Source organism: Eubacterium sp. AF16-48, assembly GCF_003479405.1.
GTDB lineage: Bacteria > Bacillota > Clostridia > Lachnospirales > Lachnospiraceae > Eubacterium_G > Eubacterium_G segne.
Genome location: NZ_QUHB01000006.1, coordinates 1 through 187,385, shown reverse-complemented (window position 1 = coordinate 187,385; position 187,385 = coordinate 1). Strand labels below are relative to the sequence as shown.

Sequence of the window (187,385 nt, the reverse complement as noted above, 5' to 3'; positions counted from 1 at the left end):
AAAGTAAATTCCACTGTACAGTGGGAGAGTGGAATTTAAAATTTCATTTTAGGAAGATTTCGAATTTGCTATTTTACTGTTGACGTAAAAAGGTTTAGATGTTATAGTTATATAGCAAAGAGAGGTCTTTTTTTTTTGCTCATATTACAAAAAGTGATAAAAAAAATACTCTCTGGGATGGATTAGATAGAATATAACGGAGGTGAATCTCATGAGAACAAGAATCACATTAGAATGCACAGAATGCAAGCAGCGTAATTACAATACTACTAAGGATAAGAAAACTCATCCGGACAGAGTAGAAACAAAGAAATATTGCAAGTTCTGTCAGAAGCATACATTACACAAAGAAACAAAATAGTTTTTTGGGAGGTAGAAACATGGCAGAAGCTAAAGCTAAGAAGAAAAGCTCTAAAACTAAGAGCTGGTGGACAGGTCTTAAAGCTGAATATGCAAAGATTATCTGGCCTACAAAGGCTTCTATAGTAAGACAGAGCGTTGTAGTAGTTATAATCACAACTATTCTTGGTATCCTCATTGGCATGATTGATCAGCTGATACAGTTTGGTCTTGATAAGATTATTGGATAATATAAGAATATAAGAGGTGATTAGATGTCAGAAGCAAAATGGTATGTTGTTCATACCTATTCAGGATATGAGAACAAAGTTAAAACTAATATCGAACAGTCAATTGAAAACAGAAAATTGCAGGATCAGATATTAGAAGTATCAGTTCCAAAACAGGAAGTGGTAGAATTGAAGAACGGCAAAAGAGAAGTTACTGAGAAGAAGCTTTTCCCTGGATATGTGCTTATTAATATGGTTATGAACGATGACACATGGTATGTAGTAAGAAATACCAGAGGTGTTACAGGTTTCGTAGGACCAGGATCTAAGCCGGTTCCTCTTACAGCAGAAGAAATGGCTACTTTAGGTATTAAGACCGAAAGAGTCAATATTGATTTTGCGGAAGGGGATATGATTACTGTTATTGGAGGCGTATGGACAGGTACTGCAGGTACTATTAAGCGTATTGACGATAACAGACAGACAGTCACAATTAACGTGGACATGTTTGGAAGAGAAACTCCGGTAGAACTTAATTTCTCCGAAGTTAAAAAGATGAATTAAGACCATTTAAATATTGGTTTTAAGATAAAAGAAGAATGTTTCGTGGTGGTCACGAAGCAGTGGGAGGGATTCCCGATAATACCACAATAGGAGGTGCCGAAAAATGGCAAAGAAAGTAGAAGGTTACATTAAATTGCAGATTGAGGCTGGAAAAGCAACACCAGCTCCACCAGTTGGTCCAGCACTTGGACAGCATGGATTAAACATCGTTCAGTTCACAAAGGACTTCAACGCAAGAACAGCTGATCAGCCGGGAATGATCATTCCTGTTGTTATCACTGTTTACCAGGACAAGAGTTTTAGTTTTATTACAAAGACTCCACCTGCAGCAGTTTTATTAAAGAAAGCCTGCAAGATTCAGAAGGGTGCAGGAAACTCAATTAAGGAAACAGTTGCAACAATTTCAAAAGCTGATTTACAGCAGATTGCAGAAACAAAGATGAAGGATTTAAATGCGGCAACAGTTGAGGCTGCTATGAGCATGGTCGCAGGTACTGCAAGAAGCATGGGAATCAAGGTTGAAGACTAATTTTCGTAAATGAAGGCATTGTTATCATACAATTGCATGAAACATTTTCGAAATGGCAGAGTCTGAGGAAGATTCTACTATAATAAAAATGAATTGAAAAGAACGTGGGAGGTATATCCGTTATTACCACGAGGAGGTTTAAATGAAGAGAGGTAAGAAGTATATTGAGGCAGCAAAGAATATTGACAGAGCTGCACAGTATGATACAGAAGAAGCGATTTCTTTAGTAAAGAAATCAGCAGTTGCAAAATTTGATGAAACAATAGAATGTCACATTAGAACAGGTTGTGACGGACGTCATGCAGATCAGCAGATCCGTGGTGCCGTAGTTTTACCTAACGGTACAGGTAAGGAAGTTAAGGTTTTGGTTTTCGCTAAGGGAGCAAAGGCTGACGAAGCTTTAGCAGCAGGAGCAGATTTTGTTGGAGCAGAAGAATTAATTCCTAAGATTCAGAACGACGGATGGTTTGATTTCGATGTGGTTGTAGCTACACCTGATATGATGGGTGTTGTTGGTAGACTTGGTCGTGTTCTCGGACCAAAGGGCTTAATGCCTAACCCAAAAGCAGGTACAGTAACAATGGATGTTACAAAAGCTATTGCTGATATCAAAGCAGGTAAGATTGAGTACAGACTTGACAAGGCTAACATCGTTCACGTTCCTGTTGGAAAGGCTTCATTTACAGAAGAACAGTTAACACAGAACTTCGAAGCGCTTATGGGTGCTATTATGAAAGCTAAACCGGCAGCAGTTAAGGGTGCTTACATTAAGTCAATCACTGTTACATCAACAATGGGACCTGGTGTAAAGGTTAACGTTTCAAAAATTGTTAACGCATAATTTATTTATGTAACTTGTTACTGATATGCTTCATGTTTATTGAAGCATATCAGTTGACAATATAATAATAATGTGCTATTATGCACAAGTGGTTAAAAACCAATTGCCGAAGACAGTAGGTTTTGCATATGATTCATATGTGAAGTAAGCATTAACATCGCCTACCGAGGGAGTTATTTATATATGACTATTAGTACCTCTCTGTTTTCGCAGGGAGTTTTTTTATGAATAAGTTCGGCGAATGAAGGTTGCAGACCTAAAAAAAATAAGGAGGCAAGACATTCATGGCAAAAGTAGAGTTAAAGAAACCTATCGTAGAAGAGATTTCAGAATTACTCAATGGTGCAGCTACAGCAGTTGTAGTTGACTATCGTGGACTTACTGTTGCACAGGACACAGAGCTTCGTAAACAGTTAAGAGAAGCAGGCGTTGTATACAAAGTATACAAGAACACTATGATTAATTTTGCAATCAAAGATACAGAATTTTCAGATTTAGCTCAGCATCTTGAAGGACCTACAGCTATCGCAGTTTGTAAGGATGATGCTACTGCAGCAGCAAGAGTTTTAGTAAACTTTGCAAAGGGTGCAGAAGCATTGGAAGTTAAAGGCGGTGTAGTTGACGGTGTTTACTATGATGCAGACGGTGTAAAGCAGATTGCATCTATTCCATCAAGAGAAGTACTTCTCTCAAAATTACTTGGATCTATGCAGTCACCAATTACAAACTTCGCTCGTGTTATTAAGCAGATTGCAGAACAGAACGAAGAAGCAGCTCAGTAATTAGTTGTATGAGCAATTACGGATTATGAGTCCGCACAAGAATTAAAAGAATAAAATGGAGGAATTTACAATGACAACAGCAGAAATCATTGAAGTAATCAAAGGATTAACAGTATTAGAATTAAATGACCTTGTAAAGGCATGTGAAGAAGAATTTGGAGTATCTGCAGCAGCAGGTGTTGTAGTTGCAGCAGCAGGTGGAGATGCAGCAGCAGCTGAAGAAAAGACAGAATTTGACGTTGAGTTAACAGAAGTTGGAGCTCAGAAGGTTAAAGTTATTAAGGCAGTTAAGGATGCTACAGGTTTAGGACTTAAGGAAGCTAAGGAAGTTGTTGACGGAGCACCTAAGGTTGTTAAGGAAGGAATTTCTAAGGAAGAAGCTGAAGCTCTTAAGAAGCAGTTAGAAGAAGTTGGAGCAACAGTAACTCTTAAATAATTAATTTGTTTAAATGGAGACAGGCATTTGTATTTAATACATAATGTCTGTTTTCTTTTGAAAATATATTCTATTGATAATATTGAGAAAAAATAACTGGAGAGGTCTGATGGCTTATAGCTGACTCAGGCGCCGAAGGTGTAAGACTGGAAGTACAGTCGATCTCTCAGGCAAAAGGACAGGAGGAAAAAATGAAACAGTTTACAGAGTTTTTAGGTCAGGTAGATAACTTTGTTTGGGGAGTACCGCTTATCGTACTCATTTTATCAGCAGGTATCTACCTTACTTTTCGTTTGAGACTTATACAGGTAATACATTTACCTAAAGCTCTTAGATTTATGGTTAAAAACGAAGAGGAAGGTGAAGGTGAAGTTACAAGCTTTGGGGCATTGTGTACAGCACTTTCAGCAACTATTGGAACAGGAAATATCGTAGGTGTAGCCACAGCTATTGGCGTTCTTGCCGGTGGACCGGGAGCTTTATTCTGGATGTGGTTGGCAGCCTTCTTTGGAATGGCAACAAAGTACTCTGAAGGATTTCTTGCAGTAAAGTATAGAAAGATAGACGAAGATGGTCATGTGCTTGGCGGACCATTTTATTACATTGAAAACGGTATGGGGCGTAATTGGAGATGGCTTGGAAAAATCTTTGCTTTCTTTGGGGCGTGTGTAGGTTTGTTTGGTATAGGTACATTTACACAGGTTCAGGGTATTGCATCAGCCGTACAGGGATTTTTTGATCCTAATAAGGCACATACTGTAAGCATATTTGGAGCTGAATATTCATATGCAATTGTTGTTTCGGCAGTAATTCTTGCACTTTGTGTAGGCTTGGTGGTAATTGGCGGCATTAAGAGAATTGCCAGTGTATCACAGATAATTGTTCCGTTTATGGCAGTTATTTATGTAGTTGCAGCTTTGGTACTTATTATAGCTAATATTGAAAATGTTCCGGGAGCTTTTGTTGAAATATTTGAAGGAGCATTTGGCGTTAAACCCGTTGCAGGTGGTGTTCTTGCCTCTATTGCAATTGCAATGCAAAAAGGTGTTGCAAGAGGTATTTTCTCCAATGAGTCAGGACTTGGTTCTGCACCTATAGCAGCTGCAGCAGCTCAGACTAAGGAACCTGTAAGACAGGGACTTGTTTCAATGACAGGTACATTTATTGATACAATAATTATTTGTACAATGACAGGTTTATCAATTGTAATGATGGGAACATGGGCAGATAAGAGTCTTGAAGGCGTTCAGGTTACAACTGCAGCATGGCAGAAGGGATTATATTTCCTTCCGGGAGATGTGGCATCATTTATATTAATGATTTGTCTTGTGTTCTTTGCTTTTACTACTATTCTTGGATGGAATTATTATGGTGAGAGATGTCTTGAATATCTCTTTAATGGAAGCAAAGGTGCTGTAAAGGTTTACAGATGGCTTTATATTTTGGCAGTATTCATTGGACCTTATATGACAGTTGCAGCAGTTTGGACTATAGCTGATATCTTTAACGGACTTATGGCAATTCCAAACATAATTGCTTTGTTTGCATTAGGTGGTGTAGTGGCAAAGGATACCCGTGAGTACCTTAAAAAGAATAAAGAATTATAATTAACATTAAACAAAATTAAAATATTATACATGAAAAGAGTCAATTGTTTTTAAATGGTTGACTCTTTTTACATTTAGTGGTATAGTAAAATTTGCTACGCGCATACAAGGGGGTTAGTGCGCCCTTTTAAGAGCAAAAATGGCAGTTTTTTACTAAGAAAACGCTTTAAAAACTAATAAAATAAAGTTTATGTAGCTAATTAATTAACAAAATAAAGACAAGGAGTGAAACGTCGATGGAAAAGAACAGAATTCGTCCTGTAAAAGCGGGAAAAGGCATCAGAATGAGCTATTCCAGACAAAAAGAAGTGCTTGAAATGCCTAACCTTATTGAAGTTCAGAGAGATTCATATGAATGGTTCCTGACATCAGGTCTTAGAGAAGTATTAGATGATATTTCTCCAATTGAAGATTACGGACAGAGCTTAAGCCTCGAATTTGTTGATTTCAAATTGTGTGAAGATGAAAAGAAATACACAATCGAGGAATGTAAGGAAAGAGATGCAACATATGCTGCACCTTTGAAGGTAAAAGTAAGACTTCATAATAAGGAAACCGGAGAATTTACAGAACATGAGATTTTCATGGGAGATTTACCTCTTATGACAGCAACAGGTACATTTGTAATCAATGGTGCTGAGCGTGTTATCGTAAGTCAGCTGGTGCGTTCACCTGGTATCTATTATGTTATCGGACATGATAAGGTTGGTAAGGAATTATATACTTCACAGGTTATTCCTAACCGTGGTGCATGGTTAGAATATGAAACAGATTCTAATGATGTATTTTATGTTCGTGTTGACAGAACAAGAAAAGTACCGGTTACAGTTCTTATTAGAGCTTTAGGTGTTGGAACAAATGCAGAAATCACTGAATTATTTGGTGAAGAAGAGAAACTTACTGCTACATTTGAAAAAGACCAGAGTGACGATTACGAGAGCGGACTTCTTGAGTTATACAAGAAAATCCGTCCGGGCGAGCCTTTAAGTGTTGACAGTGCGGAATCAATTATTACAGGAATGTTCTTTGACGCAAAGAGATATGATCTTGCAAGAGTAGGACGTTATAAATATAACAAAAAATTAGCATTTAAGAATCGTATCACAGGTCATGTATTAGCAGAGGATGTTATAGACATGACTACAGGTGAGGTTATTGCGGAAGCAGGAACTACAGTTACAAAGGATTTAGCTGTAAAGATTCAGAATGCTGCAATTCCATCTGTTATGATTCAGACAGATGTTAAGAATGAAAAGATACTTTCAAACCTTGCAGTAGATATTAATGCCTATGTTGACTTTGACTGCAAGAGTCTTGGAATTTTAGAAGATGTATATTATCCTGTTTTGGCAGAAATCCTTGAAGAAAATGATTCAGAAGAAGATTTAAAGGATGCCATTAAGAGACGTGCTCATGAATTAGTTCCAAAGCACATTACTAAGGAAGATATTCTTGCTTCTATTAACTACTTACTCAACTTAGAGTATGGTATTGGTACATCTGATGATATTGACCACTTAGGAAACAGACGTATCCGTGCAGTTGGCGAGTTACTTCAGAACCAGTATAGAATAGGTCTTTCAAGAATGGAAAGAGTTGTTCGTGAAAGAATGACAACTCAGGATCTTGAAGGAGTTTCACCACAGACATTAATTAACATTAAACCTGTAACAGCTGCTGTTAAGGAATTCTTTGGAAGTTCCCAGTTGTCACAGTTTATGGATCAGAATAACCCACTTGGTGAGTTGACACATAAGAGACGTTTATCAGCCTTAGGACCTGGTGGTCTTTCAAGAGACCGTGCCGGATTCGAGGTTCGAGATGTACATTATACTCACTATGGAAGAATGTGTCCTATTGAGACACCTGAAGGACCAAACATCGGTCTTATTAACTCATTTGCATCTTTTGCCAGATTAAATGAGTACGGATTTATTGAAGCACCATATCGTGTTGTAGATAAATCAGATCCTGAAAATCCAAGGGTAACAGATGAAGTTGTTTACCTTACAGCTGATGAGGAAGATAACTACACAGTAGCACAGGCTAACGAACCTTTAGATGAAGAAGGACACTTTGTAAACAATAATGTATCAGGACGTTTCAGAGAGGAAACATCACAGTTTGACAAGAAGAGAATTGACCTTATGGACGTTTCTCCTAGAATGGTATTCTCAGTTGCTACATCCATGATTCCTTTCTTACAGAACGATGATGCTAACCGTGCCCTTATGGGATCTAACATGCAGCGTCAGGCAGTTCCTCTTATGACTACAGAAGCTCCTGTAGTTGGTACGGGAATGGAAGGCAAGGCAGCTGTTGACTCAGGTGTATGTGTTGTTGCAAAACGTGCAGGTGTAGTTGAAAGATCTACATCTAAGGAAATCACATTAAGATATGATGATAACGGTGAGAAGGAAACATACAAACTTCTTAAATTCCAGAGAAGTAACCAGAGTAACTGTTATAACCAGAGAGCAATCGTATTTAAGGGTGACCATGTAGAAGCCGGTGAAGTTATTGCCGATGGTGCTTCCACATCTAATGGTGAAATCGCTCTTGGTAAGAACCCGCTTATTGGATTTATGACATGGGAAGGTTACAACTACGAGGATGCCGTACTTCTTAGTGAAAGATTAGTACAGGATGATGTTTATACATCAATTCATATAGAAGAATACGAAACAGAGGCAAGAGATACCAAACTTGGACCTGAAGAAATTACAAATGATGTTCCGGGCGTTGGTGATGATGCAAGAAAAGACCTTGATGAAAGAGGTATCATAAGAATTGGTGCTGAAGTAAGAGCAGGGGATATTCTTGTTGGTAAGGTTACACCTAAGGGTGAAACAGAACTTACACCGGAAGAGAGACTTCTTAGAGCAATCTTTGGAGAAAAGGCAAGAGAAGTAAGAGATACATCCCTTAAGGTTCCTCACGGTGAGTCAGGTATCATTGTTGATGCTAAGGTATTTAAGAGAGAAAACGGTGATGAATTAGCACCTGGTGTTAATGAATCAGTTCGTATATATATTGCACAGAAGAGAAAGATTTCCGTTGGTGATAAGATGGCTGGACGTCATGGTAACAAGGGTGTAGTTTCAAGAGTATTACCTGTTGAAGATATGCCATTCCTTCCAAACGGACGTCCACTTGATATCGTGCTTAATCCATTGGGCGTACCTTCACGTATGAACATAGGTCAGGTCCTTGAAATTCATTTAAGTCTTGCTGCAAAGGTATTAGGTTTCAATATTGCAACACCTGTATTTGATGGAGCAGACGAGTATGATATTATGGATACCCTTGAGCTTGCAAATGATTATGCAAACACTGAATGGGAAGACTTCCAGGCTAAGTATAAGGATACATTAAGACCTGAAGTTATGGAATATTTAGAAGAACACCTTGACCATAGAGAAGAATGGAGAGGGGTTCCTATTAACAGAGATGGTAAGGTAAGACTTAGAGACGGTAGAACAGGTGAGTATTTTGACAGCCCTGTAACAATCGGATTCATGCATTACTTAAAACTCCATCACTTAGTAGATGATAAGATTCATGCACGTTCAACAGGTCCTTACTCATTAGTAACTCAGCAGCCACTTGGTGGTAAGGCTCAGTTCGGTGGACAGAGATTTGGTGAAATGGAAGTTTGGGCATTAGAAGCTTATGGTGCATCATACACATTACAGGAAATCTTAACAGTTAAGTCTGATGACGTTGTAGGACGTGTTAAGACTTACGAAGCAATTATTAAGGGTGAAAATATCCCTCAGCCGGGAATTCCTGAATCATTCAAGGTTCTTATTAAGGAACTTCAGTCATTGGCATTAGATATTAAGGTATTAGATGAAAATGATGAAGAAGTTGAATTAAAGGAAAGCATTGATTACGGTGAAACAAACTTCAATGCAATCTTAAACAGCGATAAGAATTTTAGTGGAAATAAGGAAGATAGTCAGGCATTTGAACAGGCAGGCTTCCAGACACAGGAATTTGTAAATGATGAACTCCAGACAGTTGATGCTTCAGGAGAGGTATTTTCTGACGGAGAAGAAAATTAAAAGAAGGGAGATTGATCATGGCAGACATGAATGTTAGTGAACAGGCAGCATTTGATAAAATTAAAATTGGTCTTGCATCACCTGAGAAAATCAGAGAATGGTCAAGAGGCGAGGTAACAAAGCCGGAGACAATTAACTACAGAACTTTAAAACCTGAAAAAGATGGTTTGTTCTGTGAGAAGATTTTCGGACCAAATAAGGATTGGGAATGTCATTGTGGTAAATATAAAAAGATCAGATATAAAGGCGTAATTTGTGACAGATGTGGTGTTGAAGTTACAAAGTCAAGTGTACGTCGTGAACGTATGGGTAGTGTAGAACTTGCTACACCTGTATCACATATCTGGTATTTTAAGGGTATCCCTTCAAGAATGGGACTTATACTTGATATTTCACCTAGAGTTTTAGAGAAGGTATTATACTTCGCGTCATATATCGTACTTGACCCAATGGATACCACATTGGAGTACAAGCAGGTATTGTCAGAGAAGGAATATAGAGAAGCTTACGAAGAATTTGATGGCAAGTTCAGAGTAGGAATGGGTGCTGAAGCAATAAAAGAATTGCTTCAGGCAATTGACCTTGATAAAGAAGCAGAAGCATTAAAGCAGGAACTTTTTGAAGCGACAGGTCAGAAAAAGGCAAAAATCGTAAAGAGATTAGAGGTGCACGAAGCATTCAGAAATTCAGGAAACAGACCTGAATGGATGATCTTAGATGTTATACCGGTAATTCCACCTGATATCAGACCTATGGTACAGTTAGACGGTGGTAGATTTGCCACATCTGATTTAAATGATTTATACAGAAGAATCATTAACAGAAACAATCGTCTTAAAAGACTTCTTGAACTTGGAGCACCTGAGATTATTGTAAGAAACGAAAAGAGAATGCTTCAGGAAGCTGTTGATGCATTAATCGATAATGGAAGACGTGGCAGACCTGTAACAGGACCTGGTAACAGAGCACTTAAGTCACTTTCAGATATGCTTAAAGGTAAGCAGGGACGTTTCCGTCAGAACTTACTTGGTAAGCGTGTTGACTACTCAGGACGTTCAGTTATCGTAGTAGGACCTGAACTTAAGATTTATCAGTGTGGTCTTCCAAAGGAAATGGCAATTGAATTATTTAAGCCATTTGTAATGAAGGAATTAGTAGCAAACGGCACAGCACATAATATTAAGAGTGCTAAGAAGATGGTGGAAAGACTTCAGACAGAAGTTTGGGATGTACTTGAAGATGTAATTAAGGAACATCCGGTTATGCTTAACCGTGCGCCGACACTTCATAGATTAGGTATTCAGGCATTTGAACCGGTATTAGTAGAAGGTAAAGCTATTAAGTTACATCCGTTGGTATGTACAGCTTTCAACGCCGATTTCGATGGAGACCAGATGGCTGTTCATCTTCCACTTTCTGTGGAGGCACAGGCTGAATGTAGATTCTTATTACTTTCACCTAACAACCTTCTTAAGCCGTCTGATGGTGCGCCTGTAGCAGTCCCTTCACAGGATATGGTACTTGGTATTTACTATCTGACAATGGATAAGATGGTAGATTACACCGGAGATGCTGAAAAAGAAGCAATGGCTGGTGAAAAGGTATATCAGTCTGAAGAAGAAATTAAGAAAGATTTAGATGATGGAATAATTAAAACATCGGATATAATCAGATATCAGGCAGATGACAGAGTTGTTATTTCAGAAGCGTTAGATGTTATGGGACGTTATTTCAGTAGCGTTGCCCAGGCAATTATTGCATATGAAAATGGCGATATTTCACTTCATCAGAAGATTAAAATTAAGAGAAAAGTATTTAACGGAAAAGGTGAAAAAGTAGAAGGTGTTATTGACACTACTTTAGGAAGATGTCTTTTCAATGAAATACTTCCTCAGGATTTAGGATTTGTTAAGAGAGAAAAAGATGAAGATTATCTTAGATTTGAAGTTGAGTTCCATGTAGGAAAGAAAGGGTTAAAGCAGATTCTTGAGAAGGTTATTAATAACCATGGTGCTACAAAGACTGCAGAGGTTCTTGATAATATCAAGGCTATGGGTTACAAGTTCTCCACAAGAGCTGCCATGACAGTTTCAATTTCAGATATGACAGTACCGGCTGCTAAGAAGCAGATTTTAGCAGATGCAGAAAAGACTGTTGATAAGATTACAAAGCACTTTAGAAGAGGTTTCTTAACAGACGAGGAAAGATATAAAGAAGTAATTGAAACATGGCAGGATGCCGATAATAAGATTACCAGCGCACTTCTTGGTGGCCTTGATAAGTATAACAACATCTTTATGATGGCTGATTCAGGTGCCCGTGGTTCTGACAAGCAGATTAAACAGCTTGCCGGTATGCGTGGTCTTATGGCAGATACAACAGGTAAGACTATCGAACTTCCTATTAAATCGAACTTCCGTGAAGGTCTTGACGTTTTGGAATACTTTATTTCTGCCCATGGTGCCCGTAAAGGTCTTTCTGATACAGCTCTTCGTACAGCCGATTCAGGATACCTTACAAGACGACTTGTTGACGTATCACAGGATTTAATTATCCGTGATGTTGACTGTTGTGAAGGCAAGGCTATTCCTTATATGGAAATTGAGTCATTAATGAACGGAAATGAAGTTGTAGAAAGCCTTGAAGAACGTATAACAGGCAGAACCGCTGCAGAGACAATGTATGACGCAGAGGGTAATGTTATAGTAAAAGCAAACCATATGATTACACCTAAGAGGGCAGCTGCAATTGTTGCAACAGGTGTTACAAAGGTTAAAATAAGAACAATTCTTACATGTAAATCTCATATAGGTGTTTGTGCTAAGTGTTACGGTGCAAACATGGCAACAGGACAGAGAGTACAGGTAGGTGAAGCTGTTGGTATTATTGCCGCTCAGTCAATTGGTGAGCCTGGTACACAGCTTACAATGAGAACCTTCCATACAGGTGGTGTTGCCGGTGACGATATTACACAGGGTCTTCCTAGAGTAGAAGAATTGTTTGAAGCAAGAAAGCCAAAGGGACTTGCAATTATTGCAGAATTTGGTGGTAGAGCTGAAATCAAGGAAACTAAGAAGAAACGCGAAATTATTGTAACAAACGATGAAACAGGTGAGTCAAAGGCTTACTTAATTCCTTACGGTTCAAGAATTAAGATTCTTGATGGAACAATACTTGAAGCCGGTGATGAGCTTACAGAAGGTAGTATTAATCCACACGACCTCTTAAAGATTAAGGGACTTCGTGCAGTACAGGATTATATGATTAGAGAAGTTCAGAGAGTATACCGTCTACAGGGTGTTGATATCAACGATAAGCACGTTGAGGTTATCGTTAGACAGATGCTTAAGAAAATTAAGGTGGAAACAGCCGGTGATTCAGAGTTCTTACCGGGAACAACAGTGGAAGTTCTTGATTTCAATGAAGTAAATGAGAAGTTAGTAGAAGAAGGCAAAGAGCCTGCAACAGGTACACAGATTATGCTTGGTATCACAAAGGCATCTCTTGCTACAAGCTCATTCCTCTCAGCAGCTTCATTCCAGGAGACAACAAGAGTTCTTACTGAAGCAGCTATTAACGGTAAGGTTGATCCACTTATCGGTATCAAGGAAAATGTACTTATTGGTAAGTTGATTCCGGCAGGTACAGGAATGAAGAGATACAATTCTGTAAGACTTTCTACAGATAACAGAAATACAGTTCTTTCAGAGGATGATGTTTTAGAATTATCAGAAGGTGATGAGGAAACAACAGCTGAAGGAGAAACACCGGCAGAAGAAAACGGTGAGGTAAATACTTCAGAAGAAGTAGTTACTGTTTCAGAGGATGTCGAAAGCACTGATGCTACAGAAGAGTAAAATCAGATATATTAATATATAAAAGACAGTTCGTAACCATCCTGTCTATAAACAAAACTAGGGAACCTATATTATTAATTTATATAAGAATTAATATAAGAATGAAAAAGAGTGCCTTAGTGCACTCTTTTTTCAGTTTAGGAGGAAAAGTTTTATGGTGGAAGGATTTAATCCTGTAAGATATTCTGTTATTAAAGAGAAGAATCCAAGAGAAATAGTAATGCTTGTAGGTGATGGATGTAAATGGCGAAAATGCAGATTTTGTGATTATCATTTAGATAGTAGTTTGGATATTGAAAACAACTATAAAATAAACAAAGAAGCATTAGGTCACATAACAGGAATTTACAAAAAACTAGAGGTCATTAATTCAGGGAGCTTTGTGGATTTAGATGATAAAACCATAAAGTTAATAAAGGATATCTGTTTAGATAAAGGGATTAATGAGGTGCATTTTGAATGCCATTATATGCATAAAGATGACATTGAAAAGTTTAAAAAGGATTTTTCACATCTTGGAATTACCGTACTTATAAAATTAGGATTAGAAACCTTTGATTACAAATTACGTGAGGAAGTGCTGGTAAAAGGAATTGAAGAAAAGAATCCTGAGGTTATTGCTAAATATTTTGACGAGATAAATCTTTTGCAGGGAATAAAGGGACAAAATGCAGATTCAATGATACGGGACATTGAAATGGGGCTTAAGTATTTTAAAAGAGTGTGTGTAAACATTATGGTGGAAAATGCCATGCCTATAAAACCGGACAAAAAAGTAATTAATGAATTTATTAAAGAGGTATATCCAAAATACATAGACAATGAAAGAGTGGATATCCTTCTTAATAATACGGATTTTGGTGTGGGAGAAAACAAATAGAATAAAAAGACATATGCCGGCTATGCAAAGAAATTGATGCAATAGCTGTAAAAGACAAAAAACAGGAGGATAAGTATTATGTCAAATGAAGTTTTATTAGTATTATCAATATTTATTATTTATGGAAGTGTTATTGCTTTCTTTAAACTTTTTGGAAAGCAGGGACTTTACTGCTTTACGGTGTTAGCTACAATTGCTGCTAACATAGAAGTTTTAATTGTTATTGTTGCCTTTGGAATGGAAATGACTTTGGGAAATGTTTTGTTTGCATCAACGTTTCTTGTTACGGATATTATAAGTGAATTATATGGTAAAAAAGAGTCAAGAAAAGCTGTACATATAGGAATTGCAACATCTGTTACATTTATTATTCTTTCCCAGTGGTGGCTTTTATACACACCATCTTCTACGGACATAATGATGGGAGCAATGAAAACTATTTTTTCAAATACTCCAAGAATTATGATTGCCAGTATGTTAGTGTATGCAATAGTTCAGGAATTTGATGTGTGGGCATACCATAAAATATGGAGTTTTACAGAAAAACGCTCCAACAGCAAAAGAGATTTTTTGTGGCTTAGAAATAACGGTTCCACTATGGTATCCCAATTCTTAAATGATTTATTATTTACCTTTGCTTCATTTTGGGGAATTTATAGCATAAAGACCCTTTGGAGCATTGTAATATCAAGCTATATTATATTTATTGTAACCAGTTTAGCAGATACTCCATTTGTTTATTTAGCAAGAAAAATTAAGGAAAAAGATGATTTAAAAGCCCAAATACAGTAAATCTTCACTATTGCAATTCTAAAGGCATTTGTATATAATAAAATTTAGCGTAACTTTAACACACTAAAGAATTAAACGAAATAAGTTACATAAGTATTTGAGAAAACTATAAAAAGAGAAGGAATTAAAAAATGGAGAATACTCTTGAAATCAGATGGCACGGACGTGGAGGTCAGGGTGCTAAAACAGCAGCGCTTCTTTTGGCAGAAGTGGCTTTTAAAACAGGAAAGAATGCCCAGGGTTTTCCTGAGTATGGCCCGGAAAGAATGGGAGCACCTATTACTGCATATGACAGAATAAGTGATAAACCTATCAGGGTTCATTCTAATATTTATGATCCGCAGTTTGTAGTAGTTGTTGATGAAACACTTATTGAAATAGTGGATGTAACAGCCGGACTTAGAGAAGATGGTGCTATTATTATTAATACGGCAAAGAGTAAGGAAGAAATCATCCCACATTTAAGAGGATACAAAGGAAAAGTATATACAATTGATGCAAGACAGATTGCAATGGATACTCTTGGCAAAAACTTCCCAAACACACCTATGCTTGCTGCAATAGTTAAAGTAACAGGTGTTATTGATGACGAAACATTCCTTAACGAAATGGAAGGCTCATTTAGGCATAAATTTGCTAAAAAGCCGGAAGTGGTAAAGGGAAATATGGAAGCATTAAGAATTGCGTTAAGGGAGGTTAAGTAGATGGCTAAGACAGATATTACCAAATTAGCTCAGGATGTTGCATGGCAGGATGTAACAAGAGGAAATACAATTGTGGGATGTGGAACTACAAGAGAATTTGTAACAGGTGACTGGACTAACGTAGCTCCTGTAGTTGATGAAGAAAAATGCAAGCAGTGTCTTTTATGCGTGCCGGTTTGCCCTGACAGTGCAATTCCTGTAAAAGATTATAAAAGACAGGCTATAGATTACGATCATTGCAAGGGATGTGGCATTTGTGTAAAGGCATGCCCTTTTAATGCAATTAAGATGGAGGTGAAATAGGATGCCAAAGAGAGTTTTAATGTCAGGAAATGAGGCTGTAGCTACAGCCCTCAGACAAATTAATCCGGATGTATTTCCAATGTTTCCTATTACACCGTCAACGGAAATACCACAGTATTTTTCAAATTATGTATCTAACGGATTAGTAGATACGGAATTTATCACTGTAGAATCAGAACATAGTTCCATGAGTGCGGCATTAGGAGCGGCAGCTGCCGGAGCAAGAGCCGTTACTGCTACATCTTCAGCAGGACTTGCATTTATGTGGGAGGTATTAGGTGTTGCGGCTTCCAGCAGAATGCCTATAGCATTAGCGGCAGTGGCAAGAGCTCTTACAGGACCTCTTAATATTAACTGTGACCATTCAGACACCATGGGTGCAAGAGATTCAGGATGGATACAGTTATATGCCGAGGATAATCAGGAGGCTTATGATAACATGGTTATGGCATATAATATAGCAGAACACCCGGATGTTATGCTTCCTATTATGATATGTCAGGATGGTTTTATAACCAGTCACGCAGTTATGAACATGCAGCTTTTAGATGACCTTACGGTAAAAGAATTTGTGGGAGAAAGACAGCCGGTAGACTATCTTTTAAATCCGGATGAAACTTTTGCTGTGGGACCTTATGCTGTATCCGATTACTATATGGAATCAAGAAAAGCACAGGCTCACGCAATGGAAAATGCTAAGAAGGTTATTTTAGATGTTGCAAAAAAATTTGAAAAAATATCAGGACGTAAGTACGGATTGATTGAAGAATACAAGATGCAAGATGCTGAATATGCAGTGGTTATCATCGGTTCAGCAGCTGGAACTACTAAAGATGCAATAGACAGAATGAGAGCTAATGGTGATAAGGTAGGACTTATAAAGGTTCGTTCTTTCAGACCGTTTCCGGGAGAAGAAATTGCAGCATCATTAAAGAAATGCAAGGCAGTAGCTGTTATGGACAGAAGCGAGGCATTTTCTACAAACGGTGGTCCTTTAGGTGCTGAAACAATGCAGGCTATGTACACGGGAAAATGTGATGCTCTTGCCATTGATATTATGTATGGTATTGGTGGGCGTGATGTAAGAGTGGAAGATATGATAAATGTTTATGAAACATTAAAGGATATAGCAAAAACAGGTGAGACAGGTCCTACATACAGATATATGGGATTACGTGATAAGGAGGCAAAATAATGGGTTACAATTTTAAGGAAACAATGAATAAACCGGAACGTTTTGCTCCCGGTCATAGAATGTGTGCAGGTTGTGGAGCCACAATTTGTGCAAGAAATGTTCTTCGTGGACTTCACGAAGGAGATAAAGCTGTTATAGGATGTGCAACAGGGTGCTTAAATGTTTCATCTTTCCAGTACCCATACGTGGCATGGGAAGACAGCTATATACATAGTGCTTTTGAAAATGCAAGCTCTACCATGAGTGGTGTTGAAGGGGCATACAAGGCATTAAAAAGAAAAGGAAAACTCAAGGAAGATTACAAGTTTATCTGCTTTGGCGGTGATGGTGGAACATACGATATAGGTATTCAGTCATTATCAGGAGCAATGGAACGTGGAACTAACTATACATATGTATGTTATGACAACGGTGCTTATATGAATACAGGAACCCAGCGTTCATCTGCCACGCCTATGTATGCAGATACAACTACAACTCCTGTAGGAAGTAAATGCAACGGAAAAGAGCAGTATAGAAAGGATTTGGCAGCAATTTTAGCAGCCCATGACATTCCATATGTGGCACAGACTACATTCTTTAACGGATTTAAGGATTTACATACAAAGGCAGAAAGAGCCATTTATACTGAAGGCCCTGCATTTTTAAATGTATGTTCACCATGTCCTACAGGATGGAAGTACAAGACAGATGAAATAATGGATATTTGCAAAAAAGCTGTTGAAACTAATTACTGGCCTTTGTTTGAAGTAGTTGAGGGTAAATGGATACTTAACTATGAGCCAAAGAACAGACTTCCAATTGAAGAGTTTTTGAAAACTCAGGGAAGATTTAAGCATCTTTTTAAACCTGAAAATGAACATCTGATAGAAAAGTATCAGAAGGAGGTTGACAGAAGATGGGAAGATTTACTGTTTAAATGCAGCAGATAATTAAAGGATAGCAATATGGAATTTGAATATAACAGAGACAAAAAATCACTGATTAACGTGATGAAAAGTAAGGCTGAAAAGAAAAATCTTAAAGTTGGTTTAGAAAATGATAAGATAAGCATCACCTTAGAGCAGGGAAAGTTTAATAATGGGGAAGATGCGATTCCCGTGACCTTTAAAGGAAAACTGGCGGATAAAAGTGACAAATGCATTATATCAGGAAAATTCACCTATGGATTTTATTTGTATGGACTGGTATTTTTTGCAGCTATTCTTATTGTTGCGAGATTTGTTGCTTCGGCAATGCAAAAGCAGACGGATAACATAATTTTGTGTCTGGTGGTAACTGTTTTACTTGCTATAGTGATTGTGGTAGTTAATTTTAAATCCAAAAAGGGAAAAGCAGTTATTGAAGAATACTTAAAGAATTTAAATGTCAGATAGTTTATTGGAAAAAATATTCTAAAAGGCTTATATATTAAGATATTTCATGGAATACCTTGACAATATTTTCACATTAAACTATGATACATAATATGTTACCAAAGGAGGTAGTTCTATTTTGACTACCTCCTTTTATTTTTTTATTTCAAAAAAGGGAGAAAAAATATATGAGTTTTGCAGAAATAATTTCAGCTATTGACGATTTTGTGTGGGGACCGGTGATGTTAATATTGCTGGTTGGAACAGGAGTATTTCTTACAGTAAGATTAAAGTTCAGACCTTGGAGAAATTTAGGGTATGCATTGAAAAGCACATTAAGTAAGGAAGCAAGAACTACAAGTAGGGGAGAAGGTGATGTATCACCATTTTCAGCACTTACTACAGCCTTGGCGGCAACCATTGGAACAGGAAACATAGTAGGAGTGGCTACGGCTATGGTGGCAGGTGGTCCCGGAGCATTGGTATGGATGTGGATATCAGCCTGCTTTGGATTAACATCAAAATTTAGTGAATGTATGCTTGCCATAAAATATCGTGAAGTCAACGAAAAAGGCGAAATGTCCGGTGGTCCTATGTACACAATGAAAAAGGGCTTTAAAAACAAAAAACTAGGAGCATTTCTGGGAATGCTTTTTGCAGTGTTTGCAGTAATAGCATCCTTTGGTATCGGTAACATGACACAGGCTAACTCCATTGCGGAGTCAGTACATGACACCTTTGGAGTATCAACTACCATAGTAGGTGTTATTCTTACAATTCTTGCTCTTGTAATTATTGTAGGAGGAATCAAGACAATTTCAAAGGTGTCATCAGTTGTTGTGCCTTTTATGGCTATTTTCTATGTAATAGCAGGATTGATTGTTATTATATTAAATATACAAAATGTTCCGGCAGGGGTTGCCATGATATTTAAAATGGCATTTAGCTTTAATGCAGTGGGAGGTGGACTTTGCGGAGCTATAACAGCGGCAATGATGAATGCCATGCGTTACGGTGTTGCCCGTGGAGTTTTCTCAAATGAGGCAGGAATGGGTTCAGCAGCCATAACAGCAGCAGCAGCCACCACAGATGATCCTGTACGTCAGGGATATATTAACATGACAGGTACATTTTGGGATACCATTGTAGTATGTACCATAACAGGACTTTGCATAGCTTCATCAGGAGTGCTTGGTATGACAGATACCACTATTAAGGGAACATATGATGTGGAGTCAAATAACATTGCAGTGGTAGCTCATGATAACGACAAAAAGGATGCAAATGTTAATTATGCATATGAACTTAAAAATTCAAATTTAATATTAAAATATGTTGATGATAATAACAAAGAAAATACCATAGAGCTTACATATTCAGAGAAGGATAAGCAGCCTTCGGTTATAGATGGAACATGGAACGACGCAGCAGGCAATGAGTACATATTTGAGGGTGGTAAATATGAATATAAGGAAGTGGTAAAGGGAGCAGCTCTTACCATTGCAGCATTTTCATCTGTTCTTGGAAAATTAGGAGGATATTTAGTAACCATAGGAATAGTTTTATTTGCATTTTCCACCATACTTGGTTGGGAATATCATGGTGAAAAGGCTTTTGAATATATTTTCAATACTCACAAATTTAACATGGTGTACAGAATAGTGTTCTCACTGGTGGTATTTGTGGGCGCAACCACGGCTTTGGATGTGGTATGGAATTTCTCAGATATAGCTAATGCATTAATGGCAATTCCAAACCTTATATGCCTCCTTGCATTAAGTGGGGTAATAGCTAAAGAGGTGGAAAGATTCCAGCCTGAGGTTGACAAGGCAAAAAGAAAAAATAAATAGTGCGACATATACTTTTTATAGACAAAAAAGGGTATTAAAATAGTGAAATTACAAAGTTAAAGTTACTGTTTTAATACCCTTTTTAATAATAACGTTTCAGTATATAAAGTGCATAAAAAAGCCGTAAAATATTGTGATATTTTCCTATATCAAACAAATTGACATTGTAAAATTACAATGTTAATATTTATTGTATAAGTAGTTTAACGTTTAACTGGAAGGAGGGTAGAAGGTAAATATAAAGATAAATAATTTGAAAGGGATATTTATAATATCAACAGGTAAATAAAATGAAATTGAGAAGAATAATTGCTTTTGTAATGGCAATAGCCATGACATTGCAAGTGGGGATTTATGAAAACACTACAAGGGTAGACGCAGCCACATCAGGGGAGGCAATATCTGTATTTTATGATACATACACAGATAAGGCTATGTATGATCCCGGAGATACCGTTAAGATTACAGTTAATGTAAATAACAAATCTGAAAGCAAAATCAAAAGTCTGGAATTGCAGGCTATGCATTTAAATAAAAAAGTTGGAGATAAAATTGTGACTGATTGCAATATTGAGGCGAAGGCAAAAAGCACAAGAATTCTTAAATGGACAGCACCGGATAATGATTTTCAGGGATATATGCTGGAAATTGTAGCAAAGGACGAAAACGGAACTGTTATAGATGAAGAAAGTGTAGGCGTAGACGTTTCTTCAGACTGGAGAAAGTTCCCAAGATACGGATACCTTTGTGATTTCAGTGAAAATGCAAAAACATATGGAAAAGTTGAACAGTTAAGTAAATATCATATCAACGTAATAGAATACTATGACTGGCATCATTTACATCACCAGCCGTTAGCACCTAAGGAACAGCTTGATTCAGGAGTATATCAGGACTGGGCAGGACGTAACATATATGTTAATACCATTAAAAATTATATTAAGAGTTCTAAATCAAAGAATATGGCATGTATGGCATATGATATGATATATGCAGGAACAGATGATTTTGTTGCCGGTGATAACAATGAACACAAAAACTGGCAGGTATTTTTTAAAGATGACAATAATAGAGGAACAGGAGCTTTCTGTTACAAGATGGGAGATTCACCTACAGGTAACGGAACTCTCTATTTTATGAATCCTCTTAATAAGGATTGGCAAAATTACATATTTAATGAATATAAGAAAGTTTTTGAATATTTTGACTTTGACGGATGGCATGGAGATACTGTAGGAGACTGGGGGGACATGGTAACTGCCGACGGACAGCCTCTTGGCTATACAGATGACGGACAGCCGATATATGTAATAGCAGATACATATAAAGAATTTTTAGATGCAGCAAAAGCGGCATTAGGAGATAAGTGTATTTCATTTAACCCGGTAGGCGCAAAGGGAATTATTCAGGCAAATACAAGTGCAGTAGATGCTCTTTACACAGAATTCTGGCCATGGGATACAGACAGAAACGGAAATACATATGATACATATAACTCTCTTGTAACTGAAGTGGAAAACTCCATGAAAGACAGCAACGGAAAGTCTTTGGCAGTTAAGTCATACATCAACAGAAATGCTACAGACGGTCATATGAACACACCGGCTGTTATGCTGGTAAATGCAGCTGTTTTTGCAGCAGGTGGTAACAGAGTTGAATTAGGAAATGGAAATAACATTCTTCATGAGGAATATTATCCACATGATGGAGTAACAATGACAAACGACTTAAGCAGCAGAATGAGAAATATTTATGATTTTGCTGTTGCTTATGAAAATATTTTACGTGACGGACAGACAGCAACAGATAATAAGGTTTCCATATCAGATTATGCTACAAGTACAGAGGGCGAATCAGACAAGATCTGGACTTATACAAAAAAAGGAAACGGATATCAGATGCTCCATTTAATAAATCTTCTGGGAACAGATAATAAATGGAGAGATGAAGACAGAACTAAAGCAACACCTACAAAGGTAGAAAATTTAAAGGTTAAATATTACTATTCAGATGAAGTAAATTCACTTTATCTTGCATCTCCGGATAAAAATGGTGGAATGACTGAAAGTGTGGCATTTACAAAGGGTGAGGATAGTGATGGAAAGTATATTGAGTTTGCAGTTCCATCTCTTGAATACTGGGATATGTTATATATGTCATCAGATGAACCAACACAGTTAAATGAGAGAACAAACCTTGAAAAATCATACACATTTGAAGGTGAAGATTATTATAAAGAAAAATTAGCAGAAGGTCAGGCAGATTTACAGCCGGGAGAATCATTCTCATTTACAATGCCTGAAAACATTGTAAAGGGCAAATACGAAGTAAGTGTTGTTTCTTGTGGTAACCGTACCAAAATTGGTGTGGCAGTGGGAGACAATGATGCAGCTTACATAGTAAGAAACGGCAACGGATTTGGTATGAACCAGATGACTACTGACAAATTATCCTCTACTATTTCCTTATCAGGAGGAGAGAAAATAACGATTTCAGATAATCCTGATGATGGAAGCGGTTACGGATGGGTTGACAAGATTATTGTTAAATTAGTTAAAACTGATGAAGCTGAATATACAAAGACATATGAGTATCCGGAAGGCATTATTTACAGAATGGAAGCAGAAGACGGAACACTTAAGGATGTGGGCGGAAATGATAAGCCACAGGTGGTATCTGAGGAAAATGCTTCTGAAGGAAAATATGTAAATAACATTGGACTTAATCAGGGAAGTGTAAGCATGGTTGTTCCGGAAGGCGTGGAAAAAGGTACATACGATCTTGTATTAAGCTATTCCAGTGGAACATCAGGTCAGGTTAATATTTGGGTAAATAACAGATGCTATAAGATGAACTATACAAAGACCAATGACTATTGGGGATTTGTTCCAAGTGTACAGGGTATTGGAAGTATTCCTGTTAAGCCGGGAGATGTAATAAAGGTTCAGGATGCATTAGACAGTTGCTGGATATGGTTAGATTATATTTATCTGGCAGAGCCTGGTACATATGAAAAAGCTGACTATGAAAGAAATTATAGCGCAGATGTTAAAATTGACGGTTTACAGATAAGCACAACTGTGGAAGGATACAGAACAGTATATACATTAGATGATCCTGACAGTGAAGTGGCAGAAGTGGGAATGATATACGGATTGGCAGATTATGTAAGTGAAGATGATTTAGAAGTTGGAAGTACCAATGCATATGTAAAGGAAAGCAAGGCAACAGAAAATGGAATATTATCTTCTGCTGATTCATCTACAAAATATGTCATGACTATGGAGTTTGTAAAGAACGCAGAATTTTTCAATGTCAAGATATGCGAGAGAGCATATGCAAAGTTAAATGATGGAACAGTTATTTACAGTGATGCATTAAATTTCTCAGTATATGATTTAGCTGAAAATCTTTACAGAAATAATAAAATGAAAAATAAGGCTGCTCATGATTATTTATATGACACAATAATAAGTGCAGTAAATCCGGCGTATACAAAGATAGATTTTAACATTGGTAATTCATTAGTAAAACCGGAATAGATTTTATATTAAAGAGAGGTTATCACATTGTGGTAGCCTCTTTTTCTATTGGTAAATATTTGGCAATATGGTATGATACATTTGTGATACAAAGAAGTTACAAAATATAAAGGTAACAGATAATTTGTATTTTTTGAGGGATAAAAATGATTGAAATTTTAATAGCAGAAGATGATGAAATAATTGCAAATCTTATAAAGGTAAATTTAGTAAAGGCTGGTTATTCCTGCACCTGTGCATACAATGGAAGGGATGCTGCGAAAATGATGGACACGGTAAAATTTGATTTGTGTCTGTTTGACATAATGCTTCCTGAAATAGATGGATATGACCTGTTAGAATATGCCAAAACCATGGATTACCCTGTGATTTTCATTACGGCAATGGGAAGCACGGATAATAAGGTAAAGGGACTAAAGTTAGGGGCAGATGATTACATAACCAAACCCTTTGAAATAGTTGAAATGCTTGCAAGAGTGGAAAGTGTATTGAGACGTTATAGGAAGGCGGAAAATCTTATAGTGGAAGAGGATGTAACCATTGACTTAGCTTCTATGGAAGTGAAAAAAAACGGAAAGCAGGTTATGCTTACACTTAAGGAATTTAATTTATTAGTATTATTAGTGAGAAATAAAAACGTGGCTTTGTACAGGGAAGTTATATATGAAAATGTATGGGGAAGTGATTATATGGGAGATAGCAGAACTGTTGACCTTCATATTCAAAGAGTGCGGAAAAAGTTAGGGTGGGAGAAAAAAATAGAATCAGTATATAAAGTAGGATATAGATTAAAGGGCTAGACATGAAAATTTTTTGGAAAATATTTTTATCTATTTTAAGCATTGTAACGGTAATGTACCTTGTTTTTGGAGGTGCATTACTTTATGCGTCTTTTAATAATTCATTAAACAGGGAAATTCAAAGAGAAGTAAGCGAAAATAAAATGTTTATGAATATGCTTAAAACGTCTTTAAGTGTATCTGTGGAGGATGATAACAGGTTAGAGGAAAATGTTATAAAAACCACGGAATCTGTACGAAACAGTTTGGGACAAAACAGATACAATATCAAATTATGTAATTCCAAGGGAGTGGAAAAGTACAGGGGAAGCACCATAGAAAGTTTTATTTCCGTTAAGGAAATGAATAAAAAAAACAGTGCTTATGTTATAAAGCTTGCAGATGATAATGAACATTATATTGAAAATATGAACAAAATAGTTGTATACGGAAAAACTTATTATGTAAGCAGCATAAAAAATATACAGTACATATATGAAGATAGAAATACATTATATAACAGATACAGGCTTATGGTAATTATGGCATTTGTTGTGTCAGGAATATTGTCTTATTTAATTTCTAAAAGGATAACAAAACCTATAGTTGAATTATCAAAAATTACTGAGAAAATGGCATCAGGAGATTACGGCGCAAGGGCAAAGGGAAAACAGACGGGAGAGGTTGGAGTTTTAATTAACAGCTTTAACAGTATGGCAGATATTTTAAAAGAGAATATAGAAGAATTAGAGGACAGTGCCAGAAAACAGGAAGATTTTACTGCAAGTTTTGCTCATGAATTAAAAACACCTCTTACAGCCATTGTAGGATATTCAGATATGATTCGTTCAATGGATTTAAGTGAAAAAGAAATTAAGGAATATTCCAATTATATTTTCTCTCAGGGAAAAAGATTAGAAAAACTGTCCTTTTCACTGATGGATTTAATATCTCTTGACAAGCAGAATATCAGCTTTGAAAAGGTGAATATGAAGCGTCTTCTTAAACAGGTAGGAGAAATGGCAAAACCTAATCTTATACAAAAAAGAATAAAGTTTAAGATTAAAGCTGAAGAGGGCAAGGTATATGGAAATGAAGAATTGCTTATATCACTGATAAATAACATAGTGGATAATGCCAGAAAGGCTGTGGATATAGGTGGGGCAATTCTTATTACGGGACAGGCATCAGGCAATGAATATATGGTAACCGTTCAGGATAACGGATGTGGAATGGAACCGGAGGAACTTAGAAAAATAACAGAGGCATTTTATATGGTGGATAAATCAAGAGCAAGAAAAGAGGGAGGCGCAGGCATTGGAATGGCTTTGTGCAAGAAGATTGTTTCCATACACCATGGGAAATGGAAAATAGGCAGTAAACCGGGGGTAGGCACAAATGTATATGTGATACTACCTATGGATAATAAACAGTTAGCAGGAGAAGGCTATGAAAATTAAAAAAACGATATTAGCGATTATGGGAATCGTGGTTATAATTGCATTAGCCATGATTTTGCCGATAATTTTAAATGAAGTGACAAATAAAAGTAATGTAGGAAAAATAAGCTACAATGATGAAACGGCTTATGAGGTGACTACAGGAGAAACTAAGTCTACTGAGGAAAAGCTTGAAATATTAGGGGATGTTTTAAGTGGTAAGTCAAATGCCCAGGTTATAAATGTAATATTTAATTCGGAAAATAAGAAACTTAAAAGTGTTGAAAAAAGTATTAACAATGAATATAAGAAATGGCTTCAGATTGAAAAGAAATTGTTTGGGGAAAAATATAATGATTTGCTTTTTGATGGACAGCTGTACTTTAATGATATTCAATTATACACAATATACGATATGGGAATATCTTATTATGTTTGTGATGTTGTTGTATACAATAAAGAAAATGGACTTAAAAACCCATTACAAATATATGTGGATAGTGATACCATGAAAATATATCTTGTAACCTGTAAAGATGTTGAGATATTTGAAAAAATGGCAGTACAGGTTTATGAAGGAAAAGACAATTTGTCATTAGCTATTATACAGTCTAAAATAATAGATTCTCTTGCAGATTATTATGGCATAGAAAAAAAGTCAAAAATGCAAAATGTGAAAACAGATGAGGGAATAGGGGTGAATCTGATAAATGATGTGTTGTGGCAGATTCATTCGGGAATTGACGGAACATCAGTAAATATAGGAATAAGTGAGTTTGAGGAGTTTACATATTATAATAACAATTTTCAGAAAAACGATATAAAAACTGACGTGAAATCAGGAACCATTAGTTGATAATGGGTAAAAAAGACGATATACTATCATAATGAGTGTTTGAAATTCAAACATAAAAGTATGTTGGAGGCATTTATGAAACCTGTTGAAATAAAGGAATTGTATGATAATACAGAAAAATATATTGACAAAGAAGTTGAAACATGCGGATGGGTAAGAAGTATAAGGGATTCTAAAACCTTCGGATTTATAACAGTAAATGATGGTACATTCTTTAAACCCATACAGGTGGTTTACAGTGATAAACTTAATAATTTCTCAGAAATATCAAAAACAAATATTGGAGCGGCACTTATTATAAAGGGAAAATTAGTTGCCACACCTAATGCAAAACAGCCTTTTGAAATTCAGGCAGAGGAGGTAATAATCGAGGGGGAAAGTACCGGTGATTATCCTCTGCAAAAGAAAAGACATAGTTTTGAATATCTTAGAACAATATCCCATTTAAGACCAAGAACAAATACATTTCAGGCAGTTTTCAGAGTGCGCTCCCTTTGTGCCTATGCCATTCACAAATTCTTTCAGGAACAGGGATTTGTATATGTTCATACTCCCCTTATTACAGGAAGCGACTGCGAAGGGGCAGGGGAAATGTTTCAGGTTACTACTCTGAATTTAAATAATGTTCCAAAGGATGAAGAGGGGAATACGGATTATTCAAAAGACTTTTTTTCAAAGCCAACTAATCTTACAGTATCAGGACAGCTTAATGGGGAAACATATGCTATGGCATTTAAAAAGATTTATACCTTTGGACCAACATTTAGGGCAGAAAATTCTAACACTACAAGACATGCAGCAGAGTTTTGGATGATTGAGCCGGAAATAGCTTTTGCAGATTTAGAAGATGATATGGAATTAGCAGAGGCTATGATAAAATTCATAATAAAATATGTGTTAGAAAATGCACCGGAGGAAATGGATTTCTTTAACAGCTTTGTTGATAAGGGACTTTTAGACAGATTAAATCATGTGGTAAATTCAGATTTTGGCAGAGTAACATATACGGAGGCCATAGATATTTTAAAACAGCATAATGATGAATTTGAGTATAAGGTAGAATGGGGATGTGACCTTCAAACGGAGCATGAGCGTTATCTTACGGAAAAGATATTTAAAAGACCGGTGTTTGTAACGGATTATCCAAAGGAAATAAAGGCATTTTACATGAAGTTAAATGATGACGGAAAAACCGTGGCAGCTATGGACTGTCTGGTGCCGGGAATCGGAGAAATAATCGGTGGAAGCCAGCGTGAGGAAAAAGAAGACGTATTAAGGAAAAGAATGAAGGAGTTAGGACTTAATGAAAAGGACTATGAATTTTATCTTGACTTAAGAAAATACGGTACTGCAAGACATGCCGGCTTTGGATTGGGATTTGAGAGAATGATTATGTATCTTACGGGAATGGGCAATATAAGAGATGTAATTCCCTTCCCAAGAACGGTTAATAATTGTGAACTATAGAGAAAATTTTTGGCATAAGATAAATAGAACGAAAGGGTAATTTAATGACTAAATTTTTTGTAAAAAAGCCATATTTCGTAGTAGTGGCAGTAATAATTATTCTCCTTATCGGGGGAGTAAGCTTAAACAGAATGAATATGGATTTAATGCCGGATATGGAACTGCCATATATTATGGTAATAACAACCCAGCCGGGAGCTACTCCTAAAAAAGTTGAAAATGACGTTACAAAGCCACTGGAAAGTTCTCTTGGAACAGTAAATGGGGTGGAAGACGTAAAAAGTGTTTCTGCTGATAACTACAGTATGATAATGCTACAGTTTGCAGATGATACCAATATGGATTCGGCTTTGGTAAGAATATCAAAGGTTTTAGATACGGTAAGCCTTCCTGATGAATGTGGAACTCCCAATATAATGGAAGTAAGCATGGATATGGTGGCAACCATGTACGTAGGTGTGGATTATAAGGGTAAGGACATAAAAGAACTTACGGATTTTACTAAAAATACTCTGCAACCTTACTTTGAAAGACAAAATGGTGTGGCAAGTATTACCTCTATGGGATTTACCACAGATTCCATAGAAGTAAAGCTAAACAGTAAAAAAATTGACAAAATTAATGATAAAATCCTGGCTAAAACAAACAGTAAATTGGTAGATGCACAAAAGCAGATAGATGATGCACAAAAGAAATTATCAGATGGGGAAAAGGAATTATATTCCCAAAAGTCTAATTTAGATGACACTCAAAAAAGCACTAATAAGCAGTTAGCTGATGCCCAGGTTAAATTATCCCAGGCACAGGCTGTAAAAAATGCTTACGAGGCATCCCTTAACAGCTTAAAGGCAGGTAAAAGTGCCCTTGAAGCGGAGCAGAAGGCATATGAGGATGCAAAGGTTGAAGATATGTACAATAAAATTGACAAGACGTTTACAACTTTTAGCTCTCAGTATGGTGAACTGGCAAAACAGGCAGGGGTAACTGTTCCTAAAAATATTAAGGATGCGGTGAATAACAAAAAGGAATTTGAAACTTTTGTAAAGTGGCTGGAAAAAATAGGTTACGGCAAAGAAACAAAGGAATTAACCTACAAAAATCTGAAAAAGGTTTATGACATTGTAGAAGTGAGAATGCCTCAGATAAAAACTGAACTGGCAAATCTTGAAATAGAAATTAAGGCAGCATCAATGATGAATGACACTATTTCAGGACAGATGAAGGGAATAGACGAAAATCAGTCAAAAACAATTGAAGGGGGATATAACGCTGCCGCAGGATTTGGTGCAGGTCAGGCACAGATAGCAGCAGGTCAGACTCAGTTAGAAAGTGCTAAAAAAGATTTAAAAGATGCAAAGAAAAAACTGGAAAATTCAAGAAAAGCTGCTAAGGAGAATGCAAATGTGGACGCATTGTTAAGTATTGATACATTATCTAATCTTATTTATGCTCAAAACTTTTCAATGCCTGCGGGATACATAGACGATAAAAATGACAACCAGTGGTTGATTGATGTGGGAGATAATTATACCGGTAAAAAGGAAATTAAAGATATGGTTCTCACAAAAATATCCGGCATTGGAAAGATTAAATTATCAGATGTAGCTGATGTAACAGTGGTTGATAATGCGGGAGAAAGCTATTCAAAAATTAATGGTGGGGATGCAATATTACTTGCCATATATAAATCAAGTACAGCCAACACCAGTGATGTGTCTGATAACATAAAATCAGCATCAAAGGAACTGGAAAAGAAATATGATGGTTTGTCAGTAACAACCATTATGGATCAGAACAATTATATAGATATGATTATCAGTTCCGTTTTAAGCAGTATGCTTATTGGTGCAATTCTTGCAATTATTGTGCTGGCACTGTTTTTAAAGGATATTAAGCCTACATTAATAGTAGCCTTTAGTATACCATTTAGTGTGTTGTTTGCCGTAGTTATAATGTATTTTACCAACATCACATTAAATGTAATGTCTCTTGGAGGCTTATGTCTTGGAATAGGAATGTTAGTAGACAACTCCATTGTTGTAATGGAAAATATTTACAGGTTAAGAGGACATGGCATATCCGCACCAAGAGCTGCGGTACAGGGTACTAAACAGGTGGCAGCACCTATTGTGGCTTCAACCTTAACTACCATAAGTGTATTCCTTCCTATGGTATATGTTACGGGAATGATTAGTGATTTACTGATGCCTTTTGCATTTACCATTTCATATGCCCTTATAGCATCCCTTATTGTGGCAATGACTGTAGTTCCTACTATTAGTGCAACAGTTTTAAAAAACACAAAAACAAAACAGCATAAGTTATATGACAAAGTAAATAATTACTACGGAAAGGTATTAGAGAAATGTTTGAAGCATAAGGCAATCCCTCTTATAATCTCTGTTTTACTGCTGGTAATATGCGTTGTGCAGGCATTTAGAATGGGGCTTGTAATGATGGATGACATGGTAAGCAATCAGATTTCAGTAAGTCTTACAGTAGATGATGACACAGAAAAGAAAGAGGCATATGCCACAGCTGATAAGGTAATGGATGCCATACTTAAGGTTAAGGGAATTGACAAGGTAGGTGCCATGGATGGAAATGCCGGCGCCACATCATCTGTTTTAGAAGGAGCCGGTGGAAATTATACCTCCTTTATATTTAGTGTAATAACTGATGAAGACATAAAAACTACAGGTCAGTTTAAGAAAATTATAAAAGAAATTGAGGACAACGCTAAAGATATAAAATGCAAAGAACTTAAGGTGTCATCTTCAGCCCTAGGAGACACATCAAGTCTTTCCGGTAACGGACTTCAGGTAAATATATATGGTGATGACCAGAATAAACTTGTGTCTATCAGCAAAGACGTTAAAAAAATGATGGAAGACATTAAGGGAACAGAAAATGTAAAAGATGGCATCAGTGAGAAAAATAAACAGATACATTTAGAAATAAATAAAGATAAAGCGGCAGAATATGGGCTTACAACAGCACAGATTTACCAGCAGTTAGCGGCAAAGATAAAAACAGACAAAACAGCCGTAACAATTACTGTGGATAACAAGGATATGGATGTTAATGTAATAAATGACCTTGATAAGCCGGATGTTGAAAATCTCATGAATACGGAAATTACATCTACAACTAAAAATGCATCAGGAGAAGATGTAAATAAAACCTATAAGCTATCTAAGTTTGCAAAAATGATTAAGGGAGAAAGTGTCGACAGCATAAGAAGGGAAAATCAGTCAAGATATATGTCTGTAACAGCTGAAGTTAAAGAAGATTACAATGCTACACTTTTGTCAAGACAGTTAGAAAAGTCTTTGGCAAAGTATGATACACCGGATGGATATAACATAGAAATTCAGGGTGAATCAGCTCAGGTAATGGAAATGATAAAACAGATGCTGTTAGCCCTTGCTTTAGGTTTCGTGTTTGTATATCTTATTATGGTAGCACAGTTCCAAAGCATTTTATCTCCGTTTATCATTATATTTACGGTTCCATTGGCATTTACCGGAGGTATGATTGGACTTATGATATTTGGTCAGTCTATATCAGCCATGGCGCTTATGGGATTTATGATACTTATGGGAACAGTTGTAAATAACGGAATAGTGTTTGTGGATTATGCCAACCAACTGAGGATAAAAGGAATGGAAAAACGGGAGGCATTAATCAGAACGGGAAAAACAAGAATGAGACCAATACTTATGACAGCCCTTACCACTATTTTATCCATGAGTGTTATGGTATTCTCACAAAATGCCGGTGATGCAATGCAAAAGAGTATGGCTATAGTGGTTAGTGCAGGTTTACTGTATGCAACATTAATGACATTGTTTATTGTTCCGGTTCTATATGACATTTTCTATAGAAAGAAACCAAAGGTCATAGATGTTGGAGATGACAATTTGGATGATATTCCGGATGAAACGGCAATGTAAATTATATATGAAAGGATGTAGTGATGGATTTTATAATTGAAATATTAAAGGTTATATTTTTAGGAATAGTTGAGGGAATAACTGAGTGGTTGCCAATAAGCAGCACCGGACATATGTTACTGGTAGATGAATTTATTAAAATGAATGTAAGCAGTGACTTTAAGGAAATGTTTTTCGTGGTAATTCAGTTAGGAGCAATTCTGGCAGTTGTGGTTATGTTCTGGAATAAAATGTGGCCTTTTAAAAGAAAGGATACAGAAGATGGAATTAACAAAAAAGGCTCAATCCTTAAAAAGGATATATGGTCTTTATGGTTTAAGGTTGTAGTAGCCTGTATACCGGGAGCGGTTGTTACAATAGCTTTTGATGATTTTATTGAGGCACATTTACATACACCTACAGTTATAGCCATTACACTTATATTCTATGGTATTGCTTTTATAATAGTCGAGCGTTGGAATAAAACAAGAACACCAAAAATCAACACTCTTTCAGACATAACATACAAAACTGCATTTATAATTGGTTTATTTCAGGTGTTATCCATAATCCCGGGAACGTCCCGTTCAGGTTCAACAATAATCGGTTCATTGCTTATTGGGGTATCAAGAGTGGCAGCAGCAGAATTCACATTTTTCCTTGCAGTGCCGGTTATGTTTGGACTTAGTTTTATAAAACTTTTAAAATTCGGTTTGTTATTTACAGTATCTGAGTTAAGCATTTTGCTTGTGGGAATGGCAGTGGCGTTTTTTGTTTCATTACTTGTTATAAAGTTCCTTATGGGATATATTAAGAAGCATGATTTCCAGATATTTGGATGGTATAGAATTATTTTAGGAGCAGTAGTTTTAGTATATTTTCTTTTTAGATAAAATTAATTAATATGAAAAGGTTTCAATCTGATTTTACGTTAGGTTGGAACTTTTTTTGTTTATAGTTGTTTTTTCTTGTATTTATTTGTGCAATTTACCAGTTCTGAGGATAAATTTGGTAAAATGGCTTTAAAGATTTAGTTAAAAGTGCTAACATATAATAGATTTCGTAATTATTTTTGTTAAATATTAAGGAGGGAACAATGAAATTGAGTGATTTTAGAAAGAAATCAATCACAAGACGTGTCTGGAGTGTTGTCTTAACCATAGTAATGGTGTTTAACCTTATGTGTGGTTATGTAGCAGTTTCAGAAAGCAGTGTGACAGATGTAAAGGCTGCCACAAAGACTCTTGCTGAATTGAAAGCTGAAAACAAGGCTTCATCGGCAACTTACCGTAACGTAATGTATTACGGTGAATGGTCAGTTTATGCAGGACAGAAGAATTTCTATCCAAGTAAAATTGACGGAAGTTTAATTACACATTTAAACTTCGCATTTATGGACGTGGATGAAAAAGGTAATTTAAATGTTTGTGATTACTGGGCAGATTTTGATAATCCTAATGTTGGATACAGCGTTGGCTCAGAATCTTTATATGCCGGTGTATTAGGAGCAATGCTTCTTTTAAGACAGCAGTACCCTAATATGAAAATCGGTATTTCCGTAGGTGGGTGGACAAGATCAGGAGCATTTCCTAAACTTGCATCAACTGCAGAAACAAGAAAAAAGTTTGCGCAGAATATTGCAAAATTTGTTCATTATTACGGATATGATTTCGTAGATATTGACTGGGAGTATCCTACAGCAGACAGAGACCCGGATCCTACAGGAAACGGAGTAACTGTTGATAAAGGATGTAAAGGCTCAGAGGCAGATACAAAGAACTTTACACTTCTTATGCAGGAACTTAGAAATACTTTAGATGAGTATAGTGTAAAAGATGGTAAGTATTATGAATTATCATGTGCCATGTCAGCATCACCGGCTATGATGGCAAAAATCGAATATGACAAAGTTTTACAGACAGTAGATTTTGCCAACATGATGACATATGACTTAAATGGTGCGTGGAACGGATATACAGCTCACCAGACAGCTTTATATACTAACGATTCATATGATCATGACAAGCAAAAAGATGCGCAGTTCTCAGTAGATACATGTGTTAAATATTTAGAAGATACATATGGCGATAAAGTTGATATGTCTAAGGTAGTAATTGGTGTTGCACCGTATACAAGAGGTTGGGCAGAAGTTAAAAATGACGGCTTAGATCCTGACAACCCGGGACTTTATGCAACAGCTACACCTAACAGTGTTAAGGCAGCTGACGGAACTACAAGTGGTACATATGCATATGGCGATATTGATACTCTTATCAGTCAGTACAAATTAAAAGAATATTATGACGAAAAGGCTCAGGCAGCTTATTACTATAGTGCAGAAACAGGATATTTCTTTACATGTGACAATGAAAGATCCGTTGCTGCAAAAGGTGATTATGTAAAGAAAAAAGGTCTGGGTGGTCTTATTTCATGGATGGCTTCATTAGACAGCACAAATGCAGTAACTAAGACTATGAAGGATTCTTTATATGGTTCAGCAAGCCTTCCAAACCAGAAAATTGTAATTCCACAGAAGGATAACATTTCAGTGGATATTGCAACATCAGGCAGTGCATATACATTTACTGTAAAAAACAATAACACTCTTACTGAATCAAGTGAGGCAACATTGCCTAACCCTTCAGGTGATAAGGCAGCATTGCCACAGGCAGAAACATTTGGTGAGTCAGTGGCATATCCTACGTTTTACTTTAAGACAAAGAGCGGGGAGATTCTTACAGGAGATTGGCAGTCAGGTGGAACAATTTCCAGCGGAAATGGATATACAATTATTACTCCACCAGCATGGAGTTCAAAGAAATTTGCACCGGGTGATTCTCTTACATTTACTTTGAAAACATCAGGAACAGCTAAGGCATCTGATATTTCAGAAATCTATATGACATCAAAGGCATTAGAAAATGGTGAAGAGATGGGCAAAACCGTGTTATACTCAGATGGAACCCCGGCCCAGACTGAAACAACTAAAAAAGATGATACACACGTTACAACTAAAGAAGGTGAAGTTGTAACATCAAAGGATAATGTTACAACAAAAGAGGATTCTACAACAAAGGCAGCCACAGGAGATTATCCTGTATGGTCACCTGACAGTGTTAAATATGAACTTGGAGTTCTTGTTCAGTATGAAGGAAAAGTATATGAATGTACATATGGTCATACTTCAAATTCAGGCTGGTCACCAATATTAGCAGGTACACTTTGGAAGGAAAGAACTGACTTAGTAGCAGGTAATCCTGAAACAACTAAGGGATCAGGAGAAGAACAGACAACAGAGGATAATTATACTGTAAATGGTAAGTTACCACAGCATATGGTTACAGGATACTGGCATAATTTCTTAAATGGCTCAAAGGCACTTAAGATAAGTGATGTTCCTACATATTATGATATGATTTGTGTTGCCTTTACAGGAAACACATCAACTCCGGGAGAGGTTACATTTGAACTAGACAGTGACTTGTGTAAGGAACTTGGAGGATATACAAAGGCACAGTTTATACAGGATATTAAGGACGCAAAGGCTAAGGGACAGCATGTTATTATTTCTGTAGGTGGTGCTGAAGGCAGAATTGAAATCAACAGTGAGGCAGCAGCACAGAGATTTGCTAACGGATTAATCAACATTATTACTGAATATGGATTTGAAGGTGTTGATATTGACCTTGAGGGAAGTGCTGTTACAGGTGTTGATTATATTGCAGAAGCACTGAGAACAGTACATGATCATTTTGGAGATGATTTTATAATTACAATGGCTCCTGAAACATATTATATTCAGGCAGACAGATTATCAGCTAATGATATTACAACTTCATATTTAAGATTGGCATTAAAGATTAAGGATATTTTAACAATCTGCTATCCACAGTTCTACAATACAGGTGGAATGAACGGATACGGTGGATCAATTGTAAATCCGGGAACAGCTGATTTCCTTACTTCAATGTCAACATTAGTAATCGAAGCAGGACTTAGGGCAGATCAGGTAGCGTTTGGTGTTCCATCAATGGCTAAGGCAGCAGGTAGTGGTTATGTGTCAAATGACACTATAAAGACAGCACTTAATTCCATGGTAAACGGTACTTCATCAGGAGGCTTTACACCGCCAAGAAAATACCCTACATTCAGAGGTGTAATGACATGGTCAATCAATTGGGATGCAACAAATAATTATGCATGGGCTAAAGCTATGGATGCAGCAGTAGATGAAATGCCAACTACAGAGGTACCTACAAAGGCACCGACTGTAGAAACAACCAAAGCCCCTACAGTGGAAACAACAGCACCGGGAGAGGTTACAGCGAAACCTACAGAAGTTATTGGACTATCTTTAATTTCACAAAATGGTGCAGAGGTAGCCTTTGCATGGGGACAGACACAGGATCAGATTAAGTCAGGTCAGACATACAACGTTTATATAGATGGAAGTTTTTATCAATCATATACAGCTGCTACACAGGTAGCTTATACATTTACTAAAAACGGAAGTCATACAATAAAGGTTACAGCAGCATTAAACGGTACGGAAACAGCAGGAAGCATACTTAGTATTAAGGTTTCAGGATTATCTGAATCAGACACAACAGTGGCTCAAACAGAAAAGCCTACATCAGGTACACCAACAACAGGTCTTTCATCAAGACTTATGATTGGATATTACCATACATGGGATAATGCAGGAAATCCGTTTATTAAATTAAGAGATGTTGACAGTAACTGGGATGTAATTAATATTTCCTTTGCAGAACCTGTTAGTGCAGGAAGTACAGATGGAAAAATGCGATTTAACATTTCAGGTCTTTCAAGCAGTTATACAAAGGAAGACTTTAAGCAGGATATTAAAACATTACAGGCTAAAGGAAAGAAAATAGTTCTTTCCATTGGAGGATACGAGGGATACTTCTCTTTAGATTCACAGGCAGCTGTAAATCAGTTTGTAAGTGATATTAAGGGATTTGTAGATGAATACGGATTTGATGGAATTGACATTGACTTAGAACAGTCATCTGTACAGTTTGCCCAGGGCAATGATAAGGATATCAGAAAAATTAATTCACCTAAATTAGCTAACATGGTTTCAGCAATTAAGACTATTGTACACAGCTATGGCGATGATTTCATTCTCTCATGGGCACCTGAAACATTCTATATGCAGATGGGATATATGTACTATGCAGGAATTAATCAGTATTGTGATTCAAGGGCAGGTTCATACTTACCAATGATTAATGCATTACGTGAGGAAACAAGCTTTGTACATGTTCAGTTATACAATTCAATTGCCATAACAGCACCGGATGGAGTTTCTTATAATATGGGAACAAAAGAAGGGGTTGTAGCAATGTGTAACATGTTACTTGACGGATTTTATGTAGGAGCAGGAGCCGGTGTTGCAAAGAGTGAAGCAACATACTTTGCACCACTTAGACCTGATCAGGTAGTAATTGGTGTTCCGTCATCAGCCGGTGCAGCAGGAAGCGGTCAGATATCTAATGCAAACCTTCAGGCGGCATTCTCAGAGATTGATGCAGCTCATCCGGGACTCAGAGGTATTATGTCATGGTCTATCAACTGGGATTCATCACAAAATGGCAATTCATTTGTAAGAGAGAATCAGGCATTCTTATCTAACTTAAGAGGTGATGAGGAAACAACACAGAAGCCGACAGAGAAACCTACTGAGGCACCAACAGAAGCACCTACACAGGCACCGACAGAGGAACCTACTACAGCTGATCCTAAGACTATTACAATCAGTGATGATGTTAATATTGAAGGATATCAGGTAAGTACGACCCTTGGAGGAAGTAGAGTTGTTGGTTCTGTAGAACCTACAATAGATGGAAAGAATGTTACTAAGTGGGGATTTGTTTATGCGGTAGATACAATATATGGAAATTCTTTGGGAGTAACAGATGCAGATATGTATGTTGGTTCAACTAACAAATATGTAGTTTCATTAGATTCTACACCGGCAGGAACAAGTAATACAGTTCTTGGAAATTCAACAACAGCAACATATTTTGTAAGAACTACATTGTTTAGTACAAACACTGCCAGAGAGTTTACAACAGAATATAAGGTAAGAGCATACGCAGTTCTTAGTGATGGAAGCTATGTATATAGTAAGGCATATACTTACTCAGTATATAAGATTTGTGATCAGCTGTATCAGTCAAAGAAGATGAATACAAGCGCTGCACATGATTACTTATATAATAATATTCTTAAGGTAGTTGATCCTTTATATAAAGAAGTAGATTACAACTGGAGCAGTATAGTTGTTAAATAACAACATAATAATATAATTACGGGGGACCGTTGAATTGGTACATATCAGTTCGACGGTCTCTTTTAATGTCCAAATAAAGTTTTATGTTTAGATGTTTTTATAATACAAACTCACGACTAAAAAACAGTCATAATATAAAAAATCAGACAAATGTAATAAAAAAACTAGACAAATGTATAAAAAGGTGTTATTATACATCTAGTAAGAAATTGTACACAAGTATAAAAAATAAATATATGTAATAAATTTATAGAAGGAGGAAGTCACATGGCCAATTCAAACATTACCAAAAAGGCACTGGCTGAAAGCCTTAAAGAACTAGGTTCAACCAGAATACTTGATAAGATAACGGTTGCTGACATTACGGAACATTGTGGTGTAAACAGACAGACTTTTTATTACCATTTTAATGACAAGTATGAGTTACTTGCCTGGATTTACAATCAGGAACTGGTAATTCCCCTGACAAAGGATCTTACTTTTGATAACTGGGGAGAGAAGATATTAGAGCTTTTGGTTTATATGAAACAGAAAAAACAGTTTTTCATGAATACCATAAAGTCTAACAATGATTTCTTTTCGGTATATCTTGAAAGAATATTTATTGAGTTATTTAATAAGGCGATAAAAGATTTAAACCTTTATACTCATCTTGATAAAAAGATGCGTGACATTTACGCAAGATTTTTTGCATACGGTCTTACGGGAATTATAGTTGACTGGGCACTTAAAGGAATGAAAGAAGGAGAAGAAGAGTTAGCACAGCTACTCCAGGATATTTCCTTTAGTTCAGAAAAGATAGGACACGAATTATATTTGTATCACAAAAATGAAACAGATAAATAAGCAGACGGCGTATATGCAAAATTATAAGTTAGTACAAAAAATAAATACAGTTATGAAACTGTCTAATGATTAAAAGATACATAACTGTATACTTTATTTTAGATTTTTTATAAAGGAGTGAAGTTTGTTATGAAGAATTACATTCAAAAAGGAATTAGTTTAACATTAGTAGCGTCAATGGTTGTATGTGGCTTTAGTGGTTGTGGAACAACAAAGACTACAGATAACACTGACAAAACATTAGGCACTGCAAAGGAAACAAACAATGAGGCAAATGTTGAGGCGTTGCTTACAGGCAAGTTAGGAGATGCAAAGGACACTGATAAGAAAGAAACAGTATATGTTGAAATGAATGCTGACGGAACAGTTACCAAAACAACAGTAAGTGATGTTCTTAAGGTGAAAGGAAAAGACAACATAAGTGATGTTTCAGATTTAACAGATATAACAAATATTAGTGGTGATGAGGCATTTACCACAGATAATGGTAAGCTGATATGGGAAAACAAAGGCAAGGACATTTCATATCAGGGAACAACAACAAAGTCAGCACCAATTGATATTAAGGTTTCATATTATCTTGATGATAAGGAAATTTCTCCTGAAGATTTAGCAGGAAAAAGTGGTAAGGTAAAAATTGTTTATGATTACACAAACAATTCAAAAGAAGTTGCAGGAAACTTTGTTCCATTTATTACATTAACAGGAATGATTTTAGATGATAACTTCTCAAATGTAACAGTAGATAACGGAAAAGTAGTAGATTACGATGATAACAAAATCGTTGTAGGATATGCAGCTCCGGGATTTAAGGATCATCTCCTTGATACAATTGACAAGGCAAAGGATTACATTAGTGACATTGATATTCCTGAAAGTGTTACTATTACAGCTGATGTTAAGGATTTTTCAATGGATATGGCACTTACAGTTGCAACATCGGAATTAGGTGACATTGATTTAAAGGATACATTTGATTTCTCTGATATAGAGGAAAAAATGGATGAATTAAAGGATGGAACTGATGAATTGGTAAATGGTGCCACAAAGCTTAATAATGGTGCTAATGAATTAAAGAGCGGTTCATCAAAAATCAACAGCGGTGCTTCTGATATTGCAAAATATACTTCAACATTATCAGATGGAACAAAAGAGTTATTAGGAAAGTATTCAATATTTAATCAGTCACTTTTAGAAGCTCTTGCATCAGCTGATGATGGAGCAGGCAAACTTAACAAAGGTGCAAAAGATTTATCATCAGGTTTAGCAACTGCCAAGGCAGCATTTGAGGATACAAAGAAATCCCAGGGACTTAACAATGGAGCAAAGGCATTAAATAAAGGTGCAAAAGAAGCAAATGCAGGTGTTAAGCAGTTAGCGCAGACATTACAGGGAACACCATCATCTATTCAGACACAGATAGATGGAATAATTGCTAAGTTAAATGCAGCAACAGGCGGATTGATTTCCAGTGAAAAGGTTTTAAATCAGATTGTTGAAGGTATAAATGGAGCTGTTACTAAAGGCATGGATTTAAATACGGTTCTTACAGCTAAAGGTCTTGATGTAAACACATATTATACATTACTTCAGGCTTATTACAGTGTTCAGACTCTTGAAAGTGTAAAGAGTACATTTGAAGCACAAATCAGTGCAAGTGCAGCAGATATTCAGAAGTTACTTGCAGGAATGGATTCCCTTGAAGCAGGAACAACATCCCTTAGCAGTGGAGTTACAAAGTTATATTCAGGAATTAAGCAGTTAAACACAGGAGCAGCAACTTTAGCCAAAGGAACAGCTGACCTTAAATTAGGAACAGGTGAACTTAAGAGCAAGATTGGCGCTGCAAGCCCACAGATTAAGAGTGGTATCGGAACTGTAAATTCAGGTGCATCACAGATTAGTGATGGTGCTAAAACATTAGCAGCCGGAACAAAGACTCTTGATAATGGTATTGTTACATTAGCAAACGGTACTAAGGACTTAAAGGATGGAACAATTAAATTAAATAAAGAAGGTATCAGCAAGATTACTGAAATATTCGGAGAAGATACTAAGGATGCAGTAAACAAAATCGAAGATGTTTTAAACGCAGGAAAGAAGTATAATTCATTCTCAGGAATTAACAGTGACATGAGTGGAGATGTTAAGTTTATCTTCAAAACAGCAGAAATTAAATCTGAAAAGTAAAGGAGCTGATATTTTATGAAGAAGTTTTCACAATTTGTTGTTAAAGCCAGATATGCCATATTGATTATTGCAGTTCTTTTACTGATACCATCGGCAATCGGCTACTTCAATACAAGAGTAAATTACGACCTTTTATATTATCTTCCTGATGGAATTGATACAATGACAGGTCAGGACATCCTGATGGATGAATTTAATTCCGGTGCATTTGGAATTGTTATGGTTGACAAAATGAGCGACAGTGACGTATCTGTACTTAAAGAAAAAATGGAAAAGGTTGACCATGTAAGTAAGGTATTATGGTATGATTCATTTGTTGATTTGGGAATGCCAAAGTCAATGCTTCCTAGCAAAGTATATGATGCATTTAACAAAGATACATCAACAATTATGCTGGTAATATTTGATGATACAAGTTCCGGTGACGGAACAATGAAAGCCATAAATGAAATCAGAAAGGTTACAAAGCACCAATGCTTAATAAGTGGTATTTCTGCAATAGTAACAGATACAAAGGATTTGGCTGAACAGGAAACACCGATTTATGTTTGTGTTGCAGTTGTAATATCTATCATTCTTTTATCATTACTTATGGATTCATTTATGATACCGGTATTCTTCCTTTTGAGTATTGGTATGGCTATAGTCTATAACTTAGGAAGCAATTTTGTTATGGGAGAAATATCCTACATAACAAAGGCATTAGCGGCGGTACTTCAGTTAGGTGTTACAATGGACTACTCCATTTTCCTATGGCACAGCTTTGAGGAACATATGGAAAAGACAAATGGTGATAAATATGAGGCCATGGCAGATGCCATTAGGGCTACAATATCCTCAGTTGTAGGTAGTTCCATAACAACAGTGGCAGGATTTATAGCACTTTGCTTTATGAGTTTCAGCTTAGGTTTAGACCTTGGTGTGGTAATGGCAAAGGGTGTTGTATTAGGTGTTATATCATGTGTAACAATTCTTCCAGCATTTATCCTTGTATTCCACAAGGCAATTGAGAAGACAAAACACAGACATCTTTTACCTGATTTTGATAAGGTACCTAGATGGATTGCAAAACATTATAAAATTTTCATTGCAGTATTTGTTATTTTGTTAGTACCTGCAATTTATGGTCAGGCCAACACAAAGGTATACTACGATTTAACATTAAGTCTTCCGGATTCTTTAGAGAGCGTTGTTGCCCAGAATAAGATTGCAAAGGAATATGATTTAGGTTCTGCGAACATTATTTTGTTAGATTCAGATGTAAAGTCAAAAGATGTATCAGCTATGCTTGACGAAGTTAAGAAGGTTGATGGAGTACAAATGGCATTAGGAAAGGAAAGCGTTTTAGACGGTTCTGTTCCGGAATCATTTATTCCTAAGGATTTAACAAAAGAGTTAGAAAGCGATGAACATGAGATGCTTATATTCATGTCCGCATACAAAACAGGTTCAGATGAAGCTAACAACCAGTGTAATGAAATTGAAAAAATTATAAAGAAATATGATAAAAACGGAATGTTAGTAGGTGAGGCAGCTTGTACAAGAGACCTTATTAAAATAACAAACAAAGACTTTGCAACAGTAAGTTTTGTTTCAATTTTCCTGATTTTCATAATCATTGCTTTAGTATTTAAGTCAATTTCACTTCCTATAATACTTGTTGCAGTTATTGAATTTGCTATATTCATTAATATGGGTATACCGTTCTATACTAATACGACGTTGCCGTTTATTGCATCTATTGTTATTGGAACCATTCAGTTAGGTGCTACAGTTGACTATGCAATATTAATGACTAACAGATACAAACTGGAAAGATCTAGTGGAAAAGATAAAAAGGCAGCAGCAGGCGATGCTCTTAAGGCTACAATGAAATCAGTTATGGTAAGTGCATTTACATTCTTTGGAGCAACATTTGGTGTAGGTGTATATTCAAGTATAGATATGATTAGTTCCCTTTGTCTTCTTATGGCAAGAGGTGCTATTGTAAGTATGCTTTGCGTAATCTGCATATTACCTGCAATGTACATTGTATTTGATAAGGCAATCGTTAAAGGAAGCTATAAATTTTTAGATTAAAATAAGATATAAAGAGGATAGGATTTTCGTAATTCTATCCTTTTTTCTTTTAAAATTAAAGTTAAATACACACTGATTTTACTGTGATTTTATTGCAGTTTGTGGTATAATAAAGGTAACAAAATTGAGACAGGAGGACGGCATTATGAAACAGATAATTATAGCTTTAGGACGTGAATTCGGAAGTGGTGGTCATGTTATTGCAAAGAAATTGGCTGAGCATTACAACATACCGTTGTATAACAAAGAACTCTTAGATGAAATTGCAAAGGATGGACATTTTAGCAAAGAGATGCTGGAAAAATTTGATGAACGGCCAATTAGCATTTCTTTTATGCCAATGCCTATTACAGGAAGCACCATTTCCCTTGAACAGCAGATTGCCATTAAGCAGTTTGGATTTTTAAAGAAAAAAGCTGATGAGGAAAAGGAATCTTTTGTGGTAGTCGGAAGATGTGCTGATGAAATTTTAGCAGATAATCCTAACCTTGTAACGGTATTTATTACCGGTGATAAGGAAAGCAAGATTAAAAGAGTTATGGAGCGGGAAAATGTAGATGCAAAGCAGGCAGAAAATAAAATGAAGAAAGTTGACAAGATGCGTAAGGTATATCACAATTTCTACTGTGAGAACAAGTGGGGAGATTCAAGAGGATATGACATATGCATAAATACAGGAAAGGTTGACTTTGACACTGCCGCTAAGATGATCGAACTGTATGTAGATACTAAGAAATAGCAAAAAATATAAATTTGTTAAAGAACTCTCTTTTTAGGGAGTTCTTTTTATGATAGAATGTAATAGTTACAGTTAGCAGACAATATGCTACGAAAGAATCGGACAGGAGGTTAAAAATGGGTGAATTAATATTTAAAGGAATGAAGGTAGAAGAAATTGACCTTACAAATAAATTGGAAGGACAGGTGAAGTTAGATATTGAGCAGAGAGCATCATTTAATGTTAAATACACTAATGACAATCTTCATTGCGCAGCAAATCTGACTATTGACATGATGGAAAAAACAGCACCAATGGATTTCAATTTTAAAATTAGTGCTACTGCATTCTTAGATTGTGAGCCGGGAATGGATAAGAAGGAAATACATAAAAAGGCATATGATGAAATATATCCTAATGTAAGAACTCTTATAACTACAATTATGGTTAATGCAGGACTTCCACCTATAGTTATTCCAAAGGTGAAAATGGATGACAGTAACATTAAGCTTGCAGGAAATGAACAGGAAAATAACGGTCAGTTATATAGCTAAAGGTAATAAAAGGATTTTTATTAGTTTTGACTAAAAAAGCAAAATTTTAAAAGGGGGAAACGAATGTTCATTTGTACAAAATATATGAATATTGTTTTCTTTTTTTACAATAATAAGAGATTATTTGTGCAATAATTACAAAAGATAAAAAAATAGTTCGTCATTATTGCAAAAAACGTTTTTAATTATTATACTATAAGGGTATTAGATTTTTAGGTAACATAATAATCTAAACCCTTTCAATTTTGTGGCTTCTTGGAGGAATCTCTAAGAAGCCATTCCTGTTTTTATAGCTATATGTGAGAATTTTTAATATATCTTACAGTCTTCTAATGTATTATTTTTTGTAATAATTATTATAATAGAATATATGAAAAAGTAATAATTATCTTTATAAATAAAAGAGTTATGTTTTTTGTCATTTTTTGTAGTTTATAGTGTTGACTAAGAAGCGTATTTGGTGGTATTATGAAAGGAAATTGGGTTAAATTGTAATGATTTTATTATATATAGAAGAGGTTGTAATATTATGAAGAAATTGATTTTAGTAACATCTCCACCTGCTTGTGGAAAAACATTTGTAACGAAGAAACTGGCAAAGGCTATACCAAACTGTGTATATCTTGATAAAGACTCATTAATCGTTTTATCAAAGCAGATATTTGTTGTGGCAAATCAGGAATATAACAGAAGCTCAGATTTCTTTGAAGCAGAAATAAGAGATTATGAATATGATTGCATTATGGAAATTGCAATGGAAGCATTAGAATATAATGATACTGTATTTATTAATGCACCTTACACAAGAGAGGTCAGAACTCCGGGATATATGGAGAATCTCAGACGTCAGCTTTTGGAAAAGAAAGGTGCTGAACTTATAGTTGTATGGGTACAGTGTGACGTTGAAGTATGCAGACAGAGAATGATTGCAAGAAATTCCGACAGAGATACATGGAAGTTAGAAAACTGGGATGAATATGTTAAGAAATTAGATTTTTCAGTTCCAACAGGTATAAAGAATATATTCCTGTTTGACAATTCATCTGATGACAAATTTAAGGTTTCTATTAAGGAAGCTGTAAAGTATTTCGAGGAACTTAAATAAGAATCACTAAAGAGTATCTCAGGATACTCTTTTTATTAGTAAAGAACAGGAGAGAGAATATGGGAAAGGTTAGAACAAGGTTTGCTCCAAGCCCTACAGGTAGGATGCATGTTGGAAATTTAAGAACGGCACTTTATGAATTCCTGATTGCAAAGCATGAGGGCGGAGATTTTATTTTGAGAATAGAAGATACAGACCGTGAAAGATATGTTGAGGGAGCTGTAGATATTATTTACAGAACTTTGGAACAGACAGGTCTTATTCATGATGAAGGTCCTGATAAGGATAAGGGATTTGGCCCATATGTTCAAAGTGAACGTCAGGCATCAGGTCTTTATATGAAATATGCAAAACAGCTTATTGAATCAGGAAATGCCTACTATTGTTTCTGTGATAAGGAAAGATTAGCTGAACTTAAAACTTCCGTTGGAGAGGATGGAAAGGAAATAACAGTTTATGACAAGCATTGCCTTCACCTTTCAAAGGAGGAGATTCAGGCAAATCTTGACGCAGGAAAGCCATATGTTATAAGAATTAATATGCCTACAGAAGGCACAACAACTTTTTATGATGAATTATATGGTGAAATTACCGTTGAAAATAAAGAATTAGATGATATGATTCTTATTAAATCAGACGGATATCCAACATACAATTTTGCAAATGTTATTGACGACCATTTGCAGGAAATTACTCATGTTGTAAGAGGAAATGAGTATATTTCATCTTCACCGAAGTACCAGAGATTGTATGAGGCGTTTGGCTGGAAATCACCAAAATATGTGCATTTACCACTTATTACAGATGAGGAACACAAGAAGTTAAGCAAGCGTTCAGGTCATTCATCATATGAAGATTTGGTGGAGCAGGGATTTTTACCTGAGGCAATTGTCAACTACATTGCTCTTCTTGGATGGAGTCCGGAAGATAACAGAGAAATTTTTTCTCTTGATGAATTAATAGAAGCATTTGACTACCATAAAGTAAACAAAAGTCCTTCAGTTTTTGATATTCAGAAACTTAAATGGATGAATGGAGAATACATTAAGGCAATGGATAACGACACATTCTATGAAATAGCAATGCCTTACATTAAGGAAGCTATTAAAAAAGATTTGGATCTTAAGAAAATACTTGATATGGTAAAAACAAGAATTGAAGTATTTCCTGAGATTGGTGCTATGGTAGATTTCTTTGAGGAACTTCCTGAGTACAGTGCTGATATGTATACTCACAAGAAAATGAAAACAAACACTGACAATTCATTAGAAGTTCTTAAGGAACTTTTGCCATCATTAGAGAAAACGGATGATTATTCAGTAGATGGACTTCATGAACTTGTATTTGAATACATTGGAAAGAAAGGTTGCAAAAACGGACAGGCATTATGGCCTCTTAGAACAGCAGTTTCAGGTAAGCAGATGACACCTGCCGGTGCTTTCGAAATAATGGAAGTTATAGGAAAAGATGAATCCATAAAGAGAATCAAAAAAGGCATCGAACTGTTAGAAAATGCCCAGGCAGCACAGTAGAAATTATGGGTGAAATATAAGTTATAAAGTATAAGTTATAAAATATAGAAATGGATACCATGTAAGTGGTGTCCATTTTTTTGGCTCTTTGTCAAGCAAGAGGGTAATCCTTTATAAAAAAATTCGTGGTGGAGATGACAAACATTGAAGATAGGTGCTATATTTTCCTCACAAAAAGCGATGGAGGCGGTGCAAGCACCTTCTGGGGCGGATATATACAGTAAATAATACAATTAAACAAAAATTTCTTGTAAAATAAATCAATTCATAGGTTAGAAGTATGCAGGGAGAAAACTTACAGAAAATTGATACTGTAAATATGACTTTTCGTAAAGTTAAAATTCTATGAAATTTTTGATATATAATGGCAATATACAGTTGAGAATTGAAATTGACAAAATTCAATGGTACCTATACAGGAGAAACAATTGATTGCAACAACAAAAGTACCATTGGAAGTTGGAAAAGAAGAGGTCAAATGGCATTTCACAAGTTTTTTAAGTGAATTTAGTGAAAAAGGGGCAGTTGAAAAACAAATATCATGTGTTTCATCCGCCCAAGTGCCATCCCCCAGACACAACTGCCAACCCAACTACGTGGTGCTGGCAATAATTGCCTAAAGCCAATTTCAAAAAACTTTAATACATCAATTTCTGCAACAAATGCCTCTATTAACAACAAACAATTACAAAAACAGCATAACATCATAACAGCAAATTCACTACAAAACATCTTATAATATTTACAAAACAACATAATAATGATATACTGCTAATGGAGATAGAGTACGGAAAGGAATACATGTTTAATAAATCACAACAACAGGCTATTAATTTTTTTAAAGGTCCAGCTATGGTATTGGCAGGGCCGGGTTCAGGAAAGACAACAGTTATTACCCATAGAATAAAGAATCTAATAAACAAAGGAGTTGCACCTGAGAGTATAATGGTAGTTACTTTTACTAAGGCGGCGGCTGTTCATATGGAAAAGAAGTTCACAGAACTTATGGCGGAAGGGCATAGGACATATCCGGTGACTTTTGGCACATTTCATGGGATATTTTTTAAGATACTTAGAATGTCATTGGGATATAAGGGAAACTGTATCGTAACAGAAAGAACAAAATATGACATTTTAAGGGAAATCGTTCTTAGAAAACATATAGAATCAGATAACACACAGGAACTTATACAAGGCATAATCGGCGAAATAGGAAATATTAAAGGCAATATGGTTGATTTGATTGATTATGAATCAAAATGCTGCAAAAAAGAGGAATTTTTGCTTGTGTACAGGGAGTATGAGAAAACATTGTCAAAGGAAAAGAAAATTGACTTTGATGATATCCTTTTAAGGTGTCATGAATTGTTTGTTAAAAGACCTGATATTTTGAAACAATGGCAGAATGTATATAGGTATATTTTAATTGATGAATTTCAGGATATTAATACTATTCAATATAAAACAGTGAAGATGTTAGCATGCCCTGATAACAATATTTTTATAGTGGGGGATGATGACCAGTCCATATATGGATTTAGAGGGGCGTGCCCTGAAATAATGGGGCAGTTTACAAAGGATTATGAAAATGGAGAAACTATAATCATGAATATTAATTACCGCTCCGGGGAAACTATTGTAGCTGCATCAGAAAACTTAATAAAAAATAATAAAAACAGATATGAGAAAAATATAATACCTAATACAAAGGGAGGAAAAGAGGTAGATGTCAGACAATTTAAAAATAAGAATCAGGAATTATTGTATGTGGCAAAGAAAATAAAGAAATATTTGGAGAAGGGAGTTAAGCCGTCAGATATTGCAATTTTAGTAAGGAATAACAGCCAGATTCCGGAAATATCCGATTTTCTAAAAAACGTAAGCATAGATTCAAAAAGTAAAAAAGGGGAAAAAAGCATTTATAGGGGAATGGTGGCAGAAGATATAATTAATTACATAAAAGCAGCCATAACCTATGATAAAATGCCTCTGAGAGACAATGACAGTTTTATAAAAATAGTTAATAAACCACAAAGATACATAAATTTAGCGGTGATAGGGGAAAATAGTATAGATTTTGAAGAATTAAGGAAAATATATCAGGAAAGTAAAGAAATAACAGATAATATAGAAAAATTAAAATTCCATTTTGACATGGTAAGAAAGCTAAATCCTTCCGGGGCTATAACATATATTAAACACGGAGTAGGCTATGAAAATTATTTGAGAAAATACGCTATTGACCATAATATGAAAAGAGAAGCTCTGATTAAACAAATGGATGATATTTACAATGAAGCATTAAAATACAATACCTTAAAGGAGTGGATATGGTCAATAGAAAATGAAAAAAATAACAGGTCACAGAAAGATAAAGAAGGGATAAATATAATAACAATGCATGGTTCTAAGGGACTGGAATTTAAAATCGTGTTTATATTAGATGCAAATCAGGGAGTTGTGCCTACCTCAAAGGCGGTAAGGGAAAGGGATTATGAAGAAGAAAGAAGAGTTTTTTATGTGGCAATAACCAGAGCAATAGAAGAACTGTGTGTTTATGGTGTGGCACAAAGCTTAGGGTGTGATGTGGAAATGTCCATGTTTGCTAATGAAATCATATGTTAACTTTTCGTGAAAAGTCCTTGTTTTGTTGCATTTTGTGTTTTATTCTGATAAAGTAGTAATGAATATGGGAATAGGAAATTCCTTTGATATTTTTTGCATAGAAGAATATCCGTTAAAATATATGGCGTGTTTACGCAGAAAGAGGATGATATGGGAAATAATAATCAGTTTGAAGAAGATGAGGATTTATTTGTAACTCTTACATTAGATGATGATACAGAAGTAGATTGCCTTGTGGTAAGTATCTTTGAAGCAGAAAACGGACAGGATTACATCGCATTGCTTCCTACAGAAGGACCTGAAAATGAAGAGGGAGAAGTATATCTTTACAGATATTATGAAGATGAAGATGGTGAACCGGGACTTGATAACATTGAAACAGAAGCAGAATTTTATTTAGCTTCAGATGCTTTTGATGCATTAGTTGAGTCCGGAGAATATGACGAGATTATAGAGGAAGAAGAAAATTTACAGTAGAAGGTGATATTTTATGCCAGAAACAAGAGATGAAGAAATAAAGAGAATCGTAGAAAACAGACGAAGAAACGCAGAGATAAAAAGAGCAGAGCAGATAAAGAAGAGAAATATGACATTAGCAGGAATTGCAGGTGTAGTGATACTTCTTATACTGATTATTATTATCGGTGTTTCATGTTCTTCAAAAAAGAGCAACAAGTCAGCAAAGGAAACAACAGCAGAGGCTACTACCGTTGAGGTTACTACTGTTGAGGTTACTACTGTAGTTGAAACTACAACAGTTGAGGAAACAACCAATAAGAAAAATGCAGCAGCGGAAACAACAGTCAAAGCCGTGGAGACTACAAAGACTGAAAATCAAAGTGAAAGTGCTACAACAGGTGACAACGCTTCAGCATCTACATCAATGTATACTAATGATGGTGTAAATTTAAGAAGTGAGGCAAGCACCGATTCATCAGATAACGTAGTTACTACTATTGAAAAAGGTGAAAAGGTTGAGGTTTTAAGCAATGAAGGCGACTGGACAAGAATTAAATATAACGGAAAAACCGGTTATGTAGCAACAAGATTTTTAAGCGAAAAAAATGTATATGATGAATAATTAAAATATTGTCGTATTTATCAGATGTTCAGATGAATGCGACAATATTTTTGTGTAAAAAACAGGCTTTAGGAGAGGTCATATGAATTATAATGAATCAATGGAATATATGGAAGCAATAAAAAAATATGGAAGTGCGTTAGGACTTGATACCATAAAAACACTTCTTGCTAAAATGGGAAATCCTCAGGATGAACTAAAGGTGATTCATGTGGCAGGAACCAATGGAAAGGGTTCAACCTCGGCATTTTTGCAAAGCATTTTAATGGAGTCAGGATACAAAACAGGAAGATATTCCTCACCGGCAGTTTTTGAGTATAGGGAAATAATAAGAACGGATAATACCTATATAAGTGAGGAAGAGGTGGCGGATATTTTAACCTATATAAAATCAAAATGCAATGAAATGGTTAAGGAATCATTGCCGCACCCAACTCCTTTTGAAATAGAAACAGCCATGGCGTTTGAATATTTTAAGCGGAAAAAATGTGATGTAGTGCTGGTAGAATGTGGAATGGGAGGAGAAGGAGACGCCACAAATGTGTTTAAAAAGGTACTGTGTAGTGTTATTACAACTATAAGCCTTGACCATACAAAATTTTTAGGCAGTACAATAGGTGAAATTGCAAGGGTAAAAGCGGGAATAATTAAGGACAACTGTCCGGTGATTGTTTCGAATCAGACTGATGAGGCTGTAGAATCCATAAAGAAAATAGCAGAATTAAAAAAGGCTCCTTTCATATTGTGTCAAAATGCGTATGGTATAAAGGCTGAAGGATTTTTAACCTTATATGAATATAAGGCATCTAACGGGAAAATCTATAAAATAGAATTAAAAATGCCCGGAACATATCAGGTTAAAAATTCAATTACAGCCATAGAAGCAGCTTTGGCGCTGGAAAATCGTGGATTTAAGGTTGAAGAAAACATAGAAAAAGGACTTTTAAATGCCAATTGGCCGGGAAGAATGGAAGTTATAAATGATTCACCTTTATTTATTATTGATGGTGCCCATAATCCCGGAGCAATAAAAGAATTAAGGGATTCTATAGATTTGTATTTTACAAATAAGAAAATTACCTTTATAATGGGAGTGTTGGCCGATAAGGACTTTAAAAAAGAGGCGGAAATGATAGCAGGCAGAGGGGAAATGATTATTACCGTAACACCTGATAATGAACGGGCTCTTAATGGAGAAATATTGGCAGACACCATAAGACCATATAACAGTAATGTTATTTGCGCAAAAGGAATGGATGAGGCAGTTAAAATGTCAATAAATTCAGTTAATGTTAATAACTGTGATTTAATTATTGCCTTTGGTTCATTATCGTATTTAAAGGATTTACGCAGGGCACTAAAGAAATATATTAAAGCTAAAACAAACAGTTAAAGCCGGAAGGAGAGATTGACATGTTTGATAAGAAAAAAATTGAAGAAGCAGTCAGACTATTTTTAGAAGGTATCGGTGAAGATGCTGACAGAGAGGGGTTAAAGGATACTCCGGAGAGAGTGGCAAGAATGTATGAAGAGTTATGCACCGGAATGGGCAAAACTCCGGCAGAGCATTTGTCCAGAACATTTTCCTGTGACAACGAAAATGTTGTTATAGAGAAAAATATTACATTCTACTCTACCTGTGAACATCACCTGATGCCTTTTTATGGTAAAGTGCATATTGCTTATATTCCTAACGGAAAAGTTGTGGGAATAAGTAAACTGGCAAGAACAGTGGAAGTTTACGCAAGGCGACTTCAGATACAGGAGCAGATGACGGAACAGATTGCAGAGGCATTAGAGGAATATTTAGAGGCAAAAGGTGTTTATGTTATGGTTGAGGCAGAACATATGTGTATGTCTGCACGAGGCATAAAAAAGCCCGGAAGCAAAACTGTCAGCTTTGCATTAAAAGGAAAATTCAAAGAGGATGATGCCTTAAGAAGAGATGTTACTTTACTGATAAATAAATAGGAGAGACGTGAACAATGAAAATAGGAAAATATGAATTTGATTTAGATAAAGAGCCGGTAATAATGGGAATTTTAAATATAACACCGGATTCATTTTCTGATGGTGGAAAATGGAACAGCTTGGACAAGGCTTTAGAGCATACCCGGCAGATGATTGATGATGGGGCAAAAATAATTGATATAGGGGGAGAGTCCACAAGACCGGGCTACACTCTTATAAGTGATGAAGAAGAAATAAGTAGAGTTGTGCCTGTAATAGAGGCTGTAAAGGAAAGATTTGATGTGGCTGTTTCCCTTGACACATACAAAACAGGAGTGGCACGGGAAGGAATTAAAGCAGGAGCAGATATGATAAATGATGTCTGGGGCTTTAAATGGGGCAAAAAGGATATGGCTGACCTTGTTGCGGAAACTAAGGTGGCAGCCTGTGTAATGCATAATAGAGATAATACAAATTATAATAACTTTGTGGAAGATGTTTTAAATGATTTAAGAGAGTCTTTGGAAATTGCCCACAAGGCCGGGGTAGAAGATTCACAGATAGTGCTTGATCCGGGAGTTGGATTTGGAAAGGATTATACCCAGAATCTTATGATTATTAATGAAGTTAACCGTTTAAAGGAACTGGGACTTCCGGTGCTCCTTGGAACTTCAAGAAAATCGGTTATAGGGCTTACCCTTGATGTGGACAGAGATGACAGAATGGCAGGAACAGTAGCCACAACAGTTATGGGTTATGAAAGAGGATGCACCATTTTCAGGGTTCATGATGTTAAGGAAAATTATCAGGCTCTTATGATGGCAAAAGCCATAAAAAATGTAAAATAAAGGATATAATATGGATTGTATAAAAATCAGACAGTTAGAGGTATTTGCCTACCATGGCTGTAATGAAGAAGAAAAAATAAACGGACAGAAGTTTTATGTGGATGCGGATTTGTTTACTGATGTAAGAACTCCCGGAATGAGTGATGATTTGGAGGAAACAGTAAATTACTCTAAGGCATGTAAGTTTATTAATAAGTTTATGACGGAAAACAGATTTGATTTAATTGAAGCTGTTGCAGAACAGACAGCAGGAGGGCTTTTAAAGGAATTTCCTAAGATTAAGGAAGTAGAGCTTACCATAAATAAGCCTAATGCACCTATAAAGCTGCCTTTTGGCAATGTGGCTGTTACAGTCAGAAGAAAGTGGAGCAGAGCATATTTAAGCATTGGCTCTAATATGGGAGATAAGGAAGAATACCTTAATCAGGCAATAGAAGGTCTTTATGATGATGAAAACTGTAGGGTCAGCATAGTATCAAAGTTTATTGAAACAGAGCCATATGGACCGGTGGAGCAGGATAATTTCTTAAATGGATGTGTAGAAATTGAGACATTGTACTCTCCGAAAGAATTGTTGAAGAAGGTTAATATAATTGAGTTAGAAGCCGGAAGAACAAGGGAGATTCATTGGGGACCAAGAACTCTTGATATTGATATTATTTTGTTTGATAATGAAATTGTTAATTTACCGGATTTGAAAATTCCACATATTGAGATGCATAAGAGATTATTTGTGTTAGAACCTTTAAATCAGATAGCGCCATATGCCGTTCATCCGATTTTTAACAAGACGGTTTCACAATTGTTAGAGGATTTACAGCCACAAAATAAGTGTAGTGGATGTGGCGGATGTAGTTTTAGGCAGCAGAATGATTAGCCGGGATAGTTAAGTGTTCTGATTGGTATAAAAAGTTCAAAGATAGATTACGTTAAGAAATATTTTTCATTATGAAAGGAACAAAATGAGAGATTTACAGGACAGCAGAAAAGAGATAGACATTATTGATGAACAGATTATAAGGCTTTTTGAGAAAAGAATGGATATATGTAAGGATGTGGCAGCATATAAGCTTCACACGGGAAAGCCGGTTTTAGACAGAAAGAGAGAGTTAGATAAGTTAAAAACTTTAAAGGCTCAGGCAAGTAATAAATTTTACGGACATGGTGTGGAAGAACTTTTTGAGCAGATTATGTCCATGAGCAGAAAAATGCAGTATAAGTTACTTACGGAAGAAGGGGTAAACAGCGATATTGGCTTTGATATTGTGGATGATTTGCCAAAGGAAGATGTTACGGTAGCTTATCAGGGAATACCGGGAGCGTACAGCCAGCAGGCTGCTACGGAATATTTTGGTGATAAGTCAAGTTATGTTAACGTGTCGACTTTCAGAGAGGCTATGAAATATGTAAGAGATGGCAAGGCTGATTATGCCGTGCTTCCTTTTGAAAATTCATCAGCAGGAATTGTTACGGATGTTTACGACTTGTTAGTAGAATTTCATAATTATATTGTGGATACCTTTGATGTTAAAATTGAGCATTGTCTTTGTGGTATAAAAGGTTCTAAAATTGAGGATATTAAGGATGTTTATTCTCATCCCCAGGCTTTTATGCAAAGTAACGCATTTATCGAAGAACATGGCTGGGGAAAGGTTAATCTGGCTAACACTGCAATAAGTGCCAGATATATTTCAGAGCAGTCTGACAAATCAAGAGGCTGTATAGCCAGTGCTAATGCAGCAAAAATATACGGACTTGATATTTTACATAAAGGAATTAACTTCAATGCAACTAATACAACAAAGTTTATAATTATCAGCAGGAATAAAATTGCGAGACGTAATGCTGACCTTATTTGTATTAGCTTTGAAATGCCTCACGAAAGTGGTACATTGTATCAGATGTTGTCTCACATTATTTACAATGATCTTAACATGACAAGAATCGAGTCAAGACCTGTTCCGGAGAAAAAATGGGAATATCGGTTTTATGTTGAGTTTGAAGGAAAATCCACACAGGCAGGTGCCATAAATGCCCTTAGCGGAATTAATGCAGAATCAATTAACATGCGAATCCTTGGAAATTATTAAAGAATAACTATGTTGTGTGGGGAGCGATTGCAGGAAAAGAGGACTGTGTATATTGGAAAAACAGGCTGGATATTAGTAAGGATGTAGAAGAAATAAGATATTGGAAATAAAATATCAGAAATAAAATATCGGAAATTTAAAGATAGGCGGTTGGATGGCTTCAATAGAGAAATCCAACTGCTTATTTTTGCGGTGGAATTGATTGTGAATATTATGGGGTATTATAATTGAGCGTGAAAAATTGAAAAGTACATTAAATTTGAAAATATATCAAATATTTCATGTAAATGTTTTGACATTACGAGCTTGAAAAGTGCTTGTGTAGAGAAAAAATACATAAAATTTGAAAATATAACATATATTTCTTGTAAATTCAGGAGTTTCATAAGATTTGAGGTTGGTTCAGAAGAGAAAAATGCATTGAAAATCACAAAAACAACAAATATTCTTGTAAAATTTGAATTCTCACTTGGGGTATTTTTAGGGATTTAATAACTGTTATATTGTGTTATAAAAATCTCGTTAAACCCTTGAAAACACTAAAGTTTTCGCGGGTGTCCTCTCCGTCACATCTTGTATCGTGTTATATTGTTCTATCCTTGTTTACGAATCCTCATAAGGGAAATATAATCCGGTAACAACTTATAACAAATTATGAAAATGGCAGTTGGGACCGGAAGAAATGCTTATAATACATTTTCAAGAAGGGATTGATGCGGAGGATAGTCTCAAAGTTTGGTAAATATTAAAATTTGCACAAATCGAACGATTTTGTTGATAAAATCGTTCGATTTGTGTATAATATAACTGAAAAGAGAGATTCTATTTTTTAGACGATAAATAATTATTCTTTAAGAAAGGGGATGATGATATGTCTATTACTGCAACTGAATTAAAAACTAATCTTGGTAAATACCTTATGCTTGCAGAAACAGAGGATATTTATATTACCCGTAACGGAAAAGTTGTTGCAAAATTGTCTAATCCATATCAGGACAGAGTAGATGTTGCTAAGTCATTGTTTGGTGTTCTTCCAAATGATATGACGCTGGAAGAAGCACGGGAAGAAAGGTTGAATACAATATGAGAGTTTTAGTTGATACTTGTGTTATCATCGATGCGTTACAGTCTCGTGTCCCGTTTGCTGAAGCAGCACAAAAGCTCTTTATATATTCTGCAAATAAGCAATTTGAGGGTTATATTACTGCAAAGTCAGTTACAGATATCTATTATCTGACACATCGTTTAACACATAGCGATGCAGAAACACGAAAGATTTTGAGTAAACTGTTTACTTTATTTCATTTGTTGGATACTACTTCTTTAGATTGCCGAAAAGCAATATCTTCTGAAATTGGTGATTATGAAGATGCTATTATGGTGGAAACAGCAATTCGTTCAGAAATGGATTGCATAGTAACCAGAAATATGAAAGACTATGCGAAATCTTCTGTTAAGGTGTGTGAACCTTCTGCATTAATAAAGTTATTAGATGAGGGAAACGAAACTGAATAGAACAGGAAAGGCGGGATACAGATGAGGAAAAAAAGAGTGATTTCAATATGACCATCCCCCATGGAATTACCACATTATTAAGATGTAAAAAAGTACAGGTGAAGTTTAGTATAAAAAATTCACCTGTACTTTTTATGTCCACATTAGCTATTACTACATGCGTTAGTTATTTGGCACAAACACCTGTATCAACTATTTAATACCAATCCCCTGATTACTCAATGCGACTACATTTCTTATATTGTTCCTCTAACTCCTCGTCGCTTATCATTGTAATACGTCCCTGGTCATACTGTTCACAAACCCAGGAATATATTTTAACCACAACAGGATCATTTTTAGAAACTGCAGGTAAGCCCAGCTTTTTGTTGTATTGATTTACCCAGAAAGCAACGCCGGCAACACCGGATGTGTTAGTTACGGAAACTTTAGGTGGACGGTCTAATATAGATTCCGTATCAAAAATATTATATATTTCAGGGTTTTTCATCATGCCATCAGCATGGATTCCGGCACGGGTTAGATTGAAATTGTCACCAACAAAAGGCGTCATAGGTGGCAAATCATAATCAGTTTCATTTTTAATATAATCAGCAATTTCAGTAATTACTTCAGGATGCATTCCATTCATTGTTCCGCGAAGGGATGCGTACTCAAAAACCATTGCCTCCAAAGGAACATTACCGGTACGTTCGCCAATGCCAAGAAGTGAACAGTTTACGGCACTGGCACCATACATCCAGGCAGTAGCGGCATTTACAACGCCTTTATAAAAATCATTGTGTCCATGCCATTCAATCATATCACTGGGAACTCCTGCGTAATGCTGAAGTCCGTAAATAATGCCGGATACGCTTCTTGGAAGAGCAACACCGGGATATGGAACACCAAGACCTAATGTATCACAGGCACGAACCTTAATAGGAATGTGACATTCCTGGGAAATCTGCATGAGCTGGCTGGCAAAAGGAACAACGAAACCGTAAAAATCAGCCCTTGTTATATCTTCAAAATGGCATCTTGGACGAAGTCCTGCATTAATGCACTCCTTAACAATGCCTAAGTATTTGTCTAAAGCCTGCTTTCTTGTAAGCCCCATTTTATGAAAAATATGATAATCGGAACAGCTTACAAGAATCCCGGTTTCTTTAACTCCTATAGACTTAACCATATCAAAATCTTTTTTATTGGCGCGAATCCAGGTAGTAATTTCCGGGAATTTGTATCCAAGCTCCATACATTTTTCCAATGCCAGACGGTCTTTTTTTGAGTAAACAAAGAACTCTGTCTGACGAATCATACCATTATCTCCACCTAATTTATGAAGAAGTTTGAAAATATGTACCATCTGGTCAGTTGTGTAAGGCGCTCTTGATTGCTGACCGTCTCTAAAGGATGTATCGGTAATATATATATCATCAGGCATGTTTGCCGGAACGTGTCGATAGTTAAAAGCTATTTTGGGAGTCTCTGAATAGGGAAACATCTCGTGAAAAAGCTCCGGTGAATCGACATCCTGTAATTGATAACTGTAAGGATCCTGTTCTAATAAGTTGGTTTTATGGCTTAAATTAATTTCCTGCATAAGCAAATCCTTTCCATGCCTGAAAATGGCAAAAAATAATATTTGTATTGAAAATATTATATGCTTAGGATAAACTATAAGTAAAGTGAATTATTTAGATTGTTATAATCGAAAAAACTGATTAATCTCAAAGAAAACAAATGAGCGAACTTCATTTCTAAGCATGATTTCCATGAAATGCCGCTGACAGGAAGGAGAAAATTATGGATATTGAATCATTGAAAACTTTTATTGTACTTTCTAATGTAAAAAATTATACAAGAGCAGCAAATCAGCTATTTGTCGCCCAATCTACTGTAACCAACAGGATTAACGAGTTAGAGAAGGAATTAAATATATCCCTTTTTTCAAGAAATAACAGGAGAGTGGAACTAACTATGGAGGGAGAGCAGTTTCTTTTATATGCTGAAAAAGTCATAAAGCTGACAGATGATTCATTATCGGAAATAAGTTCAATACACAAATTTGATAATCATATCCGTATAGGGTGTTCAGACTCTGTTTATGAGGCACATTTGTCTTCAATAATATTAGAGCATCAACGGAAATTCCCTAAGGATTCCCTAAAAATAATGATTGGAATATCTAACAATTTATTGGAATTGTTACAGGATGATATATTAGATATAGTTTTTAGCTATATACCGCTTAAAAAGGCAGCCTTTTATTGTGAAATGTATAAACAGGATACCATGGTTTTGGTAACGGATTATAATAATAAAAAATATAAAGAGGGAATAACTCAGAAAGAATTAGTTAATGAAAAATATCTTATGTGTAACTTTGCACTACAGGATGTAGGTCAGTTTATAAGAGGGTTGTTCCCAAAATATCAGCAGTTTTCCTTGGAAATTGATGACTGTGCCAAAATCATTCCTTTTTTATTAGGACAGGAAAATTATACATTTTTGCCTTGGGATATGGCTAAATCATATATTGAATCAGGTAAGCTGAGAAATATTCCACTGATAGATTTTAAAACTCCAATGATAAACAGCTATATAATTGGAAAAAAAGAAAAGCAGTATATGAGAAAAATTATTATGGGAGAGTAGGATAAAAACATACACGGTGAGACAGCAAAAGTGAAAAAAAAAGTAGAAGATGGGACTACAGGGTTCCATCTTCTACTTCTATTCCAGCCTTTATTTCTAAAAACTTAAGTATATCTTCATATACCAGTTCTTTTTCTTTTTCATTAAAAACTTCATGCCTCATATCCTGATACAGCTTGTAGTAAGTGTTAGGATAACCGCAACGTTTAAAATGGGTAACTGCCTTCTTAAAAGAATAGTCATTTTTTCTACAGGGATCTTCACTACCAGATACAAACATAACCGGAAGAGAAGGATTCTTGCTGGTCCATCCCATTTTGCTGTAAACAGTCTGCATTAAGTTAAACAACGCATAATAACCGTTTAGCGTGAAAGGGTATCCACACATAGGATCACTATTGTACAACTCTACAACATATCTGTCACTGGACAACCATGAATTAACAATTCCTTCTTTTTCAAAAGGCTTCTCAAAGGGACCGTTTACCAGTTTCTCAATCATGGGACTTCTGTAATGCCAACCCCTAAACAAAGCCAGAAAACGTGTAAAATATTTAGCAACCCCTACAAATCTGTTGTAGGATGGAGAGCCGCTTAAAACTACTGCCTGAACTTCACGGGAGTTCTTTTTCAAGTAAGCACGCACAATAAGGGAACCCATACTGTGACCAATGAGAATAAGGGGCAAATGAGGAAATTCCCTTCTTAAAAACATGGTAAATTCATGTACATCATCAATAAGCCCTTTATATCCTTCCTCCCCAAAGTAGCCTAAATCCTCTTTAGTGAGAATATTTTCACCGTGGCCTCTGATGTCGGAAATAGCACAGATAAATCCTTTATTGTTAAAATATTTCATTGTTTCAGCATAGCGCTGCCTTGTTTCACACATGCCATGCACAAATTCCATTACACCTATGGGTTTAACACCATTAGGTGGGTAAGTTATGGTAGTTGGTCTCATAAAGCCTCCTAAATGGCATTAATCATCAATGTCCATTCCTTCTGTTGTGTAAATAGTTCTTTTTCTTGCCATTTCATCATTTTCAAGATATTCATCATAAGTAGTAATTTTATCAATTAACTTGCCGTTTACAATTTCCATAATACGGTTTGCTGTTGTCTGAACAACCTGATGATCTCTTGAAGAGAAAAGTAAAACTCCCGGGAATTTAATTAAACCGTTGTTAAGGGCAGTGATACTTTCCATGTCAAGGTGGTCAGTAGGTTCGTCAATAATTAAAACATTAGCACCGCTAATCATAAGCTTAGATAGCATTACCCTGACTTTTTCACCACCGGATAAAACACGGACTTTCTTCATTCCGTCATCTCCCGCAAATAACATTCTTCCAAGGAATCCACGGACATATGTGGCATCCTTGTTTTCAGAATACTGTGTAAGCCAGTCAACAATAACATCATCTGAATCAAAATCCTTTGTGTTATCCTTAGGGAAGTAGGACTGGCTGGTTGTTATGCCCCATTTATAACTTCCTTCGTCAGGCTCAATCTCTCCTGTAAGAATACGGAATAGAGTGGTTTTGGCTAAACCGTTAGAACCTACAAAGGCAACCTTGTCTTCACGTCCGATTATAAAGGAAATGTCATCTAATACTTTAATACCGTCAATTGTTTTTGAAAGATGTTCCACAGTAAGAACTTCATTTCCAATTTCCCTGTCAGGTCTGAAATCTATATATGGATATTTTCTGCTGGAAGGTTTAATTTCATCCAACTCAATTTTTTCCAATGCACGTTTTCTTGATGTAGCCTGTTTTGACTTTGAAGCATTGGCACTGAATCGCTGAATAAATTCCTGCAATTCCTTGATTTTTTCTTCTTTCTTTCTGTTAGCTTCCTTCATCTGCTTAACAATTAACTGGCTTGATTCATACCAGAAATCGTAGTTTCCGGCATATAACTGAATCTTGGCGTAGTCAATGTCTGCAATCTGAGTACATACTTTGTTAAGGAAATATCTGTCATGAGAAACTACGATAACAGTATTATCAAAGTTAATCAAAAATTCCTCAAGCCATGCAATGGCATCCAAATCCAAATGGTTAGTAGGCTCATCTAATAACAAAATATCAGGATTTCCAAATAAAGCCTGAGCTAATAAAACCTTAACCTTTAGTGAACCGGTTAAATCTTTCATAAGACTGTAATGGTATTCAGTGTCAACACCAAGTCCGTTTAAAAGAGTAGCTGCATCAGACTCAGCTTCCCAGCCGTTCATTTCAGCAAACTCGCCTTCAAGCTCAGAAGCACGGATACCGTCTTCGTCAGTAAAGTCTTCCTTCATGTAAATGGCTTCTTTTTCCTTCATAATGTCATAAAGACGCTGGTTTCCCATAATAACAGTATCAAGAACAGTATATTCATCGTACTGGAAATGATCCTGCTTTAAGAAGGAAAGACGCTCACCCGGGGTAATAATAACTTCACCACTGGTTGGCTCAATTTCACCTGTAAGAATTTTCAAAAAAGTTGACTTTCCGGCACCGTTGGCACCGATAAGACCGTAACAGTGTCCCGGCACAAATTTAATATTAACATCTTCAAAAAGTGCCTTTTTGCCAAAACGCAGTGATATGTTGCTTGTACTTATCATTTTAAAACCTCGCTTATATATTTGATATTATTTACTAAATTAATTGCAAATCAAAGTATATCAGTTTTTTTACATTAAAGCAACGTTAATCCCCATATAAAATAGGTAGTGAAATTAATAACTTATGTGTTATAATTATTTTCATATCATTTCGTTTTAAGGCGTGAAAGGGAGACATCATGAATAATAAACTTTTAGAAAACATTAAAGTATACAGAGGAAATCCATTGCTTATGGGAGTTACGGTAATAGGCGATGAGGTGAATTTCGCAATTACAGCTAAATATGGCAGCAATTGCCAGGTAGTTTTGTATGAAAAAGGAAAAGACGAGGAGGTTGCACGTATTCCCTTTGAAAACGCACAGGTCATAGGAAATGTGTACGCCATGAGTGTGTCTGGACTTGATTATTCAAAATATTATTATAATTTTTCCGTGGATGGAGAAATAGTTACTGATGAATATGCAAAGGCACTTTCAGGAAAAAAGAATTGGGGGAAGGCGTGTGATAATCTAAAAGGTATTATTATAAATGATGATTATGACTGGCAGCAGGATGCACCTTTGAATATTCCTTTTGACGAAACTATTTTATATCGTATGCATGTAAGAGGATTTACAAAGCATGCCACATCAAAGGTAAAACACAAGGGAACGTATTTAGGTATTGTTGAGAAAATCCCATATTTAAAAGAGTTAGGCATAAATATGATTGAGCTTATGCCGGCATATGAATTTAATGAAATAAAAAAAGAAAACGCAACTTCCATGAAGGGACAGTTTGCCATAGAGTCGCCGGTACTTAATTACTGGGGATATACTGACGGTTATGCATTTGCACCTAAGGCATCCTTTGCATGGACTAACACTCCGGGAGGAGAGGTGGAAGAGTTTAAATATCTGGTAAGGGAGCTTCACAAAAACGGAATAGAGATTTCCATGGAATTTTTCTTCCCTCAGGGAACTAATCCTAAGCTTATTTTAGACTGTCTTCATTATTGGGTTATGGAATATCACATAGATGGAATACATGCAAACTGCGAAGAGGCAGTTATGCGAATGGTAGAAACAGATAATCTTTTATGTACAACTAAGATTTTCACATATAGTTTTTCAAATAATACTGATTTTTATGGCAGAAAAAGTGAAATCAGAAATATTGCCAACTTTAACGATGACTTTATGGTTTGCGCAAGGCGGTTTATTAAGGGGGATGAGGATATGCTAAACACAATGGCATATAAGATAAAAGCTAATCCTCCGGGAGTGGCAGTGGTAAATTATGTGGCAAACCATAATACATTTACATTGTACGATACTGTTTCTTATGACAGAAAATATAACGAGGCAAATGGTGAAAATAACAGGGACGGTGCAGTGTATAATTACAGCTGGAATTGCGGCGCGGAAGGTGATACCAGAAAGCGGAAAATCATGGATTTGAGAAAAAGGCAGATAAAAAATGCCCTGTGTCTGGTATTTTTAAGTCAGGGAGTCCCTATGCTGTATGCAGGAGATGAAATGTGTAATTCCCAAAAGGGAAATAACAATCCATATTGTCTTGATAATGAAATATCATGGACTAACTGGAATACCAACGCCATGGCAAAGGAAATACTGGAATTTACAAAAAATATTATAGCTTTCAGGAAAAAGCATAAGGTTCTTCATTTGTCTCAGGAAACAAGACAAATGGATTATAAATCTTACGGTCTTCCGGATATGTCTTATCATGGATCAAAGGCATGGTATGCGGACTTTAGTCATTTTAACAGACATTTTTCAGTTATGTATTGCGGAAAATACGCATTGTTAGACAAGGCAGGGGAAGAACAGGATATATATATAGCTTACAATATGTATTGGGAAAATCAGGAGTTTGGAGTTCCGTCTGTCAGAAATAAGAAAAAATGGCACCTTGAATTTTCCACAGATGGAAACAAAAAGGACTGTGATATTGACAGAATGTATGAGGCACCGGGAAGAAGCATTAGCGTGTTAGTTGCCGGTGATGAGAATAAATAATGGGAGATATAAGTTGAAGGAATTTGATAATAAGGGTATTGGAGCATACCTTAATCTTGACAGGTGGGGACTTACTACCTTTACATTGAAAATCATAGCAATGGTGACCATGATTTTTGACCACGTTGCGGTAATTTTACTTACAGATTATGGAAACATGTATGAGGCATTCAGAATTGTGGGAAGAATAAGTTTTCCTATATTCTGTTTTGTGTTGGTTGAGGGATATTTTCATACTAAAAACCGGATGAGTTATGCTACAAGGCTGGGAATATTTGCACTGATATCAGAAGTTCCATATGATATGATGTATGGCAGCTTCTTTAATCTGGAAAAGCAAAATGTTATGTTCACCTTGTTTTTCGGATTTATGGTTATATGGGCACTTGACTTAATAACAGGTTTTGCCATAAGATACCCTGAAAAATTAGTCAGCAAAGTAGGTGTGTTACGACTTAATTATTTAGCTGAATTGATAGTTATGGCACTGGGTTTTGGGGCGGCATATTTTTTAAATACATCTTATTCCTACGCAGGAATTCTTTTAATCATATGCTTCTATGTTTTCAGAAAACACCACATAGGAAAAATTGCATCCAATGTAGTATTTAATATGGGAATGTTTGGATATGGAATACAATGGGCAGGAGTATTAAGCATATTGCCGATAGCTTTGTATAATGGAAAAGCAGGATGTAGAAAGGGCAAATATGTTTTTTATGTATTTTATCCGTTACACATATTGTTATTGGTAATGATTAAAAAATGGATTTTTATGTAAAAATAATTAATTAACCATAATAAAATAAAATCTAGCCACTTTTTTATAAAATTAACCCCTTTTTTATATATTTAAATTTTTTATACTGTAAGTAGATTTATTGGAACGTAAAATTAAAAATATATAAGGAAGGAGTTTTTTTATGAGAAAACAGTTGTTAAAGAAAACGGCAGCATCTGTATTGTCTCTGGCAATGATTGTGTCATCAATGACATTTACGTCACTTAAGATGTCAAAAGATGTAACAGCAGCACCTACAACGTCATCTAAAATGGTATGGAGCGATGAGTTTAACGGGGCATCTATTGATACATCTAAATGGGGATATGAAATAGGAACAGGTTCTAGCGGATGGGGAAACAATGAACAGCAGTATTATACAAACAGGTCTGACAATGCGTATGTTTCAGGGGGAGCATTGCATATCAGAGCCAAGAAAGAGTCTTATGGCGGAATGAATTATACATCTGCAAGACTTAATACCAATGGCAAATTTACATTTACATACGGATATGTTGAAGCAAGAATAGCACTTCCTGCCAGTCAGGGAATATGGCCGGCATTCTGGATGCTGGGAGCTAATATAGGAAGCGTGGGGTGGCCGTCATGTGGAGAGATAGACATTATGGAGGCTATTAACGCAGAAAGCAAAACATATGGAACATGTCACTGGAATTGTAACGGACATGCAGAATATGGCAAGTCATCAGGAAACTTTGACAGGACCCAGTATCATACATACGGTTTACAATGGGATAATCAGTATATACGAATGTTTGTAGACGGAAATAAAATTTACGAGATGTATATTGAAAACAATGCGGGAGATACTGATGAATTTCACAAACCGTTTTATCTGTTATTAAATGTGGCAGTAGGAGGAAACTGGCCGGGATTTTCCATTGACAATAACGCATTTCCGCAGGAAATGAAAGTGGATTATGTTCGTGTATATCAGGATAATCCTTCATATTCAAGTTCATCATCTAATAATGTGGATGGAAATAACACATCTTCAGGTGGAAATTCATCAGGAAATTCAGGTTCAACTTCCACACCATCAAATGGTATGGGAATGAATTATGCAGGTTCTAATTCAGCAACAGCATATGTAAATGATTCAAAGTGGACAGACATTCATTATTCCGTAAATGGCGGAGGACAGCAGAATGTAAGAATGACTCAGTCAGGAAGCAAGGCTACATATACTATTAACGGATTAAATTCAGGCGACAATGTAAAATATTGGTTTACGTACTGCAATACATCAGGATACACAAGGGATACCGAAGCTTACACATATACTCATAAGTCAGGTGGAAGTTCAGGAGGTTCCTCAGGAAACACATCCAATGTAAATTCATCATCAGGGAATATATACATATATCAGGATATTAATTACGGAGGAAGAGTGGCATCCTTAGGTGAAGGCAGTTATAATCTGGCATCATTACAGGCAAAGGGATTTAAAAACGATGATTTGTCATCTTTGAAAGTTCCTTTTGGATACAAGGTAACTTTGTATGCAGATGATAATTTTAGCGGAAGAACAAAGGTTATTACTAATGATACAAGCTGGATAGGAAGTGATTTTAATGATATTACTTCATCAATTAAAGTGGAAAAAGCAAAATATACTATTATAAATAAACATAGTGGAAAAGTTTTGGATGTTTCAGGTTCTAATACAAATAATGGAGCTAATGTTCAGCAATGGGACAGCAACGGAACAAATGCACAAAAGTGGTACATTCATCAAAACAGTGACTATAGTTACACCATTACAAGTGTAATAAATGGTAAGGCACTTGATGTTGATGCATGGTCAAAGAATAATGGTGCTAATGTACAGATGTGGGATTGTGGAAACAGTCAGTCAAATCAGCAGTGGTGGCTGACGGAAGTTGGAGATGGATATTCAAGCATAATAAACAAAAACAGCAACAAGTGTCTTGACGTTTCAGGATGGTCAACGGCAAGTGGTGCTAATGTTCAACAGTATGATTACTATCAGCAGGCAAATCAGCTTTGGAAATTTGTATTAGTTGATTAATTACGTTGCAGAAGCCCCCCTTCAAAAAACGTAAAGTTGATTTGACTGTTTAAGTAATAATTCCCGGAGGCGGTATAACCGCATTCCGGGCCAATAAAAAGAGTGGTTACATGCAATATGTAATCACTCTTTTACTTTAGGTACGTTTTAAGAAAACGTATATTTTATTTAACTACAACTTTGAAGGTAACCTTATTATTGTCAGCCTGATAGCCTCCGTATTCTGAAGCATAGTCGTTAGTATCGTTTACCCATGCGGTAATGTTGTAAGTTCCCGGCTGTGAAAATGTTACATAACCCTCCTTATTGACAGAACCACCGCAGGCAAGGAGATAAACACCGTTATTGCTTCCGGAAATCGGTAAAAGACCATTAGGGTTATAGAAACTGTCACACCATGTAATATCAGAGGTATTTCCGTTGATTTGGAACTGAACACCAAGCTTTTTACCACTGTCAGATGTTACATCACCTACATTATAAACAGTTGCTCCAAATTTGATTTTATCTCCTACGTGTATATCGTTAGAGTAAAAATTATTCATTGTGCCATCAGAATAATATATGGTATTTTTTCCTGTTGTATAATTTTCGCATGTAAGCTGTTTTACAGTGAAATCATATCCACCAACAGTTTCATAGCATTTAAATACATCGTCGAATTTTACTTCGGTAGTTTTGCCTGAATCCAAATCTTTAACGATTGCATAAGCGCATAACTGACCTGTTTGGGTTACCTTTAGGTCTACAGATGTACCGGAAACAAAATCTGTTTCATCCAATGGAGTACGGTATTTATCCCATGGACTATAAGTGATAATTTTTGTGGCAACATTAGATTTATTGACATCATTAACCTTAAAATTAATAGTATCGTTCATCTTAACTTTATTATTCGTATTTGTCAGTGTGTCACTGGTTAGCTTACCAACTGTTAAAGGCTTTGTTTCCTCAACAGTAGTAGTTTCCTCAACAGTAGTAGTTTCCTCAACAGTAGTAGTTTCAGGAACCGTTGTGGTTTCTTCTACCATTGTGGTTTCCTGAGCTTCTTGGACATTAATTCTTAAAGCGTAAGAAAAAGCTATTTTGGTGATTTTACTTCTTACTCTTGCCGTGAGATAATATATTCCAGGATCATCAAAGGTCATAGTTGCAGTATTTCCGTCTGCAAAATCGTAAGATTTATATTGATAATAACCTGCTGTAACGGCAGATATACTGATTTCACAATCGGATGATTCCTTTAAATTGGCAGTAATGGTTACAGGTTCACCTACAGCAGGATTTGCATTTGATATATCCCATGATTCTACTTCAAAAGGAGTATTAGGAATAACTGTTACAGTGATTGTAAACTTATTGTTTGAAGAGAATCTTCCACCTAATTCATCAGGAAAATCATTTGTGTCATTTACCCATGCAGTAATTTTATATGTTCCCGGTTCAGAGAATGAAAATGTTCCGTTACCATTGTTTGCACCACCGTTAGATGTCAATTCAACACTTTTATGTGCATCAAGTCCTGATTTGTTTACATAACTATCGCTCCATACATTAGGAATATTAACGTTATTGCCATTTTCATCAGTGATGGTGTAAAGAACACCTAATTTGGTATTATCCGGTGCTTTTCTACAACCTACGTTTTGCACTGTTGATGTTAGACTGAGAATATCACCTGTGCTGATAATATTTTTATCATCAGAAGTAATTGTGTGATTTGTGTATTTTAAATCAGTTACTTTAAAGTCATATCCATCACATAAATAATTTATGAATGGTAAAGCTTGTGAATTATTAGATAGTTCTTCTTTAGTGCACTGAAAATTTCCTACCATTCTATTTTCGTTATAATCATAAATGTAAGCATTATTAAGAGAGGTATATCCTTCCTCGTTGCCGGAATCAACTACAGTTAATTCATAATAAAAATCATTAAAATTGCTATGGTTAATTTCCGGAATAAGTACACCTAAATCATATGATAAGGTTCCGTTAGATTCACCTGTAATAAAACCACGACAATAAAATTTCTGAGATTTAGATTTACGCAGATCAGATTGACTATATGTATAAAAAGGAACTAAATCAACTTTAAATTTCTGTTCTGTATACTTTGAATATGCAGTAAGCTCTAAAAATGAATCATGAAGACAGGCTGAATCCACATCAACTTCTAATTTAATATCAGAATCGCTATTATAAGGTGCTACATTAATGGTGCTAATATTGTCAACCATATTAAAATCCTTTCTTATGGAGTCATAAGTCATCCAACAATAACCATCGTTAGCCCAGCTTTTGCCCCATGAGTTTGCAAATTTGAAAGCCCCCATTTCACCATCGTCAACTTTGCCGTTATAGTTTGAATCAAACCAAATGTTGTCGTCATAACCTACAAAGGTAACACGGTGTGGACCTTGTTGTCCATCTAAACCATAAACAATGCGGTCTCCGGTTAATGCTTTATTTGAAGAACCATTAGAGCTGTCTGTGATTGTTCCTAAATTCCAACTACGTGCATAAGAACTAAAGGACACTATTTTTCCATTTGTCAATAATTTTTTGATTTCTTTTATTTTAGCATCAGCACCAGCACAGTTAAAAAAAGATGCATTTGTTTCATAGGAATAACTTGAAACCCTATAGTTAGTACGATTTGACCATACATCGTTATCTGCATAACAGTTATCAGTAGAAAAATCATAGTTGGTGTCTTTCCATAATGGAACCCCATATGTTTGTAGGACTTCATAACATTCAGAATCATCAATTCCTTCTATACCATTATATGTATCAAACATATTGTATATAGCGTATGGAGAAAATACATTATCTCTTGTGGAAGGAACATTCATTGACTTATTCATTTCATAAGTAAACTGATAATATACCTCAGACATAGCTACACAACAGCCAACCCGCCCCTGATTTTCAATTTCCGGAAAATACGGGCTGGTGCTTAAATCCACGGCTGACGGCATATTACTTTCAGCCTTAACTTCTTTTGGAATGGCAATCGGTGTTATGGCAAGGGTTAATGCCAACAGCGAAGCCATTACTTTCTTAAATTTTTTTCTCATTTTCTAAATCCTTTCCTGGAACGATTTGATTTTTAGGTATCGTGCCAGAGAGTAATTATATATTGAAAAATAAATTACACAATATGGAAAAATCAATTTCGTGAAAATATGGAAGAAGATGTATCTAAAAAAATTAAAAATTAGACAAATTTTTAGTAGACAAAATCTGATTTTGCACAAACTGCACTTAAAACTAGTGCAAAAACAGAAACAATATATACATAATGATGAATACTAAAAAGATAATAAATATTCATGGTTTTTTGACAAAAATCCACAAAAATAAAAATATATTTACTAATTAAAACACTGAAAATACGGTGAATATATAAAAAAAGAAGGAATATAACAATAATTATAATAATGTTTTTATTAAAAATAACATATTATTATTATAAACATAGCATCGATGATTATATTACGGAAAAGTCTGCTGCATTGATGTTTATAGCTTTCAACACAGCAGACTCATATAGTAATTTGATAATATTTTGCAATAATTATTCCGGATATGCCAGACGTTCATTGGTTATATTGCAAAGGACTTCATTGTAATATCTGTTACATACATATTTTGCCATATTTAAATTCATATCCAGATAATTACCACAGTCTTTTGCACAGGCACCGGGAACGTCACCTTCAAAGTCTTTCATAAATAAGTACATTTCCTTTACTAAAGGAAGAATATCCTTAGATGTGTAATCTCCGGCTAAAACCATATAAAAACCTGTTCTACATCCCATAGGACCAAAGTAAAGCACCTTATCTCCGTAATCAGGATGATTTCTTAAAAAAGTAGCACCTAAATGTTCAATGGTGTGAACTTCCGCAGTGTTTAAAACCGGTTCATAATTAGGTCGTGTCATTCTAATGTCAAAAGTAGTTATAACACAGTCTCCGGCAATATCCTTTCGGGACACATAAAGCCCCGGAAGAAGTTTCAAGTGGTCTATTGTAAAACTTGTAATTTTATCCATGAAAAATCTCCTTATATAATTCAAAAATATTTTGACAAAACAATACTTTAATTGTCTAAATAATTATATATTAATTAAGCCTTTACGGTCAACTTATTTACAATATAGCAAATAATTTGCAAAAAATCAGTGACATAATAAATAAATGTGTTAATATAAAAGAGCTGATAAAAATGCAGGAGAGGAAAATGCAGAACAACAATATTAATAATGAAGAAACAAAAGTTCATAAAAGAAGGGTTCGTTATAAGGGAACTCATCCTAGAAAATTTGAAGAAAAATATAAGGAATTAAATCCTGAAAAATATAAAGATACCATTGAAAAGGTAATCAGTAAGGGAAGTACACCGGCGGGTATGCATATTTCTATTTGTGTAAAGGAAATAATAGATTTTTTACAAATCAGGCCGGGACAGAAAGGATTGGATGCAACTTTAGGATACGGAGGGCATACAACGGAAATGCTAAAATGTCTTGAAGGTGAAGGTCATATATATGGCCTTGACATTGACCCTATTGAAATAGAAAAAACAAAGAAAAGACTGGAACAAAAAGGTTTTGATGAGAAAATATTTACTGCAATAAATACTAATTTTAAAAATATAGACCAGGTGGCAAAGGAACACGGTCCTTTTGATTTTGTTTTAGCGGATTTGGGAGTGTCATCCATGCAAATAGACAATCCGGAGCGTGGATTTTCATACAAGCATGAAGGCCCTCTTGATTTAAGGTTAAATCCCACAAAGGGAATTTCAGCGGCACAGCGTATTGCAGATATCTCGCTAGATGAGTTAGAAGGGATGCTTATTGAAAACTCTGATGAACCATATGCGTATGAGGTGGCTAAGGCGGTTATTGATAGTCGGAGATGGGAAAAAATTGAAACAACAACCCAGTTAAGAGAGATAATAGAAAAAGCTCTTCAGTTCTTGCCGGCAAAGGAACGTAAGGACGAAATAAAGAAGTGTTGTGCCAGAACATTCCAGGCACTTAGAATTGATGTAAATAGTGAATTTGAAGTGTTATATGACTTTTTGGAAAAATTGCCTGATGCATTAAATCCCGGAGGAAGAGTTGCCATACTAACATTCCATTCAGGGGAGGACAGATTGGTAAAGAAGTCCTTTAAAGCGTTAAAGAAAGCGGGAATTTACAGTGATGTGGCAAATGAAGTTATAAGACCTTCAAGAGAGGAATGTAATATGAATCCCAGAGCAAAGTCCACCAAAATGCGTTGGGCAGTTAAGTTATAAAATATAATTTTAAAAGATATAATGAAACTTTGTTAAATTAGTGATATTATTATAAAGAAAAAGACAAGTTAGAGGAGAGATAAAATGATAGGAGATAAGAAAGTATTATACAGTGCAATGCAGTCAACAGGTACACTTACATTAGGAAATTACCTTGGAGCGTTGGATAACTGGATTAAATTAGCAGATGAATATGAATGTTTTTATGCCATAGCAGATTTACATTCTTTAACAGTTAGGCAGAATCCGACTGAACTTAGAAAGAGAGCTAAGGACTTATATACATTATATGTTGCCGCAGGTCTTGATCCTGAAAAGAACTGCATTTATTTTCAGTCCCATGTTTCAGCTCATGCAGAACTTGCATGGATTCTTAACTGTTTCACATACATGGGTGAACTAAACCGAATGACTCAGTTTAAGGATAAGGCAGCTAAGCATGCAGATAACATTAATGCGGGTTTATTTACATATCCGTCACTTATGGCAGCAGATATTTTGTTATATCAGGCAGATGTTGTTCCGGTAGGTGTTGACCAGAAACAGCACTTAGAGATTACAAGAGATATTGCTAACAGATTTAACGGAATCTACGGTGATGTGTTTACCATTCCGGAAGCTTATATTGGAAAGTCAACAGCTAAGATTATGAGCCTTCAGGATCCGACAAAGAAAATGTCAAAATCCGATGAAAATCCAAATGCCAGTATTTTGCTTATGGATGATCCTGATACAATTATCCGTAAATTTAAGAGAGCAGTTACTGATTCTGATATGGATATCCGTTATTCAGATGACAAGCCGGGAATACAGAATCTTATTAATATTTATTCCTGCATAACCAACAAGACAATAGAAGAAGTCGAAAAGGAATTTGAAGGAAAAGGATATGGTGATTTCAAATTAGCAGTAGGTGAAACTGTTGTTAGCAGATTAAAACCATTACAGGACAGATTCTATGAATTACAGAAAGAGAAGAAATATCTCGAATCCGTAATCAAGGAAAATGATGAGAAGGCAGCTTATTTTGCAAATAAAACATTAAGAAAAGTTCAAAAGAAAGTCGGACTTACAGAGAAAATCAGATAATGATAAGAAATATTTTAATGGATTTAGATGAAACTATTCTGGATTTTACTAAATGTGAAAATGTGGCAATAGCGGAAACATTTAAGAAAATTGGCATTGAGCCCACTTCTGAAAATGTTAAAAGATACAGCGCTATAAATGACTTACATTGGAAGAGGCTTGAACGTAAGGAAATAACCCGTCAGGAGGTTTTGATAGGCAGATTCAATATGCTTTTTAATGAACTTGGAGTTTCATATTCAGGCGAAAAGGCAAATGAAATATACAAGAAATGTCTGGGAAATCAAAGTTTCTTTATAGATGGGGCATTAGAGACGGTGAAAGAGCTTTGCAAAAAGTATAATTTGTACATTGTATCCAACGGAACAGCTGTAGTTCAGGACAGCCGTATAGAAAAGGCAAAGTTAGCAACGTATTTTAAGAAGATTTTTATTTCGGAAAAGTTAGGAGTTAATAAGCCTGATGCACGATTCTTTGAACTGTGTTTTAAGGAAATGCCCGGTATAAAGAAAGAGGAGACAGTAATAGTAGGAGACAGCCTTACATCGGATATGTTAGGTGGCGAGAATGCCGGAATTAGGAATATCTGGTATAACCCTAAAGGCATTAAAAATAATCTGGGAGTGAGAATCTGGCGCGAAATACGAAGCCTTGATGAAATCAAGAATATAATAGAAGAATAATTATTTTGAAAAAGCCTATATCGGCAGTCACATCATATAAATGTGTGCTGATATAGGCTTTATTCTATCTAATTATTAAGAAAATAAAAACGATTGCAAAATTATGACTAAAAAAATAAACAACTCGAGGAAACAAAATTGTGCATATTTCACAAAAATATAAATAAAAACCTTTTCATTATGTTAATAATAACAAAAATTATGGAAAGGTTTAACGTTAAATGTTATAATGTTTGATATAGGTCCTTAATTGGGAGGAATTTGGTTATAAAAAATGAAAGAGAGGGTTATTAATGAGAAAAATTTTAAGACGGGCATTAGCAATAGTGTTAACGGCAGTAACTATTGTTCAGCCTATGGCAGGTTATCCCAGCATAGCTAAGGCAGCAGATGATAATGCTTCAATCAGCATTAACGGATACCAGATTAGTTCTATAGTTGAAGGTTACAGAACTATTTACACATTAAGTGATTCAAAATCACAAGTAGCTGTAAACAACGATGGTTCAGCTAAGGTTGGACTTATTTATGGTATTGGCGATAGTGTAAGCAACGCTGATACTGATTTGGTAATTGGTAATGTAGGTGGCAACATTATTAACAGTAGCGCCAGCATTACCGGAAAAAGTGATATTAATTATGGTAAAGATTCTTCAGACCAGAGTTACGTAATGACAATGAAGTTTGGAGATAATGCATCAGCAGCATTTTATAATGCAAAAATTTATGTAAGGGCATATGCACAACTTAAAGATGGTTCATATATATATAGTAATGCGAAGTCTCTTACAATTTACAAACTTGCAGATTATCTTTATAAGAACATTATGATGAGTAATGCTCAGGGACATAGTTATTTATATGACAGCATTTTGTCTGTTACAAACAGCTCATATAAGGAAATCAGCTATGATTGGAACCATGCAATTGTTCCGGCAGAAAGTTCAACTCCTAAGCCGACAGTAGCACCTACAGAGAAGCCGACAGAAGCTCCTACAGTGGCACCTACTGAAAAGCCTACAGAGGAACCTTCATCAGAAAAACCTGTAAATCCTGATCCGGATGATCCTGATGAAATTACAAATCTTTCTAAGGGAAAGACAGGAACAGCATCATCTACAGTTCATACATTCGTTGCAGCTAATGCATTTGATGGAAATACAGATACATATTGGGAAGGTTCAGGCGCTAATCAGACATTATCAGTTGATTTAGGTGCCGATGCAACACTTTTATATATTGTTGTTAAGTTAAATCCAAGTAGTGCATGGGGAGCAAGAACACAGAGAATTGAAGTGTTAGGTCATACACAGTATGCTACAGGTTATACAACATTAGTTGCAGCAGCAGATTATAAATTCGATCCTGCATCAGGAAATGAGATTAGAATTCCTGTAACAGCAAAGGCATCAGAGGTTCAGCTTAAATTTGTATCTAACACAGGTGCAGGAGGTGGACAGGCAGCAGAAGTAGAGGTATATGGTATTCCGGCTGATAACCCTGATTTCGTTATTACAGGATTAACAGCTAATAAAACATCTCTTTATGAGAATGAAGATCTTATTCTTTCAGCTGTAGTTAAGAACAGAGGAACATTGAGCTCAAAGGATTCAACTATTACATTCTATAAGGATGACAAAAAGCTTTGTGCAGCAGAATTTAGAGCTTTAGCACCAGGCGAAAGTACAACTATCAGATTGAATGCAGGAAACCTTGATGCAGGTGAATATGTTATATCAGCAGTTGTGGATGAGGATAATAAGGTTATCGAAAAGAGAGAAGACAATAACTCACTTGCAATGTCAGGTAAGATAACTGTTAAGGAAGTAGAAAGTGTAGACATTGTTCCTATAGCTTCATGGTCACCTTCAAATCCTGGAATTGGTGATGAAGTTGACTTTACGGTAACTGTATCTAACAAGGGAAATCAGAATACAGCTGATTCAAGCAGAACTGTTACTGTTAAGATTAAAGATGAAGACGGAAATGTTATTAAGACATTGTCAAGAACCGTATCAGGAAAGATTAATGTTGGAGAAAGCATTACAACAGATTTAGGAAAATGGACAGCAGTTGATGGCAAATATATAATCGAAACATCAGTAACGGCTGACAACGGAGAGCTTGATGTTAAACAGAAGAATAATACGGTTTCTTCTTCATTATACGTAGGACGCGGAGCAAACATGCCATTCGTTACAGTAGAGGCAGAGGCTTTAAGTAACAAGACAACAGGTACAAGACTTGCACCAAACAGAAAACTTGCAGATTATGCCGGTGAAGCTTCAGGACGTTCAGCAGTATTACTTGATTCAAATGGAGAATATGTTGAGTTTACACTTCCATCTGCAACAAATGCAGTTGTTCTCCGTGCTTCCATTCCAAAGGGAACAAACGGAACGGTGAGTGTATATGCTGACAATACAAAGATTGGTAAAATCAATCTTACAACAGATTATTCATACCATATGGGTTCACCTACATCACTTGGTCAGTTAGGATACAGTGATAGTGGAAGTACAGCATATTGGTTATATGATGATGGACAGCTTCTTTTAGATAAAACATATCCTGCGGGAACTAAACTTAAGATTCAGAAGGATTCTGATGATGTACAGTGGGTATACTGCGATATGGTAGAATTTGAAAAGGTTGCAGCACCATTAGAAAATCCGGATCCAAGTAAGTATGTGGATGCTTCAAATTATCAGACATTAGAAGCAGCTGTAAATGCAGCACGTGTGAGCAGCACATATACAGGTGTTTATATTCCGGCAGGTGAATGGCAGATGTCAAATCAGATTACATTGTATGGAAAAGCACTTGATATTGTTGGTGCAGGAATGTGGTATACAAAGCTTGTTGCATCAGGTTCAAACGGTAGTGCAGGCTTTATGATTAACAGTGGAACTGATGGAACAAAGATTCGTGAATTATCTGCATGGAGCAAGAGAAGAAACAGAAGTGACGGACCTGAAGGTAAGTTTATTAATACAGCAGCAGGAGTAAATCATATTACAGTTGATAACGTATGGATTGAACATTTCACATGTTTATATTGGGGACAGAATGCTTCATACAACACATTTACAAATTGCCGTATGAAGAATACATTAGCCGATGGTATTAACATGACAAACGGTTCAAACTACAATGTAATTAGTAACTGTTATGCAAGAGCTACCGGTGATGACTCATTTGCATTATTTAGTGCGGCTGATGCAGGCGGAAGCATTAACACAGGAAATGTTTACTCTAACCTTACAGCAGTTTGTGTAAGAAGAGCGGCAGCATTTGCTATATATGGTGGTGAAGATAATACATTTAAGAACCTTTATGCAGCAGATACACTTACATATCCTGGTCTTACAATTAACAGCTATTCATTTGGATACCAGGCATATGGATTCGGAAGCAAGATGACATATGTAGATGGAGTTACAATGGACAGATGTGGTGGAGATTACTGGACAAGTGTCGGTTCAGATGACCATATTAATGATTACCAGAACTTCGGTGCTATATGGGTATACTCAGGTGATAAGGAACTTAAGAACATCACAATGAGCAACATTGATATTAATGATCCTACATACTTCGGTATTATGATTCAGACAATGTACTCAGGAAGTGCTCTTCATACAATGAGCAATGTAAACTTTAAGGATATTACAATTAATAATCCGGGAAGATACGGTATTAAGTTTAACATTCGTGCAGAGCAGGGACAGGGACCTGTTGTAGGTTCATTCAACTTTGACAATGTTAACGTAAATAATCCGGGAGTTCAGTCAATGTATGGATTAAGCGGATGTCCTGATTGTACAGTTACAAAGACAAATTGCAACTGGTAAAACAGTAAATAATAAAATTATAAAGAAAATGGTTTGGAGCCTTAAAAAGCTTCAAACCATTTTTGCTATAATTGGAATAATGTAATCGTAAAATAGAGATAAGTTTTATTGGCAAGCAAAATGAAAAAACAGGCAGTTGGAAAATGAAAATTTCATAATCCAACTGCCTGAAATTCTTCTAAGATAAATATCACGTTCCCAGGTATGAAAAGTGCATATAATCTTTACGGTTACCCCAGAAACCACGGCTGAATCCGTATTTATTAAGGATAGAAACTAACTTACATTTTAAAGGTATGGAGTATCTGCTTTTTTTAGGCCTCCAGAAGGAACCGGCTAAAACCTGTCCGTTGTCTATCATATAGTTTTCATTTGAATTAATATCAAAAGCAGTTCCAATGCAGTGTTCTGATGCAGAACCCTTTCCACGCCAGTTATAGCAACCTATGTCATGAATAGGAAATCTTTCTTTGGATTTGTAGATTTCCTTAAACATCTGCTTAACAGATGGAGCGAGGTTTTTATGAACTCTGACGTAGAATGTACGGGTAAACTTTTTGCCTTTTGAATTTACATCCCAAACCTTGATTTTTACTTCCTTCATGTTTTTACCTGCTTTTGAAGCTGTAGAATACCATGTATTTTTACTGTTCCCAAACAGTCTGTGAATACGACTTTCGTAGGATTCGTTGGCATATGTAAAATAATCACAATATTTCTCATAAATTGAAGGCTCAACGCTCATAAGATTTTTTCCGGAAAGCTTTTTATAACCATAGACCTTATAGAAGTATGCAACACCGTTTTTTAATTTTTTATGGGTGAGACTTGTAGTGCTTTTATTTGAAATGGTTTTTAACTTTTTGTACTTTCCATTATATTTAGTTGAGTAATATACAATATAGCCGTCTGCATCAGAAAGCTTTTTCCATGTCAGTGTATTGGTAGACTTTTTCTTAGAAACAGCTTTGGTAATGCGGGTGGCATCAATTGTTGCCTGACCATATTTATAGCCTGAAAATGAACCATAATAGGTTGTGTCAAGATATGTTACATAAGGTCTCACCTTGTAATAGTAGGTTTTGCCAACAGTCAGGTTTTTGTCAGTAAAAGAAAGCACTGTTGTAAAATCGTAGAAATAATAGTGGTCATTTTTAATACTTTTAATTAAAGTGTAGGTGCCATTTGGAGCATCGCTTCGATACAAACCATAGCCCTCGGCATCATCAGAAATACTGAAAGTAATCTGCAATCCGTGAGATTTAACCGGCTTTACCGACTTAATGTATGTTGTATTAAGGGGAATAGTAGCATGAGCAAATGCCGGTTCGCTGTACACATCTTCATAATTATCATCGTATTTAACAGTAACTATTTTATAATAATATGTAACCTGGATATAAGGGTTGTAATCTGTGAAATGAGTAGTATATACAGTATCATAATAATCATATTCACCATCCGGTGTAATGGAACGGTATATCATAAAGTATTCATAATCACTATTTTTTACACTCCAGTCAATACTAATGTAATAAGTTGATTTGTCAGCAGAAACATTGGTTATAATTGGTGTGTAATCCTCTGGCAGGGTATCTGCATATACAGACACACCCCTAAATGAAGCAAGACATAAAATAATGCATGCTGCAAACAAAAGTTTATGCCTTAAATTTTTAATGAAAGTTGACATTTCTTATATCCTCCCTATATGTTATTTTAAATATCAGTGATAGTAAAAGTGTACCACAAAATAACAGTTAATGGGATTTTTTGTTGGAAAATCTGTACATAAGATAGTCAGCAGCAACAATAAAGGCATTTATGGCTAACAAAATTCCCATTAAAACCAATATATAGGAAAGGCATTTAAAGTAACCGATAGTTTCATAGTCAAGAAAAAAGTAAGGATATTTAGGCACTAAAAGAAATGCTGACGGAGCATTGCAGCAGCATCTTGTTATAAAACATAAAATATAAAAAAGAGGGAAGGCAAGCCACGTAAAAACATGGTAAAGTTTAAAATATCCTTTAGGCTGGAATAAAATCCAATCAAGAATATACATAAGGGGGGACACGTAATGAGCCAGAAGGCTTTCTAACGGAATACTGAAAAGTCCTTTAACATATATTGGATATACAACGCGGCATTCCGCAAAATGATACACTAAAAAAGTGCAGATTATGCAGGAAAGCCCCATACCCTTAAAATACATCATAAGCCTTGTACGCTCATCTTTTTTTGAAAAATGTTTAATAAGCAAAAGGCACATAACCACGAGACAGAATATATTACTTTGAATGGTAAAAAAACTAAATTCGTGTGTATTGTAGTTTTTATCATTTATATCAAAATGTATAATTATCCCAATAAAACTTACAATAATAAATGTTATTCTATAAATTAATTCAAAATTTGTCTTAATAAAATCTTTCATAAAAATCACCCATTAATATTATTAGCTTTATATAAATTACAATAACAGTTAATTTTTTGAAAAATTAGCATTAAAAATATTAACAGTCAGAAGTTTTCCGGGAAAACTTGAAGAAATGTGTGGGATATAGTAGAATATAAAAGTTAAAGTGGGCTCAGTATACAATTGATTCAAGGTACTAAGGCTTATAAATTTTATCAGAAACTGAGGATAATAATTAAAAGATGATTTTAAAAGAAAATGAATTGGATTTGGATACATATTTAAAATTGAGACAGGAAGTAGGCTGGAAAAAATTATCCAATGAACAGGCACAATGTGCCATAAATAACAGTCTTATCACAGTTGTGGCATATGATAACCATAAGCCTGTAGGAATGGGAAGAATAGTGGGAGACGGAGCTGTTATCTGCTATATTCAGGATTTAATAGTTATTCCCTCATACCAAAAAAAAGGTGTTGGAAGAATGATTATAGACAGGCTGGTTAAATTTGCAAAGGATATTAAATTTCAGGACACGGAAATTATGCTCGATTTAATGTGTGCAAAGGGCAGAGAAGAATTTTATAAAAAATGTGGATTTACAGCCAGACCTAATGAGAAATTAGGTCCCGGTATGATTATGTATTTATAGAAGATACCATAAAACCCGATTTTATTATGTGAGGCAGTAACATGAATATATATTTAATTAGACATGGAAGACAGAATAGCAGGCTTTGTAATGTAGATGTGGAATTGGCAAAAGAAGGAAGAGAGCAGGCAGATTTGCTTGGAAAAAGATTAGAAAAATATGATATAGATGCTGTTTATTCAAGTCAGCTTATTAGGGCTAAGGAAACTGCTGATATTATTAATTCTCATCTGAACAAGCCGAGATTTATTGATGAGAGATGGCAGGAAGCTGATTTTGGCGGAATGACAGGATTGTCTAATGAAGAAATGAAGGAAAAATACGGAGACTATCTTGAAAATCGGGCAAAGATGATAGAGGATATGCCATACCCTGATGGTGGTGAAAACTGCCGGATGGTATTTGAGCGTTCCTTTGAAGCTTTAAAGGATTTAATAAAAGAGCCTTATAATAATGTTTGCGTAGTTACCCATGGAGGGGTTTTAAGAGCATTAATTACAGGAATTATAGGTGCAGATTACAAAAACTGGCTTACTATTGGCAGACAAATAGAAAACTGTAGTATTTCACATATTTTATATGATGAAAAAATGGGTACATTCCACATTGAAAGATTAAACGATTTTGCTCACTTTGAGGATAAAGATTATCTTTTAAGAAAACATTTTGGAAGTGGATTTTTTAACATGAAGGACATAAAAAAATAAATTTAAACAGGAGAAATCATGGCATCAAATAATTATGATGGAAATAGTATTTCCGTTTTAGAGGGATTAGATCCGGTAAGAAAAAGACCGGGAATGTATATAGGAAGTGTTGGAACAAAGGGACTTAACCACCTTATTTATGAAATAGTGGATAATTCAGTAGATGAGCATTTAGCAGGCTATTGTTCCGAAATAAAGGTTACATTGGAAAAAGACGGCTCTGCAACTATTGTGGACAACGGAAGAGGTATACCTGTTGATTTAAACGAGCAGACAGGAAGACCGGCGGTAGAAGTTGTATTTACCACCCTTCATGCGGGAGGTAAGTTTGGAGACGGAAACTACAAAATATCAGGTGGACTTCATGGTGTTGGTTCATCAGTAGTTAATGCACTTTCCCTTTGGTTAGAGGTAGATGTAAAGCGTGATGGTAAAATATATAACCAACGTTATGAACAAGGGAAAATCAGTTACGATTTAAAGCAGGTAGGAACCTGTAGAAAAAATGACACAGGAACAACTGTAAGATTTTTCCCTGACGGAGAAATTTTTGAAAAGATATATTTTAAGGCGGATGCCATAAAAAGCAGATTACATGAAACAGCATACTTAAATCCGGAACTTACCATTGTTTTTGAAAACAAAAGGGTAGGGGAAGAAGAAACAGTAACTTTCCACGAGGCTGACGGTATAAAGGCATTTATCAGTGACATGAATAAAGATAAGGAAAAGGTTACTGATATTATTTATTTCAAAAAAGAGTCAGACGGAATCGAGGTAGAAGTGGCTTTTCAGTATATAAATGAATTTACGGAGAATATCTCAGGATTTTGTAATAACATTTATACTCAGGAAGGTGGAACTCACATTACAGGGTTTAAGTCAGTTTTAACTTCCACTATTAATCAGTATGCAAGGGAGTTGGGAATATTAAAGGAAAAGGATAATAATTTTACGGGAGCTGATGTAAGAAACGGCTTGGTGGCTGTTGTGGCAGTAAAACATCCTGACCCTAGATTTGAAGGACAGACCAAAACAAAGCTGGACAATCCTGATGCAGAAAAGGTTACAAAAAACATTACAGGGGAACAGCTTACATTGTTCTTTGACAAGAATTTAGAAACTTTGAAAAATGTTATTTCCTGTGCGGAAAAGTCTGCCAAAATCAGAAAGGCAGAGGAGAGAACCAAAACAAATCTTTTAACAAAAAGCAAGTTCTCCATTGACAGCAACGGAAAATTATCTAACTGTGAAAGCAGAAAGCCGGAGGAATGTGAAATATTCATAGTAGAGGGTGATTCCGCCGGAGGCTCTGCAAAAAGTGCCAGAAACAGAAGAACTCAGGCAATTATGCCTATAAGAGGAAAAATCCTGAACGTTGAAAAGGCTACAATGGACAAGGTTTTGGCAAATGCTGAAATTAAAACTATGATAAATGCCTTTGGCTGTGGATTTTCGGAAGGCTATGGAAATGATTTTGACATAGACAAGCTTAGATTTAACAAGATTATCATTATGACTGATGCCGACGTTGACGGGGCACATATTGATACTCTTTTGCTTACATTTTTCTATAGATTTATGCCGGAACTTATTACCCACGGACATGTTTATCTGGCAACACCACCTCTTTATAAGGTAGTGCCTAAAAAGGGTGAAGGCGAATATTTATATGATGACAAGGCATTGGAAAAATACAGAAAGAATCATAAGGGATTTACATTGCAAAGATATAAAGGTTTAGGTGAAATGGATGCAGACCAGCTTTGGGATACCACACTTAATCCTGAAACGAGAATATTAAAACAGGTTGAAATAGAAGATGCAAAAATGGCAAGCGATATTACAAGTATGCTTATGGGAAGTGAAGTTGCACCAAGACGTGAATTTATTTATACCCATGCCACTGATGCAGAATTGGATATTTAGGAGATATTATGGCTGAACAGATAATAAAAACAGAGTATTCGGAAATAATGCAGAAAAGTTACATCGATTATGCAATGAGTGTAATTTGTGCAAGAGCCCTTCCGGATGCCAGAGACGGACTAAAGCCGGTACAAAGACGTGTGCTTTATGCCATGGATGAGCTGGGGTTAAATTATGATAAGCCTCACAGAAAGTCAGCACGTATAGTAGGTGATACCATGGGTAAATATCATCCTCATGGTGACAGCTCCATATACGAAACTCTTGTAGTTTTGGCTCAGGATTTTAAAAAAGGCATGGCGTTAGTAGACGGTCATGGTAATTTCGGCTCCATAGAAGGAGACGGCGCTGCGGCAATGCGTTACACAGAGGCAAAGCTAAAGAAGTTTACACAGGATGTGTATTTAGCTGACCTTGATAAAGACATTGTTGATTTTATGCCAAACTTTGATGAAACAGAGAAGGAACCGGTGGTTTTACCTGTAAGAGTTCCAAACCTTTTGGTAAATGGTGCCGAGGGTATTGCAGTAGGTATGGCAACTAACATTCCTACCCATAATTTAGGGGAAGTTATTGATGCAGTTATTGCCTATATGGATAATAATGATATTACCACTGAACAGCTTTTAAATATAATGCCGGGACCTGATTTCCCAACAGGGGGCATTGTAGCTAATAAGTCAGACCTTTTAGATATTTATAAAACAGGTGTAGGTAAATTAAAATTACGTGGAAAGCTCGTTTATGAAAAAGGAAAAGGCAGGGAAAAAGACAGACTTGTGGTAACGGAAATTCCATATACCATGATTGGAACAGGAATCAGCAAGTTTATATCAGATGTTATTGATTTAGTTGAAACAAAAAAGACAACGGATATAGTGGATATTTCCAACGCCTCTGACAAAAACGGCATGAGAATTATCCTTGAACTGAAAAAAGGTGCAGATGTTGAAAAATTAAAAAACATGCTGTACAAAAAAACTAAGTTAGAGGACACCTTTGGTGTGAATATGCTAGCCATTGCCGATGGAAGACCTGAAGTAATGGGACTTAGAAGCATTATAAAGTACAATGTGGATTTCCAGTATGATTTGGCTACAAGAAAGTATACCACATTACTTAATAAGGCATTAGAGCAGAAGGAAATTAAGGAAGGTCTTATAAAGGCAACTAATATTATTGATTTAATAATAGAAATAATAAGAGGATGCCAAAGCCAGAAGCAGGTTAAGGAATGTCTTGTTACGGGAAAAACAGAGGGGATTAAATTTAAGCATCCGGAATCTGAAATACTTGCAGGAAATTTATGCTTTACCGAAAGACAGGCTCAGGCTATTTTAGACCTTAGATTATCAAAACTTATTGGTCTTGAAATTATGGCTCTCCAGAAGGAATATGAAGAGTTGGTCAATAAAATCGGTGAATATGAGGATATTCTTGGTAGCAGAAAGGTAATGACTAAGACTATCAAAAAGGATCTTCAAAAAATTAAGAAGGAATATGACGTTGAGAGACGTACATTAATTGAAGATGGAAGGGAAGCTGTTTTTGATGAAAATGCCTTTGTAGAGCAGGAAGTAGTTTTTGTTCAGGACAAGTTCGGTTATGCCAAATTACTTGATCCGGCAGCATTTGACAGAAACAGGGGGTCAGTAACTACAGATAACAAATATTATTTTAACTGTATGAACACTGATACGATTTGTATTTTTACGGATAATGGAAATGTTCATCAGATTAAGGTAGCAAAAATTCCAACTAAAAAAGTCAGGGAAAAAGGTGTACCTATTGACAATCTGGGAAATTACAGCAGTGAGGGAGAAAGCATTGTTGCTTTAATGTCCTCTAATATGATAAAAGACAAAAAGCTATTATTTACCACAAAACTTGGAATGATTAAGTTAGTAGATGGAAGTGAATTTGAAACTAACAGAAGGACAATGGCTGCCACAAAGCTTGGAAAAGATGATGAACTTGTGTCTGTAAAGATTACAAGAGTATCAGAAAGAGAAGCGGTACCGGATGACTTTGAAATGCCTGTTATGCTTTCAGGTGGTTCAGATGACTTTGAATCATTAGATTACGAGCAGATGGAATTTGGTCAGATGGACAATATGGTGGATGTGCCTGTGGAAACTGAGCTTAGATACACAAGAGAAATTCTTGTGATACAGACAGAGGAAGGCATATTCTTAAGATTTCCAATTAAGGAAGTCCCTGAAATGAAAAAATCCACATTAGGCGTTAAAGGTATAAAACTTAATGCAAATGATTATGTTTCCAATGTTTACCTTCTTGATGTAGGCGATAATGAAGTGGTAGAATATAAAGGAAAACAGGTGGATTTGAGAAAGTTAAAAATTGGAAAACGAGGAACCAAGGGAGTAAAAGTAAGACGCTAGTAAGTGTCTTTTAGTTAGGACAGTTAGAGAGGTATTATGAGAGTACATAAGAATAGATTATTAAATATTGTTATTTCCATAATCATGGTAGTTGCTATGGTTGCTACTTTGTGTACGACTTTTGAAGCGGAAAGTGAAACTGTAAGTGCAGCTACGGCATTTGAAAAAAGTATAAGTAAATTTCCGGATAGCTATAAGCCGTACCTTCGTGCATTACATAGCAAATATCCAAAGTGGAAATTTGTACCTTATAATACAGGAATAAATTTTGATACGGCAGTTTCAGAAGAATACAAGGATAATAAAAGTCTTATTGAAAATGCCTACAGTAAATTCCTTAAGTCAAATGCTTCGGGAGATTACAATGCATCAACAGGTAAATATATTCCTAAAGATGGAGGAAACTGGGTTTCGGCTTCAAAAAACACCATTGCGTATTTCATAGATCCAAGGAATTTTTTAGATGCTGAACATATATATATGTTTGAGCAGTTGTCCTATGATAGTGCTACTCAGACCCAGGCAGGTGTTGAGGCTATATTAGATGGTTCTTTTATGTATAAAACTAATATTGGTTACATAACTACAGCAGGAAAATATAAGGCAAGCAATACACTTTTTTCCAGTAAGATATTAGAAGCTGCAAAAAAAGCTGATGTAAGTGCATATTATATTGCATCAAGAATCCTTCAGGAAGTAGGAACAAAAAAGAACGCAAAATATGCAGGAATGGGAGCCAGTGGAAGTGTATCAGGTCAGTATTCAAAGACATACACCGGAATATATAATTTCTACAATATAGGAGCTTATTCCAGTGCTAATCCTATAGCAAACGGATTGGCATGGGCAAGTAACAGAAAGGATAAAACTTATAACAGACCTTGGACTAAGCCGGGAAAATCCATTATAGGCGGTGCATCGTATATAGGTGAAAAGTACATAAATTGTGGACAGAACACTACATATTATCAGCGATTTAATGTAAACAAAAGTTCAAAGTATGCATTATATACTCACCAGTACATGACAAATGTTTACGGTGCAGCATCAGAGGCAGCATATACTTCAGAGGCATACAATGATTTGGGAATAGCTTCTCTTGCAAAGACCTTTGTTATTCCGTATTTTAAAAATATGCCGGGAGAAAACAGTACAGTAAGATTGGGAGCTTCCTCAAAGTCAGGGGAAACAATTGCTTCAGTAAACTTAAGAAAAAAACCGGGAACTAATTCAGCTAAGGTAATTACTTTATCTAAGGGAGATAAGGTGTCAGTATCAGGTGGTTGTATGACAAACGTGTCTTATGGTACAGCATGGCTTAGTAATCCTTACTGGTATAAGGTATCACTTGTAAAAAACGGTAAAAGTTATTCGGGATATTTAGCAGCAACCTATGTAAGTTTATCTGACGAATATAGTATAGCAGTGGGAAGCAAATATAAATTACCGGTTAGTGTAAGTAAAGGCGAAACAATATACTATATGTCAGATAATCCGGCAATAGCAACTGTTGATAATTCAGGAAATGTAACAGGTGTTAAAGCAGGAAGTGTTACAATAAGGGCATTTTTAGGCTCAGGAAGTATGAGTGCCGTATCAGTTAAAGTAGGTGGTACCACTACAGTTGCAAAGCCTAAAAGACCTGTGGCAAAGGCGGCTTCAGCTAATTATAATTCTGTTAAAATATCATGGAAGAAAGAAGAAGGAGTTGCAGGATATATAGTTTACAGAAGAAATTCTAAAGGTAAGTATACCCTGAAAAAAATAATAGAAAGTCCGGTATCTTCATATACAGACAGTGGACTTACTACAGGAACAGAATATTCATACAAGGTTAAGGCATACAGACTGGCTGCAAACGGAACAAAAGTAAAAAGTGCCGTTTCAGAAGCTGTTAATGCAATACCGATACCTTCAAGAGTTTCCATTACATCCATTAAATCAGTAGGAAGCAGTGTTGAACTAACATGGAAGAGAATAGATGGAGCCGGTGGATATAAAATATACAGGAGTAATAAAAAGACAGGAGAATATGTACAGGTAGGTAAGGTATATGGAAATAAGAGATTTACATATACCAATAAGAAAGTAAAGGGCGGCAAAACATATTATTATAAGGTTGCTGCTTATAAAAAAGCGTCAGGACAGGTGATTTATGGAAATAAATCAAAGGTTAAGTCTATAAAGAAATAATGTATAAAATTACTCAGCAGGAGGCAGTAATGATTAATTTTATAGTTTGCGGATTAGAGAATACGTTATTATATGAAAATAAGAACAAAATTGATGATAGAACAATTGAATTAATATCTGAACTTAATGCCAATGGTGTCAAGTTTGCCGTGGCAACAGGCAGAAATTATGATGCAGTTAAATCTTTATTTGGAAGTGTAAAAAATGACATTGTTTATATATGTAATGACGGTGGTGTGGTGATTTATCAGGACAAGGTGATTAGCAAGACACCTATTGACAGGTTAGTATGTATGGAAGTTGTGTCTGAAATTGAAAAAAATGATAAATTTATAAGGCGTTTTAAACTGCTATTTTCAGATGAACGGGGGGCAATGACTAACACCCATGATATTGATTTTATTAATTATCTTAAAAACATGGGAGTTGAGCCGGAGTACATAAGAGACACTAAAGAGCTTAACGGAGATGTAAATAAAATAACAATTTGTGCCAGAGATGGATTTGATGGGGAAACATATGAATATTTTTATAATAAATGGGCAGGTAAGGCTCATGTTTCCATTTCAAGTCCTGAACAAATGTATATAACCGGAGAATATGTTACAAAGGGAATGGCAATTGCCCTTTTACAGCATGTATTTAATATATCTCAGGAAGATACAGTGATTTTTGGCGGTGGATATAGTGATATAGATATGTTTGAGCATTGTTTTTACAGTTATGCAATGCAATGGTCTGATGCCGAGGTTAAAAGAGCGGCTAAGCATATTACTGAAAATGTAAATACTATTTTAGAAGATGTAATGAGAATGTAAGCCGGAGGATATAATGAGAAAAAAACAGATTGGAATAAAATGTATGGCTATAAGTCTGGTTATGGCATGTTCGGTACTTAATTTTACCGGATGCAGTATAGGTGATAATACACCGATAATTGGAAATATTACAGGACTTAAGTCAAATCAGATGTTTAAAATAGATGAGTTAGTTTGCAGCAAGTCAGAGTATATGATTTGTCTTCTTGATACTGCAAAACAATATGCAAAGGATTTTGGTGGCAGCGTTGACTGGAAAAATAAAATAAGTGACCATAAGACATTAGAGGAGTTTGTAAAGGATAAGGTAAAAGAGAGTATAACTGTTAAATATGCATTGGCAGCTATGGCAAAGAAGAATAATGTTACCCTTTCAGATACTGAAAAAACTGAGGTGAGTAAGCAGGCATCACAGTATTATAAGGCTATGACAGATTCAGAAAAGGATTATACCGATGCAAAAGAAGCTGATGTGGAGAATTTGTGCGAAAAATACAAATTGGCTGAAAAAGTATATTCAGGTATTACTGAACATGTAGGAGATGACATTAGCGAGGAAGACGCAAGAGTTATTAAAATTCAATACATAAAAATGGATTCATCTAAAACAAAGGTTTCAAAAATTAAATCTACATTAAATGAAGTAAAAAGTGTGGTTGAAGGGGGCTATCAGGAGTTTTCCCGTGAAGCAAAGCAGTATAGCGTTGATAGCACAGTGGAAAAAGACATAAAGAAGGGTGAGGCTACTCTTAAGTATGAAACGGAAGCATTCAACCTTACAAAGGGAAAGATCAGTGATATTATAGAAGATGGAGACAGCTATTATCTGGTGTACTGTGTCAACAATTATATTAAGGACAAGACAACAGAGAATAAAAAGGATATGGTTGAAAAGGCAAAGGAAGCAGTTTTTAATGAACAATACAGTAAATTTATAGACGGATCTAAAAATCAGTTCAATGATAAACAATGGAAGAAAATAGAGCTTCCAAGCCTGTAGATTAATTATCTATATTATAAATTATGAAGTGATTTTTGTTAAAATCAATTAATCCTTCATTGCGCATTTTGCAAAGCTCCTTTGATAAGGCACTTCTGTCTAAGTTTAAAAAGTCAGCCATTTGCTGCCTGTTAAAGGGAATATCAAATTCATTACTATTATTAATGGTAGACTGACCTGAAAAGTATATAGATAGCCTTCCGCGAATGGTTTTTGGAGCAGTGCAAAAGCTTCTGTTTGATAAAATAATATTCTTTCTTGTGGCAATTCTTAAAAGATTTCTAATAATTTTGTCCTGCCATGAACAGTTAGAATATATGGGATTGTCAAGGATATTTAAGTCGAAAAATAAAATAGTGGCAGAGTCTGCGGCTACGGTATTTACCATTAAAGGTAAATGGCTATAGGCGTATGACTCACCAAAGACCTGCCCCGATGTAACAATACTTAAGATGGTTTTATTTCCCCATAAATCATTATTTTCTATAATAACATTTCCACTAATTACAATTCCTATTTCATGAATTATTTCTCCGGTGTGAAAAATTATATTATTTCTTTTATATTTCTCAATGTGGAAAGCATTAATAGATTTAAGGTATACTAAATCTTCATTATCTATGTTTTTGAAAACTGGCATTTCCAAATTTTCCAAAATTTTCATTATGTTTTTTTTCATAATTCCTCATTTCCGTGGTTATAACCACCGATTAATTATTGCCATTCTAATATAATTTCATTGTAAATTCAAGAGAGGAGAATGGAAAATGTTTTGTTTTCAGTGTGAGCAGACTGCGGGATGCAGCGGATGTACAAAAAATGTAGGGGTTTGTGGTAAAACAGCAAATACAGCTAATTTACAGGACAAACTTACAGGAGCCCTGATTGGGTTAGCAAAGGCTTGTGGGAACAACCAAAAGACAGAAAATACTGACAGAATTATTATTGAAGGTTTGTTTACCACAGTTACTAATGTAAATTTTAATGATAATACATTAGAGGAAATGATAGAAAAAGTTCATAGGGAAAAGGAAAAAATTGCACCGGGATGTGCAGAATGTATTTCAAGATGTGATAATACAGATGATTACAACATGGATGACCTTTGGACTAGTGATGAGGATATTCGTTCTCTTAAATCTCTTATTTTGTTTGGAATAAGGGGAATGGCTGCCTATGCATATCATGGCTTAGTGTTAGGATATGAAGATAGTGAAGTGAATGAATTTTTCTACAGGGCATTATCAGTTATAAGCTATGATTTAAGTAGTGACAAGTTACTTGAAACAGTCCTTAAGGTTGGAGAAGTTAATTTAAAGTGTATGGAGTTATTAGATAGGGCAAATACAGACGCCTATGGTATCCCAACACCTACTAAGGTGCCTCTTACCATAGAGAAGGGACCATTTATTGTAATATCAGGCCATGATTTAAAGGATTTGGAATTGCTACTTAAACAGACAGAAGGTAAAGGCATAAATATTTACACTCACGGAGAAATGCTCCCGGCACATGGTTATCCGGAGCTTAAAAAATACAGCCATTTAAAGGGGAATTTCGGAACTGCATGGCAGAACCAGCAAAAAGAATTTGACAATATTAAAGGTCCTGTGTTGTTTACAACTAATTGCCTTATGCCTGTTAAGGAAAGCTATAGTGACAGAGTATTTACTACAGAGGTTGTATCTTATCCGGAAATGGTGCATATAGGTGAGGATAAGGATTTCACACCGGTAATTAATAAAGCTTTAGAACTTGGAGGATATGAAGAGGATAAAAAGCTTACAGGTATTAACGGTGGGGAGTATGTGACAACAGGATTTGCCCATGGAACAGTGTTGTCAGTAGCAGATAAAGTAATTGATGGCGTAAAGACGGGAAAAATCAGTCATTTCTTCTTAGTTGGCGGTTGTGATGGTGCCAGGGTAGGAAGAAACTATTACACGGATTTTGTAAAGCAGACTCCAAAGGATTCTATTATTTTAACATTAGCCTGTGGAAAGTACAGATTCAATGACTTAGATTTAGGTGATATAGAGGGACTTCCAAGAATAATGGATATGGGACAGTGTAATGATGCTTATTCTGCCATTAAGGTGGCAATAGCATTAGCAGAGGCTTTCCAGTGTGAGGTAAATGAATTGCCATTGTCCATGGTGCTTTCATGGTACGAGCAAAAGGCAGTATGTATTCTTTTAACTTTACTTTATTTAGGAATAAAGGATATATATTTAGGACCAACATTGCCGGCTTTTATATCACCAAATGTGCTTAAAATATTAGTGGATAATTATAATATATCTCCAATAACTACACCGGAGGAGGATTTAAAGAAAATTTTAAATAAGTAAATCCTATCTGATACGGATTTAACCCCATAAAAAATAGCGGCTGCATTAATTAGCAGTCGCTATTTTTTATGATTGTGTTACTTCTTAGCAGTAACCTTTTTATCCTTTGATTTGTTAGAAATTAAGTTTATAATATTGTCCTTATAGATTATTCCAAGGAAAATTAAAAGACAAATAATCGTAATAACAATACCCGGAATTAATCCCTTAGGAGTATATTTAAAGGTAATTTCGTGAGTGCCTGCTTCTACAAGAACACCTGTAAGGGCTCCTGAACAAATAGATGTAGTCTTTGATTTTACACCATCAACATATACATCCCATCCTTTATCATATGGAATGGATGTGTACATAATGCCCTGTTTCTTAGCTGTAACCTTACCTGTAATCTTTGTATCAGAATAGGACTCAACAGTATAAGGATTTTCGTTTAAAAGCTTATAAGCTGCTTCCCACGCATCATTATCAAAAGCATATGCATAACATGTGGTTAGAGCCTGTCCGTCGCTGGCTGTTACTGTTATAGTTGAGCCGGCAGATACATTACCAACATGACAGATATAATTCTGATTAGTAGATGAGAATGTCTTTGTTGTAGAATTGTCATCTGTTATGCTTCCATTAGTAATATTCACAGTAAGAGTTTCAGAAGAAGTTACACAGTAGAAGTAAACATCGTATGTTGCAGCATCTCCTGACGGTTTGTAATTATCATCTTCCTCTAACTGATATTTAGCAGTAAATGTTCCAACAGTGTCAGTTGTCTGTAATTGATGGAAAATATTAGCATCACTATCAATTGCAGTTTTTACAAAACTGTTCTGTGTTGTAAATGGATTTCCCGTCTCTTTATTCCAGTTTGCCTCAGTGCTCATATTTACCATAAATCCAAGAGGAAGAGTATTATTGTACTCATATAAATGAACAGTTGAGGCTGCATTATTGCCTGTTGAATATGTCTGACTTCCAATCTCTGTCATGTTAGTTGGAAGAGAAGGTGTATTGTCAGTAAATTCATATTTAACAGAGAACATAGCAGCAGTAAGTGGTGTATGTCCGTAATATGAATATGCATTAAATGATGTCTGCATACCAAGCTGATTATAATAATCCTGCATAGCAGCTGATGCTACTGATGAGAAGGTTGAAATACTGTCGTAATCAAATCTTGCACCATCATTTCTTGTGGAATGTGAAGCAGATTCTGTTCTGTAGAATTTAACTCCTTCACTTTCTGCTTTATTTTTAGCTGTTTCATTTAACTGTTTATGAGCCTGTGTACTTTCGTAATATGCAGACCTTGAGGATGTGCTTGCCATACCTGTAACGCATAAGTTAAGGGTAAGCTCACAGAATGTAGTAAGTACCAGCAGATAAATGAAAAATGCCTTCATATCTGATTTTCTTCTGTAACAGAAATACAGAATCACATATATAACAATAAACAACATACTGAAATATATTATTTTTCTTATATTAGTTTCTACAGCCAAATCGCTAAAGAATGATGTGTTTTTAAATAATTCCTGAAGGACAAGTATAAGTCCTAAGGCACCACCCATTGCACCGATAATCTGGGAGGCCTTAAATTCCTTTATGTGTAAGAAAGCTTCATATGCCATAGTAACTATAAGGAAAATGTATAAGAAAGATTCCCTACATGGAAGACTGTTTGGAAAATGGAATCCATGCCAGATATAGTTAGGTATGTTAATATTAAAGCTTAACAGCATAATTACGGCAATTACAGTTTTTCCAACACGCTCTTTAACGCTGATTTTTTTACATAACCAGAAAAGAGGAATTAAAACAAATACTGCAACTGTACAATAAATGTTAGGGTCATGTGGATACTTTAAGTCTGCTACAGGGATACAAATAAGAGACCTGAAAAGCATATAGAGAATTGAAAAATATTCTTCTATGGCATCAGGAAATGATGTATCTGCTGACTTTGTTGTAAGCAGATTAAAATATTCAGGTAAAATTACGCAGGCAGCAAGTCCGCCACCTAAAACTGAGTATATTGCAAAATCCTTACAAGCTAATAATCTTCCTTTAACATTTCCGATTTCTTCACTGAAATCAGATACACAGATTAAATATACAAAATAAATTACACTGTAAATACAAAGCATAATTCCAATATAGTAATTGGAAAAAATGCCAAGAGCAAGAGCTATACAGTACATCTTGTATTTTCGTTCAGTAACAAGTTTGTCCAGACCTAAAATGATAAATGGTAAAAGCCACATACAGTCTAGCCACATAATGTTCCAGCTAAATGCTGCAAAATAAGATGAAAGTGCGTATACCATACCGAAAATAACAGCAGGAACATGCTTTGTCTTAAATCTTTTTACAAGATAGTAAGTAGCTGAAAAACCTGCAAGTCCCATTTTTACTATTATAAAGAAACTAACATAGTCAGCCATGTTACCCGGCCATAAAATAGTTAAAAGATTAAAAGGACTTGATAAATAGTAGGCGGCTATAGCCACAAAGTTCATACCGGCACCGATTTCCCAGGTATAAAATAAGCTTCCGCCTCCTCTTAACTTGTCCTGCAAAATCTGCAGATATGGTGTGTACTGATGGTAACAGTCACTTCTTAAATACATTTGATCGCCAAAAGGTGCGATATCTTTGAAAAAATAAACAATTAACATTGACAGTACCGGCAAAAGAAAAGCTAAGAAATACAGCCAGTTATCTTTGGTCCATGTACTAAATGAAAATTTAGAGTCTTTCTTACGTTCCATTGTTTATCTCCTTCCTTATAATTAATAATTTTATTTTGATTCTTTAATATTTGTATCCTGAATAATGTATATAGGTCTGTCTTTTGCCTCTAAATATATATTGGCAATATACTCGCCAAGAATGCCTAAGGACAATTCAATGATTCCGCCTAAGAACAATACCGCAATAAGCAGTGATGCGTAACCTGAAACGTCTATTCCAAAGGCTAACTTTCTAATAAGGGTAAATACTATAAGCAAAAATGCAACAACAGATATTACAAGACCAAAACATGTAAGAAATCTTAACGGTGTTATGGAAAAAGAAGTAATACCGGTTATGGCATACTTAAACAGACTTTTAAAACTCCATTTGGTTTCACCGGCTATTCGTTCCACATTTTCATAAGGAATCCAGCTGGTTTCAAAACCAACCCATTCAAAAATACCCTTTGAAAAACGCTGTACTTCTGAAAGCTTTACTATGTTGTCAACCATTTGCCGGCTCATTATTCTGAAATCAACAGCATTTTGTACCAGCTGAACATCAGTAAATCTGTTACTGAATTTGTAAAACATTCCGGAAAAGAAACTTTTAATTTTTGATTCGCCTTTCCTGCTTGTTCGAAGGGCAGCACAACAGTCATATCCGGCCTCAATCTGCTTTATCATTTCAGGAACTAAAGCAGGGGGATGCTGCAGGTCCGCATCCATTATAACTACATAGTCAGCAGTAGTATTGCGGAGCCCGGCATACATAGCTGCTTCCTTACCGAAATTACGTGAAAATGAAATAAATTTTACATTATCATGTTTTCCGGCTAAATCTTTCAGTATGGGATAAGTCTTATCCCGGCTACCGTCATTGACAAAAATATAACTAAACGAATATCCATCTATTGTTTTATATATTTTTTCGGATTCCACGTAGAACATATTAAGCATTGCTTCTTCGTTATAGCATGGAACCACAACTTCAACAGTTTTCATAATACCTCCAGTAAAAATAATCAGTTAAGTTAATATAGGGACAATTTAATTAGCAAGTTAAATGCCCACAATTAATAACATTTTACTATAAATTTTGTTCACTGTAAACAAAGAAAGCAATAAGAAAAATGAAACCACGGTAATTATAAACAATAAAGCGGTATTGACATTATTGATAGGAAAAATATAATTAACTTATTAGAAAAAATAACGGAAGAAAGGGAAGTTTATATGGAAAAGAAGTGGTGGCATGACAAGGTAGCATATCAGATTTATCCTAAAAGTTTTATGGATACAAATGGTGATGGAATCGGAGATATACGGGGAATTATCAATAAGCTTGATTATTTAAAGGATTTAGGAATTGATATTATATGGATTTCACCTATATATCAGTCACCTTTAGTTGATCAGGGATACGATATTTCAGATTATTATAAAATAGATGAACGTTTCGGAACAATGGAGGATTTTGAAGAACTGATTGCTGAAGCAAAAAAAAGAAACATTGGCATTTTGATGGATTTGGTTATAAATCATTGTTCAGACCAGCATGTATGGTTTAAAAAAGCATTGCAGGATATTGAAGGAGAGTATGGAGATTATTTTTATTTTAGGAAAGGGAAAAACGGTCAGCCGCCGTGTAATTACCGTTCCTATTTTGGAGGAAGTGCATGGGAAAAGGTTCAGGGAACAGATTACTATTATCTGCACCTGTTTGCCAAGGAACAGCCGGATTTGAACTGGTACAATCCAAAGGTAAAAGAAGAGTTATATTCGATGATTAACTGGTGGCTTGATAAGGGCCTGGCCGGTTTTAGAATAGATGCAATTATTAATATAAGAAAAGATTTGCAATTTAAGAGTCTGCCGGCAGATGGAGATGACGGATTTGTTCATGCAGGTGTTGCAGCGGAAAAAGTGCCGGGAATAGGTGATATGCTGGAAGATTTGAAGAAAAATACTTTTGAAAAGCATGATGCATTTACAGTAGCTGAAGTGTTTAACATGAGAAAAGATGAACTTAGGGCATTTATTGGGGACAATGGACATTTTTCCACAATGTTTGATTTCTCTGCTGAGTGTCTGGCTTTTGGAGGACATGGCTGGTACGATGCACCGAAAATAACATTTGAGGATTACAGAAGGGTTATTTTTCATTCTCAAAGAGAGTGTGAAGATGTTGGGTTTATGGCTAATATTATTGAAAACCATGATGAGCCAAGAGGAGCAAGCAGGTATATTCCATCCTATGCCCAAAATGAAACGGGCAAAAAAATGCTTGCCACGGTAAATCTTCTTTTAAGAGGAATACCTTTTATTTATCAGGGACAGGAAATAGGAATGACTAACTGTCCTATGAAGGGAATTGAGGAATATGATGATATAAGTACCATTAACCAGTACAATATGGCTGTACAGGCAGGAGTATCAAAGGAACTGGCATTAAAGGGATGTTACGAGCATAGCAGAGATAATGCAAGGACTCCAATGCAGTGGAGTGATGGAGAAAATGCGGGTTTTACTAATGGAAAACCGTGGCTTAAGGTAAATCCTAATTATAAAGACATTAATGTTTCAGACCAGGAAAACAGGGAAGATTCCCTGCTTAACTACTACAAAAAATTAATTGCTCTTAGAAAATCTGATGAGTACAGGGAACTTCTAACTTATGGAATAACAGAGCCTATTTTTGAAAATGAGGATAAAATATTTGCATACAAACGTGTAAATGAAAGCGGTGAGATTGTAGTTTTAGCTAATTTTGGAAAGCAGGACAAAGTGTTAGAGCTTGAGAACAGAAAGTACCGGGTAATACTTAATAATATGGAAGACCTGGATATGAAAGACGGAAAAGTAAAACTGAAAAGCTGCCAAAGTGTGGTGCTGGTGTAAATATTCAATAAAATCGTAGGAGAGTGCAAAAATGACAGAAGAAGAAAAGATGCTTAAAGGTATGATATATGATTCATCAGACAAGGTTCTTGCAATGAAACGTTCAAATGCACACAGATTGTCAAAGGATTATAACGATACATATGAGGATGAAGAGGAAAAAAGAGATAAAATTCTAAAAGAATTATTGCCTAATATGGGAAAGGGTACATTTATACAGGGACCGATACAATTTGATTATGGAGTAAATACCGTCTTTGGCACAAACTGCTTTGTTAATTTTAATCTGGTTGTTTTGGATTGTTGTCCCGTTATTATAGGTAATGATGTGCTTATGGGGCCTAACTGTACATTGGCAACACCAATTCATCCAATGTTAATAGAAGAGCGTAAAGTTAAGTTTATGGAAGATGGCACACCATATGATGAAGAATATGCGGCACCAATTAATATTGAAGACGGTTGCTGGCTTGCATCAAATGTAACAGTGTGTGGTGGCGTTACCATAGGAAAAGGTGCCATTATTGGAGCAGGAAGTGTGGTTACCAGAGATATTCCGGAAGGAGTGTTTGCAGCAGGTAATCCATGCAGGGTAATACGGAAAATTACAGAAAAAGATTCAATAAAATACAGGAAAGAATTATTTTAGTGGGAAAAAACTTCGGGGGGATGGTATAATAGGCTTATCAGATGAGAGCGGTAATATATGGTATTGAGGGGAATAATTAATTGGAGAAAATTATATTAAAAAATGAATTTGAAATAGTAAAAGAAGAGCTAAGAAATCGAATCAAATGGTTACAATTGATTTTTTGAAGAAAGGGGAACGTAATGTATAAAAAATTATATTGCAAACATAAAATGAAAAAATATTTGATTGTTATATTGATAATGTTTAGTGGTCTAATATTTAATGCATATAACGTAAATAACGTTTATGCTGGGTCGGATAAAACAAACATGACAACGAGTAGCAGGAAAGTAACAGTTAAAGTATTAAAGGCTACAAAAAAACAAATTAAAATTAAGATTAAAAATAATGGGAAAAAAGATTTCTATTTTTCAGAATTGTTTGTTTTAAAGAAACATGGAAAGAATAAATGGAAAAAAGTGAAATTCAGTGAGAAAGCAGTGTTCTGTAAAACGATAGTGGCGAGGAGTGGCAAAAGCGTTACTATAAAATTAAAATGGAAAAAATTCTTTGAAAAGAATTTGTCTAGAGGAAAGTACAAAATTAAGTTTGTAAAAACAAAATCATTTAAAATTAAATAGTGAAATGGTTAGTTATTAAGTTGTACTAAATGTTGGAAATTTATTTTCATATGTAGATGAGAAAAATCACTTCTATCGTGACAGAGAAGGGAAAAAAATACGTTAAACTGGAATTTGTATCATTTGACTTTAGCTGATATCCATATATGAATTGAAAAAGGGGATTGTATATTTAGGTTGGTGGAGTTTAAGTGTATAATTTAATCAGAGAAAATGATGAAATCTGGAAAATGCGCTGAGGCTATAAGATACATACAGGCAAAGTCATAAAAGGAGTGGATGTCAGGTATGAAAAGTAATCAACTAATTGATTTTTTAGAAAAAAGAAGGCAGGAAATATACAAAGATGAACGAAGCATATTGAAAGAATATGATTAGTTGCTTATGAAATACGGAGTAGTGAGGGGATATGATGGCGTAACATATAAGAAAAAGATAAAGGCAAAGAATAATAAAAGTTTAATAAACGAAATTGTTAGTTTATATCAAAAGGCATAGTTGCAAAATGAAAAGGAGACATTATTAGATGATTTGTTTGAAGTGGGATATGATCAGGATAAATTAATCCAATTAATAATTGATGCTTTTAAAAAATCTAATGGAGAAGAAAATTTATTGCAGTATGGTGATTTACTTTATAGAGTGAAAAATTATGATTATATGGATGAGTATGAAAAAATTGCAAAAGAAACAAAGTATGCATCAGCCAGACAAATGGTGGTGGCTCTTATTGGAGAAAGTAAAAAAGAAGCAGAGATTCCCCTCCTAATTAGTTTATTAGAAGATGAGGAAATAGAAGGACACGTAATATGGGCACTAAGTAACTATAGGAAAAGTGAAGTGTATGAAATAATGCAAAAATATATAGATCATCCTAGAAAATGGATTAGGGACATAGCTATAAAATATGTGGCTAAATATGAAAAAACAATTTAGAGTCATAAAAACAACACTTGCGCAAAAAACAGATACGTTTGCGCATAACCTATTGAAACATTAAAATCCCAACAATAAAATGTAGATAAATAGAATATATTTAATAAGGTGAAAGTGGAAAGGAAAAACAGTAACGTCAAAGAAACTTCAATTATAAGGAAAAATTGAAGTAGTAAACAAAGGAAATGGAGGATAAGTTATGAGAAGAAACAAAAAGAGCAGGAGACAGTTAAAAAGAGTAGTATCACTCATATTGGTTGTGACATTAGTGGTGACAGGTCTTAACCTGGATACAATGGCATATTCAATATATGCAGCACAGCGGAATGAAGAGGCAGAAAGTAATGCAAAAAAGGCGAAGGAAAAAATTACTGAAGTCAGGGAACTCACAGGAGAAAGAACGGAAAATACAAACACATATCTCATGAGTGATGGCTCAAAAAAACTGGAGGTTTTTGGTGAAAACATCAGATATAAGGAAAAAGGCAGATGGAAGGAATATGATAACAGTCTTAATGAACTTTCAGGAACGGATGAAAAACAGTTAAATGTGTTATGCAGGAACGAGGATGACATTGATGCAGGGGATTATCAATATGTAAATACACAGGGAGACAGCAGACAATACTTTTCAAGACAGTTGGATGAAAAACATCCCATAATAATGAACAGTGAAAATTATTCCATAAATTTTACGCCTGTATCGGAAAACAGTGATGAAAAGACATACACTGAAAAGACAAAATCAGATGATGCAGGACAAACAAAAAAATTAACAAATGATAGTGAGATAAATAATTCCTCAAAGGAATGTGATAAGGCAGAGTACTCTGATGAAATACAAAACATAAAATATGTGTACACCTCCCTTAATAATGGGGTTAAGGAGGAAATAGTTTTAGACAGAAAGCCTGAAAATAACACATTTGAGTATAGGTATGATTTTAAAGGGCTGGAACCGATAAAATATGATGACAATTACATTGTTCTGATTGACAAAAAAGACGGAAATGTAGTGGCATCAATATCTGCACCGTATGTAAATGATGCAGACGGAAACAGGTCGTATGATGATGTGAGCATGGAACTGGAAAAGGAAGATGAAAGCGGATATATAATAAGACTTACGGTGGAAAATGAGTACTTAAATGATGAAAGCAGATATCCGATAACAGTGGATCCTACAGTGTATTGGGAATCAAAAAACAGTTCAAATATTAATTCCTATAATGAAAATCCTAAGGAATCACATGCAATTCCAGGAACGTATCGTTTTTATACGGGAATGGATTCAGACGGATACAGCCGGACAGCATACATCAGGTGTTCAGATATTGTTTCAAATCTGAAAGGGAAAAAAATAAATTATGCCGTATTTGAACCGGTAATATGTGAAATCAAGGGTGAGCCGGAAATCAGCATTAGAAACGCAGAAAGTGCATGTGACTTTCTAAGTATGTATGGTAAACCAAAAGCTAGTGTAGGCACTAAGGAATACGGAAAGTATGTGTGCGAAAACAATGAATATGGTGACAGAATAGCACTGTATATGACAGATATCGTTAGGGAAATAGTGGCAGGAAATATTAACTCATACGGTATTGCACTTGATGCTGAAAATAATGAAAAGGGAAATTATGTAACATTTTATGGTACGGCTGAGGAAAAAAGACCAATATTTTACGTTGGTTATAGTGACACTGAAAATATAAATGCCAGGTATGATGGATGTTTTAACGTAAGTGGAGCTACTTATGAAGATGATAACAAAAGTGGTATTAGTCTACAGTGGGAAGAACGTGAAAATGCAGATGTGTATCAGGTTTATGTAAGAGAAAATCAGAAAAGTTTTGAGTCAATAGGGATAACATATGGAACAGAGTATAAATATGAATGGAAATCAGACATTAAAAACACGGATTTCAGAGTTCTGGCAATAATGAAAACAAAAGATAGTTCCACAGTTACGGGAGAAGATGATATATTAAGTAATATAATATCTTTTGATATGGATGTTGAAAAAGAAAAGAATGAGGATGGAGACAATGATCCGACGTATGAACAGGTGACAAGGGATACGGATGGTGACGGACTTGAGGATGGATATGAGATATGGGATTTTAAGACATATTGGAATAAAGTCAAGAGAGTAGATTCTAATGGTGAAAATATATATGACACAGATACGGATGGTGATGGTTTACCGGATGGATATGAAGTGTTCACCCTTGGAACAGACCCGGCAGTAAAAAATGAAGAAGGAAAAGACAGCGATGGTGACGGACTGACTGATTTGGAAGAATATGTTCAGGGAACAGACCCATGGCTTAAGGATTCGGATTTTGATAATACATCGGACAGAAGTGATTCTACACCAAGAAAAACAAATGGACATACAAGGCAGACTGTTGCTGCAGCGGCAGAAGTCCATATCGGTAAATATGACAGACAGTACACTGAGACGGAAGACGGTGCATCATATACATACATTACAAATGTATACCGTGGTGACGTGAAACAGATATCGGTGGATTATGGTGATATATCGTTAAATAAGACCATGAAATATTTCTATGATGCAGAAGGAAATAACACAGCACTCATAGAACAGTATGATGAGGAGTATGACCCGAAGCATACGCAGACAATATGCATCACATATACCTATGATGAAAATAATAATGTAACCTTTATCTGCGACCAGTGGACAAAATATACGATGTCCTATGATGGGGAAGACATGACCTCCCTGAAAGTGGGAAGTCAGGAACTAATAAACTATGCCGACACAGAATTAGTGAATAATGCAGGAGAAGATGATGATACTTCGAATCTGAATGTGGGTGATGTTATAAACAGCAGTCAGAATGTTACGACTTATGGAAACGGACAGAAAATCAGGACTGTTACAACAGCATATAAGGTGGCAGATGATGACACAACCTCAAGAGCATCTGCCATGGAGACATATTACTGCAGTACAGACAGTGAAGGACAGGAAAGTGAAAGTTTAGGTTATGTTACAGAGTATAACAGTGATGGAAGTATCATAAAATTTTCTGATTATACAAAGGCCAGAGAAAACCCGGTGACATACAGTTATACATATACGGATGATGCGATGTCTGTGTCTCGAAGTGATGGTTTTAGTAAATCTGTAACGACAGAGGAAAGCGAGGATGAGAAAGCAGGTACATTTACAACAACGACATCCACATCCTATGGGTTTAAGAATGTAAAGAATGAAGAGGCGACATATAGCACATCTACAACAACGACAACGAAAAGCGATAAAAATATATTGGCTATGACAAAACTGTACAACAATGATTTTTACGAATATAGTAAGGAAAATGATGGAGATGTTGTAAAGGAAAATTTATATTCAAAGGCATATGAAAAATATATTTTAAGAACAACGCAGACGGTAAATAGTAGTACATCGACCAATTATGGAATTGATATTTATGCGGAAGATAAGGATTTTGATTATACTTATGATACAGCAGGAAATATTACAAAGGTACTTGTAAATGGCGAGATTATATATGAATATTCATATGATCCACATGGAAGACTGACAAAGGAAAAAGATTATTCAGATGGAAAATATTATGAGTATGATTATAACGAAACTGGAAATATTCAGGGAAAAAGTATTTATGAACTTGACAATGAAGGAAACATCATGAAGTCGAGCAAAAAAACGTTGAAGTCTGAATATACAAATGAACAGTGGCCAGATCAGATAACATCCTATGATGGACAGAGAATTATCTATGATCAGTCAGGAAATCCTATTAGCTATCTTAACGGGATGACATTTACATGGAGCAGGGGGAGACAGCTGTCGGGTATTACCTTTGGAAATGATACGGATGAAGCAGTAGATGACAGAACAATAATTTATGAGTATAATGAAAATGGATTAAGAACATACAAGAAGACCGATAATACAGTAACAACCTATGAATGGGATGAGACAAAACTTATCAGGGAAACTGTGACATATGAAGTGACGGGAAAGGCATATGATATATGGTACTTTTATGACAGCAATGATAGAGTTCTAGGTTTTGAGTACAGCCAGATAAATGAAATGGACAATAGCCTGAAGAAGACAAGGGTGTATTATGAGAAAAATCTCCAGGGAGATGTCATCGGGCTTTTGGATGCAAGAGGAGCAGAAATAGCAACATATGCATATGATGCATGGGGAAATATAACCAATACAGTATGCTATGAAGGGAACGAGACTGCATATGGATTGAATCATATAACGTATAGAAGTTATTACAGGGATGAAGAGAGTGGATTTTATTATTTGCAGAGTCGGTATTACGATGCAGAGGTTGGTAGATTTATTAATGCAGATGATGTTGATATGGTATATGTAACTGTTGGAACAATATTTAGGCATAATATTTACGAATATTGTAATAATAATCCTATTGCATACATAGATAAAGATGGGAAAATTGCTTCTTGGTTAGTAGGAGCTGCAATGGGGGCTTTAATTGCATATGTTATTTATAAGGTAGAATGTTGTTTGGGAATAAGAAAGTATAGTTTGGTTTCCTGTATAGCTATTTGTGCAACAAATGCAGCATTATCTGCTTGGACATGGGGAATGACAGGAGGGAATATACTTAAAATAAAAAAATATGTTGGAATGGTGCAAAAAGCAGGAGCTAGTAGTATAGAGATAAAGTTACTCAAGTGCTTTTATAAAATGAGAAGTTTTGTTGTTAATATGGTTGTAAAATCATTTGGAAAAAATAAAGGTGAAAGTTGGTTCACAGCAGCAAGGAGGTTTGTTTCTTGTGCAGCAAATAAGATATAAGATAATATGGGGTATTGTTGTTATAATCTGTACCTCATTGTTAGTAATATTAATTTCAAATTCGATAAAGGAAGCAAAAGAGAACAGAAAAGAAACAAATTGTTCTTTTATCAGTATGCTTTCGGACATTATCATTGATATTTTGGAATGGGATCAATTGATTTTTATATGTATAATCGGGATTATCTTTGGTTTAGTTTCAATTGTTTTTTAGTAATATGCAGTGGAAGTTTTTCGAAAGAGCTAAGAAATCGCAGCAAATGGTTAAAATTGATTTTTTGAAGAGAGGAGAATGTAGTGTATAAAAAATTATATTGCAAACATAAAATGAAAAAATTTTGATTGTTATATTGATAATGTTTAGTGTTCTAATATTTAATGCATATAACGTAAATAACGTTTATGCTAGGTCGGACAAAACAAACATGACAACGAGTAGCAGGAAAGTAACAGTTAAAGTATTAAAGGCTACAAAAAAACAAATTAAAATTAAGATTAAAAATAATGGGAAAAAAGATTTCTATTTTTCAGAATTGTTTGTTTTAAAGAAACATGGAAGGAATAAATGGAAAAGAATGAAATTCAGTGAGAAAGCAGTGTTCTGTAAAACGATAGTGGCGAGGAGTGGTAAAAGCATTACTGTAAAATTAAAATGGAAAAAATTCTTTGGAAAGAATTTGTCTGGAGGAAAGTACAAAATTAAGTTTGTAAAAACAAAATCATTTAAAATTAAATAGTGAAATGGTTGGTTGTTAAATTGTACTAAATGGTGGAAAGATCTTAGTTTATCTAAGGTCTTTCTTTTTACGTATAGATTTTAAAAACTATGTAGATGTTATTGAGTAGATTGGCTTAGATAGGCTTATAGACAGTAGAGATGATTCTTAAAATGATGAATTAACTATATATGGGGAGAAATGAATGGAACCATTAGTTGATAATATATATGTTGGTTACAGAAAAGCATGATATTTTCAAGATTGAAAATATAGATTAAAAAAATACAGTGTAAGATAATAAAAAACAGGACTACCGGTATTATGATACTGATTAGTCCTGTTTTTTGAAAACGGAATGTTTTTCATGGGAAAATCCAAACCGAATCCTAAATATTATTTATTGTTATTTTTTACTTCCTGCATTTTCATTGCACGAACCTTCAAAGGAAGACCGAATAATGTGATAAATCCTTCAGCATCGTGGTGGTCATACAAATCACCTGTTGTAAATGATGCAAGGCTTTCACTGTATAATGAATATGGAGAAGTTGTTCCGGCTTTAATGATGTTTCCTTTGTAAAGTTTAAATTTAACCTCGCCTGTAACATATTCCTGAGTTGATTCAACAAAGGCCTGTACAGCTTCACGAAGAGGAGTAAACCACTTTCCTTCGTAAACAATCTGTGCCATTTTGTTGCCCATATCTTTTTTAGCATTCATTGTATCACGGTCTAAAACTAATTCCTCAAGCTGCTTGTGAGCTTCCATAAGAATTGTTCCACCAGGTGTCTCATAAACACCACGGGACTTCATGCCTACAACACGGTTTTCAACAATATCTACAATACCAATACCATGTTTTCCACCAAGTCTGTTTAATTCACGAATAATATCAGATACTTTCATCTGTTTCCCGTTAACTGATGTAGGAACACCTTTTTCAAAAGTCATTGTAACATATTCACCTTCATCAGGAGCCTTTTCAGGGGTAACACCTAATACTAAAAGATGATCATAATTCGGCTCGTTAGCCGGATTTTCAAGCTCAAGACCTTCATGGCTTATATGCCACAGGTTACGGTCACGGCTGTAGCTCTGGTCTGTTCCAAATGGAAGGTGAATGCCATGAGCCTTACAATATTCAATTTCAGCTTCACGGGAATCCATTGTCCACTTATCATCTCTCCAAGGAGCAATGATTTTAATATCAGGAGCTAATGCTTTAATGGCAAGTTCAAAACGAATCTGGTCATTTCCTTTTCCTGTAGCACCGTGACAGATAGCAACAGCACCTTCCTTTCTTGCAATTTCAACTAATTTTTTTGCAATACCCGGTCTTGCCATTGAGGTACCAAGTAAATACTTGTTTTCATAAACAGCACCTGCCTGTACACATGGAACAATATAATCATCACAGAATTCATCTGTAATATCTTCTATGTATAATTTAGCTGCACCTGAATATTTAGCTCTCTCATCAAGTCCGTCTAATTCATTTCCCTGTCCGCAGTCTACACAACAGCAAACAACGTCATAATCATAATTTTCCTTTAACCAAGGGATGATAGCTGTAGTATCAAGTCCGCCTGAATATGCCAAAACAACCTTTTCTTTTGCCATTTTACAAATCCTCCAATATATTTTCTTACTTAAAATGTCTAAATCAAAGACATAACTCTAACATCTGATACTATACATCATGGATGCATAAAAATCAAGAAAAAAATAAGATTATATGAATAATTTATGAAAGTTGTGTATAAAACTTGCATAATTTCTGGGATAGGTGTATAATATGCCAGGATGTGAGGCTTGGACTTGTATTTTAATAATGAAAAGACTAAAATATCATATCAGAGTAATTGATAAAAAAGAGAGGTTTTGTGATGATTAAAGTAGGAATTATTGGTGCTACGGGATATGCGGGAGTTGAGATAGTACGTCTTATTCAGCAGCATAAGGAAGCAGAAGTAATATGGTATGGTTCAAGAAGCTATGTGGATCAAAACTACGGAGATGTATTTAGAAATATGTTTAAAATAGTTGATGCCAAATGCCTCGATGATAATATGGAGAAACTTGCAGATGAAGTTGATGTGATATTTACAGCTACACCTCAGGGATTGTGTGGCTCATTAGTTACCGAAGAAATTTTAAATAAAGTTAAGATAATAGACTTAAGTGCAGATTTCAGAATAAAAGATGTTGCTACATACGAAAAATGGTACGGAATAAAGCACCAGAGTCCACAGTTTATTGATGAAGCTGTGTATGGACTTTGTGAGATAAACAGAGATAAAGTTAAAGGGGCAAGACTTATTGCCAATCCGGGATGTTATACAACCTGTAGTATTCTTTCGATTTATCCGTTAGCTAAGGAAGGATTAATTGATCCGAAATCCATTATAGTGGATGCAAAGTCAGGTACATCAGGAGCCGGAAGGGGAGCTAAGGTTCCTAATCTTTTCTGCGAAGTAAATGAAAATATTAAGGCATATGGGGTAACAACCCACAGACATACACCGGAAATAGAGGAACAGTTAAGTTACGCAGCAGGTGAAGAAGTGATTATTAACTTTACACCTCATCTTGTTCCAATGCAGAGAGGAATTTTAGTTACTGCATATGCTAACCTTAAAAAGAAAGTTACATATGATGAAGTCAGGGCAATATATGACAAGTATTATGGAAATGAATTTTTCATAAGAGTATTAGATAAAGATGTGTGCCCTGAAACAAGGTGGGTAGAAGGAAGCAACTTTGTTGACGTAAACTTTAAAATAGATGAAAGAACAGGCAGAATTATTATGATGGGTGCCCTTGATAATCTTATAAAGGGAGCTGCAGGTCAGGCTGTCCAGAACATGAATTTATTATTTGGATTAGAAGAGAATGAGGGACTGAAGCAGGTTCCTATGTTCCCATAAGGAGGATATACAATGTTAAAGAAGATTAAAGGCGGAGTTACTGCTCCATTAGGATTTGCTGCAATGGGACTTAGAGTAGGAATCAAAGAGGGAAATCCAAAGAAAAAAGATATGGCAATGATTTATAGTGCAACCCCGTGTGTGGCTGCCGGTACTTTTACTACTAATCAGGTTAAGGCTGCCCCGGTTAAATGGGATAGGGATATTATTTATTGTTCACCTTTTGTACATGCAGTTGTATGTAACAGTGGTGTTGCCAATGCCTGTACAGGAGAACAGGGTATGAAGTATTGTGAAGAGATGGCACAGGCTACGGCAGATGCACTTGACATAAAGAAGGATGAGGTTTTAGTGGCATCTACAGGTGTTATTGGAGCCCAGTTGCCAATGGACAAAATTGTCAACGGAATAGGACTTTTAGCTCCAACACTGGATGAAACAGAGGAAGGTGGTCATATGGCTGCCCAGGCAATAATGACTACTGACACAATGCCAAAGGAAATTGCTTTTGAATTTGAAATTGGCGGGAAAAAATGTAAAATAGGTGCAATGTGTAAAGGTTCAGGAATGATTCATCCAAATATGTGTACAATGCTTGGATTTATCACAACGGATGTAAGAATTTCAAAGGATTTACTTTATCATGCATTAAGTGAAGATATAAAAGATACATTTAATATGGTATCTGTTGATGGAGACACATCAACTAACGATACGGTACTGCTTTTGTCAAATGGACTGGCAAACAACAGAACCATTATGGTTATGGATGAGGATTATTATAAGTTTGTGGAAGCACTTCATGAGGTAAATGTTTATTTGTCAAAGAAAATTGCAGGGGACGGGGAAGGTGCCACAGCACTTTTTGAAGTTAAAGTTATTAACGGAGAAAGTAAGGAACAGGCAGTTACCCTTGCAAAGTCAATCGTAACTTCAAGTCTTACAAAGGCTGCAATTTATGGCCATGATGCAAATTGGGGAAGAATTTTATGTGCCATGGGATACTCTGATGCAAAATTTAATCCTGACATTGTAGATATTTATTTTGAAAGCAGGGCAGGAAAAATCAAGATAGTAGAAAATGGTATGGCAACAGATTACAGTGAAGAGGTTGCCACAAAGATTCTTTCAGAAAACGAAGTTACAGCTATTGCGGACGTGAAAATGGGAGAATATGAAGCTACGGCATGGGGATGTGATTTAACCCATGAATATGTAAGCATTAATGCGGATTACAGAAGTTAATATAAAAAAGGAAGAAGAGAGGCAAAAGGTAATGTTAATGAAGGGACAGCAGAATTTACATATGGAAAAATGGATAGAGAAAGGAGATGTTCTTATTGAAGCATTGCCTTATATCCAGAGATTTAACAGAAAGATTATTGTTGTAAAATATGGCGGAAGTGCCATGCTTGACGAGGATTTTATGACAAGTGTTATTCAGGACATAACATTGTTAAAGTTAGTAGGCTTTAAACCTATTATTGTTCACGGCGGCGGAAAGGCAATCAGCCGTCATATTGACAGATTGGGAATGGATACAAAGTTTATTAATGGTTTGCGTGTAACAGATGATGAAACATTAGATGCGGCAGAAATGGTTCTTAACAGTGTAAACAAAAAACTTGTTCAGATAGTGGAACAGTTAGGGGTAAGAGCTATTGGAATAAGTGGCAAAGATGGAAGACTTTTAACAGTTAAAAAGAAATTATCTGAAGGAGAAGATATAGGATATGTAGGAGAAGTTACAAAGGTAAATACAGATATTTTATTAGATTTGTTAGAAAAGGATTTCCTTCCTATCGTATGTCCTATTGGTTTAGATGAAAACTTCCACGGATATAACATTAATGCTGATGATGCTGCCAGTGCCATAGCAGAAGCTGTAAAGGCAGAGAAACTTGCATTTTTAACAGATACGGAAGGGGTTTACATGGACCCTGATAATGCAGCATCTGTTATATCTGAAATGACTGTTTCAGAGGCACAAAAGCTTATTGATGATGGAATAATTGCAGGTGGAATGCTCCCAAAAATTAAAAACTGTATGGGAGCCATTAAAAACGGAGTATCAAGAGTACATATTTTAGATGGAAGAATACCTCACAGTATTTTGCTTGAAATCTTTACCAACAAAGGTATTGGAACAGCAATTTTAGATGATGAACAGGAAAAGTTTTATACAGATACTGAATTAGGAAAGTAGGAGAAGAAAATGACAACACAGGAATATATGGAGCTTGGAGACAAATATTTTGTACACACATATAACAGATATAAAATCGTAATGGATAAGGCAAAGGGTGTGTATATTTATGATGCAGATGGAAAAAAATATCTGGATTTTGCATCGGGAATAGGTGTTGCCAGCTTAGGCTATGGAAATAAAAAATATACAGATGCAATTAAATCACAGATTGATAAAATAATGCATACATCTAATTTGTTTTACAATGAGCCGGCAGTTTTAGCAGCTGAAAAATTAGTTAAGGCTTCAGGGCTTGAAAAGGCATTCTTCACAAACAGTGGTGCAGAAGCCATAGAGGGTGCATTAAAAATGGCAAAACGTTATGCTTATGACCGTGATGGAAAGTCAGATCATGAAATAATTGCCATGGGACATTCATTCCACGGAAGAACCATGGGAGCTTTGGCACTTACGGGAAATGAGCATTATCAGAAGCCTTTTGGCCCTATGATTTCAGGTATAAAGTTTGCTGAATATAATGATTTAGACAGTGTAAAGGCCTTAGTAAATGATAAAACATGTGCCATTATTTTAGAACCTGTTCAGGGTGAAGGCGGTATTTATCCTGCTGATAAGGAATTTATTGAAGGAATCAGAAAAATATGTGATGAAAAGGATATTTTAATGATTTGCGATGAGGTTCAGTGTGGAATGGGTCGTACAGGAGAAATGTTTGCATTTCAGAATTATAATGTAAAGCCTGACATAATCGCATCTGCTAAGGCATTGGGATGCGGGGTGCCTGTTGGAGCCTTTGTGGCAGGAAAGAAATGCTGCAACTCTTTAGTGCCTGGAGACCATGGAACAACCTACGGGGGAAATCCTCTTGTTACATCAGCAGTTAATGCAGTTTTTGACATATATGAGGAAGAAAATATCCTTGAAAATGTAAAAAATGTAGGCGCTTATTTGGAGGAAAAACTGGATGAGTTGGTTAATGAAAATAAAAATATTGTTTTAAGACGTGGAAAAGGTTTAATGCAGGGACTGGTTCTAAAAACACCTGTGGGAGATACAATTAACAAGGCAATAGAAAAAGGACTGCTGGTTATTTCAGCAGCGGGAAATGTACTTAGATTATTGCCACCACTTATTATAACAAAAGAAAATGTTGATGAAATGATTAATATTCTAAAAGAATGTATATAATAGTAATTAAGAAAGTGTGTCAGGGTTTAAATACTTTGACACTCTTTTTTTCTGGTTTTTATGTAAAATTTATGTTAAAATTTTACATAGACTTTACATAGGAATGTTAAGGTACTATTCTGTATAGGAATGTAATTAAAATAATTTAGAAATTAACATTGCATAGGAGATAAGACATTATGGATTACACAATGATGAATTTAGTAATGGATTTACTAAGTGGTCTGGCGCTGTTTCTTTTTGGTATGAAATACATGAGTGACAGTTTACAGCAGGCAGCAGGACAGAAGCTACGTGGCATACTTAACAGATGTACCACAAACAAATATAAGGCAGTTGTATTTGGAGCTTTATTTACTGCATTTATACAGTCATCAGGAGCTACAACAGTTATGGAAGTTGGCTTTGTAAACGCAGGAATTATGACATTAGGGCAGTCTGTTGGCATAACTTTCGGTGCTAATATAGGAACAACAATAACATCCCAGTTAGTATCATTAAAGCTTACTGCAGTGGCACCTTTTATTATCTTTATTGGAGCAGTTATTCTTTCTTTTTTCAAGAAACCGTTATTAGATAAAATTGCCGCAGTAATATTCGGATTTGGTTCATTGTTTTTAGGAATTAATTTTATGACAGATGCATTACAGCATGTACCTGAATTTCATCAGTTTGATGTGTTGTTTGAAGCACTTAACAATCCGGTTATAGCTGTTATTACAGCATTAATTGTTACAACAATATTACAAAGTTCATCAGTTACGGTAAGCGTTCTGGTTCTTTTAGCAGGAGCCGGACTTGTGGAACCATTGCCATGTCTTTTCTTTATTTTAGGAGCAAATATCGGTTCATGTACTCCGGCTGTTATGGCGGCAATGTCAGCCAGCAGAAATGCCAAGAGAGCGGCATTTATACATTTAATGTTTAATGTGGTAGGACTTGTTGTATTTTCAATTATTCTTATTTTTGCAGGGGAACATGTTATAAATGGAGTGTTTGCCATAAGCGGAGCAGGAAATTTCAAGAGATTTGTTGCTAACGCAGATACCATATTTAAAACAGCTCAGTGTGTAATTCTTCTTCCATGCTCAAATCTTCTGATTAAGTTATCAAGAAAGGTTATTCACGCAAAACCGGGTGAAGAGCATGACGAGGATGAAATGATTCTTAAGTTTATTGGAACATCAGGTGCAAGAACTCCGGCTACTGTATTGGTTGAAGTGGTTCAGGAAATTGAGAGAATGTCAGAAATGGTTGAAACTAACTTAAAGCTGGCATCGGAAGCACTTATTGATAAAAAATACGAAACAGCAGAAGAAGTATATAAAAGAGAGAAATATATAGATTATTTAAGTCATGGAATAACCGAATATATGGTTAGTGCTAACAGATATGATCTCCCTTTAAAAGACAGGGAACGTTTAGGCGGACTGTTCCATGTTATTATTGACGTAGAAAGAATTGGTGACCATGCTGTCAACATAATGGATGATGCCTTAAAGGAGAAAAAACAGAAGATAGAGTTTTCTTCTGACGGAATTAATGAACTGAAAGTTATGTATGACAAGGTTATTGAAATTTTTGAAAAAGCCAGAGAGATTTTCGTTAAAGAGGATGATTCTACTTTTGAGGAAATTAATAAATTAGAAGATACTATTGATCAGATGAAGATAGATTGGCAGGAAGATCATGTGGAAAGAATGGCAGCAGGCAAATGCTCCATTGAATCAGGTCTTATATTTACGGATTTGATTATAGGATATGAGAGAATTGCGGACCACGCCATAAATATCGCATACTCAATACTTCCTGAAAAAAAAATAAAACACTGTTTATAATTTCGCAGGGAGAACAGAATGCAGAAAATATATATAGTAGAAGATGATAAGAATATTGCAGAAATCGAGCAATTCGCACTGAAAAATGCAGGATATAGTGTGGAGATTTTTAAAAAGGCAAAGGATTTTGAAGAAAAAATAAAGGCTGAATATCCTGATTTGGTTATTCTTGATGTTATGCTTCCGGACAGAGACGGTTTAAGCATACTCAGGGATTTGAGAACAGGTGCAGGCACTGCAAAGATTCCGATAATAATGGTTACTGCAAAGACTACTGAAATGGATAAGGTTAAGGGATTAGATCAGGGGGCAGATGATTATATTACCAAGCCTTTTGGAATAATGGAACTTATATCAAGGGTTAAGGCAGTGTTAAGGCGGGCAGGTTTAGATGATGCCACCATGAATCTGGAGTTTGAGGGGATTGTTCTTGATGATGCAAAACATCAGGTTACCATTGATGGAAATCCATGTGAACTTACTTTTAAGGAATATGAATTATTAAAAATGCTTATGCAAAATTCAGGAATTGTCCTTCAGCGTGGACAGATATTAGACCGTGTGTGGGGAATTGATTATGAAGGGGAATCAAGAACTCTGGATATGCATATAAAGACATTGAGAAAAAAAATGGGTGACAAGGGAGCATTAGTACAGACTGTAAGAAATGTGGGATATACATTGAATTACAGAAAGGACAGATAGAGTGAAAAAGAAATTATATTCAAGAATGACAAGTATTTCTGTTGCCATGATGTTACTTACAATGTGTATTACAGTTGTAGTTTTTCATGGATTGTTTAGCGAACAGGTAATGGAGGACTTGAAAACCCACGTTCATATTTTAAAATCAACGGAAGCTGTTTTGGAATATGTGGAAAAGGATTTTGATCCTCAAATTGACAATTTGAGAATTACCGTTATTGATAGTGACGGAAAGGTAATATATGACAGCAATGCTGATATTGGAACCATGGAAAATCATGGAAACCGTCCTGAAGTTCATGAGGCTTTAGAAAAGGGAAGTGGAGAGGCAAAAAGAAAATCCAGTACCCTTGATAAAACCACGTATTATTATGCGGAAAAAATGAGTGACGGAAGAGTTATCAGAGTTGCAAAGGAAGTTTTAAGTATCTGGCAGTTCTGCTTTAACATTCTGCCAATACTTATGGCAGAAATGTTACTTACGGTAGTTATCTGTCTTGTGGCATCAAAGCTTTTGGCAAAGAGATTGGTGGAACCTATTGAGCAAATGGCTCAACATTTAGACGATGATCAGGTATTAGAAAGTTATGAGGAAATCCAGCCATTTCTTGACAAAATTCACAGCCAGCATAAGGCGTTGAAGAAAAGTGCCAATATGCGACAGGATTTTACGGCAAATGTGTCCCATGAACTAAAGACACCGTTAGCAGCTATTTCCGGATATGCTGAACTTATTGAAACAGGAATAGCAAAGGAAAAAGATATTAAACATTTTGCCAGTGAAATACATAAGAGTGCTAACAGACTTTTATCATTAATTAATGACATCATTGAATTGTCTCAGTTAGATGTTATGGATGGAAATATGGAAAGGGCTCCGGTGGATTTAAGTGATGAAGCACAAAATTGTGTGGAGATGTTACAAATGCATGCTGAAAAGCATAAAATAACCCTTCTTGCTAAGGATATAGAAAAGAATTGTATTATTTATGGAAATCAGAATATGATTCAGGAGATTTTATATAATCTTTGTGACAATGCCATCAGATATAATAAGCCAAAGGGCCATGTGTGGGTTTCAGTGTTTGAAAAGGATAGTAAGATTATTTTAAGGGTAAAGGATGATGGAATAGGAATTGCCCCAAAGGAGCAGGAGCGTATTTTTGAAAGATTTTACAGAGTTGACAAGGCACGTTCAAAGAAAACAGGAGGAACGGGACTTGGTCTTGCAATAGTTAAGCATATAGCAGAACAGCATAATGCTGAAATTGTGATTAAAAGTGAAATAGGTCAGGGAACTGTTATTTCCATTGAATTTACAAAAATTGAAAAAGATGCATAATGTAGAAAAATCCGGTAATCATATAACTATTAAGTTTTAAGGAGAGTAGTTATGTGGGGATTTATAATAGCATTAATTTCAGGAGCACTTATGAGTATTCAGGGTGTTTTTAATACAGAAGTTACAAAAAGCAGTAGTGTATGGGCCGCCAATTCGTGGGTACAGCTGACTGCTTTTTTTGTTTGCGTAATAGCATGGTTTATAACCGGAAAACAAAATGTTGCGGGAATGTTTCAAATGGAAAACAAGTATATGCTTTTAGGAGGCGTTATAGGAGCATTTATTACTTTAACGGTAATTAAAAGCATGGATAGCTTAGGGCCGGCTCAGGCGGTAATGATAATAGTAATTTCACAGATAGTAGTGGCATATCTTATTGAGGTTTTTGGATTGTTTGGAGTTGAAAAAACAGGTTTTGAATGGAGTAAATTAGTAGGTGCTTTAGTGGCAATTGTAGGAATTTACATTTTTCACCGATAAAAAATATTAAAATTGTTCAATTTGAATGTTGCTAACTTTTTTATATTTTGTATAATTATATTATATGCGTTCATGGGGAAACTCCAATAGGAGGATGAATGTTTAATAAATTAAATAAAAAATATACAGCATTAGTTGTAATTGGTATTTTAACGTTATTTTTTTTAGTGGTTTTTTCTGGATGTGAAAATAACAAAAACAGTGTTTCATTAGAAAGTGAAAATGAAACAAAAACCAGGCAGGAGATTGCGACAGAGGCTAAAGATTTGTATGTGTATGTTACGGGAGCAGTGAAAAAGCCGGGGGTTTATGCAGTAAAACAAGGCAGTAGGGTATTTGAAGTGATAGAAAAAGCCGGAGGAATGACTAAAGCAGCAAAGAAGGACTATATTAATCAGGCAGAAACAGTGGCAGATAGCCAGAATATAAATATAATCACTAAGAAACAATACAAAAAGTTAATATCTAATGAAAAAAATCAAAATAATGATAACAAAACCGGTTCAGGAAAGATTAATATTAACAGTGCAGACGTAGCAGAACTTACCAGACTTAGCGGCATAGGTGAAGCTAAGGCAAAGGCGATTATACAGTACCGTAATGAAAATGGTAATTTTACCAATATTGAGGACATAAAGAAGGTTTCGGGAATTGGGGATGCGCTGTTTAAAAAAATAAGTAATGAAATTACGGCTAATTAAGAAAGGATAATAAATGAAGGCTTTAGTGGTTGATGACGAAAAGTTAATTGTAAAAGGGCTGAAATTCAGTTTAGAGCAGGAAGGATACGAAGTGGACTGTGCATATGACGGACAGGAAGCGGTAGATAAGTGTAAGGAGAAGGAGTATGACATTGTACTTCTTGACTTAATGCTTCCAATATTATCAGGATATGAGGTTTGCCAGCAGGTAAGGGAGTTTTCTGATATGCCAATTATAATGCTTACGGCTAAAGGGGATGACATGGACAAGATTTTAGGTCTTGAATATGGTGCTGATGATTATATCACAAAGCCTTTTAATATATTAGAGGTTAAAGCGAGAATTAAGGCTATTATAAGAAGAAACAAAAAGAGAAGCGTCAGTGTACCACAGGAGCCGAAGGTTATTATTTCAGGTAAGATGAAGTTAGATATTGAAGCAAAGCGCTTGTACATAGAAGATATTGAAATAAAACTTACTGTTAAGGAATTTGATATATTAAAGCTTTTGGCTGAAAATCCGGGAAAAATATACTCAAGAGAGCAGTTACTTACCATTATCTGGGGGTCAAAGTATCCCGGTGATGCAAGAACTGTTGATGTAAATGTAAGAAGGTTAAGAGAAAAGATTGAGGAAAATCCGGCAAAACCAGAGTATGTTCATACTAAATGGGGCATGGGATATTATTTTCAGGGTTAGTTAAATGAAGAAAAAGTCAGTTAGCAGGTTTGTAAGAAGTATTCAAAGTTTAAAATTCAGAGTGTTTATGATTGTAGCTGTATCCGTAATGATTCCGGCAATACTGCTTAGTGTGTTCATTGCGGTTATGGCTATTAACGGATATACCGACAAGCAGATAGACAGATTTAAGTCTAATAATACAATGCTTAAAAACAGCATTATAAGTGAAGGGTATATTGAAAATTTAAAGTCTGAAATTGTAGATACCCAGATTGAACAATTGTCTAAAGAGTATAATTGCAGAATTGAGATTATTAACAGACAATATACCATTTTAAAGGATACAGACAGTAGCGAAATCGGAAAAACAAGTATTTCGGACAGTGTTTTGAAGTGTATAGATGGCGAGAATATATATGTTAAGAATCTAAAAGAGCAATATGTGGAGTTTGCCATACCTCTTGTTAGTACCGCACCGGATTCAGGGGGCAAAACCAAATCAAAGATAATTGGGGCGTTGTATATTAATTATTCAATTGCAGATGTGGATACATATGGTGACAAAATAAAAAGATACACTGTTATGGTAGATTGCATTTTGACAGTTTTAGCCCTTGTATTGGCATGGATGTGCTCAGGATTATTTAGCAGACCGTTAAAGAGGGTTCAGGATAATATTGAAAATATTTCTAAGGGAAAGGAAATTAATAAGCGTAAGAGAGATTATTCTGAAGTGGTTGAGGTTACTGAGAGATTCCAAAAGACTGTAGACAGAATGAATACCCAGAACAAAACAAGACAGGAATTTGTATCTAATGTATCCCACGAATTAAAGACTCCAATTACTTCCATGAAGGTTTTAGCTGAATCTCTCATAGGTCAGCAGGGAATGCCGGAAGAATTATATCAGGAATTTCTCCAGGATATATGTAAGGAAATTGACAGGGAAAATGACATTATTACAGACCTGCTGGAATTGGTAAAATTAGAAAAGCAGGATATTGAAATTAATATTTCATCAGTAAATATAAATGAAATATTAGAGGCTGTGTTAAAGAGATTAAAGCCTATTGCAGAGGCAAAAAACATTGAACTTGTGTTTGAAAGTTTCAGACCTGTTATTGCTGATGTAGATCAGATAAAATTTGCCAGTGTGGCAACAAACCTTGTGGAGAATGCAATTAAGTACAATAATACTGACGGAACTGTGACGGCATCCCTTAACTCGGATCATCAGTATTTTTATTTAAAGGTTACAGATACCGGAATTGGTATATCAGAGGAAGACCAAAAGAGGGTATTTGACAGATTTTATAGAGTGGATAAGGCAAGGTCGAGAGAAACCGGAGGAACAGGACTGGGACTTGCAATTACAAAGGATATAGTGCTTAAGCACCATGGCTCCATAAAGATTCACAGCAAAGAAGGGGAAGGTACTACCTTTACTGTTAGAATTCCTCTTAAGTATATTCCATAAATGGCAGGTAAATATATGAAAAATCATAAGTTAAATAAAAAAGCAATAATGATGTTATTAGTAGTATGCATTGCTGCCGTTGCGGTTTTGGCAGGTTGTGGAGAAAGCAGAAAAAGTGCAACTACAGGTACAAGAATTTATTATGTTGATTTGGATAAAAAGAAACTTGTTAATGAAAGGGTTACATTAACTCAAAAGGATACTGCTAAGCTGACGGAGGAATGTCTTGAAAAATTAACCCAAAATGGTAAGCAGGATGGGGAAGCTGCGGCAGTACCTGAAAAGGTTAAAATTAACGGATACGATATTACTGACAGAATTGCCACAATTAATTTTTCAGAAGAATATTCCATGTTGGCTGCTGACAGGGAGGTATTGTGCCGCTCAGCAATGGTACTTACATTAACACAGATAAAAGGTATAGATTATGTGGCATTTACCGTAAATGATGCACCTTTAAGACAAAAGGACGGAAGTCTTGTGGGCACAATGAAGGCCTCAGATTTCGTGGCGGATTTAGGGGGTGGAACCAATACTCATGCCACAGCGGATTTTGTTTTGTATTTTGCCAATAAAAAGGGTAATATGCTTAAGGAATATAAGCTTATGAATGCTAAGTATGGGGAAAAGTCAAAGGAACAGTTTATTGTGGAGCAGTTAATCAGAGGACCAAAGAAGAAAGGGTATGTAGCTACACTTTCTAATAAGATAAAGACGGTTAATGTTATGACTGCAAACAATATCTGTTATGTAGATTTTGACGAAAGCTTTTTAAACGAGCAAAGCACAGTGTCAGATACATTAGTTATATATTCTATAGTAAATTCTTTATCTGGACTAAATGAAATTCACAAAGTCCAGATAAGTATCAACGGTGATGCAATGTTAGAATATCACAATAATATATCTCTATCAGAGCCTTTTATCAGGAACCTTGATTTAATTGAAAGCGAAGAAGATACTACTAAATTAAAGTTAGATAATTAATAGGAGACAGTTATGAAAAGACCGATTTTTGTGTTGTTATTGGTCTTTGTACTTGGAGAGGTAATAGCTGTTTTAAAATTAAACATAGCCGTTTTTATACCGGTTATTTTAATAATGGTTATTATAAAAATCATTACAAAAAAGCATGCAGGTGTTTTTGTGATGATTTTTTTGTTTATTTCTTTAGGTTTTTTAAATACAAACAATAAAATGTTACAGCGGGATGTGGCATGGAAGTTAGGCAATATAGAGGGGGAAGGTCAGGGAAGTGTTGATAAAATATTAAAAACACAGTACGGCTATAATGTATATTTGAAAAATGCCTTAATTAATAATAGGGAGTGTGGAAATATTATTGCTTATTTTCAATCAGAACCTGATTTAAAAATAGGAAATAAGACATATTTAAAGGGGAAAATTCAGCAGTTTGAAGTTGCCCGTAACAAAGGAAATTTTGACAGCAAAAAGTATTATTTATCCATTGGAATTACAACCAAAATAGCAGTAAAAGAGTATTATGTGTCAGATGATAATTACGATTTCTTAAGAGATAAGCTTTGTACGTTAAGGGAATATGTTGTAGGGATGTTTTCAAAATTATGTGATACTAATGGGAAAGGTAAGTGGTTGTATGGTAATAAGGCAGGAATTTTTTCTGCAATTCTTATGGGAGATAAGACAGAACTGGATCAGGAAATAAAGGATTTGTATTCTTTATCGGGAATAGCCCATATTTTGGCAATTAGTGGTTTGCACATAGGCTTAATTGGTATGTTTTTATATAGCCTGCTTCGAAAAAGATTTTCCTTTGCAACGTCTTCTGCCCTGACCATAGCAGTTGTTACATTATTTGCCATAACATCAGGCATGGGAATTGCCACCATAAGAGCATTCGTGATGTTTGTTTTAAAACTAATAGGAGAAATTTTAGGAAGAAAGTATGATTACATTACAGCCATATCCTTATCGGCACTTATTCTGTTAGCAGATAATCCCTTTATAATTATTAATTCAGGCTTTCAAATGTCTTTTTGTGCCATGATTACCATAACCATAATCTGGCCTAAAGTGGTTTATTTAATAAACATCAAATCCAAAATAGCCTACAGTATTGTTCTTAGTTTGTGCATAGGAATATTTATGAATCCTGTAATTGCATATAATTATTTCCAGTTGCCGACATATTCGTTTATGTTAAACATTATCGTGGTTCCACTGTTGGGAATAGTGGTAATATCGGCGATAGCAGGAAGCGGTATGGGATTTCTTAGTATTTTAATAGGAAAAACTGCCTTGACACCGGGGTGTCTTATATTAGAAGTTTATACTTTTCTATGTGAAAATGTTCTTAAAATACCGGGAGCGGTGATTGTGGTGGGGAAACCGACAATAAAGATCATAGTGTTATATTACATGGTGATTGTATTTTTCCTGTTTTGTTTTACACTGGTAAGAAAGAATTACGAAAAAGACTGCAATATAAAAGAGATGATTGATGAAAATGGTAAGAAAGTCATAAGCAGTCAGATAATTTTGAAAAAACAGAGAAAATTCGATTTTAAAATACGTCTGGCTGTTGTGGGAATAAGTATTTTATCAGGATTTTTTATTTATTATACACCATCAAAAGGACTTGATATTCAGTTTATGGATGTGGGACAGGGAGACGGAATTTTTATAAAGGCAGATGATGGTACCACCATAACAATAGATGGAGGAAGCAGTGATGTAAAAAATGTGGCTAAATACAGAATGATTCCCTGCATAAAGGCATCAGGTACAGGGGGTATTGATTATGCCGTTATAACTCATGCCGATAAGGATCATATAAGTGGAATAGAAGAAATTCTAAATATGAATACTGAAAACGGTCTGACAATCAGAAATCTGGTAATGCCCCATGTTTCCTATGAGGATGAAGCATATGATGAATTACTTACAGCAGCAAAAACAAAAGGAATACAGGTGTTATACATAAAAGAGGGAGACACTATGAAATTGGGCAAAGTGGAAATTAAATGTATTCATCCTGATGGGAAATATATATCTGATAACAGAAATGATTATTCAACAGTTTTAAGCTTGAAATATGAAAACTTTTCGGCGTTGTTTACCGGGGATATCCCGGCAGAAATAGAAAAAAGCATTATAAATAAAATAGATAATAACTATACAATTCTTAAGGTGGCACATCACGGCTCAAAATATTCTTCGGATATGGAATTTTTAAAAAAAGTGATGCCGGCGTATTCTGTTATATCTGTAGGGGAAGATAACAGTTACGGACATCCGGGGACTGAAACCATAAATAAGCTTAAAAGTTTAAATTCAAAGATTTTACGGACGGATTTATCCGGTGAGATAGAGATTTTTTCTAAGGAAAATAATATGGAAATTGACGTTATGAAGAATTAAAGGTAAGATATTACATAGTTTAATAAAAAATGGCAGAGGTAAGAAGTGAAAACATTAGCACAGGATATTAAAAGTGGAAATTTCAAAAATGCATATTTAATTTGCGGAGAAGAGGAATACCTTAAGCTTAACTACAAAAATCAGCTTATTAAGGCAATAGCAGGGGAAGATACAATGAATTTAGCCCTGTATGAGGGAAAAAACATTGACATAAATGAAGTTATTGATAATGCTGAAACATTTCCTTTTTTTGCAAAGTACAGACTTATTGTATTAGAGCAGTCAGGTTTGTTTAAAACCGGTGGAGAACAGTTGGCTGAGTATATGGATAAAATTCCTGAAACTACCATTTTTCTCTTTGTGGAGCAGGACGTGGACAAGCGCAGCAAAATGTATAAGGCAGTAAAGAAAAACGGATATATATGCGAAATAAACCGCCAGAGCGAAAAGGATATCGAAGTGTGGGCTGCCAAAATTTTTGACTACAATGGAAAGAAGATAACAAAGGCTGACATGGCGTATTTTATTGCTAATGTGGGAACAGATATGGAAATTTTGTCACAGGAAATTGAAAAACTTATAAGTTATGCCTACGACAAAAATGTTATTAATAAAAATGATATTGATGCAGTGTGCATTAAGCAGTTAAATGTGAGAATTTTTGATATGATAGATGCCATATCCGTAAAAAATCAGCAAAAAACATTAGACTGTTATTATGAACTTATAGCAGAAAAAGAGCCACCTATGAGAATACTGTTTATGATAAGCAGACAGTTTAATCTTATTCTTCAGGCAAAGGATTTATCTGCCAGAGGTATGAGTAAAGAGCAAATAGCAGGAGCTATGGGTGTTCAGGGATTTATAGCATCTAAGAGCATTTCCCAAAGCAGAAACTTTACGGTTTCGGAGCTTAAGGCAGGGCTGGCAGAAAGTATAAGTACGGAAGAATTAATAAAATCAGGACGCATGGATGAAAATATAGGGGTGGAAATGCTTTTAGTTAAGTACAGCAGAAAAAGCAGATAGTAAATAAAAGAAAAAAATAAGAGACCGTTGTTTCAACACAAGTGAAAAAACAACAGCCTCTTATTTTTGTTGCAATTAATTATGCAATAGTGTTAACTAATTTTGTTAATCTTGAAACTTTTCTGGCAACATTGTTCTTGTGGAAAATTCCCTTTGAACCAGCCATTTCAATAAGCTTTGTAGCTGCGATTAATGCTTCGTTAGCTGCAGCCTTGTCGTTTGCTTCAACAGCAGCTTCAACTTTCTTAACAGCAGTCTTAACAGCTGACTTAACTGATTTGTTTCTTTCGTACTTTGTCTGATTAACTAAAATCCTTTTCTTTGCTGACTTAATATTAGCCATTTTTAATACCTCCGCTTATTAACGTTTAAGATTTCCGTTGAGAGAGATTGGAAATCCTGTTATATATCTGCGCCACTGGAAATGCGGACGTCGACGCAGACATCAAGGATTATTTTAGTAAAAGAAAAATAATATGTCAATAGTATTATTGAAAAATAATTAATAAAACATTAAAAGATGCTTAAACTAATTATAGGTATTAAATTAGTAGGAGAAGAAAATGTCTTTTTTGGAAAATAACAATATATATACAGATTTAGCCCTGGAAGAGAGGGAAAGATTTAAGGAAAATGTTGAAATTGAAGGTGTAAAAATAAATAAAAAATATGATGAAAGCATGCATATGACTACTACGGTAGTGGATATATTTAACGAAAAGGGTGCTGGTGAAATGGGTAAGCCTGAGGGATGTTACGTTACAATGGAAACTAAACTGTTAAAGGATAATGATGAAGATTTCAGAAAGAAAATTGCTGAAGAATTAACTGACAACCTCGTAACAATTATGGAAAAACAGAGACCTGAAAGTGTATTGATTGTGGGGCTGGGAAACCTTTATGCCACTCCTGATGCATTAGGGCCTAAAACCGTGGAAAAAATAGAAAGCGGAAAGGGAGTATATTGTGTTTCTCCGGGGGTACTTTCCCAAACGGGAATGGAAACATTTTCCATAATTAAGGGGATTATAAATGAAGTAAATCCTGATTTAGTTATTGCTATTGACTCATTAGCTGCCCGTAATGTAAGGAGAATAACTACAACCATACAGATTACTGATACGGGAATTACTCCGGGGTCAGGTATAGGTAACCATAGGAAAGGAATAAATCAGGAGTCATTAAACCGAAAGGTTATAGCCATTGGCGTTCCCATGGTAGTAAGCGGTGCTACCATTGTTAATGACACTATGGAAAATTTAATTAAAATTCTATCTTCAGTTAAAAATAATTCCGTGGTAAAACTTTTTAAAGATTATACAGAGCAGGAGAAATACCAGCTGTTTGAAGAACTTTTGTCAGAGGAAACAGAGCAGATGTTTGTAACACCAAAGGATGTGGATGAAATTGTGGAAAATCTAAGCACAACCATTGCTCATGGACTTAATAAATATTGCAGGGAATTATTTAATTAAGTTCTAAGGGTAAAACCTGTGGCATATACTATATCAGTGGGACAAAGTGGGGTGAGTATGTGCAAAAAGGATTATATTTAAACAAAAACAGAATAAATATTTCAGAAAAGCTGTTTTCGATTTCAGTGAAAATCATAATCGTATTATTGTGCATATATATAACCATCAGGTGTATTAATATGATTTCAGAAAACAAGGCAGGAGAAGTTACAGGGAAAGCCATAAATCATGCATCATCTGTAATTGCAAGGGAAATAGTTGAAAATTCGGGGATTATGAATGAATATATGCTTTATGTGGAGAATCACGGAAATATTTCTGAAATGGCAAAGAAGGAACTGTTAAACAAAATTGTTTCTGAATATATGATGCATAGTGAATATACTTATGATACAACTGATCCGGGGTATGACCAGGTGATTAATCTTATATATGAAAATGCAAATTATGCAGAAAAAAAGGAACAGCCTACAGAAAAAGAGACAAAACCTAAAAAGAAAAAGGCAGTTGCGGCATCAGCAAATGTGATTGTTCCTACACCAAAAATTACAGGAAGATTATATAATGCTCAAAACATAGGTAGCTTTAAAGATGTTATGGACAGATTTTATATTGTGACAGAGGCAACAAGCCTTTATTCTGGGGACATACCCATAAAATCTGCTTTAAACGAGAATTTTAAAATAAAAGGGAATAATACAAAACCTCAAATATTGATTTATCATACCCATTCCCAGGAAGAATTTGCTGACAGTAGCGACGATGTATCAACCACCATAATAGGAGTAGGAGACAGATTAGCCAAAATACTTAAAAGTCAGTTTGGGTATAATGTAATTCATGACACTACTAAATATGACATAGTAAATGGAAAGTTAGACAGAAGTGAAGCATATGATCAGGCAAGAGTAGGGGTTAAAAAGATTTTGGAAAAAAATCCTTCCATCAGCCTTGTGCTTGACATACATCGTGACGGCATAAATGAAAACACCAGATTAGTTACAGAGGTTAATGGGAAAAAGACTGCACAGATAATGTTTTTTAATGGTATGTCCAGATTTAAAAATTCAGGAAATATTGATTATTTGTATAATCCTTATTTATATGAAAATCTTGCGCTGGTTTTACAGATGAAGGTGAATGCAGAGGCTTATTATCCGGGATTTACAAGAAGAAATTACGTGAATGCTTATAAATATAATCTTGATTTGTGCAGGCAGTGCATGTTAATAGAGGTGGGAGCCCAGACTAATACATATGAGGAAGCGCAAAATGCGGCAGAGCCCTTAGCAATGCTTATAAATCTTACAATGGGTAAAAATAAACAAGGTGCTTCTAAGTAAGGAAAATCCTAAAACTTCAGCACCTTGTTTTATATAATTATTTTCTTCCTGTTGAACCAAATCCATCAGCACCTCTTACAGTATCTGAAAGTTCATTTACTTCATTGAAATTAACTTTCAAAAATGGAGTAACTACTATCTGGGCAATTCTGTCACCGGGCTCCACTGTGCGGGATTCCTGAGAGTGATTGTATAAGGCAACGGTGATTTCTCCACGGTAATCCGCATCGACTACACCAACTTTATTAGCGGGAGCTAATCCCATTTTGCAGGAAAGACCGCTTCTTGCATAAACAAGACCGGCATAGCCTTCAGGTATTTCCATGGCAAGACCTGTTCCAATAAAACTTGTTTCACCGGGATTGATGGTAATAGGTTCATCAAGGCAGGCGTAAAGGTCGGCACCTGCTGCGTAGTCTGAACCATAAGTAGGAACAATGGCTTTTTCATTTAGTTTTTTTATGTTTAACTGCATTTTTAATCTCCTTAAAATTTTTATATTTTTTTCTCCCACAAACATATTCTGCCGGAAGAAAGAGTTTCCGGCAACTTAATAAGACGCTGGTTTTCAGAACCTCTGAAAACAAGATTAAGGTTCTTTAGAGATTCTATAAAGGGACCATCTACTAAAACGTCAATATATGACATAAGTTCTTTTGTGTATGGCCATTTATCATACATATATCCCATAATGTCCCGTTCAAATTCATAACCGGTATAGCACCATATGTTTTTATCAGGGTAAGTTTCTTTAATTTTTTTTGCCAGAAGAAGAAGGTCATGTTGATTCTCCTTTGCAAATGGCTCTCCACCTAAAAAAGTAATACCTGCATAGGCGGGGAAACTTAGTTCCTTAATAATGTAATTAATGGTTTCGTTAGTAAAAGGCTTTCCATAACTGAAATCCCATGCCTGCTGGTTAAAACATCCGGGACATCTGTGAGGACAGCCACTTACAAACAGGGATAACCGGATTCCGGGACCATTTGCCACATCATAAGTTTTTATTTCTGCATAATTCATGTTAATGAACTCCTAATAGTTTTGTAAATTAAATATTGGCTTTAACAGCTTCGCTTACAACATTTGCCACATCAGGGTTAAATGCTTCAGGAAGTATATTATTTTCATTTAATTCATTATCAGGAACTAATGAAGCAATGGCTAAAGCAGCTGCAAGCTTCATTTCCTCTGTAATCTGTTTTGCTCTGCCTTCAAGGGCACCTTTAAATATTCCCGGAAAGGCTACAACGTTGTTTACCTGATTTGGAAAATCAGAACGTCCTGTTCCCACAACTTTAGCACCGGCAGCCTTAGCTACATCAGGCATGATTTCAGGTACAGGATTTGCCATGGCAAACATAATGGCATCTTTATTCATGGTTTTAACCATTTCACCGGTAACAATGTTTGGAGCGGAAACTCCTACGAAAACATCTGCACCAACTAATGCATCTTTTAACGTGCCGTTTTCTCCGGAAAGGTTTGTAACTTCAGCCATTTCCTTCTGAGCCCAGTTAAGGTCTTTAATATCCTTTGATAAAATACCGTAAAGACCGCATATTGTTAAATTCGTAAAACCATATTTAAGCAAAAGCTTTGAAATTGCAATACCGGCAGAACCGTCGCCGTTTACTACAACCTTACAATCTTCTTTTTTCTTTCCAACAACCTTAAGGGCATTAATTATACCAGCCAAAACTACAATGGCAGTACCATGCTGGTCGTCATGAAATACAGGAATATCAAGGATTTCCTTTAATTTAGTTTCTATTTCAAAACATCTTGGAGCAGATATATCTTCTAAGTTAATTCCACCAAATCCCGGGGCAATTCTTACTACAGTATCTATAATTTCCTGGGAATCCTGGGTATCTAAGCAGATAGGAACCGCATTTACCCCACCAAATTCCTTAAATAAAACAGCCTTTCCTTCCATAACAGGCATTGCAGCTTTTGCTCCGATATTTCCAAGTCCCAAAACGGCACTTCCGTCGGATACCACGGCTACAGTGTTGGCTTTCCATGTGTATTTATAAACGTCATCAGGATTTTTTGCTATTTCCATACATGGCTTTGCAACTCCCGGTGTATAAGCTAATGATAAATCTTCTCTTGTTTTTACATGGCATTTGGCTTCAGTAGTAATTTTGCCATTCCATTTTTCGTGTAATTCCAGTGCTTTTTCGTCTGTTGTCATTTTATACCTCCAAAAATTAAAAATGTCATTAAGTACGGTAAATTCATACATTAATAAAGCATATCATATTTTTAGAATTTACTCTATTATTTTTTAAAAATATGTGTTAAAATGAATTGTCTGAAAAAAGATGTCTTTGGGGTATCCCCAATATTAAATCCATTATATAGAGATTAATAAATTAAAACTAAAAACACTTATTAGGGTAATAACCCTTGAAAGGAGTCTAATGAGAGAAAAGTTAAGTTCATTGCCTGTAGTTCAGCTGAGAGAAATTGCAAAGGCTAATGGTATTAAGTCTGTTACAATAATGAGAAAACAACAGCTTATAGACAGAATTATTGAGGTTAATGAAAAAAAGGAACAGGAGACGTTAGAAAAGGAAGCAGCTAAAAAGGCTGAAACACTGGTAAAGAGTACATCTGACGAAGAAAAGAAAACGGTAGGAAGAGAACATTCATCACGAAGAAGTAAAAGTGGTGAAGTTAAAAAAAGCAGAGAACACAGATCTTCAAAAGAACATCGTAAGGTAAAAAGTAAAAACATAGAAGAAAATAATAGAGAAACAAAGATTACAAAAGAGGTTAAGGAACAGAAAAATGAATTACCTCAGGAAGATAATGATACTAAGACAGGTATTCTAGAGGTATTATCTGAGGGATATGGATTTATAAGATGCGACAATTATCTTCCGGGAGAGGCTGATGCTTATGTGGCACCATCCCAGATTAAAAAATTCAGACTTAAAACAGGAGATATGATTACAGGAAAAGTCCGTGATAAGAAAGAAAATGAAAAGTTTGGAGCGTTGTATTACTTAGAGAAGATTAATGGAGAACCTCTTGAAAATTCCATTAACAGACCAAGCTTTGAAACACTGACGCCTGTTTTTCCGAATGAGAGAATACATCTTGAAACAGACGGACATAGCATTGCAATGAGAATTGTTGATATTGTAAGTCCTATAGGTAAAGGCCAGCGTGGTATGATTGTTTCGCCACCTAAGGCAGGAAAAACAACATTATTAAAGGAAACAGCTAAGGCAATACAGCAGAACAATCCTGAAATGCATATGATTATTCTTCTTATTGATGAAAGACCGGAAGAAGTAACAGATATTAAGGAAGCAATACAGGGTGAAAATGTTGAAGTAATTTATTCTACATTTGATGAATTGCCGGATCATCATAAGAGAGTTTCTGAAATGGTTATAGAGAGAGCAAAAAGACTTGTTGAACACGGAAGAGATGTAATTATTCTCCTTGACAGTATTACAAGACTTGCAAGAGCATATAACATGACTGTTCCACCAAGTGGAAGAACTCTTTCCGGTGGCCTTGATCCTGCAGCTCTTCACATGCCAAAGAGATTTTTTGGTGCCGCAAGAAATATGCGTGAAGGCGGAAGTCTTACAATACTTGCCACAGCGTTGGTTGATACGGGAAGTAAGATGGATGATGTTGTATACGAGGAATTTAAGGGAACAGGTAATATGGAACTTGTTTTAGACCGCAAATTATCTGAAAAGAGAATTTTCCCTGCTATAGATATTACGAAGTCCGGAACAAGAAGAGAGGACTTACTTTTAGATTCCGATGAACTTGGAGCATCATATATAATTAGAAAAGAAACCAACGGCATGCGAAAAGAAGATGCTGTTGAACAGATACTTAACCTGTTTGCAAGGACAAGTGACAACAAAGAATTCGTTCAAAAAATAGGAAGATTAAAGATAACATACACTAACAATAATGGTGTTGGATATAATAACAACCATAATAACAGAGATAACTACAATAATCGTTAAAAAAGGGTTGCTATTATGTTATCACTATGATATAATGTCTAGGCTATTGAGTAAAAACGGATTGGCGTTGCCAATTAGCATAAAAATAAAAAAGAGGTGAATGTAATGAGAAAAGGAATCCATCCAGATTACCAGGAAGCAACCGTTACATGTAACTGTGGTAACACATTCGTAACAGGTTCAACTAAAAAAGAACTCCATGTTGAAATTTGCTCAGCATGTCATCCTTTCTACACAGGACAGCAGAAAGCTGTTTCAGCCCGTGGTAGAATTGATAAGTTCAACAAAAAATATGGTATCAAATAATTTTAAGGATAACAGGTTGAGAAGTGATTCTCAACCTATTTTCTTATGTATATATACAGGTGACTAATATGAGTGAGAATAATAAACTTGGTTCATCAGGAATTGGCGGTCAGGCAGTTTTAGAAGGCATAATGATGAGAAATAAAGATGATTATGCCGTTGCCGTAAGAAAGTCAGATGGAACCATTGAAGTAGAAGTGGAAAAGTATAAGGGAATAACAAAGGGTAATAAAATACTGTTCCTTCCGTTTATAAGGGGAGTCTTTAATTTTATTGATTCAATGATTTTAGGAATAAAAACATTAACATTATCTGCAAGCTTTTTTGATGATGAAGGAGAAGAAGAACCGGATAAATTTGAGGAATGGCTTCTTAGAAAATTTGGAGATAAGGCAGAAAAAATAATAATGAGATTTACAGTGGCTTTATCTGTTGTAATAGCAGTGGTAATGTTTATGCTGCTACCTTTATTTATTGCTGATTTAATGGAAAAATATGTGCCGGGCATTACTCAGAGTCATGTGCCGGTTATAGAAGGTATTGCCAAAATGATAATTTTTATTGGCTATCTTTTACTTATTTCATTAATGAAGGACATACAAAGAACTTTTATGTATCATGGTGCAGAGCACAAATGTATTAACTGTATAGAAAACGGCAAGGTGCTTAATGTTGAAAATGTAAGAAGCAGCTCAAGATTTCATAAGCGTTGTGGAACAAGCTTTTTGTTAATTGTGTTAGTTATAAGTATTATTATGTTTTTACTTATCAGAACAGATACAGTATGGCTTAAATATTTAATAAGAATATTACTTATTCCGGTAATTGCAGGCATTTCCTACGAATTTATCAGAAAGGCAGGTTCTTCTAATAACCCTATAATCAGTGCTTTAAGTAAGCCGGGATTGTGGATGCAGAGAATTACAACAAAAGAGCCTGATGATGATATGATAGAAGTTGCAATAGAAGCTGTTGAGGCAGTTTTTGACTGGGAAACTTATTTAAGAGATAATGGAATTGCACTTCCGGAAGATAAAAAAGAAGAACCGATGCCGGAAAGTTACGAAGAAGTTAAGGCAGGCTCAGGGTATAATTGGAAATTTTAGACTATGGAAAAGATTTTAATTAAAGATTTAATAGCTAAAGCTTCTGAAAAGTTAAAAAAGGCAGAAGTGACAGACTATGTTATAGACAGCAGACTTCTGGCAGAATATGTTTTTCATATAGATTATTACAAACTTTTGGTACATCCTGACATGGAAACAGATGTGAAAAATGCACAGATATACAATCAGCTGATAGAAAAAAGAGCTGCGCATATACCTCTTCAACATCTTACAGGAAATCAGGAGTTTATGGGAATTAATTTTAAAGTCAACGAAAATGTTCTCATACCAAGGCAGGACACTGAAATATTAGTGGAAGAGGTTATTAAATATATTAATAGTCAGGAACGTAAAGTAAAGGTTCTTGATATGTGTACCGGTTCAGGATGTATAGCCATATCAATAGATAAATTATGTGATAATGCACAGGTTGTTGGAGCAGATATTTCAAAGAAGGCCTTGGAGATTGCTGAAATTAACAATAAAGAAAATAGTGCCGGGGTTGATTTTATAGAATCTGATTTGTTTGAAAATATAAGGGAATGTTTTGATGTAATAGTGTCAAACCCTCCATATATAGAATCAAAAAAAATAGAAAAGCTGATGCCTGAGGTTAGAGACTTTGAACCCCGCATTGCGCTGGACGGAACAAAAGATGGACTTGAATTTTATAGGAACATATGTAACAATTTAAGTCGGTATTTAAAAGAACAGGGAGCAGTTTTCTTTGAAATAGGCTATAATCAGGGAAGCTCTATTTCTAAAATATTAAATGAACAGGGATTTGAAAAAGTAAAAGTTATAAAAGATTATTCGCAAAATGACAGGGTTGTTTTTGCACTTAGATAATTTGGTTGTGAGAAAGTAGGTAAAAAAATGTTTGAAAAGTTAGATGGAATATTAGAAAGATATGACGAGATTATGGAGCAGTTAAATGATCCTAATGTTGTAAGTGACCAGAGTAATTTCAGAAAACTTATGAAGGAACAAAGTGATTTAGCTCCTATTGTGGAATTATACAGAAAATATAAGGAAGCACAGGAGACCATTCAGGATAGTCTTGCCATTTTAGATGAAGAAAGCGACGAGGAAATGAGAGAATTGGCAAAGGAAGAAATGAACGAAGCCAAAGCTTCAATTCCTGAAATGGAAGAACAGTTAAAGATTCTTCTTTTACCAAAGGATGAGAACGATGACAAAAACGTCGTAGTTGAAATAAGAGGTGGTGCCGGCGGAGACGAGGCAGCCCTGTTTGCAGCTGAACTTTACAGAATGTACTGTATGTATGCGGAAACCCAGAAATGGAAGACAGAATTAATATCAGTTAATGAAAACGGACTTGGCGGATTTAAGGAAGTTGTGTTTATGGTAAACGGTCAGGGTGCATATTCAAGACTTAAATACGAAAGTGGTGTACATCGTGTACAGCGTATTCCTGTAACAGAGTCCGGTGGACGTATCCATACTTCAACAGCTACAGTTGCAGTAATGCCGGAAGCAGAAGAAGTAGACGTGGAAATAGATATGAATGACTGCCGTTTTGATGTGTTTAGAGCATCAGGTAACGGTGGACAGTGTGTAAATACAACGGATTCAGCTGTAAGACTTACTCATATTCCTACAGGCATTGTTATTTCATGTCAAGATGAAAAGTCACAGCTTAAAAATAAGGATAAGGCATTAAAGGTATTAAGAGCAAGACTTTATGAATTAGAGTGCCAGAAAAAGCAGGATGCAGAATCAGAAGCGAGAAGAAGTCAGATAGGTACAGGAGACCGTTCTGAAAAAATCAGAACATATAACTTCCCACAGGGACGAGTAACCGATCACAGAATAAAATATACATCTCATAGATTAGAAAACATTATGAATGGTGATATTGATGAGATAATTAATCAGTGTATAGCTGCCGACCAGGCTGCAAAATTAGCAAAGGTGAATGATTAATTGTGGCACAGATACTATGCTCTACAGGAGCTTTAATAGGACGACCAAACAACAGAGACTATCGCATTCTAAGGGATGTTTGCCATAAGCTTAACTGCGATGGATTTGAATTTATGATGTATTCTACATGGTATGGCTTAGAGGGAGATATTTTGAAATTCCTTTTGGAATTAAATATAAATATTCCTGTTATGCATTGCGAAAAACATATAGGAGAGTACATAAGCAAAGGCTCTAAGGAAGATTTGGCAGAGGCCGTAAGGCGGTTTGAAATCAACTGCAAAATGGCAAAGGCATTGTCAGTTCATAAAATGGTTGTTCATTTATGGGATGGAGTCACGTCAGATTCTAATTTTTCAAATAATCTTGAAGCTTATGGTATTCTTAGAAAAATTGCCGAAGCTTATGAGATAGATTTATTAATTGAAAATGTCGTGTGCAATCATGAAAATCCAATGAAACACTGGATGGAACTGTTAAATCGGTATCCAGATATTCACTTTATATATGATACTAAAATGGCGGCTTTTCATTGTCAGGAAACTCTCTTATATGATGATAAATATGACATATTGTGGAAAGAAAAACATATAAGACACTATCATGTTAATGATTATGGTGGTGGATATATGGAGTGGAGCAGATTAAAAACACTTCCACCGGGAAAAGGGCACTTTGACTTTGATAAATTTTTTGATTATATAAGGAAAAACGGGTATAAAGATACCTTTACTGTAGAAGCTACGGCTTTTGGCAACGATGGGAAAATAGATATAAATATGTTAAATAAATGTTTTGAAAAAATCCGACGGTATATTGGTTAGAAAATATACTGTGGGATTTCATTTTGTTATATTAGGTAGTTGTATGATTGTGGATTTTTTGGTACAATTAAACATAATTGTGGCATTAAGGAGGAATACAATTATGACAGGCATTACAGATATTCACAGCCACATCCTGTTTCAGGTTGACGATGGTTCACCATCCCTTAAAACATCAATAGATATTTTGAAGAAAGAGTATAGTCAGGGTGTAAGAAATGTAATATGTACACCACATTACCATGCCGGAGAATGTATGCCGGAGGGACAGTTAATAGAAGATAATTTTCAGGTATTAAAAAAAGAGGCGAAAGAAATAATTCCTGAAATGAATCTTTTTTTAGGCAATGAAATTATGGCATGTAATGATATGGCACAGATGCTTTCAAGTGGTGAATTATTCACATTGGCTCAGACAAATTATGTTTTGGTAGAATTTTATCCTACAGTAATTTTTTCGCAAATGGAAAAATATATAAGTTCATTGCTAAACGGAGGATATATTCCGGTAATAGCTCATTGTGAGAGATATAAGTGTCTTAGGAATGCATTTAAGGGGGTAAATAATAAAAATATTAGTCACTTAATTGAAATGGGGGCATATTTGCAGGTAAATGTTACAAGTGTTTTTGGAAGTGAACATAAATTTGTATCAAAACTTATTGATAATGATTATCTGCATCTTATTGCAAGCGACGCTCATAGTTTGGGAAGACGAGGCGTTTATTGGGAAGAATGTGTGAATTATTTAGAGAAAAAGTACAATGAAGATTATCTTAACTGGATTTTAGTTGAAAATCCATCAAAGATATTGAAGGGTGAGTACATATAATTTTGAAAGGAACTGGTAGATAAATGGACAACAGAATGGAAAACGGATTTGGCAATAAAGTAGACGGTCAGCCGGGATATAATACGTTTTATCCAAATGGAATAGAAAGTGATGAAATGAAAAATGAAATTGAGATTGACGTTAGAAGTTTGTTTGCAACAATTTTAAATAAGCTTTTTGTTATTATCTTAATAGGAATTTTAGTAGGTGGGGTGGCGTTTGTATACACTAAATTTTTTATTAGCCCACAGTATGTTGCCACAACCAAGGTTTATATATTAAGTAAGCAGGATCCGAATCAGAAGACGCTTACAACATCGGATATCGCTTTTGCATCTTATCTTGCAAAGGATTATGAGACCCTTCTTACAACCCGACCGGTTTTACAGGAGGTAAAAAAAGAACTTAATTTAGATATGTCAACGGATGCATTGGAAAAAATGATTACCGTAAATGTAGAAACAGATACACGAATTATGGAAATTTCAGTTACCAACACAGACCCTAAGTTAGCAAAAAAGATTGCTGATAAGGTAAGAGAGGTGGCAAATGAAAGATTAAAGGTAATTATGGATGGCCTTGAACCGGTACGATCTGTAGATGAGGCGGAACTCCCTACAACACCGGCATCACCTAATGTTAAGAGAAATACCATGATGGGATTTATTGCAGGTTTTGGAATTTCACTTCTTGTAGTTATTATTTTATTTATATTAGATGATACCATTAAGACACCGGATGATATTGAAAAACGTTTAGGAGTAAGCGTTTTAGCAGCTATTCCTTTAAAGAGTGAGGAAAGCAGCAGAAGGTCATCTTACGGATATGGATATGGCAGCAGTGCACCGAAGGACAAAAAGAAAAAAGAGAAAAAGTCAGATAAGGTAGCAGCTAAAAACAAAGACTTAGTTCAGGATAAGAACCAGGGAAAGGAGTAAGGGAATGTTAAATATTAATCTTGATAAAATAACGGATTTAGACTTTAAAACTAAGGAAGCATATAAAACCTTAAGAACTAATGTACAGTTCTGTGGAAATGATGTTAAAATAATTTCTCTTACCAGCTGTGTTCCTAATGAAGGAAAGTCAATGGTGTCTTTCAACCTTGCCATTTCCATGGCAGAAACAGGAAAGAAAGTTTTGTTTATAGATGCTGATTTAAGAAAATCAGTGTTAATCGGAAGGTACAAAATAAACAAGGCAATTAAAGGACTTACTCAGTATCTTTCAGGTGTAGAGCAGTTAGATGATGTAAGATACAGTACTAACGTAAAAAACATGGATTTGATTTTGTCAGGTCCTGTTCCACCAAATCCTGCGGAGCTTTTAAATAACGAAAAGTTTACGGAATTGCTGGAAACAGCAAGAAAGGAATATGATTACGTTATTATTGATACACCACCAATTGGTCAGGTTATAGACCCTGCCATTGTTGCACAGCAGACAGATGGAGTTATTTTCCTTATTTCACAGGCAAATATCAGTTACAAATATGCCCAGAAACAAATTGAGCAAATGAGAAAATCCGGATGTAGAATTTTAGGAGCAGTTTTAAATAAGGTTGATCCTGAAGAAAAGGGTGGTTATTATGGTGGATACTATGGTAAATACTCAAAGAAAGGTTATGGCTATGGCTACGGTTACGGCTATGGAAATAACGGAGAATATAAATAACGGAGAATATAAATAATTATAGAATTACACCTATGGCAATTTCATAGGTGTAATTTATTAAAGGAAGATATATGGAGTTTATTAAGGACAGATATGAGATTGCAGGGTTGAAGGTTTTGCTGGTAACATACTATGAAAGAACCAGGCAACAGGCGCTTCCGTATATAGCAAGACATATGTGGAAGGAAGAGGAAGCGGATGCAGTCATTGATTTGGATAATGAATTTTATGAAAAAATGCAGGAAGAGAATATGCAAGGATGTAGTTTAGAAAGCATTGAATATATATATACAGGTACTATATTTAACAGGCTTCTAATAAATCACCATGGTTGTATGCTGCATTCTTCAGCAGTAGTTGTAGATGGATATGCATATTTGTTTTCAGCAGACAGTGGTACGGGAAAATCAACTCACACAGGTCTGTGGCTTGAGCATTTTAAGGAAAAGGCATTTATCATAAATGATGATAAACCTGTTTTAAGGTTAGAAAATGGACAGTGGTTTGTTTACGGAACTCCGTGGAGTGGAAAAACAGACTTAAATATTAATGTAAAGGCAAAACTTGGAGCCATTGTTTTTTTGGAAAGGGCAAAAGAGAACCATATAACTCCGATAGAGGTTAAGGAGGCTATCCCATTGTTTTTTAATCAGACGGTAAGAAGGCTTAAAAGGGAAGAAAAAATGGATTTAGTCTTACAATATATGGAAGAAATTTTAACATCAACCCCAATATACAAAATGGGATGTAACATAAGTGATGATGCTGTGATTACGGCATACGAAAAAATTAGGAGAGTGTAATGAAGATTAGAGAAGGTTTTTTACTTAGAAATGTTGCAGGGAATAATGTGGTTGTTCCAATCGGTCAGGCAACACTGGATTTTAACGGAATGATGAGTTTAAATGAAACAGGAGCATTTATTTTTTCTAAGATGTTAGATGGAACTACTAAGGAACAGCTAATAGAGGATTTAATTAGTGAGTATGAGGTGGAATGGGAAATAGCCCAAAAGGATGTGGATGACTTTATTAAGAAGGTAGAAGGAGAGGGTTTACTTGAATAAGGTTGTGTCAATAGAAGATATAGTTCCCCTTATAAAAGAACAGCTAAATTATAATGGAACAGTAAGATTTACCCCTAAAGGAAACAGTATGCTTCCTACCTTAAGAAACAATAAGGATAGTGTCACCCTGAAAAGTCCCTTGTTCCCATTAAAAAAATATGACATTGCATTTTATGTAAGGGATAACGGGCAGTATGTATTACATAGAATTGTTGATATACCAAAAGACGGAACCTACACAATGCGTGGTGATAATCAGTTTGTCAACGAAAAAGGTATCACTCAGGAACAGATAATTGGAATTGTGGAACACTTTTCAAGAAAAGGTAAGGAATATAGTGGAACTGAAATGTCATATAAGCTTTATTGTATTGTGTGGTGTAAAACAGTTAAAATAAGAAAGTGGCTTAGAAAATTAAGACATATTGCAGGAAAAATAAAAAGAAAACTTCTAGGAATAGTTAGATGAAAGATACAAAGAGTTTAAAATGGATAATTAAAAATGGGAAAAAAGAAATTCCTAAAATATTAATTTTAAGTGTTTCTAATATTGTATTGGCATTAGTATCTACGGCATTGGCATTGGTAAGTAAGTATGCCATAGATGCAGCCCAAAAGGCAGCAGTGTCTAAGGTACAATCTGATTTTGTTTATTACAGAAATCAGATTATTTTTTATGGAATAGTTATATTAGCAATTATTGCATTCAGACTTTTTTTGCGGATATACGCACAAAGTTTATCCATAAAAGTTCAGGCAGGAATGGAAATGCAAATGCGTTCTAAGCTGTTTGGAGAAATACTTGAAAAAAAATATAACAGCATTAATAAGTATCACAGTGGAGAATTAATGAACCGCATTACCAGTGATATAAGGATAATAACTGACGGAATAACCAATATAGTGCCAAACGTATTATATTTTATTACTCAGTTTGCAGGAGCTTTTATTGTACTGGTACTGTTTGACTGGAAATTTACCTCATTATTTATTATTGCAGGAGTGGTGATTTCCTTTATAACATTAATATTCAGGTCAAAGCTTAAGAGTCTTCACAAGGAAGTTCAGGAAACAGATGGCAGGGTAAGGTCATTTTTTCAGGAAGCAATTGAGAGTATGCTGGTGGTAAAAACCTTTGGAGTTGAAGATGAGTTTTGCCGCAAAGGTGACAAACTGCAAAGAATAAATTATGATGCAAAGATGAAAAGAAGAAAAATCAGTATCTTTGCCAATGCAGGATTTGGATTTGCCTTTAATATGGGTTATTTGTTTGCTCTTATTTGGTGCACCCTTAAAGTGTGTACCAATGCTATGACATATGGAACCCTTACTGCGGTATTACAGCTTATTTCCCAGATACAGACGCCTTTTGTAAGCATAACCAAGGTTATTCCACAATACTATGCAATTTTAGCATCGGCAGAAAGAATTATGGAAATTGAAGATATTGATGTTGAAAGAAAAAATCAGGTTAAGGTTGATGCAGATAAATTTTATTCCAAGTTTAAACTGGCTGAGTTTAAAAATATTAAATTTAATTATGGTAGGGAAAGTGTATTAGAGGATGGAAACGCAGAATTTTTAAAGGGCGAGTTTGTGGCTATAAGGGGGATTTCGGGAATAGGTAAAAGTACATTAATGAAGATGCTTTTAGGAGTTTTTAAACCTGAAAGGGGAAGTATAAGGTTATATGAAGAAAATGGAAAGTATTTAGAAGCAAGCCCGGATACCAGATGCCTGTTCTCTTATGTACCTCAGGGAAATTACCTTTTTAGCGGGACATTAAGAGAAAATATTCTGTTAATAAATCCTAACGCTACAGATAAAGAAATAAAGGAAGCTTTGGAGATTAGTGATATTTATGATTTTGTATGCAACCTTCCAAAGGGGCTTGACACTGTTATAGGAGAAAAGGGACTTGGCATTTCAGAAGGTCAGGCCCAGAGACTGGCAATAGCAAGGGCACTTCTTAGTAAGGCACCAATTCTTCTGTTAGATGAGGCTACCTCGGCACTGGATTCTAAAACAGAAAAACATGTACTTGAAAGGATTAAAGGTCTTAATAAAAAGACATGTATAATAATTACCCATAAGGTGGCGGCTCTTGAGGTGTGTGATAAGGAATTTGTAATTGACAATAAAAGACTGTTTTGTATTAACAAAAACAATGATTAACACAAAACAGCCATAAATTTAATACAATCATGATTTGGCAGCAACGGAAGCATTTTGATTAGAGACTTTTAGTTCATTCCATAAGGCATCATGGAATAACATGGCAAGCTCTTCCCAATGTTTACGTTGCTGTTTTTCATAATTTAACTGTTTCTTTAGTCCTTCAATTTCTGTAAGCAGAATTTCTGTATTTTGTAATAATTGAGATCTCTCGCTGTTATTCATATTAAAATCCCCCACATAACATAAATTTTTCTCAATATAGTAAATTATAACACTGTAGGTAATAAATGTGTAAAAAACATATCGACTTTTATTGACCTTGCTTCCCTTATGATGACAGGGTTTTACATTGGTTTTGGATTGGTTTTTATAGTTATAAAAATATTGTAAATAACGTTGTGATATTATATAATTAAAAAAGTGTTCATTTAAACTTGACACTTTGAAAATTTATATGTTGGTGCTTATTAAGTATCAGCAATGTAACCATTTTTAATTATGGAGGCGTAAAATGGGAAAATATTTTGGAACAGATGGATTCAGAGGCGAGGCTAATGTTAATTTAACGGCTATGCATGCCTTTAAAGTGGGAAGATTTATAGGATGGTATTACGGAAGATTTCATAAATGCTCCGTAGCTATTGGAAAAGATACAAGAAGAAGCAGTTATATGTTTGAGGATGCTCTTTCAGCAGGACTTACATCCACAGGTGCGGATGTATATTTACTTCATGTAACTACAACACCAAGTGTATCATATATAGTTAAAACAGAAGATTTTGATTGTGGAATTATGATTTCAGCCAGCCATAACCCTTATTATGATAATGGAATAAAACTTATCAATGGAAAGGGCGAAAAAATGGAGCAGAATTTCATTGATGAAGTTGAAAAATACATTGATGCAGACTTTGACTCAATACCTTATGCAACCATGGATAAAATAGGAAGAACCATTGACTATTTTGCAGGTAGAAACAGATATATGGGATATCTTATGACATTGGCAAAAAATTCCTTCAGAAACATTAAGGTCGGACTTGATTGTTCAAACGGTAGTGCATGGACTATAGCCAAAAGCGTATTTGATGCATTAGGAGCAGATACATATGTTATTAATAATGAACCAAACGGTGTAAATATTAATATGGGATGCGGTTCTACCCACATTGAGGCATTACAGAAATTTGTAAAAGAAAAGAAGTTAGATATTGGTTTTGCCTATGACGGGGATGCAGACAGATGTTTCTGTGTGGATGATCAGGGAAATGTGGTAAATGGTGACCTTATTTTATATGTATGTGGTGTGTATTTAAAACAAAACGGAGAGCTTGACAACAACACTGTAGTTACTACAGTAATGTCAAATATAGGATTATATAAAGCCTTTGATGCTGTTGGAATTAAATATGAGAAGACAGCAGTGGGTGATAAATATGTATATGAATGTATGAGAAAGAATGATTACCGTTTAGGCGGAGAGGAATCAGGACATATTATTTTCAGTAAATATGCAACAACAGGCGATGGAATCCTTACATCAATTAAGTTGATGGAGGTTATGATTTCTTCTAAGAGAAAAATGTCAGAGCTTATTAATCCGGTAACTATTTATCCACAGTGCCTTAAGAATGTTAAGGTCGCAAGTAAGCCGGAGGCAAGAAATGATGCTGATGTACAAAAGGCAGTAGATGAAGTGGCACAGCAGCTTGGAAATGATGGTAGAATCTTAATTAGGGAAAGCGGAACAGAGCCGGTTATCCGTGTTATGGTTGAAGCAAAAACAGACCAGTTAGCAGAGGAATGTGTTGACAGGGTTGTTAATGTAATTAAGAAAAAAGGTTACGCAGTATAATGACATACAAAAAAGGATATTTTATAAAGCTATGGGCAGTAAGAGTTATTCTTATTGCTCTTATAGCATTGTGGATGAGCACCATATTTGGCTTTTCCGCCGAAAATGGAGAACAGTCTCAGTCACTTAGTGATAAAATAACAGTTCAGGTTGTTCATATTTTAAAAAGTGATTATGAGGATATGAATGTTAAGGCCAAAGAAGAATACTTTAATACAGTAAGTTTCATTGTGAGAAAAACGGGACATTTTGGAGAATATGGAATTTTAGGAGTTCTTATTTCAATATTTTTGTTGACATTTGAAAAAATACGAAACAAAAAAAGATATATTGTAATTTTAATAACTACCATTATAGGTATGGTGTATGCATCTTCCGATGAAGTTCACCAGAATTTTGTGGATGGAAGAAGCCCTAAGGTTATGGATGTTTGCATTGATACAACAGGCTGCTTTATGGGAGTGGTTTTTGTTACAATAATATGGTTTTTAATTTGCAGGAGGAAGAGAAAAAATGTGGCAGGATAATATAAGAAAGGTTACTCCCTACACGCCGGGAGAACAGCCAAAGGACAAGGATGTAATTAAACTTAATACCAATGAGAGTCCATATCCACCTTCACCCATGGTACAGGAGGTTGTAAGAAGTGTTGAAAATAACAGAAACAGGCTTTATCCTGACCCGGAAGCAGCAGTTTTAACTGATGCCATCGCTAAATATTATAATGTTGATTCTAATCAGGTGTTTGTAGGTGTAGGTTCAGATGATGTGATTGGAATGAGCTTTCTTACATTTTTTAATTCAGAAAAGCCTATATTGTTTCCTGACATAACATATTCCTTTTATGATGTGTGGGCAGATTTGTTTAAAATAAAATATGAGATGAAACCGTTGAATGAGAAATTTGAAATTGTAAAAGAAGATTATCTTGTGGAAAACGGTGGTATTATTTTTCCAAATCCCAATGCTCCTACAGCAGTGGAAATGCAGCTGGATGATATAGAATATATTATAAAGAACAATAGGGATTCAGTGGTAATTATAGATGAAGCTTATGCTGATTTTGGAGATGTTTCAGTGCTTGGTCTTGTGAATAAATACGAAAATCTTCTGGTGGTAAGAACCTATTCTAAATCCCGCGCATTAGCAGGAATGCGTATAGGATATGCCATTGGCAGCAAAACGTTAATTAGCGCCCTTAAGGCCGTTAAATTCTCATATAATTCATATACAATGAATCATGTGTCTATTTATGCAGGGGCTGCTGCAATAAATGATGATAAGTATTTTAAGGAAATTGTATCAAAGGTAGTAAATACCCGTGAAAAAGCTAAGGATACGCTTAAAAAACTGGGATTTTCCTTTACGGACTCAAAGACTAATTTTCTATTTGCAACTCACAAAAGTGTGCCGGCAGAGAAAATATTTGAGGAATTAAAGAAGAGAAAAATATATGTAAGGTATTTTAATAAGCCAAGGATAAATAATTATTTAAGAATTACTATAGGTACAGATGAGGAGATGGAAAAATTATACGAAGCTCTTAAGGAAATTGTTGAATAAAGGAAATATCTGATATGTTTTCAATCTATGGTAAAGATGTTATTTAGCATTATATATAAGGGACACATTTAACATAAAAATGTAACAAATTGTTAATTTTATATATAAAAAAATATAAAATTTCTGAGTAGAATAAAATACATAGGAAAGAGATGACAGATGGGATTTATGTCCCATCTGATTTACTATGAAGATTAAATGTCATAGTAGAAAGAATCCTATAGATTTTATGACAGGAGGCGAAATATATGAATATTAGTAAATTTACTCAAAAATCCGTTGAGGCTATACAAAATTGTGAAAAGATAGCCGGAGAATACGGAAATCAGGAAATTGATCAGGAACATTTATTATTTGCGCTTGTTAGTTTAGAAGACAGTTTGATTATTAAGTTAATAGAAAAGATGGAAATACAGCCGGAGTACTTTAAAAACAGAGTTGAGGATTATATAGCCAAAAGACCTAAAGTACAGGGCGGCAATATGTATATGAGCCAGGCTCTTAATAATGTTTTAATAAGTGCAGAGGATGAAGCAAAGAGAATGGGAGATGAATATGTTTCAGTGGAACATTTATTTCTCACTATGCTTGACAAACCAAATAGGGAAATAGAGGAACTTTTTAAAGAATTTGGTATTACAAGGGAAAAGTTTTTAGGAGTGTTAGAAGAGGTAAGAGGTAATGTAAGAGTTACTTCGGATAATCCGGAGAGTACCTATGATGCACTGTCAAAATACGGTCAGGATTTAGTGGAAAGAGCAAGAAATCAGAAGCTTGATCCTGTTATTGGACGAGACAGTGAAATCAGAAATGTTATAAGAATTTTGTCAAGAAAAACCAAAAACAATCCGGTGCTGATTGGTGAACCCGGTGTTGGTAAAACAGCAGCAGTAGAGGGTTTGGCACAGCGTATTGTAAAAGGTGATGTTCCGGAGGGATTAAAGGATAAGAAGATATTCTCCCTTGACCTTGGTTCATTAGTGGCAGGTGCAAAGTACAGAGGTGAATTTGAGGAAAGGTTAAAGGCTGTACTTGAAGATGTAAAAAACAGCAATGGAGAAATCATTTTATTTATTGATGAACTTCATACTATCGTAGGCGCAGGAAAAACAGACGGGGCAATGGATGCAGGAAATATGCTAAAGCCTATGTTAGCAAGAGGAGAACTTCATTGTATAGGTGCAACTACCTTGGATGAGTATAGACAGTATATTGAAAAGGATAAGGCGTTAGAGAGAAGATTCCAGCCGGTAATGGTAAGTGAGCCATCAGTGGAAGATACAATATCTATCCTAAGAGGTCTTAAGGAAAGATATGAAGTGTTCCATGGAGTTAAAATTCAGGATGGGGCTTTGGTAAGTGCAGCAGTTTTATCAGACAGATATATAACAGACAGATATCTTCCTGATAAGGCAATAGATTTAGTAGATGAGGCTTGTGCCCTTATTAAAACCGAGATGGATTCCATGCCTACGGAGCTTGATGAATTAAGACGTAAGGTTATGCAGATGGAAATCGAGGAAGCTGCCTTAAAGAAGGAAACGGATAATTTAAGCAAAGAGAGACTGGCGGAATTACAGAAGGAACTTGCTGAAAGCCGTGATGAATTTAATAACAGAAAGGCACAGTGGGAAAATGAGAAAAATTCCGTAAACAGATTGCAGCAGCTTCGTGAACAGGTTGAAAATGTTAAGAAAGAAATTGAGAAGGCACAAAGCGAATATGATTTGAATAAGGCAGCAGAACTTCAATATGGAAAGTTGCCTGAACTTCAAAAACAGCTTGGAGTGGAAGAACAAAATGTAAAGGATAAGGATTTGTCATTAGTAAGGGAAAGTGTTACAGATGAGGAAATTGCCAGAATTATTTCCAGATGGACAGGAATTCCGGTGGCAAAACTTACTGAAACAGAAAAAAATAAAACATTACATCTTGATGAGGCTCTTCATAAGAGGGTTATCGGTCAGGATGAAGCTGTGACGAAGATTACTGAGGCAATAATCAGGTCTAAAGCAGGAATTAAGGATCCCGGAAAACCAATTGGTTCTTTCCTGTTCTTAGGACCTACAGGTGTAGGTAAAACAGAACTGGCAAAGGCATTGGCAGAAAATCTGTTTGATGATGAAAGTAATATGGTAAGAATTGACATGAGTGAGTACATGGAAAAATATAGCGTGTCAAGACTTATAGGAGCACCTCCGGGATATGTAGGATACGATGAAGGTGGTCAGCTGACAGAGGCAGTAAGAAGAAAACCCTATTCGGTAGTGTTATTTGATGAGGTAGAAAAGGCACATCCTGATGTGTTTAATGTGTTACTTCAGGTATTAGATGATGGTCGAATAACTGATTCTCAGGGAAGAACAGTTGACTTTAAGAATACTATCCTGATTATGACATCAAACATCGGTTCTTCATATCTGTTAGAGGGAATAGATGATGCCGGAAACATAAAGAAGGAAAATCAGGAATTTGTAATGAACGATTTAAGAAATCATTTCAGACCTGAGTTTCTTAACCGTTTAGACGAAATCGTAATGTTTAAGCCACTTACTAAGGACAATATAGGTGGAATTGTTGATTTGATTGTAGCTAACGTAAATAGGCGTTTAGCAGACAGGGATTTAAAGATTTCACTTACTGATGATGCCAAAAAGTTTGTGGCAGATAACGGATATGATCCGGTTTATGGCGCAAGACCTCTTAAGAGATACCTGCAGAAAAATGTTGAAACAATAGCTGCTAAGGTTATTCTTGAAGGAAACGTTGATATGGGAGATACAATATGCTTTTATGTAGATGGTGACAGGTTAGCTGCTAAGGTAGAAAAGAATAATAAATAAAATGTAAAGCAATGGTTGTCATTGGAAAATAATTAAAAAGTATGCTTAGAATATACAAATAAGATACATTACTTTATTAAATTTAGATTATAGTCAATAAATTTAAGGGCAATAGTATCAAAGTATTTTCTAAACAAATCCAAATGACAACCATTTATTTATGGAGGTAATTATGGATAGAGTATTAGAAACAATTAAAACAAGAAGAAGCATCAGGGCGTACAAGCCTGATATGGTGGAAAAGGAATTAATTGACAAGGTTATTGAAGCAGGAACATATGCTGCTACAGGAAGAGGAAATCAGTCCCCTATTATAATTGCAGTAACTAACAGGGAAGTCAGGGACAAATTATCTAAAATCAATGGAAAGATAATGGGAACAGACACAGATCCTTTTTATGGAGCACCGGTAGTGCTTATTGTTTTGGCAGATAAAACTAAGAATACATATCTTTATGATGGAAGTCTTGTTATGGGAAACATGATGCTTGAAGCTCACAATTTAGGTTTAGGAAGTTGTTGGATTCACAGAGCAAAAGAAGAATTTGAAAGTGAGGAAGGAAAAGAAATCCTTAAATCTCTTGGAATAACAGGAGATTATGAAGGAATAGGTCATTGTGTTTTAGGCTATATTAAGGGAGATGCACCTGAGGCAGCACCTAGAAAAGAAGATTATGTTTACTACATAGACTAATATTTAATACCACTTTTGACTTAATTTGTTCAGTGACAATCCAATGTGATTTAGTAATAATTTTTTACGAAGGAATATAATGAGTGAATTAAGCAAAAGAAAGAGAAGAAGAAAAGTAAGAAAAATAAGGGCAGTGCTTGCCGTTACAGTGTTAACGGCAGGTATATTGCTTTTGGCAGGAATTTTTAAACATTTAAGTGCATCATCTGATGTAGAGATTAAAGAATCACCGGTGGAAAATCATCAGGTGTTAGAAACAACAGAAAAGGAAACTGCTTTACAGATACCATCCTGGATAGATAAGCAGATAATAAAAAAGGATGGAAAGTCCAGAAGGGGCATTAAACTTAAAGAAGTGAAGGATGTTGTAATTCATTATGTAGGAAATTCCGGAACAACAGCTCAGCAAAATCATGATTTTTATGCAGGAGATGACTCAGATGTAAGTTCTCATTTTATTGTGGGATTGGATGGTGAGATAATTCAGTGCATTCCGTTAGATGAACATTCAGAGGCAAGCAATTGGAGAAATAGGGATTCCATTTCCATTGAAGTGTGTCATATGGATGAAACAGGAGAATTTGGCAAAAAAACATATAAATCTCTCGTTAAGCTTGTGACATGGCTTGAAAGTGTTTATGGTTTAGATGAAGAACATGTAATAAGGCATTATGACATTACGGAGAAAGAGTGTCCTAAATATTTTGTTGATCATGAAGATGAGTGGGAGCTGTTTAAAGAAAAAGTCAGAGATTACAGAATAAAAAAATATACAGGGAATAAGTGAAAATATCGAACATTTTATATAAGGGGTTATAATTAAGTTAAACTACAGATTTGAGGAAAAGTATGGCTAAGAAAAGCAAAAGAAAGAGAAAGTTAAGAAAAGGAAGAATAGTTATGGCTGTTATTATTGTGGCGGCCATAGTTATTATGTCCTGTTTAGTAGTAAAAAGGATTAATCAAAACAGTGAGGCCAAAAAAGTTAAAAATTTGGCGGAAATTAAGATACCGGATTGGATTGATTCTCAAATAATAGATGTGGATGGCGCTTCAAGAAATGGATATAAATTAAAGGGTGTAAAAGACATTGTAGTTCACTATGTAGGAAATCCGGGGACAACAGCTCAGCAAAATCATAATTTCTATGCAGGAGATCAGTCTAATGTAAGTTCTCATTTCGTTGTGGGATTAGATGGGGAAATTATTCAATGCATTCCTATAAATGAATGGTCTGCGGCAAGCAACTGGAGAAATAATGATACAATTTCCATTGAGGTGTGTCATCCTGATGAAACGGGAAAATTTAAAAAGAAAACCTATAGCTCTTTAGTAAAACTTGTGGCATGGTTAGAAAATGTATGTGATATAGATGAAAGCCATGTAATAAGACATTATGATATTACAAAGAAAGAATGCCCGAGATATTTTGTACAGCATGAGGACAAATGGAAAACATTTAAGAAAAATGTAGAAAAGTATAGATTGGCTCATTATTAAAAGACGCAGGTTGCGTCTTTTTTTACAACTAACCACAAAAACTATACATAAATATAAAAAATGATTTGGCAAAACAGTGGTGATAAATTCGATATGATATTATTGACTAATGAAGATAAGCAGTATTTAACAGACGGAATTTATAGTAACTATTCATCAGATTCTGATTCAAAGGTTTTGCCGGTAAATCTGCCTAATGTTATAAATCAGGAGGATTTTACATATAGAGATGGGATTTTTATGGCGAAGCCCAGGGCTTTAGAGAAATGATTCAGGTTTGTGTTACAGTAAAAAATGGGAAAATAAAAAGTATTAATATTATTAAATCCCAGGATGATGAATTATATTTTAACAAGGCGATATTACTGACAACTAAACATCTTTTGTTACGGTATTAATTGTGTTATGCTTATATACGATAGTTTTTGGACGATTTTTTTGCGGTTTTGCCTGTACATTTGGAACTTTAGGAGATTTTGTCCATGAGTTTTATGTCCTATGGGAGCAGTGTTTTCAATTCTTCCCGTACTGCCGCTTTTTTCTATAAGTAGAAATAGAGAGCAGTGCATAAAAGGGTGCAGTGGATGTACAAAGGTATGTTCATCAAAAATTGAACTTACGGATTTAAAGGAAGATATTCAGCCGGGAGATTGCTTTATGTGCCAAAAATGTATGAATATTTGTCCAAAACAAAATGTTAAATTGGGATTGGTAAAGGGAAATGGAATTACATTTATTATAGTAAGAGGGCTGATTCTAATTTTAATAATGAAATGGTCAGGAATTTAGAAAAAACGGGAGCAGTTTATGAGAAAAAAAGACGTGATTTTAGTGATTGTGGTTCTTTTAATAGCAGGTGTCATGTACGGTGCAATCCATTTTATACAAAAAGGTGAAGCCTCCACTGTAAAAATATCAGTTGATGGCAAAGTTTATGGAAAATATTCCATTAACAAGGACGAGATAATAGATATAAAAACTTCAAAAGGTAGAAATGTAATAAATATTCATAATGGTTACGTGGAAATGGAAGAGGCGGATTGTCCGGATAAGTATTGTATAAAGCAGGGAAAGATTAAAAATACAGGGCAGACAATTGTATGTCTTCCACATAAAGTAGTTGTTGAGATAATTAAACAGAACATAGTCAATGAAAATAACGATGTGGATGCTGTTGTAAAGTAGAAATAATTAATAATTTAATGGGAGGTCAAGATATGAGCACAAAAAGAATAGCAAATATGTCCATGTTAGTGGCACTTGCCATAATATTTAGCTATATTGAATTTCTTATTCCCATTAATTTAGGAATTCCGGGAATGAAATTAGGATTGGCAAATCTGGTAATTGTTATAGCATTATATATATTAAAAATCAGTGATGTCTGGATTATTTCTATACTTAGAATCCTGATTATGGGATTTATGTTTGGAAGTGGTATGTCAATAATTTATAGCCTTGCAGGAGCAGTGTTTAGTCTCATTGTTATGTCAGTTATTAAAAAAATAGGGGGGTTTAGTATTATTGGAGTAAGCATGGCAGGGGCAGTATGCCATAATATGGGGCAGGTGATGGTGGCAATAATTGTGGTAGAAAATGTTAGTGTTATATATTATGTGCCGGCACTTTTAGTGGCAGGTATAATTACAGGGGCAGTAATAGGCATAGTTTCAAAGAGGGTTTTATCAGTTATAAAAAAATAAACAAATTTTTTACCTAACAAGTTAGATACATTTAACAAAAGGCACAACAATTTACGATGAAGATGGAAACACATATGATGTTTTATATTGGAAAAATGATGATATCGGTGCATATGGTGAGTTTATGCGTGTGGATTTAACAGGCAATTATGGTGGATTAGGTTCATGGAAGATTTTTAAAGAGGAATTTGATGAGGCAAAGGCTGAATTTGCAAATCCACAAAGTCAGGCAACAGTAAATGAAGCAGTTGAACATTTAAAAAAGTTACCCTTGCAAGTAATAAATTAAAGAACAAGAAAAAATTATATGTCAGGTAAAAGCTGTAGGGGCTCAAAATGGTCAAGGTTTGTTAAGATTAAAATCAAAAAATAACTTTAGTAATTAATTTTTAAAATATATTTCGGATGATTTTCTATTTTATTCTATTTAAGAAAATCATCCGTTTTTGCTGTAATATTGATAACATATTTCCGTCAAATTTATTGAGTATATTTTGTATGAAAATTTACTAACAAATTTATTAGGAGAAAATATGAATCATTTAGATGAACTTGAGGCAGAAGCAATATACATAATGAGAGAAGTGGCGGCAGAATGTGAAAATCCTGTTATGCTTTATTCCATAGGAAAGGATTCGTCAGTAATGCTGCATTTGGCAATGAAAGCTTTTTATCCTGAAAAGCCACCATTTCCTTTTTTGCATGTAAATACTACATGGAAATTTAAGGAAATGATTGAATTTAGAGACCGCAGGGCAAAAGAACTGGGAATTGAAATGATTGAATACATAAATGAGGAAGGTGTTAAGAATAACATTAATCCTTTTGACTATGGTTCATCATACACAGACATAATGAAAACCCAGGCACTAAAGCAGGCTCTTGATAAATATGGGTTTACCGCAGCATTTGGCGGAGGAAGACGTGACGAGGAAAAATCAAGAGCAAAAGAGAGAATTTTTTCTTTTAGGAATAAACAACACGCATGGGATCCAAAAAATCAGAGACCGGAAATGTGGAAGCTTTTCAATACAAGAATTAACCAGGGAGAGAGTATAAGAGTATTTCCTTTATCAAATTGGACGGAAAAGGATATATGGCAGTATATAAAAAGAGAAAATATTCCTATTGTTTCATTATATTTTGCCAAAGAAAGACCGGTTGTTGAAAGAAATGGGCAGTTGATAATGGTTGATGATGACAGAATGAGATTGTTGCCGGGAGAAAAAGTTCAAAATAAAATGGTAAGATTTAGAACGTTAGGATGTTATCCGCTAACCGGAGGCATAGAGTCAAATGCTACGACATTAGATGAAATTATCGAAGAGACAATGGCATCAGTAGAATCCGAAAGAACCAGTAGAATAATAGATTCTGACGGAGGGGCTGCAAGCATGGAAAAAAGAAAAAGAGAAGGATATTTTTAAAATGGAAAGTTTATTGAAATTTATTACTTGCGGAAGTGTTGATGATGGAAAATCAACTTTAATTGGACATATGTTATATGATGCAAAGCTGATTTTTGCAGATCAGAAGAGAGCTTTGGAATTGGACTCTAAAGTCGGATCAAGAGAAGGAAACATAGATTATTCTTTGTTGCTTGACGGATTAATGGCTGAAAGGGAACAGGGAATTACAATAGATGTTGCATACCGTTATTTTGCTACTGAAAACAGAAGCTTTATTGTAGCGGATACTCCGGGACATGAAGAGTATACAAGAAATATGGCTGTTGGAGCTTCATTTGCATCCCTTGCCGTAATTTTGACGGATGCAAGTCAGGGTGTTTTGGTTCAGACAAGAAGACATGCAAGGATATGTTCTTTAATGGGAATAAAACATTTTGTTTTTGCGGTAAATAAAATGGATTTAGTGGATTATGATATTAAAATATTTGAAAAAATCCAAAAAGAAATAAATGGATTAATGTCAGAATTTGATTTTAAAACATTACAAATAATACCGGTATCTGCTACAGAGGGAGATAATATAACAAAGACATCTGACCGAATGCAATGGTATAAAGGCGTCCCATTACTTAAATATCTTGAGGAAGTGGATGTAAAGGAAGATGTTGAGGTTAAAGGATTTTCCATGCCGGTTCAAAGAGTGTGCCGTCCAAATCATAATTTTAGGGGATTTCAGGGGCAAATATCATCCGGAAAAATTTGCCGGGGAGATGATATAACTGTTTTGCCAAGTGGCGAAAAGGCAACGGTAAAAGAAATATACGAAGGTGATAAAAAAGTAAATCAAAGCAGTAAAGGTCATGGAGTGACAATTCAGCTGGACTCTGAAATTGATATATCAAGAGGATGTATTATAGAGAAAAATTATAATCTTTTGTGTGGAATGAATTTCTCAATTTGTATATTGTGGATGGACGACAAAAAACTAGTTGAGGGACGGAATTTCCTTATGAAAGTTGGAACAAAATTAGTTCCTGCAACAATTACAAAAATAAATTACAAAATTGATGTTAATACAGGTTCACAAGTATACGCAAAAGCAATCTTTAAGAATGAAATTGCTTTTTGTGAGGTTACGTTAGGGGAAAAAATAGTTGTTGATAAATTCATCAATAATAGGGAATTAGGTTCATTAATACTAATTGACAGAGTATCAAATATGACGTCGGCATGTGGACAAATTGCAGAAATTATCGATAATGAAAAAAATCTGACATGGCATGAAATGGATGTAACAAAGGAGTTAAGGGAACGTCAGTTATCTCAAAAAGCTTTTACGGTATGGATGACAGGACTTTCAGGGTCAGGAAAATCTACCCTTGCTAATGCATTGGAGAAAAGATTATTTACACTGGGAAAACATACAATGCTTCTTGATGGTGACAACATAAGAATGGGACTTAACAAAAATTTAGGATTTAATGAAGGAGACAGAGTGGAAAATATCCGCAGAATAGCTGAGGTTGCCAAATTAATGAATGATGCGGGGCTGATAGTAATTACATCATTTATTTCGCCATATAGTCAGGACAGACAAAGTGCAAAGGAAATAATAGGTGATGATTTTGTGGAAGTCTACGTAAGCACCCCTCTTGATGAATGTGAAAGAAGGGATGTTAAAGGTCTTTACAAAGAGGCAAGAAAGGGGAATATCAGGAGCTTCACGGGAATAAGCAGCCCTTATGAAATACCTGAAACACCGGATGTTGAAATAGACACCAGTGGAAAGAAAATAGAAGATTGTGTGAATACAATTATAGATAAGCTTAAAAAATATATTGAGGAATAATCATATATTATGAGTAATAAATTACAGCTGTTTACTTCAATGTTAAAAATCGGATGTATTGGATTTGGTGGTGGAAGTGCCATTATTCCCATAATTGAAGACGAGATAGTTGAAACAGGTATAGATACAAAGGAGAATATTGATAAGGATGTTATGGTGGCAAATATAACACCGGGAGCACTTCCGGTAGAAGTTGCTGCTTCAATAGGAAAAAGAGCTGGTGGAAACAAAGGAATGTTTTTATCAGCACTTGCCATGGCGCTTCCGGGAACGCTGGCAGCAATAGCAATTTTTACTATTTTTTCAACTATGAAATTAACAGTATTAAATGTTATTGAACTGGCGTCAGTTGGAGTTTCAATATTTATTTTGTATATGCTAAAAGTTTATATTGGAAATGTATTTAATAAGTGTGCAGGCAATACAAAATGTGAGAGAAAAACCGTTATTTTAATGGCAATATCATTATTTGTTGTTTGTGGCAAAAATTTATATCAGCTTTTAGGAATAAGTAAAACACCGGTATTTTCATTATCTGCCTTTAATGCCTTAATGTTATTTTTCTTTTGCATAATATTCATGGAAAACAACAGACATAAAAATGTGGGTTTCGTAGTGATAATGGTTATTATATCAACACTATTTGCTGTTACTCATGGAAAGGGAAATTATATTGATAATAATTATATTATGTATGCTTTGGATGCAATAATGATTATGATTTCTCTGGCAGGAATAGTAGATGATATGAAAAACAGTGGAATGAAGATAAAGATCTATAAGAATTTTTTTAAGGAACTTTTTATATGGATTGTATTTTTAGTCATATGTTCTATGCCGGCGTTAATAAATAATGCAAATATTGTGGAGTTTATTGGCAAAGGAATAATTTCGGCTTTTATGTCTTTTGGTGGAGGGGATGCATATTTAACTATTGCTGATGGGTTATTTGTAGATACAAATATGGTAACGGAAAGTCAGTTTTACGGTCATATAGTATCTGTTGTTAATGTTTTGCCGGGCTCCATATTATGTAAAACCTTATGTGGAGTAGGATACTACCTGGGAATTAACATATCAGGAAGTATTGTGACGGGAGTTTTATTTGCTATAGTTGGTTTTGCATGTAGCATTGCGGCATCATGTGGATTTTATATGACAATATATCATTTGTACAATAATCTAAGTTCACTGAGAATTATAAGTAGAATATCAGAATGTATTCGCCCGATTATAGCGGGATTTCTTATAAATATTTCATTATCATTGTGCAATCAGTCTGTAAGAGTAATGGGAAAGTATCAAATATCCGGAATAAGCACAATAATAATCGTTGTGCTAATGTTTATAATTACATGCTTACTAAAAAGTAAAACAAGGATAAGTAATGCTTTAATATTAGTATTGAATATAGGAACAGTTTTTATTATAAGGGCGCTACATTACATATAGGAGGAAACAAATGTCAACAGTATATTTGTGTATAGGAACACCAAAAACAGGAACTACAGCTCTTCAAAGCTTTATGAGAGAAAACGAAAAATTGTTAAATGAGCAGGGTTATGCATTCCCACAGTTAAATATTGGACTTAAGGGGATCTTTCGTGATAGAAATGCACATTTTTTAGTTAATTATATTACTCAGGATAATAATGATGAGCATAAATTAAAGCAGAAGGAGTTAAATGAAAAAGCATATGGGGAATTAGAAAAGTGCGGGAAAAAATTTGAAAATATTATTTTGTCTGATGAACAAATCTGGTACAGATGCAATTATGAGGAAAAATTTTGGGAGAGATTAAAAGAAGATTTTGGAAAAATTGATTGCAAGGTTAAGGTTGTTGTTTATTTAAGACGGCAGGATATGATTGTTCAGTCTTTATGGAATCAGCTTATAAAAATGCACAGACGTAAAATACATACATTTGAAGAAAGTCTGGAAATAAATGATTATGATTATTTTCCGTTAGACTATTTTAAACAATTAAAAAATATTGAGGAACATATAGGAAAAGATAACCTTATTGTAAGAGTTTATGAGAAAAAACAGCTAAAAAATCAGTCATTATATGAAGATTATTTTGATATTATGGGAGTTAAGCTTAATGAAAAATTTACTTATAATCAGGTTGCAGGAAACGTGGGACTTACAGGAAATTATATAGAAATTAAAAGAATTATAAATGGGGTTACTGATTATAGGGAAATGGAGGATTTTTTATGCAGACCTATTATTAATGCCAGCATATATGGAAATAGTATTGAACCACAAAAAAAGGTAAGCTTTTTTTCTTATGATGAGCAGATTGAATTTTTAAATAAATACGAAAAAAGTAACAACCAAGTGGCAAAATATTATTTAAATAAAAATACAGGGCTTTTTGAAGAAGAAATAAAGGAATTTCCAAAGTGGAAAGTGGACAATGAAAAAATGTACCGTGATGTAATAATTTCCATGACAGAAGTTTTTTGCAGACAACAGCAACAGATACAGGATTTACAAAACAAATATAATGAAATTTCAGATATAAGAAAGAAGTTAGATGAAGAGAAAAGAAGGTTAGAATCTGTGTATAACAGTGCCATATTCAGATTATATAGAAAAATAAGATATATGGTAAAAAAACAAAAATAACATTAAAAGAGGGGATGTCATAAAAAGTGAACATCCCCTTTTAAATATTATTAATGGTAAAGCAGTAAATTACTTTTGCTTATAAGTTGCTAAGAAGTCCTTCATGGCATCCATGGAATTTTTTAAATCATCAATGCATGGAAGGTAAACAATTCTAAAGTGGTCAGGTGTTTCCCAGTGGAAACCACCCCCATGGGTAATAAGAATTTTCTTTTCCTTAAGCAAATCAAGAGAGAATTGCTCATCATTTGTGATGTTAAACTTCTTAATGTCTAGTTTAGGGAAAATATAAAATGCAGCCTTAGGTTTGTAGGCTGAAAGCCCCGGAATATCCTGTATCGCATTATATATGTATTCTCTTTGTTCATAAATTCTACCACCTGGTGCTACCATTTCCCTGGCATCTTCAAGATTAGCCAAAGCAGTAGGAATAAGGGACTGGGCAGGTACGTTAGAACATAAACGCATAGAAGACAAAAGATTAATTCCTTCTATATAACCCTTAGCCTTAGACTTGTCACCGCAAAGGCACATCCATCCACATCTGTATCCTGCAATAAGATGGGATTTTGATAAACCGTTAAATGAAACAGTAAGTAAATCAGGTGCCAGCGAAGAAAGGGCAACATGCTCTTCCCCATCCATTACCAGACGGTCATATATTTCATCAGCAAACAAAATTAATTCATGCTCTCTTGCAAGTTCAACAATCTGTTGTAAAACTTCCTTAGAATAAAGGGCACCAGTAGGGTTGTTAGGGTTAATAACAACAATTGCCTTGGTTTTGTCTGTGATTTTTCTCTTCATATCCTCAATATCAGGAAACCATTCAGACTGCTCATCGCAAATATAGTGAACTGCAGTTCCCCCTGCTAAAGTAACTGAAGCTGTCCATAAAGGATAATCAGGAGAAGGAACTAAAACTTCATCACCATTATTTAAAAGTCCCTGCATAGACAAGGTTATAAGTTCACTTACACCGTTACCTGTATAAATATCATTTATAGTAACATTAGGCATGTTTTTCTTTTGGCAATATGAAAGAATTGCCTCTCTGGCTGAAAAAAGCCCCTTTGAATCTGAATAACCTTCAGTAAGAGTAAGGTTTTCAGACATTTTATCTATAATTGCCTCTGGCGCTTCAAAGCCAAAAGGAGCAGGATTGCCAATATTTAATTTGATAATTTTTTCACCCTGGGCAATCATTTTGTTAGCCTCGTCCATAACAGGACCTCTGATATCGTAACATACATTGTCAAGCTTTGTTGATTTTTCAAATGTTCTCATTTACTTCACCTCTCAAAAAAAATACCCTAAGCGAAAACGCTTAGGGCGAATAATCAAATCCGTGTTACCACCTAAATTCAGGATTAAACCTGCACTCAGTCATCACAATTATGATGAATCCCTGTAACGTGGGAAAACGTCAGAAACTAATAAGATAAAATCTGTTCGTAACTGCTGCTTAGGAACTGCTTCAAAACAAACCGTGTAAGAATTTTCACCAGCCATTCTCTCTCTGAAACCGTGAATGAGTTTACTATTTTCCGTCACTGCATTTAAATATTAACAAAAATAATCATATCCCCATAAGAAATAAAAGTCAATGCTAAATTTAACAATGCAATATTTTTATTCTTTATTTTGTGCTATAATTAGTCATGGCTAACGAATTGCCATAATTAATAATATGAGAAAAGTATGTAATTATGAATTTAAAAATAGAAGAGTTAAACTATCTCCTTACAACTAAAAATGAAGAAGTAACAGACAATCTTAAGAAAAAAGCAAGGGGAATAGCAGATGATATATTTGGTAAAAAAATATATACAAGAGGGCTTATTGAATTTACTAACTACTGTAAAAACAATTGCTATTATTGTGGAATAAGAAGGGAAAATAAAGGTGCTATCAGATATCGTCTTGACAGGAAGGAAATAATTAACTGTTGTGATAATGGGTATCAATTAGGGTTTAGAACTTTTGTGCTACAGGGAGGAGAGGATGCCTATTATACTGATGATGAGGTTTGTGCAATAGTGTCTTCAATAAAGGAAAAATATCCGGATTGTGCAGTAACATTGTCCATAGGAGAAAAGAAAAAAGCAAGTTATTTAGCGTTTTTTAATGCCGGTGCAGACAGATATCTTTTAAGACATGAAACAGCAGACAAAAAGCATTATGAAAGATTGCATCCAGATGATATGTCTTTTGAAAACAGAAAGAGATGTTTGTATGATTTAAAGGAAATAGGATATCAGACAGGGTGTGGATTTATGGTAGGTTCGCCTTATCAGACAATGGAATCCATATATAAGGATTTACGGTTTATTGAGGATTTACAGCCGGAAATGGTGGGAATCGGGCCTTTTATTCCACATAAAGACACGGAATTTAAAAATTATAGGGCAGGTTCTCTTGAAATGACCCTTAGACTTTTAAGTATTATAAGAATTATGAAGCCAGATGTGCTGCTTCCTGCAACTACAGCATTAGGAACCATTCATCCCATGGGTAGGGAAATGGGAATATTAGCAGGAGCTAATGTAGTAATGCCTAATTTGTCTCCTGTAAATGTAAGAAAAAAATATGCTTTATATGATAACAAAATCTGTACAGGAGAAGAGGTGGCAGAGTGCCGGGGATGCCTTGATGGAAGAATAAAAAGCATAGGATATAACATAGTCACTGACAGAGGAGATTATGTTCCAATTAAAAATAAGAAAGTGTGACATAAATGTATAACGTAAAATCATTAAATGCAGATGAGTTTATTTCAGATGAAGAAATAAGGGAAACATTAAAATATGCTGATGAAAATAAAAATAATATTAAATTAATTAATGAAATTTTAGGGAAAGCATCAAAAAAGAAAGGATTAAATCATAGAGAGGCATCTGTTCTTTTAGCCTGTGACATACCTGAAAAAGTACAGGAAATGTATAAGCTGGCAAATGAAATAAAGCAGGATTATTACGGAAACAGAATAGTTTTATTTGCTCCACTGTATTTATCAAATTATTGTGTAAACGGGTGTGTTTACTGCCCCTATCATATGAAAAATAAGCATATTGCCAGAAAAAAACTGACTCAGGAGGAAATAGTCAAGGAAGTTACCGCATTGCAGGATATGGGACATAAAAGACTTGCCATTGAGGCAGGAGAAGACCCGGTTAATAATCCTATTGAATATATATTAGAGTGTATTAAAACCATATATGGAATTAAACATAAAAATGGGGCAATACGTCGTGTAAATGTAAATATTGCAGCTACCACGGTAGAAAATTACAGAAAATTAAAAGAAGCAGAAATCGGAACATATATTTTGTTTCAGGAAACTTATCACAAGAAAAGCTATGAACAGCTGCATCCTACAGGTCCAAAGCATAATTATAATTACCATACCGAGGCAATGGACAGGGCAATGGAAGGTGGAATTGATGATGTGGGTCTGGGAGTTTTGTTTGGACTGGAAATGTACCGCTATGAGTTTGCAGGTCTGCTAATGCATGCAGAACACTTAGAGGCAGTGTTTGGTGTGGGGCCTCATACCATTAGCGTTCCAAGAATAAAAAGAGCTGATGATATTGATCCGGATGTATTTGATAATGGAATAAGTGATGATATTTTTGCCAAAATATGTGCTTTAATAAGAATATCAGTTCCTTATACGGGAATGATTATTTCCACAAGGGAAAGTAAGAAGGTAAGAGAAATGGTACTGCCTCTTGGAGTATCACAAATCAGCGGAGGTTCAAGAACCAGCGTAGGGGGCTATGATAAGCCTGAAATTAAAGAGGAGCTCACCACAGAACAGTTTGATGTAAGTGATACAAGAAGTCTTGATGAAGTAGTAAACTGGCTTATAAAGTTAGGATATATTCCAAGCTTTTGTACCGCCTGCTACAGGGAGGGACGAACAGGAGACAGATTTATGGCATTGTGTAAAAATATGCAGATACTAAACTGTTGTCATCCTAATGCCCTTATGACTTTAAAGGAATACCTTGAGGATTACGCTAAAGATGATACAAGAGAATTGGGAATGAAACTTATAGAAGAGGAATTAAAGAAGATTCCTAACGAAAAGGTAAGACAAATTGCTTATAATCATATTCACGATATAGAGGATGGCAAAAGAGATTTCAGATTTTAAGGAATTAATGGAGGAAAAATGACTTTAAACAGTACACCGTCAGCTAACAGGATTCACATAGGAGTTTTTGGACGAACCAATTCAGGAAAGTCATCATTTATTAATGCATTTTCAGGGCAGAATGTATCTATAACGGCAAATGTAGCAGGAACAACTACTGATCCGATTTACAAACCAATGGAAATTAATCCCATTGGTCCCTGTGTCATAATAGATACTGCCGGTCTTGATGATAAAAGTGAATTAGGAAAAAGGAGAATAGAAAAAACGAAATTAGCAGCTGAAAAGTCAGATGTTGCCATAATAGTTATTTCTTCGGAAATTAATGATTTTGACAGTTTAAATGATGGTGAGTTTAAGTGGTATAACTATTTTAGAAAAAAAGATACACCGGTAATATTTGTTATAAATAAAATTGATTTAAATGAAAATACCGGAAATTTAAAGGAATATATAACACATAAAATAAAGGATTGCCTAATTATTGAACTGTCTGCAAAAACAAAGGAAGGAATGGGCGATTTTAAAAAATTCTTATTCAGTCTTAGTTTAGAAGAAGAAAGAACCATTACGGGAAATCTGGTAAAAAAGGGAGATATGGTTTTGCTTGTTATGCCTCAGGATATTCAGGCGCCTAAAGGAAGACTTATTTTGCCTCAGGTTCAGACTATAAGGGAACTTTTAGACAAAAAATGTAAGGCTTTAAGTGTTACTACAGACCAATATGTGGAAGCACTTGATATGCTAAAAGAGGCACCGAAACTTATAATTACTGATTCACAGGTTTTTGATTATGTGTATGAAAATAAGCCAAAAGAAAGTCTTCTTACTTCATTTTCGGTTTTATTTGCAGCCCTTAGGGGAGATATTAATTACTATTTGGAAAGTGTAAAGTGTATAGACAAGCTGACTGAAAATTCCAAGGTGCTTATAGCGGAATGTTGCAGTCATGCACCTTTAGAAGAAGATATAGGAAGGGAAAAAATACCTAAAATGCTTAAAAAACGCATAGGAGATAATCTTACTATAGACATTGTAAGTGGAAATGATTTCCCTGAAAATTTGAAAGAGTACGATTTGATAATTCAATGTGGTGCTTGTATGTTTAACAGAAAATATGTTATGTCAAGAGTAGAAAGTGCCATAAGTCAGGGAGTACCTATGACAAATTACGGTGTAACCATTGCCTATATAAAAGGAATACTGGAAAAAATAGAAGTTTAGTTATATCTTGAAACATTTATGGGAAATGTTATAATTTTATAAAAACATTGGGAGATGATTATAATGAAGCATAATGAAGATAAAACAAATGTTATGAGATTATTAGACCAAAAAAAAATTAAGTATAAAATGCACAATTATGCAGATACAGAGGCAATTAGCGGAACAGAGGTAGCTAATGCTTTAGGACAGAATCCTGAAATGGTATTTAAAACTTTAGTTACCGTGGGAAAGACAAACAATCACTATGTTTTTTTAGTTCCGGTGGAAAAAGAATTAGATTTGAAAAAAGCAGCCAAATGTGTAGGGGAAAAGAAAATAGACATGATAAAGTCAAAGGAACTTTTAGGACTTACAGGTTATATTCATGGTGGATGCTCTCCTATTGGAATGAAAAAGTTTTTCAGAACAACAATTGATGAAACAGCAGGGAATTTTGATACAATAATGTTTAGTGGTGGAAAAATAGGATATCAGGTAGAAACTTCCATTGAAGAATTAAAAAAAATAATTAAGTTTGAATTAGCAGATATAACCACAGATAATAAATAAAAGGAATTATTTTACAGTGCATACATATAATGTATAGATTAAATAGGAATGTTTAAGTCTATGTTGATAAAAATGCAGGTTAATACTCAGGATAAGGGAGAATTACAGGTAAACATTGTAGATAGTGAAAATGCTCCAATAAAGGATGCAAGAGTTATTATCAGAAAACCACGTATTTTGCCGGAGCAGCCAATTAATTCCGGAGACATGATAGAGGAATTAAATACGGATATTTCAGGGCAGACACAGGTGGTGGATTTAGATGCCCCTCCTCTTGAATACAGTCTAAATGAGAATAACGAGGAAATGCCTTACGCAAATTACGATGTGGAAATTGATGCGCCGGGATATGAAGTGGAAAATGTGGAAAATGTGGAAATTCTACCAAGGTCTTTGGCAATTCAAAATGTGAAATTAAGGAAAACTCAGGAAGAAAATATTAATATACCTCCTCATACCCTTTATTACGAATATCCTCCAAAGATTCCCGAGGATGAAATAAAGGATGTAGGGGAACCGGGAGAAATCGTATTGAGCCGTGTGGTAATACCGGAGTATGTTGTGGTTCACGATGGCGTGCCATCCTCTAATGCAAAGGATTATTATGTAACATATAAAGATTACATTAAAAATGTGGCATCCTCTGAAATATATGCCACATGGCCTGAGGCAACCTTAGAGGCAAACATTCTGGCAATTATGTCTTTTACATTAAATCGTGTATACACAGAGTGGTACAGAAATAAGGGAAAAGACTTTACAATTACATCTTCTACGGCATATGATCAGAAATGGATTAACGGAAGAAATATTTTTGAATCCATAAGCCGTGTAGTTGATAATATATTTGATCAGTATTTATCATTGCCTGATGTAAGGCAGCCAATCCTTACCCAGTACTGTGATGGCAAAAGGGTAAAATGTCCTAACTGGTTAAGTCAGTGGGGTTCCTGTAATTTAGGGGAGCAGGGGTATTCCACCTTGGAAATAATCAGAAATTACTACGGAGATGAAATGTATATTAATACTGCTGAACAAATATCAGGAATACCGGCATCCTGGCCGGGATATGATTTAACTATAGGAGCCAGTGGACAGAAAGTAAGACAGCTTCAGGAACAGCTAGATACAATTGCCCAGGTATATACAGCCATACCACGTTTAGTGGCAGATGGAGTGTATGGAGAAAATACTCAGGCATCAGTAAGGGCTTTTCAGAAGATATTTGATTTGCCTCAGACAGGAATAACGGATTTTGCCACATGGTATAAAATTTCACAAATATATGTGGGAATAACCAGAATTGCAGAAGGAATTCCAAGAGGATAAATCATAAAATGTCATAAATTTTAAGGAAACACTATGTTGTACGATAAAGATATAAGGGAACCCCTTTTTGATTTTTTAGATGATATTTATTTAACAAACAGAATAATTGAAGAAAAGAAAATGGGATGCTCAAGGGCAGACGTTGTTATGGTTACCCCTTTGGCAATTTACGGTATAGAAATAAAAAGCGATGCAGATACTTACGCAAGGCTGAAACGTCAGGTTAGGGATTATGACAACTTTTATGATTATAATTATGTGGTGGTAGGAACAAGCCACGCATATCATATACAGGAGCATGTCCCTGATTACTGGGGAATAATTACCGTGGAACAAAAAAAGCAGTAGTGCTGGTATTGAAACACTACTGCTTTAAGTTTATAAGCTATTAAACCTGTGCTGTTTTTACAGATTCAAACTCTTCTACAATTTCCTTTTCAGGAGCAGGAGTAAGAAGACTTACAACTACAATGAATATACATGCTACTATAAAGGCAGGTAATAATTCGTAGATATCTAAAGCTCCACCTAAAGGACGTACAACATATTTCCATAGGAAAATCATAATACCACCTGATAGCATACCGGCAATGGCACCATACTTGTTTGAACGTTTCCAGAATAATGCAAACAGCATTACAGGTCCGAAGGTAGCACCAAATCCTGCCCATGCGAAAGATACAATCTGGAATACATTACTTTTAGGATTAGATGCCAGGAATATGGCAATTATTGAAATAACAATAACAGTTGCTCTGGCTACAACTACTTTTTTCTTTTCAGAAAGTTTAATTCCAAATACCCCGTCTAACATATTTTCAGTAACACTAGATGAAGCAGCTAAAAGCTGTGAGTCTGATGTGGACATGGTTGATGCAAGAATACCTGCAAGAATAATTCCGGCTACAATGGCGAAAATAAAACCGTGTTTACTTATAACAGTTGAAATCTGAACAATAATTGTTTCTGAGTCAAATGAACCATATGCGCCTAAAATTCCTTCAGTTGACATACTAAATCCGATAATGCCGATTAAAATAGCAGCAGCCATGGAAATAACTACCCATGTGCTGGCAATACGTCTTGATAATTTAACATTTTCAGGATCATCAATAGCCATAAATCTTAATAAAATATGTGGCATGCCAAAATATCCAAGCCCCCATGCCAATGTAGAAATAATAGTAATAATACCATACTGATTAGCTGAATTAGTAGCTGCGTTGTAGCTTGAATTAAAGCTGAAATATCCCGGTAAATCCTTTGCATTGGCAATAACCTGATCCATTCCACCAACGGAATCAATACCGTAAAATACAACAATTGCCAAAGCAACAGTCATAATAATACTTTGTATAAAGTCTGTGGTACTTGCTGCAAGGAATCCACCAAGGGATGTGTAAGCAATAATAACAATGGCACTGATAATCATAGCTGTCATGTAATTAATTCCAAATAATGAATTAAATAATTTTCCACAGGCTGCAAATCCTGATGCAGTATAAGGAACAAAGAATATAATGATTATCATTGCTGAAACACATTTAAGAACTTTTTTATCACGATATCTGTTAGCAAAGAAATCAGGGATTGTTATTGAGTTGTTACAAATAACTGTGTATTTTCTAAGTCTTTTTGCAACAATAAGCCAGTTGACATATGTACCAAGAGCAAGACCTGCAATAGTCCAGAAAGTATCACATACACCGGTAAGATATGCAAGTCCCGGAAGTCCCATAAGAAGGTAACTGCTCATATCTGATGCTTCAGCACTCATAGCCGTAACAAAAGGTCCAAGCTTTCTTCCACCTAAATAAAAGTCGTGGGTTGTGTTTGACTTTTTAGAAAAATAAAAACCGATAACCAGCATTGCTCCCATGTATACAATGATGGAAATCAGAATTCCAATTTGTGAAGTTGTCATAATTTTTATCTCCTCTGTAATTTTATTAAAATAGAACTAAGCACTATTTTATAGGAAATAATTGTATAAGGCAAGTGTAAATAACCTTTTTTTTCCTTATTAATAATATATGAAAAGCATATTTAAAAGATAAATGGGAATAATAATAACAAGTTGGAAAGAGTAAGAAAAATAAGGAGAAAAACATATGGGGCAGGTAATTGGAAAACAAAGTGTACTTTTTGAAAATCCACCTTATCTTATAGAAGGGGCATCAATTGTGGGACAAAAAGAGGGGGAAGGACCTCTTGGAAAATGTTTTGATGTGGTAGAACAGGATCCAATGCTTGGAATGGAAACATGGGAAGAGGCAGAAAGCCTTTTGCAAAAAGAAGCAATTCAGAAGGTGCTACTTAAGTCTAATATGACTAAGGATGATATAAGATATATTTTTGCCGGAGATTTATTAGGGCAGCTTATAGCTACCACATTTGGAATATTGGAGTTTGAAATTCCTTTTTTCGGATTATATGGTGCGTGTTCTACCATAGGAGAGGCTTTAAGCATTGCAGCCATAACGGTGGAGGGAGGCAATGCAGACAATGTTATTGCTGTGGCCTCCAGCCATTTCGCCAGTGCCGAGAGACAGTTCAGATTTCCTTTGGCATATGGTAACCAACGACCATATGCTGCCACATGGACAGTGACAGGTTGTGGGGCAGTTGTTGTGGGCAAGCAAAAAGGATTTGCAAAAATTACCGGAATAACTACAGGTAAAATAGTGGATTACGGCGTTAAGGATGCACAAAATATGGGAGCATGTATGGCACCGGCAGCTGCTGAGGTAATTTATCAGCATTTTAAGGATTTTAATTCCACTCCGGGAGATTACGATAAAATAATTACGGGAGACTTAGGGATAGTAGGAAAAACAATATTGTTTGATTTGTTAATGGAAAAAGGATATGATATTTCAAAAGTTCATATGGACTGTGGAATAGAAATGTTTGATGCAGGAACTCAGGATACCCATGCAGGAGGAAGCGGATGTGGATGTGCAGCCACGGTTCTTACAGGATATATCTTTAAGCAGCTTAAAAAGAAAGCCTTTAAGAAAATTTTATTTATTCCTACAGGAGCGTTAATGTCACCTGTAAGTTTTAATGAGGGAAACAGTGTTCCGGGAATTGCACATTGTGTTATGATAGAGGTTTAAAGGGGGAGAAAGATGATTTTTATAAAAAGTTTTGTGGTAGGTGGAATAATATGTGCCATAGTGCAGGTTATTATTAATAAGACAAAACTTACACCGGGAAGAATTATGGTAGGATTGGTCTGCCTTGGAGTAATATTAGGAGCCATAGGGCTTTATCAGCCTTTTGCCGACTGGGCAGGTTGTGGGGCGACAGTTCCCCTGTTAGGATTTGGCAATAATTTGTGGAAGGGAATGAAGGAAGCCATAGGAGAATCCGGAGTTCTGGGATTGTTTAAAGGAGGCTTTACATCAGGAGCGGTAGGTATATCAGGAGCATTGATTTTCGGGTATCTTGCATCCCTTATTTTTAAGTCAAAAATGCAATAAAGGATAAAAGATTAAAATTGTAATGTAGTCCGGGCGGAGGTATACCTTTAATAATTAAAATAATTCCATACAAACTTAATAATATAAAGCAAAATACACAATTACCTTATTTGATTAAGTTAAAGCGTGGCAAAGGTTGAAAAAATTAAATTTTTATATTATAATTTGTCAATGTAATGTGTTGAAGTCTTAAAATTTGGATTAATGATGTTTTTTATCATAATCGTGCAATAGGAAGCATGTCATAAAAGGCTTTTGGTGCATGAAAAATATGCATTTATAACACATGAGATTAACTAAAATTATGTTATAGAAGGAGGACTACAAAATGTCATATGTAGACGAGGTATTAGCAAAGGTTAAAGAAAAAAATGCTAGTGAACCGGAATTTTTACAGGCAGTTGAAGAAGTGTTAAATTCACTTAGACCTGTAATTGATGCAAACGAGGATAAGTATAGAAGAGAGGCTTTACTTGAAAGAATCTGCGAACCTGAAAGACAGTTCAAGTTCAGAGTTCCTTGGGTAGATGATAAGGGACAGGTACAGGTTAATACAGGCTACAGAGTACAGTTTAACTCAGCTATCGGACCATACAAGGGTGGTTTAAGACTTCATCCATCAGTAAATATTGGTATTATTAAATTCTTAGGTTTTGAACAGATTTTCAAGAACTCACTTACAGGACTTCCAATTGGTGGTGGTAAAGGTGGTTCTGACTTCGATCCTAAGGGCAAATCAGATAGAGAAGTAATGGCATTCTGCCAGAGCTTTATGACAGAACTTTGTAAATATATCGGCGCTGATACTGACGTTCCTGCAGGTGACATCGGAACAGGTGCCAGAGAAATCGGATATATGTTTGGACAGTATAAGAGAATCCGTGGATTATATGAAGGTGTTCTTACAGGTAAGGGACTTACATACGGCGGTTCTTTAGCTAGAACAGAAGCTACAGGTTACGGATTACTTTACTTAACACAGGAATTAATGAAAGACCATAATGAAAGCATGGAAGGCAAGACAGTAGTTGTTTCAGGTGCTGGTAACGTTGCTATCTACGCTATTCAGAAAGCACAGCAGATGGGTGCTAAGGTTGTTACATGTTCAGATTCAACAGGTTGGATTTATGATCCTGAAGGAATCGATGTAGACCTTCTTAAGGAAGTTAAGGAAGTCAAGAGAGCAAGACTTACAGAATATGCTGCTGCAAGACCTTCAGCTGAATATCATGAAGGACGTGGAGTATGGCAGATTAAATGTGATATCGCTCTTCCATGTGCTACACAGAATGAATTACTTATCGATGATGCTAAGCAGTTAGTAGCTAACGGATGTAAAGCTGTTTGTGAAGGTGCTAATATGCCTACAACAATTGATGCAACAGAATACTTACAGGAAAACGGCGTATGGTTCGTTGGTGGTAAGGCTGCTAATGCAGGTGGTGTTGCTACATCAGCTCTTGAAATGTCACAGAACAGCGAAAGACTTTCATGGACATTCGAAGAAGTTGACGCTAAATTACAGAATATTATGGTTAACATTTATCATAACATCAGTGATGCTGCTAAGAGATACGGATTTGAAGGTAACTACGTAGTAGGTGCTAATATTGCCGGATTTGAAAAAGTAGCAGAAGCTATGGAAGCACAGGGCGTTTGCTAATTACAATAAAATATAGTTAATTTTCCTGAATTTAACAGCTCTTTAATGGTTGCATAGAAAATCATTAAAGGGCTGTTTTTTTCTTTGACCTTATGGAGATATTATAGTAAACTAGATTAGTTGACAATAAAAATCTTCCCGTAAAATATATCTTGAACTAAAGGGAGAAGGTACTATGGGGAGAAAACAAAAAGGACGGAGTTTATTTTTTTGAATATTTCTGATAAATTGCCGCTGACCGATGGGAGGAGGCACTATATATTCCGGAAAAGATTAAAATGAAATGAGGTTAATAAAATGCAGGAAAGAGAACAATTAAAGTCCAGATTGGGATTTTTGCTTATATCGGCAGGATGTGCAATCGGAATTGGGAACGTATGGAAATTTCCTTATATGACAGGTCAGGGCGGAGGCGGAATGTTTGTTTTATTTTACATTTTGTTTTTGCTGGTTTTAGGAATACCTATTATGACTATGGAGTTTGCAGTAGGTCGTGCCAGCAGGAAAAGTCCGGTTCAGGCATATTATCAGTTAGAAAAGCCCGGAACTAAGTGGCATATACATGGTTATGTGGCACTTATAGGAAACTATCTCCTTATGATGTTTTACACCACAGTATCAGGCTGGATGTTATATTATTTCTATCTTACAGCTACAGGCAAATTTGTAGGACTTGATGCAGATGGCGTTGGTAATGTATTTAACGAAATGTTAAGTCAGCCGGGAATAATGGCATTATGTATGATAATTGTTGTGGCAGTTGGAATTTTTATATGTTCCATAGGAGTTCAAAGCGGTCTTGAAAAAGTGTCTAAGTTTATGATGGTGGCACTTCTTATTATAATGATTGTTCTTGCCGTAAACAGTTTTTTTATGAGCGGGGCAAAGGAGGGTCTTAAGTTCTTCTTAGTACCGGATGTGGCAAGAATGAAAAGTGTAGGTGTGGGAAAAACTATAGTTTTAGCCATGAATCAGGCGTTTTTCACCCTTAGTTTAGGAATTGGAGCCATGGCAATATTTGGAAGTTATATTGGAAAAGAACGTTCATTGTTAGGTGAATCCATTAATATTGCTTTTCTTGATACCTTTGTGGCAATAACATCAGGACTTATTATATTCCCTGCATGCTTTACTTTCGGAGTAGACCAGACCCAGGGACCAAGTCTTATATTTATAACACTGCCTAATATTTTTAATCATATTCCTCTTGGAAGACTGTGGGGAAGCCTATTCTTTGTATTTATGTCCTTTGCGGCATTTTCCACGGTGCTGGCAGTATTTGAAAATATAATTTGCTGTGGAATGGAGCTTAAGAATTGGAGCAGAAAGAAGTCAAGTTTTGTCAACTTTATAGCAATAACCCTGTTATCTCTTCCTTGCGTATTGGGATACAATTTGTGGCAGTGGGATGGATTTAAGGTATTTGGCGGAACAGTTTTAGATTTTGAAGATTTTCTTGTAAGTAATTTATTACTTCCGTTGGGTTCTTTAGTGTATCTTTTATTCTGTACCGGAAAAAATGGCTGGGGCTGGGATAATTACATGACTGAAGCTAATACCGGTAAGGGATTAAAGATGAGAAATGGAATGAGATTATATATTACATATATACTTCCGATTATAATTTTATTTATTTTTGGCTTTGGAATATATGATAAATTTTTTAGCTAGAAAGGTATGAGGATTTAATATGCAGGAAAGAGAACAACTAAAATCCAGGCTGGGATTTTTGCTATTGTCGGCAGGATGTGCCATTGGAATTGGAAATGTGTGGAAATTTCCATATATGGCAGGACAAGGTGGCGGCGGAATGTTTGTATTACTGTACATTCTGTTTTTACTGATTCTTGGAATACCAATTATGACAATGGAATTTTCGGTAGGACGTGCCAGTAAAAAAAGTCCTGTCAGGTCATTTAAGCAATTAGAAAAGCCGGGAACAAAATGGCATATACATGGGTATGTTTCCTTGGTTGGAAATTATATAATCATGATGTTTTATACCACAGTAGCAGGCTGGATGTTATATTATTTTTATCTTACGGCTACAGGCAGATTTACAGGTTTTGATGCACAGGCAATTTCAGGTGTGTTTGATGATATGAAACAAAATCCTGTGGTAATGGTTACCTGTATGGTAATTGTTGTGGTAGTGGGAGTTTTTGTATGCTCCATTGGAGTACAAAATGGTCTGGAGAAAGTGTCAAAGGCAATGATGACATCTTTACTTATTATAATGCTTGTTCTTGCCGTAAACAGTTTCTTTATGGATGGAACAAAGGAAGGGTTAAGCTTTTTCCTTATTCCGGATTTAGGCAGAATGAGTAGCGTGGGCATAGGAAAAACAATAGTTTATGCCATGAATCAGGCATTCTTTACTTTAAGTGTGGGAATAGGATCTATGGCAATATTTGGAAGCTATATTGAAAAGGATCATTCATTACTTTCAGAGTCTATTAATATAGCAGCCCTTGATACCTTTGTGGCAATAACATCAGGACTTATTATATTCCCGGCATGTTTTACTTTTGGAGTAGATCAGACCCAGGGACCAAGTCTTATATTTATAACATTGCCTAATATTTTTAACCACATACCTCTTGGAAGATTGTGGGGAAGTTTATTCTTTGTATTTATGTCCTTTGCGGCATTTTCCACCGTATTGGCAGTGTTTGAAAATATAATATGCTGTGATATGGAACTGAAAAACTGGAGCAGAAAGAAATCATGCCTTTTTAATTTAGTGGCAATAACGGTTTTGTCGCTACCATGTGCTTTGGGATATAGTGTTTTGAAGTGGAAGGGATTTGAAGTGTTTGGTGGAACGGTATTGGACTTTGAGGACTTTATAGTAAGCAATATTTTACTTCCATTAGGCTCCCTTGTTTATCTGTTGTTTTGTACAAGAAATAAAGGCTGGGGCTGGGATAATTATATAGCTGAAGCTAATACAGGAAAGGGATTAAAGCTTCGTAGCAGTATGAGGTTTTACATCACATATATATTACCGCTGATAATATTATTTATATTTGGATTTGGAATATACGATAAGTTTTTCTAAGTCATGCTTTATTAGCAGGTAAACAAAAAAGGATTGCTTTTGCAATCCTTTTTTGTTTACCTTATAAAAACCTTACGGTGTCTTTTTTGATTTTACTGAATCCTTTGTAGTTTGATTTTTAGTAGATATGGTAGCATCTTCTTTTGAAGAAGATGTTTCACCTGATCCATCAGAAGCCTTGGAAGTAGAGCCTTTGTTTCCTGAATTATAGTTATTATCATCTGAATTGATATAAGCTGAATGCCAGCTGCATTTATCAGGCTGACTGCCCTTTACAAAGTATTCTTTATGGGTTTTTGGACAAACACCTTTTATGGCAAGCTTTCCTGAAGCATTGCATATATTGTAAGCTTTAACACTTTGACCTGTAGCAAAATCCTTTGGCTTATATTTCTTTACAGTATCAATTTGATTCATGATTTTTGCCCAAAGCTTCTCGTGGTAGTTTTTACTACCTGTAAGGGCTGTATTTTCATCGTATCCTGTCCAGATGGATGCTGTAAGATATGGAGTATATCCACAGAACCATAAATCGTATGCACTTGATGTGGTTCCTGTCTTTCCGGCAGAAGGCATTCCACCTTCTAACTGACAAGGAGTACCGGTACCTTCTTTAACAACGCTTATCATAGCCTGAGTTAAAAGATAGGCGGTGGAATCCTTTAAAATGGTTTTGGCCTTAGGTGCTGTATTGTCTAATAATACACGACCATTGCTGTCTATAACCTGTGAGTAGAATACAGGACGAATGTATTTTCCTGTATTGGCAATAGAAGCATAGGCAGCTGTCATTTCCAGATTAGTTACACCATCAGTAATACCACCAAGAGCAAGTGCCTGATGAATATCCGAAGAAACCGAACCGTTCTTTTCCACACGGTTATCTACAAGAGTAGAGATGCCGAAATTTAACAGATAATCATAGCCTAACTGAGGAGTAATGGCAGTTAATGTTTTAACGGCACATACATTCATAGATTGGGCAATAGCCTGTTTTACGGTTACGGTACCCTTATAAGTGTGGTTCCAGTTCTCTACAGGACGTCCGTTAGAATAACTAAATGGCTCATCCACAATAGTAGTGGAAAGAGTGTAACCCATAGTATCAATAGCTGGAGCATAAGTAGATAAAATCTTAAAAGTTGAACCCGGCTGTCTTGTGGAAGCTGTTGCCCTGTCAAGGGAAAGACTTACATTTTTCTTTCCACGGCCACCTACAATTGCCTTAACAAAGCCCGTAGACTGGTCTAATATGGTAAAGGACACCTGAGGCTGTGGATTGTAGTACAATGTTTCGTACTGGGTATATCCGTCCTTTTCCTTTAGACCTTTTTTATAATATTTCTCTCTTAAATGCCTCTTGTAATCTTTAACGCATTGTTTAGCTTCTTCTTTAGAATTAAATAAAAGTTTAAAATTAGTTTCACCTAAAACCTTTTTATGGTAGGTCTGAATATCGCTTTCATCATAATTATCCACTGTACCATCAGGATTTTGTACTGACCATGCCCAGTTTATTGCGTATTGTATTGCATATGGGTAGTTTTCATCATTAGATAATTCAGTGTCACAGATTTTCTGTATCTGGGAATCCTGAGTAGTGTAAATCTTCAAACCACCACTGTATACCGCGTTATATGCCTGATTGTATGTGTAACCTTTAGTTTTTTGAAGGTCACTCATAACCTGTTTTACAACTTCATCAACAAAGTAGGAGTATACTTTGTCATTTTTCTTTTCAATTTTGTTATTTACTTTCTGAATACGTGAATATACATCATCCTTTAATGCTTCATTATATTCATTTTCAGTAAGATGTCCTGCATCAAACATATTCTTTAAAATAATTTCACGCTTAGTCTGATTTTTTTCAGGATTAGTAATTGGGTTATAAACCTCAGGACTGGAAGTTGTAGCTGCCAAAACAGCTGCTTCCGATACTGTCAGCTTACTTACATCCTTGTTAAAATACCTTAAGGAAGCTGCCTGTACACCAAGGGTATTTGCCCCAAGGTTAATGGTATTTAAGTATGTTTCCAAAATAGTTTCCTTTGACGTAACCTTTTCAAGCTGAACAGCAAGATACTGTTCCTGAATCTTACGTTTTAAGGATGAAAGAAATGCACTTTCAGATGTCCAGTCGGTAAAAACATTATTTTTAAGTACCTGCTGAGTTATGGTGCTGGCACCTTCTGATGGGTTAAGGGTAGTCACTGCAATTAAGGCAGCTCGTCCTATACCCTGAATGTCAATACCGTTGTGCTCATAAAATCTTGCATCTTCAGTATCAATAAATGCCCATCTTAAATAGGTAGGAACCTGATCTAAAGAAACCTTAATACGGTTAGAACCACTGGTTATTAATTTGGCAATTTCTTTATTATCTGAATTATACACAGTAGTGGAATAAGATGACGGAACAATTGAAACATCATCTATTGAAGGTGCACTTTTAATAATGCCGTGAACAATTCCTAAAAGCAGAAATCCCACCGTTATGATAAGAAGTAATATAATATATAGAAAAATTTTCAATAGTGAAACAAGTGATTTAGACATTACTTTCCGTTGTACGGAAACTAAGTCTTTTTGCTTGTTGATTGTTTCTTTATATCCGAAATTCATTTTATGTCCTCCTAAATGTAATGCCCCCTCCTAGCAGTGGGTGGCAAATCGTCGGAATACCTTCCTCCTCAAGCAATTATAACAAAAGGATGGAATTTAATAAAGGGGAAAAATGTCGCAGCATAGAAAGTTCATTCTTCATAATGGGCATTAAATATGATATAGTAGAAATGAGGTGGCGTTAAATGGATAAATATTATATTGTAAGTAAAGGCGGAGAAGGGGAAATAACTGAAAAAAAATCCCGGTTTATTGCTCATGTTTTGCCTGTGGAAAGTGAAGAGGAAGCACTTTTACAAATAGAAAACATTAAGAAAAAATATTGGGATGCAAGACATAACTGCTTTGCATTTATAATGGGAAAGAACAACGAAATACAAAGATTTAGTGATGATGGTGAACCTCAGGGAACAGCAGGAAAGCCTATACTTGAGGTGCTTATGGGAGAAAACTTAAGGAATACCCTGATAGTGGTAACTAGGTATTTTGGAGGAACCCTTCTTGGAACAGGAGGGCTGGTAAGAGCCTATGGCTTATCATCTAAAGAAGGGCTTAAAAACTCGGTTATAAAAGAAGTTTGTCCGGGAGTGAATTTCTCAGTTACAACAGATTATAATTCCATTGGAAAAATAAAATATATTATGAGTCAGTTTGATATGGAAGAAACAGAGGAATATGGGGCAGATGTAACCATTAACATTGTTATGGGAAAAAGTGATTTTGAAAATTTTAAAAAAAAGGTTGTAGATACTACCAGTGATAAGGCAGTGTGGAGCGAAATTAAAGAGGCACCATTTTATATGGAGATGCCATAAAAAGGACGTCATTAGTGAAAAATAGTGCGTTGGGGACTTAATATAAACTGTTTTTATTGAAAAAAATTTTCAGTGTGATACAATCGAAAAGATGTATGTGAATAATCAAAGGAGAAATATTAAAAAATGATTAGAGAAGATATAAGAAATATTGCCATAATTGCTCACGTTGACCATGGAAAAACTACATTGGTTGATGAATTGTTAAAACAGAGTGGTGTATTTAGAGAAAATCAGGAAGTAGCTGAAAGAGTAATGGATTCTAATGATATTGAAAGAGAAAGAGGAATCACTATTCTGTCAAAAAATACTGCGGTTACTTATAAGAACACAAAAATAAACATTATTGATACACCGGGACATGCTGATTTCGGAGGAGAAGTTGAGCGTGTACTTAAAATGGTAAATGGTGTTATTTTAGTTGTAGATGCTTTTGAAGGTGCTATGCCTCAAACAAGATTTGTTCTTAAAAAGGCTTTAGAGCTTAGTCTTCCTGTAATTGTCTGCATTAATAAAATTGACAGACCTGAGGCAAGACCTGAGGCAGTTATAGATGAAGTATTAGAATTATTTATTGAATTAGATGCTAATGAAGACCAGTTAGAATGTCCTTTTGTGTTTGCATCAGCTAAGCAGGGAATTGCTAAGCTAAATATGGAAGATGAAGGCGTTGATATGAAACCTTTGTTTGAGACAATTATTGATTATATTCCTGCACCGGAAGGAGACCCGGAGGCAGATACTCAGGTACTTATCAGTACAATTGACTATAATGAATACGTTGGACGTATCGGCGTTGGTAAAGTGGATAATGGTACAATTAAGGTAAATCAGGATGTAACATTAGTAAACTATCATGACCCTTCAAATACAAAGAGAGTAAAAATCAGTAAACTTTATGAATTTGAGGGATTACAGAAAAAAGAAGTAAAGGAAGCTACAGTTGGTGCTATAGTGGCAATTTCAGGTATTGCAGATATAAGTATAGGAGATACAATTTGTTCATTAGACAACCCACAGCCTATACCATTCCAGAAAATATCAGAACCAACCATTTCCATGAATTTTATGGTAAATGACAGCCCGCTTGCAGGTCAGGAAGGTAAGTTTGTAACATCACGTCACATAAGAGACAGACTTATGCGTGAATTAAATACTGACGTATCTCTTAGAGTAGAAGAAACTGAAGATATGAATACATTCAAGGTTTCAGGACGTGGAGAACTTCATTTATCGGTTCTTATTGAAAACATGAGAAGAGAAGGTTATGAATTTGCCGTAAGTAAAGCAGAGGTTATTTATAAGGAAGATGAACGTGGTAAGAAGTTAGAACCTATGGAAATCTGCTATATTGATGTTCCTGATGAATTTTCAGGTGCAATTATACAGAAATTAAGCAACAGAAAAGGTGAACTTCAGGGAATGGCTCCTACAGGAGACGGTTATACAAGATTAGAATTCTCAATTCCTTCCCGTGGACTTATTGGATACAGAGGAGAATTTATGACAGATACTAAGGGAAATGGTGTCATAAATACTGTATTTGATGATTATGGTCCATATAAAGGGGACATTCAGTACAGAAAACAGGGCTCACTTATTGCTTTTGAAGCAGGTGAAGCCATAACATATGGTCTTTTCAATGCCCAGGAGCGTGGAACATTATTTATCGGACCGGGAGAAAAGGTTTACTCAGGAATGGTTGTAGGACAGACAGGCAGGGCAGAAGATATTGAAGTTAATGTTTGTAAAACCAAACATCTTTCAAATACAAGAACGTCAAGTTCTGATGAAGCATTAAGACTTGTTCCAAAGAAAGTTTTAAGCTTAGAGCAGGCGTTGGAGTTTATTGACACAGACGAATTGTTGGAAATAACACCTGAAAGTCTTAGAATAAGAAAGAAGATATTAGATCCTACATTGAGAAAGAGAGCAAACATAAGGAAGCAGAATGGAAATTAAAGAGATATTAAAAAAGGTTGACCATACTTTATTAAAGCAGGATGCAACATGGGAACAGATTAAGCAGATTTGCGACGAGGGAATAGAGTATTCCACAGCGTCTGTGTGTATTCCACCTTCTTTTGTTAAAAAAGCGGCAGAATATGTTGAAGGGAAAATACCCGTATGTACGGTAATCGGATTTCCTAACGGATATAACACAACAGACATAAAGTGTGCTGAAGCCATGGATGCCGTAAAAAATGGTGCATCTGAAATTGATATGGTTATTAATTTAGGATGGGTTAAGGAAAAAAATTACGATGCAATATTTAGCGAAATAAATAAAGTTAAAGATGCATGTGATGGAAGATTACTTAAAGTAATTGTTGAAACGGCTCTTTTAACTGATGAAGAAAAAGTTAAAATGACAGAAGTGGTGTCAATGTCTAAGGCAGACTTTATAAAAACTTCTACAGGATTTTCAATTAGGGGTGCATCTTTTGAAGATGTGGAAATTTTAAATAAAAATATTTCTAATAATACCCATATAAAAGCTGCAGGAGGAATAGCTTCATTAGAAGATGCCGAAAAATTCCTTAATTTAGGGGCAGACAGGTTAGGAACCAGTAAAATTATCGGATTAATTAAATAAAAATATTTTTTTGAAGAGAAGAATTAGATAAGACAATTACTTAATTCTTCTCTTTTTTTACCAAAATTTTAATATAAATAGCACAAAAAAAACAATAAAATAAAAATAGTTTTTGTAAATAATGTACAAAAATCTGTTGACTTAACACACAAAAGTATATATTATTGTTAATGAAAAGTATGTATACTAAAAAAATACATACAAATCACACTATTCTATTATTTTTTTAGGAGGGGGGCTTCTATGTTTAAAAAGAAGTTTTTATCAGTTTTAATGTCATGCATGATGGTTGTATCGTTGCTTCCAAGTGCCATAGCACCACAGCAGACGAAGGCAGCGTCTACATGGCGTAGCGTATTATACCCGGAAAATTGGACACCGGGTTATACTAACAGCAGTGGACAGTTTTTACATGACTTTTCATATGCAGGTTATGAAAGGGGAGAGAAAGACATACCTACACAAATGTCAGGATTATATGCTAATGTAGTGGATTACGGCGCAGATGCTACAGGAGCTAATGATTCTACCGGTGCCATTCAGAGTGCAATTAATGCAGTTGAAGCAGCAGGAGGGGGAACGGTGTATCTCCCGGAAGGTACATTTAAGGTTAAACCAACATCTTCAGAAAACTCAGCAGCTTTGCGTATTAAGGGAAGCAACATTCTTTTTAAGGGTGCAGGTGTTGGAAAGACATTTATAAGATGTTACGCAGAAAATATGAGATTTTGTCAGGTTATAAATATTTCTCCAAATGGTGGAACATGGAACAGCGCTGATGACGGAAAAACATATTATTTATCTCAGGATATTCCTTCTACACCAACAACTACCATTCATGTAAATGATGTAAGTAATTTTAAAGCAGGTGACTGGGTTATTATCAGAGGTAACAGAACAGCAGACTGGATTAATGAACATAGCATGTCAGGTTTTTGGTCAGCAAGTGTTAATCCTACAACTATGGGAACTACATTCTATAGAAAAATAACAGGTGTTAATACTTCTGCTAAAACAGTAGAAATCGATATTCCTACAAGGTACTATATGAAGACCAGAGATAATGCAAGAATCTATAAAGTATCTCCAAAGCAGACTAATGTGGGACTTTGTGATTTCTCCATAGGAAACAAGGCAAACAGCAATGGAAACGGATGGGGAGAAGAAGATTACAAAACCAGCGGAAACGGTTCTTATAATGTAAACAATGCTTTTCTTATTAAATTTTCACTGAATGTAAACTGTTTTGCAAAAAACATTTCAACATATCAGGCAGGAAATGCAAGTCAGATACATATGAGTTCTAATGGTCTTGATATAAATCAGACAAGAAACTTAACAGTTGAAAATTGTGATTTCAGTTATCCGCAGTATGAAGGTGGCGGTGGAAACGGCTATGGAATGAATGTATGTGGTCAGGAAACATTGATTAAAAACTGTTCTTCTACCAGTGCAAGACATAGTTTTGCTTTTAAATATTCTTATGCCAGTGGAAATGTAGTATATCATTACAAGTCGACAGACCCTAAATACGGAAGTGATTTTCATATGTATTTAAGTATGTCAAATCTTATTGACAACGAGGAGTTAAATGGTGACTTTGTGGAAACAAATGTAAGACCATATGGTGGAACGGCAGGAAACAGACACGGTTATACTTCTACCCAGACGGTTTTCTGGAATACAAAGGGAAATTATTATAAATCAGGAACAAATTACATAATTGATTCACGTCAGTTTGGATATGGCTACATAATAGGAACTCAGGGAGCTGCCACGGCAGTTAAAACAACTCCAACCACAATGTCTTCCCAGTATGGAACTGTTAATACGGCACCGGAGGATTATAAGGAGGGAATTGGAAGCGGAAGCACATTGTCTCCACAGTCATTGTATTATGACCAGTTAGAAAGAAGACTTAATGGAAAAAGCTCAGAAAACGTAACGGCAAAGGATGTTCCGGGAACAATTAATGCTACTGATTATACTACTGTAACCAGTGGAATTACTACCAATACCACATCAGCGGGTGTTAAGTATGTGGGAAATCTTGTAGGAGGTTCAGCCCTTGAATATAAGGTTAAAGTAGCACAAAAAGGAAAATACAAAGTTGAGGTATGTGCTGTATCAGGGAACAGCAATTCTAACAGACAACTGTCTCTTTATGCAGGTTCAACATTACTTACAACCTTAAATGTAATTAATAAAACAGATTGGGAGGATTTTCAGAAGGTTTCTGCTATTGTTAATTTTGACAGTGCAGGAGAGCAGACAATAAAGCTTACGTCTACAGGTTCGGTAAATATTTCTGATATTGTATTTACAAAGGTAGATGACAGCACTGTGGAAACAACTAAAGAAGTAACAACGGCAAAACCTACTGAACAGCCAACAACCGTTGTGTCAAAGGGAAATAAGAGAGTAGTAGGGTATTTGCCATCATATAGAACAAGTGCCATTAATTCAATTGATTTTTCAGCCCTGACCCATTGCTGTCTTTCATTTATGACATACGCAAATGGTACATTAACATCGGGATTTTCTGATAGCACAGTTCAGACTATAGTAAATAAATGCCATGCAAATAATGTTAAGGCATTAATTGCAATTGGTGGAGGAAGTGGTTTTAATACCAGTGATAATCCATTTGGAACGGCAGCTAAGAGAACATCATTTGTTAATCAGATAATGACATATGTGGACAGATTAAATTTAGATGGGGTTGATATTGACATTGAGGTAACGGACAGCAATACGTGGAGCAATTTTGATGCTATGTGTTCAGAGCTTTCAGGAAGATTAAAGGCAGAAGGAAAACTCCTTACAATGGCAGTAAGTTCCTGGTTTACAGAACCTATACAAAACAGTACATATAACTATTTTGATTTTGTAAATCTGATGACATATGATGCAACTTTTGGGGATGGACCTGTTGCACCTATGAGTCAGATAACAAATATGGTTAATTATTATGGCAATAGAGGAATCAGCAAAGAAAGAATGACTATCGGTGTGCCTTTCTATGGATATAGTTCAGGGGCAAAGGATTACACATATTCACAGATTATAGCTATGGATGCTAATAACAAAAATCTTGATTACTATAATGGCATTTATTATAACGGTGAAAAGACTATCCGTGAGAAGGCTGAACTTAGTAAAGATTACGGTGGAATCATGATTTGGGAATTAGGACAGGATTCCTTTGGAAGTAATTCTCTTTTGGCGGCAATTAAAGATGTAATGCAGAAGGAGACAGTTGTAACAGTATCAGATATTCCGGGAACAATACCGGTAAATTCATACTCAGACAAGTCATCAGCCATAACCATGAATACTGATAACAATGTAACATATGCAGGAAATCTTAATGATGGATTGTATCTTAGCTATATGGTTTCTGTTGCTAAGGCGGGAGATTATACTATTAATCTAAAACTTGCAGCAGGGGATGCTCAGTATAATGCTAAAAATATGATTGTAAAATTAGACGGAAATACCATAGCAACTATACCTGTTCAGGCAAGCAGCACATGGACAACTTTTGTGGATCACAGTGCAAAAATTAATCTTAGTCAGACAGGTAAGCATACATTAACAATTATGGCAGAAGGCGGAGCATGCAATGTGGCGGATTTCTCCGTTGAAAATTATAAGGAAGAAACCACAGTGGCACCAACAGAAGCACCTACAACAGCTCCAAAGAAGGCAGGAATTGAAATAAACGGATACCAGATTAGCACAACAGTAAAGGGACATAGAGTTGTATATTCAGTTTCTGATCCTAATAAGGAAATTGTAAGTTCAGGTCTTGTATATGGTGTGGCGAATTATGCAACAGCAGAAGATATGGTAGTAGGAAGTTCAAGTAAGGGAGTAATGAACTATCAGTCTACAGATATAGGAAAATGCTCTGTGGCATACAGTGATATGGAAGATGCACAAAGCTACACTATGACAATGCAGTTTGTGGATTCCGTTAAATATTACAGTGATAAATTTATGGTAAGAGCATATGCACAATTAAAGGATGGAACATATGTATATAGCAATGTTGAAAACTATACAATTTATTCCATTGCTGATATTTTGTATCAGAACAGAAAAATGAATACAGTAGCAGGACATAATTTTTTATATGAGAAAATACTTTTACCGGTAAATCCGGCATATAAGATTGTGGACTATGACTGGGGAAATATAATCGTGGGAGCATAAATACTTATAACCTATTTCCTATAATTTAAAGGCGGCCTTTAGCTATCGGGTTTTAAACCGGTAGTTAAAGGTCGTTTTGTGTTATTAGGTATTATTCCATACTGTAAATATAAAGAATAAAATATTTAAATAAAAAGGGGGTTGACAGATTAAAATGGGGTTACTATAATACAATTGTATTAATTGATATAGTACAATTAGTTCTAGAGCGATACAATATGAAAGGAAAAGGTAGTAAAATGTTAGAAACGAAAAATTTACGAAAAACATATAAAACCAAAAAAGGTGTTTCTGTTGAAGCATTAAAAGGTATATCATTAAAATTTCCTGAAAAAGGAATGATTTTCCTGTTGGGAAAGTCCGGAAGCGGCAAGTCAACATTACTTAATCTCTTAGGAGGACTAGATAAATATGATGATGGAGAAATAATTATAAAAGGTGTTTCTTCTAAAAACTTTAAACAGAATCATTTTGATTCATACAGAAATACATATGTTGGATTTATTTTTCAGGAGTACAATGTTTTAGAAGAATTTACTGTGGGAGCTAATATAGCATTGGCAATTGAACTTCAGGGAAGAAAAGCCACAGATGAGGAAATAAGTAAAATATTAAGACAGGTAGATTTAGACGGATTTGGTGACAGAAAGCCAAATGAACTTTCAGGAGGTCAGAAGCAAAGAGTTGCAATTGCAAGAGCTTTAGTAAAAAATCCTCAGATAATTATGGCAGATGAGCCTACAGGAGCCTTGGATTCTAATACAGGAAAACAGGTTTTTGATACACTGAAAAAGCTGTCAGAGGAGAAGCTTGTAATTGTAGTTTCACACGATAGGGAGTTTGCAGAGCAGTATGGAGACAGAATTATAGAACTGGCAGATGGAAAAGTTATTTCAGATGTAGAAAAAACAGACGGTGATGAAATTGATTTCTCCCAGGGAATTTCCTTTGAAGAGGACGGTTTTATTATATCTGAAGGATATCATCTTACAGAGGAAGACAGAATTGCAATAAATGAGTATATGGATTCTGCCAAAAAAGATGTTAAGGCAACAATAAAAGCTAAGCAGCATGTTAGCGGCAATTTCAAAAAAACAAATCAGGATGCAATTGATTATGTGGATGGAGGGTTTAAATTAATTAAATCAAAGCTTCCTGTTAAAAATTCCTTTAAAATTGGAGCAAGTGGTTTAAAACACAAGAAATTTAGACTGGTGATTACTATTTTATTGTCTTTTGTGGCATTTGGAATGTTTGCACTGGCAGATACATTTGGAACATATGACCATATTAAAACATGTACTAATTCAATATCAGATTCAAATATAAAATATGCGTCTGTATTAAAAGCTAAAAAAATGGATAACGATGGAGCTACATGGTGGGATGACTGGTCATACAAACTTACAGATGAAGATGTAGCAAAGATAAGTAAAGAAACAGGCCATGATTTCAGAGGTGTTTATATGCCTAGCGATGAAGGAATGGAAATGACAAACATAAAAGACACATCAAATCTGTCAGGAAATGAAGTCTATTGTCCATACGCAACATCAATAACAGGATTTGCTGACATTAATCAGAAAATAATTGATGAAATGGGATACAAGGTATTAGCCGGGAAACTGCCTGACGGAGGTAAGAAAGAAATAGCTATTAGTGAATATGTATATAAAACCTACGAAAAAACAGGATATTTAGAAGGCAAAAGCATTGAAAAGATTTCAGATTATAAAGATATTATAGGAAAAACAATTGAGTTAAACGGGGATAAATTTACTGTTACTGCCGTAATTGACACAAAGGTTGATTTTAACAGATATAAAACAATAGGTGACAGCATGACAGGAAAAAGTAATGCAGAAACTCTTGCCATGTATGCCTTAAGCAGAGAATTGGATGGGATAAAGGAATACAGCTTATCATGTGTAGCCATGACCGGTGACGGATATGTTGAAAGTTTAGTCAATGGTGACGGAAAGGTTATTAATGTAAATACTAATTCCATTTATATGGATGTAAGCAATAGCAGCTACGATTGTTCATCTGATGGAATGATAAAATTATCAGATGCTGACAAGTCAAAAATTACATGGGTTGATGGTGAAAAGAGTAAATTAGCAGATAATGAAATAATTGTTCCGGAAGGACAAATATACAAAAACGGTGAAAATGCAGATGCTAAGGATTTCGTTGAATATCTTAAGAATGAACCATTTTTCAACATAAGCTATTCATTAGCCAGTGAAGAGGAAAAAACAGATAAAAACTGGAAGATAGTAGGAGTAATAAAAGGAGGAGGTAAGGCAGTATATGTTGTTCCTGATAAATTCTACGAAAAAGACTGGGTTGGAGCAATTGGAACTTATAGTTTTGCAGTGTCATCAATGCCTGATAACAAGGCAGACATACAAAAACTTGTAAAGTATTGTTATACGGAAAAAGATAATGTAAAATTTAAAATGCAAAATTCAGTTACCTTTGAGTTAGATTCAGTAGATGAAATATTAAATGTATTATCAAAGGTATTCCTGTATGTGGGATTGGGATTTGCATTATTTGCGGCAATTATGTTATCAAACTTTATTGCCACAAGTATAGCTTACAAAAAGCAGGAAATCGGAATACTTAGGGCAATAGGTGCAAGAAGTAATGACGTATTTAGAATATTCTTCTCAGAGAGCTTTATTATAGCTGTTATAAACTTTGTTTTAGCAACAATAGCTGCCGGAAGCGTTACAGTATGGATAAACAGTGCTATAAGAAAAGAGATGGGAGTTTTAATAACTGTACTTAATTTCGGACCAAGACAGATTATATTACTTCTATTAATAAGCTTAGGCGTTGCAGCAGTAGCAAGCTTTATACCGGTTTATAAGATAGCATCAAAAAGACCTATAGAGGCAATAAGAAATAAATAAAAGGTATCCGCAGTTAATAAGTGACCATTTCTTTTAGAAATGGTCACTTAAAATATATGTTGAAAAATATAATGCTATGCATTATAATAAAACTATAAATCGAACACAAACCTTATGCAACTGAACAAATTCATAATGTTAGGAGAAATAAAATGGATTATGTAACGTTTATTAAGGAAATAAAAGAAAAAGTGGAGGAGTTGGTTCAGGAAAATTTAGAAGATTGCACAGTATTTGTTCACGATATTATAAAGAATAATAATGTAAGAATGCGTGCCATAAGTATAGAAAGAAAAAATGACATGGCAACCCCTAATATATATCTTAATGATTATTACTCACAGTTTAAAAAAGGCAGGAATATTGATGATATAAGCAAAGAAATTTTTGAGGTTTATTTAGATAGTTCCAAGGGTTTAATAAATGAAGTTAACATCAATGATTTAAGAAATTTTTCAAAGGTCAAAAAAAGAATCTTTTATAAGCTGGTTAATTATAATATGAACAGAGAAATGTTAAAAACAACACCCCATGTTAGAGTTCTTGATTTAGCTATAGTATTTTATATTTTGGTATCATACAGGGAGGGAGCCCAGGCAGTTACCATGATTAGAGATGGCAACATAAAAGAATGGGGAATAGATTTATCCCGGTTATGTGTTACGGCTTATGAGAATACATGGACAAAGTATCATCCTGTTATACGTAGAATGGAAGATATTATTTCTGAAATGATTCTTGACAGTATAGTGGGGGATGAAAGGGATGAGGATAATGATGATGGTGATTTAATAAAAGAGGAAACCTGCTATGGGGGATATACATATGCACAAGTTGAGGATATGGTTAAGGAAGAGATGGAAAAAGTTAAATTAGACAGAAATATGGAGATGTATGTAATGACTAACGAAGACAAGTCAAATGGGGCAGCATGCATACTTTATCCCGGGGTACTTAAAAAGTTCGCTGACAAGGTTGGACAGGATATATATATTATTCCCAGTTCCATTCATGAGGTGATATTGATTCCTGCCATGGGTTGGGATACAAAAGAAATAGACGAAATGATACGGGAGGTAAACAGAACTCAGTTAGATCCTGTGGAAATACTTTCTGACCATGTATATGTATACAAAAGAGAAACAGAAGAATTAGGATATTAAAGAGGTAATGCTGACTTGTAAAAGTAAATTCCGTGTGAAAGACTAAATTCCACACCCTGT

Annotated in this window: 148 protein-coding genes, 1 riboswitch and 2 other annotated features; of the genes, 129 read left to right on the top strand and 19 right to left on the bottom strand. The window is 35.2% G+C overall.

The genetic code is table 11. The annotated features are described in order from the left end of the window. Positions 1–211 precede the first annotated feature (211 nt). The 44 genes from rpmG (at position 212) to DWW68_RS08410 (ending at position 57,798) form a co-directional block, all read left to right on the top strand. Positions 212–361, top strand: coding sequence for a 50S ribosomal protein L33 (rpmG, locus tag DWW68_RS08625; RefSeq protein ID WP_021952244.1), 150 nt, complete (start codon positions 212–214; stop codon positions 359–361). A gap of 19 nt (positions 362–380) precedes the next feature. Next, on the top strand, positions 381–590 hold the full coding sequence (gene secE / locus DWW68_RS08620; protein WP_021952245.1) for a preprotein translocase subunit SecE: 210 nt from the start codon (positions 381–383) through the stop codon (positions 588–590). Between the two features lie 24 nt (positions 591–614). Next, positions 615–1,133 (top strand): transcription termination/antitermination protein NusG, encoded by a 519-nt coding sequence (gene nusG / locus DWW68_RS08615; protein ID WP_021952246.1) that lies wholly within the window; start codon positions 615–617, stop codon positions 1,131–1,133. A 103-nt stretch (positions 1,134–1,236) separates the two neighbouring features. Next, positions 1,237–1,662 (top strand): 50S ribosomal protein L11, encoded by a 426-nt coding sequence (gene rplK, locus DWW68_RS08610; protein ID WP_118589405.1) that lies wholly within the window; start codon positions 1,237–1,239, stop codon positions 1,660–1,662. Positions 1,663–1,804: 142 nt separating this feature from the next. Further along, positions 1,805–2,503 carry a 50S ribosomal protein L1 gene (gene rplA, locus DWW68_RS08605; protein ID WP_021952248.1) on the top strand — a complete coding sequence of 233 codons (699 nt, stop codon included), beginning with the start codon at positions 1,805–1,807 and terminating at the stop codon, positions 2,501–2,503. Between the two features lie 88 nt (positions 2,504–2,591). Beyond that, positions 2,592–2,735: a sequence feature (ribosomal protein L10 leader region), on the top strand. A gap of 52 nt (positions 2,736–2,787) precedes the next feature. Beyond that, the gene (rplJ, locus tag DWW68_RS08600) at positions 2,788–3,285 is read left to right on the top strand and encodes a 50S ribosomal protein L10 (protein WP_118589404.1); all 498 of its coding nucleotides are present in this window, start codon (positions 2,788–2,790) and stop codon (positions 3,283–3,285) included. A gap of 70 nt (positions 3,286–3,355) precedes the next feature. Beyond that, the gene (gene rplL / locus DWW68_RS08595; protein ID WP_021952250.1) at positions 3,356–3,721 is read left to right on the top strand and encodes a 50S ribosomal protein L7/L12; all 366 of its coding nucleotides are present in this window, start codon (positions 3,356–3,358) and stop codon (positions 3,719–3,721) included. Positions 3,722–3,807: 86 nt separating this feature from the next. Continuing rightward, a riboswitch (glycine riboswitch) is annotated at positions 3,808–3,913 on the top strand. Next, positions 3,913–5,328, top strand: coding sequence for a sodium:alanine symporter family protein (locus DWW68_RS08590; protein ID WP_118589403.1), 1,416 nt, complete (start codon positions 3,913–3,915; stop codon positions 5,326–5,328). (Overlaps the previous riboswitch by 1 nt.) A 236-nt stretch (positions 5,329–5,564) precedes the next feature. Next, on the top strand, positions 5,565–9,395 hold the full coding sequence (locus DWW68_RS08585; protein ID WP_118589402.1) for a DNA-directed RNA polymerase subunit beta: 3,831 nt from the start codon (positions 5,565–5,567) through the stop codon (positions 9,393–9,395). A gap of 17 nt (positions 9,396–9,412) precedes the next feature. After that, positions 9,413–13,252, top strand: a complete 3,840-nt coding sequence (gene rpoC, locus DWW68_RS08580) for a DNA-directed RNA polymerase subunit beta' (RefSeq protein ID WP_118589401.1) — start codon at positions 9,413–9,415, stop codon at positions 13,250–13,252. A gap of 154 nt (positions 13,253–13,406) precedes the next feature. Beyond that, positions 13,407–14,132, top strand: coding sequence for a radical SAM domain protein (locus tag DWW68_RS08575; protein ID WP_021952254.1), 726 nt, complete (start codon positions 13,407–13,409; stop codon positions 14,130–14,132). Between the two features lie 78 nt (positions 14,133–14,210). Beyond that, entirely contained in the window at positions 14,211–14,924 is a 714-nt protein-coding gene (locus DWW68_RS08570; protein ID WP_118589400.1) for a queuosine precursor transporter, read from the top strand. 131 nt (positions 14,925–15,055) lie between these two features. Continuing rightward, the gene (locus DWW68_RS08565) at positions 15,056–15,628 is read left to right on the top strand and encodes a 2-oxoacid:acceptor oxidoreductase family protein (protein WP_021952256.1); all 573 of its coding nucleotides are present in this window, start codon (positions 15,056–15,058) and stop codon (positions 15,626–15,628) included. Next, on the top strand, positions 15,629–15,931 hold the full coding sequence (locus DWW68_RS08560) for a 4Fe-4S binding protein (RefSeq protein ID WP_021952257.1): 303 nt from the start codon (positions 15,629–15,631) through the stop codon (positions 15,929–15,931). A 1-nt stretch (position 15,932) separates the two neighbouring features. Continuing rightward, a complete protein-coding gene (porA, locus tag DWW68_RS08555) occupies positions 15,933–17,126 on the top strand; it encodes a pyruvate ferredoxin oxidoreductase (RefSeq protein WP_118589399.1) in 1,194 nt (397 codons plus the stop codon). Next, the gene (locus DWW68_RS08550) at positions 17,126–18,058 is read left to right on the top strand and encodes a thiamine pyrophosphate-dependent enzyme (RefSeq protein ID WP_021952259.1); all 933 of its coding nucleotides are present in this window, start codon (positions 17,126–17,128) and stop codon (positions 18,056–18,058) included. The genes porA and DWW68_RS08550 overlap by 1 nt, the downstream gene beginning before the upstream one ends. 15 nt (positions 18,059–18,073) lie before the next feature. Then, complete coding sequence (locus DWW68_RS08545; RefSeq protein WP_021952260.1) at positions 18,074–18,502, top strand: hypothetical protein; 429 nt, start codon at positions 18,074–18,076, stop codon at positions 18,500–18,502. A gap of 167 nt (positions 18,503–18,669) precedes the next feature. After that, entirely contained in the window at positions 18,670–20,331 is a 1,662-nt protein-coding gene (locus DWW68_RS08540) for a sodium:alanine symporter family protein (protein WP_021952261.1), read from the top strand. Positions 20,332–20,621: 290 nt separating this feature from the next. Next, the gene (locus DWW68_RS08535; RefSeq protein ID WP_118589398.1) at positions 20,622–23,873 is read left to right on the top strand and encodes a glycoside hydrolase family 66 protein; all 3,252 of its coding nucleotides are present in this window, start codon (positions 20,622–20,624) and stop codon (positions 23,871–23,873) included. Between the two features lie 146 nt (positions 23,874–24,019). Beyond that, on the top strand, positions 24,020–24,673 hold the full coding sequence (locus DWW68_RS08530) for a response regulator transcription factor (protein ID WP_021952263.1): 654 nt from the start codon (positions 24,020–24,022) through the stop codon (positions 24,671–24,673). 2 nt (positions 24,674–24,675) lie between these two features. After that, positions 24,676–26,112: a HAMP domain-containing sensor histidine kinase gene (locus tag DWW68_RS08525; protein WP_021952264.1), complete on the top strand. Its 1,437-nt coding sequence runs from the start codon at positions 24,676–24,678 to the stop codon at positions 26,110–26,112. Continuing rightward, positions 26,102–26,947: a hypothetical protein gene (locus tag DWW68_RS08520; protein ID WP_118589397.1), complete on the top strand. Its 846-nt coding sequence runs from the start codon at positions 26,102–26,104 to the stop codon at positions 26,945–26,947. The genes DWW68_RS08525 and DWW68_RS08520 overlap by 11 nt, the downstream gene beginning before the upstream one ends. A 75-nt stretch (positions 26,948–27,022) precedes the next feature. Continuing rightward, positions 27,023–28,414 (top strand): asparagine--tRNA ligase, encoded by a 1,392-nt coding sequence (gene asnS, locus DWW68_RS08515; RefSeq protein WP_021952266.1) that lies wholly within the window; start codon positions 27,023–27,025, stop codon positions 28,412–28,414. Positions 28,415–28,458: 44 nt separating this feature from the next. Further along, positions 28,459–32,370 carry an efflux RND transporter permease subunit gene (locus tag DWW68_RS08510; protein ID WP_118589396.1) on the top strand — a complete coding sequence of 1,304 codons (3,912 nt, stop codon included), beginning with the start codon at positions 28,459–28,461 and terminating at the stop codon, positions 32,368–32,370. Positions 32,371–32,393: 23 nt separating this feature from the next. Next, entirely contained in the window at positions 32,394–33,242 is an 849-nt protein-coding gene (locus DWW68_RS08505; RefSeq protein WP_021952268.1) for an undecaprenyl-diphosphate phosphatase, read from the top strand. Positions 33,243–33,445: 203 nt separating this feature from the next. Then, on the top strand, positions 33,446–38,665 hold the full coding sequence (locus DWW68_RS08500; protein WP_118594988.1) for a glycosyl hydrolase family 18 protein: 5,220 nt from the start codon (positions 33,446–33,448) through the stop codon (positions 38,663–38,665). Positions 38,666–38,932: 267 nt separating this feature from the next. Next, on the top strand, positions 38,933–39,511 hold the full coding sequence (locus DWW68_RS08495) for a TetR/AcrR family transcriptional regulator C-terminal domain-containing protein (protein WP_021953744.1): 579 nt from the start codon (positions 38,933–38,935) through the stop codon (positions 39,509–39,511). A 129-nt stretch (positions 39,512–39,640) separates the two neighbouring features. Further along, positions 39,641–41,701, top strand: coding sequence for a hypothetical protein (locus DWW68_RS08490; RefSeq protein ID WP_118589394.1), 2,061 nt, complete (start codon positions 39,641–39,643; stop codon positions 41,699–41,701). 15 nt (positions 41,702–41,716) lie between these two features. Beyond that, complete coding sequence (locus DWW68_RS08485) at positions 41,717–43,780, top strand: MMPL family transporter (protein WP_118589393.1); 2,064 nt, start codon at positions 41,717–41,719, stop codon at positions 43,778–43,780. A gap of 145 nt (positions 43,781–43,925) precedes the next feature. Continuing rightward, entirely contained in the window at positions 43,926–44,519 is a 594-nt protein-coding gene (locus DWW68_RS08480; RefSeq protein WP_021953747.1) for a cytidylate kinase-like family protein, read from the top strand. 116 nt (positions 44,520–44,635) lie between these two features. Further along, complete coding sequence (locus DWW68_RS08475; RefSeq protein WP_021953748.1) at positions 44,636–45,052, top strand: hypothetical protein; 417 nt, start codon at positions 44,636–44,638, stop codon at positions 45,050–45,052. A gap of 529 nt (positions 45,053–45,581) precedes the next feature. After that, positions 45,582–46,157: an AAA family ATPase gene (locus DWW68_RS08470; protein WP_021953749.1), complete on the top strand. Its 576-nt coding sequence runs from the start codon at positions 45,582–45,584 to the stop codon at positions 46,155–46,157. 59 nt (positions 46,158–46,216) lie between these two features. Then, a complete protein-coding gene (gene gltX, locus DWW68_RS08465; RefSeq protein WP_118589391.1) occupies positions 46,217–47,689 on the top strand; it encodes a glutamate--tRNA ligase in 1,473 nt (490 codons plus the stop codon). A gap of 428 nt (positions 47,690–48,117) precedes the next feature. Next, a complete protein-coding gene (locus DWW68_RS08460) occupies positions 48,118–48,309 on the top strand; it encodes a hypothetical protein (RefSeq protein ID WP_118589390.1) in 192 nt (63 codons plus the stop codon). 181 nt (positions 48,310–48,490) lie between these two features. Then, the gene (locus DWW68_RS08455; RefSeq protein ID WP_158576847.1) at positions 48,491–50,314 is read left to right on the top strand and encodes an ATP-dependent helicase; all 1,824 of its coding nucleotides are present in this window, start codon (positions 48,491–48,493) and stop codon (positions 50,312–50,314) included. A gap of 150 nt (positions 50,315–50,464) precedes the next feature. Then, positions 50,465–50,791, top strand: a complete 327-nt coding sequence (locus DWW68_RS08450; protein WP_118589388.1) for a DUF1292 domain-containing protein — start codon at positions 50,465–50,467, stop codon at positions 50,789–50,791. 13 nt (positions 50,792–50,804) lie between these two features. After that, entirely contained in the window at positions 50,805–51,395 is a 591-nt protein-coding gene (locus tag DWW68_RS08445; RefSeq protein ID WP_118589387.1) for an SH3 domain-containing protein, read from the top strand. A gap of 82 nt (positions 51,396–51,477) precedes the next feature. Next, a complete protein-coding gene (locus tag DWW68_RS08440) occupies positions 51,478–52,788 on the top strand; it encodes a folylpolyglutamate synthase/dihydrofolate synthase family protein (protein WP_118589386.1) in 1,311 nt (436 codons plus the stop codon). A gap of 20 nt (positions 52,789–52,808) precedes the next feature. Then, entirely contained in the window at positions 52,809–53,366 is a 558-nt protein-coding gene (folE, locus tag DWW68_RS08435; protein WP_118589385.1) for a GTP cyclohydrolase I FolE, read from the top strand. A gap of 14 nt (positions 53,367–53,380) precedes the next feature. Beyond that, a complete protein-coding gene (folP, locus tag DWW68_RS08430) occupies positions 53,381–54,193 on the top strand; it encodes a dihydropteroate synthase (RefSeq protein WP_118589384.1) in 813 nt (270 codons plus the stop codon). A 10-nt stretch (positions 54,194–54,203) separates the two neighbouring features. After that, a complete protein-coding gene (gene folK, locus DWW68_RS08425; RefSeq protein WP_118589383.1) occupies positions 54,204–55,070 on the top strand; it encodes a 2-amino-4-hydroxy-6-hydroxymethyldihydropteridine diphosphokinase in 867 nt (288 codons plus the stop codon). Between the two features lie 85 nt (positions 55,071–55,155). Further along, the gene (locus DWW68_RS08420; RefSeq protein WP_021953757.1) at positions 55,156–56,283 is read left to right on the top strand and encodes a bifunctional chorismate mutase/prephenate dehydratase; all 1,128 of its coding nucleotides are present in this window, start codon (positions 55,156–55,158) and stop codon (positions 56,281–56,283) included. Between the two features lie 871 nt (positions 56,284–57,154). Further along, complete coding sequence (locus DWW68_RS08415; RefSeq protein WP_021953758.1) at positions 57,155–57,370, top strand: type II toxin-antitoxin system prevent-host-death family antitoxin; 216 nt, start codon at positions 57,155–57,157, stop codon at positions 57,368–57,370. Beyond that, on the top strand, positions 57,367–57,798 hold the full coding sequence (locus DWW68_RS08410; protein WP_021953759.1) for a PIN domain-containing protein: 432 nt from the start codon (positions 57,367–57,369) through the stop codon (positions 57,796–57,798). Before DWW68_RS08415 ends, DWW68_RS08410 begins: the two co-directional genes overlap by 4 nt. Before the next feature lie 214 nt (positions 57,799–58,012). Here the strand turns inward: DWW68_RS08410 and DWW68_RS08405 are convergent, their stop codons facing one another. Continuing rightward, the gene (locus DWW68_RS08405; protein ID WP_021953760.1) at positions 58,013–59,383 is read right to left on the bottom strand and encodes a pyruvate carboxyltransferase; all 1,371 of its coding nucleotides are present in this window, start codon (positions 59,381–59,383) and stop codon (positions 58,013–58,015) included. Positions 59,384–59,586: 203 nt separating this feature from the next. On the opposite strand from DWW68_RS08405, the gene DWW68_RS08400 reads away from it, so the two are divergent. Then, positions 59,587–60,438 (top strand): LysR family transcriptional regulator, encoded by an 852-nt coding sequence (locus DWW68_RS08400; protein ID WP_021953761.1) that lies wholly within the window; start codon positions 59,587–59,589, stop codon positions 60,436–60,438. Between the two features lie 55 nt (positions 60,439–60,493). On the opposite strand, the gene DWW68_RS08395 is transcribed toward DWW68_RS08400, so the two are convergent. Then, positions 60,494–61,402, bottom strand: a complete 909-nt coding sequence (locus DWW68_RS08395) for an alpha/beta hydrolase (protein ID WP_021953762.1) — start codon at positions 61,400–61,402, stop codon at positions 60,494–60,496. A gap of 18 nt (positions 61,403–61,420) precedes the next feature. Next, positions 61,421–63,055, bottom strand: a complete 1,635-nt coding sequence (locus DWW68_RS08390; RefSeq protein ID WP_021953763.1) for an ATP-binding cassette domain-containing protein — start codon at positions 63,053–63,055, stop codon at positions 61,421–61,423. Between the two features lie 179 nt (positions 63,056–63,234). On the opposite strand from DWW68_RS08390, the gene DWW68_RS08385 reads away from it, so the two are divergent. The 3 genes from DWW68_RS08385 to DWW68_RS08375 all read left to right on the top strand — a co-directional run bounded on the left by DWW68_RS08385 (position 63,235) and on the right by DWW68_RS08375 (position 67,913). Beyond that, positions 63,235–65,079 (top strand): alpha-amylase family glycosyl hydrolase, encoded by a 1,845-nt coding sequence (locus DWW68_RS08385; RefSeq protein WP_021953764.1) that lies wholly within the window; start codon positions 63,235–63,237, stop codon positions 65,077–65,079. A 13-nt stretch (positions 65,080–65,092) separates the two neighbouring features. Beyond that, positions 65,093–65,860 carry a TraX family protein gene (locus tag DWW68_RS08380; RefSeq protein ID WP_021953765.1) on the top strand — a complete coding sequence of 256 codons (768 nt, stop codon included), beginning with the start codon at positions 65,093–65,095 and terminating at the stop codon, positions 65,858–65,860. A gap of 142 nt (positions 65,861–66,002) precedes the next feature. Further along, a complete protein-coding gene (locus DWW68_RS08375; protein WP_118589381.1) occupies positions 66,003–67,913 on the top strand; it encodes an RICIN domain-containing protein in 1,911 nt (636 codons plus the stop codon). Positions 67,914–68,077: 164 nt separating this feature from the next. Here DWW68_RS08375 and DWW68_RS08370 read toward each other — a convergent pair whose 3' ends face one another. After that, positions 68,078–70,996, bottom strand: coding sequence for a C1 family peptidase (locus DWW68_RS08370; protein WP_118589380.1), 2,919 nt, complete (start codon positions 70,994–70,996; stop codon positions 68,078–68,080). A gap of 500 nt (positions 70,997–71,496) precedes the next feature. Next, positions 71,497–71,976 (bottom strand): S-ribosylhomocysteine lyase, encoded by a 480-nt coding sequence (locus tag DWW68_RS08365; RefSeq protein WP_118589379.1) that lies wholly within the window; start codon positions 71,974–71,976, stop codon positions 71,497–71,499. A 188-nt stretch (positions 71,977–72,164) separates the two neighbouring features. On the opposite strand from DWW68_RS08365, the gene rsmH reads away from it, so the two are divergent. The 4 genes from rsmH to DWW68_RS08345 all read left to right on the top strand — a co-directional run bounded on the left by rsmH (position 72,165) and on the right by DWW68_RS08345 (position 78,855). Next, entirely contained in the window at positions 72,165–73,229 is a 1,065-nt protein-coding gene (gene rsmH, locus DWW68_RS08360) for a 16S rRNA (cytosine(1402)-N(4))-methyltransferase RsmH (protein WP_118589378.1), read from the top strand. Positions 73,230–73,313: 84 nt separating this feature from the next. Then, a complete protein-coding gene (gene trpS, locus DWW68_RS08355; RefSeq protein ID WP_021953770.1) occupies positions 73,314–74,318 on the top strand; it encodes a tryptophan--tRNA ligase in 1,005 nt (334 codons plus the stop codon). Beyond that, positions 74,318–75,001 (top strand): YjjG family noncanonical pyrimidine nucleotidase, encoded by a 684-nt coding sequence (locus DWW68_RS08350; protein WP_118589377.1) that lies wholly within the window; start codon positions 74,318–74,320, stop codon positions 74,999–75,001. Before trpS ends, DWW68_RS08350 begins: the two co-directional genes overlap by 1 nt. A 293-nt stretch (positions 75,002–75,294) precedes the next feature. Then, positions 75,295–78,855, top strand: a complete 3,561-nt coding sequence (locus DWW68_RS08345; RefSeq protein ID WP_118589376.1) for a CARDB domain-containing protein — start codon at positions 75,295–75,297, stop codon at positions 78,853–78,855. Positions 78,856–79,045: 190 nt separating this feature from the next. Here the strand turns inward: DWW68_RS08345 and DWW68_RS08340 are convergent, their stop codons facing one another. After that, complete coding sequence (locus tag DWW68_RS08340) at positions 79,046–80,548, bottom strand: M15 family metallopeptidase (RefSeq protein ID WP_118589375.1); 1,503 nt, start codon at positions 80,546–80,548, stop codon at positions 79,046–79,048. Positions 80,549–80,615: 67 nt separating this feature from the next. Continuing rightward, positions 80,616–81,293, bottom strand: coding sequence for a Pr6Pr family membrane protein (locus tag DWW68_RS08335; protein WP_118589374.1), 678 nt, complete (start codon positions 81,291–81,293; stop codon positions 80,616–80,618). A gap of 224 nt (positions 81,294–81,517) precedes the next feature. Between DWW68_RS08335 and DWW68_RS08330 the strand changes: the two genes are divergently transcribed. Genes DWW68_RS08330 through DWW68_RS08300 form a run of 7 tightly spaced genes read left to right on the top strand, consistent with a single transcriptional unit; the run spans position 81,518 to position 90,977 of the window. Beyond that, positions 81,518–81,928, top strand: a complete 411-nt coding sequence (locus DWW68_RS08330; protein ID WP_118589373.1) for a GNAT family N-acetyltransferase — start codon at positions 81,518–81,520, stop codon at positions 81,926–81,928. A gap of 41 nt (positions 81,929–81,969) precedes the next feature. After that, positions 81,970–82,635 carry a histidine phosphatase family protein gene (locus DWW68_RS08325; protein ID WP_118589372.1) on the top strand — a complete coding sequence of 222 codons (666 nt, stop codon included), beginning with the start codon at positions 81,970–81,972 and terminating at the stop codon, positions 82,633–82,635. Positions 82,636–82,653: 18 nt separating this feature from the next. Beyond that, entirely contained in the window at positions 82,654–84,564 is a 1,911-nt protein-coding gene (locus DWW68_RS08320; RefSeq protein WP_021953777.1) for a DNA topoisomerase subunit B, read from the top strand. Between the two features lie 8 nt (positions 84,565–84,572). Further along, on the top strand, positions 84,573–86,966 hold the full coding sequence (locus DWW68_RS08315; RefSeq protein ID WP_118589371.1) for a DNA topoisomerase (ATP-hydrolyzing): 2,394 nt from the start codon (positions 84,573–84,575) through the stop codon (positions 86,964–86,966). 36 nt (positions 86,967–87,002) lie between these two features. Further along, complete coding sequence (locus DWW68_RS08310; RefSeq protein WP_118589370.1) at positions 87,003–89,159, top strand: fibronectin type III domain-containing protein; 2,157 nt, start codon at positions 87,003–87,005, stop codon at positions 89,157–89,159. 29 nt (positions 89,160–89,188) lie between these two features. Continuing rightward, complete coding sequence (locus DWW68_RS08305) at positions 89,189–89,977, top strand: Cof-type HAD-IIB family hydrolase (RefSeq protein ID WP_158576846.1); 789 nt, start codon at positions 89,189–89,191, stop codon at positions 89,975–89,977. A gap of 13 nt (positions 89,978–89,990) precedes the next feature. Beyond that, positions 89,991–90,977, top strand: a complete 987-nt coding sequence (locus DWW68_RS08300; protein WP_118589368.1) for a peptidylprolyl isomerase — start codon at positions 89,991–89,993, stop codon at positions 90,975–90,977. A 1-nt stretch (position 90,978) separates the two neighbouring features. Here the strand turns inward: DWW68_RS08300 and DWW68_RS08295 are convergent, their stop codons facing one another. Next, positions 90,979–91,656 (bottom strand): Crp/Fnr family transcriptional regulator, encoded by a 678-nt coding sequence (locus DWW68_RS08295; RefSeq protein ID WP_243053067.1) that lies wholly within the window; start codon positions 91,654–91,656, stop codon positions 90,979–90,981. Positions 91,657–91,744: 88 nt separating this feature from the next. On the opposite strand from DWW68_RS08295, the gene hcp reads away from it, so the two are divergent. Further along, a complete protein-coding gene (gene hcp, locus DWW68_RS08290) occupies positions 91,745–93,328 on the top strand; it encodes a hydroxylamine reductase (RefSeq protein WP_118589367.1) in 1,584 nt (527 codons plus the stop codon). 77 nt (positions 93,329–93,405) lie between these two features. On the opposite strand, the gene DWW68_RS08285 is transcribed toward hcp, so the two are convergent. Together DWW68_RS08285 and DWW68_RS08280 are read right to left on the bottom strand one after the other, a co-directional pair. After that, positions 93,406–96,090, bottom strand: coding sequence for a YfhO family protein (locus DWW68_RS08285; RefSeq protein WP_118589366.1), 2,685 nt, complete (start codon positions 96,088–96,090; stop codon positions 93,406–93,408). A 30-nt stretch (positions 96,091–96,120) separates the two neighbouring features. Continuing rightward, positions 96,121–97,059, bottom strand: coding sequence for a glycosyltransferase family 2 protein (locus DWW68_RS08280; RefSeq protein WP_118589365.1), 939 nt, complete (start codon positions 97,057–97,059; stop codon positions 96,121–96,123). A gap of 231 nt (positions 97,060–97,290) precedes the next feature. Between DWW68_RS08280 and DWW68_RS08275 the strand changes: the two genes are divergently transcribed. From DWW68_RS08275 to DWW68_RS08245, 7 genes are all read left to right on the top strand, one after another. Next, the gene (locus tag DWW68_RS08275; RefSeq protein WP_118589364.1) at positions 97,291–98,955 is read left to right on the top strand and encodes an alpha-glucosidase; all 1,665 of its coding nucleotides are present in this window, start codon (positions 97,291–97,293) and stop codon (positions 98,953–98,955) included. Positions 98,956–98,986: 31 nt separating this feature from the next. Then, on the top strand, positions 98,987–99,604 hold the full coding sequence (locus DWW68_RS08270; protein ID WP_118589363.1) for a sugar O-acetyltransferase: 618 nt from the start codon (positions 98,987–98,989) through the stop codon (positions 99,602–99,604). Between the two features lie 182 nt (positions 99,605–99,786). Next, positions 99,787–100,227: an immunoglobulin-like domain-containing protein gene (locus DWW68_RS08265; protein WP_118589362.1), complete on the top strand. Its 441-nt coding sequence runs from the start codon at positions 99,787–99,789 to the stop codon at positions 100,225–100,227. Between the two features lie 498 nt (positions 100,228–100,725). Beyond that, complete coding sequence (locus tag DWW68_RS08260; RefSeq protein ID WP_118589361.1) at positions 100,726–101,163, top strand: HEAT repeat domain-containing protein; 438 nt, start codon at positions 100,726–100,728, stop codon at positions 101,161–101,163. A 199-nt stretch (positions 101,164–101,362) separates the two neighbouring features. Next, positions 101,363–106,006 carry an RHS repeat-associated core domain-containing protein gene (locus DWW68_RS08255; protein ID WP_118589360.1) on the top strand — a complete coding sequence of 1,548 codons (4,644 nt, stop codon included), beginning with the start codon at positions 101,363–101,365 and terminating at the stop codon, positions 106,004–106,006. Continuing rightward, positions 105,987–106,220, top strand: coding sequence for a hypothetical protein (locus tag DWW68_RS08250; protein WP_118589359.1), 234 nt, complete (start codon positions 105,987–105,989; stop codon positions 106,218–106,220). Before DWW68_RS08255 ends, DWW68_RS08250 begins: the two co-directional genes overlap by 20 nt. A 124-nt stretch (positions 106,221–106,344) precedes the next feature. Then, positions 106,345–106,743 carry an immunoglobulin-like domain-containing protein gene (locus tag DWW68_RS08245; RefSeq protein WP_158576845.1) on the top strand — a complete coding sequence of 133 codons (399 nt, stop codon included), beginning with the start codon at positions 106,345–106,347 and terminating at the stop codon, positions 106,741–106,743. 375 nt (positions 106,744–107,118) lie between these two features. Here DWW68_RS08245 and DWW68_RS08240 read toward each other — a convergent pair whose 3' ends face one another. Then, entirely contained in the window at positions 107,119–108,345 is a 1,227-nt protein-coding gene (locus DWW68_RS08240; RefSeq protein ID WP_021953798.1) for an argininosuccinate synthase, read from the bottom strand. Positions 108,346–108,611: 266 nt separating this feature from the next. On the opposite strand from DWW68_RS08240, the gene argC reads away from it, so the two are divergent. The 14 genes from argC (at position 108,612) to holA (ending at position 124,705) form a co-directional block, all read left to right on the top strand. Continuing rightward, complete coding sequence (gene argC / locus DWW68_RS08235; RefSeq protein WP_021953799.1) at positions 108,612–109,652, top strand: N-acetyl-gamma-glutamyl-phosphate reductase; 1,041 nt, start codon at positions 108,612–108,614, stop codon at positions 109,650–109,652. 12 nt (positions 109,653–109,664) lie between these two features. Then, the gene (gene argJ / locus DWW68_RS08230; RefSeq protein WP_118589357.1) at positions 109,665–110,897 is read left to right on the top strand and encodes a bifunctional glutamate N-acetyltransferase/amino-acid acetyltransferase ArgJ; all 1,233 of its coding nucleotides are present in this window, start codon (positions 109,665–109,667) and stop codon (positions 110,895–110,897) included. 31 nt (positions 110,898–110,928) lie between these two features. Beyond that, on the top strand, positions 110,929–111,858 hold the full coding sequence (gene argB, locus DWW68_RS08225) for an acetylglutamate kinase (protein ID WP_021953801.1): 930 nt from the start codon (positions 110,929–110,931) through the stop codon (positions 111,856–111,858). Positions 111,859–111,867: 9 nt separating this feature from the next. Continuing rightward, positions 111,868–113,049 (top strand): aspartate aminotransferase family protein, encoded by a 1,182-nt coding sequence (locus tag DWW68_RS08220; protein ID WP_021953802.1) that lies wholly within the window; start codon positions 111,868–111,870, stop codon positions 113,047–113,049. 179 nt (positions 113,050–113,228) lie between these two features. Next, on the top strand, positions 113,229–114,887 hold the full coding sequence (locus tag DWW68_RS08215) for a Na/Pi cotransporter family protein (protein WP_243053065.1): 1,659 nt from the start codon (positions 113,229–113,231) through the stop codon (positions 114,885–114,887). Between the two features lie 18 nt (positions 114,888–114,905). Further along, positions 114,906–115,592, top strand: coding sequence for a response regulator transcription factor (locus DWW68_RS08210; RefSeq protein WP_118589356.1), 687 nt, complete (start codon positions 114,906–114,908; stop codon positions 115,590–115,592). A 1-nt stretch (position 115,593) separates the two neighbouring features. Further along, positions 115,594–116,934 (top strand): ATP-binding protein, encoded by a 1,341-nt coding sequence (locus DWW68_RS08205; RefSeq protein WP_243053064.1) that lies wholly within the window; start codon positions 115,594–115,596, stop codon positions 116,932–116,934. 51 nt (positions 116,935–116,985) lie between these two features. Continuing rightward, on the top strand, positions 116,986–117,414 hold the full coding sequence (locus DWW68_RS08200; RefSeq protein WP_021953806.1) for a DMT family transporter: 429 nt from the start codon (positions 116,986–116,988) through the stop codon (positions 117,412–117,414). Positions 117,415–117,512: 98 nt separating this feature from the next. Continuing rightward, positions 117,513–118,115 (top strand): ComEA family DNA-binding protein, encoded by a 603-nt coding sequence (locus tag DWW68_RS08195; protein WP_118589355.1) that lies wholly within the window; start codon positions 117,513–117,515, stop codon positions 118,113–118,115. 13 nt (positions 118,116–118,128) lie between these two features. Then, positions 118,129–118,815, top strand: coding sequence for a response regulator transcription factor (locus DWW68_RS08190; RefSeq protein WP_021953808.1), 687 nt, complete (start codon positions 118,129–118,131; stop codon positions 118,813–118,815). Positions 118,816–118,819: 4 nt separating this feature from the next. Continuing rightward, positions 118,820–120,274 carry a HAMP domain-containing sensor histidine kinase gene (locus DWW68_RS08185; protein WP_021953809.1) on the top strand — a complete coding sequence of 485 codons (1,455 nt, stop codon included), beginning with the start codon at positions 118,820–118,822 and terminating at the stop codon, positions 120,272–120,274. Between the two features lie 15 nt (positions 120,275–120,289). Then, on the top strand, positions 120,290–121,261 hold the full coding sequence (locus DWW68_RS08180) for a GerMN domain-containing protein (RefSeq protein WP_021953810.1): 972 nt from the start codon (positions 120,290–120,292) through the stop codon (positions 121,259–121,261). Positions 121,262–121,273: 12 nt separating this feature from the next. Beyond that, entirely contained in the window at positions 121,274–123,676 is a 2,403-nt protein-coding gene (locus DWW68_RS08175) for a DNA internalization-related competence protein ComEC/Rec2 (protein ID WP_118589353.1), read from the top strand. A 45-nt stretch (positions 123,677–123,721) separates the two neighbouring features. Next, positions 123,722–124,705 (top strand): DNA polymerase III subunit delta, encoded by a 984-nt coding sequence (gene holA / locus DWW68_RS08170; RefSeq protein ID WP_021953812.1) that lies wholly within the window; start codon positions 123,722–123,724, stop codon positions 124,703–124,705. A 79-nt stretch (positions 124,706–124,784) separates the two neighbouring features. Here holA and rpsT read toward each other — a convergent pair whose 3' ends face one another. Continuing rightward, positions 124,785–125,048: a 30S ribosomal protein S20 gene (gene rpsT / locus DWW68_RS08165; RefSeq protein ID WP_021953813.1), complete on the bottom strand. Its 264-nt coding sequence runs from the start codon at positions 125,046–125,048 to the stop codon at positions 124,785–124,787. A gap of 220 nt (positions 125,049–125,268) precedes the next feature. On the opposite strand from rpsT, the gene gpr reads away from it, so the two are divergent. Both gpr and spoIIP read left to right on the top strand, forming a co-directional pair. Then, positions 125,269–126,180 (top strand): GPR endopeptidase, encoded by a 912-nt coding sequence (gene gpr / locus DWW68_RS08160; protein WP_118589352.1) that lies wholly within the window; start codon positions 125,269–125,271, stop codon positions 126,178–126,180. Between the two features lie 179 nt (positions 126,181–126,359). Beyond that, positions 126,360–127,523: a stage II sporulation protein P gene (spoIIP, locus tag DWW68_RS08155; RefSeq protein WP_118589351.1), complete on the top strand. Its 1,164-nt coding sequence runs from the start codon at positions 126,360–126,362 to the stop codon at positions 127,521–127,523. A 37-nt stretch (positions 127,524–127,560) separates the two neighbouring features. Here spoIIP and dut read toward each other — a convergent pair whose 3' ends face one another. From dut to DWW68_RS08140, 3 genes are read right to left on the bottom strand one after another with little or no spacing between them, the layout of a single operon-like run. Further along, positions 127,561–127,998, bottom strand: coding sequence for a dUTP diphosphatase (gene dut / locus DWW68_RS08150; RefSeq protein ID WP_021953816.1), 438 nt, complete (start codon positions 127,996–127,998; stop codon positions 127,561–127,563). A 20-nt stretch (positions 127,999–128,018) separates the two neighbouring features. Next, positions 128,019–128,546 carry an anaerobic ribonucleoside-triphosphate reductase activating protein gene (gene nrdG, locus DWW68_RS08145; protein WP_118589350.1) on the bottom strand — a complete coding sequence of 176 codons (528 nt, stop codon included), beginning with the start codon at positions 128,544–128,546 and terminating at the stop codon, positions 128,019–128,021. A 28-nt stretch (positions 128,547–128,574) separates the two neighbouring features. Continuing rightward, entirely contained in the window at positions 128,575–129,723 is a 1,149-nt protein-coding gene (locus DWW68_RS08140) for an NADP-dependent malic enzyme (protein ID WP_118589349.1), read from the bottom strand. 229 nt (positions 129,724–129,952) lie between these two features. Between DWW68_RS08140 and rho the strand changes: the two genes are divergently transcribed. From rho to DWW68_RS08075, 13 genes are all read left to right on the top strand, one after another. Beyond that, positions 129,953–131,530, top strand: coding sequence for a transcription termination factor Rho (rho, locus tag DWW68_RS08135; RefSeq protein ID WP_118589348.1), 1,578 nt, complete (start codon positions 129,953–129,955; stop codon positions 131,528–131,530). Between the two features lie 105 nt (positions 131,531–131,635). Beyond that, positions 131,636–131,836, top strand: a complete 201-nt coding sequence (gene rpmE / locus DWW68_RS08130; RefSeq protein WP_021953820.1) for a 50S ribosomal protein L31 — start codon at positions 131,636–131,638, stop codon at positions 131,834–131,836. Positions 131,837–131,904: 68 nt separating this feature from the next. Continuing rightward, positions 131,905–132,942, top strand: a complete 1,038-nt coding sequence (locus DWW68_RS08125) for a DUF1385 domain-containing protein (RefSeq protein WP_118589347.1) — start codon at positions 131,905–131,907, stop codon at positions 132,940–132,942. A gap of 3 nt (positions 132,943–132,945) precedes the next feature. Then, positions 132,946–133,791: a peptide chain release factor N(5)-glutamine methyltransferase gene (gene prmC, locus DWW68_RS08120; RefSeq protein ID WP_118589346.1), complete on the top strand. Its 846-nt coding sequence runs from the start codon at positions 132,946–132,948 to the stop codon at positions 133,789–133,791. A gap of 27 nt (positions 133,792–133,818) precedes the next feature. Next, a complete protein-coding gene (prfA, locus tag DWW68_RS08115) occupies positions 133,819–134,889 on the top strand; it encodes a peptide chain release factor 1 (protein WP_021953823.1) in 1,071 nt (356 codons plus the stop codon). 2 nt (positions 134,890–134,891) lie between these two features. Further along, on the top strand, positions 134,892–135,713 hold the full coding sequence (locus tag DWW68_RS08110) for a TIM barrel protein (protein ID WP_118589345.1): 822 nt from the start codon (positions 134,892–134,894) through the stop codon (positions 135,711–135,713). A 103-nt stretch (positions 135,714–135,816) separates the two neighbouring features. After that, positions 135,817–136,545, top strand: coding sequence for a CpsB/CapC family capsule biosynthesis tyrosine phosphatase (locus tag DWW68_RS08105; protein ID WP_021953825.1), 729 nt, complete (start codon positions 135,817–135,819; stop codon positions 136,543–136,545). 23 nt (positions 136,546–136,568) lie between these two features. Continuing rightward, complete coding sequence (locus DWW68_RS08100; protein WP_118589344.1) at positions 136,569–137,483, top strand: Wzz/FepE/Etk N-terminal domain-containing protein; 915 nt, start codon at positions 136,569–136,571, stop codon at positions 137,481–137,483. 4 nt (positions 137,484–137,487) lie between these two features. Further along, positions 137,488–138,219, top strand: a complete 732-nt coding sequence (locus DWW68_RS08095; protein ID WP_021953827.1) for a CpsD/CapB family tyrosine-protein kinase — start codon at positions 137,488–137,490, stop codon at positions 138,217–138,219. A 71-nt stretch (positions 138,220–138,290) separates the two neighbouring features. After that, on the top strand, positions 138,291–139,022 hold the full coding sequence (locus DWW68_RS08090) for a hypothetical protein (RefSeq protein ID WP_118589343.1): 732 nt from the start codon (positions 138,291–138,293) through the stop codon (positions 139,020–139,022). Next, on the top strand, positions 139,022–139,285 hold the full coding sequence (locus DWW68_RS08085) for a PqqD family protein (protein ID WP_118589342.1): 264 nt from the start codon (positions 139,022–139,024) through the stop codon (positions 139,283–139,285). The genes DWW68_RS08090 and DWW68_RS08085 overlap by 1 nt, the downstream gene beginning before the upstream one ends. Next, on the top strand, positions 139,278–139,754 hold the full coding sequence (locus DWW68_RS08080; RefSeq protein WP_021953830.1) for a S24/S26 family peptidase: 477 nt from the start codon (positions 139,278–139,280) through the stop codon (positions 139,752–139,754). The genes DWW68_RS08085 and DWW68_RS08080 overlap by 8 nt, the downstream gene beginning before the upstream one ends. Further along, positions 139,751–141,460, top strand: coding sequence for an ABC transporter ATP-binding protein (locus tag DWW68_RS08075; protein ID WP_118589341.1), 1,710 nt, complete (start codon positions 139,751–139,753; stop codon positions 141,458–141,460). Before DWW68_RS08080 ends, DWW68_RS08075 begins: the two co-directional genes overlap by 4 nt. Positions 141,461–141,487: 27 nt before the next feature. Here DWW68_RS08075 and DWW68_RS08070 read toward each other — a convergent pair whose 3' ends face one another. Further along, on the bottom strand, positions 141,488–141,685 hold the full coding sequence (locus DWW68_RS08070; protein ID WP_118589340.1) for a hypothetical protein: 198 nt from the start codon (positions 141,683–141,685) through the stop codon (positions 141,488–141,490). A gap of 289 nt (positions 141,686–141,974) precedes the next feature. Here DWW68_RS08070 and glmM point away from each other — a divergent pair, with 289 nt between their 5' ends. From glmM to DWW68_RS07995, 16 genes are all read left to right on the top strand, one after another. Continuing rightward, positions 141,975–143,318, top strand: coding sequence for a phosphoglucosamine mutase (gene glmM / locus DWW68_RS08065; RefSeq protein WP_021953832.1), 1,344 nt, complete (start codon positions 141,975–141,977; stop codon positions 143,316–143,318). Then, the gene (locus DWW68_RS08060; protein ID WP_118589339.1) at positions 143,318–143,845 is read left to right on the top strand and encodes a VanZ family protein; all 528 of its coding nucleotides are present in this window, start codon (positions 143,318–143,320) and stop codon (positions 143,843–143,845) included. Before glmM ends, DWW68_RS08060 begins: the two co-directional genes overlap by 1 nt. Then, entirely contained in the window at positions 143,832–144,881 is a 1,050-nt protein-coding gene (gene hisC, locus DWW68_RS08055) for a histidinol-phosphate transaminase (protein WP_118589338.1), read from the top strand. The genes DWW68_RS08060 and hisC overlap by 14 nt, the downstream gene beginning before the upstream one ends. A 248-nt stretch (positions 144,882–145,129) precedes the next feature. Then, positions 145,130–147,724 carry an ATP-dependent chaperone ClpB gene (gene clpB / locus DWW68_RS08050; protein WP_118589337.1) on the top strand — a complete coding sequence of 865 codons (2,595 nt, stop codon included), beginning with the start codon at positions 145,130–145,132 and terminating at the stop codon, positions 147,722–147,724. A 172-nt stretch (positions 147,725–147,896) separates the two neighbouring features. Beyond that, a complete protein-coding gene (locus tag DWW68_RS08045; protein ID WP_118589336.1) occupies positions 147,897–148,418 on the top strand; it encodes a nitroreductase in 522 nt (173 codons plus the stop codon). A 79-nt stretch (positions 148,419–148,497) separates the two neighbouring features. Beyond that, positions 148,498–149,205 (top strand): peptidoglycan recognition family protein, encoded by a 708-nt coding sequence (locus tag DWW68_RS08040; RefSeq protein ID WP_118589335.1) that lies wholly within the window; start codon positions 148,498–148,500, stop codon positions 149,203–149,205. 62 nt (positions 149,206–149,267) lie between these two features. After that, a complete protein-coding gene (locus tag DWW68_RS08035) occupies positions 149,268–149,918 on the top strand; it encodes a peptidoglycan recognition family protein (protein WP_118589334.1) in 651 nt (216 codons plus the stop codon). Between the two features lie 93 nt (positions 149,919–150,011). After that, on the top strand, positions 150,012–150,188 hold the full coding sequence (locus tag DWW68_RS13345; protein ID WP_158576843.1) for a hypothetical protein: 177 nt from the start codon (positions 150,012–150,014) through the stop codon (positions 150,186–150,188). Between the two features lie 228 nt (positions 150,189–150,416). After that, positions 150,417–150,707 (top strand): hypothetical protein, encoded by a 291-nt coding sequence (locus tag DWW68_RS13340; RefSeq protein WP_147365659.1) that lies wholly within the window; start codon positions 150,417–150,419, stop codon positions 150,705–150,707. Positions 150,708–150,725: 18 nt separating this feature from the next. After that, positions 150,726–151,103, top strand: a complete 378-nt coding sequence (locus tag DWW68_RS08025) for a NusG domain II-containing protein (protein WP_118589332.1) — start codon at positions 150,726–150,728, stop codon at positions 151,101–151,103. A 32-nt stretch (positions 151,104–151,135) separates the two neighbouring features. Then, positions 151,136–151,621, top strand: coding sequence for a Gx transporter family protein (locus DWW68_RS08020; protein ID WP_118589331.1), 486 nt, complete (start codon positions 151,136–151,138; stop codon positions 151,619–151,621). A gap of 124 nt (positions 151,622–151,745) precedes the next feature. Then, a complete protein-coding gene (locus DWW68_RS13460; protein WP_158576839.1) occupies positions 151,746–151,910 on the top strand; it encodes a hypothetical protein in 165 nt (54 codons plus the stop codon). A 244-nt stretch (positions 151,911–152,154) separates the two neighbouring features. Next, positions 152,155–153,048 (top strand): sulfate adenylyltransferase subunit CysD, encoded by an 894-nt coding sequence (cysD, locus tag DWW68_RS08010; RefSeq protein ID WP_118589329.1) that lies wholly within the window; start codon positions 152,155–152,157, stop codon positions 153,046–153,048. Between the two features lies 1 nt (position 153,049). Continuing rightward, positions 153,050–154,879 (top strand): adenylyl-sulfate kinase, encoded by a 1,830-nt coding sequence (gene cysC / locus DWW68_RS08005; protein WP_118589328.1) that lies wholly within the window; start codon positions 153,050–153,052, stop codon positions 154,877–154,879. A gap of 9 nt (positions 154,880–154,888) precedes the next feature. Further along, a complete protein-coding gene (locus tag DWW68_RS08000; protein WP_118589327.1) occupies positions 154,889–156,331 on the top strand; it encodes a chromate transporter in 1,443 nt (480 codons plus the stop codon). A 10-nt stretch (positions 156,332–156,341) separates the two neighbouring features. Further along, on the top strand, positions 156,342–157,514 hold the full coding sequence (locus DWW68_RS07995; protein WP_021953849.1) for a hypothetical protein: 1,173 nt from the start codon (positions 156,342–156,344) through the stop codon (positions 157,512–157,514). Positions 157,515–157,583: 69 nt separating this feature from the next. Here DWW68_RS07995 and DWW68_RS07990 read toward each other — a convergent pair whose 3' ends face one another. Further along, positions 157,584–158,801, bottom strand: a complete 1,218-nt coding sequence (locus DWW68_RS07990) for an aminotransferase class I/II-fold pyridoxal phosphate-dependent enzyme (RefSeq protein ID WP_118589326.1) — start codon at positions 158,799–158,801, stop codon at positions 157,584–157,586. A gap of 38 nt (positions 158,802–158,839) precedes the next feature. After that, positions 158,840–159,077: a binding site (T-box leader), on the bottom strand. A 146-nt stretch (positions 159,078–159,223) separates the two neighbouring features. On the opposite strand from DWW68_RS07990, the gene hydE reads away from it, so the two are divergent. The 6 genes from hydE (at position 159,224) to DWW68_RS07960 (ending at position 165,126) form a co-directional block, all read left to right on the top strand. Then, a complete protein-coding gene (gene hydE / locus DWW68_RS07985; RefSeq protein WP_118589325.1) occupies positions 159,224–160,246 on the top strand; it encodes a [FeFe] hydrogenase H-cluster radical SAM maturase HydE in 1,023 nt (340 codons plus the stop codon). 5 nt (positions 160,247–160,251) lie between these two features. Continuing rightward, on the top strand, positions 160,252–161,673 hold the full coding sequence (hydG, locus tag DWW68_RS07980; protein ID WP_118589324.1) for a [FeFe] hydrogenase H-cluster radical SAM maturase HydG: 1,422 nt from the start codon (positions 160,252–160,254) through the stop codon (positions 161,671–161,673). A gap of 18 nt (positions 161,674–161,691) precedes the next feature. Beyond that, on the top strand, positions 161,692–162,897 hold the full coding sequence (gene hydF / locus DWW68_RS07975) for a [FeFe] hydrogenase H-cluster maturation GTPase HydF (protein WP_118589323.1): 1,206 nt from the start codon (positions 161,692–161,694) through the stop codon (positions 162,895–162,897). Positions 162,898–162,960: 63 nt separating this feature from the next. Next, the gene (gene ybaK / locus DWW68_RS07970) at positions 162,961–163,449 is read left to right on the top strand and encodes a Cys-tRNA(Pro) deacylase (RefSeq protein ID WP_021953854.1); all 489 of its coding nucleotides are present in this window, start codon (positions 162,961–162,963) and stop codon (positions 163,447–163,449) included. A 60-nt stretch (positions 163,450–163,509) separates the two neighbouring features. Further along, complete coding sequence (locus DWW68_RS07965; RefSeq protein WP_118589322.1) at positions 163,510–164,778, top strand: peptidoglycan-binding protein; 1,269 nt, start codon at positions 163,510–163,512, stop codon at positions 164,776–164,778. Between the two features lie 33 nt (positions 164,779–164,811). Then, positions 164,812–165,126 (top strand): sce7726 family protein, encoded by a 315-nt coding sequence (locus DWW68_RS07960; RefSeq protein WP_147365658.1) that lies wholly within the window; start codon positions 164,812–164,814, stop codon positions 165,124–165,126. Positions 165,127–165,166: 40 nt separating this feature from the next. On the opposite strand, the gene putP is transcribed toward DWW68_RS07960, so the two are convergent. Beyond that, positions 165,167–166,702, bottom strand: coding sequence for a sodium/proline symporter PutP (putP, locus tag DWW68_RS07955; protein WP_118589321.1), 1,536 nt, complete (start codon positions 166,700–166,702; stop codon positions 165,167–165,169). Between the two features lie 187 nt (positions 166,703–166,889). Here putP and spoVAD point away from each other — a divergent pair, with 187 nt between their 5' ends. The 5 genes from spoVAD (at position 166,890) to DWW68_RS07930 (ending at position 172,987) form a co-directional block, all read left to right on the top strand. Then, complete coding sequence (spoVAD, locus tag DWW68_RS07950; RefSeq protein ID WP_021953858.1) at positions 166,890–167,897, top strand: stage V sporulation protein AD; 1,008 nt, start codon at positions 166,890–166,892, stop codon at positions 167,895–167,897. Positions 167,898–167,909: 12 nt separating this feature from the next. Continuing rightward, positions 167,910–168,263, top strand: a complete 354-nt coding sequence (locus tag DWW68_RS07945) for a SpoVA/SpoVAEb family sporulation membrane protein (RefSeq protein ID WP_118589320.1) — start codon at positions 167,910–167,912, stop codon at positions 168,261–168,263. Positions 168,264–168,591: 328 nt separating this feature from the next. Then, positions 168,592–169,926 carry an NADP-specific glutamate dehydrogenase gene (gene gdhA / locus DWW68_RS07940; protein ID WP_118589319.1) on the top strand — a complete coding sequence of 445 codons (1,335 nt, stop codon included), beginning with the start codon at positions 168,592–168,594 and terminating at the stop codon, positions 169,924–169,926. A gap of 297 nt (positions 169,927–170,223) precedes the next feature. Then, positions 170,224–171,597, top strand: a complete 1,374-nt coding sequence (locus DWW68_RS07935) for a sodium-dependent transporter (RefSeq protein ID WP_118589318.1) — start codon at positions 170,224–170,226, stop codon at positions 171,595–171,597. Positions 171,598–171,616: 19 nt separating this feature from the next. Further along, on the top strand, positions 171,617–172,987 hold the full coding sequence (locus tag DWW68_RS07930; RefSeq protein ID WP_118589317.1) for a sodium-dependent transporter: 1,371 nt from the start codon (positions 171,617–171,619) through the stop codon (positions 172,985–172,987). Between the two features lie 72 nt (positions 172,988–173,059). On the opposite strand, the gene DWW68_RS07925 is transcribed toward DWW68_RS07930, so the two are convergent. After that, positions 173,060–175,612, bottom strand: a complete 2,553-nt coding sequence (locus DWW68_RS07925; RefSeq protein WP_118589316.1) for a transglycosylase domain-containing protein — start codon at positions 175,610–175,612, stop codon at positions 173,060–173,062. Positions 175,613–175,797: 185 nt separating this feature from the next. Between DWW68_RS07925 and DWW68_RS07920 the strand changes: the two genes are divergently transcribed. The 6 genes from DWW68_RS07920 to DWW68_RS07895 all read left to right on the top strand — a co-directional run bounded on the left by DWW68_RS07920 (position 175,798) and on the right by DWW68_RS07895 (position 187,325). Continuing rightward, positions 175,798–176,427, top strand: a complete 630-nt coding sequence (locus DWW68_RS07920) for a YigZ family protein (protein ID WP_021953863.1) — start codon at positions 175,798–175,800, stop codon at positions 176,425–176,427. A 126-nt stretch (positions 176,428–176,553) separates the two neighbouring features. Next, positions 176,554–178,389, top strand: a complete 1,836-nt coding sequence (gene typA, locus DWW68_RS07915) for a translational GTPase TypA (protein WP_021953864.1) — start codon at positions 176,554–176,556, stop codon at positions 178,387–178,389. Then, positions 178,379–179,023, top strand: a complete 645-nt coding sequence (gene deoC / locus DWW68_RS07910; protein ID WP_118589315.1) for a deoxyribose-phosphate aldolase — start codon at positions 178,379–178,381, stop codon at positions 179,021–179,023. Before typA ends, deoC begins: the two co-directional genes overlap by 11 nt. Before the next feature lie 243 nt (positions 179,024–179,266). Continuing rightward, on the top strand, positions 179,267–183,241 hold the full coding sequence (locus tag DWW68_RS07905; protein WP_118589314.1) for a glycosyl hydrolase family 18 protein: 3,975 nt from the start codon (positions 179,267–179,269) through the stop codon (positions 183,239–183,241). 239 nt (positions 183,242–183,480) lie between these two features. Further along, positions 183,481–186,162 (top strand): ATP-binding cassette domain-containing protein, encoded by a 2,682-nt coding sequence (locus tag DWW68_RS07900; RefSeq protein WP_147365657.1) that lies wholly within the window; start codon positions 183,481–183,483, stop codon positions 186,160–186,162. A 152-nt stretch (positions 186,163–186,314) separates the two neighbouring features. Then, positions 186,315–187,325 (top strand): DUF5688 family protein, encoded by a 1,011-nt coding sequence (locus tag DWW68_RS07895; protein ID WP_118589312.1) that lies wholly within the window; start codon positions 186,315–186,317, stop codon positions 187,323–187,325. Positions 187,326–187,385: the final 60 nt, after the last annotated feature.

Coding starts and splice junctions, on each gene's coding strand:
- rpmG (WP_021952244.1), top strand. CDS start 212: ATGAGAACAAGAATCACATTAGAATGCACAGAATGCAAGCAGCGTAAT.
- secE (WP_021952245.1), top strand. CDS start 381: ATGGCAGAAGCTAAAGCTAAGAAGAAAAGCTCTAAAACTAAGAGCTGG.
- nusG (WP_021952246.1), top strand. CDS start 615: ATGTCAGAAGCAAAATGGTATGTTGTTCATACCTATTCAGGATATGAG.
- rplK (WP_118589405.1), top strand. CDS start 1,237: ATGGCAAAGAAAGTAGAAGGTTACATTAAATTGCAGATTGAGGCTGGA.
- rplA (WP_021952248.1), top strand. CDS start 1,805: ATGAAGAGAGGTAAGAAGTATATTGAGGCAGCAAAGAATATTGACAGA.
- rplJ (WP_118589404.1), top strand. CDS start 2,788: ATGGCAAAAGTAGAGTTAAAGAAACCTATCGTAGAAGAGATTTCAGAA.
- rplL (WP_021952250.1), top strand. CDS start 3,356: ATGACAACAGCAGAAATCATTGAAGTAATCAAAGGATTAACAGTATTA.
- DWW68_RS08590 (WP_118589403.1), top strand. CDS start 3,913: ATGAAACAGTTTACAGAGTTTTTAGGTCAGGTAGATAACTTTGTTTGG.
- DWW68_RS08585 (WP_118589402.1), top strand. CDS start 5,565: ATGGAAAAGAACAGAATTCGTCCTGTAAAAGCGGGAAAAGGCATCAGA.
- rpoC (WP_118589401.1), top strand. CDS start 9,413: ATGGCAGACATGAATGTTAGTGAACAGGCAGCATTTGATAAAATTAAA.
- DWW68_RS08575 (WP_021952254.1), top strand. CDS start 13,407: ATGGTGGAAGGATTTAATCCTGTAAGATATTCTGTTATTAAAGAGAAG.
- DWW68_RS08570 (WP_118589400.1), top strand. CDS start 14,211: ATGTCAAATGAAGTTTTATTAGTATTATCAATATTTATTATTTATGGA.
- DWW68_RS08565 (WP_021952256.1), top strand. CDS start 15,056: ATGGAGAATACTCTTGAAATCAGATGGCACGGACGTGGAGGTCAGGGT.
- DWW68_RS08560 (WP_021952257.1), top strand. CDS start 15,629: ATGGCTAAGACAGATATTACCAAATTAGCTCAGGATGTTGCATGGCAG.
- porA (WP_118589399.1), top strand. CDS start 15,933: ATGCCAAAGAGAGTTTTAATGTCAGGAAATGAGGCTGTAGCTACAGCC.
- DWW68_RS08550 (WP_021952259.1), top strand. CDS start 17,126: ATGGGTTACAATTTTAAGGAAACAATGAATAAACCGGAACGTTTTGCT.
- DWW68_RS08545 (WP_021952260.1), top strand. CDS start 18,074: ATGGAATTTGAATATAACAGAGACAAAAAATCACTGATTAACGTGATG.
- DWW68_RS08540 (WP_021952261.1), top strand. CDS start 18,670: ATGAGTTTTGCAGAAATAATTTCAGCTATTGACGATTTTGTGTGGGGA.
- DWW68_RS08535 (WP_118589398.1), top strand. CDS start 20,622: ATGAAATTGAGAAGAATAATTGCTTTTGTAATGGCAATAGCCATGACA.
- DWW68_RS08530 (WP_021952263.1), top strand. CDS start 24,020: ATGATTGAAATTTTAATAGCAGAAGATGATGAAATAATTGCAAATCTT.
- DWW68_RS08525 (WP_021952264.1), top strand. CDS start 24,676: ATGAAAATTTTTTGGAAAATATTTTTATCTATTTTAAGCATTGTAACG.
- DWW68_RS08520 (WP_118589397.1), top strand. CDS start 26,102: ATGAAAATTAAAAAAACGATATTAGCGATTATGGGAATCGTGGTTATA.
- asnS (WP_021952266.1), top strand. CDS start 27,023: ATGAAACCTGTTGAAATAAAGGAATTGTATGATAATACAGAAAAATAT.
- DWW68_RS08510 (WP_118589396.1), top strand. CDS start 28,459: ATGACTAAATTTTTTGTAAAAAAGCCATATTTCGTAGTAGTGGCAGTA.
- DWW68_RS08505 (WP_021952268.1), top strand. CDS start 32,394: ATGGATTTTATAATTGAAATATTAAAGGTTATATTTTTAGGAATAGTT.
- DWW68_RS08500 (WP_118594988.1), top strand. CDS start 33,446: ATGAAATTGAGTGATTTTAGAAAGAAATCAATCACAAGACGTGTCTGG.
- DWW68_RS08495 (WP_021953744.1), top strand. CDS start 38,933: ATGGCCAATTCAAACATTACCAAAAAGGCACTGGCTGAAAGCCTTAAA.
- DWW68_RS08490 (WP_118589394.1), top strand. CDS start 39,641: ATGAAGAATTACATTCAAAAAGGAATTAGTTTAACATTAGTAGCGTCA.
- DWW68_RS08485 (WP_118589393.1), top strand. CDS start 41,717: ATGAAGAAGTTTTCACAATTTGTTGTTAAAGCCAGATATGCCATATTG.
- DWW68_RS08480 (WP_021953747.1), top strand. CDS start 43,926: ATGAAACAGATAATTATAGCTTTAGGACGTGAATTCGGAAGTGGTGGT.
- DWW68_RS08475 (WP_021953748.1), top strand. CDS start 44,636: ATGGGTGAATTAATATTTAAAGGAATGAAGGTAGAAGAAATTGACCTT.
- DWW68_RS08470 (WP_021953749.1), top strand. CDS start 45,582: ATGAAGAAATTGATTTTAGTAACATCTCCACCTGCTTGTGGAAAAACA.
- gltX (WP_118589391.1), top strand. CDS start 46,217: ATGGGAAAGGTTAGAACAAGGTTTGCTCCAAGCCCTACAGGTAGGATG.
- DWW68_RS08455 (WP_158576847.1), top strand. CDS start 48,491: ATGTTTAATAAATCACAACAACAGGCTATTAATTTTTTTAAAGGTCCA.
- DWW68_RS08450 (WP_118589388.1), top strand. CDS start 50,465: ATGGGAAATAATAATCAGTTTGAAGAAGATGAGGATTTATTTGTAACT.
- DWW68_RS08445 (WP_118589387.1), top strand. CDS start 50,805: ATGCCAGAAACAAGAGATGAAGAAATAAAGAGAATCGTAGAAAACAGA.
- DWW68_RS08440 (WP_118589386.1), top strand. CDS start 51,478: ATGAATTATAATGAATCAATGGAATATATGGAAGCAATAAAAAAATAT.
- folE (WP_118589385.1), top strand. CDS start 52,809: ATGTTTGATAAGAAAAAAATTGAAGAAGCAGTCAGACTATTTTTAGAA.
- folP (WP_118589384.1), top strand. CDS start 53,381: ATGAAAATAGGAAAATATGAATTTGATTTAGATAAAGAGCCGGTAATA.
- folK (WP_118589383.1), top strand. CDS start 54,204: ATGGATTGTATAAAAATCAGACAGTTAGAGGTATTTGCCTACCATGGC.
- DWW68_RS08420 (WP_021953757.1), top strand. CDS start 55,156: ATGAGAGATTTACAGGACAGCAGAAAAGAGATAGACATTATTGATGAA.
- DWW68_RS08415 (WP_021953758.1), top strand. CDS start 57,155: ATGTCTATTACTGCAACTGAATTAAAAACTAATCTTGGTAAATACCTT.
- DWW68_RS08410 (WP_021953759.1), top strand. CDS start 57,367: ATGAGAGTTTTAGTTGATACTTGTGTTATCATCGATGCGTTACAGTCT.
- DWW68_RS08405 (WP_021953760.1), bottom strand. CDS start 59,383: ATGCAGGAAATTAATTTAAGCCATAAAACCAACTTATTAGAACAGGAT.
- DWW68_RS08400 (WP_021953761.1), top strand. CDS start 59,587: ATGGATATTGAATCATTGAAAACTTTTATTGTACTTTCTAATGTAAAA.
- DWW68_RS08395 (WP_021953762.1), bottom strand. CDS start 61,402: ATGAGACCAACTACCATAACTTACCCACCTAATGGTGTTAAACCCATA.
- DWW68_RS08390 (WP_021953763.1), bottom strand. CDS start 63,055: ATGATAAGTACAAGCAACATATCACTGCGTTTTGGCAAAAAGGCACTT.
- DWW68_RS08385 (WP_021953764.1), top strand. CDS start 63,235: ATGAATAATAAACTTTTAGAAAACATTAAAGTATACAGAGGAAATCCA.
- DWW68_RS08375 (WP_118589381.1), top strand. CDS start 66,003: ATGAGAAAACAGTTGTTAAAGAAAACGGCAGCATCTGTATTGTCTCTG.
- DWW68_RS08370 (WP_118589380.1), bottom strand. CDS start 70,996: ATGAGAAAAAAATTTAAGAAAGTAATGGCTTCGCTGTTGGCATTAACC.
- DWW68_RS08365 (WP_118589379.1), bottom strand. CDS start 71,976: ATGGATAAAATTACAAGTTTTACAATAGACCACTTGAAACTTCTTCCG.
- rsmH (WP_118589378.1), top strand. CDS start 72,165: ATGCAGAACAACAATATTAATAATGAAGAAACAAAAGTTCATAAAAGA.
- trpS (WP_021953770.1), top strand. CDS start 73,314: ATGATAGGAGATAAGAAAGTATTATACAGTGCAATGCAGTCAACAGGT.
- DWW68_RS08350 (WP_118589377.1), top strand. CDS start 74,318: ATGATAAGAAATATTTTAATGGATTTAGATGAAACTATTCTGGATTTT.
- DWW68_RS08345 (WP_118589376.1), top strand. CDS start 75,295: ATGAGAAAAATTTTAAGACGGGCATTAGCAATAGTGTTAACGGCAGTA.
- DWW68_RS08340 (WP_118589375.1), bottom strand. CDS start 80,548: ATGTCAACTTTCATTAAAAATTTAAGGCATAAACTTTTGTTTGCAGCA.
- DWW68_RS08335 (WP_118589374.1), bottom strand. CDS start 81,293: ATGAAAGATTTTATTAAGACAAATTTTGAATTAATTTATAGAATAACA.
- DWW68_RS08330 (WP_118589373.1), top strand. CDS start 81,518: ATGATTTTAAAAGAAAATGAATTGGATTTGGATACATATTTAAAATTG.
- DWW68_RS08325 (WP_118589372.1), top strand. CDS start 81,970: ATGAATATATATTTAATTAGACATGGAAGACAGAATAGCAGGCTTTGT.
- DWW68_RS08320 (WP_021953777.1), top strand. CDS start 82,654: ATGGCATCAAATAATTATGATGGAAATAGTATTTCCGTTTTAGAGGGA.
- DWW68_RS08315 (WP_118589371.1), top strand. CDS start 84,573: ATGGCTGAACAGATAATAAAAACAGAGTATTCGGAAATAATGCAGAAA.
- DWW68_RS08310 (WP_118589370.1), top strand. CDS start 87,003: ATGAGAGTACATAAGAATAGATTATTAAATATTGTTATTTCCATAATC.
- DWW68_RS08305 (WP_158576846.1), top strand. CDS start 89,189: ATGATTAATTTTATAGTTTGCGGATTAGAGAATACGTTATTATATGAA.
- DWW68_RS08300 (WP_118589368.1), top strand. CDS start 89,991: ATGAGAAAAAAACAGATTGGAATAAAATGTATGGCTATAAGTCTGGTT.
- DWW68_RS08295 (WP_243053067.1), bottom strand. CDS start 91,656: ATGAAAAAAAACATAATGAAAATTTTGGAAAATTTGGAAATGCCAGTT.
- hcp (WP_118589367.1), top strand. CDS start 91,745: ATGTTTTGTTTTCAGTGTGAGCAGACTGCGGGATGCAGCGGATGTACA.
- DWW68_RS08285 (WP_118589366.1), bottom strand. CDS start 96,090: ATGGAACGTAAGAAAGACTCTAAATTTTCATTTAGTACATGGACCAAA.
- DWW68_RS08280 (WP_118589365.1), bottom strand. CDS start 97,059: ATGAAAACTGTTGAAGTTGTGGTTCCATGCTATAACGAAGAAGCAATG.
- DWW68_RS08275 (WP_118589364.1), top strand. CDS start 97,291: ATGGAAAAGAAGTGGTGGCATGACAAGGTAGCATATCAGATTTATCCT.
- DWW68_RS08270 (WP_118589363.1), top strand. CDS start 98,987: ATGACAGAAGAAGAAAAGATGCTTAAAGGTATGATATATGATTCATCA.
- DWW68_RS08265 (WP_118589362.1), top strand. CDS start 99,787: ATGTATAAAAAATTATATTGCAAACATAAAATGAAAAAATATTTGATT.
- DWW68_RS08255 (WP_118589360.1), top strand. CDS start 101,363: ATGAGAAGAAACAAAAAGAGCAGGAGACAGTTAAAAAGAGTAGTATCA.
- DWW68_RS08240 (WP_021953798.1), bottom strand. CDS start 108,345: ATGGCAAAAGAAAAGGTTGTTTTGGCATATTCAGGCGGACTTGATACT.
- argC (WP_021953799.1), top strand. CDS start 108,612: ATGATTAAAGTAGGAATTATTGGTGCTACGGGATATGCGGGAGTTGAG.
- argJ (WP_118589357.1), top strand. CDS start 109,665: ATGTTAAAGAAGATTAAAGGCGGAGTTACTGCTCCATTAGGATTTGCT.
- argB (WP_021953801.1), top strand. CDS start 110,929: ATGTTAATGAAGGGACAGCAGAATTTACATATGGAAAAATGGATAGAG.
- DWW68_RS08220 (WP_021953802.1), top strand. CDS start 111,868: ATGACAACACAGGAATATATGGAGCTTGGAGACAAATATTTTGTACAC.
- DWW68_RS08215 (WP_243053065.1), top strand. CDS start 113,229: ATGGATTACACAATGATGAATTTAGTAATGGATTTACTAAGTGGTCTG.
- DWW68_RS08210 (WP_118589356.1), top strand. CDS start 114,906: ATGCAGAAAATATATATAGTAGAAGATGATAAGAATATTGCAGAAATC.
- DWW68_RS08200 (WP_021953806.1), top strand. CDS start 116,986: ATGTGGGGATTTATAATAGCATTAATTTCAGGAGCACTTATGAGTATT.
- DWW68_RS08195 (WP_118589355.1), top strand. CDS start 117,513: ATGTTTAATAAATTAAATAAAAAATATACAGCATTAGTTGTAATTGGT.
- DWW68_RS08190 (WP_021953808.1), top strand. CDS start 118,129: ATGAAGGCTTTAGTGGTTGATGACGAAAAGTTAATTGTAAAAGGGCTG.
- DWW68_RS08185 (WP_021953809.1), top strand. CDS start 118,820: ATGAAGAAAAAGTCAGTTAGCAGGTTTGTAAGAAGTATTCAAAGTTTA.
- DWW68_RS08180 (WP_021953810.1), top strand. CDS start 120,290: ATGAAAAATCATAAGTTAAATAAAAAAGCAATAATGATGTTATTAGTA.
- DWW68_RS08175 (WP_118589353.1), top strand. CDS start 121,274: ATGAAAAGACCGATTTTTGTGTTGTTATTGGTCTTTGTACTTGGAGAG.
- rpsT (WP_021953813.1), bottom strand. CDS start 125,048: ATGGCTAATATTAAGTCAGCAAAGAAAAGGATTTTAGTTAATCAGACA.
- gpr (WP_118589352.1), top strand. CDS start 125,269: ATGTCTTTTTTGGAAAATAACAATATATATACAGATTTAGCCCTGGAA.
- spoIIP (WP_118589351.1), top strand. CDS start 126,360: ATGATTTCAGAAAACAAGGCAGGAGAAGTTACAGGGAAAGCCATAAAT.
- dut (WP_021953816.1), bottom strand. CDS start 127,998: ATGCAGTTAAACATAAAAAAACTAAATGAAAAAGCCATTGTTCCTACT.
- nrdG (WP_118589350.1), bottom strand. CDS start 128,546: ATGAATTATGCAGAAATAAAAACTTATGATGTGGCAAATGGTCCCGGA.
- DWW68_RS08140 (WP_118589349.1), bottom strand. CDS start 129,723: ATGACAACAGACGAAAAAGCACTGGAATTACACGAAAAATGGAATGGC.
- rho (WP_118589348.1), top strand. CDS start 129,953: ATGAGAGAAAAGTTAAGTTCATTGCCTGTAGTTCAGCTGAGAGAAATT.
- rpmE (WP_021953820.1), top strand. CDS start 131,636: ATGAGAAAAGGAATCCATCCAGATTACCAGGAAGCAACCGTTACATGT.
- DWW68_RS08125 (WP_118589347.1), top strand. CDS start 131,905: ATGAGTGAGAATAATAAACTTGGTTCATCAGGAATTGGCGGTCAGGCA.
- prmC (WP_118589346.1), top strand. CDS start 132,946: ATGGAAAAGATTTTAATTAAAGATTTAATAGCTAAAGCTTCTGAAAAG.
- prfA (WP_021953823.1), top strand. CDS start 133,819: ATGTTTGAAAAGTTAGATGGAATATTAGAAAGATATGACGAGATTATG.
- DWW68_RS08105 (WP_021953825.1), top strand. CDS start 135,817: ATGACAGGCATTACAGATATTCACAGCCACATCCTGTTTCAGGTTGAC.
- DWW68_RS08100 (WP_118589344.1), top strand. CDS start 136,569: ATGGACAACAGAATGGAAAACGGATTTGGCAATAAAGTAGACGGTCAG.
- DWW68_RS08095 (WP_021953827.1), top strand. CDS start 137,488: ATGTTAAATATTAATCTTGATAAAATAACGGATTTAGACTTTAAAACT.
- DWW68_RS08090 (WP_118589343.1), top strand. CDS start 138,291: ATGGAGTTTATTAAGGACAGATATGAGATTGCAGGGTTGAAGGTTTTG.
- DWW68_RS08085 (WP_118589342.1), top strand. CDS start 139,022: ATGAAGATTAGAGAAGGTTTTTTACTTAGAAATGTTGCAGGGAATAAT.
- DWW68_RS08075 (WP_118589341.1), top strand. CDS start 139,751: ATGAAAGATACAAAGAGTTTAAAATGGATAATTAAAAATGGGAAAAAA.
- DWW68_RS08070 (WP_118589340.1), bottom strand. CDS start 141,685: ATGAATAACAGCGAGAGATCTCAATTATTACAAAATACAGAAATTCTG.
- glmM (WP_021953832.1), top strand. CDS start 141,975: ATGGGAAAATATTTTGGAACAGATGGATTCAGAGGCGAGGCTAATGTT.
- DWW68_RS08060 (WP_118589339.1), top strand. CDS start 143,318: ATGACATACAAAAAAGGATATTTTATAAAGCTATGGGCAGTAAGAGTT.
- hisC (WP_118589338.1), top strand. CDS start 143,832: ATGTGGCAGGATAATATAAGAAAGGTTACTCCCTACACGCCGGGAGAA.
- clpB (WP_118589337.1), top strand. CDS start 145,130: ATGAATATTAGTAAATTTACTCAAAAATCCGTTGAGGCTATACAAAAT.
- DWW68_RS08045 (WP_118589336.1), top strand. CDS start 147,897: ATGGATAGAGTATTAGAAACAATTAAAACAAGAAGAAGCATCAGGGCG.
- DWW68_RS08040 (WP_118589335.1), top strand. CDS start 148,498: ATGAGTGAATTAAGCAAAAGAAAGAGAAGAAGAAAAGTAAGAAAAATA.
- DWW68_RS08035 (WP_118589334.1), top strand. CDS start 149,268: ATGGCTAAGAAAAGCAAAAGAAAGAGAAAGTTAAGAAAAGGAAGAATA.
- DWW68_RS13345 (WP_158576843.1), top strand. CDS start 150,012: ATGATATTATTGACTAATGAAGATAAGCAGTATTTAACAGACGGAATT.
- DWW68_RS13340 (WP_147365659.1), top strand. CDS start 150,417: ATGGGAGCAGTGTTTTCAATTCTTCCCGTACTGCCGCTTTTTTCTATA.
- DWW68_RS08025 (WP_118589332.1), top strand. CDS start 150,726: ATGAGAAAAAAAGACGTGATTTTAGTGATTGTGGTTCTTTTAATAGCA.
- DWW68_RS08020 (WP_118589331.1), top strand. CDS start 151,136: ATGAGCACAAAAAGAATAGCAAATATGTCCATGTTAGTGGCACTTGCC.
- DWW68_RS13460 (WP_158576839.1), top strand. CDS start 151,746: ATGCGTGTGGATTTAACAGGCAATTATGGTGGATTAGGTTCATGGAAG.
- cysD (WP_118589329.1), top strand. CDS start 152,155: ATGAATCATTTAGATGAACTTGAGGCAGAAGCAATATACATAATGAGA.
- cysC (WP_118589328.1), top strand. CDS start 153,050: ATGGAAAGTTTATTGAAATTTATTACTTGCGGAAGTGTTGATGATGGA.
- DWW68_RS08000 (WP_118589327.1), top strand. CDS start 154,889: ATGAGTAATAAATTACAGCTGTTTACTTCAATGTTAAAAATCGGATGT.
- DWW68_RS07995 (WP_021953849.1), top strand. CDS start 156,342: ATGTCAACAGTATATTTGTGTATAGGAACACCAAAAACAGGAACTACA.
- DWW68_RS07990 (WP_118589326.1), bottom strand. CDS start 158,801: ATGAGAACATTTGAAAAATCAACAAAGCTTGACAATGTATGTTACGAT.
- hydE (WP_118589325.1), top strand. CDS start 159,224: ATGAATTTAAAAATAGAAGAGTTAAACTATCTCCTTACAACTAAAAAT.
- hydG (WP_118589324.1), top strand. CDS start 160,252: ATGTATAACGTAAAATCATTAAATGCAGATGAGTTTATTTCAGATGAA.
- hydF (WP_118589323.1), top strand. CDS start 161,692: ATGACTTTAAACAGTACACCGTCAGCTAACAGGATTCACATAGGAGTT.
- ybaK (WP_021953854.1), top strand. CDS start 162,961: ATGAAGCATAATGAAGATAAAACAAATGTTATGAGATTATTAGACCAA.
- DWW68_RS07965 (WP_118589322.1), top strand. CDS start 163,510: ATGTTGATAAAAATGCAGGTTAATACTCAGGATAAGGGAGAATTACAG.
- DWW68_RS07960 (WP_147365658.1), top strand. CDS start 164,812: ATGTTGTACGATAAAGATATAAGGGAACCCCTTTTTGATTTTTTAGAT.
- putP (WP_118589321.1), bottom strand. CDS start 166,702: ATGACAACTTCACAAATTGGAATTCTGATTTCCATCATTGTATACATG.
- spoVAD (WP_021953858.1), top strand. CDS start 166,890: ATGGGGCAGGTAATTGGAAAACAAAGTGTACTTTTTGAAAATCCACCT.
- DWW68_RS07945 (WP_118589320.1), top strand. CDS start 167,910: ATGATTTTTATAAAAAGTTTTGTGGTAGGTGGAATAATATGTGCCATA.
- gdhA (WP_118589319.1), top strand. CDS start 168,592: ATGTCATATGTAGACGAGGTATTAGCAAAGGTTAAAGAAAAAAATGCT.
- DWW68_RS07935 (WP_118589318.1), top strand. CDS start 170,224: ATGCAGGAAAGAGAACAATTAAAGTCCAGATTGGGATTTTTGCTTATA.
- DWW68_RS07930 (WP_118589317.1), top strand. CDS start 171,617: ATGCAGGAAAGAGAACAACTAAAATCCAGGCTGGGATTTTTGCTATTG.
- DWW68_RS07925 (WP_118589316.1), bottom strand. CDS start 175,612: ATGAATTTCGGATATAAAGAAACAATCAACAAGCAAAAAGACTTAGTT.
- DWW68_RS07920 (WP_021953863.1), top strand. CDS start 175,798: ATGGATAAATATTATATTGTAAGTAAAGGCGGAGAAGGGGAAATAACT.
- typA (WP_021953864.1), top strand. CDS start 176,554: ATGATTAGAGAAGATATAAGAAATATTGCCATAATTGCTCACGTTGAC.
- deoC (WP_118589315.1), top strand. CDS start 178,379: ATGGAAATTAAAGAGATATTAAAAAAGGTTGACCATACTTTATTAAAG.
- DWW68_RS07905 (WP_118589314.1), top strand. CDS start 179,267: ATGTTTAAAAAGAAGTTTTTATCAGTTTTAATGTCATGCATGATGGTT.
- DWW68_RS07900 (WP_147365657.1), top strand. CDS start 183,481: ATGTTAGAAACGAAAAATTTACGAAAAACATATAAAACCAAAAAAGGT.
- DWW68_RS07895 (WP_118589312.1), top strand. CDS start 186,315: ATGGATTATGTAACGTTTATTAAGGAAATAAAAGAAAAAGTGGAGGAG.